The organism is Amycolatopsis sp. NPDC043885 (assembly GCF_056435685.1).
In genome coordinates this window covers 203,593-428,306 of record NZ_JBWKEA010000001.1, presented here as the reverse complement: position 1 = coordinate 428,306, position 224,714 = coordinate 203,593, and the positions used below count along the sequence as shown (strand labels likewise).

General features: G+C 68.9%; 230 protein-coding genes and 2 pseudogenes (2 of these 232 only partly in view). 122 read left to right on the top strand and 110 right to left on the bottom strand.

The genetic code is table 11. The annotated features are described in order from the left end of the window. The 3 genes from wecB to AC069I_RS02155 all read right to left on the bottom strand — a co-directional run. Positions 1-565 carry the beginning of a non-hydrolyzing UDP-N-acetylglucosamine 2-epimerase gene (wecB, locus tag AC069I_RS02165; protein WP_478265147.1) on the bottom strand. It extends 587 nt beyond the left edge of the window, so the window shows 565 of its 1,152 coding nt (coding positions 1-565); its start codon is at positions 563-565; the stop codon falls past the left edge of the window. A 104-nt stretch (positions 566-669) separates the two neighbouring features. Continuing rightward, the gene (locus AC069I_RS02160; RefSeq protein WP_007031099.1) at positions 670-849 is read right to left on the bottom strand and encodes an LPXTG cell wall anchor domain-containing protein; all 180 of its coding nucleotides are present in this window, start codon (positions 847-849) and stop codon (positions 670-672) included. A 21-nt stretch (positions 850-870) separates the two neighbouring features. After that, complete coding sequence (locus AC069I_RS02155) at positions 871-1,647, bottom strand: choice-of-anchor P family protein (RefSeq protein WP_478225001.1); 777 nt, start codon at positions 1,645-1,647, stop codon at positions 871-873. Positions 1,648-2,074: 427 nt separating this feature from the next. Here AC069I_RS02155 and xrtP point away from each other — a divergent pair, with 427 nt between their 5' ends. After that, complete coding sequence (xrtP, locus tag AC069I_RS02150; protein ID WP_478264675.1) at positions 2,075-2,578, top strand: exosortase P; 504 nt, start codon at positions 2,075-2,077, stop codon at positions 2,576-2,578. Continuing rightward, positions 2,578-3,966: a glycosyltransferase gene (locus AC069I_RS02145; RefSeq protein ID WP_034304376.1), complete on the top strand. Its 1,389-nt coding sequence runs from the start codon at positions 2,578-2,580 to the stop codon at positions 3,964-3,966. The genes xrtP and AC069I_RS02145 overlap by 1 nt, the downstream gene beginning before the upstream one ends. Before the next feature lie 14 nt (positions 3,967-3,980). Here the strand turns inward: AC069I_RS02145 and AC069I_RS02140 are convergent, their stop codons facing one another. Continuing rightward, the gene (locus AC069I_RS02140; protein ID WP_478264674.1) at positions 3,981-5,876 is read right to left on the bottom strand and encodes an N-acetylmuramoyl-L-alanine amidase; all 1,896 of its coding nucleotides are present in this window, start codon (positions 5,874-5,876) and stop codon (positions 3,981-3,983) included. Between the two features lie 141 nt (positions 5,877-6,017). Here AC069I_RS02140 and AC069I_RS02135 point away from each other — a divergent pair, with 141 nt between their 5' ends. The 3 genes from AC069I_RS02135 (at position 6,018) to groL (ending at position 8,893) form a co-directional block, all read left to right on the top strand. Then, positions 6,018-6,668 (top strand): HAD family hydrolase, encoded by a 651-nt coding sequence (locus AC069I_RS02135; RefSeq protein ID WP_478264673.1) that lies wholly within the window; start codon positions 6,018-6,020, stop codon positions 6,666-6,668. A 217-nt stretch (positions 6,669-6,885) separates the two neighbouring features. Next, entirely contained in the window at positions 6,886-7,179 is a 294-nt protein-coding gene (gene groES, locus AC069I_RS02130; RefSeq protein WP_007031106.1) for a co-chaperone GroES, read from the top strand. Positions 7,180-7,279: 100 nt separating this feature from the next. Beyond that, on the top strand, positions 7,280-8,893 hold the full coding sequence (gene groL / locus AC069I_RS02125) for a chaperonin GroEL (protein WP_034304382.1): 1,614 nt from the start codon (positions 7,280-7,282) through the stop codon (positions 8,891-8,893). Between the two features lie 333 nt (positions 8,894-9,226). Here groL and AC069I_RS02120 read toward each other — a convergent pair whose 3' ends face one another. Next, on the bottom strand, positions 9,227-9,547 hold the full coding sequence (locus AC069I_RS02120) for a WhiB family transcriptional regulator (RefSeq protein ID WP_007031108.1): 321 nt from the start codon (positions 9,545-9,547) through the stop codon (positions 9,227-9,229). Positions 9,548-9,777: 230 nt separating this feature from the next. Between AC069I_RS02120 and AC069I_RS02115 the strand changes: the two genes are divergently transcribed. From AC069I_RS02115 to AC069I_RS02095, 5 genes are all read left to right on the top strand, one after another. Then, positions 9,778-10,692, top strand: coding sequence for a MerR family transcriptional regulator (locus tag AC069I_RS02115; protein ID WP_478234053.1), 915 nt, complete (start codon positions 9,778-9,780; stop codon positions 10,690-10,692). A gap of 9 nt (positions 10,693-10,701) precedes the next feature. Continuing rightward, positions 10,702-11,541 carry a hypothetical protein gene (locus AC069I_RS02110; RefSeq protein ID WP_478233963.1) on the top strand — a complete coding sequence of 280 codons (840 nt, stop codon included), beginning with the start codon at positions 10,702-10,704 and terminating at the stop codon, positions 11,539-11,541. Between the two features lie 140 nt (positions 11,542-11,681). Then, positions 11,682-12,278, top strand: coding sequence for a response regulator transcription factor (locus AC069I_RS02105; protein WP_003073605.1), 597 nt, complete (start codon positions 11,682-11,684; stop codon positions 12,276-12,278). 381 nt (positions 12,279-12,659) lie between these two features. Beyond that, on the top strand, positions 12,660-13,232 hold the full coding sequence (locus AC069I_RS02100; protein WP_037314832.1) for a sigma-70 family RNA polymerase sigma factor: 573 nt from the start codon (positions 12,660-12,662) through the stop codon (positions 13,230-13,232). After that, on the top strand, positions 13,233-14,177 hold the full coding sequence (locus tag AC069I_RS02095; RefSeq protein ID WP_478225007.1) for an anti-sigma-D factor RsdA: 945 nt from the start codon (positions 13,233-13,235) through the stop codon (positions 14,175-14,177). 73 nt (positions 14,178-14,250) lie between these two features. On the opposite strand, the gene AC069I_RS02090 is transcribed toward AC069I_RS02095, so the two are convergent. After that, complete coding sequence (locus AC069I_RS02090; RefSeq protein WP_005166667.1) at positions 14,251-14,637, bottom strand: DUF5319 domain-containing protein; 387 nt, start codon at positions 14,635-14,637, stop codon at positions 14,251-14,253. A gap of 123 nt (positions 14,638-14,760) precedes the next feature. Here AC069I_RS02090 and guaB point away from each other — a divergent pair, with 123 nt between their 5' ends. The 3 genes from guaB (at position 14,761) to AC069I_RS02075 (ending at position 18,099) form a co-directional block, all read left to right on the top strand. Further along, positions 14,761-16,272: an IMP dehydrogenase gene (gene guaB, locus AC069I_RS02085; RefSeq protein WP_340684712.1), complete on the top strand. Its 1,512-nt coding sequence runs from the start codon at positions 14,761-14,763 to the stop codon at positions 16,270-16,272. A gap of 80 nt (positions 16,273-16,352) precedes the next feature. Beyond that, positions 16,353-16,805 carry a DUF3574 domain-containing protein gene (locus tag AC069I_RS02080; RefSeq protein WP_478264672.1) on the top strand — a complete coding sequence of 151 codons (453 nt, stop codon included), beginning with the start codon at positions 16,353-16,355 and terminating at the stop codon, positions 16,803-16,805. Between the two features lie 160 nt (positions 16,806-16,965). Continuing rightward, complete coding sequence (locus AC069I_RS02075) at positions 16,966-18,099, top strand: GuaB3 family IMP dehydrogenase-related protein (protein WP_034304399.1); 1,134 nt, start codon at positions 16,966-16,968, stop codon at positions 18,097-18,099. A gap of 111 nt (positions 18,100-18,210) precedes the next feature. Here the strand turns inward: AC069I_RS02075 and AC069I_RS02070 are convergent, their stop codons facing one another. Further along, positions 18,211-18,606, bottom strand: a complete 396-nt coding sequence (locus AC069I_RS02070; RefSeq protein WP_478225009.1) for a hypothetical protein — start codon at positions 18,604-18,606, stop codon at positions 18,211-18,213. Positions 18,607-18,708: 102 nt separating this feature from the next. On the opposite strand from AC069I_RS02070, the gene AC069I_RS02065 reads away from it, so the two are divergent. After that, positions 18,709-20,415, top strand: coding sequence for a GMC family oxidoreductase N-terminal domain-containing protein (locus AC069I_RS02065; RefSeq protein WP_478233960.1), 1,707 nt, complete (start codon positions 18,709-18,711; stop codon positions 20,413-20,415). Positions 20,416-20,424: 9 nt separating this feature from the next. Beyond that, positions 20,425-21,147, top strand: coding sequence for a maleylpyruvate isomerase N-terminal domain-containing protein (locus tag AC069I_RS02060; protein ID WP_478225011.1), 723 nt, complete (start codon positions 20,425-20,427; stop codon positions 21,145-21,147). A 24-nt stretch (positions 21,148-21,171) separates the two neighbouring features. On the opposite strand, the gene AC069I_RS02055 is transcribed toward AC069I_RS02060, so the two are convergent. Next, positions 21,172-22,155, bottom strand: a complete 984-nt coding sequence (locus AC069I_RS02055; RefSeq protein WP_478264671.1) for an ABC transporter substrate-binding protein — start codon at positions 22,153-22,155, stop codon at positions 21,172-21,174. 119 nt (positions 22,156-22,274) lie between these two features. Between AC069I_RS02055 and AC069I_RS02050 the strand changes: the two genes are divergently transcribed. Genes AC069I_RS02050 through AC069I_RS02035 form a run of 4 tightly spaced genes read left to right on the top strand, consistent with a single transcriptional unit; the run spans position 22,275 to position 26,539 of the window. Continuing rightward, positions 22,275-23,216 carry a FecCD family ABC transporter permease gene (locus AC069I_RS02050; RefSeq protein WP_478225014.1) on the top strand — a complete coding sequence of 314 codons (942 nt, stop codon included), beginning with the start codon at positions 22,275-22,277 and terminating at the stop codon, positions 23,214-23,216. Next, positions 23,213-24,271, top strand: coding sequence for a FecCD family ABC transporter permease (locus AC069I_RS02045; RefSeq protein WP_478264670.1), 1,059 nt, complete (start codon positions 23,213-23,215; stop codon positions 24,269-24,271). Before AC069I_RS02050 ends, AC069I_RS02045 begins: the two co-directional genes overlap by 4 nt. Next, positions 24,268-25,062 (top strand): ABC transporter ATP-binding protein, encoded by a 795-nt coding sequence (locus AC069I_RS02040; RefSeq protein WP_034304416.1) that lies wholly within the window; start codon positions 24,268-24,270, stop codon positions 25,060-25,062. The genes AC069I_RS02045 and AC069I_RS02040 overlap by 4 nt, the downstream gene beginning before the upstream one ends. Positions 25,063-25,099: 37 nt before the next feature. Further along, positions 25,100-26,539 carry an FAD-binding oxidoreductase gene (locus AC069I_RS02035; protein ID WP_478264669.1) on the top strand — a complete coding sequence of 480 codons (1,440 nt, stop codon included), beginning with the start codon at positions 25,100-25,102 and terminating at the stop codon, positions 26,537-26,539. Here the strand turns inward: AC069I_RS02035 and AC069I_RS02030 are convergent. The 3 genes from AC069I_RS02030 to AC069I_RS02020 are packed head-to-tail and all read right to left on the bottom strand — an operon-like array spanning position 26,536 to position 29,632. Further along, entirely contained in the window at positions 26,536-27,981 is a 1,446-nt protein-coding gene (locus AC069I_RS02030) for an aldehyde dehydrogenase family protein (RefSeq protein WP_478225018.1), read from the bottom strand. The two genes, AC069I_RS02035 and AC069I_RS02030, sit on opposite strands and share 4 nt — an antisense overlap. Before the next feature lie 18 nt (positions 27,982-27,999). After that, positions 28,000-29,034 (bottom strand): zinc-dependent alcohol dehydrogenase family protein, encoded by a 1,035-nt coding sequence (locus AC069I_RS02025; protein ID WP_478233954.1) that lies wholly within the window; start codon positions 29,032-29,034, stop codon positions 28,000-28,002. A 52-nt stretch (positions 29,035-29,086) separates the two neighbouring features. Next, the gene (locus AC069I_RS02020) at positions 29,087-29,632 is read right to left on the bottom strand and encodes a DinB family protein (protein WP_478264668.1); all 546 of its coding nucleotides are present in this window, start codon (positions 29,630-29,632) and stop codon (positions 29,087-29,089) included. Positions 29,633-29,758: 126 nt separating this feature from the next. Here AC069I_RS02020 and guaA point away from each other — a divergent pair, with 126 nt between their 5' ends. Then, the gene (gene guaA / locus AC069I_RS02015) at positions 29,759-31,315 is read left to right on the top strand and encodes a glutamine-hydrolyzing GMP synthase (RefSeq protein ID WP_478264667.1); all 1,557 of its coding nucleotides are present in this window, start codon (positions 29,759-29,761) and stop codon (positions 31,313-31,315) included. 292 nt (positions 31,316-31,607) lie between these two features. On the opposite strand, the gene AC069I_RS02010 is transcribed toward guaA, so the two are convergent. Both AC069I_RS02010 and AC069I_RS02005 read right to left on the bottom strand, forming a co-directional pair. After that, positions 31,608-31,841: a hypothetical protein gene (locus AC069I_RS02010; protein ID WP_478225022.1), complete on the bottom strand. Its 234-nt coding sequence runs from the start codon at positions 31,839-31,841 to the stop codon at positions 31,608-31,610. Further along, positions 31,834-33,105, bottom strand: a complete 1,272-nt coding sequence (locus AC069I_RS02005) for a PspC domain-containing protein (protein WP_478264666.1) — start codon at positions 33,103-33,105, stop codon at positions 31,834-31,836. The genes AC069I_RS02010 and AC069I_RS02005 overlap by 8 nt, the downstream gene beginning before the upstream one ends. 109 nt (positions 33,106-33,214) lie before the next feature. Here AC069I_RS02005 and AC069I_RS02000 point away from each other — a divergent pair, with 109 nt between their 5' ends. Genes AC069I_RS02000 through AC069I_RS01990 form a run of 3 tightly spaced genes read left to right on the top strand, consistent with a single transcriptional unit; the run spans position 33,215 to position 35,654 of the window. After that, positions 33,215-34,570: a PspC domain-containing protein gene (locus AC069I_RS02000; RefSeq protein ID WP_478225025.1), complete on the top strand. Its 1,356-nt coding sequence runs from the start codon at positions 33,215-33,217 to the stop codon at positions 34,568-34,570. Positions 34,571-34,610: 40 nt separating this feature from the next. Beyond that, positions 34,611-35,285 carry a response regulator gene (locus tag AC069I_RS01995; protein ID WP_478233949.1) on the top strand — a complete coding sequence of 225 codons (675 nt, stop codon included), beginning with the start codon at positions 34,611-34,613 and terminating at the stop codon, positions 35,283-35,285. Beyond that, entirely contained in the window at positions 35,286-35,654 is a 369-nt protein-coding gene (locus tag AC069I_RS01990; protein ID WP_478225027.1) for a DUF4345 domain-containing protein, read from the top strand. An 85-nt stretch (positions 35,655-35,739) separates the two neighbouring features. On the opposite strand, the gene AC069I_RS01985 is transcribed toward AC069I_RS01990, so the two are convergent. Both AC069I_RS01985 and AC069I_RS01980 read right to left on the bottom strand, forming a co-directional pair. Continuing rightward, positions 35,740-36,084, bottom strand: coding sequence for a hypothetical protein (locus AC069I_RS01985; protein WP_478264665.1), 345 nt, complete (start codon positions 36,082-36,084; stop codon positions 35,740-35,742). After that, on the bottom strand, positions 36,081-37,022 hold the full coding sequence (locus tag AC069I_RS01980; protein WP_478225029.1) for a DMT family transporter: 942 nt from the start codon (positions 37,020-37,022) through the stop codon (positions 36,081-36,083). Before AC069I_RS01980 ends, AC069I_RS01985 begins: the two co-directional genes overlap by 4 nt. 102 nt (positions 37,023-37,124) lie before the next feature. Here AC069I_RS01980 and AC069I_RS01975 point away from each other — a divergent pair, with 102 nt between their 5' ends. Next, on the top strand, positions 37,125-38,057 hold the full coding sequence (locus tag AC069I_RS01975) for a LysR family transcriptional regulator (RefSeq protein ID WP_478225030.1): 933 nt from the start codon (positions 37,125-37,127) through the stop codon (positions 38,055-38,057). Positions 38,058-38,119: 62 nt separating this feature from the next. Then, on the top strand, positions 38,120-38,788 hold the full coding sequence (locus AC069I_RS01970; protein WP_478225031.1) for an alpha/beta hydrolase: 669 nt from the start codon (positions 38,120-38,122) through the stop codon (positions 38,786-38,788). A gap of 1 nt (position 38,789) precedes the next feature. Here the strand turns inward: AC069I_RS01970 and AC069I_RS01965 are convergent, their stop codons facing one another. The 7 genes from AC069I_RS01965 to AC069I_RS01935 form a co-directional block, all read right to left on the bottom strand. After that, on the bottom strand, positions 38,790-39,830 hold the full coding sequence (locus AC069I_RS01965; protein ID WP_478225032.1) for a serine/threonine-protein kinase: 1,041 nt from the start codon (positions 39,828-39,830) through the stop codon (positions 38,790-38,792). Positions 39,831-39,843: 13 nt separating this feature from the next. After that, on the bottom strand, positions 39,844-41,472 hold the full coding sequence (locus tag AC069I_RS01960; RefSeq protein ID WP_478264664.1) for a serine/threonine-protein kinase: 1,629 nt from the start codon (positions 41,470-41,472) through the stop codon (positions 39,844-39,846). 219 nt (positions 41,473-41,691) lie between these two features. Beyond that, positions 41,692-42,537, bottom strand: coding sequence for a hypothetical protein (locus AC069I_RS01955; protein ID WP_478264663.1), 846 nt, complete (start codon positions 42,535-42,537; stop codon positions 41,692-41,694). A 256-nt stretch (positions 42,538-42,793) separates the two neighbouring features. After that, positions 42,794-44,038, bottom strand: a complete 1,245-nt coding sequence (locus tag AC069I_RS01950; RefSeq protein ID WP_478233944.1) for a hypothetical protein — start codon at positions 44,036-44,038, stop codon at positions 42,794-42,796. 338 nt (positions 44,039-44,376) lie between these two features. Next, positions 44,377-44,682: a hypothetical protein gene (locus AC069I_RS01945; protein WP_125680026.1), complete on the bottom strand. Its 306-nt coding sequence runs from the start codon at positions 44,680-44,682 to the stop codon at positions 44,377-44,379. 150 nt (positions 44,683-44,832) lie between these two features. Then, positions 44,833-45,120, bottom strand: coding sequence for a chorismate mutase (locus AC069I_RS01940; RefSeq protein WP_034304455.1), 288 nt, complete (start codon positions 45,118-45,120; stop codon positions 44,833-44,835). A gap of 171 nt (positions 45,121-45,291) precedes the next feature. Then, entirely contained in the window at positions 45,292-45,711 is a 420-nt protein-coding gene (locus AC069I_RS01935) for a DUF1707 SHOCT-like domain-containing protein (protein WP_478264662.1), read from the bottom strand. 90 nt (positions 45,712-45,801) lie between these two features. Between AC069I_RS01935 and pcrA the strand changes: the two genes are divergently transcribed. Then, positions 45,802-48,219, top strand: coding sequence for a DNA helicase PcrA (gene pcrA, locus AC069I_RS01930; RefSeq protein WP_478225037.1), 2,418 nt, complete (start codon positions 45,802-45,804; stop codon positions 48,217-48,219). Positions 48,220-48,882: 663 nt separating this feature from the next. Here pcrA and AC069I_RS01925 read toward each other — a convergent pair. Then, complete coding sequence (locus tag AC069I_RS01925) at positions 48,883-49,569, bottom strand: M23 family metallopeptidase (RefSeq protein ID WP_340684684.1); 687 nt, start codon at positions 49,567-49,569, stop codon at positions 48,883-48,885. 585 nt (positions 49,570-50,154) lie between these two features. Here AC069I_RS01925 and AC069I_RS01920 point away from each other — a divergent pair. The 9 genes from AC069I_RS01920 (at position 50,155) to AC069I_RS01880 (ending at position 60,492) form a co-directional block, all read left to right on the top strand. Then, positions 50,155-51,996, top strand: a complete 1,842-nt coding sequence (locus AC069I_RS01920; RefSeq protein WP_478264661.1) for a hypothetical protein — start codon at positions 50,155-50,157, stop codon at positions 51,994-51,996. Beyond that, positions 51,993-52,352, top strand: coding sequence for a hypothetical protein (locus AC069I_RS01915; RefSeq protein ID WP_478225039.1), 360 nt, complete (start codon positions 51,993-51,995; stop codon positions 52,350-52,352). Before AC069I_RS01920 ends, AC069I_RS01915 begins: the two co-directional genes overlap by 4 nt. 117 nt (positions 52,353-52,469) lie before the next feature. Beyond that, positions 52,470-53,639 (top strand): ADP-forming succinate--CoA ligase subunit beta, encoded by a 1,170-nt coding sequence (gene sucC, locus AC069I_RS01910; RefSeq protein ID WP_126736646.1) that lies wholly within the window; start codon positions 52,470-52,472, stop codon positions 53,637-53,639. A 1-nt stretch (position 53,640) separates the two neighbouring features. After that, positions 53,641-54,528, top strand: coding sequence for a succinate--CoA ligase subunit alpha (gene sucD, locus AC069I_RS01905; RefSeq protein WP_005165134.1), 888 nt, complete (start codon positions 53,641-53,643; stop codon positions 54,526-54,528). 345 nt (positions 54,529-54,873) lie between these two features. Beyond that, a complete protein-coding gene (locus AC069I_RS01900; protein ID WP_478225040.1) occupies positions 54,874-55,683 on the top strand; it encodes a DUF5336 domain-containing protein in 810 nt (269 codons plus the stop codon). Positions 55,684-55,826: 143 nt separating this feature from the next. After that, positions 55,827-57,251: a cell division protein PerM gene (locus tag AC069I_RS01895; protein WP_478264660.1), complete on the top strand. Its 1,425-nt coding sequence runs from the start codon at positions 55,827-55,829 to the stop codon at positions 57,249-57,251. A 76-nt stretch (positions 57,252-57,327) separates the two neighbouring features. Then, on the top strand, positions 57,328-57,945 hold the full coding sequence (purN, locus tag AC069I_RS01890) for a phosphoribosylglycinamide formyltransferase (protein WP_478225042.1): 618 nt from the start codon (positions 57,328-57,330) through the stop codon (positions 57,943-57,945). Beyond that, on the top strand, positions 57,942-59,504 hold the full coding sequence (gene purH, locus AC069I_RS01885; RefSeq protein ID WP_478264659.1) for a bifunctional phosphoribosylaminoimidazolecarboxamide formyltransferase/IMP cyclohydrolase: 1,563 nt from the start codon (positions 57,942-57,944) through the stop codon (positions 59,502-59,504). The genes purN and purH overlap by 4 nt, the downstream gene beginning before the upstream one ends. A 235-nt stretch (positions 59,505-59,739) precedes the next feature. Then, positions 59,740-60,492, top strand: a complete 753-nt coding sequence (locus AC069I_RS01880) for a hypothetical protein (protein WP_478233938.1) — start codon at positions 59,740-59,742, stop codon at positions 60,490-60,492. On the opposite strand, the gene AC069I_RS01875 is transcribed toward AC069I_RS01880, so the two are convergent. Continuing rightward, a complete protein-coding gene (locus AC069I_RS01875) occupies positions 60,489-61,193 on the bottom strand; it encodes an SRPBCC family protein (protein ID WP_478225045.1) in 705 nt (234 codons plus the stop codon). The genes AC069I_RS01880 and AC069I_RS01875 overlap by 4 nt on opposite strands. 180 nt (positions 61,194-61,373) lie before the next feature. Here AC069I_RS01875 and AC069I_RS01870 point away from each other — a divergent pair. The 3 genes and pseudogenes from AC069I_RS01870 to AC069I_RS01860 all read left to right on the top strand — a co-directional run bounded on the left by AC069I_RS01870 (position 61,374) and on the right by AC069I_RS01860 (position 63,658). After that, a pseudogene (locus AC069I_RS01870) lies at positions 61,374-61,860 on the top strand (pyridoxamine 5'-phosphate oxidase family protein). A 2-nt stretch (positions 61,861-61,862) separates the two neighbouring features. Further along, positions 61,863-62,259, top strand: a pseudogene (locus AC069I_RS01865) (VOC family protein). Positions 62,260-62,317: 58 nt separating this feature from the next. Then, positions 62,318-63,658 carry a DUF6351 family protein gene (locus tag AC069I_RS01860; protein ID WP_478264658.1) on the top strand — a complete coding sequence of 447 codons (1,341 nt, stop codon included), beginning with the start codon at positions 62,318-62,320 and terminating at the stop codon, positions 63,656-63,658. On the opposite strand, the gene pip is transcribed toward AC069I_RS01860, so the two are convergent. After that, positions 63,655-64,602: a prolyl aminopeptidase gene (gene pip, locus AC069I_RS01855; RefSeq protein WP_478225047.1), complete on the bottom strand. Its 948-nt coding sequence runs from the start codon at positions 64,600-64,602 to the stop codon at positions 63,655-63,657. The two genes, AC069I_RS01860 and pip, sit on opposite strands and share 4 nt — an antisense overlap. Positions 64,603-64,832: 230 nt before the next feature. Here pip and AC069I_RS01850 point away from each other — a divergent pair, with 230 nt between their 5' ends. The 8 genes from AC069I_RS01850 (at position 64,833) to AC069I_RS01815 (ending at position 73,609) form a co-directional block, all read left to right on the top strand. Continuing rightward, entirely contained in the window at positions 64,833-65,507 is a 675-nt protein-coding gene (locus tag AC069I_RS01850; RefSeq protein ID WP_478225229.1) for a hypothetical protein, read from the top strand. Between the two features lie 14 nt (positions 65,508-65,521). Then, the gene (locus tag AC069I_RS01845; RefSeq protein WP_478265146.1) at positions 65,522-67,114 is read left to right on the top strand and encodes a DNA polymerase Y family protein; all 1,593 of its coding nucleotides are present in this window, start codon (positions 65,522-65,524) and stop codon (positions 67,112-67,114) included. 2 nt (positions 67,115-67,116) lie between these two features. Continuing rightward, positions 67,117-67,269: a hypothetical protein gene (locus AC069I_RS01840; protein WP_478225048.1), complete on the top strand. Its 153-nt coding sequence runs from the start codon at positions 67,117-67,119 to the stop codon at positions 67,267-67,269. Positions 67,270-67,272: 3 nt separating this feature from the next. Continuing rightward, on the top strand, positions 67,273-70,626 hold the full coding sequence (locus tag AC069I_RS01835) for an error-prone DNA polymerase (protein WP_478264657.1): 3,354 nt from the start codon (positions 67,273-67,275) through the stop codon (positions 70,624-70,626). 106 nt (positions 70,627-70,732) lie between these two features. Then, positions 70,733-71,242 carry a hemerythrin domain-containing protein gene (locus tag AC069I_RS01830; RefSeq protein ID WP_478225050.1) on the top strand — a complete coding sequence of 170 codons (510 nt, stop codon included), beginning with the start codon at positions 70,733-70,735 and terminating at the stop codon, positions 71,240-71,242. Positions 71,243-71,309: 67 nt separating this feature from the next. Beyond that, entirely contained in the window at positions 71,310-71,792 is a 483-nt protein-coding gene (locus tag AC069I_RS01825; RefSeq protein WP_340684670.1) for a VOC family protein, read from the top strand. A 181-nt stretch (positions 71,793-71,973) separates the two neighbouring features. After that, positions 71,974-72,999: a reverse transcriptase family protein gene (locus AC069I_RS01820; RefSeq protein WP_478264656.1), complete on the top strand. Its 1,026-nt coding sequence runs from the start codon at positions 71,974-71,976 to the stop codon at positions 72,997-72,999. A gap of 22 nt (positions 73,000-73,021) precedes the next feature. After that, complete coding sequence (locus tag AC069I_RS01815) at positions 73,022-73,609, top strand: pentapeptide repeat-containing protein (RefSeq protein ID WP_478225052.1); 588 nt, start codon at positions 73,022-73,024, stop codon at positions 73,607-73,609. 69 nt (positions 73,610-73,678) lie between these two features. Here AC069I_RS01815 and AC069I_RS01810 read toward each other — a convergent pair whose 3' ends face one another. Then, positions 73,679-76,303, bottom strand: a complete 2,625-nt coding sequence (locus AC069I_RS01810; protein ID WP_478264655.1) for a TNT domain-containing protein — start codon at positions 76,301-76,303, stop codon at positions 73,679-73,681. Positions 76,304-76,456: 153 nt separating this feature from the next. Here AC069I_RS01810 and AC069I_RS01805 point away from each other — a divergent pair, with 153 nt between their 5' ends. Next, on the top strand, positions 76,457-76,756 hold the full coding sequence (locus tag AC069I_RS01805; protein ID WP_034304513.1) for a DUF3017 domain-containing protein: 300 nt from the start codon (positions 76,457-76,459) through the stop codon (positions 76,754-76,756). 68 nt (positions 76,757-76,824) lie between these two features. Here AC069I_RS01805 and AC069I_RS01800 read toward each other — a convergent pair whose 3' ends face one another. Beyond that, on the bottom strand, positions 76,825-77,997 hold the full coding sequence (locus AC069I_RS01800) for an MFS transporter (protein ID WP_478225054.1): 1,173 nt from the start codon (positions 77,995-77,997) through the stop codon (positions 76,825-76,827). A gap of 185 nt (positions 77,998-78,182) precedes the next feature. Next, positions 78,183-78,497 carry an ArsR/SmtB family transcription factor gene (locus AC069I_RS01795; RefSeq protein WP_034304518.1) on the bottom strand — a complete coding sequence of 105 codons (315 nt, stop codon included), beginning with the start codon at positions 78,495-78,497 and terminating at the stop codon, positions 78,183-78,185. Between the two features lie 177 nt (positions 78,498-78,674). On the opposite strand from AC069I_RS01795, the gene AC069I_RS01790 reads away from it, so the two are divergent. Continuing rightward, entirely contained in the window at positions 78,675-79,844 is a 1,170-nt protein-coding gene (locus AC069I_RS01790; protein WP_478225056.1) for an MFS transporter, read from the top strand. A 3-nt stretch (positions 79,845-79,847) separates the two neighbouring features. Here the strand turns inward: AC069I_RS01790 and AC069I_RS01785 are convergent, their stop codons facing one another. Next, positions 79,848-80,036 carry a DUF1918 domain-containing protein gene (locus AC069I_RS01785; RefSeq protein WP_125680051.1) on the bottom strand — a complete coding sequence of 63 codons (189 nt, stop codon included), beginning with the start codon at positions 80,034-80,036 and terminating at the stop codon, positions 79,848-79,850. Positions 80,037-80,274: 238 nt separating this feature from the next. On the opposite strand from AC069I_RS01785, the gene AC069I_RS01780 reads away from it, so the two are divergent. From AC069I_RS01780 to AC069I_RS01765, 4 genes are read left to right on the top strand one after another with little or no spacing between them, the layout of a single operon-like run. After that, positions 80,275-80,550: a TrmH family RNA methyltransferase gene (locus AC069I_RS01780; protein ID WP_478225057.1), complete on the top strand. Its 276-nt coding sequence runs from the start codon at positions 80,275-80,277 to the stop codon at positions 80,548-80,550. Positions 80,551-80,572: 22 nt separating this feature from the next. Next, positions 80,573-81,217: a spermine/spermidine synthase domain-containing protein gene (locus tag AC069I_RS01775; RefSeq protein WP_478225058.1), complete on the top strand. Its 645-nt coding sequence runs from the start codon at positions 80,573-80,575 to the stop codon at positions 81,215-81,217. Between the two features lie 8 nt (positions 81,218-81,225). Further along, complete coding sequence (locus tag AC069I_RS01770; RefSeq protein WP_478225059.1) at positions 81,226-81,780, top strand: hypothetical protein; 555 nt, start codon at positions 81,226-81,228, stop codon at positions 81,778-81,780. 7 nt (positions 81,781-81,787) lie between these two features. Next, complete coding sequence (locus AC069I_RS01765) at positions 81,788-82,354, top strand: GNAT family N-acetyltransferase (protein ID WP_340684663.1); 567 nt, start codon at positions 81,788-81,790, stop codon at positions 82,352-82,354. Positions 82,355-82,362: 8 nt separating this feature from the next. On the opposite strand, the gene AC069I_RS01760 is transcribed toward AC069I_RS01765, so the two are convergent. The 3 genes from AC069I_RS01760 to AC069I_RS01750 all read right to left on the bottom strand — a co-directional run bounded on the left by AC069I_RS01760 (position 82,363) and on the right by AC069I_RS01750 (position 84,819). Further along, positions 82,363-83,139, bottom strand: a complete 777-nt coding sequence (locus AC069I_RS01760) for an SDR family NAD(P)-dependent oxidoreductase (RefSeq protein WP_478225061.1) — start codon at positions 83,137-83,139, stop codon at positions 82,363-82,365. A 120-nt stretch (positions 83,140-83,259) separates the two neighbouring features. Continuing rightward, positions 83,260-83,847, bottom strand: a complete 588-nt coding sequence (locus AC069I_RS01755) for an HhH-GPD-type base excision DNA repair protein (protein ID WP_478225062.1) — start codon at positions 83,845-83,847, stop codon at positions 83,260-83,262. A 93-nt stretch (positions 83,848-83,940) separates the two neighbouring features. Beyond that, positions 83,941-84,819, bottom strand: coding sequence for a LysR family transcriptional regulator ArgP (locus AC069I_RS01750; RefSeq protein ID WP_478225063.1), 879 nt, complete (start codon positions 84,817-84,819; stop codon positions 83,941-83,943). A 66-nt stretch (positions 84,820-84,885) separates the two neighbouring features. On the opposite strand from AC069I_RS01750, the gene AC069I_RS01745 reads away from it, so the two are divergent. Continuing rightward, positions 84,886-85,500, top strand: a complete 615-nt coding sequence (locus tag AC069I_RS01745; RefSeq protein ID WP_378443405.1) for a LysE/ArgO family amino acid transporter — start codon at positions 84,886-84,888, stop codon at positions 85,498-85,500. Here AC069I_RS01745 and AC069I_RS01740 read toward each other — a convergent pair whose 3' ends face one another. Next, on the bottom strand, positions 85,501-86,334 hold the full coding sequence (locus AC069I_RS01740; RefSeq protein WP_478264654.1) for an aldo/keto reductase: 834 nt from the start codon (positions 86,332-86,334) through the stop codon (positions 85,501-85,503). Next, positions 86,331-87,185, bottom strand: a complete 855-nt coding sequence (locus AC069I_RS01735) for an NAD-dependent epimerase/dehydratase family protein (protein ID WP_478225065.1) — start codon at positions 87,183-87,185, stop codon at positions 86,331-86,333. Before AC069I_RS01735 ends, AC069I_RS01740 begins: the two co-directional genes overlap by 4 nt. A gap of 115 nt (positions 87,186-87,300) precedes the next feature. On the opposite strand from AC069I_RS01735, the gene AC069I_RS01730 reads away from it, so the two are divergent. Next, the gene (locus AC069I_RS01730; RefSeq protein ID WP_340684637.1) at positions 87,301-87,735 is read left to right on the top strand and encodes an Lrp/AsnC family transcriptional regulator; all 435 of its coding nucleotides are present in this window, start codon (positions 87,301-87,303) and stop codon (positions 87,733-87,735) included. A 108-nt stretch (positions 87,736-87,843) separates the two neighbouring features. Next, the gene (locus AC069I_RS01725; protein ID WP_478264653.1) at positions 87,844-88,698 is read left to right on the top strand and encodes an alpha/beta fold hydrolase; all 855 of its coding nucleotides are present in this window, start codon (positions 87,844-87,846) and stop codon (positions 88,696-88,698) included. A 3-nt stretch (positions 88,699-88,701) separates the two neighbouring features. Here AC069I_RS01725 and AC069I_RS01720 read toward each other — a convergent pair whose 3' ends face one another. From AC069I_RS01720 to AC069I_RS01710, 3 genes are all read right to left on the bottom strand, one after another. Continuing rightward, positions 88,702-89,697, bottom strand: a complete 996-nt coding sequence (locus AC069I_RS01720) for a DUF2203 family protein (protein ID WP_478264652.1) — start codon at positions 89,695-89,697, stop codon at positions 88,702-88,704. A 21-nt stretch (positions 89,698-89,718) separates the two neighbouring features. Continuing rightward, complete coding sequence (locus AC069I_RS01715) at positions 89,719-90,303, bottom strand: hypothetical protein (protein WP_478264651.1); 585 nt, start codon at positions 90,301-90,303, stop codon at positions 89,719-89,721. Positions 90,304-90,386: 83 nt separating this feature from the next. After that, positions 90,387-90,896, bottom strand: coding sequence for a hypothetical protein (locus AC069I_RS01710; RefSeq protein WP_478264650.1), 510 nt, complete (start codon positions 90,894-90,896; stop codon positions 90,387-90,389). A gap of 238 nt (positions 90,897-91,134) precedes the next feature. Here AC069I_RS01710 and AC069I_RS01705 point away from each other — a divergent pair, with 238 nt between their 5' ends. After that, positions 91,135-92,358 carry an NADP-dependent isocitrate dehydrogenase gene (locus AC069I_RS01705; RefSeq protein ID WP_340684632.1) on the top strand — a complete coding sequence of 408 codons (1,224 nt, stop codon included), beginning with the start codon at positions 91,135-91,137 and terminating at the stop codon, positions 92,356-92,358. A 191-nt stretch (positions 92,359-92,549) separates the two neighbouring features. Then, positions 92,550-92,855 carry an SH3 domain-containing protein gene (locus tag AC069I_RS01700; protein ID WP_340684631.1) on the top strand — a complete coding sequence of 102 codons (306 nt, stop codon included), beginning with the start codon at positions 92,550-92,552 and terminating at the stop codon, positions 92,853-92,855. 60 nt (positions 92,856-92,915) lie between these two features. Here AC069I_RS01700 and AC069I_RS01695 read toward each other — a convergent pair whose 3' ends face one another. Beyond that, positions 92,916-93,659: an MBL fold metallo-hydrolase gene (locus AC069I_RS01695; RefSeq protein WP_478264649.1), complete on the bottom strand. Its 744-nt coding sequence runs from the start codon at positions 93,657-93,659 to the stop codon at positions 92,916-92,918. Positions 93,660-93,715: 56 nt separating this feature from the next. On the opposite strand from AC069I_RS01695, the gene AC069I_RS01690 reads away from it, so the two are divergent. From AC069I_RS01690 to AC069I_RS01675, 4 genes are all read left to right on the top strand, one after another. Next, on the top strand, positions 93,716-94,522 hold the full coding sequence (locus tag AC069I_RS01690) for an exodeoxyribonuclease III (RefSeq protein ID WP_478225071.1): 807 nt from the start codon (positions 93,716-93,718) through the stop codon (positions 94,520-94,522). 62 nt (positions 94,523-94,584) lie between these two features. Beyond that, positions 94,585-94,821: a nucleotidyltransferase family protein gene (locus AC069I_RS01685; RefSeq protein ID WP_478225072.1), complete on the top strand. Its 237-nt coding sequence runs from the start codon at positions 94,585-94,587 to the stop codon at positions 94,819-94,821. 183 nt (positions 94,822-95,004) lie between these two features. Continuing rightward, positions 95,005-95,094, top strand: coding sequence for a hypothetical protein (locus AC069I_RS01680; RefSeq protein WP_478225073.1), 90 nt, complete (start codon positions 95,005-95,007; stop codon positions 95,092-95,094). Between the two features lie 71 nt (positions 95,095-95,165). Next, complete coding sequence (locus tag AC069I_RS01675) at positions 95,166-96,014, top strand: hypothetical protein (RefSeq protein ID WP_478264648.1); 849 nt, start codon at positions 95,166-95,168, stop codon at positions 96,012-96,014. On the opposite strand, the gene AC069I_RS01670 is transcribed toward AC069I_RS01675, so the two are convergent. Then, entirely contained in the window at positions 96,008-96,508 is a 501-nt protein-coding gene (locus AC069I_RS01670; RefSeq protein WP_478264647.1) for a cupin domain-containing protein, read from the bottom strand. The genes AC069I_RS01675 and AC069I_RS01670 overlap by 7 nt on opposite strands. A 65-nt stretch (positions 96,509-96,573) precedes the next feature. Between AC069I_RS01670 and AC069I_RS01665 the strand changes: the two genes are divergently transcribed. Further along, positions 96,574-97,074 (top strand): MarR family winged helix-turn-helix transcriptional regulator, encoded by a 501-nt coding sequence (locus AC069I_RS01665; protein ID WP_478225076.1) that lies wholly within the window; start codon positions 96,574-96,576, stop codon positions 97,072-97,074. 56 nt (positions 97,075-97,130) lie between these two features. On the opposite strand, the gene AC069I_RS01660 is transcribed toward AC069I_RS01665, so the two are convergent. Further along, entirely contained in the window at positions 97,131-98,018 is an 888-nt protein-coding gene (locus AC069I_RS01660; protein WP_125798268.1) for a glycoside hydrolase family 19 protein, read from the bottom strand. A gap of 398 nt (positions 98,019-98,416) precedes the next feature. Between AC069I_RS01660 and AC069I_RS01655 the strand changes: the two genes are divergently transcribed. Beyond that, the gene (locus AC069I_RS01655) at positions 98,417-98,743 is read left to right on the top strand and encodes a hypothetical protein (RefSeq protein WP_219154100.1); all 327 of its coding nucleotides are present in this window, start codon (positions 98,417-98,419) and stop codon (positions 98,741-98,743) included. A gap of 470 nt (positions 98,744-99,213) precedes the next feature. Here the strand turns inward: AC069I_RS01655 and AC069I_RS01650 are convergent, their stop codons facing one another. Further along, complete coding sequence (locus AC069I_RS01650) at positions 99,214-99,960, bottom strand: S1 family peptidase (protein WP_478264646.1); 747 nt, start codon at positions 99,958-99,960, stop codon at positions 99,214-99,216. A 163-nt stretch (positions 99,961-100,123) separates the two neighbouring features. On the opposite strand from AC069I_RS01650, the gene trpS reads away from it, so the two are divergent. Then, entirely contained in the window at positions 100,124-101,143 is a 1,020-nt protein-coding gene (gene trpS / locus AC069I_RS01645) for a tryptophan--tRNA ligase (RefSeq protein WP_478225080.1), read from the top strand. Positions 101,144-101,178: 35 nt separating this feature from the next. Further along, the gene (locus AC069I_RS01640) at positions 101,179-102,207 is read left to right on the top strand and encodes a YhjD/YihY/BrkB family envelope integrity protein (protein ID WP_478264645.1); all 1,029 of its coding nucleotides are present in this window, start codon (positions 101,179-101,181) and stop codon (positions 102,205-102,207) included. A 2-nt stretch (positions 102,208-102,209) separates the two neighbouring features. On the opposite strand, the gene AC069I_RS01635 is transcribed toward AC069I_RS01640, so the two are convergent. Further along, complete coding sequence (locus AC069I_RS01635; protein WP_478264644.1) at positions 102,210-103,448, bottom strand: D-alanyl-D-alanine carboxypeptidase family protein; 1,239 nt, start codon at positions 103,446-103,448, stop codon at positions 102,210-102,212. A gap of 43 nt (positions 103,449-103,491) precedes the next feature. On the opposite strand from AC069I_RS01635, the gene AC069I_RS01630 reads away from it, so the two are divergent. The 3 genes from AC069I_RS01630 (at position 103,492) to AC069I_RS01620 (ending at position 106,573) form a co-directional block, all read left to right on the top strand. Further along, on the top strand, positions 103,492-103,746 hold the full coding sequence (locus AC069I_RS01630; protein ID WP_478233909.1) for an SCO4848 family membrane protein: 255 nt from the start codon (positions 103,492-103,494) through the stop codon (positions 103,744-103,746). A 78-nt stretch (positions 103,747-103,824) separates the two neighbouring features. Next, on the top strand, positions 103,825-105,237 hold the full coding sequence (locus AC069I_RS01625) for a S8 family peptidase (RefSeq protein ID WP_478225084.1): 1,413 nt from the start codon (positions 103,825-103,827) through the stop codon (positions 105,235-105,237). 118 nt (positions 105,238-105,355) lie between these two features. Beyond that, positions 105,356-106,573 (top strand): M14 family zinc carboxypeptidase, encoded by a 1,218-nt coding sequence (locus AC069I_RS01620; protein WP_478264643.1) that lies wholly within the window; start codon positions 105,356-105,358, stop codon positions 106,571-106,573. 62 nt (positions 106,574-106,635) lie between these two features. Here the strand turns inward: AC069I_RS01620 and AC069I_RS01615 are convergent, their stop codons facing one another. From AC069I_RS01615 to sdhC, 5 genes are all read right to left on the bottom strand, one after another. Continuing rightward, the gene (locus AC069I_RS01615; RefSeq protein ID WP_478264642.1) at positions 106,636-107,643 is read right to left on the bottom strand and encodes a hypothetical protein; all 1,008 of its coding nucleotides are present in this window, start codon (positions 107,641-107,643) and stop codon (positions 106,636-106,638) included. 108 nt (positions 107,644-107,751) lie between these two features. Further along, entirely contained in the window at positions 107,752-108,522 is a 771-nt protein-coding gene (locus AC069I_RS01610; protein ID WP_378444421.1) for a succinate dehydrogenase iron-sulfur subunit, read from the bottom strand. Continuing rightward, positions 108,522-110,276, bottom strand: coding sequence for a succinate dehydrogenase flavoprotein subunit (gene sdhA / locus AC069I_RS01605; RefSeq protein ID WP_478225089.1), 1,755 nt, complete (start codon positions 110,274-110,276; stop codon positions 108,522-108,524). Before sdhA ends, AC069I_RS01610 begins: the two co-directional genes overlap by 1 nt. Before the next feature lie 33 nt (positions 110,277-110,309). Next, positions 110,310-110,729 (bottom strand): succinate dehydrogenase hydrophobic membrane anchor subunit, encoded by a 420-nt coding sequence (locus AC069I_RS01600; protein ID WP_016331258.1) that lies wholly within the window; start codon positions 110,727-110,729, stop codon positions 110,310-110,312. Positions 110,730-110,731: 2 nt separating this feature from the next. Further along, the gene (gene sdhC, locus AC069I_RS01595) at positions 110,732-111,175 is read right to left on the bottom strand and encodes a succinate dehydrogenase, cytochrome b556 subunit (RefSeq protein ID WP_081809635.1); all 444 of its coding nucleotides are present in this window, start codon (positions 111,173-111,175) and stop codon (positions 110,732-110,734) included. 543 nt (positions 111,176-111,718) lie between these two features. On the opposite strand from sdhC, the gene AC069I_RS01590 reads away from it, so the two are divergent. The 6 genes from AC069I_RS01590 to AC069I_RS01565 all read left to right on the top strand — a co-directional run bounded on the left by AC069I_RS01590 (position 111,719) and on the right by AC069I_RS01565 (position 118,546). After that, positions 111,719-112,858, top strand: coding sequence for a BMP family lipoprotein (locus AC069I_RS01590; RefSeq protein WP_340684615.1), 1,140 nt, complete (start codon positions 111,719-111,721; stop codon positions 112,856-112,858). Positions 112,859-112,935: 77 nt separating this feature from the next. After that, a complete protein-coding gene (locus AC069I_RS01585) occupies positions 112,936-114,513 on the top strand; it encodes an ABC transporter ATP-binding protein (RefSeq protein ID WP_478225090.1) in 1,578 nt (525 codons plus the stop codon). Further along, positions 114,510-115,607 carry an ABC transporter permease gene (locus tag AC069I_RS01580; protein ID WP_478225091.1) on the top strand — a complete coding sequence of 366 codons (1,098 nt, stop codon included), beginning with the start codon at positions 114,510-114,512 and terminating at the stop codon, positions 115,605-115,607. Before AC069I_RS01585 ends, AC069I_RS01580 begins: the two co-directional genes overlap by 4 nt. Next, positions 115,604-116,878 carry an ABC transporter permease gene (locus AC069I_RS01575; protein WP_478225092.1) on the top strand — a complete coding sequence of 425 codons (1,275 nt, stop codon included), beginning with the start codon at positions 115,604-115,606 and terminating at the stop codon, positions 116,876-116,878. Before AC069I_RS01580 ends, AC069I_RS01575 begins: the two co-directional genes overlap by 4 nt. 1 nt (position 116,879) lies before the next feature. Further along, complete coding sequence (locus tag AC069I_RS01570) at positions 116,880-117,269, top strand: cytidine deaminase (RefSeq protein ID WP_478264641.1); 390 nt, start codon at positions 116,880-116,882, stop codon at positions 117,267-117,269. Further along, complete coding sequence (locus tag AC069I_RS01565) at positions 117,266-118,546, top strand: thymidine phosphorylase (RefSeq protein ID WP_478264640.1); 1,281 nt, start codon at positions 117,266-117,268, stop codon at positions 118,544-118,546. The genes AC069I_RS01570 and AC069I_RS01565 overlap by 4 nt, the downstream gene beginning before the upstream one ends. 253 nt (positions 118,547-118,799) lie before the next feature. Here AC069I_RS01565 and AC069I_RS01560 read toward each other — a convergent pair whose 3' ends face one another. Further along, positions 118,800-119,888, bottom strand: a complete 1,089-nt coding sequence (locus tag AC069I_RS01560) for a PA containing protein (protein ID WP_340684609.1) — start codon at positions 119,886-119,888, stop codon at positions 118,800-118,802. Positions 119,889-120,098: 210 nt separating this feature from the next. Between AC069I_RS01560 and AC069I_RS01555 the strand changes: the two genes are divergently transcribed. After that, the gene (locus AC069I_RS01555; protein WP_478225094.1) at positions 120,099-121,208 is read left to right on the top strand and encodes an adenosine deaminase; all 1,110 of its coding nucleotides are present in this window, start codon (positions 120,099-120,101) and stop codon (positions 121,206-121,208) included. 47 nt (positions 121,209-121,255) lie between these two features. Further along, positions 121,256-122,494, top strand: coding sequence for an MFS transporter (locus AC069I_RS01550; protein ID WP_478225095.1), 1,239 nt, complete (start codon positions 121,256-121,258; stop codon positions 122,492-122,494). Positions 122,495-122,582: 88 nt separating this feature from the next. Here AC069I_RS01550 and AC069I_RS01545 read toward each other — a convergent pair whose 3' ends face one another. Then, positions 122,583-123,830 (bottom strand): primosomal protein, encoded by a 1,248-nt coding sequence (locus AC069I_RS01545; RefSeq protein ID WP_478225096.1) that lies wholly within the window; start codon positions 123,828-123,830, stop codon positions 122,583-122,585. 151 nt (positions 123,831-123,981) lie between these two features. Between AC069I_RS01545 and AC069I_RS01540 the strand changes: the two genes are divergently transcribed. Further along, the gene (locus tag AC069I_RS01540) at positions 123,982-126,501 is read left to right on the top strand and encodes a DEAD/DEAH box helicase (RefSeq protein WP_478264639.1); all 2,520 of its coding nucleotides are present in this window, start codon (positions 123,982-123,984) and stop codon (positions 126,499-126,501) included. On the opposite strand, the gene AC069I_RS01535 is transcribed toward AC069I_RS01540, so the two are convergent. Further along, complete coding sequence (locus AC069I_RS01535) at positions 126,464-127,102, bottom strand: hypothetical protein (RefSeq protein ID WP_478264638.1); 639 nt, start codon at positions 127,100-127,102, stop codon at positions 126,464-126,466. The genes AC069I_RS01540 and AC069I_RS01535 overlap by 38 nt on opposite strands. Positions 127,103-127,156: 54 nt before the next feature. Next, positions 127,157-127,747: an NADPH-dependent F420 reductase gene (locus AC069I_RS01530; protein WP_478264637.1), complete on the bottom strand. Its 591-nt coding sequence runs from the start codon at positions 127,745-127,747 to the stop codon at positions 127,157-127,159. A 76-nt stretch (positions 127,748-127,823) separates the two neighbouring features. Here AC069I_RS01530 and AC069I_RS01525 point away from each other — a divergent pair, with 76 nt between their 5' ends. Beyond that, a complete protein-coding gene (locus AC069I_RS01525; RefSeq protein ID WP_478225100.1) occupies positions 127,824-128,183 on the top strand; it encodes a winged helix-turn-helix transcriptional regulator in 360 nt (119 codons plus the stop codon). Positions 128,184-128,208: 25 nt separating this feature from the next. Here AC069I_RS01525 and AC069I_RS01520 read toward each other — a convergent pair whose 3' ends face one another. Then, positions 128,209-129,189 carry a sugar-binding transcriptional regulator gene (locus AC069I_RS01520; protein ID WP_478264636.1) on the bottom strand — a complete coding sequence of 327 codons (981 nt, stop codon included), beginning with the start codon at positions 129,187-129,189 and terminating at the stop codon, positions 128,209-128,211. A gap of 129 nt (positions 129,190-129,318) precedes the next feature. Between AC069I_RS01520 and AC069I_RS01515 the strand changes: the two genes are divergently transcribed. Genes AC069I_RS01515 through AC069I_RS01500 form a run of 4 tightly spaced genes read left to right on the top strand, consistent with a single transcriptional unit; the run spans position 129,319 to position 133,403 of the window. Further along, positions 129,319-130,323: a zinc-dependent alcohol dehydrogenase family protein gene (locus AC069I_RS01515; RefSeq protein WP_478225102.1), complete on the top strand. Its 1,005-nt coding sequence runs from the start codon at positions 129,319-129,321 to the stop codon at positions 130,321-130,323. Further along, positions 130,316-131,656 carry an ABC transporter substrate-binding protein gene (locus AC069I_RS01510; RefSeq protein ID WP_478225103.1) on the top strand — a complete coding sequence of 447 codons (1,341 nt, stop codon included), beginning with the start codon at positions 130,316-130,318 and terminating at the stop codon, positions 131,654-131,656. Before AC069I_RS01515 ends, AC069I_RS01510 begins: the two co-directional genes overlap by 8 nt. Next, the gene (locus AC069I_RS01505; RefSeq protein ID WP_478225104.1) at positions 131,656-132,591 is read left to right on the top strand and encodes a carbohydrate ABC transporter permease; all 936 of its coding nucleotides are present in this window, start codon (positions 131,656-131,658) and stop codon (positions 132,589-132,591) included. Before AC069I_RS01510 ends, AC069I_RS01505 begins: the two co-directional genes overlap by 1 nt. After that, on the top strand, positions 132,588-133,403 hold the full coding sequence (locus tag AC069I_RS01500; protein ID WP_126735250.1) for a carbohydrate ABC transporter permease: 816 nt from the start codon (positions 132,588-132,590) through the stop codon (positions 133,401-133,403). Before AC069I_RS01505 ends, AC069I_RS01500 begins: the two co-directional genes overlap by 4 nt. 59 nt (positions 133,404-133,462) lie before the next feature. On the opposite strand, the gene AC069I_RS01495 is transcribed toward AC069I_RS01500, so the two are convergent. Both AC069I_RS01495 and AC069I_RS01490 read right to left on the bottom strand, forming a co-directional pair. After that, positions 133,463-133,657, bottom strand: coding sequence for a ferredoxin (locus AC069I_RS01495; RefSeq protein ID WP_034304647.1), 195 nt, complete (start codon positions 133,655-133,657; stop codon positions 133,463-133,465). A gap of 8 nt (positions 133,658-133,665) precedes the next feature. Next, positions 133,666-134,880, bottom strand: a complete 1,215-nt coding sequence (locus AC069I_RS01490; RefSeq protein WP_478225105.1) for a cytochrome P450 — start codon at positions 134,878-134,880, stop codon at positions 133,666-133,668. 218 nt (positions 134,881-135,098) lie between these two features. Here AC069I_RS01490 and AC069I_RS01485 point away from each other — a divergent pair, with 218 nt between their 5' ends. Next, the gene (locus AC069I_RS01485; RefSeq protein ID WP_478225106.1) at positions 135,099-135,737 is read left to right on the top strand and encodes a TetR/AcrR family transcriptional regulator; all 639 of its coding nucleotides are present in this window, start codon (positions 135,099-135,101) and stop codon (positions 135,735-135,737) included. 141 nt (positions 135,738-135,878) lie between these two features. Here the strand turns inward: AC069I_RS01485 and AC069I_RS01480 are convergent, their stop codons facing one another. The 5 genes from AC069I_RS01480 to AC069I_RS01460 are packed head-to-tail and all read right to left on the bottom strand — an operon-like array spanning position 135,879 to position 140,963. Further along, positions 135,879-136,745 (bottom strand): aldehyde dehydrogenase family protein, encoded by an 867-nt coding sequence (locus tag AC069I_RS01480; protein WP_478225107.1) that lies wholly within the window; start codon positions 136,743-136,745, stop codon positions 135,879-135,881. Continuing rightward, a complete protein-coding gene (locus tag AC069I_RS01475) occupies positions 136,738-138,171 on the bottom strand; it encodes an aldehyde dehydrogenase family protein (RefSeq protein ID WP_478225108.1) in 1,434 nt (477 codons plus the stop codon). The genes AC069I_RS01480 and AC069I_RS01475 overlap by 8 nt, the downstream gene beginning before the upstream one ends. A 3-nt stretch (positions 138,172-138,174) precedes the next feature. Then, positions 138,175-139,149, bottom strand: a complete 975-nt coding sequence (deoC, locus tag AC069I_RS01470) for a deoxyribose-phosphate aldolase (RefSeq protein WP_478233895.1) — start codon at positions 139,147-139,149, stop codon at positions 138,175-138,177. A 19-nt stretch (positions 139,150-139,168) separates the two neighbouring features. Further along, positions 139,169-140,332 (bottom strand): serine hydrolase domain-containing protein, encoded by a 1,164-nt coding sequence (locus AC069I_RS01465; RefSeq protein ID WP_478225110.1) that lies wholly within the window; start codon positions 140,330-140,332, stop codon positions 139,169-139,171. 22 nt (positions 140,333-140,354) lie between these two features. After that, positions 140,355-140,963: a DUF1707 SHOCT-like domain-containing protein gene (locus AC069I_RS01460; RefSeq protein WP_478225231.1), complete on the bottom strand. Its 609-nt coding sequence runs from the start codon at positions 140,961-140,963 to the stop codon at positions 140,355-140,357. Between the two features lie 105 nt (positions 140,964-141,068). Here AC069I_RS01460 and AC069I_RS01455 point away from each other — a divergent pair, with 105 nt between their 5' ends. The 4 genes from AC069I_RS01455 to AC069I_RS01440 are packed head-to-tail and all read left to right on the top strand — an operon-like array spanning position 141,069 to position 144,079. After that, positions 141,069-141,512 carry a protein-tyrosine phosphatase family protein gene (locus AC069I_RS01455; RefSeq protein WP_478225111.1) on the top strand — a complete coding sequence of 148 codons (444 nt, stop codon included), beginning with the start codon at positions 141,069-141,071 and terminating at the stop codon, positions 141,510-141,512. An 18-nt stretch (positions 141,513-141,530) separates the two neighbouring features. After that, the gene (gene upp, locus AC069I_RS01450) at positions 141,531-142,154 is read left to right on the top strand and encodes a uracil phosphoribosyltransferase (protein ID WP_037332384.1); all 624 of its coding nucleotides are present in this window, start codon (positions 141,531-141,533) and stop codon (positions 142,152-142,154) included. Between the two features lie 54 nt (positions 142,155-142,208). Beyond that, complete coding sequence (locus tag AC069I_RS01445; RefSeq protein ID WP_340684592.1) at positions 142,209-142,802, top strand: RNA polymerase sigma factor; 594 nt, start codon at positions 142,209-142,211, stop codon at positions 142,800-142,802. Then, complete coding sequence (locus AC069I_RS01440) at positions 142,799-144,079, top strand: hypothetical protein (protein ID WP_478264635.1); 1,281 nt, start codon at positions 142,799-142,801, stop codon at positions 144,077-144,079. The genes AC069I_RS01445 and AC069I_RS01440 overlap by 4 nt, the downstream gene beginning before the upstream one ends. Positions 144,080-144,296: 217 nt before the next feature. On the opposite strand, the gene AC069I_RS01435 is transcribed toward AC069I_RS01440, so the two are convergent. Further along, positions 144,297-144,890: a TetR/AcrR family transcriptional regulator gene (locus AC069I_RS01435; RefSeq protein WP_478264634.1), complete on the bottom strand. Its 594-nt coding sequence runs from the start codon at positions 144,888-144,890 to the stop codon at positions 144,297-144,299. Between the two features lie 84 nt (positions 144,891-144,974). Here AC069I_RS01435 and AC069I_RS01430 point away from each other — a divergent pair, with 84 nt between their 5' ends. The 3 genes from AC069I_RS01430 to AC069I_RS01420 are packed head-to-tail and all read left to right on the top strand — an operon-like array spanning position 144,975 to position 147,382. After that, positions 144,975-145,376 (top strand): MerR family transcriptional regulator, encoded by a 402-nt coding sequence (locus AC069I_RS01430; RefSeq protein ID WP_340684589.1) that lies wholly within the window; start codon positions 144,975-144,977, stop codon positions 145,374-145,376. Beyond that, positions 145,373-146,356, top strand: a complete 984-nt coding sequence (locus AC069I_RS01425) for an aldo/keto reductase (protein ID WP_478264633.1) — start codon at positions 145,373-145,375, stop codon at positions 146,354-146,356. The genes AC069I_RS01430 and AC069I_RS01425 overlap by 4 nt, the downstream gene beginning before the upstream one ends. Before the next feature lie 24 nt (positions 146,357-146,380). Beyond that, positions 146,381-147,382, top strand: a complete 1,002-nt coding sequence (locus AC069I_RS01420) for an aldo/keto reductase (RefSeq protein ID WP_478264632.1) — start codon at positions 146,381-146,383, stop codon at positions 147,380-147,382. A 47-nt stretch (positions 147,383-147,429) separates the two neighbouring features. Here AC069I_RS01420 and hisS read toward each other — a convergent pair whose 3' ends face one another. The 8 genes from hisS to AC069I_RS01380 form a co-directional block, all read right to left on the bottom strand. Continuing rightward, complete coding sequence (hisS, locus tag AC069I_RS01415) at positions 147,430-148,716, bottom strand: histidine--tRNA ligase (RefSeq protein ID WP_478264631.1); 1,287 nt, start codon at positions 148,714-148,716, stop codon at positions 147,430-147,432. Between the two features lie 10 nt (positions 148,717-148,726). Continuing rightward, on the bottom strand, positions 148,727-149,119 hold the full coding sequence (locus AC069I_RS01410) for a hypothetical protein (RefSeq protein ID WP_478264630.1): 393 nt from the start codon (positions 149,117-149,119) through the stop codon (positions 148,727-148,729). 91 nt (positions 149,120-149,210) lie between these two features. Then, positions 149,211-150,395, bottom strand: a complete 1,185-nt coding sequence (locus AC069I_RS01405) for an amidohydrolase family protein (protein ID WP_478264629.1) — start codon at positions 150,393-150,395, stop codon at positions 149,211-149,213. Further along, positions 150,392-151,525, bottom strand: a complete 1,134-nt coding sequence (locus tag AC069I_RS01400; RefSeq protein WP_478264628.1) for an MAB_1171c family putative transporter — start codon at positions 151,523-151,525, stop codon at positions 150,392-150,394. Before AC069I_RS01400 ends, AC069I_RS01405 begins: the two co-directional genes overlap by 4 nt. After that, positions 151,522-152,043 (bottom strand): hypothetical protein, encoded by a 522-nt coding sequence (locus AC069I_RS01395; protein ID WP_016331300.1) that lies wholly within the window; start codon positions 152,041-152,043, stop codon positions 151,522-151,524. Before AC069I_RS01395 ends, AC069I_RS01400 begins: the two co-directional genes overlap by 4 nt. Next, the gene (locus AC069I_RS01390) at positions 152,040-152,432 is read right to left on the bottom strand and encodes a helix-turn-helix domain-containing protein (RefSeq protein ID WP_378444729.1); all 393 of its coding nucleotides are present in this window, start codon (positions 152,430-152,432) and stop codon (positions 152,040-152,042) included. The genes AC069I_RS01395 and AC069I_RS01390 overlap by 4 nt, the downstream gene beginning before the upstream one ends. 402 nt (positions 152,433-152,834) lie before the next feature. Further along, positions 152,835-153,287, bottom strand: a complete 453-nt coding sequence (locus AC069I_RS01385; RefSeq protein ID WP_219145985.1) for a flavodoxin family protein — start codon at positions 153,285-153,287, stop codon at positions 152,835-152,837. A gap of 1 nt (position 153,288) precedes the next feature. Next, positions 153,289-154,926, bottom strand: coding sequence for a phospho-sugar mutase (locus AC069I_RS01380; protein WP_478264627.1), 1,638 nt, complete (start codon positions 154,924-154,926; stop codon positions 153,289-153,291). Between the two features lie 29 nt (positions 154,927-154,955). Between AC069I_RS01380 and AC069I_RS01375 the strand changes: the two genes are divergently transcribed. Beyond that, a complete protein-coding gene (locus AC069I_RS01375) occupies positions 154,956-156,113 on the top strand; it encodes a glycosyltransferase (RefSeq protein WP_478264626.1) in 1,158 nt (385 codons plus the stop codon). A gap of 64 nt (positions 156,114-156,177) precedes the next feature. Here AC069I_RS01375 and AC069I_RS01370 read toward each other — a convergent pair whose 3' ends face one another. From AC069I_RS01370 to AC069I_RS01360, 3 genes are read right to left on the bottom strand one after another with little or no spacing between them, the layout of a single operon-like run. Then, positions 156,178-156,963, bottom strand: a complete 786-nt coding sequence (locus AC069I_RS01370; RefSeq protein WP_340684579.1) for a purine-nucleoside phosphorylase — start codon at positions 156,961-156,963, stop codon at positions 156,178-156,180. Next, positions 156,956-157,387: an ABA4-like family protein gene (locus AC069I_RS01365; protein ID WP_478225121.1), complete on the bottom strand. Its 432-nt coding sequence runs from the start codon at positions 157,385-157,387 to the stop codon at positions 156,956-156,958. Before AC069I_RS01365 ends, AC069I_RS01370 begins: the two co-directional genes overlap by 8 nt. Beyond that, positions 157,384-158,352 carry a hypothetical protein gene (locus tag AC069I_RS01360; RefSeq protein ID WP_478264625.1) on the bottom strand — a complete coding sequence of 323 codons (969 nt, stop codon included), beginning with the start codon at positions 158,350-158,352 and terminating at the stop codon, positions 157,384-157,386. Before AC069I_RS01360 ends, AC069I_RS01365 begins: the two co-directional genes overlap by 4 nt. 75 nt (positions 158,353-158,427) lie before the next feature. On the opposite strand from AC069I_RS01360, the gene AC069I_RS01355 reads away from it, so the two are divergent. Further along, on the top strand, positions 158,428-159,102 hold the full coding sequence (locus AC069I_RS01355; protein WP_478225123.1) for a MerR family transcriptional regulator: 675 nt from the start codon (positions 158,428-158,430) through the stop codon (positions 159,100-159,102). 784 nt (positions 159,103-159,886) lie between these two features. Here AC069I_RS01355 and AC069I_RS01350 read toward each other — a convergent pair. After that, positions 159,887-161,653: a serine/threonine-protein kinase gene (locus AC069I_RS01350; RefSeq protein WP_478264624.1), complete on the bottom strand. Its 1,767-nt coding sequence runs from the start codon at positions 161,651-161,653 to the stop codon at positions 159,887-159,889. A gap of 242 nt (positions 161,654-161,895) precedes the next feature. On the opposite strand from AC069I_RS01350, the gene AC069I_RS01345 reads away from it, so the two are divergent. From AC069I_RS01345 to AC069I_RS01320, 6 genes are all read left to right on the top strand, one after another. Continuing rightward, a complete protein-coding gene (locus tag AC069I_RS01345; protein ID WP_478264623.1) occupies positions 161,896-163,767 on the top strand; it encodes a methylmalonyl-CoA mutase family protein in 1,872 nt (623 codons plus the stop codon). Then, a complete protein-coding gene (scpA, locus tag AC069I_RS01340; RefSeq protein WP_478264622.1) occupies positions 163,767-165,935 on the top strand; it encodes a methylmalonyl-CoA mutase in 2,169 nt (722 codons plus the stop codon). Before AC069I_RS01345 ends, scpA begins: the two co-directional genes overlap by 1 nt. Before the next feature lie 3 nt (positions 165,936-165,938). Continuing rightward, the gene (gene meaB, locus AC069I_RS01335; RefSeq protein ID WP_478264621.1) at positions 165,939-166,937 is read left to right on the top strand and encodes a methylmalonyl Co-A mutase-associated GTPase MeaB; all 999 of its coding nucleotides are present in this window, start codon (positions 165,939-165,941) and stop codon (positions 166,935-166,937) included. A 57-nt stretch (positions 166,938-166,994) separates the two neighbouring features. Beyond that, positions 166,995-167,291, top strand: coding sequence for a hypothetical protein (locus tag AC069I_RS01330; RefSeq protein ID WP_478225128.1), 297 nt, complete (start codon positions 166,995-166,997; stop codon positions 167,289-167,291). A 238-nt stretch (positions 167,292-167,529) separates the two neighbouring features. Next, positions 167,530-168,828, top strand: a complete 1,299-nt coding sequence (locus tag AC069I_RS01325) for an amidohydrolase (RefSeq protein WP_478225129.1) — start codon at positions 167,530-167,532, stop codon at positions 168,826-168,828. Between the two features lie 238 nt (positions 168,829-169,066). Then, entirely contained in the window at positions 169,067-169,909 is an 843-nt protein-coding gene (locus AC069I_RS01320; protein ID WP_478225233.1) for a DUF559 domain-containing protein, read from the top strand. A gap of 62 nt (positions 169,910-169,971) precedes the next feature. On the opposite strand, the gene AC069I_RS01315 is transcribed toward AC069I_RS01320, so the two are convergent. Beyond that, positions 169,972-170,424 (bottom strand): gamma-glutamylcyclotransferase family protein, encoded by a 453-nt coding sequence (locus AC069I_RS01315; RefSeq protein ID WP_185927259.1) that lies wholly within the window; start codon positions 170,422-170,424, stop codon positions 169,972-169,974. Between the two features lie 127 nt (positions 170,425-170,551). On the opposite strand from AC069I_RS01315, the gene AC069I_RS01310 reads away from it, so the two are divergent. From AC069I_RS01310 to AC069I_RS01300, 3 genes are all read left to right on the top strand, one after another. Continuing rightward, positions 170,552-171,955, top strand: a complete 1,404-nt coding sequence (locus AC069I_RS01310) for an NAD(P)H-quinone dehydrogenase (protein ID WP_340684569.1) — start codon at positions 170,552-170,554, stop codon at positions 171,953-171,955. A gap of 83 nt (positions 171,956-172,038) precedes the next feature. Further along, positions 172,039-172,500 (top strand): hypothetical protein, encoded by a 462-nt coding sequence (locus tag AC069I_RS01305; protein ID WP_478225234.1) that lies wholly within the window; start codon positions 172,039-172,041, stop codon positions 172,498-172,500. Between the two features lie 22 nt (positions 172,501-172,522). Beyond that, on the top strand, positions 172,523-173,116 hold the full coding sequence (locus AC069I_RS01300) for a class F sortase (protein WP_478225130.1): 594 nt from the start codon (positions 172,523-172,525) through the stop codon (positions 173,114-173,116). Between the two features lie 54 nt (positions 173,117-173,170). Here the strand turns inward: AC069I_RS01300 and glpK are convergent, their stop codons facing one another. Together glpK and AC069I_RS01290 are read right to left on the bottom strand one after the other, a co-directional pair. After that, positions 173,171-174,682 carry a glycerol kinase GlpK gene (glpK, locus tag AC069I_RS01295; protein WP_340684567.1) on the bottom strand — a complete coding sequence of 504 codons (1,512 nt, stop codon included), beginning with the start codon at positions 174,680-174,682 and terminating at the stop codon, positions 173,171-173,173. A gap of 14 nt (positions 174,683-174,696) precedes the next feature. Next, the gene (locus AC069I_RS01290; RefSeq protein ID WP_478225131.1) at positions 174,697-175,452 is read right to left on the bottom strand and encodes an MIP/aquaporin family protein; all 756 of its coding nucleotides are present in this window, start codon (positions 175,450-175,452) and stop codon (positions 174,697-174,699) included. 235 nt (positions 175,453-175,687) lie between these two features. On the opposite strand from AC069I_RS01290, the gene AC069I_RS01285 reads away from it, so the two are divergent. Both AC069I_RS01285 and AC069I_RS01280 read left to right on the top strand, forming a co-directional pair. Then, the gene (locus tag AC069I_RS01285) at positions 175,688-177,427 is read left to right on the top strand and encodes a glycerol-3-phosphate dehydrogenase/oxidase (RefSeq protein ID WP_478225133.1); all 1,740 of its coding nucleotides are present in this window, start codon (positions 175,688-175,690) and stop codon (positions 177,425-177,427) included. Between the two features lie 216 nt (positions 177,428-177,643). Further along, positions 177,644-179,107: an aldehyde dehydrogenase family protein gene (locus tag AC069I_RS01280; RefSeq protein WP_478233874.1), complete on the top strand. Its 1,464-nt coding sequence runs from the start codon at positions 177,644-177,646 to the stop codon at positions 179,105-179,107. A gap of 122 nt (positions 179,108-179,229) precedes the next feature. Here the strand turns inward: AC069I_RS01280 and AC069I_RS01275 are convergent, their stop codons facing one another. The 4 genes from AC069I_RS01275 to AC069I_RS01260 form a co-directional block, all read right to left on the bottom strand. Next, a complete protein-coding gene (locus AC069I_RS01275) occupies positions 179,230-179,760 on the bottom strand; it encodes a GNAT family N-acetyltransferase (RefSeq protein ID WP_123798275.1) in 531 nt (176 codons plus the stop codon). A gap of 55 nt (positions 179,761-179,815) precedes the next feature. Next, positions 179,816-180,790, bottom strand: coding sequence for a hypothetical protein (locus tag AC069I_RS01270; RefSeq protein WP_478264620.1), 975 nt, complete (start codon positions 180,788-180,790; stop codon positions 179,816-179,818). 116 nt (positions 180,791-180,906) lie between these two features. Then, positions 180,907-181,281 (bottom strand): DUF1707 SHOCT-like domain-containing protein, encoded by a 375-nt coding sequence (locus AC069I_RS01265; RefSeq protein WP_034304743.1) that lies wholly within the window; start codon positions 181,279-181,281, stop codon positions 180,907-180,909. Positions 181,282-181,322: 41 nt separating this feature from the next. Then, positions 181,323-181,787 (bottom strand): DUF1707 SHOCT-like domain-containing protein, encoded by a 465-nt coding sequence (locus tag AC069I_RS01260; RefSeq protein WP_478225136.1) that lies wholly within the window; start codon positions 181,785-181,787, stop codon positions 181,323-181,325. Between the two features lie 150 nt (positions 181,788-181,937). Here AC069I_RS01260 and AC069I_RS01255 point away from each other — a divergent pair, with 150 nt between their 5' ends. Beyond that, positions 181,938-182,360 carry a hypothetical protein gene (locus AC069I_RS01255; protein ID WP_478225137.1) on the top strand — a complete coding sequence of 141 codons (423 nt, stop codon included), beginning with the start codon at positions 181,938-181,940 and terminating at the stop codon, positions 182,358-182,360. A 45-nt stretch (positions 182,361-182,405) separates the two neighbouring features. Here the strand turns inward: AC069I_RS01255 and AC069I_RS01250 are convergent, their stop codons facing one another. Together AC069I_RS01250 and AC069I_RS01245 are read right to left on the bottom strand one after the other, a co-directional pair. Beyond that, entirely contained in the window at positions 182,406-184,196 is a 1,791-nt protein-coding gene (locus tag AC069I_RS01250; RefSeq protein WP_478225138.1) for an acetyl/propionyl/methylcrotonyl-CoA carboxylase subunit alpha, read from the bottom strand. 108 nt (positions 184,197-184,304) lie between these two features. Next, the gene (locus AC069I_RS01245) at positions 184,305-184,589 is read right to left on the bottom strand and encodes an SAV_915 family protein (RefSeq protein ID WP_478225139.1); all 285 of its coding nucleotides are present in this window, start codon (positions 184,587-184,589) and stop codon (positions 184,305-184,307) included. Between the two features lie 83 nt (positions 184,590-184,672). Between AC069I_RS01245 and AC069I_RS01240 the strand changes: the two genes are divergently transcribed. Continuing rightward, positions 184,673-185,356 carry a hypothetical protein gene (locus tag AC069I_RS01240; protein ID WP_478234048.1) on the top strand — a complete coding sequence of 228 codons (684 nt, stop codon included), beginning with the start codon at positions 184,673-184,675 and terminating at the stop codon, positions 185,354-185,356. Between the two features lie 172 nt (positions 185,357-185,528). On the opposite strand, the gene AC069I_RS01235 is transcribed toward AC069I_RS01240, so the two are convergent. Both AC069I_RS01235 and AC069I_RS01230 read right to left on the bottom strand, forming a co-directional pair. Then, on the bottom strand, positions 185,529-186,893 hold the full coding sequence (locus AC069I_RS01235; RefSeq protein ID WP_478225140.1) for a dicarboxylate/amino acid:cation symporter: 1,365 nt from the start codon (positions 186,891-186,893) through the stop codon (positions 185,529-185,531). Between the two features lie 100 nt (positions 186,894-186,993). Then, positions 186,994-187,620 (bottom strand): Maf family protein, encoded by a 627-nt coding sequence (locus AC069I_RS01230; protein ID WP_125680147.1) that lies wholly within the window; start codon positions 187,618-187,620, stop codon positions 186,994-186,996. Positions 187,621-187,786: 166 nt separating this feature from the next. Between AC069I_RS01230 and AC069I_RS01225 the strand changes: the two genes are divergently transcribed. Beyond that, positions 187,787-189,592 carry a glycoside hydrolase family 3 protein gene (locus tag AC069I_RS01225; RefSeq protein ID WP_478225141.1) on the top strand — a complete coding sequence of 602 codons (1,806 nt, stop codon included), beginning with the start codon at positions 187,787-187,789 and terminating at the stop codon, positions 189,590-189,592. A gap of 123 nt (positions 189,593-189,715) precedes the next feature. Here AC069I_RS01225 and AC069I_RS01220 read toward each other — a convergent pair whose 3' ends face one another. The 11 genes from AC069I_RS01220 to AC069I_RS01170 all read right to left on the bottom strand — a co-directional run bounded on the left by AC069I_RS01220 (position 189,716) and on the right by AC069I_RS01170 (position 199,540). Continuing rightward, positions 189,716-191,329, bottom strand: coding sequence for a DHA2 family efflux MFS transporter permease subunit (locus tag AC069I_RS01220; RefSeq protein ID WP_478264619.1), 1,614 nt, complete (start codon positions 191,327-191,329; stop codon positions 189,716-189,718). Continuing rightward, positions 191,310-191,936 carry a PadR family transcriptional regulator gene (locus tag AC069I_RS01215; RefSeq protein WP_478264618.1) on the bottom strand — a complete coding sequence of 209 codons (627 nt, stop codon included), beginning with the start codon at positions 191,934-191,936 and terminating at the stop codon, positions 191,310-191,312. Before AC069I_RS01215 ends, AC069I_RS01220 begins: the two co-directional genes overlap by 20 nt. Positions 191,937-192,087: 151 nt before the next feature. Beyond that, entirely contained in the window at positions 192,088-192,408 is a 321-nt protein-coding gene (locus tag AC069I_RS01210) for a hypothetical protein (RefSeq protein WP_478225144.1), read from the bottom strand. Next, positions 192,405-192,611 carry a DUF397 domain-containing protein gene (locus tag AC069I_RS01205; protein WP_465417216.1) on the bottom strand — a complete coding sequence of 69 codons (207 nt, stop codon included), beginning with the start codon at positions 192,609-192,611 and terminating at the stop codon, positions 192,405-192,407. The genes AC069I_RS01210 and AC069I_RS01205 overlap by 4 nt, the downstream gene beginning before the upstream one ends. Before the next feature lie 197 nt (positions 192,612-192,808). Next, complete coding sequence (locus tag AC069I_RS01200; protein ID WP_478225146.1) at positions 192,809-193,642, bottom strand: helix-turn-helix domain-containing protein; 834 nt, start codon at positions 193,640-193,642, stop codon at positions 192,809-192,811. A 61-nt stretch (positions 193,643-193,703) separates the two neighbouring features. Next, complete coding sequence (locus AC069I_RS01195; RefSeq protein ID WP_340684550.1) at positions 193,704-193,922, bottom strand: acyl-CoA carboxylase subunit epsilon; 219 nt, start codon at positions 193,920-193,922, stop codon at positions 193,704-193,706. Then, complete coding sequence (locus AC069I_RS01190) at positions 193,919-195,556, bottom strand: acyl-CoA carboxylase subunit beta (protein WP_478264617.1); 1,638 nt, start codon at positions 195,554-195,556, stop codon at positions 193,919-193,921. Before AC069I_RS01190 ends, AC069I_RS01195 begins: the two co-directional genes overlap by 4 nt. Positions 195,557-196,016: 460 nt before the next feature. Further along, a complete protein-coding gene (locus AC069I_RS01185) occupies positions 196,017-196,682 on the bottom strand; it encodes a response regulator (RefSeq protein ID WP_016331341.1) in 666 nt (221 codons plus the stop codon). Then, positions 196,679-197,830 (bottom strand): sensor histidine kinase, encoded by a 1,152-nt coding sequence (locus tag AC069I_RS01180; protein ID WP_478234418.1) that lies wholly within the window; start codon positions 197,828-197,830, stop codon positions 196,679-196,681. The genes AC069I_RS01185 and AC069I_RS01180 overlap by 4 nt, the downstream gene beginning before the upstream one ends. Positions 197,831-197,898: 68 nt before the next feature. Further along, positions 197,899-198,717 (bottom strand): SRPBCC family protein, encoded by an 819-nt coding sequence (locus tag AC069I_RS01175; RefSeq protein WP_478264616.1) that lies wholly within the window; start codon positions 198,715-198,717, stop codon positions 197,899-197,901. Positions 198,718-198,769: 52 nt separating this feature from the next. Continuing rightward, complete coding sequence (locus AC069I_RS01170; RefSeq protein WP_478234420.1) at positions 198,770-199,540, bottom strand: NAD(P)H-dependent oxidoreductase; 771 nt, start codon at positions 199,538-199,540, stop codon at positions 198,770-198,772. A gap of 44 nt (positions 199,541-199,584) precedes the next feature. Between AC069I_RS01170 and AC069I_RS01165 the strand changes: the two genes are divergently transcribed. Genes AC069I_RS01165 through AC069I_RS01145 form a run of 5 tightly spaced genes read left to right on the top strand, consistent with a single transcriptional unit; the run spans position 199,585 to position 203,938 of the window. Beyond that, positions 199,585-200,595, top strand: coding sequence for a GlxA family transcriptional regulator (locus tag AC069I_RS01165; RefSeq protein ID WP_478264615.1), 1,011 nt, complete (start codon positions 199,585-199,587; stop codon positions 200,593-200,595). Positions 200,596-200,647: 52 nt separating this feature from the next. Beyond that, positions 200,648-201,346, top strand: a complete 699-nt coding sequence (locus AC069I_RS01160; protein ID WP_478234421.1) for a lysoplasmalogenase family protein — start codon at positions 200,648-200,650, stop codon at positions 201,344-201,346. Positions 201,347-201,405: 59 nt separating this feature from the next. After that, positions 201,406-201,723: an ArsR/SmtB family transcription factor gene (locus AC069I_RS01155; protein ID WP_478225236.1), complete on the top strand. Its 318-nt coding sequence runs from the start codon at positions 201,406-201,408 to the stop codon at positions 201,721-201,723. Then, a complete protein-coding gene (locus tag AC069I_RS01150) occupies positions 201,720-202,154 on the top strand; it encodes an SRPBCC family protein (protein WP_478264614.1) in 435 nt (144 codons plus the stop codon). The genes AC069I_RS01155 and AC069I_RS01150 overlap by 4 nt, the downstream gene beginning before the upstream one ends. A gap of 20 nt (positions 202,155-202,174) precedes the next feature. Beyond that, entirely contained in the window at positions 202,175-203,938 is a 1,764-nt protein-coding gene (locus AC069I_RS01145) for a S9 family peptidase (RefSeq protein WP_478264613.1), read from the top strand. Here the strand turns inward: AC069I_RS01145 and AC069I_RS01140 are convergent. From AC069I_RS01140 to AC069I_RS01120, 5 genes are all read right to left on the bottom strand, one after another. Further along, a complete protein-coding gene (locus AC069I_RS01140; RefSeq protein WP_478264612.1) occupies positions 203,935-204,360 on the bottom strand; it encodes a VOC family protein in 426 nt (141 codons plus the stop codon). The genes AC069I_RS01145 and AC069I_RS01140 overlap by 4 nt on opposite strands. 57 nt (positions 204,361-204,417) lie before the next feature. Further along, entirely contained in the window at positions 204,418-205,041 is a 624-nt protein-coding gene (locus tag AC069I_RS01135) for a LysE family transporter (protein ID WP_478225158.1), read from the bottom strand. An 840-nt stretch (positions 205,042-205,881) separates the two neighbouring features. Beyond that, on the bottom strand, positions 205,882-206,217 hold the full coding sequence (gene trxA, locus AC069I_RS01130; protein WP_478264611.1) for a thioredoxin: 336 nt from the start codon (positions 206,215-206,217) through the stop codon (positions 205,882-205,884). Next, entirely contained in the window at positions 206,218-206,613 is a 396-nt protein-coding gene (locus tag AC069I_RS01125; protein WP_192746662.1) for a MerR family transcriptional regulator, read from the bottom strand. Between the two features lie 41 nt (positions 206,614-206,654). Then, on the bottom strand, positions 206,655-207,050 hold the full coding sequence (locus AC069I_RS01120) for a nitroreductase/quinone reductase family protein (protein ID WP_478264610.1): 396 nt from the start codon (positions 207,048-207,050) through the stop codon (positions 206,655-206,657). 27 nt (positions 207,051-207,077) lie between these two features. Here AC069I_RS01120 and AC069I_RS01115 point away from each other — a divergent pair, with 27 nt between their 5' ends. Both AC069I_RS01115 and AC069I_RS01110 read left to right on the top strand, forming a co-directional pair. Continuing rightward, positions 207,078-207,908, top strand: coding sequence for an alpha/beta fold hydrolase (locus AC069I_RS01115; RefSeq protein WP_478264609.1), 831 nt, complete (start codon positions 207,078-207,080; stop codon positions 207,906-207,908). Then, positions 207,905-208,480: a histidine phosphatase family protein gene (locus AC069I_RS01110; protein ID WP_478225162.1), complete on the top strand. Its 576-nt coding sequence runs from the start codon at positions 207,905-207,907 to the stop codon at positions 208,478-208,480. The genes AC069I_RS01115 and AC069I_RS01110 overlap by 4 nt, the downstream gene beginning before the upstream one ends. Here AC069I_RS01110 and AC069I_RS01105 read toward each other — a convergent pair. Both AC069I_RS01105 and AC069I_RS01100 read right to left on the bottom strand, forming a co-directional pair. Further along, positions 208,441-208,911 carry a hypothetical protein gene (locus tag AC069I_RS01105; protein ID WP_478225163.1) on the bottom strand — a complete coding sequence of 157 codons (471 nt, stop codon included), beginning with the start codon at positions 208,909-208,911 and terminating at the stop codon, positions 208,441-208,443. The two genes, AC069I_RS01110 and AC069I_RS01105, sit on opposite strands and share 40 nt — an antisense overlap. A gap of 49 nt (positions 208,912-208,960) precedes the next feature. After that, entirely contained in the window at positions 208,961-210,076 is a 1,116-nt protein-coding gene (locus AC069I_RS01100; protein WP_478234429.1) for a C40 family peptidase, read from the bottom strand. Positions 210,077-210,156: 80 nt separating this feature from the next. Between AC069I_RS01100 and AC069I_RS01095 the strand changes: the two genes are divergently transcribed. The 6 genes from AC069I_RS01095 to AC069I_RS01070 all read left to right on the top strand — a co-directional run bounded on the left by AC069I_RS01095 (position 210,157) and on the right by AC069I_RS01070 (position 213,931). After that, positions 210,157-210,981, top strand: a complete 825-nt coding sequence (locus AC069I_RS01095; RefSeq protein ID WP_478264608.1) for a biotin--[acetyl-CoA-carboxylase] ligase — start codon at positions 210,157-210,159, stop codon at positions 210,979-210,981. A gap of 97 nt (positions 210,982-211,078) precedes the next feature. Next, the gene (locus AC069I_RS01090) at positions 211,079-211,654 is read left to right on the top strand and encodes a PH domain-containing protein (RefSeq protein WP_478225166.1); all 576 of its coding nucleotides are present in this window, start codon (positions 211,079-211,081) and stop codon (positions 211,652-211,654) included. Next, positions 211,654-212,586, top strand: coding sequence for a hydroxymethylglutaryl-CoA lyase (locus AC069I_RS01085; RefSeq protein ID WP_478234431.1), 933 nt, complete (start codon positions 211,654-211,656; stop codon positions 212,584-212,586). The genes AC069I_RS01090 and AC069I_RS01085 overlap by 1 nt, the downstream gene beginning before the upstream one ends. 37 nt (positions 212,587-212,623) lie before the next feature. Further along, positions 212,624-212,797 carry a hypothetical protein gene (locus tag AC069I_RS01080; protein ID WP_478264607.1) on the top strand — a complete coding sequence of 58 codons (174 nt, stop codon included), beginning with the start codon at positions 212,624-212,626 and terminating at the stop codon, positions 212,795-212,797. Between the two features lie 61 nt (positions 212,798-212,858). Then, positions 212,859-213,659: a TNT domain-containing protein gene (locus AC069I_RS01075; RefSeq protein WP_478264606.1), complete on the top strand. Its 801-nt coding sequence runs from the start codon at positions 212,859-212,861 to the stop codon at positions 213,657-213,659. Beyond that, complete coding sequence (locus AC069I_RS01070; RefSeq protein WP_478225170.1) at positions 213,656-213,931, top strand: hypothetical protein; 276 nt, start codon at positions 213,656-213,658, stop codon at positions 213,929-213,931. The genes AC069I_RS01075 and AC069I_RS01070 overlap by 4 nt, the downstream gene beginning before the upstream one ends. Positions 213,932-213,941: 10 nt before the next feature. Here the strand turns inward: AC069I_RS01070 and hisN are convergent, their stop codons facing one another. Beyond that, positions 213,942-214,730 (bottom strand): histidinol-phosphatase, encoded by a 789-nt coding sequence (hisN, locus tag AC069I_RS01065; protein WP_478234581.1) that lies wholly within the window; start codon positions 214,728-214,730, stop codon positions 213,942-213,944. A 39-nt stretch (positions 214,731-214,769) separates the two neighbouring features. Here hisN and AC069I_RS01060 point away from each other — a divergent pair, with 39 nt between their 5' ends. From AC069I_RS01060 to AC069I_RS01050, 3 genes are all read left to right on the top strand, one after another. Next, a complete protein-coding gene (locus tag AC069I_RS01060) occupies positions 214,770-215,474 on the top strand; it encodes a response regulator transcription factor (protein WP_478225238.1) in 705 nt (234 codons plus the stop codon). A gap of 1 nt (position 215,475) precedes the next feature. Beyond that, a complete protein-coding gene (locus AC069I_RS01055; protein WP_478225171.1) occupies positions 215,476-216,759 on the top strand; it encodes an ATP-binding protein in 1,284 nt (427 codons plus the stop codon). A 64-nt stretch (positions 216,760-216,823) separates the two neighbouring features. After that, a complete protein-coding gene (locus tag AC069I_RS01050; protein WP_478264605.1) occupies positions 216,824-217,336 on the top strand; it encodes a hypothetical protein in 513 nt (170 codons plus the stop codon). Here AC069I_RS01050 and AC069I_RS01045 read toward each other — a convergent pair. The 8 genes from AC069I_RS01045 to AC069I_RS01010 all read right to left on the bottom strand — a co-directional run. Beyond that, entirely contained in the window at positions 217,314-217,727 is a 414-nt protein-coding gene (locus tag AC069I_RS01045) for a Pvc16 family protein (protein ID WP_478264604.1), read from the bottom strand. The genes AC069I_RS01050 and AC069I_RS01045 overlap by 23 nt on opposite strands. Positions 217,728-217,731: 4 nt before the next feature. Then, on the bottom strand, positions 217,732-218,364 hold the full coding sequence (locus AC069I_RS01040; protein ID WP_340684524.1) for a helix-turn-helix transcriptional regulator: 633 nt from the start codon (positions 218,362-218,364) through the stop codon (positions 217,732-217,734). Between the two features lie 135 nt (positions 218,365-218,499). Beyond that, positions 218,500-219,147 carry a response regulator gene (locus tag AC069I_RS01035; protein ID WP_478225174.1) on the bottom strand — a complete coding sequence of 216 codons (648 nt, stop codon included), beginning with the start codon at positions 219,145-219,147 and terminating at the stop codon, positions 218,500-218,502. A gap of 299 nt (positions 219,148-219,446) precedes the next feature. Continuing rightward, positions 219,447-220,283: an NAD(P)H-binding protein gene (locus AC069I_RS01030; protein WP_478264603.1), complete on the bottom strand. Its 837-nt coding sequence runs from the start codon at positions 220,281-220,283 to the stop codon at positions 219,447-219,449. Between the two features lie 11 nt (positions 220,284-220,294). Beyond that, positions 220,295-221,653 carry an MFS transporter gene (locus tag AC069I_RS01025; RefSeq protein ID WP_478264602.1) on the bottom strand — a complete coding sequence of 453 codons (1,359 nt, stop codon included), beginning with the start codon at positions 221,651-221,653 and terminating at the stop codon, positions 220,295-220,297. A 247-nt stretch (positions 221,654-221,900) separates the two neighbouring features. Beyond that, on the bottom strand, positions 221,901-222,440 hold the full coding sequence (locus tag AC069I_RS01020) for a GtrA family protein (protein WP_034304834.1): 540 nt from the start codon (positions 222,438-222,440) through the stop codon (positions 221,901-221,903). Positions 222,441-222,653: 213 nt separating this feature from the next. Further along, complete coding sequence (locus tag AC069I_RS01015; RefSeq protein ID WP_478225177.1) at positions 222,654-223,154, bottom strand: GtrA family protein; 501 nt, start codon at positions 223,152-223,154, stop codon at positions 222,654-222,656. 10 nt (positions 223,155-223,164) lie between these two features. Beyond that, positions 223,165-224,714 carry the 3' portion of a sigma-70 family RNA polymerase sigma factor gene (locus AC069I_RS01010; protein ID WP_478264601.1) on the bottom strand. It continues 691 nt past the right edge of the window, so the window shows 1,550 of its 2,241 coding nt (coding positions 692-2,241); its start codon lies beyond the right edge, outside the window — the gene reads right to left on this strand; its stop codon occupies positions 223,165-223,167.

Below are 224,714 nucleotides of genomic sequence, written 5' to 3'. Positions count from 1 at the left end.
TCGCCGGGAGATCCCGCTCGGCGATCGCGATCACGGCGTCGACGACGGTGTTGCCGGTGACGGCGATCCGTTGGCGCGGAACACCTTCCGTGCGCAGAGCGGCCGCGGCGGCCGGTGTCGGCGCGAGATGCAGGGCGGCGATACGCGAGATCATCTGCCGCGTCCCCTCTTCGGGGAACGGCGCGGCGAGGTCGTGCGTGCGCAGGCCCGCCTCCAGATGCACGACCGGGATGCCCAGCCAGAACGCGGCGAGCGCGCCGGCCAGCCCCGTCGTGGTGTCACCCTGGACGACGACCGCGGCCGGGGCGACGCGTCGCAGCACATCGTCGAGCGCGGGCAGCAGCCCGGAAACGAGTTCCGCCTGGGTGCCGGTGGTCCGGGGCGGGGTGTCGAGCCAGGCGTCGACCGGCAGTCCGAACGGGATCAGCGCCTGTTCGACCATGCCCTGATGCTGTCCGCTGTGGACGACGAAGGGCCGTAGGTGCGGGTGCTCCGCCAGCGCCAACGCCAGCGGCGCGAGTTTGACCGCCTCCGGCCGCGTTCCGGCCAGCAACATCACATCCACGCGTTCGCGCTCCTCATCCACGTTTCGAGTGTCCCGCAAAACGCGGGGGTTGGCCGCCGGCGTGCGAGGGGCCCACGCCGGCGGCCGTTTCGTCCGGGGGAGCGTCAGCTCCCCATCTCGCCGAGCCGTTTCGTGCGGCGATAGCCCGCGATGACCGCGATGGTTCCGAGAACCAGCAGGATCACCCCGACGGCCAGCCACCAGCCGACATCGGCCCCGGTGGCGGCGAGGGCACCCACCCCGCCACCGGCGACGCCGACTCCGGCGCCAGGCAACTTGTACATTTCGACCTCACTTCACCCAGGTCAGGCGGTGGTCGCCGGACGCCGGTTGCGGACGACGCGGATACCGACCGGGATGGCGACGGCGCCGAGCAGGCCGAGACCGATCCACAGTCCGGCGCCCGAAGCGAGCGGCACCGGCAGACCGGCCGGACCACAGGTGGCCGACGAGACGATCACGTCGCCGGAACCGAGCGGGTTGAGCGCCTGTCCCAGCAGCTTCACGTGGATGGCGTTGACCGTGAGGCTGCCGTCACCGTTCTTGATCTGCTCGTTGAGGATGATCGTCGCGACGTTGGCGTCGCCGAGACCGACCTTGACCTGTGTGTTCGGTGCCGGCGTCGAGTCGACGGCGCCCGCGCTGCCGAGGTTCGCACCGACCAGGTTCGTCGCACCCTGCACACCCTTCTGGGTCGCGGTGCAGGTGGCTTCGACGACCTTGACGCCGACATTACCGAGTGCGCTCTTCAGCAGCGGCAAGCCGACATCGGCGGTGCTGGCCTTGGCGGTCACGGCACCGGAGTTGTCGTCGCGCTTGGCTTCGGTGTTGATCGCGCCCGCGGTCAGCACACCGGTGAGGTTGGCCTTCGCGAGGCTGTTGGTGGTCGGCCCGGAGGTCTTCGCTTCGGCGAGCGGCCCGGCCTTCACCGCGTCGAGGCCGAGGAGTTTCACATCGACCTTGACGCCATACGCGGAGCCGTCACCGGGGGCCGCCGAGGCGGGCGCCGCACCGGCGATGGCCACACTCGCCACCACAGCGGCGAGCAGTCCGCCTCGTCGCAAGAGGTGCGTGTTCTTCAACTGGTCCTCCGAATTGATTCGTGGGGAGTTTCTCTTGATCTGCGGTCGGCGCGAGGGCGCAACCGTCGCGGACGAATCCTCAGCTGGCCTGACTCGGCTCGCGGATCGTCTATCGCCGAGTGTTTCTTAAATTGAACAAAAAACTGCGAGGATCACCGGATCAGGTGGTCTTGCGAACATTTCCCGCAGGTCGCCGAAGGGTTCACCCTTTCGGCCTAGTCAGTTTCTGCACGATCGTGCCGAAAGGCCCCATGATCACGTTGAAATGCGAACCCCGGTCGAAAGGGCCGGTTCCCGCTGACTTACTCTCGTCGGCGAGTTCCTGTCCGCTGCGCCGGATCCCGTCGTCTGCTGCGTCTTTCCTGAGAGGGTCACCGTGGCCGTTGCGAGCGCTCCCTTGCCGAGTTCCAGCCGGTTTCCGCTGCGTATGGCGGTACTGGCGGTGCTCGCCGTCGCGGTCGGCCTGGTGCTGGCCGAACGTCTGTACCGGGTTTTCGAAGTCCAGCTCTCCGGCCTGATACTGAGGGTCATCACCACATCGGGTGTCTTCGTCGCCGGTGAACGCGAGACTGTCTACTTTGGGTTGTCGGGCGATACTCCACTCGGGTTAAGAATGACTCCGGAATGCTCGTCGGCATTCATGTTGCTGCCTCTGTTGCTGGTGACCGCCGTCATGTTGTATTTCCGTCCGGGAAATGCGAAGAGGCTCTTCGTTTCGCTGGCCATTTCCGCGATCGTCGTCATTCTTGTCAATCAGATGAGGGTTTTGGCCATTGTCGGGCTCGTGAACGTGATAGGTATCGACGAAGGCTATTACTGGGGTCACACCCTGCTCGGTTCGATGGTCAGTGTCCTCGGCGGCGCGGTCGCCCTCGTGCTGTTCGTCTGGCTGGGCACCCGCAAGCCGCGTGCCGAACGAGGGGCCGCCTGATGGGCGGCGGCTCGATCAAGATCCTTCTCGCGATCACGCAGGCCTTCGCGCTCACCATGAGCGTGGCGTTCATCGTGTACGTGGTCGTGATCGTCGTGCCGTACCTGCGGCGCAAACCCGCTCCCGTCGGTGACGCCGCCGACTTCACCTGGCACTTCTTCGTTCCGTGCCGGGACGAACAGACCGTCATCCGGGAAACCGTGCGGTACCTGCGGTCGACGTTCCGGCACGCGCACGTCTGGGTCGTCGACGACGACTCCGAGGACCGCACGGCGCGGGTGGTGAGGTCGATCTGGCGCCGCAACGGCGGCTACGACCCGTACCTGCACCTCGTTCCCCGGCGTCGTCCGGAGGCGCGGACGGGCAAGGGGGACGCGCTCAACGCGGCCTATCAGGCGCTCAACGACTGGATGGGACCGGACGCGAGCCGTGACGACGTGGTCGTCGTGGTCGTCGACGCGGACGGGCGGCCGGCGGCGAACTGTCTCGAGGTGTGCGCCGCGGACCATCTCTTCGGCGACGAAACGATCGGCGCCGTGCAACTGGACGTCTGGATGGGCAACGCCGACACCCGCCCGCCGGGGAAGAACTGGTTTTCGCGCGCTTTCGGGCTGAAGCTGGCCCAGATGCAGGATCTCGAGTTCCGCACGGCCATCGCGGCCATCCAGACCTCGCGCGGGTTCACCGGCACGATTTCCATGGGCGGCAACGGTCAGTTCACGCGACTGTCCGCATTGGACTCGATCGCCGGACCGGACGAGCAGCCGTGGCGCGGTTCGCTGCTGGAGGATTTCGAACTCGGCGTGCACCTGCTGACCGCGGGCTGGCGGACCGGCTACACCCCGGATTCCCATGTGAAGCAAGAAGGTCTGTACAGCCTCCGGCGGTTCCTGGTGCAGCGCACGCGCTGGGGCCAGGGCACGATGCAGTGTTCGCGGTATCTCCGGCGGATCTGGGATTCGCCGCATGTGAGCACGCTGGGTGCGGCGGAGATGATGTACTACCTCGCGCAGCCGTGGATGCAGCTGCTCGGCTCGCTGCTGTACCCGATCCCGTTCATCCTGCTGCTCTTCAGCACCGCGGGTGATCCGGCGCAGGTGTGGACCTGGTTCGCCGACGACGGCGCGTGGATCCTGTTCGCCATCTACGGCTCGTTCGGGCTGCTGCCGTTCATCGTGTGGGGCCCGATCTACCAGTTCAAATGCCTGAAAAGCCGCAATGTCCTGCGTGGACTGGGGATGGGCTTCGCCTACGCGCTGTACATCTACACGTTCTACATCACGTCGTGGCGGGCGCTGTTCCGGCTGGTGCGCGGCCGCAACGGCTGGTCGAAGACGCGGCGGAACACCGAGCACGCCCCCGGGGTCAAGGTCGCGCTGGACTCCTGACCCCGGGGACGGTTTCAGAGCGCGGGCAGGATCCGGACGTCGTCCGCCTTCACGAAGGCGATGCGGTGTCCGAACTGGATCTGCACGTACTTCGTCTTGCCCTTGACGACCACGTGGTTCGCCGGGTCGAACGTCGTCGCCGAGTAGTACTCGGAACCGAGGACGTTGCCGAGCGAGTACCGCTGTCCCGCCGAGAACGTGTACGGCAGCGGGACGACCTGCTGCACCGGCACGTTCGCCGGATAGGCCTCGGCTTCGGGATACGCCCGCCCGAACACCGGCACGGTCGCCAGGCCGGGCTTCGGCGTGACGACCAGGCCGAACGCCGGACTCGTCGTGCGCTGGTCGCGGAACCAGCCCTTCTGACCGAGGTACCAGATAGCCGTCCAGCCGTCACGCCGCTCGGCGACCACGTACCGCTGGCCGGTCTCCGCCCGGCTGCCGATGTCGGAAACGGCCATCGTGCTCGCCGAACCGTCCGGGCGCAGGCCGATGTCCTTGAGCAGCGGCGCCGAGTCGCTCGGCTCGCTGCGCAGCACGACCGAACCGGAACCCCTTGCCGGGCAAGGCTTCCCGGCCGTCTCGCAGCCGGTGAACGCGGGCTGGTTCGTGGCGAAGTCCGGGGTGATGGTCACCAGCGGTGAGCCGGGACGGCCGAAGCCGGAAAGCGGCGCGCCCATCAGCTCGAAGTAGTGCGCCCAGTCCCAGTACGGGCCCGGATCCCAGTGCATGCCCCTGATGGTCGAGGGGATCGTGCCGGGGACGTTGTCGTGGCCGAGGATATGCGCGCGGTCGAGTGGGATGTCGTACTTCCGCGCGAGGTAGGCGACGAGCTTCGCGGAGGTGCGGTACATCGCCTCCGTGTACCAAGTGCCCTTCGCGGCGAAGCCCTCGTGCTCGATGCCGACGGACTTCGCGTTGACGTACCAGTTGCCCGCGTGCCAGGCGACGTCCTTGGTCGGCACGTGCTGCGCGATCTGGCCGTCGGACGAGCGGATCGTGTAGTGCCAGCTCACGTACGTCGGGTCGGTGACAAGGTCCATCGCCGTGTCCCAGTAGCCCTCGGTGTCGTGGATGATGATGTATTCGACCTTCTGGCTCTTCGGCCGGTCCGCTTTGTCGTGGTTGCCGTAGTCGTTGTCCGGCAACTCCTGGTACGGCGCCGGCACGGAAAGGCACGAGACCTTCTTCGGGCACTCGATCTTCGGGGCTCCGGCCTGGGCGCGCGCCGGGCTCACCGGTGACGCGGCGAGGGTGACGTTCTGGCCGTCGTCGGTCCTGCGGCTGACGCCCTTGGAGATGGTGTCGAAGACTTCGTCGGCGAAGACCTGCGCTCCCTCCGCGTCCTTCGCGCCGCTGTAGCGCGCGACGGCGGCCCTCCAGTCGCCGGTCTCGCGCTGGTACTTCGCCAGCAGAGCGGCGCCACCGCGGATGTTCTGCGTGGTGTTCGTGCGCAGCGTCGCTACGTCCTGGCCGATGAGCGCGGCCGCCTCGTCGATGGTCTGGAGGCCGGGCGGGGGAGGCTTCGGCGCCGGAGTCACCGGGAGCTTCGCCGGGCGGGCGTCGTCGCCGCGCGGGTCCTCCTCGCCTTCGTCGTGATGCGTGCCCGTGCCCGCCTCGCGGAGGTCGGTCAGGTGCATCGGGCCGTACCCCGCGGACGTGCTCGGGGTGCCGGCGTTGAAATCCCAGCGCGACTCCAGGAAGGAGACGCCGAGCAGGACGTTCTCCGGGACGCCGAACTCCCGCGCGGCGGCCGCGAAGTCCCGCTGACGCTGCTGGTCCGCAGGGGCGGCTTCGGCGGGGACAGCGGCGAGGAGGCCTGCTGCGAGGGCGAGGACGGCGAGCCCGGCGGTCCGTTTGGACCGGCGTCGGAGCGGCTCGAGGGTTACGGGACGGAAGGGACGCGGCATGGGCGTATACCCCCAGTGACTAGGTCTGCTGAACAGGACCGACCCCAATGGTCGAAACCTAACCAGAAACCGGCTTCGTCCGTAAGGTCCCTCCAGATCGCGATTAGGGGGCTAAACGCAGGTCGGTGGCAAGGTGGGGGCATGACTGGGGTGAAGGAGCTTCTGCAGGAGAAGGACCACGTCTTCCTCGACTTCGACGGTCCGGTGTGCGACGGGTTCGCCAGGCTTCCGGCGAGCGAGGTGGCGGACAGGCTCAAACGCCTCATCGAGCCGGAGGTGATCGCCTCGTCCGATCCGTTCGACGTGCTCCGGTACGCCGCCTCGTGCGGACCGAACGCCGCGCACGTCGTCGAGCGGCAGTTCAACCGCTTCGAGGGGGAGGCCGTCGCCCTGATCTCGCCGGCTCCCGGTATCGCGGAAGTGCTCCGCGAATGGCGCGCGCAGGGGTTCACGGTGACGATCGTCAGCAACAACTCCGTCGACGCGATCAGGTCCTTCCTGGGGCTGCACGAACTCGCCGTGCACATCCGCGGAATCAGCGCGCGGACGACGAGCGATCCCGCGCTGCTGAAGCCAGGGCCGGCGCTCCTCGACGCCGCGGTGAAGGCCCTGGGCACGTCGCCGGGGCAGTGTGTCATGGTCGGCGACTCGGCCGCGGACATCCTGGCCGCCCGCGCCGCGGGCGTCGCTTCGATCGCTCTGGCGAAGACGCCTGCGAAGCGCAGGGCCCTCGCGGCTCTCGACCCCGATGCCCTGGTGACCGACCTCGCGGACTTGCGTTTAGCCCCCTAATCGCGATCCGGTGGTACCGGGCTCAACAAAACGGCCGGTCACGGGCTCGGAGGCCGAGTTTTCACGGGGTGAGCGGACCCTCCTTGCGAAGCTGGCACTCACATGGCTAGAGTGCTAATTGCACGGCCCGAACACGCCCCGGCACCCGCGACGGCGGGGGTGGTAGGAGCCGTAACTCATCCTGCCAACGCTTTCGACGACCGTGGAGGTCAACCCGGTGAGCGTGAACATCAAGCCGCTCGAGGACAAGATCGTTGTCCAGACGAGTGAGGCCGAGGAGACGACCGCTTCCGGCCTCGTCATCCCCGACACCGCCAAGGAGAAGCCCCAGGAGGGCAAGGTTCTGGCCGTGGGCCCGGGCCGCATCGACGACAAGGGCAACCGCGTCCCGCTCGACGTTTCCGTCGGCGACGTCGTCATCTACTCCAAGTACGGCGGCACCGAAGTGAAGTACAACGGTGAGGACTACTTGATCCTTTCCGCTCGCGACGTGCTGGCCGTCATCAACTGACGTCCGCTCTCAGCGCATGACGCCCCGGGCCCCGCATTGCCGGGGAACGGGGCGTTCGTGTTTTCCGAGCTTTAGAACTGGAAGGTAAGCGGAACAGGCCATGCCCAAGCAGATCAGTTTCGACGAGGACGCTCGTCGCGCGCTCGAGCGCGGGGTGAACAAGCTCGCCGACGCGGTCAAGGTCACCCTCGGCCCGCGCGGTCGCCACGTCGTGCTCGACAAGAAGTTCGGTGGCCCGACCATCACCCTCGACGGCGTCACCGTCGCTCGTGAGATCGAGCTCGACGACCCGTTCGAGAACCTCGGCGCCCAGCTCGCCAAGAGCGTCGCCACCAAGACCAACGACGTCGCCGGTGACGGCACCACGACCGCGACCGTGCTCGCGCAGTCGCTGGTGAAGGTCGGCCTGCGCAACGTCGCCGCCGGTGCCAACCCGACCGCCGTCGGCCGTGGCATCGAGGCCGCCGCGGAGAAGGTCATCGCGGTCCTCAAGGAGAAGGCGACCCCGGTCAAGGGTCGCGACAACATCGCCCAGGTCGGCACCGTCACCTCGCGTGACGCGGCCATCGGCGCCCTGCTCGGCGAGGCCGTCGAGCGGGTCGGCGAAGACGGTGTCATCACGATCGAGGAGTCGTCCACACTGGCGACCGAGCTCGTGATCACCGAGGGTGTGCAGTTCGACAAGGGTTTCCTGTCGGCGCACTTCGCGACCAACCCGGAGGAGCAGAAGGCGATCCTCGAGGACGCCTACATCCTGCTGGTCCGCGAGAAGATCTCGGCGCTGGCCGACCTGCTCCCGGTGCTGGAGAAGGTCGTCGAGGCCAAGAAGCCGCTGCTGATCATCGCCGAGGACGTCGACGGTGAAGCGCTGTCGACCCTCGTCGTGAACTCGCTGCGCAAGACGATCACCGCCGTCGCGGTCAAGGCGCCGTTCTTCGGCGACCGCCGCAAGGCGTTCCTGGATGACCTCGCGGTCGTCACCGGCGGCGAGGTCATCTCGGCCGAGATCGGGCACAAGCTGTCCGAGACCACGCTGGCCCAGCTGGGCAACGCCCGCCGGATCGTCGTCACCAAGGACGACACCACGCTCGTCGACGGTGCCGGCACCAAGGACGACATCGCGGCCCGCGTCGCGCAGATCCGCAAGGAGATCGAGAACACCGACTCCGACTGGGACCGCGAGAAGCTGCAGGAGCGGCTGGCGAAGCTCGGCGGCGGTGTCGCGGTGATCAAGGTCGGCGCGGCCACCGAGACCGAGCTGAACGAGCGCAAGCACCGCATCGAGGACGCCGTGGCTTCGACCAAGGCGGCCGTCGAAGAGGGCATCCTGCCCGGCGGTGGCTCGGCGCTGGTGCACGCGGTCAAGGAGCTCGACGGCGGCCTCGGCCTCGAGGGCGACGAAGCGACCGGTGTGCGCATCGTCCGCGACGCGCTGTCCGCCCCGCTGTTCTGGATCGCGACCAACGCGGGCCATGAGGGCGCGGTCATCGTGAACAAGGTCCAGGAGCAGAGCTGGGGGCACGGCTTCAACGCCGCCACCGGTGAGCTCACCGACCTGCTGGCCGCCGGCATCGTCGACCCGGTCAAGGTGACCCGGTCCGCGGTGGCGAACGCCGCTTCCATCGCCCGGCTCGTGCTCACGACGGAGAGCTCCATCGTCGAGAAGCCGGTCGAGGAGGAGCCCGCCGCGGCCGGTCACGGCCACGCGCACTAGTTCCACCCCTGAAGCGGGGCGGTACTCCATCCGGAGTGCCGCCCCGTTTTCGTGCCCGCCGCCGACCTGCGTTTAGCCCCCTAATCGCGATCCGGCGCGCTCTGCGGTGCCGCGCCGTGGACCTGCGTTTCGCGGGCTAAACGCGATCCGGCGGTCGGGAAGCGGCGTCCGAGGCCGACCTGCGTTTCGCGGGCTAAACGCGATCTGGGTGGCGCGGGTGCCCAGGGCCGCACCGACCTGCGTTCAGCCCCCTAATCGCGATCCGGGGCGGGAGACGCGGAAGGGCGGCACCCCACCCGGATGCCGCCCTTCCGCGTCGCCGACTCGGCCGGTTCAGCCGTTCGACATGCTCAGTGTGCGCTTGTCCGCCTTGATGATGTGCTCGCGTTCCGATTCCGACAGTCCGCCCCAGATGCCGTACGGCTCGTGCACGGCGAGCGCGTGGTTCCGGCACATGGCCAGTACCGGGCAGGCCAGGCACACGGCTTTGGCCCTCGCCTCGCGGCGGGCTCTGGCCGGCCCGCGCTCGCCGTCAGGGTGAAAGAAGGACGCGCTGTCCATGCCTCGGCACGACCCTTCGAGCTGCCAGTCCCATACATCCGCGTTGGGCCCCGGGAGCCTGCGTGTGTCCGCCATCCTGACCGCCTCCGTCATCCGGTCGAAGCGTTTACCTGCTCTGCTGCGCTGCGGATACTCCATTCGGTGCAACGGCGGTAACGTTAGAAGCGCGCCAATACTTGTTCAAGAGATTCAAGACGATTCAGCCGTTAGGCATCCCCCGGATGTGTGAGCGGTACTTTCCGTTCCGGTTGCCCCGGTCCCTGCCTGCCTGGATATTGGGTCGAGTGGGATCTCGGATCAGCAGTGAAGAACCCACCCTGCCGGTGGCCTCGGTCGCTCGCCGGCTCGGGGTCGCGCCGTCCACCCTGCGCACCTGGGACCGCAGATACGGCGTAGGACCGAGCCGCCACACCAACGGCCGTCACCGTCGCTACGGCAGCTCCGACATCGGCCGCCTCGAACTGATGCAGCGCGCGTTGCTTCGGGGCGCCTCGACGGCTGAAGCGGCGAAGTACGCGCTGGAGCAGATGCCCCGGACGGCGACGGAGCAGCCGGAAGCCGTCGTGGTCCAAGTGGAGGAGCGGGCCACCGCGCCGCCCGCCGACGATCATGACGTTCCTTCCCGTCTCGCCAGGCGTTTGAGCACCGCCGCGCTCGCGATGGATTTCGGCGCGGTCCAGCGCATGCTCGCCGACGCGATCCGCGAACTCGGCGTCCTGCCGGCCTGGACCGGTGTCGTGTCGCCGGTCCTGACCGCGCTCGGCGCGCGCTGGCGCGGTGTCAGCGCCGGCGCGGAGGTCGAATACCTGCTCGCCGAGTGCGTGTACGCCGCGCTCGTCCGCGCCACGCCGGTGCTGCGCGAACCGCGTAACCAGCGCCCAGTCCTGCTGACCTGCGTCCCGGACGAGCGCGACAACCTGCCCATGTACGCGCTCGCCGCGGCGCTGGCGGGACGCCGGATCGGCGCCCAGCTGTTCGGGGCGTCCCTGCCCGCCGAAGTGCTCGCCGTGACCGTGCGCCGCAGCGTCCCGGCCGCCGTGGTCCTGTGGTCGGGACGGCGTGCGACCGCGGACCCTCGCCTGTTCGCCAGGATCTCCCGCGGCCGTCAGCGCAGCAGGCTCTTCGCGTGCGGCCCCGGCTGGGATCCCGCCACCCTCCCGGACAAGATCGAACTGCTCGGCGAACTGACGACCGCCGCCGACCGGATAGAGCACGTTCTTGTCGGTGCGAGGCGATAGAAAGGACGCATGGAATCGTCCTTGCGGTCCGCCGCGTTCGGTGACGGCGTGCCGCCGCCGAGCTTCTTCGCGGTGCCCGCGTCGCCTCGCGGACGGTTGCTCGCCGCGATCGGGCTCGGCGCCCGCGGCCGGTACGCGGCGGCGGCCACGCTGCTGAACGGTTTGCGCACGGGCAAGGATCCGGTGGTCGCGTCACTGGCCGCGAGCACGCTGGCGTCGCACCGGCGGCAGCTGGGCGGGCACGCGGCGGCCCTCGTCCTCGACGGCGAGGCGCTCGCACGGGTGATCACGGAGCCGCGAGGCGAACCCGACCCCGACGGTCTGGACGCCGAGGGCGCGCGGGCGGACGCACTCCTCGGCCTCGCGGCGGACAACCTGGGGCGCGGCAGGCTGGCCGCCGCTCGGAGGTTGCTCGCCCGCGCGGAAGTGCACACCGGCAACTGGCGGACCCGGACGAGGGCGGGCTGGGTCGGCGCGGAAATCGAACTGGCGAGTAACATTTCCGCCGCGGCGATCGCACCTGCGGAAATGGCGTGGGAAACCGCGCGTGCCAGGGGTGCGTGCCGACATGTCGTCAAATCACAGCTTGTACTCGGCGTGACGATCGCGAATGCCGGTTCCGCTGAGCGGGAGCGCGCGAAAGCGCTGGTCGAGAGCGCGCGCGAAACCGCCGAGAAATACGAATTCAATTCACTTCTGTGGGTCGCATGCCTGGTCGAGGCGGACTTCGGGGCAGGACACGCCGATGAGTATCGATTCAGAGGCGCGGAAGTGTTGCACGCAGTGTTACGGCATGCGGATCCTTGCGGGAGGTGGCTCGCCCGGGAATCTCCGTGGGTACCCCTCTGATGGCGTCTAGCCTGTTGGAGGGCCCATTCCGGCAACCGGGCTAAGAACTTTCAAAAAAAGCCACCGGATCGTGTCAAGGTTCGGGCTAAAGCGTCCGATAGGGGAAGTGGAATGTCACCCGGCTGCAGGAAGGAAACCCCGTGACGACGGTCTTGATCTGCGACGACCGACGCAGTGTCCGCGAAGGGCTCACTCGAGTGATGTCCGCGGTCCCAGGGGTCAGTCGCATCGACTGCGTAGCGCACGGTGACGAGCTGCTGGCCCGGTACTCCCGTCAGCCGGTCGACGTCGTGCTGGTCGGTACCCAGCGCGCCGTCCCGACCGGCGTCGAAGCCACCCGGCGGCTCGTCTCGGCGAACCCTCAAGCGAACGTGATCGTGTTCGGCGCCCCGGACGACGCGGGCAGCATCGCCGCCGCCATCGCCGGCGGCGCCCGCGGCTACCTGCGCTGGGACGCCTCGCGTCCCGAGCTGGTCGCCGCACTGGCGCACACGCTCGCCAGCACCTCGGTGCCGGCGCCGCGTCAGCCGTCCGACCCTGGCGTCCAGCTCACCGAGCGAGAGCTTCAGGTGCTTCGCGGGATGAGCCAGGGCAAGAGCAACGGGCAGATCGGCCGCGAGCTGTATCTGTCCGAAGACACCGTGAAGACCCACGCGCGCCGCTTGTTCCGCAAGCTCGGCGTGCGAGACCGCGCTCAGGCGGTCGCCCACGGATTCCGCCGTGGACTTGTTTCCTGACAACGCTTTCTTGATTTCAACGGCGAGATCGCACAACGGGTGACGAACGGGCCGGGGGCGTACCCCTGGCCCGTACCTGTGTTCCCTGTCACGCTTCGCGCATTTATGTTCACCGCTCGGGCACCCTTGCCCGAGCGAGTCCGCCTCCGGGTGGACCGTCGTACTCCACTGTGTCCCGGCTCGTTGAAAGTTCGACTACGAGCGAAAGGGACCAGGAAGATCCGGGTTCAGCGTGCTCGCCGGCAGGTCGGCGCGCCGATGGCGGCCGTCAACGAAGGCGGCGAGCCCGGGCGGTACGGTAACTGTCACCGGTAGTGGATTCCGAAGTCACACGCCGGACTCTTTGCACGCCTATACGTAACACTGGGACTGTTGTCTGCGATGGCCAATGTGGGGGACGGACTGGATGAGCCGGTCGCCGCTGCTGTTGAGGGTGATCCTCAAGCGGTCGAGCGGTTGCTGGCGGCCATCCGTCCTTTGGTAGTGCGGTACTGCCGCGCTCGAGTTGGCAGGCAGGAGCGTTCGTTCGCTTCCGCAGACGACGTTGCTCAGGAGGTGTGTCTCGCGGTGCTCACGGCATTGCCTTCGTACCGTGATCAGGGCCGCCCGTTCCTGGCCTTCGTCTACGGGATCGCCCAGCACAAGGTGGCCGACGCGCATCGCGCCGCGGCCCGCAACCGCGCCGAGCCGGTCGCCGAAGTCCCCGATGAGATCGAGGGCGGCGTCGGTCCCGAGCAGCGTGCCCTTCAAGGCGAGTTGAACGAGCGCATGTCGCAGCTGCTGCGCGTCCTTCCCGACAAACAACGTGAGATCGTGGTCCTGCGGGTGGTCGTGGGATTGTCCGCCGAAGAGACGGCCGAGGCCGTGGGGTCCACCCCCGGCGCCGTCCGGGTGGCCCAGCATCGGGCCCTCGCGCGCCTACGTAAGGTTCTGGCCGCTGAGGAGGTGATCTGAGTGACCGATCGCGACCATCGGTTCTCCCCTGAGACCGATCGTGAACTGACGGCCTTCGAAAGAGGGCTGACGCCCTCGGAGGCCGAGTTCGCCGCGGATCTGTCGGCCGTCCAGGCCGATGACGCGCTGCTCGACGCACTCGGTGGCTCGGACCCGAAGATGGCCGACGACCTCGGCGATCAGGAACTCAACGCGCTGCTGCTGGCCTGGCGGCGTGACATCGACAGCGAGCCGCTCGCGGAACTAGTCGACGTCGACACCGCCGTCGTCACCGTGAAGACAGCCGCGCTCGCCCGCAAACACGGGGGAAGACGCCGGCTGCTGGTCCCGGTGGCCGCCGCGGCGGCCGTCCTGGCCATCGCCTTCGCCGGTACCGGTCTCGCCGCGAAGGAGGCGCAGCCTGGTGACACGCTCTGGGGCCTGACCAAGGTGCTTTACGCCGACCACGCCCGGTCGGTCGAGGCCGCCGCGGCGGCCAAACTCGATCTCGAGAAGGCCAACCTCGCGCTCGCCGGCGGGCGCCTCGACGATGCCCGCAAGGCGCTCGACGAGGCCCAGGCCGCGCTGAGCCAGGTGACCGACGAAGAGAACCGCGATCAGCTGCTCGAACAGCACCGCCAGTTGAGTGCTCAGCTGCAGAACCCCGGCCAGCAGCCTTTGCCGCCGGATCAGCAGCAGCCGTCGCAGACCCCGGTCGCGACCACACCGCAGCCCACTCCGCAGCCGACCGCTCCGCCGACGTCACTGCCCGGAGGCGGCAACCCCGGCACGAGTCTGCCGGGCACCACGACTCCCTCGCCGACTCCGCCGACCACGACCAGCGAGCCGCCGCCGCCCACGACGTCCACGACGCCGCCGGCCTCGGGCAACGACCCCGGTGGCTCGCGGAATGAGCCGACGCCGGGCGCCGGAGCGCAGGCTCCCGCCGCGGGCGAGACGACGTAGCACCCCGGAAACGCCGAAGGGCCTGGTGAGATCTCTCTCACCGGGCCCTTCGCCTTTAGCGGGCTAAACGCGATCAGTAGGCGCTTTCGTTGGCGGTGACACCGTCCGCGAACCCGCGGCAGTAGTCCCAGCTCACGTAGTCACCGGGGTTGGGGTCGAACGCGGGCTCGTGCGGCCGCATGCGGCCGTCGGCGAGCAGCTGCTCGAGACTGGCGCGCAGCAGATGCCAGTCGTGGTAGTGGGGCTCGTCGCATTCACCGCAGTCGACCACGATCCCGCGCACCCCGCGCGGCTCTAGGAGCGCCTGGTAGACGGCGAGATCGGAGAGGTCGGCCAGCAACTCGGTGCGTTCTTCGTCGCTGATCGGCTCGTCGAGCCGGTCAGCGTCATCGATGAACGCGCGGGCCGGGTCGTCCGGGTCATCCGCGAACGGGTCTGGGGGCAACGCATCTTGCGGCACGCCTGCACGCTACCGGGCGCCCACCCGGGCCGGGCGGCCGCCCGGCCCGGATATCATGAGGGGCAGGCCCTCGCGTCGCCACAGCGACACGTTCATCACCGCTAGGAAGGCCCTTCGCCTGCTATGACCAGCGACAGCGTCACCGCCCCCGTCCCGAGCAAGTTCGCCATGCTCGGGCTGACCTTCGACGACGTGCTGCTGCTGCCGGCCGAGTCCGACGTGGTGCCCAGTGCGGTCAGCACCCGCACCCGGCTCTCCCGCAACGTCACCCTGAACATCCCGCTGGTCTCCGCCGCCATGGACACCGTCACCGAGGGCCGGATGGCCATCGCGATGGCCCGCCAGGGCGGGATGGGCGTGCTGCAGCGCAACCTGCCGATCGACGACCAGGCGGCCGCCGTCGAGGTCGTGAAGCGCTCCGAAGCGGGCATGGTGACCGATCCGGTCACGTGCTCGCCCGAGGACACCCTCGCCGAGGTCGACGCCCTGTGCGCGCGGTTCCGGATCTCCGGTGTGCCGGTCACGGACGCCGCCGGGTCGCTGGTGGGCATCATCACCAACCGCGACATGCGGTTCGAAGTCGACCACACTCGCGCGGTGCACGAGGTGATGACGAAGCCGCCGCTGGTCACCGCGCAGGTCGGCGTCACCGCGGAGGCCGCGCTCGGGCTGCTGCGCCGCCACAAGATCGAGAAGCTGCCGATCGTCGACGGCGCGGGCAAGCTGCGCGGGCTGATCACGGTCAAGGACTTCGTCAAGACCGAGCAGTACCCGAACGCCTCCAAGGACACCAACGGCCGCCTGATCGTCGGTGCCGCCGTCGGGGTCGGCCCGGACGGGCACAAGCGCGCGATGGCGCTGGCCGACGCCGGGGTCGACGTGCTGATGGTGGACACCGCGCACGGGCACTCCCGCGCCGTCGTCGAGACCGTCGCGCTGTTGAAGAAGGAACTGGGCGACACCGTCGACATCGTCGGTGGCAACGTCGCGACCCGGGCCGGCGCGCAGGCGCTGGTGGAGGCGGGCGCGGACGGGATCAAGGTCGGTGTCGGCCCCGGCTCGATCTGCACCACCCGCATCGTCGCCGGGGTCGGCGTGCCGCAGATCTCCGCGATCTACGAGGCCGACCAGGCGGCGCGTCCGGCCGGCATCCCGGTGATCGGTGACGGCGGTATCCAGTACTCGGGCGACATCGCGAAGGCGATCGCGTCCGGCGCGTCCACGGTGATGCTCGGCAGCCTGCTCGCGGGCACCGCCGAATCGCCCGGCGACCTGATCCTGGTCAACGGCAAGCAGTTCAAGACCTACCGCGGGATGGGCTCGCTGGGCGCCATGCAGTCGCGCGGCCAGGCGAAGTCCTACTCGAAGGACCGCTACGCCCAGGATGACGTGCTGAGCGAGGACAAGCTGGTCCCCGAGGGCATCGAGGGGCGGATCCCGTTCCGCGGGCCGCTGGCGAACGTCGTCCACCAGCTGGTGGGCGGGCTGCGGTCGGGCATGGGCTACGCGGGCGCGTCGACGATCCCCGAGCTGCAGGAGGCGCAGCTGGTGCGGATCACCGCGGCCGGCCTCAAGGAGAGCCACCCGCACGACATCACGATGACCGTCGAGGCGCCGAACTACACCACCCGTTAGTCCGCCCCTCAGGACACTTACCCATCCGGTTCCGTTCCCGGGAGACTTGGCTCGCTGATCAAGTCTCCCGGGAGGAACCGATGTCTTTCACGTCGCGCCGGACCGCTCTGGCCGTCTTCGCCGCCGCGGCCCTCGGGCTCGGCGGAGGGGTGGCCGCTTCCGCCGCACCTTCCACGTCCGAGGCCGTCGCCTTCCAGGCGTCACCGGGTGAGCTGTGGAAGCGCACCGAGCTGTACTTCGGGACAACGAAGCCGGGCGGCGGAGAGCTGACCGACGCCGAGTTCGCCGCGTTCACCGACAAGGTCGTCACGCCGAGGTTCCCGGACGGGTTCACCGAGCTGACCGGACGCGGCCAGTGGCGCGGTTCGGACGGCGTGATCTCGCGAGAGAAGTCGAAGGTGGTCGTCGTCGTGTACCCGTTCAGCGACCGCGACGCGAACCGCGAGATCGAACAGATCCGGACCGACTACAAGAAGGCCTTCGCGCAGGAATCCGTCCTCCGGACCGACTCCGTGGAGAAGGTCTCCTTCTGACCCCAACGCCCGGGGGCGCCTTTAGCGGGCTAAACGCGAAACGGGTGGGGCGCATGGGGCTGGTGTGACCTCCGGCCCGGTTCGGGTGCCCCGTGCGCAGGTCACCCACGCGGCCTAGCGACAATGAGGTGTAACGGTCGTCGGTGAGAAGGGACTTGACGTGCGGGATCTGGTCGAGATCGGCATGGGCCGCACCGCGCGGCGGGCGTATGACCTCGATGACGTGGAGATCGTGCCGTCGCGGCGCACCCGGTCGTCTTCGGTCGTGTCCACCGCCTGGCAGATCGACGCGTACCGGTTCGAGCTGCCGCTGGTCACCCACCCCACCGACGCGATCGTGTCGCCGGGAACCGCGGTGGCCGTCGGCGAACTCGGCGGGCTGGGCGTCCTCAACGCCGAAGGGCTGTGGGCGCGGCACCCGAACGTCGAGGACGCGATCTTCCGCCTCGTCCGGGCCGCGGAGGACACCGAGGATCCGACCGCGATCGTGCGTGAGCTGCAGGAACTGCACTCCGCCCCGATCCGGCTGGACCTGCTGACCGAGGCGATCAAGACCGTCCGCGAGTCCGGGGTCACCGTGGCCGCGCGGGTCAGCCCGCAGCACGCCGCCGAGCTGACGCCGGACCTGCTCGCGGCGGGCGTCGAGATCCTAGTCGTGCAGGGCACGATCATCTCCGCCGAGCACGTCCAGCGCGACGCCGAGCCGCTGGACCTGAAGGACTTCATCGGACGGCTCGACGTCCCGGTGATCGCGGGCGGCGTCAGCGACTACCGCACCGCGATGCACCTGATGCGCACCGGCGCGGCCGGCGTCATAGTCGGGCACGGGGCCAGCCGCGGCGTGACGAGCACCGACAGCGTGCTGGGGATCGGGACGCCGATGGCGACCGCGATCGTCGACGCCGCGGCCGCTCGCCGTGACTACCTCGACGAGACCGGCGGCCGGTACGTCCACGTGCTCGCCGACGGCGGGATGAGCACGTCCGGCGACATCGCCAAGGCCATCGCCTGCGGTGCCGACGCGGTCATGCTGGGCGCGCCGCTGGCCGCCGCCTCCGAGGCGCCGGGGCAGGGGCTCTACTGGACGTCGGCCGCCGCGCACCCGTCGCTCCCGCGTTCGCGCGTGGCGCTGGGGCCGGACTACGCCGTCGACCTGAAGACGCTGCTCTTCGGGCCGTCCTCGGACGCCGAGGGCGTCGTGAACCTCTTCGGCGCGCTTCGCCGCGCGATGGCGAAGACGGGCTACTCGGACCTGAAGGAGTTCCAGCGGGTCGGCCTGACCGTCCGCCGCTGACGCTCGCTCCCGGCCCGGATCGCGTTTAGCCCGCTAAACGCGATCCGGGCCGTCTTCGTGTTCTGGAGCCCCATCAGCCCCATGCGTCCCTCCTGTGTCGCGTTTAGCCTGCTAAAGGCGCTCCGGCGGCCGGGGGCGGTAGTGGGACGAGCCGAGAGCCCGGGCGATCTTCCGCTGTAGGTCCCGCAGGATCGGGAGGGTTTCGTCGTCCGCGAAGCCCGTGGTGATCGACCAGTCCATCCCGGAGCCGAAGACGTCGCTGGCGAACACGATTTCGGTGGCCACGAGGGCCCTGCGCCAGTCCGAGGCGCTTAGTGGTTTTTCGTCGGCCAGCGCCCCGCGCAACCTTCGCGCTTGTTCGAAGAGGTCGGGCACGTCCTTGAAGCCCATCGCGATGGCGAGGTCGTCGGTGCACGCGGCCGGTCCACCCCATTCCGCCAGGCCACAGCGCAGTACCGTGCGCTCGTCACGCGTCAGGTCGATCGTCAGCAGTGCATCCGTATCCACCGGTCGATGATGCCCCAGCCGCGTTCGTGCATTCGGCTGGAAGGTAACCGGCCAGTAACTTACCTCTGGTCAGAAGGGGTGGCCGGGGTTACAGTCGAGGGTGTGACTGCGAGTAACACCACCACTGAAGACGACTTCGACTACGACGTGATCGTCGTCGGCTCCGGGTTCGGCGGCAGTGTCGCCGCTCTCCGGCTGACCGAGAAGGGCTACCGCGTCGCCGTCATCGAGGCGGGCCGCCGCTTCGCCGACGACGAGTTCGCGAAGACGTCCTGGGACCTTCGCCGCTACGTCTGGGCGCCTCAAGTCGGCTGCTTCGGCATCCAGCGCATCCACATGCTCAAGGACGTCATGGTGCTCGCCGGCGCGGGCGTCGGTGGCGGCTCGCTGGTCTACGCGAACACGCTGTACCGGCCGTTGAGGCCGTTCTACGTGGACCCGCAGTGGTCCCACATCACCGACTGGGAATCCGAGCTCGGCCCGCACTACGACCAGGCCAGCCGCATGCTGGGCGTCGTCACCAACCCCAGCGTCACGCCGTCGGACGTGGTCATGAAGGGCGTCGCCGAGGACATGGGCGTGCCGGACTCGTACCATCCGACGCCCGTCGGCGTGTACTTCGGCAAGCCGGGGGAGCGAGCCGAGGACCCGTACTTCGGCGGCGCGGGCCCGGCGCGCACTGGCTGCACCGAATGCGGCTCCTGCATGACCGGCTGCCGCGTCGGCGCCAAGAACACGCTGGTCAAGAATTACCTGTACCTCGCGGAGAAGGACGGCGCGAAGGTCATCCCGCTCACCACCGTGAGCGCGATTAGCCCGCTGAACGCAGGTGGGTACGAGGTGAGCATCAAGAAGACCGGGACCACCTCTCGCAAGTTCCGGCACAAGCTCACGGCCGCGCAGGTGGTGCTCGCCGCCGGCACGTGGGGCACGCAGAACCTGCTCCACAGCATGCGCGACACCGCCAAACTGCCGAAGCTCTCGCCGCGTCTCGGCGAACTGACCCGCACGAACTCCGAGGCCATCATCGGCGCCGCCCGGACCTCGGTCGACGAGGAGCGGAACTTCAGCCGCGGCGTCGCGATCACGTCGTCGATCCACCCCGACGAGAACACGCATATCGAGCCCGTCCGCTACGGCAAGGGCAGCAACGCGATGAGCCTGCTCCAGACCATCGCCACCGAAGGCGATTCGGCGGTCCCGCGCTGGCGCCAGGCCGTGAACTTCATGCTCAAGCACCCGGTCCAGACGGTGAAGCTGCTCAACGGATACCGCTGGAGCGAGCGCACGGTGATCCTGCTGGTGATGCAGAGCCTCGACAACTCCATCACCACGTACACCAAACGCGGGCTCTTCGGCCGCCGCAAGTACACGTCCAAACAGGGCCACGGCGAGCCGAACCCGAGCTTCATCCCCGCCGGGCACGAGGCCAACCTCCGCACCGCCGAGCGCATCGGCGGCATGGCGGGCGGCACCTGGGGCGAGATCTTCGACATCCCGCTCACGGCGCATTTCATCGGTGGCGCCCCGATCGGCACGGCGCCCGACAACGGCGTGATCGACCCGTACCACCGGGTGTTCAACTATCCGGGATTGTCCATTGTGGATGGTTCGGCGATCACGGCGAACCTCGGTGTGAACCCCTCGCTCACCATCACCGCGCAGGCCGAGCGGGCCTTCTCGTTCTGGCCCAACAAGGGTGAGCAGGACAGCAGGCCGCCGCAGGATTCGCCGTACACGCGGCTCGAACCGATCGCGCCGAAGAACCCGGCTGTTCCGGCGGACGCGCCCGCGGCGCTTCGGCGGTAACTTGGGAGTGTGACAGCATCTGAACGCGCACACGCCCTGCTGAACCGCGTCCGTGCCCTGCACGGCGAATGGGAGCGCGTCGTGCGCGGGATGGACGAGGAGGCCGTGCGCGGCCCCAGCGCGCTGCCCGGCTGGACGCGAGCGCATCTGCTGTCCCACCTCGCGCGGAACGCCGACGGCCTGGTCAACCTGCTCACCTGGGCGAAATCCGGCGTCGAGACACCGATGTACGCCGGCGAGGCGGCCAGGGACCACGACATCGAGAAGGGCGCGTACCGGTCCGTCGAGGAGATCGCCGACGACGTCATCGGCTCCGCGGCGCGCTTGGTCGAGGTCGCGGAGAGCATGCCGGACAGCGCGTGGCAGGTCCGCGTGCGCGCCCGGCAGGGACGCGAGATCCTGGCGGAGTTCGTGCTTTGGCTTCGGCTCTCCGAGACCTCGATCCATCTCGCCGATCTGGACCTCGGCTACGACTTCGCCCGCGTCGCCGATCTGCTCGGTGACGAGTTCGACACCGTCGTCGGCAACGCCATCGGGATGTACGGCGGCGAACTGCCCGCCGTACTCCTGGTCGCCGCCGAAGAGAACGGCTATCGCCACGAGTGGCGGATGAGCGAAGGGGAACTGACGACGCTGACCGGGACCCGCGGCGAGGTATTGGCCTGGGTCACCGGCCGCAGCGATGGTTCCTCTTTGGACGGTGACGTGCCTGCGCTGCCGCGCTGGCTGTGATGGCACCGTCCGAAGAGGACAGGGTCAGCTTCGGAACGCGTCCACGCCGAACTGCTTGGCGAGGTCGTCGAGCATGGCGTGCGCGCCCTGCAGGCTCACCGACGTGAACCAGGTGGTGTCGTTGACGTCGATCTTCTTTCCCTTGAGGGTTCCCCAAAGCGGGTTCGACTGGAACTTCGTCATGGGGTTTTCGGCCTGCTTGGTCTCATCGGTGTAGCTGGCGATGAAGATGGCTTCGGCGTCGAGCTTCCCGATCTCCTCCTGGCTCAGGTCGTTGGAGATCTTCGTCTTGTTGTCCGGCTGGCCCGCGGGGCGCTGGAGCCCGGCGTCGGCCATCACGGTCCCGGGGAACGACGCGCTGCTGTAGAGCCGCACCGTCGGCTCCCCCTCGATGAAGCGGACCACGGAGACGGCCGCGGGCTTGCCGAGCTTCGCCTTGATCGCGTCGCCGACCTTGCGGGCCCGCTCCTCGTAGGACTTGATCTTCTGCTCTGCCAACGCCTCCTTGCCCAGCGCCTTGCCGAGCATCCGGATGTTGTCCTTCCAGGTGGCACCGGTGGTCTGGCTGAACACCGTGGGTGCGACCTTGCTGAACTCCGCGTAGAACTTCTCGTGGCGCACCTTCGCGGACACGATCAAATCCGGCTTGATGTCGTACAGCTGCTCGATGTCCGGACTCTCGAGCGCGCCGATCTCCTTGGCGCCCTCGGCGTACTTGCGGTCGTCGCCCAGGTAGTCCGGCAGCTTGTCGTAGTTGCGATATTTGGTGTACGCCACCAGTTTCGTCTCGAGCGCGAGCGTGGTATCGACGTAGCTGGAGTCGAGCGCCGCGACGGTGGCGGGCTGCTTCTCGATCTGGGCGGACCCCATCACGTGTTCGACGGTGCGCGGGAATCCACTTTGGCCGGTGCCGGTGGAAGCGGATTCCTGTTCACCGCCACCGCATGCGGAGAGTGCCAGGCAGGCTGTCACGGCGATGGCGAGGACTGCGCGCCGGGGTGGGGTCATGGGCCACTCTTTCTGTGCGGTTAGGCTTTCCTAACCGGAGCATAGGATGGCGGATGTCCACAGTGGAAGTTCGTGTTGGAAAGGCGACAGTAGGCGCTCTGCTCGTCACCTTTCTGGCTGTGATCTGCGTCGCGAGCATCGCCCTGGGTGCGCGTTCGATTCCTTTGGGTGTCGTCTGGGACGCGATCTTCCATCCCACGGGCGTGCCGGACCACCTGATCGTCCGTTCGTTGCGGGTCCCGCGCACACTGCTCGGTGTCCTCGCAGGGCTCGCGCTCGGCGCGGCCGGGGCGCTCATGCAGGGCCACACCCGCAATCCGCTCGCGGACCCCGGTCTGCTCGGCGTCACGCAGGGCGCGGCGTTCGCGGTGGTGCTCGCCGTCGTCGTGCTCGGCATCGACGACCTGTACGCGTTCATCTGGTTCGGCTTCGCCGGTGCCCTCGTCGCGAGTGCCGTGGTGTTCCTGCTCGGCGCGGTCGGCGGCCGCGGCGCCACGCCGGTGACGCTCGCACTGGCCGGAGCCGCGGTGAGCGCCCTGCTCAACGGCGTCATCTCCGCGATCGTTCTCGGCGACGACCGCGGGATGGAGACCTACCGGTTCTGGCACGTCGGTTCGATCGCGGGCCGGGATCCCGCGATGATCGGCCAGATCGCCCCGTTCGTGGCCGCGGGCCTGCTTCTCGCGGTGATCAACACCCCTGGGATGAACACGCTCGCGCTCGGGGACGACGTCGCCGTCGCGCTCGGACGGCGGGTCGGCCGGACGCGGCTGCTCGGGGTCGTCGCGATCACGCTGCTGACCGGTGCCGCCGTCGCCGCCTGCGGCCCGATCGCGTTCCTGGGCCTGCTGGTCCCGCATTTCGCGCGGGAGATCAGCGGACCCGACTACCGGTGGCTGGTGCCGTTCTCGGCCGTGCTCGGCGCGATCCTGCTGCTGGCGGCGGACCTGCTCGGCCGCGTCGTCGCGTCGGACAACCTGGAGGTCGGCATCATGCTGGCGGTGCTCGGCGTGCCGGTGTTCGTCCACCTCGTCCGCAAGAAGGGCCTGGCACGGATATGACGGCTCCCAAGGCGATCTCGCTCGGCCCGGCGGCCTGGACCGTCCGGCCGAGGACGCTCGCCGTCGTGCTCTTCGCGACGGTCGCGCTGGTGCTGGTCGCGGCGCTGAACATCGGTATCGGCACCTCCCACATCGGCCTCGGCGACGTCCTGAAGACGTTGTTCGGCGGCGGCACCGCGCGGGAACGCGGGATCATCTTCGACCTGCGGATGCCGCGCACCTTGACCGCGATCGGCGTCGGCGCGGCCCTCGGGCTGTCCGGCGCGTTGTTCCAGACCATCGCCAGGAATCCGCTGGCCAGCCCGGACATCCTCGGCATCACCTGGGGCGCGGGCGTCGGCGCGGTCGGCGTGATCGTCGCGGGCGGCACCGGCGGCCAGGTCAGCGGCCTGGCGAGCACGCTGGGCGTCCCCCTCGCCGGACTGGTGGGCGGCGTGATCGCGGGAATCCTGCTGTACGCGCTTTCGTGGCGGCGCGGGATCGACGGCTACCGGCTCGTGCTGATCGGTATCGCGCTTTCGGCCGTCGGCTACAACCTCGTGTACTGGCTGCTGACCATCGGAGACGTCGACAACGCCGCGCGGGCGACGACGTGGATCGTCGGCAGTCTCGCCGACGTCGGCTGGGAGTCGGTCGCCCCGGTCCTGCTCGCGCTGGCCGTGCTCGCGCCGATCACGCTGGTCGCCGGGCACACCATCGGCGGCCTCCAGTTCGGCGACGACACCGCGCGCGGCCTCGGTATCCGGGTCGACGCCGCCCGCGGGACCCTGCTGCTGCTCGGAGCGGCCTTGGCCGCCGTCGCCACCGCGGCCGCGGGCCCGATCACCTTCGTCGCGTTGGCCACCCCGCAGATCGCCTTGAGGCTGGTCCGCTCCGCGCAGCCGCCGCTGTTCGGCTCGATGGTCCTTGGCGCGTTGCTGACCGTCGGCGCGGATTTCGTGGTGCGGGTGACGCCCGGCCTGTCCGGGCTCCCGGTCGGCGTGCTCACGGCGATCCTCGGTGCGCCGTACCTGATCTTCCTGTTCATCCGCAGCCGTAAGGAGGAGCGCGCGTGAACGCCAGACTGCGTGCCCGGGAATTGGAACTCGGCTACGGCGAAACGCCCGTCGTGACCGGGCTGGACCTCGACGTCCTCGACGGGACCGTCACCGCGATCATCGGCCCCAACGGCTGCGGAAAGTCGACCCTGCTGCGTGCGCTGGCGCGGTTGCTCAAGCCACGGCAGGGCGCGGTGCTGCTCGACGGTGAGCGCATCGACAAGCTGCCGACCCGCGAGGTCGCCAAGATCATCGGCCTGCTGCCGCAGACGCCGTCCGCACCCGAAGGGCTGACCGTCTCGGATCTGGTCCGGCGGGGGCGGCATCCGCATCAGAGCTGGTACCGGCAGTGGTCTTCCTCCGACGACGAGGCGATCGAGCGGGCGCTGCGGCTGACCGGGATGGAGGAGCACGCCGGCCGGGTCGTCGACCAGCTCTCCGGCGGGCAGCGGCAGCGGGCGTGGATCTCGATGACGCTGGCGCAGGAGACCGGCCTGCTCCTGCTCGACGAGCCGATCACGTATCTCGACCTGGCGCACCAGATCGACGTGCTGGACCTGGTGTACCGGCTGCACGACGAACGCGGGACCACCGTGGTGATGGTGCTGCACGACCTGAACCTCGCCGCCAGGTACGCCGACAAGCTGGTGGCGATGCGCGACGGCAGGATCGTCGCGCAGGGCCCGCCCGCCGAGGTGCTCACCGAGCCGCTGCTCGAGGAGATCTTCGGTCTGACGGCTAAGGTCATGGCCGATCCGGTGTCCGGTACGCCGCTCGTCGTGCCGGTGAGCGCACACCTTCGGGGGTAGGGCCGCAACCTGCCCGTCCGCTGGGCGTCTAACGGGCATGGAGAGAAGGGCGTTCCTCAAGCTCGCCGGCGCGACCGTGGCCGGGGCGGCCGCGACGGCGTGTTCCGCCGCCCCTCCCGCGCAAGCGCCCAGCTCGGCTCCAGGCACGTCGTTGCCGCCGAGCACCGGCGTCACGCCGCCGCCCGGTCCGCCGGATTGGGCCGCGTTGCGGAACAAGGTCTCCCTCCTCCTGCCCGGGGATTCCGGTTATGGCAGCGCCAAGCGTGTGTTCAATCCGGCCTTCGACGGCCTCAATCCCGCTGCCATCGCGAAATGCGCCAAGCCCGAAGACGTGCAGGCGGCCGTTTCCGCTGCCGCGAGACGGGTTCCTATCGCCGCGCGCAGTGGAGGCCACAGCTACGCCGGCTACTCGGTTCCCGACGGTGGCTTGATGATCGACCTCAGCGGAATGTCCTCAGTGGACGTCCAAGGTGATCAGGTCGTGATCGGCGCGGGCGCGAAACTGAAGGACGTCTACGCGACACTCGGCGGCGCGGGCCGTTGCCTGCCGGCGGGTTCGTGCCCCAGCGTCGGGATCGCCGGTCTGACGCTCGGCGGCGGAATCGGTGTCCTGGCCCGCAAATACGGTCTCACCTGTGACCATCTGGTGTCCGCGCAGGTCGTCACGGCGGACGGGGAACTCCGGACGGTGTCGGCGGATTCCGAGCCGGAGCTGTTCTGGGCGTTGCGCGGTGGGGGAGGTGGCAACTTCGGTGTCGTCACCTCGTTCACCTTCCGCACGGATCCCGCGCCGTCGGCCGTTTCGGTGTTCTCCTTGCATTTCCCGGCGGGCAGCGCGGACGATGTCGTCGCCGAGTGGCAGCGTTGGCTTCCCGAAGCACCGCCTGAGCTGTGGGCGAACGTCGTGCTGTCCGGCGGGTCTCCGGTCGGTGCGCGTATTTCCGGTTGCTACGTCGGCGATTCCGCTTCCTTGGGTAAGCTGCTGGACGGATTCTCCGGTGCGACGCGTTCGGTCAAGCAGTTCGACTATCTCGGCGCGATGAAGTACTTCTCCGGCAGCGAGAATCGTCAGTCCTTTGTGGCCTCATCGCGGATTCTCGGCGAACCGGCGGATCCCGCGAAACTGACGTCGATCCTCAAGGGCAGGCGCGGAATGGACCTGCTGGTCGACGGTCTCGGTGGCGCTGTCGCCGACATCGCCCCGGACGCCACCGCGTTCTGGCACCGGAAAGCGCTCGGCAGCGTCCAGATCTACAGTCAGGCGGACGCGCGTAACCGTTCCGCGGCAACGGATTCCGTCGCGGAGGTGGTGACGGGGATCGGGCTGGACGGGGGCTACGTCAACTACATCGACCCCGCCCTGCCCGACTGGATGACGGCCTACTACGGCGGCAACGCCACCCGCCTCAAGCAGGTGGCGAAGACCTACGACCCGGACAAGGTGTTCGGATTCGCGCAGGCCATCACCCCGGACTAGAGGTCGATGCCGGTGAAGACGGTGACCCGTTCCTCGGTGAGGTCGTGCATCGCGGCCAGGACGCCTTCCCTGCCGACGCCCGATCCCTTGACGCCGCCGTAGGGCATCTGGTCCGCGCGGTAGCTCGGGACGTCGCCGATGATCACGCCGCCCACTTCGAGTTCCGTCGACGCGTAGAAGGCGAGATGCACGTCGCGGGTGAACACTCCGGCCTGCAAGCCGTAGGCGGATTCGTTGACCGACGCGAAAGCCTCGTCGACACCGTCCACAAGGGATACTGCGAGTACCGGCCCGAAGATCTCCTCCGCCCAGGCCTTTGTGGACGGTGGCACGTCGGTGAGCACGGTCGGCTGCACCGTCGCGCCCTCTCGCTTGCCGCCGGTGAGGATCTTCGCCCCCGCGGCGACGGCCTCGTCGATCCAGGCGACGATCCGCTCCGCGGCGGCTTCGTCGACGACCGGGCCGACGTCGGTGTTCTTGTCGTACGGGTCACCGGTTCGCTGTGCCCGTACGGCTTCCACCAAGGCGGGCACGAATTCCTCGGCGACCTCGCGTTCGACGATCACGCGCTGCACGGCGATGCAGGACTGCCCGGCCTGGTAGTTGCCGAAGGTCGCGATGCGCTCCGCGGCACCTTCCGGATCCGGCCAGTCGCGGAGCACGACGGCGGCCGCGTTGCCGCCGAGTTCGAGCACGACATGCTTGCGCGGCGCGGCATCCGCGATCGACCAGCCGACCGGACCCGAACCGGTGAACGACACGACCGGGAGCCGAGGATCCGCGACCAGCGCCGAAGTCTCCTCGTTGCCGAGCGGCAGTACCGAGAACGCGCCTTCCGGCAGGTCCGTCTCGGCCAGGATCTCGCCGAGGATCAGCGCGGACAACGGCGTGCGCGGCGCGGGTTTGACGATGATCGGCGCGCCGACCGCGAGCGACGGCGCGACCTTGTGCGCCACCAGGTTCAAGGGGAAGTTGAACGGCGCGATGCCCAGCACCGGGCCGCGCGGGATACGCCGGGTCAGTGCCAGCCTGCCCTCGCCCGCGGGGTCGGTGTCCAGGCGCTGCAGGTCGCCGCTGAACCGGCGGGCCTCTTCGGCCGCGATCCGGAACACCGACACCGCGCGCCGGACCTCCGCGTCGGCCCACTTGAGCGGCTTGCCGTTCTCGGCGGTGATGACCTCGGCGATCTCCTCGGCCCGGCCGGCGAGGACCCGCGAAACGTGGTCGAGCGCCGCGGCGCGGCTGTGCGCCGAGGAACGCCGGAACTCCTTCGCGACGCTCGCCGCAGCGCTCACCGCTCGTTCGACCTGCTCCGGTCCGGGCACCGCGACGGTGGCGACTTCGCTGCCGTCGTAGGGGTGATGCACGGTGATCGTCGAAGCGCCCTGCTCGGGGCGTCCGGCGATCCAGGCGGGGCGCGGCTCCGGGGTGATCATGTCCATGGGGACAAGGTATTCCAGTCAGGGTTTGACGAGCACCTTGAGCGCTTCGCGGTCCGCCATCGCACGGTAACCGTCGGGGACCTCTTCGAGCCCGATGGTCCGGTCGAAGACCTTGCCCGGCTGGTACTTGCCCTCGACGACGTCTTCGAGCAGCTCGGGGATGTAGTGGCGGGCCGGGGCGACGCCACCGGTGACGGTGATGTTGCGGCGGAAGAGCGCGGGGCCGATCGGGCCCTCGGCGTACTGCGGCACGCCGACGCGGCTGAGTGTGCCGCCGGGGCGGACCGCGCCGACGCCCATCTCGAAGGCGGGCTTCGTGCCGACGCATTCGAGGACGGTGTGCGTGCCTTCGCCGTTCGTCAGCTCTCGGACCTTCTCGATGCCTTCGTCGCCGCGCTCGGCTACGACGTCTGTCGCGCCGAACTCGCGGCCGAGGTCCGTGCGGGTCCGGTGGCGGCCCATCAGGATGATGCGCTCGGCTCCGAGGCGCTTCGCCGCGAGAACCGCGGAGAGACCTACGGCGCCGTCACCGATGACAGTGACGGTGGCGCGCTCGTTCACGCCCGCTTTGACCGCCGCGTGGTGGCCGGTCGCGAACACGTCGGAAAGCGTGAGGAACGAGGCGAGGAGGTCGTCGTCCTCGGTGTGCGGCAGTTTCACGAGCGTGCCGTCGGCCTGGGGGACGCGGACGGCCTCGCCCTGGCCGGCGTCGACGCCCTTCGCACCCCAGTTGCCACCGTGCAGGCAGGAGGTGTGGAGGCCTTCGCGGCAGAACTGGCACGTGTTGTCGGAGTAGACGAAAGGCGCTACGGCCAGGTCTCCCGGTTTGAGCGTGGTGACGTCGGAGCCGACGGCCTCGACGACGCCGAGGAACTCGTGCCCGATCCGGACGCCGCGCTCGCGCGCGGGCATGCTGCCGTACGGCCAGAGGTCACTGCCGCAGATGCAGGAGCGGACGACGCGGAGGAGGGCGTCGGTCGGTTCGCTCAGCTTCGGGTCCGGGACGGTCTCGACGCGTACGTCGCCGGCGCCGTAGATGAGAGTCGCTCGCAAGACGGGTCCTTTCCTCGGCTGGCCCCAGTATGGGCGCGTCGCGTTTAGCCCGCTAAACGCGATCTGTTCGGGGACGGGACCGATAGAGGTCGCGGAGCAGCAGGACCTCGGCGCCGTGGTGGATGGCCTCCCGGTTGATGTGCAGGACGAGGGTCGCGAGCGGGTACTCCGCGTACGGGCCTTCAGCCTCGCCGCAGGGGTGCGCGAGGTCCTCGGCGATGAGGCCGCGGACGCCGTCACGCCAGCGCGCGTAGGCGTCGTCGAGCTGCTTCAGCGCTTCTTTGGCGGAGCCCGCGTAGGGGAAGGTCTGGTAGTCGACGGGCGGTCCGCCGAAATGCGACGCGTTTCGCATCGCGAACACGCCGATGATGATGTGGGCGAGGCGCCACGCGATCGTCGTCACCGGCGGCGGAGACGGCTCCGGATACGCCCAGTCGATCGTGAAAGCGCCGTTCTCGCCCGGCCGGATCGTCCAGCAGTCTTCGACGGGTTCCCAGAGGTATTCGTCGTCGCCGAGGGTGTCCAGCCGGGGCCGGAGATGCTGTGTCCAATGCCAGTCGAGCTGTTCGGAGAGTTCCTTGCTCCAGTCGATTTCCATGTCTCGGACGTTAGGACGCCTCGCGGTCATCCGCTGTCCTGAATCGTGAGGGGGTTGGCGGCGAGGTGACCCGGCCCACCTGGGACGATGGTGGGGAAGCGTACTGCTCTGATCTGGAGGTTTCAGGTGCCCAGTCCCACCGGTCCGGTACTCGTCGTGGACTTCGGGGCGCAGTACGCGCAACTGATCGCGCGGCGCGTGCGTGAGGCGCAGGTCTACTCCGAGGTCGTCCCGCACACCGCCACCGCCGAGGACATCCTCGCCAAGGACCCCGCCGCGATCATTCTTTCCGGTGGTCCTTCCAGCGTGTACGCGGAGAACGCCCCCGCCCTCGCCCCCGGACTGGTCGACGCGGGCGTGCCGATCCTCGGCATCTGCTACGGCCACCAGGTGCTCGCTCAGGCCCTCGGCGGGACGGTCGAGCCGACCGGGATCCGCGAGTTCGGCCGCACCGAGGTCCGCGTCGCCGGTGAGGGCGGTGTCCTGCACGCCGGCCTCCCGAGCAACCAGCCCGCCTGGATGAGCCACAACGACAGCGTCACCAAGGCTCCCGAGGGCGCCACCGTGACCGCTTCGAGTGACGGCGCCGCCGTCGCCGGGTTCGAAGACGTCAAGCGCCGCTTCGCCGGTGTCCAGTACCACCCCGAGGTGCACCACTCGCCGCACGGCCAGGAGGTGCTTCGCCGCTTCCTGCACGACATCGCGGGCATCAAGCCGCAGTGGACGACGTCGTCCATCGTCGACGACCAGGTCAAGCGCATCGCCGAGCAGGTCGGCGACGGCCGGGCGATCTGCGGGCTCTCCGGCGGCGTCGACTCCGCCGTGGCCGCCGCGCTGGTCCAGCGGGCCATCGGCGACCGGCTGACCTGCGTGTTCGTCGACCACGGTCTGCTCCGCTCCGGCGAGCGCACCCAGGTCGAACGCGATTTCGTCGCCGCGACCGGGGTCAACCTGGTGACCGTCGACGCGCGCGACCGGTTCCTCGACGCGCTGGCCGGGGTCACTGATCCCGAGGAGAAGCGCAAGATCATCGGGCGCGAGTTCATCCGCGTGTTCGAGCAGGCCGAGCGCGACCTCAAGGCCAAGGGCGACTACAAGTTCTTGGTCCAGGGCACGCTGTACCCGGACGTCGTCGAGTCCGGCGGCGGTGAGGGCGCGGCGAACATCAAGAGCCACCACAACGTCGGCGGACTGCCCGACGACCTGCAGTTCGAGCTCGTCGAGCCGCTGCGCCTGCTGTTCAAGGACGAGGTGCGCCGCGTCGGGCTGGAGCTCGGGCTGCCGGAGACGATCGTGCAGCGGCAGCCGTTCCCCGGCCCGGGGCTCGGCATCCGGATCATCGGCGCCGTCGACGCCGAGCGGCTCGAGACGCTGCGCGCGGCGGACGCCATCGCGCGCGAGGAGCTCACCGCGGCCGGGCTGGACGGCGAGATCTGGCAGTGCCCGGTGGTGCTGCTGGCCGACGTCCGCAGCGTCGGCGTCCAGGGCGACGGGCGGACCTATGGGCACCCGATCGTGCTGCGACCCGTGTCGTCCGAGGACGCGATGACCGCGGACTGGACGCGGCTGCCCTACGAGGTGCTGGAGCGGATCTCGACCCGCATCACCAACGAGGTCGCCGAGGTGAACCGGGTGGTCCTGGACGTCACGTCCAAGCCGCCGGGCACCATCGAGTGGGAGTGACCGGCCCCGCCCGGACCTGCGTTTAGCCCCCTAATCGCGATCTGACGACTCTGGGCACCCCAGGCGACCGGATCGCGTTTAGCCCGCTAACTGCGCTCTGGGGTCTTGGGCGCCGGCCGCGGCCCGGATCGCGATTAGCCCGCGAAACGCAGGTCGGTGGCCGTGGGCACCCAGCGCCGCCCAGATCGCGATTAGGGGGCTAAACGCAGGTCGGGCGCCGGGGTGGGAGCAAGGCGAAGGCCCCGGCGAGGGGCCGGGGCCTTCGGAGTGGGGTGGAGCGTGAGCGGCGCCGCTAGCGGCGGCTCTTGCGCAGCGAAGCGGCGAGCAGCAGGACGCCGACGAAGATCGCCCCACCCGCCATGACCCACCGGAAGTCGAACTGCGGCAGCCACGAGGAGCCGTCCGAGAGGACGTAACCCGACACCAGCAGCGTCGCGATGCCGATGATCAGGGTGAAGACGTCCACCCCGCGCTTCGACGGCTGAGCCGACTGGGTCTGCGTGTTGTCGTAGTCGTACTCAGCCACGACGCACCTCCACGTTCCCGACACCGTTCTTGACCTGCAAAGTGATCTTCTGCCCGTTGTCGCCAGGCGCGGTGAAGTCGACGGCGTCCTCGCCGACCCCCGAGCGGGACTGACCGAGGCAGTCGACCTCGCCCGCGCCCGTCTCGCAGGAGACCTTCACTTCGGCACCCGCCGGCACGAGCACCGTCGAGTTGCCCGCCCCGTTGGAGACCTTCGTGGTCACCGAAGCGCCCGCTGGCAGCTTGGTCAGGTCGACGTCGATGTTGCCCGCCGAGCGGTGGTACTCCGGCAGTACCTCGGACACCTGGCTCGGCGTCGCCGTCAGGTCGCCGACGCCGCCCTTCACGGAGAAGTTCTCGAACGGCACCGTGGTCAGCGCCATCCCGACGATCGCCAGCGGCACCGCGAGCCCGATCAGCCCGCGACCACCCCGAACGAACGAACCGGCCACCAGACCGATACCGACCACACCCAGGGTGAGCCCGATGACGTGCTGCGGTGTGAACCACGCCTCGCCGTCCAGGCCGAGGACGGTGCCGATCCCGCCGACCAGCACGGCGATCCCGAAGGTCGCGGCGCCGATCTTCGACTTGCGGCGACGGGGCATCGGCGGCGCGGGAGGCGGCGGAGGGGGCTGCGGCGGCATTCCGCCGGACGGTGAAGCGTTCGGCAGATCCCAAGCGGACGGGTCGGCCGCGAGCGGGTCCCAGCCGCCCTCGGTCGCCGTCGAGGTAGAGGCGGCCGAGGCCGACGCCATCGAGAACGCGGCGGCAGGCTGAGCCGGGGCGGGCATCGACGGCCGGTTGAACTGACCGCGGTTGCGGTGCAGCAGATACAGCGCGACGGCCATCAGCGCGAACCCGATCAGCCCGGTGCCGTCGGTCATCCAGCCGCCGCTCAAGGTCCAGGTGAGACCGGGGAACAGCAGGATCAGCAGCAGCACCGCGAACGCGGGCGAACTCGACGCGCGGCCCCGTCCGATCAGACCCTCGAAAGCGGAAACGCGGTCGCCCTCCTGCGGCAGGAACAGCCAGCCCAGCAGATAGACGAAGACGCCGAAACCGCCGAACACGGTCGCCGCGACCAGCGCGACACGGACCACGGTCGGGTCGATGCCGTACCGGTAGCCGATGCCGGCGGCCACACCGGCGAACTTGCGGCCCGCCACCGGGCGGACCGGCCTGCTCCGCCAGAAATCCTTGACGGTCTCCTCGAAGCCGGCCGCGGGGCCGCGCTTCGGAACCTGTGTCTCACTCCCACTCATGCCACAAAGAATGCGCCCCGGCGGCCCCCGCCACATCCGGGAACGTCCCTGAGGTTTCCCCAGCGGGAAGAGTCAGGGGTTTCCCCGATGGATCAGTACCCCACTCCGTGTGACCATGGAGAACGTGCAGGAATCCGCCCCCAACGACCTCGCCGAACAGGTGAAGCCGACGATCATCGAGCGCCCTCCGGTGCCCGTTCCCGGCAGCCTGTCCCCGGCACCGTTCGAGCCGCCCAAGATGTACCGCCGCCGCTCCGGCCGCGCCATCGCGGGTGTCGCCGGCGGTCTCGCCGACCACCTCGGCGTCAAGGTGCTCTGGGTCCGGACCGCGTTCGCGTTGCTGGCCGCCCTGAACGGCGCCGGACTGCTCGCGTACGGCCTGCTCTGGGTGTTCGTCCAGCAGCAATCCGGCGAGGTCGAGCCGGAGAAATCAGCGCCGAAGGAGAAACAGCAGGCGTTCGGCCTGATGGCGCTGGGTGTCGGTCTCGCCGTCGCCAGCGGCACGTTGACCGGCCTGATCAGCGGCTGGGTGGCCATCCCGCTGGCGCTGGCGATGATCGGTGCGGCCGTCGTCTGGCGGGAGGCCGACGAGTCGCAACGACGGCGCTGGCGCGTCAGTGCCAAGGGCGGTGTCGCCACGGCGTTCCTCGGCGGCGGAGGCTGGTCGGCCGCGATCCGCGTGGTCGCCGGTGTCGCCCTGGTGATGACCGGCATCGGCGTCGTCGTCCTGGAGAGCGGCAGCATCGACCAGGTCAAGTTCGCGCTGGTCGCCGTGATCGCGACGCTGTTCGGGGTCGCCGTGCTGACCGTCCCGTTCTGGCTGCGCCTGGTCCGCGACCTGTCCGACGAGCGGATGGCGCGCATCCGCACCGACGAACGCGCCGAGATCGCCGCGCATCTGCACGACTCGGTCCTCCAGACCCTCGCGCTGATCCAGAAGCAGGCGGAATCGCCGCGTGAGGTCGCGAGGCTCGCGCGCGGTCAGGAACGCGAGCTGCGTGGCTGGCTGTACGGGCCGTCGGGGTACGGCAAGAGCAAGAAGACCGAGGAAGAGGCCGTCAGCGGTCAGCTGTCCGAAGTGCTCGCCGCCGCGTGCGGCGAGGTCGAGGACGCGTTCGCGATTTCGGTGCAGCAGGTCGTCGTGGGGGAGGCCACGCTGAACGAGCCGCTGACCGCGCTGGTCCAGGCGGCACGCGAAGCGATCGTCAACGCCGCCAAGCACGCGGGTGTCGACGAGGTAAGTGTGTACGCCGAGGTCGAGCCGACAGCGGTGACGGTCTTCGTGCGGGACAGGGGCAAGGGGTTCGACCCCGACGTCGTGCCGAGCGACCGGCACGGTCTCGCCGATTCCATCCGGGGGCGGATGGAACGGCACGGGGGCAAGTGCAAGCTGCGTACCGCACCGGGTGAAGGAACCGAGGTCCAGCTGGAGATGCCGGTCAAGGCGGGGAAGGGCGCGGCGTGAGGTCGCTATGCTCACGGGACAGGGCGAGCGAGGGAGCATCGTGACGGAGAACCAGCAGACGCGGGAGCCGGTCAAGGTCTTCCTCGTCGACGACCACGCGCTCTTCCGCGCGGGTGTGCGCACCGAACTGGACTCGATCACCGACGACGTCCGCGTGGTCGGCGAGGCGGGCTCGGTCGCCGAAGCGGTCGCGGGCATCGCCCGGACCAAACCGCAGGTCGTGCTGCTCGACGTGCACATGCCGGACGGCGGCGGCGCCGAGGTGCTGCGCCGGGTCCGGCCGGAACTGCCGGACGTCGTGTTCCTCGCGCTGTCGGTCTCCGACGCCGCGGAGGACGTGATCGCCGTGATCCGCGCGGGGGCGCGGGGCTACGTCACGAAGACGATCTCGTCGAAGGAACTCGTCCGTGCCGTCGTGCGGGTCTCGGAGGGGGACGCGGTGTTCTCGCCGCGGCTGGCCGGATTCGTGCTCGACGCCTTCGCCGACCGGCCGGGTTCCGCGCCGATCAGCGACCCGGATCTCGACCTGCTGACCCCGCGTGAGCGTGACGTGCTGCGGCTGCTCGCGCGCGGGTACGCGTACAAGGAGATCGCGTCGGAGCTGTTCATCTCGGTGAAGACCGTCGAGACGCATGTGTCGAGCGTGCTGCGGAAGACGCAGCTTTCGAACCGGTACGAGCTTTCGCGCTGGGCTTCCGACCGGCGTCTCGTCTAGGTGGCGCCTGTTCTCATCGGCCTGGTGGCCGTGTTCTTCCTGGGCATGGGGCTGCTCGGGCTCGTCGCGCCGAAACGGCTGATCCGGCCGTTCGGCATCTCGCTGGAGTCGGCGACGGCGCGGACCGAAGTGCGCGCGGTGTACGGCGGCTTCGGGGTGGCTGTCGCGGTGCTGCTCGGGTTCGCGGCTTTCGACGTCGGCGGGATACAGCGGGGCGCCGCGATCGCGGTGGCCGTCGCGCTCGCCGGGATGGCCTTCGGACGGCTGGTCGCGCGGTTCGCGGAGCGGCCGGAGCGGTTCTATCCGAGCTGGCTCTACTTCTGGGTCGAGATCGTCCTCGCCACCCTGCTCATCCTCGCGACCCTCTGACGCCCTGACCTGCGTTTAGCGGGCTAATCGCGATCCGGCGAGCCCCCAGGCCCCACCGCGTCGCGTTTTGCCCGCTAAACGCAGGTCAGCGGAATTCGTGGGTGACCTCGATCTTCCCGACGATGTGCGCGTTGAACTCGGCGAGGTCCTCGGCCGGGACCCAGAGCTCCAGGATCGTCTTCCCGCCCGCCTGCTGGACGGGGTACCGCTCGACGAACGCGATCTCGACCTCGAACCGCGTCACGAACCCGGCGCCGTCGTACCGCACGTTCCAGTCGCGGGCGATCTTGATCGCGTAGTCCTCGTTCAGCACCGGGTAGAAGATCGGCTGCTCCGGCAGCCGCGGCGGCCACTCGCGCCAGCCCGACTCGCGGACGAGGTCGAGCTCGGCCGGGCCCGTCGGCCGCCACAACGTCGTCGTGGCGGTCACGGCGCGGCCTCCCCGGCGGCGGCGAGAGGGCGCTCGACCTGCGGAGTGGTAGCAAAGGTCCCTTGCTCCCTCGGGCGGAGCCGGGTCAGCGCGACCCCGCCCAGCACGACGACCATTCCGGCGATCACCCGCAGGTTCAGCGGCTCGGCCAGGAACACCGCCCCCAGCAGTACCGAAACCACCGGCAGCAGGTAGCCGACGATCGACGCCGCGACGGCGCCCTCGCTCGCGAGGAGCTGGTAGTTCAGCGCGAACGCGATCCCGGTCGACCCGATCCCCAGGATCACGACCGCGACGATCGCGCCGGTGCTCAGGTTCACCGGTTCGAACCCGCCCATCGGCATCGCGAGCAGCAGGAACCCGGTCGCCAGCAGCATCTGCCCGCCGGCCAGCGACAGCGGCGAGTCACCGGTACCGGTGAGGTACTTGCCCTCGTAGACGAACGCGAACCCGTAGCTCGCGGCCGCCGCGAGGCACGCCAACGCGCCCCAGCTGAGCAGGCCGGAGGCCTCCCACGGCGCGAAGATCAGCAGGATCCCGGCGAGCCCGACGACGAGTCCGGTGACCCGCACCGCGGTCATCTTCGTCCGCGCGCCCATCATCGGCGCGGCCAGCAACACCCACAGGGGTGTCGTCGAGTTCAGCACCCCGGTGATCCCGGAGTCGACGGTCAGCTCACCCCACGCGAACAGCAGGAACGGCAGCGCGTTGTGGAAGAACGCCGCGACGGCCAGGTGCCCCCAGATCCGCCGTCCCGACGGCAGCCGGTCCCGGCCGAGGTAGCAGAGCCCGATCAGCACCGCCGCGCCGAGCGCCACCCGCGCCAGCACCAGCTGCACCGGCGAGAACGCGCCGAGCCCCAGTTTGATCCAGAAGAAACTCGATCCCCACATGAGCGCCAGCGCGCCGATCCGCAGCAGGGTCTTCGTCTCGCCCACCCCAGTCCTCCTTAAGTGCCTGGCCCAGCTTCGCCGCGCCGACGCGTAAGGACAAGCGAAAATAACTGCAGGGAGCCTTAAGAAGAACTGTACGATCGGAGCATGCTGGACGTCCGCCGCATGCAGGTCCTCCGAGCCGTCATCAGCAGCGGTTCGATCACCGCCGCCGCCCGGAACCTCGGCTACACACCTTCCGCGATCAGCCAGCAATTGTCCACCCTGGAAAGGGAAGCGGGCGTCGAACTGCTCGAACGCGTCGGCCGCGGCGTGCGGCCGACGCCAGCCGGTTCGCTGCTGTCCGAACACGCGGAAACGCTGAGCACGCAGCTCGCCAAGGCCGAAGCCGCGCTCACCGAACTCAAGGAAGGCCGCACGGGCAGGCTCGCGATCCGCTATTTCGCCACCGCGGGCGCGTCGCTGGTGCCCTTGGCCGTCGCCGCGCTGCGCCGTGACTTCCCGGGTGTCCGCCTCGACCTGAAACTGGTCGAGCCCGACGATTCGATGCCCGAGATCGAGTCGGGCAAGGCCGACGTCGCGATGATCGTGCTCCCCAGCAGCACTCCCCGGATCAAAGGCGTCGAGTACATCCACCTCCTCGACGATCCGTACCGCGCGATCCTGCCGAAGAACCACCGGCTCGCCCGCAAACGCGTCCTCGATCTCGGCGAGCTCGCGGAGGATCCGTGGGTCGGCGTCGACGGTCTTCCCGGCGCCTGCCGCGACATCCTGCTCGACGCCTGCGGCGCGGCCGGATTCGCCCCGAACCACGTCGTCGAATCCGAGGATTACCAGACGGCACAAGGGTTCGTGGCCGCCGGGCTCGGTGTCGCGCTGATCCCGGAGCTCGGCCTCGGCGCCCCGCATCCCGGCGTCGCCATCCGCAAGGTCCGGCGGCCGGATCCGGTGCGGTCCATCCACGCCGCCGTGGCCGCGCACGCCAGGGAACACCCCGCGGTGCGACGGTTCCTCCTCGCGATCCGCGAAGGGGCCGGACAGGTAAGCGGGACTGGCCGAGTGGGCACGAAAACCGGCTGAGCTTGAACAGCCGCACTGGCGGTCGACAACCTGGCAGGGAACCTGCCAGCGAAAGGACCCCGGTGCGCCCCCTGATCGTCCTGCACGGCTCTTGGCACCAGCCCGCCCATTTCGACGACCTCGCCGAACGCCTGCGCCGGGAAGGCGCCGTGGTCACCGTCCCCGACCTGGGCGGGCGTCCGATCGCCGAAACCACCCGGACCGTCCAGGAAATCGTCGACAAGGCGACCGAGCCACCGGTGGTGCTCGCGCACTCCTTCGGCGGGCTGACCGCCAGCGGCCTCCGGGGGGCCGCGCACCTGGTCTACCTGGCCGCGATCGTCAGTGAACCGGGGGAAACCGCCCAGTACTGGATCGAGCGGACCAGAGAAGAAACCGGACGCGAGCCCCAGCAGTTGCCCTTGACCTTCGACGACCAAGGCCTGACCCACCTCGACCTCGCCGCCGTCCGCGAGGCCATGTACGCCGACTGCACGGACGCCGTCGCCGAGCGCGCCACGGCCCTGCTGCGTTCCGAGCCCGTCACGATCTTCGACGAGTCACCGGAAGGCTCGGCGTGGAAGGACACCCCGACCACCTACATCACCTGCACCGAAGACCGGGCGCTCGTCCCGGAAATGGTCGTCCACTTCGCCGCCCGGTGCGACACGACGGTGACCTGGCGGGCCGGCCACAGCCCGTATCTCAGCCGTCCTGTCGAGTTGGCGACGCTGGTCCTCGAGCGGCTCTAGCTCAGATCAGGAACAGCTCCGCGAACAGCACACCGACGAGGATCGCCGCCACCACGGCGCCAGCGACGATCAGCCATTTCCGGGTGTTCGGCGACTTCGCCGCCACCGGCGCGGCGGGCGCGGCGGGCGCGTACTGCTGCGCCGGCGGCGCGTACTGCGGCTGCGGCGGCTGATACTGCTGCGGCTGGTGCTGGGGAAACTGCGGCGCCTGCTGCTGCATGGGCACCGGCATCGAGGCCGGGACCGTCGGCATGGCGGGCGCGGTCGGCGGGATGAACGCCGTCTGCCGCCCTTCGGTGATCGCGTTCAGGGAGCGCACCGTGTCGGCCATCGTCGGCCGCGCGTCCGGCTCCGCCCGCAGCATCTTGCGCAGCGCGCCCGCCAGCGGCCCGGCGGTCTGCGGCGGCCGTTCCGAGGACTCGCCGTCCTCACCGAACGGCGGCACCCCCTCGACGGCCGTGTACAGCGTCGCGCCCAGCGAGAACACGTCGGACGCCGAAGTCGCCGGTTCGCCGCGCGCCACCTCGGGCGCCCGGTACGCGGGGCTCGGGCCGCCGCCGGTGATGCCGATGTCGGTGAGCTTCACTCCGCCGTCGTCGGCCAGCAGGACCGTGCCCGGCTCGACGGTCCGGTGCACCACCCCGGCCTCGTGCATCGCGGCCAGCGCGCGGCCGAGCACGATGCCCAGCCCGGCGGCCTGTTCCGCGGTCAGCCTGCCGTGCTCGGCGAGGAAGGTCGCCATCCCGCGGGACGGGATGTACTCCATCACCAGCCACACGTCCGGCCCGTCGGGCAGCACGTCGTACACCTTGATGGCGGTGGCGTGCTCGAACTTGGCCGCGTCCTTGCCTTCTTGGACGACGACGGCCTTGGCCTGCTCCGCCCGGTCCGGCGGCAGCCCGACGGGCAGGTACATGCGCTTCATCGCGACCGTGCGCAGCAGGCGTGTGTCGAACGCCAGCCACACGATGCCCGCCCGGCCTCGCCCGATGGGCTGGTCCAGGCGGTACCGGCCGCCGACGATGGAACCCTCAGAACTCAATTGCAGCCTCGGATCATGCTCCGCCGGGCTCGCCCGTCTGGCTGGTCGGGGTCGTCGGCGTAGGCGTCGTGGTCGGTGTCGTGGGAGTCGGCGTCTTCGTCGGAGTCTTGCTGGGCGTCTTGGACGGTGTCGTCGGGTCGGGCTCGTCCGTCTGACTCGCCTTGGTCGACGTCCTCTTCGACGCGCTCGTCTCCTTGGGCGGCTCGGCGGACTCCGTCTCCGTCGGCGTGTCCGTCGTCTCCGGAGCCGATGTCTGCGCCGACGAACTGGGTGCCGGCTTCGACGACGAGTTCCCCACCTGCGCGGGCGTCTCCGGGTTGTTCGGGGTCAGCAGCCAGAACCCCAGCGCGGCCAGCGCCACCACCACGACACCGCCGATGATCGCGGGCTTCTTCCACGCGCCCGGCTTTTCGTCGTCGTCCTCGTCCACCGGGCTGGTCTGCGCGCGGGTGGGCGGCGGCGGGGGCGGGTTGTCGTAATCGTCGTCGTAGGGATCGTCGTCGTAGTCGCCCGCGGGGATCGGGACGGCGCGCGTGGGCGCGGGGCCGCCGCCGGGGTGGCCGCGTTCGGCCAGCAACGCCGTCTCGTCGTAGTTGTCGTACCCGTCGTAGTCGTCTTCCGGGTAGCCCGACGCGGGCGGCTGGTGGTAGTCGTCCTCGTCGTCGTAGTACGACCCGGCCGCGTCCTGGTCGTCGAGGAGCGAGCCCGAGTGACCGGCGGCCTCGCTGTCGAGCGCCTGGGTCACGCCACCGCCGGCGAGCGCACCCGCGATCGGGGCGGCGAGCACGGTGTCGTCCGCGGGGCCACCCAGCGGCGTTTCACCCCGCGCGACGGCGGCGAGGAGCTCTTCGCACTCTTCGGCGGTGGGGCGGTGCCGCACCTCTGGGTGCAGCAGCACGGCCAGCACGCTGGCGAGCGGGCCGGACTGGCGCGGCGGGATGATCTGCCCGGCCGCGACCGCGTGCAGCAGGCTCAGCGTGTTCTCGCTGAGGCCGAACGGCGGCTGGCCTTCGCAGGCCGCGTAGAGCGTCGAGCCGAGCGAAAAGACGTCCGACTCCGGGCCGGGGTCGCCGCCGATGGCCACCTCGGGCGCCAGATAGGCGGGGGTCCCGGCGATCATCCCGGTCTTCGTGACCGTCACGTCGTCCTTGGCCCGCGAGATGCCGAAGTCGGTGATCTTCACCGTGCCGTTGGGCGCCAGCAGGATGTTGCCCGGCTTGATGTCCCGGTGCACGATGCCGACCGCGTGCGCTTCGGTCAGCGCCGCCGCGACCTGCGCGCCGATCCGCGCGACCTCCGTCGGCGGCAGCGTGCGCTCCTCCTGCAGCACCTGGGCGAGGCTGGTGGAGTTCAGGTACTCCATGATCAGGCACGGCTGGCCGTTGTCGTCGGTGACGACGTCGAACACCGAGATGGCGTTCGGGTGGTGCAGTCTGGCGGCGATACGCCCCTCGCGCATCGTGCGCTGACGGGCGTCTTCGGCGTCGTGAGCCTCAAGTCCGGGTTGCAGAAGCAACTGCTTGATCGCCACCGTGCGGCCGAGTACCTCGTCGTGCGCTTGCCACACGGCCCCCATCGCGCCCGTGCCGATCCGCCCGGCGATGCGATATCGACCGGCGACCAGGCGACCCTCGTCGCTCACGCGACCTCCCTTTGGGCTCCGTCTTCACGACGCGGAATCGTCCGCGTACGCGGTGCGGCCTTCAGCACGCCACAGCGTTGGAGCGTATGCACATGTAGTGGTCTGTGTGCCGGCTTTTCCGAGACCGACTCGTGATAAGGCTAGGCGCTCACTCTGCGCACACACACGCGGCACACTCTGATCGCCCTGGGTGGAGGGCTGTTACACGCGCGGTGTCCGTCACATGTGCTGCGCGGACAGCAGGCGCGCGTCGGTGATCAGGCCGGAGGTCTCGTCGGCGAATTCCAGCACCTGCGTGACCCGCAGCAGGCCGCCGTCCGGGTTGCGCATGGTCACGACGGCGAGGATGGTGCCGTCGGCCTGTTCCCGGACGTCCTGGATCTGGATGGCGTCCATGGCGCTCCACGCCTCGATCAGCTTGCCCGCTTCGGATTCGGCCAGCACCGGCGTGATCAGCGACATCGCGCCGTACGGATCGGCGTCGACGGTCTGGTAGAACTTCCGGACCGCGTCGATCTTGTCCTCGGCCGTGCTGACCGCGGCGGGCTTGGCGGCAGGCTGCGAGCTGGTGCTGCTGGACGACGAGCCCTGCGGCGGGAGCGAGCCCGAGCCGGTGCCTGAGGACGGCTGGGGCCTCGCGCTGCTGCCCGACGACGTCGGCGTCTCCTGCTTCCGCTGCGGCTCGGTGGAGTCCGGGACGGCGAGCCCGCCGAGCGCGGCTGCTCCGCTCATCACCTCGGGTACGGCGGCAGCCGGCACGGTGCCCTGCGGCTGTGTGCCCGCGAGCACGCCCGCGGTGACGACGGCGCCCGCGACCAGGAGCCCGGCGGCGACCAGGCCTGCCAGCTTCGCCCGCCGGATGGCGCGGCTTTCCGGCTCGTCCACCTCGGGTTCAGGCCGCGGTGACCGCTCTTCGCGGGCACGCGCGGGAACGAACTTCTGCGGCTCGCGGAAGACCTGCTCGAGGTACTCGCGGTCGACGCGGGTGTCGTTCAGGATCTCTTCCGGGATGACGTCCTCGACACGTACGGCGTCCTCCCGCCGTATGCGCTGTCGATCAAGCACGAAATTCCTCGCTCTGGTCCGGGGCAGGCGCTGGGCCGTTCGGCCCGACGCCTCTGGTCCGCGCGGCCGTCTTCTGAACGGTGCGGACCCTGCCGTCGTCAGGTAACCCTGTGCGGACGGTCCACGGCCAGACTCCATCGCCGGAATGCCGTCGCGATACGACGAACGGCAGCTTAGGTCACCCACCCGGACCAGGGATGACCGCTCGGCGCACCGCACGTGCAGAGGAACAGGACACTTGCACGTGCGCGGTCGCCTACATGCCGTCGTCGACGATCTTGTCGTCGTCGCCGAAGGTGAACGTACGCTGCTCCATGGTCTTCGTTCCGTCTTTGTGAGTGACCTCGACGGTGTTGACCGTGACGCCGCGGCGCTGGTCGATGCTGACCTTCTTCACCTCGAAGTAGGCGACATCGCGGTAGCGGTCCCGGAGGCCCTCCGCGCCTTCTTCGCGCAGGCCGCCGGAGGTCACCGAGGACGCCTCTTGGGGGTTCGTGGTAACCGAGTTGAGGAAGAGCTCGGTGTTGTCGCCCATCGCCTGCGCGTCCGGCTGCGACGCGTACCAGGGGGCCGGCGTGGTGGTGCGGTTGGCCGGGACGACCGGCGGCTTCTGCGGCCGATCGCTCGACGGCGGCGCGGGCCGCCCGGACGTCGCCGGCCCGCTCGAGTCGGGCCGCGACGAGCCGGTCCCGGCGCTTTCGCTGTCCGAGGGGGTGCCGGAATTTGCGGCACTGCGGTCGTCCCTGGTGGAGGACTCCTTCTCGGATTCAGACGGGTTGCCCGCCGCGCCACCCTGCGGCGGCGTGGCCGGATGGCCGGCGAGACCGTCCTGGGTCAGCGGGCTGCCACCGCGGTATCCGGGCCAGCCGCCCTGGCTCTGCTGCTCCGGGAGGGGTTTGCCGACCAGGTACGAACCGGCGAAGAGCAGGCCGACCACGACCAGCGCGGACGCCGCCGCCGCGAACCAGGCGGCCTTGCGCCAGGTCTTGGGCGGAGTCACCGAAGCGGGCACCGAACCGAGGTCGAAGGTGCTCAGACCGTCGACAGGCGGGGCTAGGTAGACACGGACGTCTTCGTTGTCGTCGACCTCCACCGGCTCGGGACGGCGGGGAGCGGGGGCGGTCAGCGTCACCTTCGTGCGCTGGGCGGCCTTCGCGCGCCGTTCCTCGGCGGGAGGCGGGACGGGTTCGGTGAACGAGACCTCGACGCGGGCCGGGCGGACTGGGGGCTCTACGGGGACCTCGCGAGCGGGCTGGGGGAGCGGCAGACGGCCGCTCGATGGGGCGTAGCCGGGGCCCGGCGCCCTCCTGTCCCGCGGCGGCGGCAGGGGAAGGGAACCGGTGGCGGGCGGGGCGAACTCGCGGTGCGCGTGATGCCCGTGCCCGCCTGCGCGCTGCCCCCGCGGCGGCACGGCGGGAGTCCAGCCTTCGGTACCGCCCGCCCGGTGGCGGCCCGCTTGCGTGGCGCCGTTCCGTCCCTGGTGTTCCGCCCAGCCGTTCATGTCCGAGCGACCCCCTCGCAGGCCGGCCCTGACGGCGATGTGACACCGGTTAAGCCGAACGGAGCAGCGGGTTCACGGGATCCCTCGCTTGCAGACTCCCAAGCAGTCTCGTGAGCAAATGCACGCGCATACGACTGGGGGCGCGCGGGGCCATCGCCCCCGCGCGCCATACGGGCATCGCCCGACCCAGACGCAAGGGTCCACACGAGGACCACACTAAAAGTTCGACACCCGCAAGTCTTCACCCGCTCTGCAAGTTGCAGATGTTTCACTCGGTCGGGCGCGGCCGAACGGGCCTCGGTGACGTTACGGAGTGCTATCGGCGCTGGTGAGGCCGTTCAGTTGCCGCTGCGGTACTTCTGCTGGGTCGACTGCAAGGCTTTCGTGGCCGTGATCCCGCTACCCGCTGCAAGCAAAATGGCGATGACGTCGAGCGTCGTTCCCCCACTCGTGAGCAGCCAGGCGAAAAGCGACGCGGCGGTGGTACCCGCCGCGATCGGCCAGCGCGTCTTGACGTACTGGGCGATGGGGGTGCCGCCCGCGCGCTTACCCGCCGCGTTGTTCAGCATGGCGAGATAGCCCAGATGGCCCAGCGCGGCGAGCACACCGGCGATCGCGATCACGACGGCGATGAGGTTAATCATGTGTCCAGTTTGCCCTGTCCCGGGCCGTCGTGGCTCGGGGAACACCCTGAGTTCCGCCTCACGGCACTGGATCGTGACGTGGCCGGATCGCGTTTAGCCCGCTAAACGCGATCCGGGTGCGTCGCGGGAGCAAGGGACCTTTGCTACCACTTACCGTCCCAGCCTGCCCCGCCCGAGGTTGAGCAGCGCCATCGCCAGCTGCCGCCCCTCCGGCCCGAGCTCGCGGTAGCGCGCGAGCACGTCCATCTCGCGGTTGTAGACGATCCTGGTGCCGCCCGCGGCCATCCTGGCCGCACCGATCGTCTTGGAGACTTCGACGCGGCGTTTGACCAGCCGCAGGATCTCGCCGTCGAGGAAGTCGATCTCCTTGCGGAGCTCGCCGATCTCTTCGGCGGTGGCGGTGGGTTCTTCGGCGTCCGGCTTCTGTGTGGTGCTCATCGGGACCTTTCTTCGGTCCGGATTCCCTGCTGGCCCCCGGAACAGCGTAAAGCCCCGGGGTCCGTGGACTCCGGGGCTTCGGGTGATGGCATTCGCGGCACTATGCGATCACGGGAGCCGGAGTCCGGGTCCCGTAAAAAAATCGCGTCGCGTGGTGCCGCATGCCGGTCATTATGCCACAGCGATGCCGTCCTCCGGCTTGAAGCGGCGGCGCGCTCCGCGGACACGGGCGTGCACGAGGACGCTCATGGCCAGCCAGAACATCGGCATCGCGGGCCAGAAGAACGGCGCCCCCGAGGCCGTCCATCGGACGATCAGCAGCACCGAAAGCACGACGGCGACCGCGAGATGGATCCGCACCGCTGGATGCCCGAAGGCGACCAGGCGCCGCTTCGGCACGGGTTTCGGCAGATCCGAAGTGAGCGCGACGAGATCGTCCGTGTATTCGGCGGAATACACAGCGCTCAGCCGGTCTTCCACTTCTTCGAGAGTGAGACGGCCTTCAGCGCCGGCGGCCTGGATACGGGTCGCGACCCGCTCCCTGTCGATGTCGGCGGCCCTGAGCCGGGAGGGAATTCCGTTGGTGTCCATGGCATCCGATCCTCCGCCGCGAACACCGCTCGCGCGTCGGACGGCAGGCGTCAACACCGCCTACGCCCGGCGCTGTAGCGTGGACCGGCGATGAACACCCTCTTCGATCTCCCAGCGGACGGTCCGGCCAAGTCCCGGCACTCGGACCTGCTCGACGACCTGAACCCGGCACAGCGCGAGGCCGTGACCCATGCGGGCTCGCCGCTGCTGGTCGTCGCGGGCGCGGGTTCCGGCAAGACCCGGGTGCTGACCCGGCGGATCGCGTACCTGCTGGCCGAACGGGACGTGCACCCCGGCCAGATCATGGCGATCACGTTCACCAACAAGGCGGCCGCGGAGATGCGGGAGCGGGTGAGCGACCTCGTCGGTTCTGGCGCGCGCGCCATGTGGGTGTCGACGTTCCACTCCATGTGCGTGCGGATCCTGCGCCGTGAGGCCAAAACGCTGGAGATGTCGTCGAGTTTCTCCATCTACGACTCGGACGACACGAAGCGGCTCATCACCCTCGTCGCCCGCGATCTCGACATCGACCCGAAGAAGTACGCGGCGCGCACGCTGGCCGTGCACATCTCGAACCTCAAGAACGAGCTGATCGATCCGGAGACGGCGGTCGCCGACGCGGGCAACGACCTCGAACGCCGCGTCGCCGAGGTCTACGTCGAGTACCAGCGGCGGCTGAACCAGGCCAACGCGTTCGACTTCGACGACCTCATCATGCGGACGGTCGAACTCCTGCAGCGGTATCCGGACGTCGCCGAGTACTACCGGCGGCGGTTCCGGCACGTGCTGGTCGACGAGTACCAGGACACGAACCACGCGCAGTACACGCTGGTCCGCGAGCTGGTGGGCACCGAGGCGAACGAGGCCGGGATCGAGCCGGCCGAACTCTGCGTCGTGGGTGACGCGGACCAGTCGATCTACGCCTTCCGCGGCGCGACGATCCGCAACATCGAGGAATTCGAACGCGACTTCCCGAACGCGCGGACCGTGCTGCTGGAACAGAACTACCGCTCGACCCAGACGATCCTGAACGCGGCGAACGCGGTCATCGCGCGAAACCCCAACAGGCGCGCGAAGCGGCTGTGGACCGATTCCGGTGACGGCGAGAAGATCGTCGGCTACGTGGCGGACAACGAGCACGACGAAGCGGCGTTCGTCGCGGGCGAGATCGACGCGCTGGCGGACAAGGGCGAAGCGGACTATTCCGACGTCGCGGTCTTCTATCGCACCAACAACCAGTCCCGTGTCTTCGAAGAGATCTTCATCCGCTTGGGCCTGCCGTACAAGGTCGTCGGCGGGGTGCGGTTCTACGAACGGCGCGAGGTCCGCGACATGCTCGCGTACCTGAGGGTGCTGGCGAACCCGGAGGACACGGTCAGCCTGCGCCGCATCCTCAACGTCCCCAAACGAGGCATCGGCGACCGCGCCGAAGCGGTCATCGCGACGTACGCCGAGCGCGAGCGGATCTCGTTCGCGCAGGCGTTGCGCGGCGCGGTCAACGGCGAGGTGCCGCTGCTGAACCCGCGCTCCGCCAAGGCGATCACCGGTTTCGTCGAGTTGATGGACGAGCTCGGCGAGGTCGTCGAGAGCGGCGCGGAAGTCGCCGACATCCTCGAAGCGGTCCTGGAGCGCACGGGCTACCGCACGGAACTCGAGGAGTCCGAAGACCCGCAGGACGCGTCGCGGGTGGAGAACCTGACGGAACTCGTCACCGTCGCGCGGGAGTTCACCGAATTCACCACGGAGGTCGCCGGTCCGGACGGCGAACTCCCCGAAATCGACACCGCGGACCCCGGTGTGCCGGAGCCGGGTTCGCTGCCCGCCTTCCTGGAGCGGGTCTCGCTGGTGGCGGACGCGGATTCGGTCCCGTCGCCCGACGGCGGCGACGATAGCGGCGAGGGGCACGACGCCGGCGTGGTCACGCTGATGACCGTGCACACCGCGAAGGGCCTCGAATACCCGGTCGTCTTCGGAACGGGCTGGGAAGACGGAATCTTCCCGCATATGCGCGCGCTCGGTGACACGACCGAACTCGCCGAAGAGCGACGGCTCGCCTACGTCGCGATCACGCGGGCGAGGAAGAGGCTGTACGTCTCCCGTTCGATGGTGCGCTCCGCCTGGGGCCAGCCGCAGATGAACCCGGCCTCGCGGTTCCTCGACGAGCTTCCCGCGGACCTGGTCGATTGGCGCAGGCTCGCGCCTTCCTCGTCCTCCGGCGGTTTCGGTTCGTCGGGTGGATCGCCGCGTGCCGCGACGACCTGGGGGAGCCGCGGCGGTGGCTCGTCGCCTTCGAGGTCGGCGAGCACGAGCCCGTTCGGCAAGGGTTGGAAGGACACCGTCGCGCTCAAACTGGACGTCGGCGACAGGGTCAGCCACGACAAGTACGGGCTCGGGACCGTCGTCGCCTGCGACGGCGCGGGCCCGCGGGCCACGGCGACGATCGACTTCGGCGCCGCCGGCAAGGTCCGGCTGATGCTCATCGGCAGCGTCCCGATGGTCAAACTCTAGCCCTGACCTGAGGTTTCTTCGCCGCGCACGAAAACTGTCGGACCCCTCCCGTATACCTGTGTCATCGAACACGAGTTCGATGCGCTGGGGTAGGCTGGATGAGCCGGTGTGCCCCCGATCAGAAGGAGGGGGCACACGGTGTGGACGGGGTCTTGTTTGGGGTTCTCTCGAGTGGGGTACTCGAGTACTTGCGGGGTGTTGAAGAAGGGGCGGGGACGGATCGGGGTCCGGAACCGCCGGAAGTGCTCAGGCTGGTCGCGGCCTGGCGCGCGTTACTGCGGACACACGAACCGGACGGGGCCGGACGGTGCGTCGTATGCGGTCACGCGCGGCGATGGCTGTTCGGGCCGCGGCCAGCCGGGTGCCGAACTTTTTTCCGGGGACTTTTCGCCGGATGGCGGCCGATCGAACGGCGCCCGGCCGGTCTCTGCACGGTCTGGCAGATCGCCGTGGGGTACTTCGTCCGGAAGTCGGCCGACGGCGTCGCTTGAGGGCATTGAGGGCCCGAAAGAGGGCACGCGCTCCGCGGTGGATGGCCTGCGACGCTTCCCGATGTCTTCGAAGGGGGAAGCGGAGGCCTTGAAGGCGCGCCAGAGCGTCGTTGTCCGGCGCGCCCTTGTCGCGGGCGGGGTCACCGGTGTGGTGAAGGGGACTGCGGCAGGATCAGCCGACGCTCACGCCACGGGCGGCGAGCCACGGGCGCGGGTCGATCTTCTTCGTGCCGTTCTGCCACACCTCGAAGTGCAGGTGCGGGCCGGTGCTCTGACCACGGTTGCCGACCTCGGCGATCTCCTCGCCGCACTTGACCTTCTGGCCTTCGCGGACGGAGAACGAGTTCATGTGGCCGTAGACGTGGATGGTGCCGTCGGCGAGCTGAACCTTGACCCAGAGGCCGAAACCGCTGGCCGGGCCCGCTTCGACGACCGTGCCGTCGGAGGCCGCGACGATCGGCGTGCCGATCGGGGCCGCGATGTCGATGCCGAGGTGGCTCGTGCCCCACCGGGCACCGAAGCCCGAGGTGAAAGTGCCCTTGGTCGGCATGCAGGTCTTGGGCCGCTTGGCCTCTTCTTCGGCCTTGCGGGCCGCTTCGGCCTCGCGCTTGACGCGGGCCTGGGTGATGCTGTTGTTCTCCGAGAGCTTCTGGGCTTCGGCGGAGGCGTTCGTCGACTGGCTCGTCGGCAGCAGCTCGGGGGCGCCACCACCGGCTCCGCCGCCGAGGGCGAACGAGGCGCTCGCGTCCTGAGTGCTGGCCAGCGGGGTGACGGCGGCGTCGGAGGATTCCGAAACGGACTTCAGGGTCTGCCCGGCAGCGGCGGCCGCGAAGGCGCCGGCAGCGACGGCTGCGACCACGACACGACCGCGAAGGGCCGAGGACGGGGGCGACAGGCGGTGCGAGCCCCGGACGCGAACGACCGCACCATCGAGTGCGTTCTCGAGCGCCGGGGAAGGAGCTTGGCCGCCGGGGGAGCGGTGTGAAGCCAAGACGGGGCCTTCCGTGTTCGGGGAGTCGGATCAAGAGCCCGGGCGGGGGATCCCGGTGAACGACCTCGGGGGTGGTTCGTTCGATGCTCTCATTCGTGATCTGACTGTAATGGGGACCCCGGGACAGTAACGAAGCGGCACCCCGATCAGCAAGATCTGGCGGCGCTCTCGGCCGATCGGGCGACGGTGATCTGGCCGTTGTCCAGTGAGGATTACCCAAAGTTAGACCAGGTTTACTCACAACCGTGTGACTTGCGTTACAAGATCAGAGGGCCGTTCGGGGGTACCGGAGGGCCGGAAAGGAGGCAAACGAGGGAAATAAGTGGTTGCACGACGGTGTTGAAGCAGGTTTACCCGGACCCGGCCCTTCACTGGCCTGGTCGAGCGCCGATGAGACCTGGGGCGCCCCTGCTGCGGGGCCCCGCCGACCCTGGCTTGCTAGCGTCGCCGTCGATGACTTCGCGCTCACGGCACCCTGGCGACTCCGCCGGGCAAGCCGACCCCGGTACCGCGTCCGCCGAACTTCTCCGGAGCGAACCGGGCTCCCGCCCGCGAGCGCTCCTGCTGTCGGCGGGGTTGGTGTCGGCCGGTGCGGTCGCGCTGGCCGCCGGCGCGCTGCTGCCCGTCATCCAGGGCGGTTCGCCTGGTTTCACCGCCGCTCCCCTGCTGGTCGTGCTGGCCTTGGCGCCCGCGGCGGCCGTGCTCTACGCGGTGGTCACCGGCCGCTCCGGGCTCACGGCGGGTCTGGTGCTCGGGCTCACCGCGCTCGCGCCCGGACGGCTGCTGCTGGACCTGCAGCTGCTCGCCGACGGGTCCCTCGCCGCGCGTCCGGAACTGTTCCTCGCCGACAGGCTGCTCGCGCTGCCTCCGGCGGGGCCGGGGCTGTGGCCGCTGGTGGCGGGTCATCTGCTCACGCTCGCGGCCGGGGCGTTCGCCGCCGGGGCCGCTCGCGACGAGGCGGAACTGGCGGGTGAACTCGACGGACGGCGCCGCTGGCGGCTGCTCGGCCCCGTACTCGGCGTGGCGGGCGGGGTCGGCTTGCTGCTCGCGCCGCTCGGTTCGGGCAACGCTTACCTCCTGGCCAAGAACGCCTTCGAAGGCCCGACCGTCGCGATGGCCGGGTACCTGTTGCTCGCGGCCTTGCTCCCGCTGACCGTGCTCGTGGCGGTGAGTTCGCCCTCGGCCGGGGTCGGCAAGGGCGGATTCGCCGGAGCGGGGCTGGCGGTGCTCGCGGTCGGTGTCCCGCCCGTGATCGCGGGGCTGGTCGTGGACCGGCTTTCGGTCGCGCCGGGTTCGGTGGTCGTGACCGTCGCGGGCCTGGCGCTCGTGGGCCTTGCCTTCACGCGGTTCGACGTCGCGGAAGCGGGCGAGGCCGTCACCGGCGACCTGGCGGGCGAGGCCAAGCTGCCGGGGCTGTTCTGGTGGCGGCTGGCCACCGGTGGGCTGGCGCTGCTCGCCGCCGCGGCCGCGGTCGCGGGGGCGCTGGCCCCGGTACTGAAGGCCAACGGTCCGACGCCGGTACCCGAGACTCCGGCGCGCTGGCTGCTGCTCGGCGCCGCGGTCGTGCTCGCCGTGCCCGCGCTGTTCGTCTTCGTGCCGCGGCTCTCGGCGTTCGCGAGGGGAGTCGTCGCGGCCACGTGGGCGGGTGTCGTCCTCGCGGGCGCGGCGGTGCTGAGCGCGGCCTTGTCCGTGACCGAGGACAAGGCCGTGGACCCGGCGCTGTTCGGAGTCGATCTGCCGTTACCGCTGCCGGACAAGGTCGGCTTCTCGGCGGGTCCCGGGGTCACGTGGACGTTCATCGCGCTCGTGCTGGCGGCCGTGGCCGCGCTCGCGGCGGTGATCACCGGCGTCGTGGAGCGTGACGTCTCCGACGACGACGCGGAACTGGACACCGGCCTGGACGGAACGCGGGCGAGGGGGAACGTGCTCACCCCGCTCGTCGCGGCGGCGGTACTGGCGATCGCCGCGTTCGGCACGCCGGTGTTCACCGCGCCCGGCTACGCCGCCCCCGGGCTGTGGTCGGACTTCGGCGCGGCGTCGTGGGGCCTGCTCGGCGCGCTCGCGGTCGTCCTCGGCCTGTACGCGCTCGTCCCGCGTTCACGGCCGGCCGCGGCGGCGTCCGCCTTGACCGGGGCCGCGCTGGTGCTCGGCCTGCGTGCGGCGGAACTTCCGCTCGTCGGCTCGGAGTACGACGGCTCCTCGGCCGGGATCGGGTTTTGGCTCGCGCTGGCCGGCGCCGTCGTCACCCTCGTCACGGCCGGGATGGCCGTCGCGGGCGCACGGCGGGCCGGATGACGCGCCGTCTTCTTCGGGTCGTGCTGGCCGAGTTCGACGTGGAGGAAGGTGCCGCGGTCGCTCTCGGGCGGTTGCTGCGTGACGACGGCGTCGAGGTGGTCTACGTCGGTCGCCTCGACACAGTCGACCAAATGGCCAGGACGGTCGAACAGGAGGACCCGGACATCCTCGGCGTCCTGTGCGGCGCGAACGAACCGGAAGGATTGGCCGAAGCCGTGCCGGGCGTTCTCCTCTTCGCGGTCGGTAACGGCCCGAGCGGGTTCGAGAACGCCTTCGAAAGCCTGGAAAACGCGGCGAACTGGGTCTCCGGTGTGCGGTCTCACACCGTGGAAACACCGTCTGACCGCGTACGGTGACCGACTTCACCAGGTGCGGAGTCCCCTGCTTCTGCGCAGGTCGCTAACCTCGACTGGTCCGACAGCGCGGTCCGGCAACGGACCACCACAGTGGCGTGTCGTCAGGAGACTGGAGTAGTGGACCTCTACGAATACCAGGCGAGGGATCTCTTCGCCGCCCACGGAGTACCGGTTCTGCCGGGTGCCGTGGCAAACACCCCCGAAGAAGCCAAGGCCACCGCCGAGAAGATCGGCAACCAGGTCGTCATCAAGGCGCAGGTCAAGACCGGCGGCCGCGGCAAGGCGGGCGGCGTCAAGCTGGCCCAGACGCCGGATGAGGCCGCCGAGAAGGCCGAGGCGATCCTCGGCCTGGACATCAAGGGCCACATCACGCGTCGCGTGCTGGTGGCCGAAGCCTCGGACATTTCCGAGGAGTACTACTTCTCCTTCCTGCTGGACCGTGCGAACCGCACCTTCCTCGCGATGGCTTCCGCCGAAGGCGGCGTGGAGATCGAGCAGCTGGCCGTCGAGCGTCCCGAAGCGCTCGCGAAGATCCCGGTCGACGCGATCGCCGGTGTCGACAAGGCGAAGGCCGTCGAGATCCTGACCGCGGGCAAGTTCCCGGAGAAGGTCGTCGACGAGGCCGCCGACGTCGTCGTGAAGCTCTGGGAGACCTTCGTCTCCGAGGACGCCACGCTGGTCGAGGTCAACCCGCTGGTCCGTGACCCGCAGGACAAGATCATCGCCCTCGACGGCAAGGTCACCCTCGACGAGAACGCCTCGTTCCGTCAGCCGGGCCACGAGGCCCTGGTCGACAAGGACGCGGAGAACCCGCTCGAGGCGAAGGCCAAGGCCAAGGACCTCAACTACGTCAAGCTCGACGGCGAGGTCGGCATCATCGGCAACGGCGCGGGCCTCGTGATGTCCACGCTGGACGTCGTGGCGTACGCGGGCGAGAAGCACGGCGGCGTCAAGCCCGCCAACTTCCTCGACATCGGTGGCGGCGCTTCGGCCGAGGTCATGGCGGCCGGTCTGGACGTCATCCTCAACGACACCGACGTGAAGAGCGTCTTCGTCAACGTCTTCGGTGGCATCACCGCTTGCGACGCGGTCGCGAACGGCATCGTCGAAGCGCTGAAGATCCTGGGCGACGAGGCCACCAAGCCGCTCGTCGTGCGGCTGGACGGCAACAACGTCGTCGAGGGACGTCAGATCCTGGCCGACGCGAACCACCCGCTCGTCACCGTGGTGGACACAATGGACAACGCGGCCGACAAGGCCGCCGAGCTCGCCGCGGCAGGTGCGTGAGATGTCGATCTTCATCAACGAGAACAGCAAGGTCATCGTCCAGGGGCTCACCGGCTCCGAGGGCATGAAGCACGCGACCAAGATGCTGAAGTCCGGCACGAACATCGTGGGTGGCGTCAACGCCCGCAAGGCAGGCCAGACCGTCTCCATCGAGGGCAAGGACCTCACCGTGTTCGGCACGGTCGAGGAGGCCATCAAGGAGACCGGCGCCGACGTTTCGGTCATCTTCGTGCCGCCGAAGTTCGCCAAGGACGCGGTCATCGAGGCGATCGACGCCGAGATCCCGCTCGCCGTGGTGATCACCGAGGGCATCCCGGTGCACGACTCGGCCTACTTCTGGGCGCACGCGGTCGCGACGGGCAACAAGACCCGCATCATCGGGCCGAACTGCCCCGGCGTGATCAGCCCCGGCAAGTCGAACGCGGGCATCATCCCGGCCGACATCACCGGTGCCGGCCCGATCGGTCTCGTGTCGAAGTCGGGCACGCTGACCTACCAGATGATGTACGAGCTGCGTGACATCGGTTTCTCGACCGGTGTCGGCATCGGCGGCGACCCGGTCATCGGCACGACGCACATCGACGCCCTCGAGGCGTTCGAGGCCGACCCCGAGACCAAGGTCATCGTGATGATCGGCGAGATCGGTGGCGACGCCGAAGAGCGTGCCGCGGCCTACATCAAGGACAACGTGACCAAGCCGGTCGTCGGCTACGTCGCGGGCTTCACCGCGCCCGAGGGCAAGACCATGGGCCACGCCGGCGCCATCGTCTCCGGTTCCTCCGGCACGGCCGCCGCCAAGAAGGAGGCCCTCGAGGCCGCCGGCGTCAAGGTCGGGAAGACCCCGAGCGAGACCGCAGTCCTGGCGCGGGAGCTGTACAACAGCCTCTGATCCTTCGGAGACTGAGCTTTCCCCGGCGGGCCGGGCACCTTCACCGGTGCCCGGCCCGCCTCTTTGCGCCCGGATCGCGTTTAGCCCGCTGAACGCACGTCGGGGCGGACCTGCGTTTAGCCCCCTAATCGCGATCCGGCGGCCGCGTCGCGTTTAGCCCCCTAATCGCGATCCGGTCGTCGCCGAGGGGTTCCGCACGGAACCCGACCGGGTGTAGAGACGTCTCAGAGCCCGAGGCGTGGGGTGTCCGCGTGTGCGCTAGCGTTCGAGCATCACAGCCGCCTCGTTTGTCCCGGGAGTCCCGCGCGCCCCGGGGTGCCGGTCGAACGACAGGAGAGCATTCGGATGTCCTATCCCAGCGGTGGGCCCGGCTACCCCCAGCAGGGTGGCGGCCAGCAACACCCCAACCCCGGCTCGGGAGCCTTTCCTCAGCAGCAGGCGCCGTCGCAGGCGACTCCGCTGAACCTGGCGTTGCTGCTCGCGCTCGCCGTGACCGTTCTCGGCCTGGTGCAGTTCTTCATCGGTTTCTCCGACGAGGCCGACGCCGCCGGGCAGATCTCGGTCTTCCTCCTGGTCAGCGGTCTGCTCGCGGCCTTGCACGCGCTGCCGCGCGGTCCGAAGACACTGCCGTTCGCCGCGTTGTTCAGCGTCCTCGGCGCGTTCGGAGCGCTGGATCTGGTCATCGGCTACGGGAGTGGTCGTGAGGATGTCTCGGTCCCCGGCATCCTCACCGTGGTGCTGATCCTCGGCATCCTGCAGATGCTGGTCGCGGTCGCCGCGCTGCTGTTCGAGCACGACGTCATCAAGCTGCCCGTCGCGAAGCCGCAGCAGCAGGCGCCGCAGGCCCCGTACAGCCAGCAGTTCCCGCAGCAGGGCCCGCAGGGTCCGTTCGGCCAGCAGGGTCAGCAGGGCCCGGCCGCCACGCAGGTCCAGCCGTTCCCCGGTTCGGGCCAGCAGGGGCAGCAGCAGGGTGAGCAGTCCGGTCCGTACTCGCAGCCGGGCGGGTTCCAGCCGCCGGTCACGCAGCCGCCGGGCCAGCAGGCCACGACGTACGCGCCGCAGCAGGGCCAGTTCTTCCAGCAGCCGCCGTCCTCCTCGTCGGAGTCGGGTCAGAACCCGGGCACGCCGCCCGGCGGTTTCGGTCAGCAGAGCTGACCTCTCGCACGAAAAAGCACCCGCTGTGACTCTCTGTGTCACAGCGGGTGCTTTTCTTTTCCGGGTTACCCGACCGGGTGGGTTGGGCCACGTGCGCCGACCGGCGGCGGCGTGCCTCACCCGGACGGCCCAGTCCGGATGTCATGGTGCGGTTCATGAAGCTGCTCACCCGCGACGAACGCCCGCCGGGCGAAGAGCCGGTGAGCGACCTCGTCCCCGAGCTGGAGGTCTCCAGGGCGAAGCGGGTTCGTGTGTTGCTCGCGGCGGCCTGCGCGCCCCTGTTGTTCTCCTTCACCGCCATCGCGGCCGTCCTCGCGGTGGTTTCGTTCGCCGCCGACCGGTCCCGGTTCTCCGCCACCGGCGCCCTGCTCGCCGCCGGCCCCGGCTGGCTCGCCTCGTGGCAGGTGGAACTCGACCTCGGTGGTCATCCGCTCGGCGTGCTGCCGCTGCTGCCGACGCTCGTCGTCGGCTGGCTCGTGGCGAGGGCGGCCGCGCGCGCCGCCCGCCGGAGCGGCGGCCGGACCCCGGCGGACGCCATTCCCGTGGTGACGGTGATCGCCGGCGCCCACGCCCTGTTCGGTGTGCTCGTCGCCCTGCTGGCGGGCGGATCGCCGGTCGACGTGAACCCGCTGACCGCTTTCTGCGTACCGGGCCTCCTCGCCGGACTCGCCGCCATCGCGGGGGTCGCCAAGGCCTGCGGGCTGCCTGCCGCGGTGCGGGACCGGTTCGATCCGGTGGCGGTCCAAGGCCTGCGGGCGGGCGCGCTCGGGCTCGCCGCGTTGATCGCCTGCGGCGCCGTGGTGTTCACCGCGGCCACCGCGCTTTCTTGGTCCACTGTGGACAGTCTGTTCGAGCCGGGATTCGGTGCGAGCTTCGGCCTGTTGGTGCTTTCCGTCGCCTACCTGCCGAACGCGGTCGTCGCCGCGCTGTCGTTCACCACCGGGCCGGGGTTCTCGGTCGGTTCGCTGACCGTCGGCATGTTCGGCTACCAGGAAGGCAAGCTGCCCGGGGTGCCGCTGCTGGCGGGGATCCCGTCGCACCACGCGGTCTGGTGGCCGGCGTTGCTGCTCCTGCCCGCGCTGGTCGGCGCGCTGGTCGGCTGGCGGATCCGCGCGATCGACGAGGATCCGATGCTGCGGATGAGGGCGGTCGCCGTCGCGGGCGCGTTCGTCGCGTTCGGCTGTGTCATCCTCGGGACCCTTTCCGGTGGCAGGCTGGGAGACGGGCCGTTCGATCCGGTCAGCGTGCCGGTCGGGGTCGCGTCGGTGATCGCCTTCTGCTGGATCGTCGTCCCCGGTGGGTTCGTCGCGTTCTTCGCCGGAGCGCACGACGCCCCCGAACCGCCGGGCGAACCCGAGGTCGAGGAAGACCTCGTCGAGCCGGAAGAGGATGAACCGGCGGAGGAAGAAACCGAGCCCGAAGCCGAAGAGCCGGCGGAGGACGTCGACGAGACTCCTGCCGAAGACGAGCCGGACGCGGAGCCGGAAGACGAGCCCGAGCAGGACGTCGCTGTGACCGACTCCACCGAGGGGTCCGTCGACGAAAGCGCCCCCGGTGACGACCGTTAGGGTTGTCGCGACCAGGTGAAGCGCCGTACGCCCGAGTGCGTACCGCCGTGGCAAGGAGCCCGTTCTGGCTAGTCGGTTGGACCTGCCCACTCCGGTGAAGCTCGTCGTCCTCGCGTCCGGTTCCGGCACGCTGCTGCAAGCCGTGCTCGACGCGGTCGAAAAGCCGAACTTCCCGGCGAAGGTGGTCGCCGTCGGAGCGGACCGCGCCGGGATCGAGGCGCTCACCCGGGCCGAACGCGCCGGCGTGCCGTCGTTCGCCGTGCGGATGGCCGATCACCCGGACCGCTCGGCGTGGGACAAGGCGATCACCGAATCCGTCGCCGCCTACCAGCCGGACCTGGTCGTCTCGGCCGGATTCATGAAGATCCTCGGCGCCGAATTCCTCGCGCGGTTCCCCGGCCGCGTGATCAACACACATCCGGCGTTGCTGCCATCGTTCCCCGGCGCGCACGCCGTGGCCGACGCGCTGGCGATGGCCGTCAAGGTCACTGGGTCGACGGTCCATTTCGTCGACGCCGGAGTCGACACCGGGCCGATCATCGCGCAGGAGCCGGTGATCGTGGAGCCCGACGACGACGAGCACGTCCTGCACGAGCGGATCAAGGCCGTGGAACGCAGGCTCCTGGTGGAAACGATCGAAAAACTCGGCCGGAGCGGGTGCGCGGTCGAGGGACGAAAGGTGAGGTTTTCGTGAGTACCGCACAGGGACAGCGTCCCGTCCGGCGCGCGCTGATCGGCGTCTCCGACAAGGCCGGCCTGCTCGAACTCGCCACCGGGCTGCACGCGGCGGGTGTCGAGATCGTGTCGACCGGCGGCACGGCGAAGGTCATCGCGAACGCCGGGGTGCCGGTGACGCCGGTCGAAGAGGTCACCGGGTTCCCGGAGTCCCTCGACGGCCGGGTCAAGACGCTGCACCCGCGCGTGCACGCGGGCCTGCTCGCCGACCGTGAGCGCCCGGAGCACGTCGAGCAGCTCAAGCAGCTCGACATCGCGCCGTTCGACCTGCTCGTGGTCAACCTGTACCCGTTCACGCAGACCGTCGCGTCAGGTGCGAGCCCCGAGGACTGTGTCGAGAACATCGACATCGGCGGCCCGGCGATGGTGCGCGCCGCGGCGAAGAACCACAACAGCGTCGCCGTCGTGGTCGACCCCTCCCGTTACGCGTGGGTGCTGGAGTGCGTCGCCGCCGGTGGTTTCGAGCTGGCCGACCGCAAGCGGCTCGCCGCGCAGGCCTACGCGCACACCGCGGCCTACGACACCGCAGTCGCATCGTGGTTCGCGAACGTCTACGCGCCCGCGGACGACTCCGGTTTCCCGGACTTCACCGGCGCTTCGTGGGAGCGCGGCGACGTGCTGCGCTACGGCGAGAACCCGCACCAGAAGGCCGCGCTGTACAAGCACTGGCGGCCGGGCCTCGCGCACGCGGAACAGCTGCACGGCAAGGCCATGTCGTACAACAACTACGTCGACACCGACGCCGCGCGCCGTGCCGCCTACGACTTCGAGGCCCCGGCCGTCGCGATCATCAAGCACGCCAACCCGTGCGGGATCGCGGTTGGCGAGGACATCGCCGAGGCGCACCGGAAGGCGCACGCGTGCGACCCGGTTTCGGCCTACGGCGGGGTGATCGCGACCAACCGGCCGGTGAGCCGCGAGGCCGCCGAGCAGATCTCCGAGGTGTTCACCGAGGTCGTCCTGGCGCCGGACTTCGACGCCGAGGCGCTGGAGATCCTGCAGCGCAAGAAGAACGTGCGGCTGCTGAAACTGCCCGCGATCACGTCGCCGGATCCGATCGAGTTCCGGCCGATCTCCGGCGGCATGCTGGTGCAGACCGTCGACACGATCGCCGCCGAGGGCGACGACCCGGCGAACTGGACCCTGGCGACCGGCGCGCCCGCCGACGAGCGGACGCTGGCCGACCTCGAGTTCGCGTGGCGTTCGCTGCGCGCGGTGAAGTCGAACGCGATCCTGCTGGCGAACGACGGCGCGACTGTCGGCGTCGGCATGGGCCAGGTGAACCGGGTCGATTCCTCGAGGCTCGCGGTGTCGCGTGCGGGAGAGCGGGCGAAGGGCTCCGTCGCCGCGTCGGACGCCTTCTTCCCGTTCCCGGACGGGCTCGAGGTCCTGCTGGAGGCCGGCGTCCGCGCCGTCGTCCAGCCGGGTGGCTCGATCCGCGACGCCGAGGTCATCGCCGCCGCCGAGGCCGCCGGGGTCACCCTTTACCTGACCGGCACACGCCACTTCGCCCACTGACGCAGACCTGCGTTTAGCGGGCTAATCGCGATCCGGCCACGGACCTGCGTTTAGCCCCCTAATCGCGATCCGGGTGCCCGCGACGGGACCACGGCATTCCCGGTGCCCGGCCCCGGCCGTCGTGCCATGCTGGCCGCAGATCGCGTTTAGCCCGCGAAACGCAGGTCCGGGCGCGTGTCGCCTTTAGCGGGCTAAACGCGATGCGGACGTACGCGAATCGGTAGGGGGAGGATCGGTGCACCAGCCGCCGCAGGGGTACGGCCAGGGGCCGGGTTACGGCCCGCCACCTGGGCAGGGAGGCCAGCCGGGCTACGGGCAGCAGCCGGGGTACGGGCCGCCGCCCGGGTACGGTCCGCCCGGCTACGGGCCGCCGCCCAAGAAGAAAAAGACCGGGCTGATCGTCGGCCTGATCGTGGGCGGCGTCGTGCTACTCGGGCTGGGCATCCCTGGCGGCATCTTCGCGTCCGAGTACTACTCGTCGGTCGGCAAGGCACCGGTCTCGCAGCAGCCGCCCGCCGAGTGCTCCCTCTCCCCGGAGACCCTGAACAAGACGTTCACCAGCAGCTTCCAGGGCGTCCGCGACAACGAGTTCAAAGCGGGCGAGATAGTCACCAAGCAGCAAGGCTGTTCCTGGCTGCCGCCGGAGAGCGACAACGTCCACGACCGCGCCCTCCAGGTCATGGTGTACCGCTACGAGGGGCCGGACGCCGAGAAGCGCGCGTCGGAGTCTTCCACCGGGTCGGCCGCGCCGTCCGAGCGTCAGCAGCAGGTGCAGGGCATCGGGGAGAAGGCGGTTCTCGTCTCCCTCGACACCGACAGCGCCTTCAGCGGCGCGGAGCTGCGGGTCACCCAGGGCGTGTACGTCGTCATCGTCACCTACAAAGGATGGGACAAAGGGTTCTTCACGAACTCGCCGATCCCGCCCGCGGAGTCCGCCGAAGTGGCGAAGTCCGTGGGCGCCGAGCTCGTGAAGAACCTGCCCCGCTAGGCGTACAGGTCGTTCAGCCAGGCCGTCCACGCCTTCGCGGCCTCGTCCGCGTCGGCGTCTTCGGCGAACAGGTGGTGCCCGATGCCGACAGGCCAGCCCCAGACGTTCCGGCCGTAGAAGCGGTACAGCGCGTCTTCGGTCCGGACGCCGATGAAGGCCGGTGTCAGGTAGTCGACGACGCCCTCGACGCCGGGGACATCGAGATACACCCGGTCGCCCACGGCCTTCGCGCCTATCACCGCCCGGACCGCCTCGAACGCCTTCGGAGCCTTCGACGCTTCGGGGGCGTCGGCCTTGAAGTACTTCGCCTGACGCCGGTTGAAGTGCTTCAGGTACTCGCCCAGCGAGTGGTAGTAGAACGATGTGTGCTGCCGGCACGCGTCGTATTCGACGTCCCAGTCGTCGAGGACGGTGGTGTGTTCGTAGCGCAGATACGTGCCCCCGTCCTTCGGTTCGAGGACGTATTCGAGCGTGTTGAACCAGCCGCTCTCGTCTTCCGCGTAGGTGACGAAGCGCTGTGACGGCTTCCAGACGGTGACCATGCCGCCGTCGGGGGTGAGGCCGGACTCGGCGCCGCCGTCGCGGGGTTCGTACTGGATCGGCCAGAGCCAGCCGCCGCTGCCCGTGGTGATCGCGGCCCAGGTGTCCGCGGGTGTGGTGGGGAGGAAGCCCTCGAAGCGGACCTCGGATTCCTTCGCCATTTCTGTCCCTCTCTCGCTGCCTTTACAAGAGCGACGCCTGGCCAGGGGCGCTTTCGACAACCGGATCGCGTTTAGCCCGCTAAAGTCGATGTGATGCATGTCACATTCTGGAGTGTCGAAATGCGCCGGGCAGCGACGTCCCTGGGGAGTCCGCGAAGACAACGGCCCGAGGAGAGCGACATGCGGCAGAACACGATCGACGAGATCCTGAACCGCACACTCAGCCAGGAACTCCTGGCCCATGACCTGGCCCGCCTGGCCTACACCGCGCTCGACGGCACGCCGCGCGCGATCCCGATCGGCATCCACTGGAACGGCACGGAGATCGTCATGTGCACCTCGACGAACGCCACGAAGCTGCCGGCGCTGCGCCGCAGCCCCGCCGTCGCGCTGACGATCGACACCGAATCGCACCCGCCGAAGATCCTGCTCCTGCGTGGCACCGTCGAACTGGGATTACGTCGACGGCATCCCCGATGAGTACCTCCAGTGGAACGGCACCTACGAGATGACGCCCGAGCAGCGGGTCGAATGGGAGGAAAACGTGCGGTCGCTCTACGACGGCATGGTCCGCATCGTGCTGACCCCGACCTGGGTCAAGCTCATCGACTTCGAGACCGCCCTGCCTTCCGCCGTCGAGGAGCTCATCCGCCGGAAGAGTGCCTGAACATGACACTCAAGAAGCTGGAACACGTCGGTGTCGTGGTCCACGATCTCGACGCGGCCAAGGCGTTCTTCACCGCGCTCGGTCTCGAACTGGAAGGCGAAGCGTCGCTCAAGGGCGACACGGTCGCCGGACGGTCACGGCGGCCTGGAACTGATCAAGTACCACACGCCGGAGGGGCCGGAAGCCGATCCGCGCGCGCCGATGAACACACCCGGCATCCGCCACTTCGTGTTCTCGGTGGAGGACATCGACGACGTCCTCGATCGCTTGCGGCCGCATGGCGGCACGCTCGTCGGCGAGCTGGTGCGGTACGAGGACAGCTACCGGCTCTGCTACGTCCGCGGTCCGGAGGGGATCGTCGTCGAGCTGGCGGAAGAGCTCGTACGCCGGGAAGCGTAGACGAGAAGCCGCGTCTCGACGGATTCCCGCGAAGCCTTGCGCTGTCAGCATTTCCACCATGACCTTGACAGGAATCCTGGCCGCCGCGCTGATCGTCACCGGCGCGCCCGCCATCGTGACGGACGACGTCCGCGTGCGCACCGGGGCGATCGACGGCGCCCGGTACCGGGTCGAGGTGCCGTCGAACTGGAACGGCAAATTGCTGCTGTACAACCACGGCATCTACCCGCCGGGCTACGTGCCCGAGGAGATCGAGCTCGCCAACCGGGAGGAGGCGAAACCCGTTCTCCTCGGCGAGGGTTATGCGCTGGCCGCGTCGCTCTACAGCAAGCCGCACGGTTTCTCGGCCCGCGAAGCCGTTCACGACCAGACGGCGCTGCTGTCCTGGTTCGACCACGCCTTCGGACGTCCGGAGCAGGTGCTCACCTGGGGAGCTTCCGGCGGCGGGCTCAACGCGGTCCTGTTGTCCGAGCGGCTTCCGCACCGGATCGACGGCGTGCTGGCGATGTGCGGTCCCGTCGCGGGCGGGTCCGCGGTGTTCGGCCAGGCGCTCGACCTGGGGTTCGCGGTCCGGACGCTGCTGGCGCCGGAACTGGAGGTCGCCCGCATCGCCGACCCGCGGGCGAACCTCGCGAAAGCCCGTCAGGTGGTCGCGACGGCGCTGGAATCACCCGATGGACGGGCGCGGCTCGCCCTCGCCAACGCGTTCGCCGACGTCCCCGGCTGGTCGACGGCGCATCATCCCCGATCCACCGATGTCGCCGCACAGATCCGCCAGCAGACGGAATTCGTTCTGGCCGTCTACGACCAGCTGTCCTGGGGCGCGCACCGAGCTGATCTGGAGGTGCGGGCGGGCGGGAACCCGACCGGGAACACCGGAGTGGACTACCGCGACATGCTCGCCCGGTCCAGTGAACGTGACCTGGTGAAACAGGCTTACCGTGAGGCCGGCCTGGACCTCGGCGCCGACTTGGCCGCGCTTGCCGAAGCGCCCCGGGTCAAGGCCGACAACGCCGCCTCCCGATGGCTCACCCGCGTCGGGACGCCGACAGGACGTGGCCGTCCGCCCGTCGTCACGCTGCATCCGATCGGCGACGGCGTCGCCCCCGAACACGAGCGGACCTACGGCGACCGTGTCGATTCCGGCCTGATCCGGCAGCTGTTCGTGAACCGGGGCGGCCACTGCCAGCACACCGCCGCCGAGGAACTGACGGCGTTGCGCGTGCTGCGGGACCGCGTCGAGACCGGCCGCTGGCCGTCGATGTCACCCGAGCGGTTGAACGCCGAGGCGAACCGGTTCGGCCCGGAGTTCCGCTTCCTCTATGACTGGCTGCACGGTGAAGGGGGCACTGCCGCACCCGCGTTCCGGCGGTACCACCCGGCTCCGCTTCCTCGCTAGGGCTGAGCGCGGAACCGGTCCGTCGCCGCCAGCAACGCGGCCAGGATGCCGGGCTCGTCGTACACGTGCCCGGCATCCGGCACGATCACCAGTTCCGACTCCGGCCACGCCTTGTGCAGGTCCCACGCGGAAACCGCGGGCGTGGCGAGGTCGTACCGCCCCTGCACGATCACGCCGGGAATGTCCTTCAGCACGGCGGCGTTTCGGATCAGCTGTCCCTCTTCGAGCCACCCGTTGTGCACGAAATAGTGGTTCTCGATGCGCGCGAACGCCAGCGCGTACTCCGGCACGGCGAAATCCGCCACCAGTTCGGGCCGGGGGAGCAGCGTCCCCGTCGCGCCCTCCCAGGTACTCCACGCGACGGCGGCGGGCCCGTGCACCGCGGGGTCGGGGTCGGCGAGCAGCTTCGCGTACAGCTCGACGGGATCGCCGTCGAGCCCGGCGATCGGCGCCGTGAACTTCTCCCACAGATCCGGGAAGACGTTCGCCGCGCCACCCCGGTAGTACCAGTCCACTTCGGACGAACGCAGGGTGAAGACCCCGCGCAGCACCAGTTCCGACACCCGTTCCGGATGCTTCTCGGCGTACGCCAACGCCAGCGTCGACCCCCAGGACCCGCCGAACACTTGCCACCGCGAGATGTCCAGCGACTCCCGCAGGCGTTCCATGTCGTCGACGAGATGCCAGGTCGTGTTCGACGAAAGATCACCCGACACCGAAGCGTGCGGCAGCGACCGCCCGCACCCGCGCTGGTCGAACAGGATGATCCGATAGGCGGACGGGTCGAACAGCCGGCGGTGCGACGGTGAGCAGCCGCCGCCGGGCCCGCCGTGCAGGAACACCACGGGCTTGCCGTCGGGGTTCCCGCATTCCTCCCAGTACACGAGGTTGCCGTCTCTGGTGTCCAGGTGGCCTGACGCGTGGGGCTCGATCTCCGGGTACATGGGCCTATCGTCGGACACGCGGCGCGGTTCACGGAGAGACAGGGCTGTCCGCCCGGCGGCCGACCCCGGCTCGCTTGACAACCGCTGCGCCACCCGGTCTACTGGAGTCATCGAACAAGCGTTCGAAGTGCCGCCTTCCCCGTGGCACGCCGGTGCCGTCCACAAAGGACGGTCTAGGTGTCGTGGGGAGGCGAGGTCCGGTGACAGCGGAGGTGGTCGAGGCGCGGGCCTTGCCGTTGGCGAGGCTGGCGGCTTTGCCAGGTGTGAGCACGGCCAGTGGCGTGGCTTCCGCGGCCGAACACGCGAGGACGACGGGAAGGGTGCTCCCGGTGTCCCCGGCGTTGTCCGGTCTGCTGCCCGCCGCGGGGCTCCGGCGCGGGAGCACCGTTTCGGTGCTGGGGTCCACGTCACTGATGCTCACCCTGCTGGCCGCCGCGACCGCCGGCGGTGCGTGGGCGGTCGCGGTCGGCCTGCCCGCGCTCGGGGTGGTCGCCGCCGCGGAACTCGGGGTCGAGGTGGGCAGGCTGGCGCTGGTCCCCCGTCCCGGTGCCGAGTTCCCGGCGGTGACCGCGGCCCTGCTCGACGGCTTCGACCTCGTGGTCGTCGGTCCGGGGCTCGCCCGGCCCGAGGTGGCGAGAAAGCTGTCCGCCCGCGCGCGCAACCGTGGTTCGGTGCTGCTTTCGCTGGGCTCCTGGCCCGGTGCGGAGGTCGAACTGAGCTGCCGTCGCTCGCGCTGGACGGGCTTCGAGGGCGGTGGCGCGGGCTACCTGCGCACCCGTGAGGTGGAGGTACGGGCGGGTGGCCGGGGTGCGGCCGCCCGGCCGATGTCGGCCTTGCTGCGATTTCCCGGCCAGGGCGAGGTCGAGCGGGCCGACTTCCCCGCGACCAGGTGGGGGACGGCGTGAACCCACCCGTGCGCATGCTGGTGCTGTGGTGCCCGGACTGGCCCGCGGTCGCCGCCGCGGCCGTCGCGGGCGAACCCGTCGGCCGCCCCGCCGCGGTCTTCTCGGCGAACCGCGTGGTCGCCTGCACCGCGGTGGCCAGGGGATACGGCGTCCGCCGCGGGATGCGGCGACGCGAGGCCCAGTCCTGCTGTCCGGAGCTGGCGGTCTTCGGCGAGGACGACGGTCGTGACGCCCGGCTCTTCGAGTCCGTCGCACGGGCGGTGGAGGAGCTGGCCGTCGGTGTCGAGGTGGTACGCCCGGGGATCGTCGCCGTCCCGGTCGACGGCGCGGCCGGTTACTTCGGTGGTGAGCACGGCCTTCTCGAAAGACTCGTGGACGAGGTGTCCGTGGCGGCGGGAGTGGAAAGTCAGGTCGGCGTCGCCGACGGCCTGTTCGCCGCGACGCTCGCCGCCCGCCGTTCGACGCTGGTCGAACCCGGTGGCACGGCGGAATTCCTGGCCCCGTTGCCCATCCGCGAGCTCGATCAGCCCGAGGCGGGCCGCGCCGAGCTGGTCACCTTGCTCAAACAGCTCGGCCTGCACACGCTGGGCGCCTTCGCGGCGCTCGACGAAAGCGACGTCTCCGCGCGCTTCGGGGCGGAGGGTGTGCTCGCGCATCGGCTGGCGCGAGGACGGTCCGAACGTCCGCCGTCGCGTCGACGGCCGCCACCGGAACTCTCCCTGGCGAAGGCGTTCGACCCGCCGATCGACCGGGTCGACGCCGCCGCTTTCGTGGCGAAAGGACTCGGCGAACGCTTCCACGCCGGGCTCGCCGCGCACGGGCTGGCCTGCACCCGGCTCGGCATCTACGCCACCACCGAGACCGGCGAACAACTCGGCCGGGTGTGGCGCTGCGCCGAACCGCTGACCCCGCTCGGTGTCGCGGACAGGGTGCGCTGGCAGTTCGAAGGCTGGCTGAAGGCCAAGGAGCGCCCCAGTTCCGGCGTCGTGCGGTTGCGGCTGGAGCCGGAGGAGACGGTCGAAGGGCGGTTGCTGCAGCTCGGGTTGTGGCAGGCGGGCGCGACGGGTGTGCTGCGTCCGTCCACAGAGGACGAAGACCTGTCCGGTGAACGTGCCGGCCGCGCGCTGGTGCGGGTGCAGGGATTGCTCGGCCCGGAGAGCGTCTTCACCGCGGTGCTCGACGGAGGTCGCGATCCCGCCGAGCGAGTCCGGCTGGTGCCGTGGGGAGACCGGCGCGAGGAATCGGCGCAGGCGGACGCGAACTGGGCAGGGCGGCTCCCGTCGCCCTCACCGGCGACGGTGTTCGCCCGCCCGGTATCCGCTCAGGTGCTGGACGAGAATGGACGCGTCGTGGAGATCACCGCGCGGCGCCGGGTGACCGCCGCTCCGTTCCTCGTGAGTTTCGAGGGTGGTGAGCCGCGCGAGGTGATCGCCTGGGCGGGGCCGTGGTTCGTCGGTGTCCGGGCCGGCGCGGGGCACGCCCGGTCGGGGACCCGGATGCGGGTGCAGGTGCTGCTGGCCGACGGGCAGGACGCCGAAGAGGCGGTGCTGCTGCGCTTCGAGCACCACAAGAATCCGATGTGGACACTGGAAGGGAAGTACGACTGACCATGGACGAGGAGTACACGCGGCTGGTGCGACGCTGGCTGGAGGAACCGGCCATCCCGGTGCAACGTGCCGAGTTGGACACCGCCTGGGCGGCCTGCGTCCCGCGCGCGGAAGTGTTCGTCCCCGCGCCGAGAATCTCGACCGAGAACCGGTGACCGATGGGCTGGAACAACCCTCCGCGGCCATGGAAGGACCTCGCCCGCGAGCTCGCGGGCGAGGTGCCGTCCGGCGACGGCGGGGACAGCCCCGCCTGGAGTGCCAAACGGCAGGGTTATCAGCCGCCCGCGGATCTGACCGGGCTGATCGGTGACGACGACGGCGCCACCGCGCACCGGGTACCGTACGCCGAACTGCACTGCCATTCGAACTTCAGCTTCCTGGACGGGGCGAGTCATCCCGAGGAGCTGGTGGAGGAAGCGGCGAGGCTGGGCCTGGACGCGATCGCGCTCACCGATCACGACGGCATGTACGGAGTGGTGCGCTTCGCCGAAGCGGCGAGGGAGCTGGGCGTGCACACCGTCTTCGGCACGGAGCTCAGTTTCGGCCTTTCGGGGCCGCAGAACGGGTCCGCCGACCCCGAGGGCGAGCATCTGCTCCTGCTGGCCAAGCAACAGGACGGGTACCTGAGCCTGAACCGGGCGATCACCGCCGGCCAGCTGTACGGCTTCGACAGGCAGTCGTTGTCCCCCAAGGAAAGGGCGGAGAAGGGCAGGCCGGTCTACGACCTGCGCGCGGTCGCCGAAGAGGTACGCGGGAAGTGCGTGGTGCTCACCGGTTGCCGCAAGGGCGCGGTGCGCAAGGCGCTCGTCACCGAAGGCCCCGCAGCGGCCGTCGTGCGGCTGAAGGAACTCATCGACTGCTTCGGCCGGGAGAACGTCTACGTCGAACTCATCGACCACAGCCTTCCCTTGGACAGCACGCACAATGATCTGCTGAGCGAGATGGCCGACGAGTTCGGCCTGCCGACGGTGGCGACCACGGCCGCGCACTACGCCCGGCCGGAGCGGGCTCCGCTCGCCGACGCGCTCAGCGCCATCCGCGCCCGGCGAGGCTTGGAGGACATGGAGGGCTGGCTGCCCGCCGCGGGGACGGCGTTCCTGCGGTCGGGGGAGGAGATGGCCGAGATCTTCGCGCGGTACCCGGGCGCGGTGCAGCGGGCGGCGCTGCTCGGCCGGGAATGCGCGTTCGAACTCCACCACATCGAGCCGAAGCTGCCGCCGTTCGACGTTCCGGAAGGCCACACCGAAGCGTCCTACTTGCGGTACCTCACCGAGAAAGGCGCGGAGGAGCACGAGAAGAACAAGGACGAGGAGTACCGCGAAAAAGCCAGGAAGCTGATCGACCACGAACTGGACATCATCGAAGAACTGGGCTTTCCCGGCTACTTCCTGATCGTCTGGGACATCGTGAACTTCTGCCGGGCCAACAAGATCCTCTGCCAGGGCCGGGGATCGGCCGCGAATTCGGCGGTCTGTTACGCGCTCGGCATCACCAAGGTCGACGCCGTGCGCTACGGCCTGCTCTTCGAACGCTTCCTCGCCCCGGATCGCGACGGTTACCCGGACATCGACCTCGACATCGAATCCGATCGCCGCGAGGAGGCGATCCAGTACGTCTACGAGAAATACGGGCGGCTGAACACCGCGCAGGTCGCGAACGTGATCACCTACCGGGCCCGGTCCGCGGTCCGGGACGCGGCGCGGGCACTCGGGTACTCGCCAGGCCAGCAGGACGCGTGGAGCAAGCAGATCGACCGCTGGGGTGCGTTGCGCGCCACGGAGAAGGACCACGATCACGACATCCCCGAGGAGGTCGTGGAACTCGCCTGCGCGCTCGAAGACTTCCCACGGCATCTGGGCATCCATTCCGGCGGGATGGTGATCTGCCGTCAGCCGGTGAGCGAGGTCGTCCCGATCGAATGGGCCCGCATGGAGAACCGCAGTGTCGTGCAGTGGGAGAAGGACGACTGTGCTGCGGCGGGGCTGGTCAAATTCGATCTGCTCGGCCTCGGAATGTTGTCGGCCCTGCATTATATGATCGATCTGGTTCGTGACCACAAAGGGGAAGAGGTCGACATCTCCGAATTGGATCTCAAGGATCATAACATCTACGAAATGCTCTGCCGCGCCGATGCGATCGGTGTCTTCCAGGTGGAGAGCCGTGCGCAGCTGGCCACGCTGCCTCGCTTACTTCCCAAGACGTTCTACGATCTGGCGGTCGAGGTCGCGCTCATCCGCCCCGGCCCGATCCAGGGTGGTTCGGTGCATCCCTACATCCGGCGAAAGAACGGCCAGGAGAAATGGGATTTCGACCATCCGAAACTGGCCAACGCGCTGGGAAAGACCCTCGGTGTCCCGTTGTTCCAGGAACAGATGATGCAGATCGCCCTCGATATCGCCGATTTCACGCCGGCGGAGGCGGATCAGTTGCGCCATGCCATGGGGGCGAAACGTTCCGAACAGAAGATGGAGCGGCTCAAACGGCGCTTCCTCGAAGGCGCCGCGAAGAACGACATCGAGGACGAGCTGGCCGAGAAGATCTTCGGCAAGCTCAAGGCGTTCGCGAATTTCGGCTTCCCGGAGAGTCACGCGCTGAGTTTCGCCCTGCTGGTGTTCGCGAGCGCGTACTTCAAGTACTACCATCCGGACGCGTTCCTGGCGGGTTTGCTGCGCGCGCAGCCGATGGGGTTCTACTCGCCGCAGTCGCTGGTGGCCGACGCGCGGCGGCACGGGGTGCGGGTGCTCGGCCCGGACATCAACGCGAGTCTTCCGCACGCGACGCTGGAACCCTTGCCGGAAGGGGGAGAACTGCTCGCCGTGCGAGGCGGGTTGTCCACCGTGCGGATGATCGGCGAGAACCTGGCGAAGAAGATCGTCGAGGAGCGAGAACGCGGCGGCCCGTTCGCGGATCTGTCCGAGGTCGCCCGTCGGGTGCGGCTGACCAAACCGCAGGTCGAGGCGCTGGCCGCGGCCGGTGCCTTCGGGTGTTTCGGCGAGAACAGGCGAAGCGCGCTCTGGGCGGCGGGCGCGGTCGCCGACGAAAGCCCGGAGAAACTGCCGGGACTCATCACCGGGGCCAAGGCGCCGATGTTGCCGGGGATGGACGAAATCGACATCGCGGCCGCGGACGTCTGGGCCACCGGGGTGTCGCCGGACAGCTTCCCGACCCAGTTCATCCGGGAGCACCTCGACGAACTCGGCGTCGTCACGGCGGCGGGCCTGCGCGGGATCCCGCACGGCGCGCGGGTGCTGACCGGCGGCGCGGTGACCCATCGCCAGCGGCCGGCGACCGCGGGCGGCGTCACCTTCATGAACCTCGAGGACGAGACGGGGATGATCAACGTCATCTGCACGATGGGGGTGTGGCAGCGCTATCACCGGGTCGCCCGTGGCAGTCCCGCGCTGCTGGTCCGGGGCGTGGTCGAGCGCACAGGCGAGGTGGTGAACGTCCTCGCCGAACAGATCCGGCACCTGCCGCTGCGGATCACCGCCAAGTCCCGCGACTTCCACTGAAGTCCCTTGACGATCACCTGGCGGTCGTGCTGAAGTGTTTCCAGCGTCGCAGTGCACCCGGCAAAGAGACCGTCGCGGGCATGGAGGCGCCGGACCATGGGAAATCATGGAAACCCCTTCTCGAACGGACGGCCGGTTGACGGCGTTCGGAAATCAACTCGTTCAGGTTCACAACTGGCTGCGTAAAGAGCTGGCCGCACTGCACGACGACCTCGAATCGGTCGCGGTCGGGCGCGCGGAGCGGCTGCGCGATCTCCGGGCTCATTGCCTCACCTTCTGCTCGGCGCTGACCAGGCATCACGCCGGGGAAGACGGTGGCGCTTTCCTTGTGCTGGCGGAGAAATTCCCCGAATTGCGGCCGTCGCTCGAAGAGCTCGCGCACGACCACGAGGTCATGACCGGGATCATCGAACGGCTCGAAGAGCTGGTCGCCGGTGTCGGCCCCGGGTCGAGTGAGGCCGAGATCCTGCACGTCCAACGGGAACTGGACGGCCTCACGGCGATCATGGAGACGCATTTCCGCTACGAAGAGAAGCGGATCGTCGAGGTGCTCAACTCGCTGGACATGCCGGAGTGGCAGGAGCCGAAGCCGCCTTTCCTGCTGAAATCGCATTAGGACACGATCTGTCCTATACGGGCTCTAGCGTTCTTCTCATCGCACACGACGACTGAGGAGAACCCCGATGAGCAACCCGATCCCCGATGGCTACCACTCGGTCACCCCGTGGATCATCTCGCGCGACACCGCGAGCGTGATCGACTTCTTGAAGCGGGTCTTCGATGCGGAGCCGATCGGTGAACCGGTGTACGTCGAAGGCGGGAAGATCGGGCACGCCGAGGTCCGGATCGGCGACTCGGTCGTCATGCTGTTCGACTCGCGTGACGACTGGGTCGACACCCCGGCGTATCTGCGGCTCTACGTGGAGGACAGCGTGGAGACGCAGCGCCGGGCGGTCGAGGCGGGCGCCGAAGAGGTGACGAGGCAGACCGAACTCTTCTTCGGCGACCGTGTCGGTCGGGTCCGCGACCCGTTCGGCAACCTGTGGTGGATCCAGACCCGGCTGGTCGACCTCGACTATCCGGAGATGGAGCGCCGGATGAACGACCCGAAGTTCATCGAGGCCATGCGCTACGTCTCCGGCACGGAGATCATCCCCAGTCGCTGAAGTCGGTAGGGTGGCGATAGCGACGCGGAGGTGAGCCGGTGGATCGCCACCCACTCCGGGGCAACCCCGGGGAGCACGAAGACAGCGAGACAAGGCGCCCCGCGCGAGGGCGGCACGCTCCGCGTGCGAGTCCGCGCGGATGACAGGAGAAAGAGTCACCTCCGCGTCGCTCCTCGAACCCATGCCGGCCTGGCGATTCCAGGTGGCCCGTTGGGCGACCTTCGACGATTGCGCCACCGCCCTCGACCTGACGCCCGGCGAACTCTCGTGGTTCGCCGACGCGAGGAGCTGGAACAGGCGTGCGGCCGATCCGATCCGGCACTACACCTACCGCTGGATCCCGACCGCTTCGGGCGGCGTGCGGCTCATCGAGCGGCCGAAGCCGCGGATCGCCGAACTGCAACGCCGGATCGTGCGGCACGTCGTCGACGCGCTGCCGGTGCACGAGGCCGCGCACGGATTCCGGCGCGGCCGGTCGCCGCTGTCGTGCGCGGCATCCCACGCCGGCCGCGAGACCGTGGTCAGGATGGACCTCGAAGGGTTCTTCCCGGCGGTGTCCGCGCGCCGGATCTCGGCGCTGCTCGCGCTCGCCGGCTATCCGCCCGCCGTGGCGGAAGCACTGGCGGGCGTGCTCACCACGGCCGTTCCGCCGGATGTCCTCGCCACCGTGTCGGGGGGACGGCGGGACCCGGCGCGCGTGCGGCTGCTGAACAACCTGGCGGCCACGCATCTTCCGCAGGGCGCGCCATCGTCGCCCGCGGTCGCGAACGCGGTCACGCACCATCTGGACCGCCGGCTCGACGGCCTCGCCCGTGCGCTGGGCGCGGTCTACACGCGGTACGCCGACGATCTGGCGTTCTCCGGGGATTCCCTGCCGCTGCACCGGTTGCTGCCAGGGGTCCGGCGGATCGTGACCGACGAGGGGTTCCGGCTCAGGGACGACAAGACGTCGATCGCCGCCGCGCACCAGCGGCAACGGGTCGCGGGACTGGTGGTCAACAGCGCGCCCGCCGCGACGCGGGCCGACTACGACGCCCTGCGCGCGCTGCTCCACAACTGCGCCCGGACCGGCCCGGAGGAGCAGAACCGGGCCGGTCATCCGGACTTCCGCGCCCATCTGCTCGGCCGGATCGGCTGGATCGCCGCGTCGTCCGAGCGCCGGGCGGCAAAGCTGCGCGACTTGCTCGACGGCATCACCTGGACGTGAGCGGGTATGCGATCCTGGACGGGTGATCGAGACCGCGGAGGACTACCGAGAAGCCGTTCTTTCCAAGCAGTGGTGGGAAAAACGCAGTTTCGTCGGATGTGATTTCACCGAAGCCGACCTGCGCGGGCTGCGTACCCAGGGCTGCACCTTCGACCAGTGCGACTTCACCAAGGTCGACTTCGAAGGCTCGCGCCACGAGGCGTCCGCGTTCCGCTCGTGCACCTTCGATCGCAGTGTGCTGGCGAGCACGCGGTGGAGCTCCTGCTCGATGCTCGGATCGTCCTTTGTGGACTGCCGATTCCAGAAGGTCGCCTTCACCGAATGCGATCTCTCGCTGGTCTCGCTCAGCAAGGCGCGATTGTCCAAAGTGGACCTAGGTGGCCTGCGGCTGCGCGAGGCGAACCTGCTCGAAGCGGACCTGACCGGCGCCGACCTGCGCGGTGCGGACCTCACCGGCGCCCGGCTGGCGGGCGCGAAACTCGAGGGCGCGGACCTGCGCGGCGCGCGGCTCGACGCCAACGGCCTGGTGCAGGCGAACCTCTCCGGTGTCCACGTGGACACCGAGACCGCGATCGCCTACGCCGCCGCGCACGGCCTCGTCATCCACTGACCCCAGATGCAATGAAGGGGCCTTTCATCGCAAAATTTGCGATGAAAGGCCCCTTCATTGCAGAACGGACTAGTCGATCGGCGGTTCGCCCGGGTCCAGCTCGATGAGGTCGCCCTCGGCGAGCAGCTCCTCGATGGACGCCGGCAGCAGGTACGCGGACCCGCCGCCGGGCTGGTTGAACCACGGGATCGCGACACCGGCGAGGGCTTCGAGCGGACGCTGCACGCGATAGACGTGGTACGGCCGGTTCACCCACTCCGGCACGAGCGAGCGCTCCTCGAACGGCGTCCCGGCCGCGTAGGTCAGGTTGCCGTTCGGGCCGCCGAAGCGGTCCAGCTCGCTGCCCGCGGGCAGCTCACGCAGCTCCTTGCCGCGGAACAGCGTCAGCGGCGGCTCACCGTTGAGCGGCGAGATCGGCCAGTTCTGCTTGGCGTCTGGCGCCCCGGCGGCGTTCGCCGCCGCGGGCGGACGGGCCAGTTCCTCGCGCCGCATCGGCGGCGGAGGCGGCGTCACCGGCGGCTCGCGCCGCGGCGGCGCGGGCGGCGGGCTCGCCAGCACCGGGTTCGGCCGCGCCGGGGGTGCGGGCGGGACCGGCGCGGGGGCGGGCTCGTCGTCCAAATCGTCCCCGAGCAGCTCTTCGGCCGTCGTGAACGCGGTCTGTTCCTGTGCCGGGATCGACTCCCGCGGCGGCACCGGATGCGAACCGGTGGCGATCTCGGGGGACAGCGTCGCCAGCACGGGCGGCGCCGGAGGCTCCTCGACGGGTTCCTCTTCGACGGCGGGCTGCTCCGCGGGAGGCGGAGCGCCGTTCGGGTTCAGCAGGACCTTGCCGAGCATGAACGCGGCCGCGTCCTCGGCGTCACCGAACACCGCCGGATTGGTCAGCTTCCCGTCGTACCAGCCGACCCGCCAGCCGCCGCCGTCGACCTGCTCGACGCTCCAGCCGTGCTCGGCGGGCGAGCCGATGCGGTAGACGTCGCCGGGCACGTCGAGTTCGTCGAACTTCGCCTGCAACTCGTTCAGCGCCGGCTCGGTGTGCTCGACGCGGCGCGGTTCGGGCTCGGGGCGGACCTCGGGCGCGGGCGGCGGGGCGTCGACCCGCGTGACCTCGGTGTCCGACGGCGGGGGTGCCACGTTCGGCCCCGCGTCGTGCGTGAGGAGAGGCAGCTCGGGACCGGCGTCGGCCTGCTCGACCGGCGTGTAACCGGTCGTCGTCTCCTCTTCGGGGGGCGCGTACGGCTGGTCTTCCTCCTGCCGGGCGTACGCGTCCTGCTCTTCCTCGACCGGCGGCCGCTCATAGGCGTCGACCTGCGGGACCCGCGCGTACGTGGTGGCCTCCGGGTCGGCCCGAGGTTCCGGCTCGGGATCGGTGCCCTGCCGGTCCTCGTCGGCGAAGACGTCCTGTTCGGACTCGTGGAACCGCGCCTCGTCGTGCGCGTACGGGTCTTCGTAACCGGCTTCGTACTGCTGCTCGGCGGCGGCTTCGTGGAAGTCCTGCGCCTGGTAGTCCTGGGTGTCGTAGTCGTCTTCGTACCGCTGGGCCTGCTCGGCCTGGTCCGGGACACCTGTCTCCGCGGAGGGGACGGCCGCGGCCGCGGCGACCGGAGCGGCGGCCGCGGCGGCCACCGCTGCCTGGTCCGGACCCTGCTGGTGCGGCGGCGGGACGGGCGGCTGGGCGGCGGCCTGGTTCGGACCGGGGCCCGCGGGACCACCGGGTCCGGCCTGACCGGGCGCGGCCTGCTGCGGGGGCGGCACCGGGCCGTTCTGCGGCGGACCCTGCGGAGGCGGGCCCGCGGGCGAGCCGTTGTTGGGCCCACTAGGCCCGCCGGGCCCACCCGGACCGTTGGGGCGCTGCTGCGGAGGCTGATTCCCCCGGGTGAGGTACCCCGCCGCGGCCTGCAGCGTCGGGCCGTCGACCTCGGGCAGCGTGAAGTCGTTCTGCCGGACGTGCTCGATCAGGTCGAGCTCCGGGGAGACGCCGTACTGGCGCAGGTAGAAGTTCACGGCGGCGGGCCAGATCCACTGCCCGTCGCTGTGGAAGGCGACCGGGACGGTGGCCTCGGGGGTCTGCGCGAGCCGGTCGATGTCGTAGCCGCGTTCGGTGACCACCAGCGGCGCGTGGTCGAGGTACTCGAGCAGCCTGTCCTGCTCCTCGATCTCCAGGTCGGGCCGGTTGATCACCGGACGCCCGGCCGGGCCGATCGTGTCGAAGATGCGGGCGATGCGGAAATGCGGTCCGGGCTGCTCGGGGCCGAGGCCGGACATGCGCCGGATCAGCCATTCGGGCACGTTCTCCTCGGAACGGGGGAACATGCGCAGTTCGTCGGAGAGCGCCTGCGGAGGCGGCGCGAGGCGCCACTGCGGCTCGTCGCGGTTGTATTCGAGGTTGTAGCTGGACGGGTGGTCGAGCTGGTAGCGGGCGTTGAACCAGGTGCCGCGCCCGTCGCGATACATCCCGGCACGGAGCCTGCCGAACAGTGTCGCGATGTCGTGCGTCGCGACCCATTCGTGCGAGCTGCCGTCCTCGGTGATGATCTCCCCGGTCATCTCGTGGTACCTGCCGACGGCTCGGTACTCGGCGGTCACCTTCCGCCAATCACGCGGAGCGGCCCGCAGCAGGGCGAGGCCGATCTGTTTGACCAGGGTGTCCTGCTCGGTCGCGTTCAACTGAGTCGTCGGTTGTGCCACGGTCACATTTTGACCGTATCCGCGCTCGCGTGCACCCCGCATGTGGGTTTTGCCGCTATTGACTCCCCGGAAGACGCCCTGACCTGGTGCCGGGTCACTCACCCGGGATACTTACCGAGTGAACCGAATCGCCGACGCGACCCTGAAGGACGAGGACTGATGGCGGTGGCCGGACAACGGCGTGACCGTGGGGCACTGCTCCATCACCTGCCGTTCCTGCTGGTGATGCTGGTGGTGGCGGTCGCCGCCCTCCGGATCGGCCAGTACCACTGGCGGCAGGGGGCCGCGCTGATCGGCGGCGCGTTGCTGCTCGCCGGCCTGCTCCGGGCGGTGCTGCCCGAGGCGAAGGCCGGACTGCTGGCGATCCGGGGCAAACCGGTCGACGTCCTGACCTACGGCGCGCTTTCCGTCTTGATCCTGTTCATCGCCTTCACGATCACCGGCGGACCTCTGTCCTGACGCGCGTGAAGGCCCCCTTCCCCCTCGACTGAGCCGAGGGAAGGGGGCCTTCACGCGCGTTGATGAGGTCAGGAAGCCATGGCGGGGGCGAGCCGGGCCTCGCGGCGGTCCATGCCGCCGGACACCACGGCCAGCGAGAGCCCCAGCACGGCCAGCGACGCACCGACCCAGTTGGGCGCGACCAGGCCGAGCCCGCCCGCGATCACCAGGCCGCCCAGGTACGCGCCGATGGAGTTCGCGATGTTGAACGCCGACTGCACGGCGGCGGAGACCAGCGACGGCGTCCCGCCTGCCTTCTCCATGATCCGGGCCTGCATCATCGGGCCGATCATGAACCCGGCGAGGCCGACGAAGAAGATCGTCACCGCCGCGCCGACCTTGCCGTTCGCGGTGAAGGTGAAGATCGCCAGCACCGAAGCGAGCCCGATCAGCGAGACGTAGAGGCTCGGCATCAGCGCCTTGTCGGCGAGCCTGCCGCCGAGGTAGTTGCCGATCGTCATGCCGACCCCGGCCAGGGAGAGCAGCAGCGTGACGTCGGACGGCGAGTAGCCGGTGACGTCGGTCAGCATCGGCGCGATGTAGGACAGGCAGGCGAACACGCCGCCGAGGCCGAAGGTGACGATCGCGAGCGCGAGCCACACCTGCGGGCGGCGGAAGGCGCCGAGTTCGCCACGCAGCGACGGCTCGACCGGTTTGCCCTGGTGGGGGACCAGTTTCGCGATCGCGGCCATGGCGAGCAGGCCGATCACGGCGACGACGCCGAAGGTCGCGCGCCAGCCGACCTTCTGGCCGAGCAGCGTCCCCAGCGGCACGCCGACGACGTTGGCCAGGGTCAGGCCCATGAACATCATCGAGACGGCCTTCGCGCGTTCGCCCGGCTTGGCCAGGCTGGACGCGACGACCGCGCCGGCGCCGAAGAACGCGCCGTGCGGCAGGCCGGCGAGGAAGCGGAAGGCGACGCCGAACTCCTGGTTCGGTGAGAGCGCGAAGAGGGCGTTGCCCAGCGTGAACAGCCCCATCATCGCCAGCAGCATCGTCTTGCGCGGCAGGCGGACGGCGGCGGCGGTGAGCAGCGGGGCGCCGACCACGACGCCCAGCGCGTAGCCGGAGATGAGGTAACCGGCGGACGGGATCGACACGCCGAAGTCCGCGGCGGTTTCGGGCAGCACGCCCATCATGACGAATTCGGTGGTCCCGATGCCGAAGGCACCGATGGCGAGCGCGAGCAGCGCGACGGGCACGGCTCTCCTTCCGGGGGTCGTACTTGGGTAAACGATTACTCGCCCAGCGTCGCGGATGGGGAGCTGAATCGATTTAGGTCTCAGGCACAAAAAGAAGACAGCGCGTGCGGCCCCGCTGTCCTGCGTCCAGTTCAACCGATCGAGGGTGCCTTTGTCATCCCGGTTTCGGGTGAGGCTGACCACCCTCAGCGGCGGGCGGCGAGCACGCCCTGGAGCAGGCCGGGGAAGAGTTCGTCGAGATCCTTGCGGCGCAACGAGTTGTAGCGGGCGGTGCCCTGCTGGCGGCCCATGATGATGCCCGCTTCGCGCAGCGTGCGCAGGTGATGGGTGAGTGTGGACTTGGTCACGGCGACGTCGAATCCGCTGCACGAGATCTCGGTGCCGGGTTCGGCCAGCTGGCGGACCATATCGAGCCGGACCGGGTCCGCGAGCGCGGCGAGGACCGCCTCGATCCGGATCTCGTCCTGATCGGGATAGACGTACTGCTGCGTCGCGGCCATCCGTCCATAGTACGACGTCCCTCGAACTTCCGGCGAGTTCGTAGTACGGTCTCCATCGAACTACGACAACCATCGAACAACGACCCTCATGTCGCCTTTAGCGGCCTAATCGCGATCCGGCGCCGACCTGCGTTTCGCGGGCTAATCGCGATCTGAGGGGTCTGGAGCTGGGGAGTCATGACTTTCGCACCACCCAGGACCGCGGTGCTGGCGCTCGGCACGTTCGCGGTCGGCACCAGCGGCTACGTCGTCGCCGGGCTGCTGCCGGCGCTGACCGGCGAACTCGCGGTCTCCGAGACGGCCGCCGCGCAGCTGGTCACCGCCTTCGCCATCGCGTACGCGGTCGGCTCACCGCTGTTCGCCGCGGTCACCGGCCGCTGGGAGCGGCGCACGCTCCTGGTCGCCGCCCTCGTCGTCACCGCCATCGGCAACGCCCTCGCCGCCCTCGCGCCCGGCTACGTGACCCTGCTCCTCGCCCGGGTCGTCACCGCGATCGGCGCGGCGGTCTTCACCCCGGCCGCGAGCGCCGTCGCCGCCGAACTCACCTCGCCGGAACGCCGGGGCCGCGCGGTCGCCCTCGTCTTCGGCGGACTCACCGTCGCGACGATCCTGGGCGTGCCGCTCGGCAGCGTCCTTTCGCAGAGCGTCGGCTACCAGGCCGTCTTCGCACTCGTCGCGGCCTTCTCGCTTCTCGGTGCCTTCGCGGTCCGGCTGGTCCTGCCCGCCGTCCCGGCGCCACCCCCGGTCCGGCTGGCCGAACGGTTCACCGTCGCCAAGGATCCGCGCGTCCTCGCCATGCTCGGCGCGACCGTGCTCGGCTGCCTGGCCGCGTTCTCCGTCTACACCTTCATCTCGCCGGTCCTGTCCGCCACCGCGGGTGTCCACGGCACGACGGTCAGCCTGCTGCTGTTCGTGTACGGCGCGGGCGGCGCGCTCGGCAACGTCCTCGGCGGCCGCGCGACCGACCGCTGGGGCGCCAGGGGACCGCTGCTGGTCGTGTTCGGCGGGATCACCGTGGTGCTCGCGCTGCTGCCGCTGGTGGCGACCACCGTCGCGGGCGCGGCCGTCGTCCTCTTCCTGTGGGGTCTGGCCACCTGGTCGGTCAACCCGCCGATCCAGCACCGGCTGATCGAGCTGTCCAAACACAACGCCGGGCTCGTCCTCTCGCTCAACGCCTCCGCGATCTATCTCGGCGTCGGCCTTTCCGGCCTGGTCGGCGGAGCGGTGCTGAGCGGCGGCGGGCCGCTCCTGCTGCCCGAGATCGCGGCGGTGCTGACCGCGCTCGGCGCGGCCGTGGTCGTGGCGGGCTGGCGGAACCGCGTGCCGCGGCCCGCGTTGGCCGAGTGACGACTACTCGGCGCGGGTCTGGACTTCGCAGTCGGGGCCGGGGAACACCAGCCCTTCGTGTCCGTCCGCGAACCGGACGAGGTACGGCGGAGCACCGTGCTCGCCGCGGACCTCGAGGATCTCACCGTGTTGCTCTGCCGAGCCGACCGTGCGCCCGTGCACGTGGATCTCGTCTCCGACGGTCGCCTGCATGAGAAATCACCTCCGACGCTTACAAGGTTAGGAGCGTCGGGGTGATTCTCGCTACAGTGTCCTCATGATCCTCGAAATCCTTGGAGGCGCGACGCCTCACGTCCGGTGAGCCCGTCGATCCGGGTCCGCACGCCTTCGGAATTGCGTGCGGCCAGAAGAAGCAAAGCCCACTCCTGTTGGGGACATCTCGTCGCCGCGCCGGGGGAACACGTTGCGCCGTCCGGCTTGTGTGCACTGGGTGCACGATCCGCCGGGCTGGCTGGAGCGGGAACGGGCGGCGGGCACGGCGATCGTCGGTGTCGAACTCGCCGACGAGGCCGTGCGTCTCGCCGATCTCGCGCCCGCACGGGGGCGGACGATCGCCGTGCTCGGCCATGAGCAGCAGGGCATTCCGCCGGACGCGCTCGACCTTCTCGACAACGTCGTCGAAATACCCATGGTGGGCACCGGCGCGAGTCTCAACGTCGCCGTCGCCGGCAGCCTCGTCCTGTACAAATTGGCGGGACTGCTGTGACCGTCGCCGATAAGCTGCCCGGATGACCGACGTACTCGACAAAGTCGCCGGGAAAAGCGGCGAACTGGTGCTCCGCCGGGCCGGAGCCGACTTCGAGGTCATCGCCAACGGCGTCTTCCTGATGGACACCCGGAACGGTGAATCCGAACGGTTGCTCGTGTCGGTGGCGGCGGACCTGGTGCCGGGCAAGGCACGCATGCTGATCGGAGGCCTCGGCGTCGGCTATTCGCTGCGCGCCGCGCTGGACCATCCCGGGGTCGGAGAGGTCGTGGTCGTCGAGCGCGAGCCCGCCGTGATCGGCTGGAACCGCGAGGGCCCGCTCAGGGACGTCCACGACGACGCCCTGTCCGACGACCGGGTCACCGTCGTCGAGGCCGATCTGGTGAAGTGGTTGCGCCGGACGGAAGAACGGTTCGACGCGCTGTGCCTCGACATCGACAACGGTCCTGAGTGGACGGTCACCGACGGGAACGCGAAGCTCTACCGGGACGAAGGCCTCGACATGCTCGCCGCACGGCTGCGGCCCGGCGGCGTGCTCGGGGTGTGGAGCGCCGAGTCGGTGTCGTCGTTCGCGAAGCGGCTCCGGGCGCGTTTCGGTGAGGTGCGCGAGCTGAAGATCCCAGTGCCGCAAGGGGAACCGGACGTGCTGTGGTTCGCGCGGGTGTAGCGGACGCCGTGCGGGTCAACGCCCGCTGGTGCGACACGGTGTGCCGGACGGGCACTTTCACCACCCGCGTCTGGAAGTCGGCGAGCCGGACACCACCGCTGTACCCCGACGCGATGACCCTGACGCCGGACGCGACGGCGGCGGAGGTGCTGGACGGGATCGACACCTCGCCGGGCTGCGCGGTCAAGGACAGTTTCGGCTGCCTGGATCTTTCGCAGGCGGGCTTCGAGGTGCTCTTCGAGGCCACCTGGATCACCCGCACGGTTCGGCTGCCGCTCCAACCGGGCTGGGCCCGGGTCGGCGACCGGTTCGACGACCCGTCCGTCGCCCTGTGGTCGAACGGGGTCGCCGGGGTGACGGCCAACCGGGACGGCGACTTCGCCGGACTGTCCAATTTGTACACCCAGGGCGATCTGGACGAAGCCTGGCGCGGTGCGACCTCGGCCGTCGCGGCGAGCTTCCCCGGCTTGCCGATCACCGGCTACGAGCACGGCGAAGATCTCGACGCCGCCCTCCGCAACGGCTACACGGCCCTGGGGCCGCTGCGGGTCTGGCTGAAATGATCGCCGTATGGAGATCACGACCTGGCACCTCGAGCAGACCTCACCGGACGATCTGAGCGCCGCGAAACCGCCGGCCGTCCCGGTGACGGTCACCCGTGCCGAGCTGGTCAGCCCGGAACTGAACCGCTACCTCTACACCGCCGTCGGCGGCGACTGGTTCTGGATCGACCGGCTCGGCTGGACGTGGGCGCAGTGGGTCGAGTGGCTGGACAGGCCGGGGGTCGAGACCTGGGTGGCCTACGCGCAGGGGACGCCGTGCGGCTACTTCGAACTCGACGGCACTGTGGACGGCGAAGTCGAGCTCGCGTACTTCGGCCTGATGTCGTCCTTCGTCGGCAAGGGCGTCGGCGGGCACCTGCTGACCGTCGCACTGCGGGAGGCCTGGGCGCTCGCGGAGCGCTGGCCGGGCAAGGCGACGACGCGCCGCGTCACGGTCCACACCTGCACCACGGACGGCCCGGCCGCGCTCAAGAACTATCAGGCACGCGGCTTCCGGCTGTTCCGCACCGAGGTCGAGCAGGCCGAACTGCCCGCCGAGACACCGGGACCGTGGCCGGGAGCGGGGAGGAAGTAGCCACCGGCTCAGACCGTCTTCATCATCCCGCCGTCGATCACCAAATCCGCACCGCTCATATTGGCCACCTTGCCGGAGGCGAGGAACACCACGAGCGCCGCGATCTCGTCAGGGTCGGCGAACTCGCCGGTCGAGGTGCCGACGGTGGCGGGCAGCTGGTCCTTGAACGTGTCCAGCGTGGCACCCGCTCGCTTGGCGATCATGTCGCCGGGACCGCCGGGCGACGTCCACAGGTCGGTCCACACCGGGCCGGGCGAAATCGTGTTCACCCGCAGACCGCGGCCGCCGAACTCTTCGGCGAGCGCCTTACCGAGGTTCGACACCGAGGCCTTGACCGCGGATTGCGCGACCAGCCGTGGTTGGGGCAGCTTCGCGTTGACGGAACTGATGTTGATCACCGCGCCGCGGCGCTCCAGAAGGCTCGGCAGCGCGGCCCGCGTGGCACGGACGTTCGACATGAAAGTCACGTTGAAGGTGTGCAGGAATGCCTCGTCGTCGAGCGCGAGGAATCCGCCGGGCGGCGTGGACGTGCCCGCGACATTGTTGACCAGCAGGTCGATCCCGCCGTGCTGGTCGAGAGCGTGCCGCACGACGCGGGCGGGCTCGTCGGGGTGGCCCAGATCGGCTTCGAGCGCGTCCGGCGTCAGCTCCTTCAATCCGGCGGTGACGGTGCGGCTTGCCGCAACGACCGTGAATCCGTCTTCGACCAGCGCGCGAACGATCGCCAGGCCGATCCCCCTTCCGGCTCCGGTCACTACAGCGATACGCGAAGTCTCCATCGTCATAGGAAGTGTCCTCCACCGCTTCAGCGGCGATAGTCGTGCTGGATCGATGTTCGCCCGGGCAAGCGACCGTCCCGGAAGTTCGTCAGCAGAGTGGGGTCAGACCGCCGTGGTGCTCGGTGGTTATTCAGCGGTCGCCTTGGCGGCTTCTTTGGCCGCTTTCTTGAAGGCACGGACTTCGGCGAGGCTTTCGGGGCTGGTGACGTCGGCGATGGAACGGCGGGAGCCGCGGTCGCCGTAGGCGCCGGCGAGGGCGCGCCAGCCTTTGGGCTGGACGCCGAGTTGTTTGCCGAGGAGCGCGAGGAGGATTTTGGCTTTTTGTTCGCCGTAACCGGGGAGGGCTTTGAGGCGTTTGAGGACCTCTTCGCCGTTGGGTTTCGGCCGCCCGGCCGTCCAGAGCGCGGCGGTGTCGCCGTCGTAGTGCTCGATGACGTACTGGGCGAGGGTTTGGACGCGCCGGGCCATGGAGCCGCCATAGCGGTGGATGGCCGGTGGGGTGACGCAGAGTTCGACGAAGGTCTCGGTGTCGGCTTCGGCGATTTTGCGGATGTCGAAGCCGTCCATCCGGTCGGCGATCTTCTTCGGCCCGCGGAAAGCGTGTTCCATGGGGTATTGCTGATCAAGCAGGAGACCGGTCACCAGGGCGAACGGATCGTCGTTGAGCAGCTTGTCGGCGTCGGCGTCGCCGGTCAGTCGGAGCTCGTTCGGCATGGCCTCATCTTCCCGGATCAGAGGTGGCACGGCGGCTACCCGCGATGCGCGTCCCGCGCCCAGGATCTCACGACCCGGCCGATCCGCGCGTCTTCATCCTTGTGGGTCGACCAGCAGGTCCGCGGCCGCCGTGGTGATGGCGGCCGAAACCGCCGCCAGCGCGGGGGAGTCGAGTTTCCACTGCTGCCAGAACAGCGGTACGTCGATCGGGTGATCGGGGTCGAGGCAGACGAAACTGCCGTCGCGCAGCCGGTCGCCGATCTGCGCGAGTGGCACCATGCCCCAGCCCATCCCGGCCGCGACGGCGTCGAAGAACCCTTCGGACGACGGGACGTAGTGCCGCAGCCGGCTCGCGATCGTGCCGCGCTCGCGAGCGAAGCGGTCTTGGAGGTCGTCACGGCGGTCGAAGACGACGACGGGTGCTTCGGCGAGGTCGAGGTCGGTGCCGAGTGCCGGGCTCACGACGGCGAGGTAGCGCATGTGCCCGAGCCGCTGCACCGAACACCCCGCGACCGGATCGGGTGACGACGTCACGGCGGCCATCACCAGGCCCTCCCGCAGCAGGGTCGTGGTGTGGTCCTGGTCCTCGCGATGCAGTTCGAAGCAGATCTTCTGCTCGGACGGCACCCTCGTGAGGGCGGGCAGGAACCAGGTCGCCAGCGAATCGGCGTTCACCGCGATCGGCAGCCGGACCGGCTCGTCGCCGGTGGTCAGGCCGAGTTCGGCCCGGGTGTCGGCCTCCAGCAGCGCCACCTGACGGCCGAACCGCACCACCGCCTGCCCGGATTCGGTCAGGCGTACCGGTTTCGTGCGGATCAGCAGGACACGGCCGGTGCGCTGTTCGAGCGCCTTGACGCGCTGGCTGATCGCCGACGGGGTCACGTGCAGTGCCGAGGCCGCCGCGTCGAACGTGCCTTCGTCGGCGACCACCAGCAGCGTGCGGACCAGGTCGAGGGGCAGATCTGTCATCACGAACGCTAATCTTACGTAAGAATCTTTAGTTGTACTGTTGACGAGTGGCTTCCTAGTGTTGTCCGCATGGGAGACGTTCTGTTCAGCGCGGTCGCCGGGTTCGGCGCCACCATGGCCCTCATCGTCGCGATCGGCGCGCAGAACGCCTTCGTGCTGCGCCAGGGCATCCGGCGCGAAGCCGTACTCGTCGTGGTGCTGATCTGCATCTTCTCGGACGCCATCCTGGTCAGCCTCGGCGTCGGCGGGGTCGGAGCGCTGGTGGGGACGTCACCGGAAGCGCTCACCATCGTCGCGCTGGTCGGCGGCGCTTTCCTGCTCTGCTACGGCGCCCTCGCGGCCCGTCGCGCGTTCAAGCCGTCCGCGCTGGAGACCGGCGGCCCGGAGACCGGCGGATCGTTGCGCCGCATCGTGCTGACCACGCTGGCGATCACCTGGCTGAATCCGCACGTCTACCTCGACACCCTTCTCCTGCTCGGCGCCATCGCGGCCGGACACGGCAGCGATCGGTGGGCGTTCGGCGTGGGTGCGGTGTCGGCCAGCGTGATCTGGTTCCTCGCGCTCGGGTTCGGCGCGCGGCTGCTCAGCGGGTTCTTCCGCAAGCCGTCGTCGTGGCGGGTGCTGGACGGGCTGGTCGCCGCGACGATGATCGGCCTGGGCGTGGCGCTGGTGGCCGGGGCCTGATCACGGCAGGCGAGCCAGCATTTCGGCGGTGAGCACCAGATCGGCCGCGGCCGCCGAATCGCGGATGGTCGCGGGCCTCGTCGAGCCGGGGATCGCGATCATCGACGGCGACTTCGCGAGCAGCCAGGACAGGCATACCCGTTGCGGGCTGACCCCGAGATCTTCGGCCACGGAAAGGAATTCCCCGCCGATGCCGCGGAGCGGGCCCCAGGGCAGGTAGGCGAGCCCGAGCTCGGTGCACAGGGCCAGTTCCGGTTCGTGCGACAGATTCGCGGGCGCGTGCTCGTTCTGCACCGAAACCAGTGTCTCGCCGAGGATGTCCCGCGCTTCGAGGATCTGCGCGCGGGACACGTTGGATATCCCGGCGAGCCGGATCTTGCCTTCGTCGGCCAGCTCCTTGATCGCACCCACGGAATCCGCCCACGGCACGTTCTCATCGGGCTTGTGCAGCTGATAGAGCCCGATGGCGTCGACGCCGAGGCGTTTCAGCGACCCCTCGCAGGCGTTCCTGAGGTGCGCGGGAGTCCCGGTGACGGTCCACGAACCGTCACCGGGACGGCCACGGCCGCCCTTGGTCGCGACGAGGACCCCGTCCGAGTCGCCGCGGACGGCCAGCGCGTCGGCGATGAGCATCTCGTTGTGGCCGGTTTCGCCCGCGTGCCAGTGGTAGGAGTCGGCCGTGTCGATCAGCGTGACACCGGCGTCGAGCGCGGCGTGGATCGTGGCGATCGCGCGGTCCCGATCAGGACGGCCCTCGATCGACAGGGGCATCGCGCCCAGCCCGATCGCGCTCACTTCGACGTCTCCGATGTTGCGGTAACGCATGGGGGTCATGCCTTTCTGGCGTCTTCGATGGCTGCGCCGAGCCAATCGGTGGTGGAGGAGAAGGAAAAGCCGAGGCCGGTCGCGCGCGAGGTGTCCAGGACGGCGTACCGGTCGAACGAGAACGGCGAGGCGTCCCGCTCGACGACCCGGAACCGGGGCTCGATCGAGATCGCGCGGGCGATGTCCACGGCGGAAAGTCCGCCGTGGGAGCCGGCGTTGACCGGACCCGTGAAGTCCGCGAGCGTGGCCCAGGTCAGGAAGTCCGCGATCTCACTCGCGTGGATGAACGTCGACGGCCGCGGTCCCGCGTGGATGTCCACGGCGTCCCCCGCGTCCAGCCGTTCGACGTAATGGCGCAGCCGCCCGGTGAAATCCTTTCCGCCGAGGACGTGCGCGACGCGCACCGACGCGAACGGTGGTTCTCCCGCCGCGAAGACCGTCTCGGCCTGCCGCTTGCCTTCGCCGTAGTCGTACGAAGGTGCCCCGAGGTCGACCGGCACGGAGGAGACCAGCGATTCGGTCATCGGCGTCTCCGTCCTGACCTGGTCGTAGACCTCGATCGTGGACGTCATGACGTAGCGGTCCGTGCGGAGCACACGGCGCGCGATTTCCGCCTGGACCGGCGTGTAGCAGACCTGGTCGAGCACGACGTCGAAGGAACGAGACCGCAGAGCGGCCTTCAGGCCGGCTTCGTCGTCGCGGTCGGCGAGCAGGTGAGCGACGCCGGACGGGGCAGGTGCGGAGCCACGGTTGAGGACGGTGACGTCCGAGCCGGCGTCCCGCAGCCGCTCGACCACCCCGCGGCCGAAGTACCGGCTTCCGCCGAGAACGAGCACTCTCTTCATGTGCACGAGCTTCATGTCCACCAGTGTTACGGTGGCGATCCGGGCATTTGAAGGGGAGAACATGGGTGAATCGGCGGAATCGCTGAAAGAATCTCGGTCGAATCGCGGGTTCGCTGAAAGCTCACTGGACGTGATCGACCGGCGACTCCTGGAACTCCTCCAGGAGGAAGGCCGCATCACTCTGAGCGAGCTCGGGCGCCGCGTTTCGCTGAGTCCCGCCGCCGTCGGCGAGCGGGTCAAACGGCTCGAAGCCGACGGCACGATCACCGGTTACGCGGCGCTCGTTTCGCCCGCCGGGATCGGACTGGGGCTGCGGGCGTTCGTGCGGATGGCGCCGCACAGCGGGTTCACCGTCCGCCATCCGCGCACGCGGAAGATCATGGACCGCCCCGAAATCCTCGAGCTGCACCATGTGGTGGGCGAGGACTGCTGGATCCTGAAGATCGCCGTGCGCGACACCACCCACCTGGAGGAGTTGCTGGAGGACCTCTCCGTGCTGGGCGCCACGACGACGTCGATCGTCATGTCCAGCCCGATCGAACGACGAGTGCTCCTGCCCTTGTGATCCATCACAAGAACTGACAGGCAAGTCTGGTCGTTCTCCTGGTTCAGCTCGTCGCTTTGTGACGCAGGATGACTCGCATCACATACTGACGAGTAACCGGAGGCAGGGATGCGGGCTCGGATCCTCACCACGCTGATCGCGGCCTTGACGTTCACGATCGCCGTCCCGGCGGTGGCGAGCGCGGCGCCGTCGAGCGGCTGGAACGACTGGTCGTGCAAGCCGAGCGCGAACCATCCCGAGCCCGTCGTGCTGGTGCACGGTCTCGGCGGCAACGCGACGACCAACTGGTTCCACCACGCGCCGAAGCTCAAGAACGCCGGCTACTGCGTTTATTCGCTGACCTATGGTGCGACCGTCCTGGGTGGACAGTTGTTCGGCGGGCTCGCCTCCATGCGGAAGAGTGCCGTCGAACTCGGCGTGTTCGTCGATCGCGTGCGAGCGAGTACCGGCGCGGACAAGGTCGACATCGTCGGGCATTCCGAGGGCACGACGATGCCGGCGTACTACCTCAAATTCGAGGGAGGTGCGGAGAAGGTGAAGCATTTCGTCGGGTTCGGCTCGAACTTCAAGGGCACGTCGCTCAACGGCCTCTCCGGCCTCGCCAAGGCCGTGCTGTCGTTGCCCGGTATCGATCTCCTCGCTGACGGCGTCTGCGGGGCGTGCCGCGAATACCTGGCGCCATCGGACTTCCTCGACGACCTCGCCCGTGACGGCGTGACCGTGCCGGGGCCGACCTACACGAGCATCGTGAGCCGCCACGATCGAGTGGTCACGCCGTACACCAGCGGTGTGCTGGACGAGCCGGGCGCGACCGACATCGTGCTGCAGGACAAATGCGGCTCCGACGTTTCAGGGCACCTGAGCCAGGCGATCGATCCGAACGTGACGAGCCTGATCCTCAAGGCGCTCGACCCGGAGAACGCGCCCGCGCCGAAGTGTGTGCCGTTCTTCGCGCCGCTGTAGGGGTCAGGGCCTGGTCGCGTGCACCACGAACACCGACCGGACCCGATCCTCGGTTTCGACGTCGAGCCGTTTCACGGTCACCTCGGTGAAGCCGGCTCCGGAGGCCAGTTCCGCCGCGTCGTCCTCGGTTTCCGGCAGCTTCAGGTCGGTGGGGACGATCGCGGCGAACGCCTCCGACGGCCGGAACGCCGACGCGATCGGCAGGCTGAAGCCGACGCGTCCGCCGGGGCGCAGCGCGCGCAGCCAGTCGCGCAGGGCGGCCGCGCCGAGGAAGTGCAGCGAAGACGCGCACAGCACGGCGTCCGCGCCCTCGTCCTCCACCGGCGACGGAACCGCGGAAGCCACCTGCCAGGTGATGCGCTTGCCGGGATCGTGCGTCGCCGCCTTCGTCTCGGCCTGGGCGATCATGCCCGGCGAGATGTCGATCGCGAGCACTTCACCCGGCTCCAGGCGCAGCGCGGCGAACGCGGCCACCCCCGTCCCGGTCGCGACGTCGAGAACACGCTCGGGTGCCGTGCAGCCGAGGCCGTCGACGAGCGCGTCGGCGACCAAGCCGTGAAAGGTGTCTTCGTCGTAGCGCGCGGCGATGCCGTCGAACAGCCCGGCCGCGATCTCCTCGCTCACGACCGCGATCTTATCCGGGAGACGGCGGCGTCCGGCGAAACCCAGGTCGGCGCGGTGATACCAGGACAGCTCGGCGTCGCCTTCGAGCCAGCAGAGCAGGACGTCGGCGCCGTCGAGTTCGGCGGGGAAGTCGATCAGGAGCGGGGCGAATCCCTTCAGCTCCGCGCCCGTCCTCTGGACGGTGGTCATCAGGTCGTCCAGCCGGGCCTGCGCGGCCTTCCATTCCGGCATCCCGCCGAGCGAGGTCTCGCGGCCGCCGGGGCGCAGGGACGCGGCGAGTTCGGCCGCGTCGGCGCGGAGCCGGACCAGTTCGTCGAGCACGGGGCGTAGCCGGGCGAGCTCGGCGCGGGCTTCGGGAACGGTGAACAAACCCATGCGCCGATGGTCCCAGCCCGCTCAGCGGCGCCGCCGGGCGAGTCTCGACGCGAGGCCCGCGCCGGTCAGGAGGAAGCCCGTCGCGAGCAGTCCGCCGATGAACAGCCAGCTCGTGACGCCGTAGGTGACGTCGTTCTGCGGCAGATACTTCACCAGCCGGAATCCCCATTCCGGGACCGCGATCGTGGCCACGCCGGGGGCGACACCCCAGACGAGGCCGCCGAGGATCGGGCCGGTCGCCGAGAGCGCGCCGAGCAGTCCGACCGACAGCAGGAGGACCCCGCCGCCCACCAGGAGAACGATGCTGAGGACGTCACGCTGGGTGCTGAGCGTCGCCTGGACGAGCATCTGCTGCCGCAGGCCGCCCCAAGCCAGCAGGCCGAGGGCGACCGGCGTCAGGATCAGCCCACCCGCGCCGCTGAGGACGCGACGCACGCCTCGGCCCGCGCGCGGGTCTTCGGATCCCAGGTCGTCGTCGAAGGGCTCGTACGGTTCATACGACTCGACGTCCTCGTACGGCCTGCGCGGGTCCTTGGGTTGCTCGTACTCGCCGTACTCCTGGTAGTCCTCGTCGTCGTACTCCGCGACGTACCGGTGCGTTGACATGGGCGGGTCACCTCCCTGCACCGGACTACGGACGCCGGCCCCCTTCGGTTCACTTCGATCTCCGGCGGATCGCGTTTAGCCCCCTAAACGCGATTTGAGCGGCGCCGCGAGAGGGTGCCGACCAAACCGGCCCCGATCAGCAGGAAACCACTCCCGACCAGCGCGCCCATCACGAGCCAGGTCACCAGGCCGACGCCGAGGCCGCTGCCGCCGACGTCGTAGACGAGGCTCATGGCATCGCGCGGGCTCAGGAGGAACGCCAGGCCCGGCAGTACTCCCCACAGCAGCCCGCCCAGTACCGGCCCGAGCCCGGACAGCGCCCCGAGGAACGCGACGCCGAGCAGGAGCAGGCCGCCCAGGATCAGGAGGACGATGCCGAGCGGGTCCTCGCTGATGGACAAGGAGCGCGAGAAACCCCGCTGGAGCAGCGAGCCGCCGTAGATCGTCAGGCCGAGCGCGACCGGCGTGAGCAGGACACCGCCGAGCCCGCTGAGCACCCGGGGCACCGCGCGACCGCTTTGCCTAGGCTGGGCGTAGGGCTCCGGCGCCTGAGGCTGCTCGTACGGAGGCACGGCGTAGGGGTTGGTCGACATGGGATCGCCCTTTCCGGTGGGCTGGCGGAGGAGTGTTGTTCGATGATGACGCGGTCGCCGTCGTTCCCGTGACGGCCGGATGACCGTCGTACGACCGAGTGACGTCGGACACATTCGCCTCGTGGAGACTTGATACCGGCCACTACTGGAACCATCCAGCACCGTTAAGCAGTACGCTTGTACCGCTACCGGAGACTGAAGTAGAACGCGAAGATCCGCGGAAGGAGCACCGCTGCTCATGGCCAAGATCAAGGTCCAGGGCACCGTCGTCGAGCTCGACGGCGATGAGATGACCCGCATCATTTGGCAGTTCATCAAGGACAGGCTGATCCACCCGTACCTGGACGTGAACCTGGAGTACTACGACCTGGGCATCGAGGAGCGGGACCGCACCGACGACCAGATCACCATCGACTCCGCCAACGCGATCAAGAAGCACGGCGTCGGCGTCAAGTGCGCCACGATCACGCCGGACGAGGCGCGCGTCGAAGAATTCGGCCTGAAGAAGATGTGGCTCTCGCCCAACGGGACGATCCGCAACATCCTCGGCGGCGTGATCTTCCGCGAGCCGATCGTCATCCAGAACATCCCGCGCCTGGTGCCGGGCTGGACCAAGCCGATCATCATCGGCCGTCACGCGCACGGTGACCAGTACAAGGCGACCAACTTCAAGGTCCCCGGCCCCGGCACGCTGACGATGACCTACACCCCGGCCGACGGTTCCGAGCCGATGGAGTTCCAGGTCGCGCAGTACCCCGAGGGCGGCGGCGTCGCCATGGGCATGTTCAACTTCCGCAAGTCCATCGAGGACTTCGCGCGCGCCTCGCTGCAGTACGGCCTCGACCGTGAGTACCCGGTCTACATGTCGACCAAGAACACCATCCTGAAGGCCTACGACGGCATGTTCAAGGACGTGTTCGAGGAGATCTACCAGGCCGAGTTCAAGGCCGACTTCGACGCCAAGGGCATCTCCTACGAGCACCGCCTGATCGACGACATGGTCGCCGCGGCGATGAAGTGGGAGGGCGGCTACGTCTGGGCCTGCAAGAACTACGACGGTGACGTGCAGTCCGACACGGTCGCGCAGGGCTTCGGCTCGCTGGGCCTGATGACCTCGGTGCTGCGCACCCCGGACGGCAAGACCGTCGAGGCCGAGGCCGCGCACGGCACGGTGACCCGGCACTACCGCCAGCACCAGCAGGGCAAGCCGACCTCGACCAACCCGATCGCGTCCATCTTCGCGTGGACTCGTGGGCTCGAGCACCGCGGCAAGCTGGACTCGAACCCGGAGCTGATCGGCTTCGCGAACAAGCTGGAGCAGGTCGTCGTCGAGACCGTCGAGAGCGGCAAGATGACCAAGGACCTCGCGCTGCTGATCAGCAAGGACCAGCCGTTCCAGACCACCGAGGAGTTCCTCGCGACGCTGGACGCCAACCTGGCCGAGAAGATCGCCCAGGGCTGAGTCTCGTGAACGCTTGAAGGCCCCCTTCCCTCGCGGAAGGGGGCCTTTTCGCGTGGTGACGGTGGGTAGCCCGTGACCGGCCGGGGTTGGCGCCTCCGGGTGGTTGGCAATCCGGGATCTGGGCGACCGCCCCGGCTTCTGCCACTCTGGACCGGACAGAAAACGATTCCCTTGTTCGAGGAGTGACCATCATGGCCATCTCGAAACCGGTCTTGTTCATCGGCGGCGGACTGGCGCTGATCGTCGTCGTCGCCATCTCGGGGCAGGACAGGGAGTCGAGCGCGTCGAGCCCGACCGGTTGCCAGGTCGTGGTGACGGCCGACGTGCTCAACGCGCGCGACACCCCCGGTGGGCAGAAGATCGTCGGCAAGTACGTCAAGGACACGAAGATCGACGCGCAGCCGGTGGTCGAGAAGGGCTTCCGCAAGATCGCCGAGGGCAAGTGGGTCTCCGCCGAGTTCGCGCCCCCTGTCGAAGGCGCGAAATGCGGCCCGTGACCTGGGGGTTCGCGTTTTGCCCGCGAAACGCAGGTTGGGCCCTGGCCTGGGGGTTCGCGTTTAGCCCGCGAAACGCAAGTGGGTGCCTTCCTCGGCCGCCAGCACCTCGCCGCTGAACTCCTTCCGCGCTTCGGCCACCGAGATCCCGCGGTCGGAACCGGGCCAGAAGTGGGTCAGCAGCAGCCGCCGGGCGCCGCCTCGCTCGGCCCAGTACCCGGCCTCGCCCGCCGTGGACACCAGACGCGGCGTCTCGTCGGGCGACGGTCCCTGAAGCGTGGCGTCGGCGATGAGGAGGTCGGCGTCGCGCGCCAGTTCCGCGAGGATCGGGCTTGGCCCACTGTCGCCGGTGTAGGCGACGGTGAGCTCGGGCGCGGTCAGGCGGACTCCGTAGTTCGGCACATGGTGCGGAAGCAGGAACGTGGTCATCCGGAACGGGCCGACCTCGCGCGGCGGGCCGAGTTCGCGCACGTCGAAGATCGTCGTCGGATGCGGTCGCGGCTCCAGCGCTTCGAGCCGGCGCACCGTGCCCGGCGTGCAGTGCAGCGGGATCTTCGGCTCGTCCGGCAGCCCATAGGCACGGGCCCGGCCGAGCGCGCTCACATCTGCGCAGTGATCGGGATGCTCGTGCGTCACCACCACGGCGTCGATCCGGCCGCCCGGGCAGTGTTCGAACAGCCGTGACGCGGCGCCGTAGCCGAGGTCGAGAACGACCTTGAAACCCTCGTGGACCAGGAGGAAGCCGGCGCAGGCCCGGCCAGGTTCCGGCCAGGCGCCGCAGCTGCCCAGCACGGTCAGCTCGCTCATGCGCGCAGTCTCGCAGAGCGAACGCCCTGCCGGTTCTGTCGGACCCCCCGGGTAGCGTGCGACGGGTGCTGACCGTCTCCACTGTGAATGTCAACGGCCTTCGTGCCGCCGCGAAAAAGGGCTTCGTCGAGTGGCTGGGCTCGACGAAGGCCGATGTCGTCGCCTGCCAGGAGGTCCGGGCCGAGCTCAAGGAGCTCCCGGCCGGTGCCGCCGCGCCCGAAGGCTGGCACGTGGTGCACGCGCCGTCGGCGCAGAAGGGGCGCAACGGCGTCATGCTCTTCAGCCGGGCGGAGCCGGAAGAGGTCCGCATCGGTTTCGGCGAGCCCGAATTCGAAGACAGCGGCCGCTACGCCGAGATCCACCTGCCGAATGTCGTGGTCGCGAGCCTGTACCTGCCCAGCGGCGACGTCGGGACCCCGCGCCAGGACGAAAAGGAGCGCTTCATGACGGCGTTCCTGCCGTACCTCGTCGACCTGCGCGCCAAGGCCGAGGCCGGCGGCCGTGAGGTCGTCGTCGTGGGCGACTGGAACATCGCTTACGACAAGATCGACCTGAAGAACTGGCGGGGAAACCAGAAGAGCTCGGGCTTCCTGCCGGAGGAGCGGGACTGGCTCGGCCGCGTGTTCAGCGAGGCCGGCTACGTCGATGTACAGCGCAAGCTCGACCCGGAAGGCCCCGGCCCGTACACCTGGTGGTCGTACCGCGGGAAGGCGTTCGACAACGACACCGGCTGGCGCATCGACTGCCAGATCGCCACCCCCGGCCTGGCCGAGCGGTGCACCTCCGTCGTGGTCGAGCGCGCCGAGTCCTATGACCGGCGCTGGTCCGACCACGCGCCGGTGACGGCCACCTACTCAGGCTGAGCAGCCGGCAGGCAATTCCGGATCCCGGCTGTTCGCCGTGACCTCCGGGATCCGGGCACTCAGTGCGCCGCCTCGATCTGTTCGGCTCAGCCGTGAGTGACAGGTTCGACCTGCGGTCCAGCGGCGTCGACGTGTTTGTCGAGTTCGATGCTGGGCCGGGGTTCGACTACTTCGTTCGGAAGGAAGGCCTTGAGCGGGTCCTGGGTCGTCCCGTGGACCTCATCAGTGTGACCAGCATTCGCAATCCGTACTTCAAGCATCAGGTGCTGGAGACTCGGGAGCTGCTCTATACAGCGTGATGCTCGGGCTTACCTTTGGGACGCCTTGAGGGCAGCGGAACTGCTGAGTGAGTTCAGCAAAGGCGAGGGCTGTCGAGCGTCGGTGCGAAATCATCGGTGAGGTGCTGAACCAGCTGTCCGAAGCGGATAGCGACTTGGCGGCGCAAGTGCCGGATCTTCCGTAACATCCTCATCCATGGTTACGTGACGGTCGACGATGCCTTGGTGCGGCAGGTGCTCACAGAGCGGCTTCCTGGGCTGATCGGCGTCCTGCGGCGGTGGCAAGACGCGTAGGTCCGACCACGCGCGCCCGTAACGCCGATGTACTCCGGATAGGCTGCACGCCGGGAGAATCGGGGGTCGCGATGGAGACGAACGAAGCCAGGCGCATCGAGGCGACGAACGCCGAGCGCTACGCGATGTCCGGCCAGTACGGGTGGGAGTTCAGCCCGGACGCGCCGAACATGCTGGAACGGTGGACGGTGCTGCCGTTCAACCAGCGCGGCGACAAGCGGATGGCGTTCGGCGCGCTGAGCGGCATGTATCAAGGGCTGCGGTTCAGCGTCTTCGACTACCACCGCCGCCCGACGGTCACGAGTGTGCACACGCGGTGGACCAACAAGAAGGTCAACGAGCTCGACACGATCTCGATCGACACGGTCTGGGCCGTCACCCTGCCCGCGCCGATGCCGAACTTCCAGATCGTGTCGAGCATCGAGTCCGCCTGGGACGTCGAGCAGTATCCGGAGCCCGCCACCGCGGACCGGAAGTTCAACCGCTGGTACAAGCTGATCGACACCGACCCGAACGTCGCGGTCGGCGTGCTGACGCCGCAGGTCGCCGCCACGATGCGGTCCTTGAAGCTGCACACCTGGTCGCTGGTGGGTGCGGAACTGGTTTACGTCGAGAATCCGACCTTCGGCCGGACCAAGCCGGATGACGTGCTCTCGACGCTGGGGCGTCTCGCGCAACTCGTGTCGCTGCTGCCGTTCCACCTCGGCGGCGGTCAGCCCGCCCCGCAGCAGCCCCAGTACCCGCACCAGCCGTATCCGCCGCAGAACCCCGGCTATCCGCAGCAGTACCCGCCTCCGCCGCAGTACGGACAGCAGCCGTATCCGCCGCGGCATCACGGTTATCCGCCGCCGCACTACCCGCCACCGCAGTACCCGCAGCCCGGGTATCCGCCGCCGGGGTACCCGCCGCGCGGCTACTGACGGGACTTCGCGCTCTCCGTCCACACTGGACTCTCGACGAAGTGGTTGTCGAACTTTTCCTGGCTGTCCAAGAGATCCTGGACGGTCGCTTCGCCGTGTCCGACCTTCTCCAGTAGGCGGAAGTAGCCGAACCGTTCCACGCCGGGGATGAACACGATCAGGACGTCCGCCGACGAGTCGACGGCCGCGCGGAACGCGTGTGTGGTCAGTGGCGGGACGACCAGCATGTCGCCTTCGGAAACGGTGACGATTTCTTCTCCCACAAGGACTTCCAGCTTTCCGCCGAGTATGAAGAACATCTCGGAGGAGTCGGTGTGGTAGTGCGGCGCGGCCCCATCGGCGCCGACGCCTAGCCGTGTTCGCGCGCTGCTCATGACTCCGCCTGTGGTCGAGACGTCGGCGAGCAGGGTGACAAGGGTGGGGGTCGCACCGACGGTTTCGGCTTCGGCGGCGCGGACGAGGACGGCTTCACGGGTTTCGATGCGCTGGGTCATGCCTGCGATAGTTCCATCACTGATAGTTCGCTGTCAAACTATCTCCTGTCGAATAGACTGCGTCCGTGAGCGAAGAACGAAACACGGACGCGATCGACGCGGTCGTCGGCGCGTGGCGCCGCGAGCGGCCGGAGCTGGACTTGACCGCGATCGGGGTCGCCGGGCGACTCGGTCGCGTGGCGATGCTGACCACTCCCATGGTGGAAGCCGTGTTCGCGAAGCACGGCTTGAAGCAAGGGGAGTTCGACGTGCTCGCGGCGCTCAGGCGATCCGGGAAGCCGTACACGCTGATCCCGTCCGAGCTTTCCGCGACGCTGATGATGTCCAGGGCCGGGATGACCAGCAGGATCGACCGGCTCGAGTCGGCGGGGCTGGTGGAACGGGCGCTGGATCCGGAAGACCGGCGCAGCTTCCGGGTCACGCTGACCGGGCGCGGGTTCGAAGTCGTCGACGCCGCGATGACCGAGCACACGGCGAACGTCGCGAAGCTGCTCGCGCCGCTTGGTGACGACCTCGGCGTCCTGGACGCTTCGCTGCGACGACTGCTGACGTCCCTCGAAAGCTGAAGGGGCCCTTCGCCGCGTCACATGCGGCGAAGGGCCCCTTCAGCACCCTGGATGGATCAGCAGTACAGGTTGCCGCCCGGGCTCACGCCGAGGATGCCGGTGAACTGCTGGTACTTGTTCACGCGGCTCTGCACCTGGGCGGGGTTGCCGCCGTTGCACTCGATGCTGCCGTTGATGCTGCGGATGGTCTCGCCGAAGCCGCGGCTGTTGACCATCGCGTTGTGCGGGGTCATCGTGCCGGGACCGTTCTGGGTCATCCAGTACCAGATGCCGGTCTTCCAAGCGACCGCCGCGTCGTTCTGCACCAGCCACGGGTTGGTCAGCAGTGGCAGGCCCAGCGCGTCGCCGGCGGCCTTGTAGTTGAAGTTCCAGCTCAGCTGGATCGGGCCGCGGCCGTAGTACGCGGCGTTGCCCGCCGGGCAGCCGTAGGACTGGCTCGTGTCGCAGTAGTGCGGGTAGTTGGCCTCGTTCTGTTCGACGATGTGGACCAGGCCGCCGGTCTCGTGGCTGACGTTCGCCAGGAAGGCCGCCGCTTCCTGCTTCTTCACGGTGTCGCTGCCCGTGCCCGCGAAGGCCGGGTATGCGCTCAGGGCGGTGACCAGGCCGTTGTAGGTGTAGAAGGGGTTCCGGCTCGGGAACATCTGGTTGAACTGGGCCTCGCTGACCACGAAGCCGGACGGGTTCGGCGGGTTGGTCGTGCCGCCACCGCAGGCGCCCTGATCGGCCCAGACCTGCGCGCTACCAGGGGTTTCGTTCTGCGTCCACCACTTCGCGGACCAGTTGTGCCCGTTGTGGGAGGCGGTGTTGCCGCCCCAGTAGACCGAGCTCGCGTTCCACGGCGCCACGCAGTCCGCGGCGGAGGCGGACTGGGCCGGGACGACCACGGCGACCGTGGTGGCGGCGAAGGTGGCGGCGACCGCCGCGAGAATACGTCGAAGAGACATCGGTGGCTCCTTCGTGCGAGGGGACCATGCAGGGAGATTGGTCTATACCTTTTAAGGGGTATGGCCAACAGGTATAAACCATTGCGGACAAGAAACCAACCGCGGAAAGCCGGATACCGCCTGTTCGGCCGCGTGTGACAGTCGAATGGTCCAACCCTGTCCGGTTTTGTCGGAAACCGATCTTGAGCTCGACAACTCTGAGAAGAGGGGTGCTCGAAACATCCCCCCTGTGAGGGGTTACTCTCGTGCCCCGAGTTGATCAGAACCCACAGGTCTTGACACGCTCGGTAGTTTTTTGACCAGCAGCCTGGAAATGCTCACTCGTTCGGGTTATCGTTCCGGTTCGGCAAAGTCACGTCACGGGAGGCACTCCGGTGCGGAACCCAGTTCATCTCCTGGTGCGATCGGCCATGCCCGCGGCGAGGGCCGCGGCGGTCGTCGCGATCCCGGTCGCGCTGCTCGTCGCGGGCGCGGTACCGGCATCGGCCGCGGACACGACGTCGCGGTCGGAGATGGCGTTCGGTCTTCTGGGCCCGGTCGGCTTGATCGCCGTCGCGCTCGGCATCGTCGGGATGGCCTTCGGGGTGTTCCGCCAGCGCCGGAAGGCCCGCGCGGCCGCCGTCGCCCCCGCTCCCGCCCCGGCGCAGCCCGCCACCCCGCACGTCGCCGCGATGGCCGAAGCCGTGCTCGCGGACGACGCCCTCACTCGCCAGCAGCGCCCCTGACCTGCGCCTCCCGGCCCCGGATCGCGATTAGGGGGCTAAACGCAGGTCGGTGCCCTGGGCCAGGCAGATCGCGATTAGGGGGCTAAACGCAGGTCGGCGGATTTCTTGGGTAGGTACACCTAGTCCGGCCCGGATTGTTTAGCCGCTCGCTGATCGCCACGCTCGGGTCCATGACGGTGACACGGCGTCGCAGCCGGCCCGGTGACCCCTTCCCCCGCGCCCTGGACCGGGCGATCATGGACAGCGGCCTCGGCCTCGACCGGATCCGGCACCGGCTCGCCCTGGAGGGTGTCCGGGTCAGCGTCGCGACCTTGAGCTACTGGCGGACAGGAAGAAGCCGCCCCGAGCGATGCGACTCCCTGAAGGCGGTCGCGCTGCTGGAGCGGCTCTTCGAACTTCCGCACGGTTCCTTGCTGAACCGGCTGGGCCCGCGTCGCCCCCGGGGACGGTGGGGTGACGCGGGGACCGGATCAGACGCCGGAGTTGGTGCGGATCCAGCTGCGGAAGTAGGGGACGTCCACGTAGATCGACGGCCCGGTCGCGCAGGTGCTGCTGTTGTTCCCGGCGCGGCTGGTGGCGCCGACCAGCTGCCAGACACCGCTGACCTGCTTGACCTGCGGGCCGCCCGAGTCGCCGTAGCAGGCACCCGAGTTGCCGTTGGGGTTGTTGGTGCAGATCTCGCTGGCGGCCCTGATGCCGCTGCATCGGCTGTCGGCGACGATCGAGGTGTTCAGCTCCTGGAGGTTGATCGGGGCGCCACAACCACCGCGGACGGGGCAGGTCTGGCCCCAGCCGATGATCCGCGTCGCGGTGCCAACGGCCCCGGACGAAGCGGCGATCGTGACCGGCGCCTGCGACACCGCCGTCGAGAGACGCAGCAGCGCCAGGTCGGCGCTCGGGTGGGCGATGCGCTGGGCCACGCGGGCGACGGTGCCGCCGCTGGTGCGGTTCGTGGTGCCGACGCGCACCTGGTACGGCGTGCCGCAGTGCGCCGCGGTGACCACCCAGGTCGAGCTGATCAGTGAGCCACCACACTGGTGGCCGCCGGAGCTCGACTGCTGGGACACCATGAACGAGTAGACCTGGGTCGCGTTGCCGCCGCCGACGATGTTCGGCTGGACGCCTCCGGTGGGCTCGGCCGCCGCCGCGACGCCGGAAAGCGAGAAGACGGCCGCGGCCGCCATGGCCAAGCCCATCAGTAGGGATCGTGCCTTCATCTGGGTTCTCCTTCGGTGTGGCCGGAAGATCCGGTGCCTTGAACGCTAGGAATCGGGCACCGTGCCCAGAACCGTCGGAAGTATGTGGCGTTTAACCGTTTAGACCGTTCGGCCGGGACGAGGCCGGATGACCCGCCGCGGCGTGGCCTGAGAGAATCCGGGCGTGTCCGACGAACAGAAGCGCCCGCGCGTGCTCTCCGGGATCCAGCCGACCGCCGACTCGTTCCACCTGGGCAACTACCTGGGCGCGCTGCGGCAATGGGTGCGGCTGCAGGACACCCATGACACCTTCTACATGGTCGTCGACCTGCACGCGATCACCGTCGAGCAGGATCCGAAGGTGCTGCGCGATCGCACGCGCCGCTCGGCCGCGCAGCTGCTCGCGCTCGGGGTCGACCCGGCCCGCAGCGCGCTGTTCGTCCAGAGCCACGTGCCCGAGCACGCCCAGCTGGGCTGGGTGCTGGAGTGCCAGACCGGGTTCGGCGAAGCGAGCCGGATGACGCAGTTCAAGGACAAGGCCGCGAAGCAGGGCACGGATCGCGCCAGTGTCGGCCTGTTCACGTACCCGGTCCTGCAGGCCGCCGACATCCTGCTGTACCAGGCGAACGAGGTCCCCGTCGGCGAGGACCAGCGGCAGCACCTGGAGCTGACGCGCAACCTCGCGCAGCGGTTCAACAACCGCTACGGCAAGACGTTCACCGTGCCGGAGCCGCATATCGTCAAGGACACGGCGAAGATCTACGACCTGCAGGACCCGACCGCGAAGATGAGCAAGTCCTCGTCGACCGGCAACGGCCTCATCGAGCTGCTCGAAGAACCGAAGAAGTCGGCGAAGAAGGTGCGCTCGGCGGTCACGGACACCGGCCGCGAGATCGTCTTCGACGCCGAGAACAAGCCGGGCGTCTCGAACCTGCTGACGATCCTCTCCGCGCTGACCGACCAGCCGGTCGCCGAACTCGAGAACTCGTACGAGGGCAAGGGTTACGGCGACCTGAAGAAGGGTGTCGCGGAGGCGTTCGTCGACTGGGTCACGCCGGTGCAGGAACGCGTCCAGTCCTATCTGGACGACGTCGCCGAGCTCGACAAGGCATTGGCGCTCGGTGCGCAACGAGCCAGGGAAGTCGCTTCGGTGACTTTGCGGAACGTCTACGAGAACATCGGGTTCCTTCCCCCGGCGGGCTGATTCGCGCTGCGATGTCGTCGCGGTGTGGTTAGCGTTTGACGGTGGCGAATGATGACGGCGCGAAGCCGGAACAGGACAAGCTGTTACCGCGCCTGAGGCGGAAGTACGGCTGGCTCGATCACCTCATCCGGGCCAACGACGCCTTCACCGAGCGCTACGGCAATCACTATGCCGCCGCCATCACCTACTTCAGCGTGCTTTCGGTGATCCCGATCTTGATGGTCGCCTTCGCGATCATCAAGATCGTGCTCGCCGGTGACCAGGTGGTGACGAACCAGCTCGTCGACGGCATCAAGAAGTCGGTCCCGGAAGGGCTGAGCGATCTCGTCGGCAGCATCATCAAGGCGGCGCTGGACTCCGGCGGCGGTATCGGGGTGTTCGGCCTGCTGCTAGCCCTGTACTCGGGGGTCGGCTGGATGTCGAATCTGCGTGACGCGCTGACCGCCCAATGGGGGCAGGAAAAGCAGAAGCTCCCGCTGGTTTCGACCACCATCAAGGATCTGCTGTCCCTCGTCGGGCTCGGGGTCGCGCTGGTGATCTCGTTCGGGCTCACCGCCGCGGGCAGCGGCGTCGGGCGGTTCCTGCTCGAACTGGTCGGCCTCGAGAACCAGGGCTGGGCCGTGTTCCTGTTGAAGGCCGCGACGATCCTGCTCGGCCTGCTCGCGAACACCCTGGTCTTCCTGTGGGTCATCGCGAGGCTTCCGCGTGAGCATGTCGCGCTGCGCAGCGCGGTCAAAGGCGCGATCTTCGCCGCGGTCGGTTTCGTCGTGCTCCAGCAGGCCGCGACCGTTTACCTCGGCAGCGTCACGAAATCACCGGCGTTCACCTTGTTCGGCCCGGTGATCGGCCTGCTCGTGTTCGCGAACCTCGTTTCGCGGTTCCTGCTGTTCGTCACCGCGTGGACGGCGACGGCGAAAGAGAACCTGAAGACGGTCATCGAGCCACCTGCCCCGGTGCTGATCCACCCGCGGGTGACCGTTCAGCAGGGGCCCGGGCTCGGCGCCGTCGGCGGGGCTTTCGCGACCGGCGCGCTCCTGGGCTGGTTCGGCCGTCGCAAGTCCTGACGTTATTCGCCGGCCATGGCCTTCTTGCGCTGGTGGCCGACGACGAACGACGCCACGATGATCAGGAAGACGACCAGCGTGATGATCCAGCCCGTCACGCCGAACGGGTCTTCGGCCGCGGCCGCCGCTCCGCTGTTCGACGCGCCATCGGCGTTCGGCGCGGCGTTGGCCGGGTCCGCGTTCACCGTTTCCGGTGACCGGTATTCGATGCGTCCCACCGATTCGGCCTTGGACTCGCGCAGCGCGATGCCGTAGTCGAGGAGCTTCGCGGCCTGCTCGGTGACCCGGGTCGGACGCTGCTCGGCGCGCAGCATCACGACCCCGACCCGGTGACCGTTCTGGACCGCGCTGCCGGCGTAGGTGTGGCGCGCGTCGTCGGTGAAGCCGGTCTTCCCGCCGGTGAACCCGGGATAGCTGCCGAGGAGCTTGTTGTCGTTGTAGATCGTGACGACCGGTTTTCCCGCGGTGGCCGGGACTTCGAAGCTCTTGGTCTTGACCACCTTGGCGAATTCGGGGTTCTTCATCGCGTAGTGGAAGATCAGGCTCATGTCGTAGGCGGAGGTCGACATACCGGGGCCGTCGAGCCCGGACGGTGTGGCGGCCCGGGTGTCCGTGGCACCGATCCGGGTGGCCAGCGCGTTCATCTTCGCGAGGGTCGCGTCCAGGCCGCCGAGCACGGTGGAGAGCGCGTGCGCCGCGTCGTTACCCGAGTGCATCAGCAGTCCGTGCAACAGCTGGTCCACTGTGTACTGACCGCCCGCGGCGATGCCCATGCAGGTGCACTCCTGCTCGGCGTCCTCCTTGGTCGGCACGACGATCTTGGCGGGCGGGAGCTCGGTGACCACGACCAGCCCGAGCAGGACCTTGATCAGCGACGCCGGCCGCTGACGGGCGTGCGGATCCTTCGCCGCGATGACGTCGCCGGTGTCGAGATCCTGCAGCACCCACGACGCGGAGGTGTTCCCCTCGGGCGGGTTCAGCGCACGCTTCGGGAGCACGAGCCCGCATTCGGCCATCCGGTCGCCACCCACCGGAACCGGCGGCACCGGCAGCGGCGCCGGAGCGGCCTCGCCGGGGCGCGGTTTCTCGGAGGTGTCGACGGGCGGTGGAGGCGTCACCTTGTTCGCGCACGGCTGCGCCTGGGCTGGTGGCTTCGGGGCGGCTGTGGCCACCGGCGTCACCGCGAGGGCGAGCACACCGGAAACGAGGACCAGGAGCGACCGGGAGATAGCGCTGTGCACCCGAGCAATGTAGCGTCGCCGGGCTCGCTGCATACTCAGGGGCATGCGCATTTCGCGAGGTACTTCGATGTTCCTGCTGGGTTTCGGCGTGTGGTCGTGGATCATCTGGATCACGTTCGCCAAGAACCTCTGGGACAGTGACCGCGCCTGGGCCGCGGACGGCTCGCCCACCGCCTACTTCATCGTGCACGCCGTGCTGACGGTCGTCTCGTTCGTGCTCGGCACCATCATCGGGCTCATCGGTCTGCGCACGCTGCGTGGCGCCGAGTCACGGGACGCGGAAAAGGCTGACGCCTGATCAGGTTTGTCGTCCTTTTGACGGTGGTGGACGGCCTTCGGCTCCCTTACGTTCACTCCACCGAATCATGGAGGTGGAATGTCCCGGATCAGACGCCTGCTCGTCCCCGCGCTCGTCGCGGCGGCGGCGGGAAGCGTGTTCGCGGCTCCGTCGGCGAGCGCCGCGCCCGCGCCGCAGTGCGACACCGCGAGCGCCCCGTTCAACTACGTGGTGCTCTACGACCCGCGCACCCCGGAGCGCAAGGTCGACAACGAACTGCGCGCCAAGTGCGGCGAGAAGGTCGCGTACTACCCGGAGATCGGGGTCGCGGTCGCGACCTCGCGCAACGCCGACTTCCAGGCGAAGATCGGCGTCTTCCGCGCCTACTCGGGCGGCCGTGACGTCGCGTTCCCGCCCGCGGCCACCACCCGCTCGACCCGCTCCGCCGTGGTCGACACCAAGGAAAACGAAGAGACCACCAGCGTCGCCCTCGAAGAGGACCTGTCGGCCCAGCAGTGGGACATGCGGGCGATCCAGGCTCCCGAGGCGAACAAGATCTCCGGTGGCAGCCGGTCGGTGACCGTCGGCGTGCTGGACTCGGGCATCGAGCCCACCCACCCCGCGCTGAAGGCGGCCCTCGACCCGAAGGTGTCGGCAGGCTGCAACAGCGGCGCGCCCGACACCACGCCCGCCGCCTGGGCACCCACGAACTCCGACCACGGCACGCACGTCGCCGGCACGATCGCGGGCAAGGACGCCGCACGCGGCTTCACCGGTGTCGCGCCCGGTGTCAAGCTGGCGTCGGTGAAGGTCGTGAACGACGACGGCCTGATCCTCCCCGAGGCCGCGGTGTGCGGGTTCATGTGGGCGGCGAAGCACCGCTTCCCGGTCACGAACAACAGCTACTACATCGACCCGGGCATGTTCTACTGCTCGAAGGAGCCGGGCGACGCGGCCGCGTACGAGGCCGTCCGCCGCGCGGTGTCCTACTCGACCGGCCGCGGCGTGCTGAACGTCGCCGCCGCCGGCAACAGCGGTTTCGACCCGGACGAGCAGACCACCGACCCGAACCGTCCGCACCCGGTCGACGAGAGCTGCGGCATCCTGCCCAAGGCCATCGACGGCGTCGTCAACGTCTCGGCCATCGGCTACGCGGGCACGAAGTCGTCGTACAGCAACTACGGTGACGACGTTTCGGTCACCGCCCCCGGCGGCGACCGCGCCCAGCTGCCGCCCGTCGGCCAGGGGGTGGGTTGCCCGCTGTCGACCATCTTCAACGGCGGGTACGGCGCCAAGTGCGGCACCTCGATGGCGTCTCCGCACGTCGCCGGTGTCGCCGCGCTGCTGGCGTCCCGTTTCCGGCACGCTCCGCCCGCGGCGCTGAGGTGGCTGCTGGAGCACCAGGCGGATGCGGTTCCGTGCGGGACTGCGGCGCCGGTCTGTGAAGGTCCGGAGAAGGACAACTCGTACTACGGCCACGGCCGCGTCAACGCTCTGGACGCGGTGAAGTAGTTTCGCGCGATCGCCGGGGCCGGTCCACGTTCGTGGGACGGCCCCGGTTTCGTTTTCCTGGCCCTTCCGATGGTGTCCTCGCTACGTTGTGAGCACCTTCGACAGTGGGGAGTTCACGATGTCGTTGTCCGGTCGGTTGGTTCCCGTGGTGCTGGGGCTGGCGATGCTCCCGCTCGTGAGCGCGCCCGCGGCGGTGGCGGCTCCGGTGGCGCCCTGCAGCGACGAGCCGCGGGAACTCCCCATCGACGAGTTCACCGACTATCGCGAGATGGTGCGGGAACTCGGCAGGCTCGAACGGGTGAGCAAAGGGCGGGTGACGGTCAAGGAGGCCGGGCGGTCGAACCGCGGCCGGGTGATTCACCAGGCGATGGTCGGGACCGGGCCGGAGGTCTTCGTGGTCTCCAGCGAGATCCACGGAAACGAGAAGACCGGCACCGACGCCCTGCTGCGCATCCTCGACTACCTCGGCACGTCGGAGTCGCGGGACGCCGAGCGGCTGCGGAAGACCATCACCTTCGTCGCGGTGCCGAAACTGAACCCGGACGGCGCCGAACTCGACCGGCGCGGCAACGACCTTTCGTGGGCGGAGGTGCAGCGGAAGTTCCCTCAGCTGAAGGACCGCCCGCCCGCCTGGAACTACCTCAGCGGCGTCCTCCAAGGCGACGACTACCGCAAGCGGCCGGGATTCGACGTCAACCGCGACTTCAACCCGGACCTGGCCTACGTCCCGCGCGCGGAGGACTTCCCGGGCGCGCCGGACCAGCCGGGGTGGTTCGTCACGCCCGAGGCGCGGGCGCTGCGTTCGGTGTACCTGGAGCTGACCGCTTCGCGGGGGAAGGTGCCCGACGTCTATGTCGATCTGCACCATCAAGGCGCCTGCGTCCGGCAGGAAGGCAGCAACCGGCTGCTCGACGTCGGCATCGACTACCCGCCGCTGCCCGACAAGTTCTTCGAGCCCGGCCAGAAGTACGCGAAGTACCGCGATGTGTACACAAAGGACGAATCGCGGCAGCTGGCGATCAGCGCGTTCAACGGGATGACGTCGCGCGGTTTCGTCGGGGCGCGGTATCCGCACGCGCCGGACCGGGATCTGCCGGGGCAGGCGCGGTGTTCGTTCGCGCTGAACGGGACGGGGACGGTGCTGTTCGAGGTACGCGGGCAGACGCAGACGCTCGGGCAGCAGCACCGGGAGCGGTTCACGCGCGCGGTGATGGCGGGGCTGTACAACATGCTGCGGGACGTGAGCACGGGCGCTGTCGGGTACATCGACCCGGAGGACTTCGACCGGCTGCCGGGTACAGCCGACTCGGCCGCTCTCGCTCGGGTGCTGGAGTAGCGGCTTTCCGTGAAGGCCTCCTTCCCTACCCTGAGAGTAGGGAAGGGGGCCTTCACGGACCATCAGGCAGCCGTAGCGAGATGGACCTGGGGGCGTGGGCGGGAAGCAGCGACCTGCCACGCTGTCTCCAGATCCGAGACCACGGCGGCCGGATCGTTCAGCAGTTGCGAAGGCAGCGTCTGCACGACGACGAGCCCGGAAGTCGCGTATCGGGTGTTCCGGTCCACAGTCCGCTGATATCCAGCTCGGCGGAAATGGAATTCGAACGAGTCGATTTCCCAGACGAGGCCGACATCGTCCCACCACGCGTCAGGCCGTCCCAGATACTTGCCGGAAACGTCGAAGAGCTCGGCATTCCAATGACTTGGAGGGTTTTCCAGCCGACGGCTGAGCACCTTCGCCCGTGATTCGGCCATTGAGCGGATGTCCACCCAGTCGTTCAAGAGCCGCCTGGGCACAGCGGTTCCTCGCTGTGTGCCGTGATTCAGTTCCCCCAGTAGCGCCTTCGGATGACACCTGCCCTGCTGGATCGCCTCGATGAGCAGCTCTTCCGACGTGTGCGGATCAGTGAATCGCCGCACCGCGTCAGTTGTGGCACGGATCACAGGCGCGAGCGGTACCCCGTTCCGTGTCGTCGGCGGCGGCAATCGCAAAGTGCGTTCCGTGGTTACGAACCCGACGCTTCGGATCTTCCGCTCGTGCGGGATCAGCAGGTGCAGCCCCTGATCGTCCGGAAGGGCGGACGGGCGCAGGCCGTGGAGCCTGCAGGCTTCGACGCCAGTGAGCATCGCCTTCGCGCCAGAATAGAGCAGCGCTGCCGTCACCAACTCCGACGAGGTCGGCTGCTGATCATGCAACAGGACGATTCCGGGAAGGAGCCGCTGCCATGGCCCACCGGGCAAGCATCGGTGGTAGATGGTCTTGCTGGGCATCTCCAGTGATTCCAGGTCGGCGACCCGGACGACGCCATTGTGGCTCCGTGCCAGCAGCAGTTCGGGATGCTGGGCCCATCTTCCTCTTTTGACCACGTGGCCAGCCTGACCGCCGGTCGCCGTCCGCGACAGCCTCACTTCGCGAACCTGTGGATAACTGGGGTCTTGTGGATAACCCCCCGAACGCCGTGAAGGCCTCCTTCCCTACCTTGAGGGTAGGGAAGGAGGCCTTCACGGACCGCTCCGTCAGACGCGCTTGAAGAGCAGGGCGCGTTTGACTTCCTGGATTGCTTTGGTGACCTGGATACCGCGCGGGCAGGCATCGGTGCAGTTGAACGTCGTCCGGCAGCGCCAGACACCTTCGGAGTCGTTCAGGATGTCCAAACGCTCTTCGGCGCCTTCGTCACGCGAGTCGAAGATGAACCGGTGCGCGTTGACGATCGCGGCCGGGCCGAAGTACGAGCCGTCGTTCCAGTACACCGGGCACGAGGACGTGCAGCAGGCGCACAGGATGCACTTGGTCGTGTCGTCGAACCGGTCGCGGTCGGCCTGCGACTGGATCCGCTCGCGCGTGGGCTCGTTCCCGTAGGCGATGAGGTACGGCTTGACGGCCTTGTACGCCTCGAAGAACGGGTCCATGTCGACGTAAAGGTCCTTGAGCGTGGTCAGACCCTTGATCGGCGCGATGGTGATGGTCGTCTTCTTGCCGTTGGTCTCCAGCAGGTCCTTCATCAGGACCTTGCACGCCAGCCGGTTGATGCCGTTGATCTGCATCGCGTCGGAACCGCAGACGCCGTGTGCGCACGAGCGCCGGAACGAGAACGTCCCGTCGATGTAGTCCTTCACGTAGAAGAGCAGGTTCAGCAGCCGGTCGGTGCGCTGCGCCGGGACGTCGTAGGACTCCCAGTGCGGCTCGGTGTCGACTTCGGGGTTGAACCGGAGGATCTTCAGCGTGACGGTGATCGGCGTGTGGTCGGAGGACACGGCCTCCGACTTCTCGGGGGTGGCCGTGGTCATCAGTACTTCCGCTCCATCGGTTCGTAGCGGGTGAAGGTCACCGGCTTGTAGTCGAGGCGGACGTCGGCCGTCAGGCCTTCACCCTGCTTGTAGGCCATGGTGTGCCGCATGAAGTTCGTGTCGTCGCGGTTCGGGTAGTCCTCGCGCGCGTGCCCGCCGCGGGATTCCTTGCGCGCCAGGGCGCCGACGACGAGGACCTCGGCCAGTTCGAGCAGGAAGCCCAGCTCGACGGCCTCGAGGACGTCGGTGTTGTACCGCTTCCCCTTGTCCGACACGGTGATCCGGCTGTACCGCTCCTTCAGCGCCTGCACGTCGGTCAGCGCCTGCTTGAGCGTGTCCTCCGTGCGGTACACCGAGGCGTGCGAGTCCATGGTCCGCTGCAGCTCGGTGCGGATGTCGGCGACGCGCTCGTCACCGTGTTCCGAAAGCAGCAGCGCGAGCTGGTCTTCCACCACGCGAGTCGGGTTCTCCGGCAGCTCGATGTGCTCGTGCGCCAACGCGTACTCCGCGGCGGCGATGCCGGCGCGGCGGCCGAACACGTTGATGTCGAGCAGCGAGTTGGTGCCCAGCCGGTTCGAGCCGTGCACGGACACACACGCCACCTCACCCGCGGCGTACAGGCCGGGGATGACGTTCTCGTTGTCCCGCAACGCCTCGCCGTGGACGTTGGTCGGGATACCGCCCATCACGTAGTGGCAGGTCGGGAACACCGGCACCGGTTCGGTCACCGGGTCGACGCCCAGGTACGTCCGCGAGAACTCCATGATGTCCGGCAGTTTCGCGTTCAGCGTCTCTTCCGGGATGTGTGTGACATCGAGGACGACGTAGTCCTTGTTCGGCCCGCAACCGCGGCCCTGCAGCACTTCCTGCACCATCGACCGGGCGACGATGTCGCGCGGCGCGAGGTCCTTGATGGTGGGGGCGTAGCGCTCCATGAACCGCTCGCCATCGGCGTTGCGGAGGATGCCGCCCTCACCGCGCACGGCCTCGGAGATGAGGATGCCGAGCCCGGCCAGACCTGTCGGGTGGAACTGGAAGAACTCCATGTCCTCCAGCGGCAGGCCCTTGCGGAAGATGATGCCGAGGCCGTCACCGGTGAGGGTGTGCGCGTTCGACGTCGTCTTGAAGATCTTGCCCGCGCCGCCGGTGGCGAACACGATCGACTTCGCCTGGAAGACGTGCAGCTCACCGGTCGCCAGCTCGTAGGCGACGACGCCGGACGCGATCGGGTTGCCGTCCTCGTCCGGGGTCAGCACCAGGTCGAGCACGTAGAACTCGTTGAAGAACTCGGTGCCGTGCTTGACGCAGTTCTGGTAGAGCGTCTGCAGGATCATGTGCCCGGTGCGGTCCGCGGCGTAGCAGGCGCGGCGCACCGCGGCCTTGCCGTGGTCACGGGTGTGCCCGCCGAAACGGCGCTGGTCGATCTTGCCCTCGGGCGTCCGGTTGAACGGCAGGCCCATCTTCTCGAGGTCGAGGACCGCGTCGATGGCTTCCTTCGCCATGATCTCGGCGGCGTCCTGGTCGACCAGGTAGTCGCCGCCCTTGATCGTGTCGAAGGTGTGCCACTCCCAGTTGTCCTCTTCGACGTTCGCCAGCGCGGCGCACATACCGCCCTGGGCGGCGCCGGTGTGCGAACGCGTCGGGTAGAGCTTGGTGAGGACCGCGGTGCGGGCACGCTGGCCGGATTCGATGGCCGCGCGCATGCCGGCGCCACCGGCGCCGACGATCACCACGTCGTACTTGTGGAACTGCATTGAGAACTCCGCTTTACGTGTGTGGTGGGGCCGTCAGTTGGCCGAGATGCCGGGATCGAAGGTGAAGATCACCATCGTGCCGACGGCGAGGATCAGCACCATCGAGACGTAGAGCACGATCTTCAGCCAGAACCGGGTGCTGTCCTTGCGGGCGTAGTCGTCGATGATCGTCCGCAGCCCGTTGCCGCCGTGGATCTCGGCGAGCCAGAGCATCGACAGGTCCCAGAACTGCCAGAACGGCGAGGCCCAGCGGCCGGCGACGAAGCCCCAGTTGATGCGGTGCACGCCACCGTCGAGGATGTTCATGATGAACAGGTGGCCGAGCACCAGCACGACCAGCGCGAGGCCCGAGATGCGCATGAACAGCCAGCTGTAGAGCTCGAAGTTGCTGCGGCGGGCGGCCGGGCGCTTCGGCGAACGCGGCTTGTCGAGTGCGAGAACTTCGGTTGCCATGGTCAGTGCCCCCCGAACATAACTTCGACGGTGCGCTTCATCATGAAGAAGGCACCGGGAATCATCACCACGACCCAGATGGCCAGGATGGTCCAGAGCATCGGCTTCTGGAACTTCGGTCCCTTCTCCCAGAAGTCGACCAGCATGACCCGGATGCCGTTGAGCGCGTGGAACAGCACCGCGCCGACCAGGCCGACCTCGAGGAGGTTGACCAGCGGGGTCTTGTAGGTCTCGATGACCTCGTTGTACGTGTCGGGCGACACGCGCACGAGCGCGGTGTCGAGCACGTGCACGAAAAGGAAGAAGAATGTCAGCACGCCGGTGATGCGGTGCAGCACCCAGGACCACATACCGGGGTCGCCCCGGTAGAAGGTCCCTTGCCGGCGTGAGGCACCCGCCCGATCGCTCGCGGCCGCCTCGGTGGCGGTGCTAGCCGTGGTGGACATCGGTGAACGGCCTCCAACGTCATGGCTTGGGCCCGCTGACCGCTGGTTTCCGCGCCTGCCGCCGGGACGTCCACCTGGGGACGGCTCCGGCGACGGTGCCGAGATCATGGTCATCGAGCGTGGATACCAGGAATGCTAGACCCGCACCTCACGGTGGGCTCACCTCCGGGTTCCTCTGTGTGATGGACCAGACATCGGGACCCTTGCCCGATCGGGTGATGCGGGCCGGTAACTCACCGGTTCGTCCACTGTGGACGCGAGGGTTGTCGGGGGGCACCCTGAACGGTGCGTGACGATCTTGGGTCTTCCCCGCGGCCGGTGGGCCGAGTGCTGCCTGCGATTACTCCGTTGTGATCACGGTGAGTACTCCATTCGTCGCGCGTACGACTCATGAGTAAACGTTTGTGTTACGTAGCGTGCCTTTCCTATGGCGGCAAAGCGGCCGTTAGGTACCGTCTCTCGGTCGAACCCGGCAGCGTCGCCGGGTCGCTTTCTTCGGACCATCCGCTGGATCAGCGGGGAGGGAGACACACGTTGCGTCGCATGCGTGGAACCGCGCTGGCCGCCGCCGCCATGGCCGGTGCTCTGGTACTGGCCGGATGCGCGAAGGATTCAGGTGCGGGGAACAACAACAACGCGGGCTCTGGGGACCAGTCCGCCAGCTGCGTGACGGCGCCGAAGCCGCCCGCCGCGCCGGCCGCGTCGAGCAGCTCCGCGCAGTCGACCGAGAAGGTCGACGGCAGCAAGCTCAAGGTCGCGCTGGCCTTCGACGTCGGCGGCCGCGGCGACGCGTCGTTCAACGACTCCGCCGCCGCCGGTACCGACAAGGCGAAGGCCGAGCTCGGCGTCACGACGGTCACCGAAAGCACCGCCGCCGCGACCGAGGACGAGGCCGCCAAGTCGCAGCGTCTCGACCAGCTCGCTTCGCAGGGCTTCAGCCCGATCATCGCGGTCGGCTTCGCCTACGCCAAGGCCGTCGGCGCCATCGCGCCGAAGTACCCGAACACCCAGTTCGCGATCGTCGACGACGACTCCGTCAAGGCCCCGAACGTCACCTCGCTCGTCTTCGCCGAGGAGCAGGGCTCGTTCCTGGCCGGTGTCGCCGCCGCCTACAAGTCGAAGAAGTGCCACGTCGGCTTCGTCGGTGGCGTGAACACGCCGCTGATCCAGAAGTTCGAGGCCGGCTTCCTCCAGGGGGTGAAGGCCGCTTCGACCAAGGCCAAGATCGAGGACGAGTACCTCACCCCGGCCGGTGACTTCTCCGGGTTCCAGGACCCGGCGAAGGGCAACGTGAAGGCCGCCGCCCAGATCGCCAAGGGCGCGGACGTGATCTATCACGCCGCCGGCGCCTCCGGTAAGGGCGTTTTCGAGGCCGCGAAGTCGAACAACGCGTTCGCCATCGGCGTCGACTCCGACCAGTACAACCAGAAGACGGTCGAGGCGTCGAAGGACGTCATCATCACCTCGATGCTCAAGCGCGTCGACGTGGCGGTGTTCGACTACCTGCGCGCGCTGGCGAAGGGCGACCTGACGTCGCTGCCGAAGCGGTTCGACCTCAAGGTCGACGGCATCGGCTACGCCACCTCCGGTGGCAAGGTCGACGACATCAAGGACGTCCTCGACGGGTACAAGGCGCAGATCGTCTCCGGGGCGATCACCGTCTCGGACAAGCCGCAGAAGTAAGCTTCACCAGGTACGGGGCTCGGGAGGGTAACCCCTTCCGAGCCCCAACCTGTTTACCCAGAACTGGATGGCTTTTCATGAGCGCTCCCCAGGCCGAGGTCACCGACGCCCCCGACCGGGGTGAACCGGCCGTGCAGCTGACCGGGATCACGAAGCGGTTCCCCGGTGTCGTCGCCAACTCCGACGTCAACCTCACCGTCACCAAGGGCGAGGTGCACGCTGTCTGCGGCGAAAACGGCGCGGGCAAATCGACCCTGATGAAGATCCTCTACGGCATGCAGCAGCCGGACGAGGGCGACATCGCGATCAACGGCGAACCGGTGAAACTGCGCAACCCGCAGGACGCCATCAAGGCCGGGATCGGGATGGTCCACCAGCACTTCATGCTGGCCGACAACCTGACCGTCGGGGAGAACGTCTTCCTCGGCGCGGAGAACCTGCACGGCATCGGCCGCGCGGCCAGGGCGAAGCTGGCGGAGCTGGCCGAACGCGTCGGCCTGCACGCCCGGCCGGACGCGCTGCTCGAAGAACTCGGCGTCGCCGACCGCCAGCGCGTGGAGATCGTGAAGGTGCTCTACCGCGGCGCCCGGATCATCATCCTCGACGAGCCCACCGCGGTGCTCGTCCCGCAGGAGGTCGACGCGCTGTTCGAGACCGTCCGCGCCATGCAGAAGGACGGCTTCACCTTCATCTTCATCTCGCACAAGCTCGACGAGGTGCGCGCGATCGCCGACACGGTCACCGTGATCCGGCGCGGCACCACCGTCGGCACGGCGGATCCGAAGACGATCACCTCACGTCAGCTGGCCGAGATGATGGTCGGCACGGAGCTGCCCAGTCCGGAGACCCGTGAGTCCACTGTGACCGATCGGCCGGTCCTCCGCCTGGACGACGTCTGCTTGAGCGTCGAGGGCTCCGAGCGCAACGTGCTCGACCACATCTCCTTCACCGTGCACGCGGGTGAAGTGCTCGGGATCGCCGGCGTCGAAGGCAACGGCCAGACCGAACTCGTCGAGACGATCATGGGCATGCGCAAGGGCGGCGGCCGGATCGAACTGACCGGGGCCGACGGCAAGACCGTCGAACTGCACAAACTGGGGACGCTCGCCCGCCGCGAGGCCGGGATCGGCTACATCGCCGAAGACCGCACACGGCACAGCCTTCTGCTCAGGCAACCCTTGTGGGTCAACCGGATCCTCGGCTACCAGACCCGCAAGCCGGTCGCGAAAGGACAGTTGCTCGACATCGACGGCGCGCGGGAGGACACCCGCCGCATCGTCGAGGAGTACGACGTCCGCACGCCGGGCATCGATGTCCCCGCCGCCGCGCTTTCGGGTGGTAACCAGCAGAAGCTGATCGTCGGGCGCGAGCTTTCCGGCAACCCGGTGCTGCTGATCGCGTCGCATCCCACGCGCGGTGTCGACGTCGGCGCGCAGGCGTTGATCTGGGAACAGATCCGCCAGGCGCGCGCGGCCGGGCTGGCCGTGCTGCTGGTTTCGGCCGACCTCGACGAGCTGATCGGGCTTTCCGACACCATTCAGGTCATGCTGCGCGGACGACTGGTCGGCGAGGCCGACCCCGCGACCGTGACCCCGCAGGAACTGGGCTCCGCGATGACGGGTGCCTCCGAAGACACTGAAGAAGGTGCAACGTGAGTAGCTGGCGTACGAGGCTGCTGCCGCCTCTGCTCGCGATCGTATTCGCGGTCATCCTGACGGCCATCGCGCTGATCATCTCGGGCGCCGACCCGCTCCAGGCCTACGGCACGATGATCGGCCAGCTCTTCAAGGGCTCGACCGCCGTCGACACGGTGAACCTCGCGACGGTCTACTACCTGTCCGGGCTCGCGGTGGCCATCGGCTTCCAGATGAACCTCTTCAACATCGGTGTCGAAGGTCAGTACCGGTTCGCCGCCATCGTCACCGCCATCATCGGCGGGGCGCTGCAGCTGCCGCCGGTGATCCACGTGCTGGCGATCCTGGTCGTCGCGGTGGCCAGCGGCATGCTGTACGCGGCCATCCCGGCCGTGCTGAAGGTGACCCGCGGTGTTTCCGAGGTCATCTCGACGATCATGCTGAACGCGATCGTCGGCGGCATCGTGGCGTTCCTGGTCAACGCGGACCAGTTCGGCGTGCAGACCGGCAACAACATCGCCACCCGCGAGATCGCCGAGACCGGCCGGATCCCGGGGATCCCGATCCTTTCCGGTGAGCTGTTCGGCTTCGTGTTCATCGCGGCGCTGATCGGCGCGGCCTACTGGTTCATGCTCAACCGGACCCGGTTCGGGTTCGAGCTGAAGGCCTCCGGCGAATCGACGACGGCGGCCGCCGCCGGTGGCGTGAACGCCAAGAAGATGACGCTGATCGCGATGCTGCTTTCCGGTGGCGTCGCCGGCCTGGTCGCGATGCCGGAACTGCTCGGCCGCGACTTCAGCTACGGCATCACCTCGACCCAGATGTACGGCTTCACCGGTATCGCGGTCGCCCTGCTCGGCCGCAACCACCCGGCGGGCATCGCGCTGGGCGCCCTGCTGTGGGCGTTCCTCGACCGGTCCGCGGTGTCGCTGGAGCAGATCAACGTGTCCAAAGAGATCGCCACGATCATGCAGGGCGTGATCGTGCTGTCGGTCGTCATCGCGTACGAGATCGTGCGCCGCGCGGACCTGGCCGCCGAACAGCGTCGTGTCGGTCGCGCGCTGGCAGGCAACGGCCGCAAGGGTTCCAGCGTGTCCGAGGGAGGTGCGGTGTGACCACCGCGGACGTTCTTTCGCCCAACACGGGTGGGACCACCATGCCGGTGAAGCCGCCGAAGCGGCGCATGCCCGGCTGGCTCAAGGGAGCCATCTGGGGGCTGCTGGCGGTCGGTGTGCTCGCGATCGCGTCGTACGCCACCGGCGTCAACACACTGACCTCGACCAACACCGCGCACACCGCGTTGCGGCTGGCGCTGCCGATCCTGCTCTGCGCGCTCGGCGGCCTCTGGGCCGAACGCGCGGGCGTGATCAACATCGGCCTCGAAGGCATGATGATCCTGGGCACCTGGGGCGCCGCTTGGGGCGCGTACCACGGCGGTGTCTGGGCCGGGCTGATCGCGGCGGTCGTGTTCGGCGCGCTCGGCGGCCTGCTGCACGCCGTCGCGACGGTGACCTTCAACGTCAACCACATCGTCTCCGGTGTGGCGATCAACCTGCTCGGTCTCGGGGTCGCGAAGTACCTGGCGAACCTGGTGTTCACCCCGCTTTCGGGGAACCCGCGCCAGTCACCGCCGGTCCCGAAGTTCGACACCTATTCGGCGACGTTCCTCTCGGACTGGCTTTCGGATCTGGAGAAGATGCAGCGCGTCTTCATCTCCGACCTCGCCGGCATCCTCAACGGCCTGGTCACCGAGGTCGCGCCGCTGACGATGATCGCGATCGCGCTGGTCCCGATCAGCTACTTCGTGCTGTGGCGGACGCGGTTCGGCCTGCGGCTGCGGTCCTGCGGTGAGAACCCGGTCGCGGCCGAGTCCCTCGGCGTGAAGGTCTACCTGCACAAGTACGTCGCCATGATCATCTCCGGCGGGCTCGCCGGGATGGGTGGCGCGTCGCTCGTGCTGCTCGCCGGCGGCGCGGACTATCTGGAGAACCAGACCAACAACCGCGGGTACATCGGCCTCGCGGCGATGATCTTCGGCAACTGGCGGCCGGGCGGCCTGCTCGGCGGCGCGGCGCTGTTCGGTTACGCGGACGGCCTCCAGCTCGCCGGTGGCGGCACCGCGGTGCTCGCGCTGCTGTACGGCGCGGTGATCCTGCTGGCCGTGATCGTGGCGGTGCAGTTGTTCCGCCGTCAGTGGATCGCTTCCGCGCTCGGTGTCGTCGGCGCCGTCGCGCTGTACGCGATCTACTGGACCAACGACGACCTGCCCAGCGACCTCATCCCGTACACCGCGCACTTCGTGACGCTGATCGTGCTGGCGGTGGCTTCGCAACGGCTGCGGCCGCCCAAGGCGATCGGCGCCACCTATCGGCGAGGTGAGGACTGACATGGCGGAGTACGACTGGGAAGCCTTGAGGGCTAAGGCCGTCGAGGCGGCGAAGTCGGCGTACGCGCCTTACTCGGGTCTGCACGTCGGTGTGGCGGGCGTGGTGGACGACGGCCGGATCGTCGTCGGCTGCAACGTCGAAAACGCTTCGTACGGCTTGGGAATGTGCGCGGAATGCACGATGGCGGGGCAGCTGCGGCTGACCGGCGGCGGCAAGCTCGTCGCCGTCGCCTGCCGCAGCGGCGCCGGTGATCTGCTGATGCCGTGCGGGCGCTGCCGTCAGATCCTGTTCGAGCACGGCGGATCCGACTGCCTGGTGGACACCCCGAGTGGCATCCTGCCGATGTCCGAGGTGCTGCCGGACGCGTTCGGGCCGGATGACCTGCCATGAGCGCGTTCGCCGCCGTCGACGTCATCCGCGCGAAGCGGGACGGTGGACGGCTCACCGATGAGCAGATCGACTGGACGATCGACGCGTACACGCGCGGCGACATCGCCGAGGAACAGATGGCCGCGCTCGCGATGGCCATCTTCCTGCGGGGGATGGACTCCGGCGAGATCGCGCGCTGGACCGGCGCGATGATCTCGTCGGGGGAGCGGCTGGAGCTGAAGGTCAGCCGCCCGACGATCGACAAGCACTCGACGGGCGGGGTCGGCGACAAGATCACGCTGCCGCTGGCGCCGCTCGTCGCGGCCTGCGGCGCGGCCGTGCCGCAGCTGTCCGGGCGCGGGCTCGGGCACACCGGCGGGACGCTGGACAAACTGGAGTCGATTCCGGGCTGGCGTGCCTCTTTGTCGACATCGGAGATCATCCGGCAGCTCGACGAGGTCGGCGCGGTGGTCTGCGCGGCGACCTCCGGGCTGGCTCCGGCGGACAAGAAGCTGTACGCGCTGCGGGATGTGACTTCGACGGTGGAGTCGATCCCGCTGATCGCGAGCTCGATCATGAGCAAGAAGATCGCCGAGGGCTCGGCCGGGCTGGTCCTCGATGTGAAGACCGGTTCGGGCGCGTTCATGAAGACGCTTCCGCAGGCCCGCGAACTCGCGCGGACGCTGGTGGAGATCGGGACCGCGCACGGCGTCGCGACGACGGCGCTGATCACGGACATGAACGTGCCGTTGGGCCATGCCGTCGGCAACGCGATCGAGGTCGCGGAGTCGGTCGAGGTGCTGCGCGGCGGCGGCCCGGCCGACGTCGTCGAGCTGACCGTGGCTTTGGCCAGGGAGATGCTGGCGCTGGCCGGATTGTCCGATGTGGACCCGGCGGCGGTGCTCGCGTCGGGGAAGGCCTACGAGACGTGGTGCCGGATGATCGCCGCTCAGGGCGGGGATCCCGAGGCGGAGCTGCCGCGGCCTAAGCACGTCCACGTCGTCTCGGCGCCTTCGGATGGTGTCTTGACGTCTTTGGACGCGTACTCGGTCGGGGTCGCCGCTTGGCGGCTCGGGGCCGGACGGGCGCGCAAGGAGGATCCGGTGCAGGCCGCGGCGGGTGTCCTGTGCCTGGCGAAGCCGGGCGACACGGTGTCGGCGGGGCAGCCGCTGCTGGAGCTGCACACCGATACGCCGGAGGCTGTTCCTTCGGCTCTCGCTGCGCTCGAAGACGCCTACGCCATCTCCTCGGAGGCCTCGGCCTCCGCTCCGCTCGTCCTGGAGACCGTGCGGCCCTGACCTGCGTTTAGCCCCCTAATCGCGATCTGTCGGTGGTGCCGGCCCTGGTCGCGATCCCTGTGTCCTGAAGGCCCGCATTTAGTCCTCTGGATGCGGTACTTGCGCGTGCAACTACCGCATCCAGAGGACGAAATGCCTGAGGGTGGGCGGATCGCGATTAGCCCGCTAAACGCAGGTCGTGGCCGGAGAAGCGTGAAGGCCCCCTTCCCTCGGCGGAGCCGGAGGAAGGGGGCCTTCACGCGTTAAGAGAGCGTCAGTCGGTGGTCTCGTCGGCGCCGTCGGCCTTCGCCTTGGCGTCGGCCGCCTTGGGCGCCCGGCCGTTGCGCGAGCTGCGGCGCGGCTGACGCGGGGCGGGCGGCGGCGGGGCGATCTGCTGCACGGCCGGTCCGCCGCCGAGCATCAGCTCCGCGAAGGTCGCCATGGCCTCGTCCAGCTGGCCGCCGATGCGGCGCACGGACTCGTCGTTGCTCTTGCGCACCAGCGAGTCGACCGAGTCGGTGTCCGGCTGCTTCTGCAGCGTGCTCTCGACCTTCGACAGGCCGGAGCGGATCGAGCCGTCGAGGTCGCCGAGGCGCCCGGTGAAGCCGTCCTCGACCTTGTCGAGCCGCTCGGCCAGGTCGTCCAGTCGCGAGGTGACCTTCTCGAGGCGGTCGCCGAGGCCGTCGAGGCGCTCCGAGGCGTCGATCATCTCGCCGGTCTCGGTCAGCGCGGTCTTCAGCGCCTCGGTGTTCGCGGTGAGGCTTTCCTTGGTCGCCTTGTCGAGGTTCTCGACGCGGGTGCGCAGCTCGCGGTCGACGGTGTCGACGCGGTCCCGCAAGGTGGACTCGGCCTGCTCGACGCGCTCGCGCACCGGCCCGATCACCGACTGCGGCAGCGCGTCGGTCCTCACGTCCTGCTTGTCGAGGTGCGCGCCGAGCTCGTCGAGGCGGCGGTGGATGTTCTGGAGCTTGTCCTCGAGCCCGTCCATCCGGCCCCCGACGCCTTCCAGACGCGCGGCCATGCCGTCGAGGCGGCCGTCGAGCTGAGCGAACGGCTTGGCCAGCTTGTCGACGATGCTTTCGACGGCGCGGGTCAGCGCGGCGATCGCGGTGTCCTGCGCTTCGAGCCGCGACATGGTCTCGTCGAGACGTTCGGCGAGCACGCTGGTCTCGGTGCGGTCGGGCATCTCCGAGAGCCGCTTGCGCACCGCGCCGAGCGAGTCGACGGGGGCCAGACGTGCGTAGATGTCGTCGAGCGCGTCGAAGATCTGCTGCTGTTCGCTCTCACGCACTTCGGCCGCGCGCACCAGCATGTTGCGCATCCGGTCGAAGGACGGGGCTGCAATGTGGTTGTCAGTGGTCACTGCGGTGTCCTTCGTGGGCGGGGAAATGGGAGGGACGTGACGTGAAGCTTATCCATTGCGAAATTGCTCTGCGTATGGCCCCCGGGTATCGGACAATGCCGAGCTCTGCCCCTGATGGCCGATTCAGCCCGTGATCGACAAAGCCGAGGGTTAACCGGCTCGCGGAAGTTACCACCATGTAGGGGAATGACAGGCTGGTTACCGTTACGTATGTCCTCTGAAAGCAGCAGACCCAGCATCCCGGAGGCGGTACTGGCCCGCGCTCCCAAGGTTCTCCTCCACGACCACCTGGACGGCGGATTGCGGCCCGCCACGGTCGCCGAACTCGCCGAACAGACCGGGTATCGGGCCTTGCCGACCAGCGATCCCGTCGAACTCGGCCGGTGGTTCCGCGACGCGGCCGATTCCGGCTCCCTCGTCTCGTACCTTGAGACGTTCGCGCATACCTGTGGCGTCATGCAGACCGAGGAAGCGCTGGTCAGAGTGGCCGCCGAGGCGGTGGAAGACCTCGCGGTCGACGGCGTCGTCTACGCCGAGGTGCGTTACGCCCCAGAACTCTTCGTCGAACGCGGACTGTCACTCGATGCGGTGGTCGAGGCCATTCAGGCCGGGTTCGCCGAAGGTGAACGGAGAGTGGCGGCCGGCGGCGGCCGGATCCGCGTCGGGACGTTGCTCTGCGCGATGCGCCAGCACGCCAGGGCGCTCGAGATCGCCGGCCTCGCCGTCCGCTACCGCGACGCCGGTGTGGTCGGGTTCGACATCGCCGGACCGGAAGACGGTTTTCCGCCTACCAGAAATCTCGACGCATTCGAGTTCCTGCGGACGAATAATGCGCATTTCACCATTCATGCCGGTGAGGCGTTCGGGCTCGCGTCCATTTGGGAGGCGATTCAGCATTGTGGCGCGGAGCGGCTCGGTCACGGCGTGCGCATCGTCGACGACATCAAGACCGACAGCGACGGCACGGTCCATTTGGGACGGTTGGCCGCCTACGTCCGCGACCGGCGCATCCCGCTCGAGATCTGTCCCACGTCCAATGTCCAGACGGGAGCGGCGCGCTCGATCGCCGAGCATCCGATCGGCCTGCTCGCCAGGCTGCGGTTCCGGGTCACCGTCAACACCGACAACCGGCTGATGAGCGGCTGCTCGATGACCAGCGAATTCGCGGCACTGAGCGACGCGTTCGGCTACGGGGTGGCCGATCTCGAGTGGTTCACGATCAATGCGATGAAATCCGCCTTCCTCGATTTCGACCAGCGGCTCGACATCATCAACACGGTCATCAAGCCGGGGTATGCGTCCTTGCGTTCGTTAGCATAGCCAACTATTGTTCACTATGTAGGAGTTGGTTCCCATATAGTGAAACGGTGGCGAAGGTGGCGCAGGTCGTGGACGTGAGGAATGGCGGCAAACGACGCTGGCTCATCCTCACGCTCGGTCTCGCCGCGCAGACCGCGAGCTGTTCGTTCCTCTACGGGATCCCGTTCCTGGTGCCGTCGATGCAGAGTGCGGAGGGGCTCTCGCTCGCCGAAGCGGGGACTGTGGTCGCGGCGCCGAGCCTTGGCCTGTTGTTCACCTTGATCTTGTGGGGTGCGGCGGCGGACCGTTACGGAGAGCGTTTGGTAATGGCCATCGGGCTCGGCGTCTCGGGGTTACTCCTCGTGTACGCCGCCGTCGGCGACCACTCGCTCGGGACCCTCTTTGGGGTGTTCCTGCTCGCCGGCGCGAGCACCGCGTCAGTGAACGCCGCGAGCGGCCGGGCCGTCCTCGGCTGGTTCGGCCCGGCCGAACGCGGCCTCGCGATGGGCATCCGCCAGATGGCCCAGCCGCTCGGGGTGGGTGTCGCCGCCTTCGGGCTCCCGCCGCTCGCGGACCGCTGGGGCTTCCAGGTCTCGCTCCTGCTGCCCGCGCTGACCGCGATCGGTGTCGCGCTCCTGGTCGCCTGGCTCCTGGTCGATCCGCCGCGCCCGGAGGCCGAAGCGGGCAAGGTGGAGAAACCGCCGTCGCCGTACCGGAAGCCGGCGTTGTGGCGGGTCCACGGCGCGAGCGCGCTGCTCGTCGTCCCGCAGTTCGCGGTCTCCGCGTTCACCCCCGTGTACCTGGTGACCATGCACGGCTGGACGGCGGCGTCCGCGGGCTGGTTCGTCGGCGCCGTCCAGATCCTCGGCGCGCTGGGCAGGATCGCGTCGGGCTACTGGTCCGACCGCGCCGGCAGCAGGCTGCGGCCGATGCGGCGGCTGGCGGTCGCGAGCGCCGCGGTGATGCTGCTGGTCGCGCTCGGGGACGCGACGTGGCCGTGGCTGGTGCTGCTCGCGCTGGTCCTGGCCGCGGTGATCACCGTGTCCGACAACGGGCTCGGGTTCACCGCGTCGGCGGAGATGGCCGGGCTCGCGTGGGCGGGGCGGGCGATGGGCACGCAGAACACCGGCCAGAACATCGCCGCGGCCCTGACACCGCCGATGCTGGGGCTCGTGATCGGTGATTCGCGGTACGCCCTGGCGTTCTGCGTGGCCGCGATCTTCCCCGCACTCGCCGTGGCCCTGGTCCCCGTCAACCACGAAGCGACCATGGCCACGGCCCCAAGACCAGCGCGCCCCACCAAGTGACCGGCAGACCGTCTCTCGAAGCGCGCCAGCGCGACGAGAGACTTCACCTCGCGCGCCCTCTTTCGTCAGCGCGCGACAACCAACACAGTCAGCGCGCGACAGCCAGCCTGTTCTCGAAGGTCTCGACGAGTTTGCGCCACTCCGACTGCTCGGCGTCGAACGGAGCGCTCGGCTCGAGGCGCGAGGGGTCCGGCCGCAGCACGAACGACACCAGCCAACCGAGGCTTTCGTTGGCGGCCAGCGCGGTTTCGACGCTGTCGTCGTCGGCCCACTCGGCGGCGTCGGTGATCAGCTCGACGGCCAGCTCCAGCTGGGTCGGGTCGATCGACTCCGGGCCTTCGGCGATGTCCTCGGCGATGCCGTTCAGCACGTACGTGTTCTCGGCGTCGACCTCGATCTCGAGCTCACCGGCGGTGGCCTTCGTGGCCACCTCGTCCCAAGTGGACACTTGGGCGAGGTCGTTGTCCGCCAGGTCCTTGCCGTCCGCGATCGCGCGGATCAGGGCCTTCTCGGAGGTGAAGACGTCGATCTCGCCTTCGCTGCCGAGGAAGATCGGCTTGTCGTCGAGGTAGCAGCGCAGCGTGTAGTACTCGGCGCCGGAGGTGATGATCTTGATCGGGTCGATGCCGACCTCGCCCCAGAAGCCGACGGGCTCGTCGTCTTCGTCGTCGTCCTCGTCCGCGTCGTCCACCAGGTCCGCGTCGACGGCGGCCGCTTCGGCCTCGGCGGACTCCGCGAGGAAGGTCGCGAGTTCCTCCGCGGTCTGCTCCAGCACCTTCTCGTCGACGTCGGGGACGGTCACGAGACCGTCGATCGCGTCGAGCACGGTGTCCCACTTCTCGGAGACCGCCTGCGACAGGTCCGCCCAGAGGCGCTCGCCGTCACGGCCGGAGAAGGGCAGCGTGCCCTGGTCCAGCAGCGAGAAGCTCTCGTGCGCGTCGAGGACTTCGTGGACCTCTTCGAGCTCGCACACGTCCGCGAGCGAACGCACGATGCCGATGATCTCGGCCAGCTCGCCGAGAGTCCACTGGTCCGGCTTCTCGGCGACCAGCTCGGGGACGCCCACCAGGTCGTAGGTGTGGTCGTCGTCCGGGATGAGCTCGGGCACGTTCAGCGCCGGGACGACCTCCCACGCGGGGTGGTCGAGCAGGTCGTGCTGCTCGGAGGTCCGTACGAAAGCGGCGAGATGCGCGGCGTCCGGGAAGGCGTACAGGTCTTCCTCGTCGCCGAGGAAGGCTTCCCACTCCTCGCCGTCTTCCCGCCAGCGCGGCGCCCAGAGAGTGACGACGTCACCCTGTGGCAGGCCGAGTTCGATCGGGATGATGTCCTGTGCCATTCCTTTAGCCCTCTCGGATTACCGCCTGTGTGCGCGGCCGGGTGATGGTGCCCGGAAGGTGCGCGGTACCGCGAAGCCTACGGGTTTCCGGCGGAGGGCGCGATCACCCCTGGGCAAGAAGCGACCAACGGATGGCACGATAGGTCCTCTGATGACACTTACAGACCTCCTGCCTGCGGATCCCGATCCCGACTCGCTGTTCGAAGCCTTCTCCACCTGGACGGCCGAGCGCGGGTTGGAGCTGTACCCCGCGCAGGAAGAGGCCATCATCGAGGTGGTCTCCGGAGCGAACCTGATCCTGTCGACGCCGACGGGCTCGGGAAAGAGCCTGGTCGCGGTCGGGGCGCACTTCACCGCGCTCGCGCACGGCCGCCGCAGCTACTACACGGCCCCGATCAAGGCGCTCGTCTCGGAGAAGTTCTTCCAGCTGATCGAGATCTTCGGCCCGGAGAACGTCGGCATGATGACCGGTGACTCGGCGGTGAACGCCGACGCGCCGATCATCTGCTGCACGGCGGAAATCCTGGCGAACATGGCGTTGCGCTTCGGTGCCGACGCGCCGGTGGGCCAGGTCGTCGCCGACGAGTTCCATTTCTACTCGGAGCCGGATCGCGGCTGGGCGTGGCAGGTGCCGCTGCTGGAGCTGCCGAACGCGCAGTTCGTGCTCATGTCGGCGACGCTGGGCGACGTCTCGTTCTTCGAAAAAGATCTCACCCGCCGGACCGGCCGTCCGACCGCGGTGGTCACCTCGGCGCAGCGGCCGGTGCCGCTCACCTTCCGCTACGCGCTGACGCCGTTGCACGAGACGATGTCCGAGCTGCTCCACGGCGGGCAGTCGCCGGTCTACGTCGTGCACTTCTCGCAGGCCGCGGCGATCGAGCGCGCGCAGACGCTGATGAGCATCAACGTCACCTCGAAGGCGGAGAAGGAGGCCATCGCCGAGATGCTCGGCGACTTCCGCTTCTCGGCCGGGTTCGGGAAGACGCTGTCGAGGCTGGTCCGGCACGGGATCGGCGTGCACCACGCCGGCATGCTGCCGAAGTACCGGCGCCTGGTCGAGCAGCTCGCGCAGGCCGGGTTGCTGAAGGTGATCTGCGGGACCGACACGCTCGGCGTCGGCATCAACGTACCAATCCGCACAGTGGTCTTTTCGGCGCTGACGAAATACGACGGTGTGCGGCAACGGCATCTCAAGGCGCGCGAGTTCCATCAGATCGCCGGCCGCGCGGGCCGTGCGGGCTACGACACCGACGGTTACGTCGTCGTTCAGGCGCCGGACCACGTCGTCGAAAACGCCAAGGCGCTGGAGAAGGCGGGCGACGATCCGAAGAAGAAAAAGAAGATCGTCCGCAAGAAGGCGCCCGAGGGGTTCGTCAACTGGACGGAGAGCACCTTCGACCGGCTGATCGCGGCCGAGCCGGAGCCGCTGACGTCGAGTTTCCACGTCAGTCACTCGATGCTGCTGAACGTCATCTCCCGGCCGGGCAACGCCTTCGACTCGATGCGGCATCTGCTGGAGGACAACCACTCCGACCGTCCCGCCCAGCGGAAACTGATCCTGCGCGCGATCGCGATCTATCGCGCGCTGCTCGCGGCGGGTGTCGTGGAACGGCTCGACGAGCCCGACGAGCAGGGCCGCATCGTCCGGCTCACCGTGGACCTGCAGTTCGACTTCGCGCTGAACCAGCCGCTTTCGCCGTTCGCGCTGGCGGCGATCGAGCTCCTCGACGTCGAGTCGCCGTCCTATCCGCTCGACGTCGTGTCCATTGTGGAATCTACTGTGGACAATCCGCGTCCGGTCCTGTCGCAGCAGCAGTTCAAGGCGCGCGGTGAGGCCGTGCAGGCGATGAAGGCCGAGGGCATCGAGTACGACGAGCGGATGGAACTGCTCGAAAACGTCACGTACCCGAAGCCGCTGGAGGAACTGCTGGAAGCGGCGTACTCCCGCTACCGGCAAGGGCATCCGTGGGTCGAGGACTACGAGCTCAAGCCGAAGTCGGTCGTGCGCGACATGTACGAGCGCGCGATGAACTTCGTGGAGTACATCGGTTTCTACCAGCTGGCCCGCTCGGAAGGGCTGGTGCTGCGGTACCTCACCGACACGTACGACTCGTTGCGGCACACGGTTCCGGACGAGGCCAAGACCGAGGGGTTGCAGGACCTCATCGAGTGGCTCGGCGAACTGGTGCGCCAGGTCGACTCCAGCCTCCTCGACGAATGGGAAGCCTTGCGCCATCCCGAAGAGGAAGGCCCGGTCTCGACGCGGCCGCCGTCCGAGCCGCCCGCGGTCACGCGGAACGAGCGGGCGTTCCGGGTGCTCGTGCGCAACGAACTGTTCCGCCGGGTGGAGCTGGCGTCGCGGCGTGCCTACGGGACGCTCGGCGAACTGGACGCCGCGTCGGGCTGGAACGCGGACGCGTGGGAAGACGCCATCGAGGACTATTTCGACGAGCACGAAACGCTCGGCATCGGGCCGGACGCACGCGGACCGAAGCTGCTGATCATCGAGCAGGAGAAGGAGATCTGGCGGGTGCGGCAGATCTTCGACGATCCGGCGGGCGACCACGACTGGGGTATCAGCGCCGAGGTCGACCTGGCGGCTTCGGACGAGGCGGGCTCGGCGGTCATCCGGATCACGGCGGTGGACCAGCTGGGACTTTCGGCCGGGTGACGGCGCGGCGGCGGACCAGCTGCACGATCAGCACGATCAGCGACAACGCCGGCAACGGATAGCCGAGCATCAAGCCCACCGTGATGTCGGTGAGCGGCGCGAGGACAGCGGCGACGAACACCCACGTCGGCGCTGTCGGCAGTTTCGCGCCCGAGCGGACCTTGCCCCACGGCTTCGCCACCGAAAGCCACGCCTGGAACGCGAGCGCGCTCGCCATCAGCGCGGTCCCGGCGACCAGCGCCACCGGTGCCGGATCACCGCCCACGGAATCCCGTAAAGCCCCCGACAGCAGGAAGATCCCGGCGTAGAGCTGGACGAGCGTGATCACGAACTTCGCCAGCACCCACCAGTGCCGGGTGAACCCCCAGGCCGTCGCCGCGGCGAGCATGAAGCCGGTGAAGGCCGAGGCGTTGGCAAGTGGGGCCAGCAGGATCGTGTCGATTTCGTGCGCCATCGATGTCGCCGCGACGCGGACCGCGCCGTCCTCACTCGCCCGGCTGATCGCCAGGAGGGTGAACAGCGCCAGGGCCTGCCCCATCCAGCCCACCGAAGTGACGACGTGCAGCCACACGGTCAGCTGCCGCCAGGTCTTCGTCCGCATGCCGCACAGGCTCGCGTGTCCGCCCGGCCCGGCACATCGGGGACGACCCTGAAATCACACCGGAAGGGGCGGAAAGCAGGCCTGGGCGTCGTGGCCGTCGAACCAGAGCCCGACCATGAACGCCATCGTCGCCTCCATGAGCGCGGCCCGGTCGAGGCCGCCCGCGACCAGCGGAACGCACCCGATGTCGCGGACCAGTTCGCTCACTTCGCCGACCTTGTCGCCGCAGATCGGGACCGCGAGCGGACGGCCGCCGAACACCGGCGGAGTCATCCGCCAGACGTCCACATGGCACAGGTTGAACGCCTTGACCACGTGCGCGTCCGGTGCGGCGGCGGCGATCCGGGCGGCCTGGTCGGGGATCGTGAGCGCGGCGCCCGGGCCGACCGCGTTGGTGCAGTCGATCAAGACCTTTCCGGCAAGATCCCCCGCGGCGGCAAGGATTTCCGTCACCGACGCGGCGGGAACGGCGAGGAGGATCACGTCACTGGCGCGGGCGGTCTCCTCCCAGGTCCCCACTCGCGGGGAGATTTCGGCGGCCTTGGCCAGGTCGCGGGCGGCGACCATCACCTCGTGCCCGGCCTCGGCCCACTGGCCGCCGAGCGCCTCCGCCATCCCGCCCGCGCCGAAAATACCGATACGCATGTGCTGCTCCCTAAGATCGAGTGGACAACACGACGGTAGAAAGCCGCGCGGGTACCGAATGGTTACCGGAGGTCCGATGAACGACGTCTTCCTCGCCGATTGCCGTGCCCGGCTGGCCTTCGACCTGATGGCGAACACGTGGAACCCGGTCGTCCTGTGGGCCCTGCGCGAAGGACCACTGCGGCCGGCGGAACTGCGGCGACGGCTGGGCGGGATCAGCACGAAGGTGCTCACTGAGACGGTCCGGCGGCTGGAGTTCAACGGCCTGGTCAGCAGGCGTGACTGTGGCCGGACGGCGAAGGTCGAGTACTCGCTGACGGAACTCGGGACCACGCTGCTGGCGCCCATCGAAGCCTTCGGGGAGTGGGCGTTCAGGCATGGCGACGAGGTGATGGAGGCGCAGGACGAGGCGTCCCGTTTACGCGAACTCGCGTGATTGGGCGGCGAACACGTGAGGGCGGCTAGGGGAGCGGGCGGGCCTCGGCCAGCTTGAGCAGCGGGACGGCCGCGGCGGCGTCGGTGATCAGCGTCGAGACCATGCCCGAGCGCAAGACGGCGTCGATCGCTTCGGCCTTCGGTTCCGTGTAGCCCAGCGCGATCACTTCGGGGACGGCCAGGAGGTCCTCGGCGCTGATGGCCAGCACGTGGTGGGCGAGGCCGGTGGACATCGGGGTCCCGTCGGCGTCGAACAGGCGCGCGGAAACCTCGGCTTTGGCCCCGCGTTTCGCTATGGCGCCGCGCTCGGCCTCGTCGAGCGCGTCGTAGACCGTCGATTCCTCGGCCTTCCAGGCGCCGATGCTGACGACGGCCTTGGTCAGGTTCTTGAACTGCCCGAAGGTCTCCGCGATGCCAGGCTGCCTGCGCAGCGTTTCGGTGGTGCGGCGGTCGGGGAGCACGAGCGGGCCGAAGATCGGGTACGGCTCGCCGCCGGACACCGACGCGACCCGGCTGACCGTCTCCACCGACCGGTCGCGCATGTCCATCCCCGCCTGCACCCCGCACAGTTGCACGATCGGGCATTTCGGCAGTGACTCGATCGCGTCGGTCATCGCGTTCACCGAACGTGCCCACGACAGGCCGAGGACGTCGCCGGGAGTGACGATTTCGGTCAGGAGGCGGGCGGCGAGCGTGCCGATCTTGCGCCGCGCCACTTCGCGGGATTCCGGTTCCGGCGCTCGTTCGAGCACGAGGACCCGGTCGAGCCGGTACGCCGCGCGGATCTCCTCGGACAGCACGAGATCGACCGGCGCCGGTAGCCGGAACTCGACCCGGACGATGCCGGTTTCCCTGGCCGTGTCCAGCATCCGCGCGACCTTGAACCGGCTGATCCCGAACTCCTCGGCGATCTCCAGTTTCGAGGCGCCCTGTTCGTAGAACCGCCGGGCCACCGCGGCCAGGTGAAGCGACTCCACCAGGCCGGGACCCTGCTTCTTCCCGCTCATATGAGCACTATACCGCGAAATCAACCCGAAAGGTTGACGTAACACCAGGGAAAAGTTCACCATGCCTGAACCTGCAGTCCGAAGCATAGGCCCATCCCGCTCATCTGAGCGGAGAGAAGAGGAGCTGGCATGCGTGCCGCGATCGTGGACAAGCCCGGGGAGATCAGGGTCGGCGAGGTACCCGATCCCCAACCGGGGGATCGCCAGGTCGTCGTCAAGGTGGGTGCCTGCGGGATCTGCGGGACCGACCTCCACATCGCCGACGGGCACTTCCCGCCGACGCCCTATCCGATCGTCCCCGGCCACGAGTTCGCCGGCGAGATCGTCGAACTCGGCGCGGACGTGCCGGGCGGCTGGAAGGTCGGCGACCGGGTGGCCGTCGACCCGTCGCTGTTCTGCGGCTACTGCAAGCCTTGCCGGTCCGGCCGCGGCAACCTCTGCGAGAACTGGAACGCCACCGGCGACACCGTGAACGGCGCTTTCGCCGAGTACGTCGCCGTCCCGTCCGCGAACTGTTACCGCATGCCGGACACGATGACCTGGGAACAGGGCGCCCTCGTCGAGCCGGTCTCCTGCGCGGTCCACGGCGTGCGCCGGATCGGCGTCGAGGCGGGGGAGCGGTTCCTCGTCGTCGGCGCGGGCACGATGGGGCTGATCATGCAGCAGTTGCTGCAGCGCGCGGGCGCCCACGTCACGGTGGTCGACCGCAACACCTCGCGGCTCGGCCGCGCCATGGACCTCGGCGCGGCCGCGGTCGCGGGTGACGTGAAGGACCTCGACGACGAGAAGTTCGACGCCGCGGCGGACTGCACCGGCGCCGCGCCCGCCATCGAAGCCGCTTTCGACTCGCTTCAGCGCGGAGGCCGCCTGCTGGTCTTCGGCGTCGCGCCCGCCGAAGCACGCGTCGCGCTTTCGCCGTTCCGGATCTACAACGACGAGATCACCGTCGTCGGCTCGATGGCCGTCATGAACAGTTTCGGTGCCGCGCTCGATCTGGTCGCCGACGGCGCCGTCGACACCGCCGCGCTGCTCACCGACACCCTGCCGCTGGAGCAGTACCCCGACGCTCTCGCCCTCATGCGCAGCGGCGCCGGCCTGAAGGTGCAGGTCATACCGGGAGGCGAAGGTGCGTAAAGCAGCCGCTCTGCTCGCGGTCCTTCTGCTGACCCTCACCGGTTGCGCCGGTGCGGGCGCGCTCGGGACCGGTGACCGGACGCTCGTCGTCGCGATCGTCGCGAACCCGCAGATGAAGGACGCCATCGAGCTTTCCGGCGAGTTCGAGAAGGCGAATCCCGGCGTCAGCCTCAAATTCGTGTCACTGCCCGAAAACCAGGCACGCGCGAAGATCACCGCGTCGACGGCCACCGAAGGCGGCGAGTTCGACGTCGTCATGATCAGCAACTACGAGGCGCCGCAGTGGGCCGCGAACGGCTGGCTGGAGAACCTCGGACCGCATATCGCGGCGAACCCCTCCTACGACGCGGACGATTTCATCCCCAGCATCAAGGAGTCCTTGTCGCACAACGGATCGCTCTACGCGGTGCCGTTCTACGGCGAGTCGTCGTTCCTGGCCTATCGGAAGGATCTGTTCGAGCAGGCCGGGATCACCATGCCCGCCAAGCCGACGTGGACACAGATCGCCGAGTACGCCGCGAAACTCGACGACAAGGCCAAGGGCATCGCCGGGATCTGCCTGCGTGGCAAGCCGGGCTGGGGCGAGAGTCTCGCGCCGTTCACCACGGTCGCCAACACCTTCGGCGCGCAGTGGTTCGACAAGGACTGGAACGCGAAGCTGACCAGCCCCGAGTTCAAGGCCGCCGCGGAGTTCTATGTGAACCTCGTGCGGAACCACGGCGAGGTCGGCGCGTCGAGCGCGGGCTTCTCCGAATGCGGCACGCGCTACACGCAGGGCCAGGCCGCGATGTGGTACGACGCGACGGTCATGGCGGGGACGAACGAGGACCCGTCGGCCAGCAAGGTCGTCGGGAAGTCCGGCTACGCCCCGGCGCCGGTGGAGAAGACGCAGGCGAGCGGCTGGCTCTACACCTGGGCGCTGGCGATCCCGAAGGTCGCCAAGGACAAGGAAGCCGCCTTCAAGTTCATGTCCTGGATGACCGACAAGGCCTACGTGCAGCGGGTCGCCCAGGAGTTCGGCGACTGGAACCGGGTCCCGCCGGGCGTGCGTAAGTCGACCTACGACATCCCGCAGTACCGCGAGGCCGCGAAGGCCTACGCGCAGCCGACGCTGGACGGGATCGCGGACGCCGACCAGCGCAAGGCGATGGTGAATCCGGTGCCCTACCCCGGGATCCAGTTCGTCGGCATCCCCGAGTTCCAGGATCTCGGCACCCGGGTGAGCCAGCAGCTTTCGGCGGCGATCGCGGGCCAGATCACCGTGGACGAAGCACTGGAGCAGTCACAGGAGTACGCGCAGACCGTCGGCAAGTCGTATCAGGAGGTGCAGTGATGGCCACGATCTCCGCTCCCGCCCGCACCGAGCCCGCCCACGCGAAGAAGGCGGCTCCGAAGCGCGGCACCGATACGCCGTTCAAACGACGGCTGCCGCTCCTGCCCGCCCTGCTGTTCGTCGTCGCCGTGACGCAGTTGCCCTTCGTGCTGACGGTGTTCTACTCGTTCCAGTCGTGGAACCTGGTGCGCCCTGGCTCGCGGCATTTCGTCGGGCTGCGGAACTACATCGACGTCTTCGCCGACTCGACGTTCCTCGGGGCGCTGCTGAACACCGTGGTGCTGACGGTCGTGTGCGTGTTCTTCTCGCTGTTGCTCGGCCTCGGGCTGGCGATCCTGCTGGACCGTAAGTTCCTCGGCCGCGGTGTGGTCCGCACCCTGCTGATCACGCCGTTCCTGATCCTGCCCGCGGCGGGCGCGCTGCTGTGGAAGACGACGATGTTCGACCCGACCTACGGGCTGCTGCACTTCGTGTTCGGTACCGACGTCGACTGGCTTTCGGAGTTCCCGCTGGCAGCCGTGATGGCCCAGGTCGTCTGGCAGTGGACGCCGTTCATGATGCTGCTGATCCTGGCCGGGTTGCAGAGTCAGCCGAAGGACGTGCTGGAGGCCGCGTCGGTCGACGGCGCCGGCCGCTGGCGGACGTTCACCGCGATCACGCTGCCGCATCTGAGCCGGTTCCTGCAGTTGGCGACACTGCTCGGCGCGATCTACATCGTCAACAGCTTCGACGCGATCTTCCTGATGACGCAAGGCGGTCCGGGGACGGCCAGCACGAACCTGCCGTTCTACATCTACCAGCGGGCGTTCCAAGGTTTCGACATCGGGCAGTCGTCCGCGATGGGCGTGATCGTCGTGATCCTGACGATGATCGTCGCGACCTTCGCGCTGCGGCTGATGTTCCGCACGTTCTCGGTCCAGGGAGGCGCGAAATGAAAAGCCGCTTCGGCCCCGGCGCGCTGACGGTCGCGACCTGGGTGATCGCGATCCTGTTCGTGTTCCCGCTGCTGTGGATGATCCTCACGGCCTTCAAACAGGAGGCCGACGCCTACACCGATCCGCCGCGACTATTCTTCACCCCGACCCTCGACCAGTTCGCGGGCGTGCTCGAACGCGGCTTCCTGCCGTACCTGTCGAACTCGGCGTTCGTGACCGTCGTTTCGACGCTTTTCGTGCTGCTGCTGGGAATCCCGGCGGCGTACGCGCTTTCGCTGGCGCCGGTGAAGGGGACGAGTAACGCGCTCGGCTTCTTCCTGTCGACGAAGATGCTGCCGATCGTGGCGGCGATCATCCCGCTCTACGTGATCTCGCAGAACACCCAGCTGCTGGACAACGTGTGGGCGCTGATCATCCTGTACACCTCGATGAACCTGCCGCTGGCGATCTGGATGATGCGGTCGTTCTTCCTGGAGGTGCCGCACGAGATGATCGAGGCGGGCCGGATCGACGGGGCCACCCTGCCGATCCTGCTGCGGAAGATCATCATGCCGGTGGTCGCGCCAGGGGTGGCCGCGACCGCGCTGATCTGCGTGATCTTCTCGTGGACCGAGTTCTTCTACTCGGTCAACCTCACCGCCGCGCGCGCCGGGACGGTGCCGGTGTTCCTCGTCGGGTTCATCACCAGCGAGGGCCTGTACTGGGCGCAGCTCTCCGCGGCCGCGCTGCTCGCGTCGCTGCCGGTGATGATCGTCGGCTGGATCGCGCAGAACCACCTGGTCCGCGGCCTGTCGATGGGCGCGGTCAAGTAACGGCCTCGTGAGTGGTAAGGACGGTTCTAACCGTCCTTACCACTCACGACGCCCGCGCCTCACGCGAGCGACAATGCCTGCCCAGGACAAATATGCACGGCGGTGCGGGCGTTCTCTTCCGCCTCTTCGCCTTCGGGCTCGGCGTTCAGCACGAGGACCGTCCCGTCGTCCTCGCTCTGATCGAACAGATCGGGATCGGTGAGCACGCACTGGCCCGCGCCCACACATTTCCCGGTGTCCGCGATGATCTTCATGGCTCCTCCTACCAGGTGACCGGAAGGGCGTGGAGGCCGTAGATCGTCGAATCGTGCTTGAACGGCAGTTCGTCGACCGGAACGGCGATCCGGAGGCCCGGTACTCGCCGGAACAACGTATCGAAGACGATCTGGAGTTCCAACCTCGCCAAGTTCTGGCCGAGGCATTGGTGCACCCCGAATCCGAAGGCGACGTGATGCCGCGCGCCGCGTTCGATGTCGAAGGTGTCCGGGTTCTCGAAGCCGTCCGGATCGTGGTTGCCCGCGTTGCTCAGGCCGACGACGCCTTCCCCCGCGCGGATGAGTGTTCCGCCGATCTCGACGTCGGCGGTGGCGAAGCGTGAGGTCGCCGTTTCCGCGATCGTGAAGACCCGCAGGAGTTCCTCGATGGCGGCGAGGGTCTTGCCCGGATCCGCCTTGATCTTCGCCAGCTGATCGGGATTCTCCAGCAGGGTCACCGTGCCGAGCGAGATCATGTTCGCCGTGGTCTCGTGTCCGGCGATGAGCAGCAGGAACGCCAGCCCGACCAGCTCGCCGTGGTCGGCCTCGCCCGTCTCCCGCTGCTTCAGGATCTGACGGCCGAGGAGGTCGTCCTCGGTGGCGTCCGCCTCCTTCTTGGTGACGAGTTCGTCGAGATAGTTTTCGAGCTGCTCGAACGCGGTCATCCGTTCTTCGGCGGTGACCTCCCGGCTGAGCATCCTCGAACTGCAGGACTGGAAGAACTCGTGGTCCGCGTAGGGGACGCCGAGCAGTTCGCAGATCACCAAGGACGGAACCGGCAGGGAAAGCGCCTGGACGAGATCGGCGGGTTTGGGGCCCGCGAGCAGTGCGTCGAGATGTTCGTCGACGATCTGCTGAATACGCGGCTGGAGCGCCTTCATGCGCTTGACGGTGAATTCCCCGACGACGTCACGCCTGGCCTGGCTGTGTTCCGGCGGGTCCATCGCGATGAGAGACGGGCGGAACGGCTTGTCCTCGCGGCGGATCTGCCGCGCGACCATCAGCGGGAACGACGGGCTCTGCCGGTCGGAACTGAAATGCGGGCTGCTCAGCATTTCGCGGATGTCTTCGAGCCGGGTGAGCGCCCAAGCCGTTTGGCCGGAAGGGAGACCGACCCGGGAAACCGGACTTTCCCGGCGAAGCCGCTCGTATTCGGGCGGTGGTGAAAACGGGCATTTCCGGGCCAGCGGCAAGGTCGCGGTGGTTTCCTCGACGTCAGTCATCGGGTTGTCCTTCCCCAGATGTCGGGTGGTTCGGGCGATAGCGGACAGGGGGCCCCAAAAGAACGTATGCGGATGGTTTCATTCCGCTTATGTCACCAAGGTACTCAAGTGGAGACGGGCCGTCCACTCGCGAAGGGGTGGTTTCGCGGGAGGCGTGAAGGGCACGCCCTTACGTGCGAGAATCACGGCCCTGAAGGACCTTTCGAGAGGCGAGGATCATGACAGCCGACCCCGAGACCCGCTTGCGCGCCGACGCGCGCCGGAACCGGGATCAGATCCTGGCCGCCGCGAGAGCCATCTTCGCCGCCCAAGGCGCCGAGGTCCCGATGGAGGAGATCGCGCGCTCGGCCGGTGTCGGCGTCGGCACCCTGTACCGGCGGTTCCCGGACCGCGACGCGTTGATCAGGGCGGTCGCCGTCGACAACTTCGACCGAGTCCTCAGGGACGCGAAGGCGGCGAGGGATCAAGAGGCCTCGGACTGGGAGGCGCTGGTCCGGCTGCTGCACCAGTCGATGGAGCTGCAGCTGAGCATCCAGCTCGCGATGGTGTCGCCACGGGCATTGGCGATCTTGAAGAGTGATCCCGCGATCAAGGCCCTGCGGGACGAGTTGCTCCTGGTGATGGACGCCTTCGTCCGGGGCGCGCAGGCGGAAGGCCGGCTCCGGACGGACGTCGCCACCGGTGACGTCGCGATCCTGTTCGCGACGCTGCTGCGGCAGATGCCGGGCAAGAGCGAGGAGGTCGCGCGGATGGCGACGAGGCGGTGCATCGGGATCATGATCGACGGCCTGCGGGCCGTCGGCACGCACGAGCCGCTGCCGGGCCGGGCGCTGACCGGGGCCGACCTGGACCCGTGAGTCCGTGAAGGCCTCCTTCCCTACTCCATCCATGCCCCCCGCCGCCGCCCTCAACGGACGCGCTGCGCGCGCAGCCTGGATTCAGGGTAGGGAAGGAGGCCTTCACGGACTTCAGGTGTCCAACTGCGCAAACCGGGCGGGTCAGACACCCAGCGGATGCCAGACGGTCTTCGCCTCCAGGTACCGCCGCAGCCGCGAGATGTCGGCGTCGGCGGTCCAGTCCGGCTCTGTGTCCGGAACGGTCAGGACCCGCTTCACGGTCCCTGCGGCCTCGCGCGCCAGGTCCGCCCGAGCGGACGGCTCGGCGCCGGTCGGGTCGAGGGCGTTGACGTCCCCGTGCGACGCGAGCCACGAGCCCAGCTCCGACGCGCGGCCGGTCAGGATGTTCGCGACCCCGCCGGGCAGGTCGGATGTCGCCAGCACCTCCGAAAGCGTGATCGCGGGCAGCGGCCGGTCCGCACTGGAGACGACCACCGCGGTCGAGCCGGTCGCCAGCACCGGGGCCAGCACGCTCACCAGGCCCAGCAACGACGACTGCTGCGGCGCCAGCACTCCCACGACACCGGTCGGCTCCGGCACGGTGAAGGAGAAGTACGGGCCCGCGACCGGATTGGCCGCGCCGAGCACGGTCGCGATCTTGTCCGTCCAGCCCGCGTACCAGACCCAGCGGTCGATCGAAGCGTCCACAAGGGACTGTGCCTTCTTCGCCGCGACGCCTTCGGACGCCGAAACCTCCGCGACGAACTGTTCGCGGCGGCCCTCCAGCATCTCCGCCACCCGGTACAGCACCTGGCCGCGGTTGTACGCGGTCGCCGCCGACCAGCCGCCGAAAGCCTTGCGGGCGGCGGAAACCGCGTCACGGACGTCCTTGCGGGACGCGTGCGAGGCGTTCGCCAGGAACTTGCCCTTGGTGTCGGTGACCGGGTACACGCGGCCGGATTCCGAGCGCGGGAACTTGCCGCCGATGTAGAGCTTGTAGGTCTTCGCCACCGAAATACGGTCAGACATCGAGGTAGGCCTCCAGTCCGGTGCGTCCGCCTTCGCGGCCGAAACCCGACTCCTGGTAGCCGCCGAACGGCGCGGCGGGATCGAAGCGGTTGAACGTGTTGGCCCAGACGACGCCGGCCCGGAGCTGGTTCGCCATCCAGAGAATGCGCGAACCCTTCTCGGTCCAGATTCCGGCGGAGAGTCCGTACGGCGTGTTGTTCGCCTTGGTGACGGCCTCGTCCGGCGTGCGGAAGGTCAGCACCGAAAGCACCGGCCCGAAGATCTCTTCGCGGGCGATGCGCATCGACTGCTGGACATCGGAGAACACGGTGGGGGCGAAGAAGAAACCGCGTTCCGGCACCGGGCACGGGCTGGTCCAGCGCTGCGCGCCCTCGGCGTCGCCGGACTCCACGAGGCCCTTGATCTTCGCGAGCTGCTCGGCGGAGTTGATCGCGCCGATGTCGGTGTTCTTGTCCAGCGGGTCGCCCAGCCGCAGCGTCGAAACGCGGTAGCGCAGCTTCTCGAGCAGCTCCTCGGCGATGGACTCCTGCACCAGCAGGCGCGAGCCCGCGCAGCACACGTGGCCCTGGTTGAAGAAGATCCCGTTGACGATCCCCTCGACAGCCTGGTCCAGCGGAGCGTCATCGAAGACGACGTTCGCCGCCTTGCCGCCCAGCTCCAGCGTCAGCTTCTTCGCGGTGCCCGCGATCTGACGCTGGATGGCCTTGCCGACCTCGGTCGATCCGGTGAAGGCGACCTTGTTCACGTCGCCGTGGCCCACGAGCGCGGCGCCGATGTCCCCGGCGCCGGGCAGGATGTTCACCACGCCGGGCGGGAGTTCGGCCTGCTGGCAGATCTCCGCGAACACCAGCGCGGTCAGCGGCGTGGTCTCCGCGGGTTTGAGCACCACGGTGTTGCCGGTGGCCAGCGCGGGCGCGATCTTCCACGCCAGCATCAGCAGCGGGAAGTTCCATGGGATGACCTGGCCCGCGACCCCGAGCGGCTTCGGGTTCGGACCGTAGCCCGCGTAGTCGAGCTTGTCGGCCCAGCCCGCGTGGTAGAAGAAGTGCGCGGCCGCCGTCGGCACGTCGGAATCGCGCGATTCCTTGATCGGCTTGCCGTTGTCGAGGCTTTCCAGCACGGCCAGCTCGCGCGACCGTTCCTGGATCAGCCGCGCGATACGGAACAGGTATTTGGCGCGTTCGGAGCCCGGCATCTTGGACCAGACACCGTTGTACGCCTTGCGCGCGGCCTTCACCGCGGTGTCCACATCGGACACCGATGCGGTGCCGACCTCGGCGAGCACCTCTTCGGTGGCCGGGTTGATCGTCTTGAGCGGCTCACCCGAGCCGTCGACGAATTCGCCGTTCACGAACGGACGGTAATGCGGTTTGAGGTTCGCGAGGTCGCGCGATTCGGGCGCGGGCGCGTACTCGAAGATGCCCATGGATCAGTCCACCGTCACGTAGTCGGGACCGCTGTAGTGGCCGTCGGCCTGGGTGCGGCGCTGCAGCAGGAGGTCGTTGAGCAGGCTGGACGCCCCGAACCGGAACAGGTCCGGGTTCAGCCACTGCTCGCCGGCGACCTCGTGCACCGCGACCAGGTACTTGATCGCGTCCTTGGTCGTCCGGATGCCACCGGCCGGTTTGACGCCGCGCAGTTCACCGGTCTGGACGAACCAGTCGCGGACGGCCTGCAGCATCACGTGGGTGACCGGCAGCGTCGCGGCGGGTGAGACCTTGCCGGTGGAGGTCTTGATGAAGTCGCCACCCGCCAGCAGCGCGAGCCAGGACGCGCGGCGGACGTTGTCGTAGGTGGCGAGCTCACCGGTCTCGAGGATGACCTTGAGGTGAGCACTGCCACAGGCGGCCTTGATGGCCTGGATCTCCTCGAAGACCTCCAGGTAGCGGCCTTCCAGGAACGCGCCGCGATCGATCACCATGTCGATCTCGGCGGCGCCGGCGTCGACGGCGATCTTGGTGTCGGCCAGCTTGATCTCGCGGCTCGTGCGGCCTGCCGGGAAGCCGGTCGCGACACTCGCGACGTGGATGCCGGTGCCGCGAAGCGCCTCGACAGCCGTCTCGACCATGTCCGGGTACACGCAGACGGCCGCGACCTGCGGAGTGTCCGGGCGTTCCGGATCCGGCCGCATGGCCTTCGCGGCGAGCGCGCGGACCTTGCCCCGGGTGTCGGCGCCTTCGAGGGTCGTCAGGTCGACCATCGAAATGGCGGTGTCGATCGCCCAGAGCTTGGCGGCCTTCTTGATGCTGCGCGTGCCGAGTCCCGCCGCCCGCTGCTCGACGCCGACCTGGTCGACACCAGGCAGCCCGTGCAGGAACCGGCGCAGGCTCGCCTCGTCGCGAGTCGCGTCCGCCAGCGGCGACGGGGTGGCCGTCGCCGCTGACGAGCTGGTCGTAGCTGTCATACGGGTGAGTGTAAGCGGCCTACAAGCTGGGCACCGGGGCCTGGGCGACCGCCCTGGTCGAGGGCACCGCCGGGGCGCAGAACTCGGAGATCATCGGCAGCTGACGCTTGAGCGCGGCGTCCGGCGACGCGGTGATGTCCACGGTGGCCAGCGTGGAGATGTTCTTGCCGGAGTCGTCGTGGAAGCTGAGGGTGGCGAACCCCGGAAGGTCGCCGCCGTGCCCCCAGATCGAGATGTCCTCGGCACAGGCGCCCGCCGCCTTGAGATTCAGCTTCATCAGGCCGAGCCCGTACTCCATACCGCCGCCCACCGGGACGGTCTTCTTCATCTGCGTCACCAGATCGGCGGGCAGCAGGCGCCCGCCGAACAACGCCTCGAAGAACCGGTTGAGGTCCTTGCCCGAGGACACCATGCCGCCCGCGCCGAAGTAGCGCGAGTAGTTGTAGGTGGTGACGTCGGTGAGGCCGCGCGGCGCGTCGTACAGCTGCTCGTAGCCGCGGGCGGCAGGGCGGATCAGGAACGGGAAATCGCGGGGGAGCGACGTGTCTCGCAGGTGCAGCGGCCCGGTGACACGCTCCGCGAGCGCACGTTCCAGCGGCTTCCGCGTGATCTTCTCGACCAACAGGCCGAGGACGTTGTAGCCGGTGTTCGAGTACGCCCAGCTCGTGCCGGGCTTGAATTGCAGCGGCTGCTTCGACACGCTCAGACGGATCTGGTCGTCGCTGTCGAAGTGCTCGAAGCGTTCGGTGTCGACCTCCGGCCCCGTCGCCCAGGAGTCCTCGGGGGCGAGGTCACGCGGGAGCCCGCTGGTGTGTTGCAGCAGCTGGCGGACGGTGATCGGCTCCGGATACGGCAACAGCCCAGGCAGGTAACGCTGTACGGGCTCGTCGAGCCCGACGCGCTTTTCCGCCGCGAGCTGCAGGACCAGCGTCGCGACGAACACCTTCGACACACTCGCGATCCGCCAGCGGCCCGACGCGTCGGGTTTGCCCGGCCGTTCGATGTTCGCGACGCCGCTGACACCGCGGAAATCGTCTGAGACGGCGACCATGCCGGGGATGCCCGCGGCGACCGCCGCGTCCATCGCGGCTTGGCGCGGATCGGTCTTCTCGGCGGCCACCGCCGGAAACGCGGTGGCCGAAAGCAGTGCGGCACAAGCGATCGCGACGAAACTTCGGCGCATGTGGTGAACCCCCCAGTCCAGGTCAGGCTTCCAGTTCGGGTACGTCCTTCTTACGTGGCTTCCGTATGACGGTGACTCCGCCCCAGAAAGCCAGGCCGGTGATCTTCACCGTCGGCGCCGTCGGCGGCGCCGGGGGAGTCCCGGCGCGATCCTCCAGTTCGAAGGCGCCCATGAAGCCGATTCCGGTGACGTCCACGTTGATGTCGTCAGGCACGACGATGTCGATCCCGCCCATGATCGCGACCGCGGTGATCGTCGAGTGCTTCTCGGCGAACCGCGCGTGCCGCAGGTCGAGATCGGCGCCGCCCCAGAACGCGAAACTGTTGTGCTGCGGCGGGACCACCCAGCTGCCCTTGCGCGACGCGCCCGACATGACGGCGATCGAGGCGCCGGAGCCAGGATGCCCGCCGATGCGGTCGTCGGGCAGGCCGAGCGCGCGCGAGGTCGCCGGCTGGATCGCCGTGCTCGACTGGGGCAGATCCGCGGTGACCGGCTTGAGGTCGCCGACGGTCTTGGCCGCGTAGACGGTGGTGAGCCGCTCTTCCAGCTCGTTGATGGTGATGCGCCCTTCGGACATCGCCGCGTGCAGCACCTGCGCGACCTGCTCGCGATCGGCGTCGGAGATGCGCATCTGTTCGGGGCCCGGCAGGGCCGGCTCTTCACTCACCTGGAGGAGCCTAGCGCCGACGAGAGGGCCAAGCGTCCATCTTCTGGTCGACAGTGGCATCCTCCCGTGATGGGGAACTCACTACCCGGCGCCGTCGAGCTGCCGGACGGGATCAAGGTGCGCGGGCGGGGCCTGGGTCGTCCCTGGCCAGACGGGCCCTCACCGGATTTCGGACTGTATTTGGGCGGCGCGAAACTGCGCCGGAAGCACGATCACAAAATGGACTGGGAGCGGGCGTGGATCCGCTGGCCCGACTTCCTGCTACCGACGGACTGGTCGGACGCGCGGCGCCGGATCGTCGACCTGCACACCCGGGCGGCGGCGGGCGAAGGCGTCGAGGTCGCCTGTTACGGCGGAGTGGGGCGAACCGGCACGGTGCTGTCCTGTCTCGCCACCCTTTCCGGGCTGAGCGCCGGCGAGGCGGTGGCATGGGCGCGGGCCAACCACGACAAGCGTTCGGTGGAGACGCCCTGGCAGCGCCGCTGGGTCGGCTGGTTCGCGCGGCAGGCGTGACGGGCTAAATTGACCGGCATGGATGTGCACGTCGTTGATCACCCGCTGGCCAAAGCCAGGCTCTCCACCATGCGCGACGCGCGCACCGACAGCGCCGCCTTCCGCGCGGCACTGCACGAACTGACCGTCATGCTGGTCTACGAAGCCACCCGCGACATGCCCGTGCGGATCGAGCGGATCCACACGCCGGTGGCGCGCACCGACGGTTACGCGCTGGCGAGCCCGCCGCTGCTCGTACCGGTGCTGCGGGCCGGGCTCGGGATGGCGGACCAGGCGCACAAGCTGATCCCGGACGCCCAAATGGGTTTCGTCGGCCTCGCCCGCGACGAAGAGACGCTCAAACCGACGCCGTACCTCGAGTCGCTGCCCGAATCGCTCGCCGACCGGCCGGTGATGGTGCTCGACCCGATGCTCGCGACCGGCGGCTCGATGGAGTACACGATCCGGTTGCTCACCGACCGGGGCGCCACCGACGTCACCGCGATCTGCGCGCTCGCCGCGCCCGAGGGCATCGAGCACCTGGAGAAGACCGGGCTGCCGCTGCGCGTGGTGACCGCGAGCATCGACGAGCGGCTGAACGACTCCGGGTTCATCGTGCCCGGCCTCGGGGACGCGGGGGACCGGCAGTACGGGGCCGTCTGACCCGGTTCGCAACAACTCCGCCGTTGCCGGTCACTGACAGGTGTGACCAGAACAGTGACCGGAACGGTGGGGGTGCCGGTGGACTCGTGCGAACCTCCTCCCGACAGGAGCGACACGGAGCTTTGGCGGGCGGCCGCGGGCGGTGATCACCCGGCGTTCACCGAGCTGTTCGAACGGCATGTCCAGTCGGTGTGGAACCACGCCTACCGGCTCACCGGGTCGTGGGCGTCGGCCGAAGACCTGACGTCGACGACGTTTCTCACCGCCTGGCGGCGCCGGGCGGACATCACGCTCATCCGCGACAGCGCGCTGCCGTGGCTGTACACCGTCGCGGGGAACCTCGCGCGCAGCGAACACCGCAGCACCGGGCGGCGGCTCCGGCTCGTCCGGCGGTTGCCGGAGCCCCGGTCGGTATCCGACCACGCCGACACCGTCGTCGACCAGCTCGACGGCGAAGACCGCCTCCGGCAGGTGCTCGCCTTGGTCGCGAAGCTGCCGAAATCGCAGCGGCAAGCCGTCGAACTCTGCCTGCTCGGAGATCTCTCCTTCGCCGACGCCGCCGAACTGCTCGGTGTCGCCGAGGTGACCGTTCGCGCCCACATCTCGCGGGCCCGTACGCAGCTGCGGGCCGCCCTGGAGGAGAAATGACCGACGACCTCGGCCTGCCCGGCAGGCGCGAACTCCCTCCGGAAGTGCTCGACAACCTGCGGATGTCCTTGCGGGAGGGCATGGGAAAACCCGAGCGGCGGCGATGGCCGATCGCCGTCGCCGCGGCCGCCGTGGTCCTGATCCTCGCGGGAGCTCTGGTCACGACCGTGCTCATCCGGGAGCCGGACGGGCCGGGACCCGCCGTCGCGAGCGACCCTGATTTCGCTCTTGACCTGCCGAAGGCCGTCCCGGCCATGGATCGGTGCTGGGCGGCGCTCCAGACCCGCGGCAGGGCCGCCGGTTTCCCCGCCCGTGACGAATGGGTGCCGCAGTTCACCGTCGCCCCTTCCTGGACGTCCGTGACGGTCGTCGCGGTGCGCGCGGGCGGCAAGGTCTTCTTCTGTGAAACCACGTCGATCACGGTGACGGTGTCCGACCCGGACGCCCCGTCCTACGCCACGGGGACCAAGGCCGCGGCACTGCTGATGAGCCGCGCCGGAACGGTCGCCGGGGTGGCCGACCCCGGCTGGGAGAAGATGGAGCTCTTCAGCCGGACCGCCGATTCGACGGCCTCGTCCGATGTGCCGATCTTCCGGAACGGGAACCTGTTCGTGGTGCTTTCGCAGTCCAAACCTTCGCGGACCACGTACTCGGTCGGGCCGTACACCGGGGAGCCGGGCGACGGCGTCACCGTCGCGCCGCACGGCCTTCGGCCCGCGCCCGAACCGGCTGTGACGGACATCGATCGCGTCCCGCCCGTGGTGCCGGACCGGGGCACACCGGCGGGGAAGTTCTTCCAGACCTGTGTGGAGGGAGCGACCGAACCGCTGTCCGACGTGGACGCGTACGAGACCGGGACACTGCTCGAAGGCGATGACGTCAAGGTGGTCGTCGCCCGGCTCGGCGACAGGTTCGTCGTCTGCCAGGGCGGGCTCGGGTATCACGACGGCACGAGCGAGTACTACCGCGTCTTCGCCGGCCCGGACGCCGATCCGCGATCAGTGGGCAAACTGTCGACCGAAACGCTCGGCGGCTCCGAGCAGGGCGGGGTCGGCAGCGCGAAGAATCCGTTCATCGGGATCGTGCCGCGGACCGCGACCACGGTGAAGCTCGATTTCGGGGCGGGCAAGAAGGTCGAGGCGGCGGTCACCGACGGGACTTTCGCGGTCTGGCGACCGGAGCTTCCCGGGGCTATGGACCCGAACGCGCAGGTGGGCGTTGTCGTCCTCGATGCCGCAGGGAAGACGCTCCATGAGGGCCCCCTCGCGCTCTACTGAGTACCCGGATCGCGTTTAGCCCGCTAAACGCGATCCGGGGCTTGGGCGCGTTATGAGGAAGTACCTGAAGGACCTTCATGTACTTGCCGGATCGACGAGGTAGTGAAGGCCTCCTTCCTTACTCTGAAGGTAGGCAAGGAGGCCTTCACGGACTTGCGCGCCCGGCGCACCCCAGTCCCGAAGTCCCCCGGATCGCGTTTAGCCCGCTGAACGCAGGTCACCGGCGCAGCCAGCCCGCGGCGTTCACCCGCAGCGCGGTCTCGTAAGCCGTGCTCACGGTGTACTGCTCCGGAAGGTTCCCGTTCAGCTCCAGCGACACGAGCCCGTGCACGAACCCCCAGCACGCCACCGTGACGACCTCGGGCGGCACGTCGAGGAAGACGCCGTCGGCGACGGCCTTGCGGATCGTTCCCTCCAGCGGCGCCATCGTGGCGCGAGCCTGCTCGGACGTCTCCTCCGCCGGTTCGAAACCCGGCACCGACTTCGTGAACATGATCGCGTAGAGATGCGGGTCGGCCAGCGCGCTTTCCCGGTACACGACGCCGAGCCGCACCAGATCCTCGACCGGGTCACCGCTCAGCGTGACCCCGGACATCCGGCGGCCGAAGCGGCGGAAGCCCTCGGTGAAGAGGGCGCTGACGAGGTCCGTCTTGCCGCCGAAGAGCGAATAGACCGCGGTGGTGGACGTGCCGACGTCGGCGGCCAGTTTGCGGAGGCTCAGCGCCTTGGGGCCGTCGGCCGAGATGAGTTCACCGGCGCGGTCCAGCAGTTTCAGCCGGAGGTTCTCGTCGTGCGTCCTGGGGCGGGGCATGCGCAGAGGGTATCGCAACGCTGTTATCAATCGCTCGGATTCGGAGTTGACCTGGAGCGCACTCCAGGTCGTAGTGTCGTTCGCATGAGCTACTCGATAGCGGAAGCCGCGCGACGTAGCGGACTGTCCATCGACACTCTCCGGTACTACGAGCGCATCAAACTCGTCGAGCCGCCGGCGCGGGACGCCGCAGGCCGCCGCGCCTACAGCGACGACGACCTCGGGTGGCTGGGGTTCCTGACCAAGCTCCGCCTGACCGGCATGCCCATCAAGCGGATGCGGGAGTACGCCTCCCTGCGCCACCACGGGGCGGCGAGCGCGGGAAGGCGCAAGGCGATCCTTGTCGACCAGCGTAAATCGGTCGCCGACCGGATCGCCGAGTTGCAGACCTGCCTCGACATCCTCGACTACAAGATCGACCACTACGACCAGGTGGAGCGGAAGGTGCTCGGCACCGGAGCCACCGTGGAGGGAATTTCAGCGTGATCAGCACCAGGAGGCTCGGCGGTCTGGAGGTCGGGGCGCAGGGGCTCGGCTGCATGGGGATGAGCCAGGCCTACGGCGTCCGCGACGACGACACGGAGTCGATCGCCACCGTCCACCGCGCGCTCGAACTGGGCGTGACCCTGATCGACACCGCGAACGTCTACGGCGCCGGAGCGAACGAAGAGCTGGTCGGCCGGGCGATCGCGGGCAAGCGGGACCAGGTGGTGCTGGCGACCAAGTTCGGCATCGTCTGGGATCAGGACGGCGGCATGTCCGCTCGCGGCGACGCGGCGTACGTCAGGCAGAGCTGCGAAGAGTCCCTTCGCCGGCTGAACGTCGACCACATCGACCTCTACTACCAGCACCGTGTCGACCCGAACACGCCGGTCGAGGAGACCTGGGGTGCGCTCGCGGAGCTGGTGAGCGAGGGGAAGATCCGGTTCGCCGGGATCTCCGAGGCCAGTGCCGAGACGATCCGTCGCGCGCACGCCGTCCACCCGGTGACCGCGCTGCAGAGCGAGTGGTCCCTCTGGACCCGCGGCATCGAAGGCGAGATCCTCTCGACCGTTCGCGAGCTGGGCATCGGCGTCGTGCCGTTCTCGCCGCTCGGCCGCGGTTTCCTCACCGGCAGCGTGACGTCGGTGAAGGACCTTCCGGCGGACGACCTGCGCCGCGGGCTGCCCCGGTTCGCCGAGGGCAACTTCGAGCGCAACATGGCCATCGTCGAGGCGCTGCGCGAGCTGGCCGAGCAGAAGGGCGTCACCGCGGGACAGCTCGCGCTGGCCTGGGTGCAGGCGCAGGGCGACGACGTCGTGCCGATCCCGGGCACCAAACGCCGCGAGTACCTCGAAGAGAACGCCGTCGCCGCGGACCTGAAACTGTCCGAAGTGGACATGGAGGCCATCGAAAAGGCCGCGCCCGCCGAGGCGATCGCCGGTGAGCGTTACCCGGAGCGGCTCGCCCGCGCCGCCGGAAAGTAAACCCCAGAGAATCGCGGAGAAATCATGACGGGTTCCACCCTGCCCACCCGCGGGCTCGGCACGCTGGAAGTCGGCGCGCAGGGGCTCGGCTGCATGGGCATGAGCGAGTTCTACGGCCAGGGTGACGACACCGAATCGATCGCGACGGTCCACCGCGCGATCGAACTGGGCGTCACCCTGATCGACACCGCCGACATGTACGGCTTCGGCCGCAACGAGGAACTGGTCGGCCGCGCCCTCGCGGGCAAGCGGGATCAGGTGGTGCTGGCGACCAAGTTCGGCATCGTGCGCGACGAGGCAGACCCCTCGAAGCGCGGGATCCGAGGTGACGAATTCTATGTGCGCCAACAGGTCGAGGCTTCGCTTCGCCGGTTGAACGTCGATCACATCGACCTCTACTACCAGCACCGCGTCGATCCGAATGTGCCGATCGAAGAGACCGCGGGCGCGCTGTCCTCGCTGGTCGAGCAGGGGAAGATCCGGCACATCGGGTTGTCCGAGGCCGGCCCGGAGACGATCCGCCGGGCACACGCCGTGCATCCGGTGACGGCCGTGCAGACCGAGTGGTCGCTGTGGTCGCGCGACATCGAGAACGAGGTCGTCCCGGTCTGCCGGGAGCTCGGCATCGGACTGGTGCCGTATTCCCCGCTGGGCCGTGGTTTCCTCACCGGCCGCTTCAAGTCCAAAGAGGACTTCGCGGAGGGTGACTTCCGTCAGACGACCCAGCCGCGGTTCGCCGAGGGCAACTTCGAGCGCAACATGGCGATCGTCGACGCGTTGCGTTCGCTGGCGGAGCAGAAGGGCGTCACCGCCGGACAGCTCGCGCTGGCCTGGGTGCAGGCGCAGGGTGACGACGTCGTGCCGATCCCGGGCACCAAGCGCCGCAAGTACCTCGAAGAGAACGTGGCGTCCGTCGGCCTGAAGCTGACCGCCGAGGACATCGCCGCCATCGAGGCGGCGGTCCCGGCCGACGCGGTCGCGGGGGAGCGCTATCCCGAAGCGGCCATGCGCCTGTTGTCCCGCTGAACACGACAAAGCCGGCGCCCGATCGAAGGGCGCCGGCTTTCTCGTTGTCAGAGCAGGGAGTTGACCGCGTCGACCACACCGTCGACGGCCACGGTCTGCTGCTCACGGGTCGCGAGCCCGCGCACGGTCACGTTCCCGGCGTCCCAGTCTTCCTGGCCGACGATCACCACGGCCCGCGCCCCGGCCTTGTCCGCGCGGGTGAGCTCCTTGCCCAGCTTGCGGAGTTCGACGGGCGTGGACGTGCGCAGCCCGGCCTTCCGAAGCAGTCCCGCGACCTCGCGCGAGGCGTCGGTGAGTTCTTCGGTCACCGGGATCACCACGACGTCGACCTCGCTGCGCGGCTTCGGGGTGAGGCCGTGCGTGTCGAGGAAGTCGATCAGCGTGACGTCGCCCATGCCGAAGCCGATCCCGGGGATCTGCTGCGACGTGAACAGCGACGCCAGGTCGCTGTACCGGCCGCCGCCGAAGAGGGCGCGACGGTTCTCCGGAGAGGTGTCGAAGACCTCGAACACGGTCGACGTGTAGTACGCGAGCCCGCGCACGATCATCGGGTCGAACGTGATCAGGTCCGCGGCGCCGCTGTTCAGCACCTTGACCAGGTTCGAGTTCTCCTTGACCTGGTCCGGCAGCTCGTCGAGCAAGGCGGCGCCGGAAGTCAGGATCTCGGTCAGCTTCTCGAACTGCTTGTCGGTCAGCCCGATCTCGCTCGCGGTGTCGCTCAGCTTCGTCCGGTCCGACTTCTCCCAGCGGTCCACCAGGGTGAACACCTGCGGCAGCTGCTCCGCGGTCACGCCGACGATGTCGGTGAGCGCCGAAGAGAGCAGGTTCCGGTCGTTGGCCCGCACCTGGAACATGTCCGGGGTCGCGCCGAGCGCGCTCATCATGTCGTGGACGAGCTCGAAGATCTCGATCTCGCAGTTCGCGCTGTCCGAACCGAAGATGTCCGCGTTGATCTGCCAGTGCTCGCGGACCCGGCCACGCTGCGGCCGCTCGTAGCGGTGGCAGTTCGGGTGGCTGTACCAGCGCACCGGGAACTGCAGCGACTTCGCGTTGCCCGCGATCATCCTGGCGACCGACGGCGTCATCTCCGGGCGCAGCGCCAGCCGCTCGCCGCCCTTGGTGGTCAGCGTGTACAGCTGCTGGTCCGCGATCTCCTGCCCGGATTTCCGCTCGTAGATCTCGGCGGGTTCGAGGATCGGCCCGTCGTAGCGGAGGAAACCGCGCAGTTCGAGCACGTCGTAGAGATGGCCGAACACCTGCGTCCGGACGGACATCTCGGCGGGCAGGAAGTCGCGGGTCCCCTTGGCGGGGGCTGTCGGCAGGTATTCAGGCACGTCAACCAGCTTAACCAGCGAAGGCCACGCCGTACGCGGTGGTCAGGATCGCCGCCCCGAGCAGCACCGCCCCGGCGCTGGTGACCCGCCCGCCGAGCTTGCCCTTGCCCGGCGCCAGGTGCAGGAAGAAGCCGCCGGACTGAGCGAGCACACCGAACAGCAGCAGGAAGCAGACGATCCACAGCGCGGCGGACGGGAGCCCGGTCTGCCCGAGGATCTGCAGCGCGACCAGCGCGAGAACCAGCAGGACACCGGCGTGCGCGTGGCCGGCGCGGAACATCCCGCGCTGGTGTTCGGTCAGCTTCTTCTCGCGCAGGACACCCATCAGTGCGTAACCGCCGTACATCACCGTCGGCAGCGAGACGAGCGCGATGACGGTGAAGAGCCTGATCGGGCCTTCCATGGTGGTTCCTTTCGCGGCGGGTGGGGAGCGACGACAACGATAACACCGTTTTAAAACAGTGTCACCAAAGTTGGCGTCCCACTTTCGGGAGTCAGGCTCGGACGCCCCGCGAAAGGATCAGGCGAACGTTCCGGAGCGCGGAAAGATCGGCGAGCGGATCGCCGTCGACCACCAGGACGTCGGCGCTCAGACCGGGGGCGAGCCGCCCGGTGACGTCGCCGAGGCCGAGCCCGGCGGCGGAGTCCTCGGTCGCGATCTCGAGGATCCGGCGCCTGCCGAAACCCAGCCATTCGTAGAGTTCGAGGGCGCCGACGGGATCGTCGAAGACCGAACCGGGCAGCCCGGCGTCCGTCCCCGACAGCAGCGGGACACCCAGCTCCTCCAGCCAGGACAGCCGTCCGTAGACGGTCTTCGCGAGCTCCTCGCCCATGCGCTCGGCCAGCATCCGCCAGTTGCGGCTGCTCGTCGAACACGCCGCGATACCCTCGGCCGCCATGCGCTTGGCGACGCCTTCGCGCCTGTCCTGACGCTGGGGCCCGGTCATCCAGGTGCAATGCTCGATCGTGCGGACGCCCGCCTCGACCGACGCCTCGATCGCGTCGGAGCCATGGGCGTGCGCCGCGACCGGGAGCCCGTGGCGTGCCGCGTGCTCGACGATCAGGCGCAGCGCCTTGACGTCGAACTGGGACTCCCACATGTCCGCGCCGCCCTCGGTGATCTGGCCGCCGCTGGCCATCACCTTGATCACGTCCGCGCCGGCGGCCGCGTTGGCGTCGATCAGTGCCCGGATCGTGTCGTCGTCCGCGACCTCGCCGCCGAAGAAATGGCAGTGTCCTTTGAGGACGGTCAGAGGTGACCCCGCGGTCAGTAGGCGCGGAGCGGCGGCGCCTTCGGCGTCGAGTTCCGCGCGGACCCGTGCGCCCAGCGCGTCGCGATCGCCGAGATCCCGCACCGTCGTGACGCCGCTGCGCAGCAGCTGTCCCAAGCGTTCCTTGGCGCCTGCGCGCAGCGCTTCGTCTTCGCTCGCCAGGAAGTTCGGCAACATCTCGCGGGAGGCGTCGAACGCCAGGTGCACGTGGGCGTTGAACAGGCCGGGCAGCAGCGTCGCTTCGGGGAAGCCGAGCCTTTCGGCGTCCGGCGACGCCTGAGCCACGACCTCGGCGCGAGGGCCCGCCGCGAGAATCCGGCCGCCCTCCACGAGCACGGCGCCGTCCTCGACCGGTGTGCTCGGACGCGGCAGGACGCGGCCGGCCGTCAGCAGCAGTTGTGCGGTCATGCTTCGCTCCTGGAGACGGCGGCGGACAGGGCGAGCAGGGGGCGCACGTCGGATTCGATGTCGGAGGCGCCGCCCGGGAGCACGAGCTTCGCCCGCCCGTCGGTCTCCTCGCCCGCGGTCTGCCTGGCGATCGCCGTCTTCAGCGCTTCCGCCGCCGCCCGCGGGTCGTCGGTGGCGAGCGCGGTGAGGTCGGTTTCCAGATAGGGGCTCAGCTGTACGAGCCCGTCCCGGATCTCGATCACGCGGCGGTAGTACCGGCGGTGGACCGTGCGCGGGCGCCACCGCTCCCACCTGCCCTGCGGCGTGGTCCGGAGCACGATGTTCGGGTAGATCCCGGCCAGTGCGGTCCACAACGGGGTGAGCTCGTCGTGGTGGCGCCGGTGCTGGCGGCGGCGCCGCAGCGCGGCGAACCGCGCGCGGACGCCGGGATAGGTGATCCCGGCGAGGAAGAGCGCGATCCCGAGGATCACCAGCGGGACGGCGACGGTGAGCAGAAGCCGGACCGACGGTCCGAACGCCCATGCGATCACGATGTAGAGCGCGCGGAACACACTGCCGGCGGAAAGGCAGATCAGCCCGGCGGCGCTGAGTTTCAGCCCGGTCTTCAGATGGCGGTCCGCGGTGCGGATGTAGCGGAAGATCCACCAAGCGCACGCGGCGAGGCCGTAGATCAGGTAGATCCCGGCGCCGAGGTAGAACAGCGCCACCCCGGGCACGTGCACGAGCTTCGGGCTCAGCGCGAGCCCGCGTACCTCCGGCGGGGTGAGGGCCATCGCGACCAGCATGAGCGCGATCGCGCCGGACAGCGGGACGAGCTCGAACAGGACGCGCCGTGGCCTGCGCGGGCCCAGCGCGGAGCCGAGGAAAACGATCAACAGCGCGCATACCCCGATGGCGAGCATGATGTTGTTGACCAGGCGCCCCGTGCCCTTGCCGGTCAGGCCGTCGAGCCAGCCGGAGATGACCTTCTGCTGGGCGAGGAAGGATCCGGCGACGCAGACGATCGTGATGGTGATCGCCCAGTTCGGCAGCAGCCGGGGCGCCCGGTACGTCTGGTAGATCCGCCAGGCGAGCGCGGTCGCGAACAGCGCCATCGCCACGACGTTGAGAGGGGAGAACAGCGAGTTCACAGCCACCCTTGATGGTCGCCCAGCGCGCCTTGGACACGGCGGACGTCATCGTCGTCGGCGCGACGGGGAATCGTGTAGTTCAAGACCGACGCCCATTCGAGGATGATGGTCGCCACGGTCTCGGCTTCCCATTCGTGCGCCTCATCGTAGGAGGTGCGGCGTAAAGCGCGGTGTACCGCGTCGCCGTCGAGCCCGGGCGCGGGGCCGCGCAGGAAGTCGGCGGGTTCGGCGTCGCCGCCGGGATGGTGATCGGCGAGCATATGCCCGAGTTCGTGCAGGATGATGTGATCCTGGTGGGACTTCGTGGTCTCTTGCTGGAAGAAGATGTAGTCCGCCGAACCGGTGGCGATCCAGCAGCCGAAAGGACCGGGTACCTCGAGCGGATACGGCATCAGCCGGATCGGCCTGCCACGCTGTTCGCCGAGCCGCTCGCAGAGCACGCCGACGTCGAGCGGTGGCTCGATGTCGAGCTTGTTCAGCATCTTGCGGCAGCGTTTGCGGAGCTCCCGTTCCTTCATCGGCTTTCGTCCGGCTGGTCGCGCTCGGCCCGTTCGTATCGCTCGACGAGCTCCAGCAGGTCCATGACCTGGCGACGGCCTTGCGGGGAAAGCTCCTGCGCGCGCATGGCCATGAGCTTCGCCTCTCCGACGGGCTGCGGTTCCTGGTCTTCGAAGAAGTAGGTGATCGGAACCCCGAACAGCTTCGCCAGCGCCTCGACGTAGTGGATCTTCGGGTTGACGCGCTTGCCCGTGGCGAGCTGCTGGAGGTACGCGGGCGACATGGTGGGCCCGCCGGCGCGATCGATCGCCGCGGACAGCTCGCGATAGCTGTGCGGGGCGCCTTCGTTCGCGCGTGCCGAATCGATCAGCGCGCTCAGCTTCTGGGCGAAGGTCTGGTACGGCGACATGACCCCCCATCCGTTCACTGGTCCCGTTCCGTAGTGGGAGTGTAACGCGATACAGCCTGTCCGCGGCTGTTGACAGCTCCTGTATGCAGTGGTTTACAGTTGTCAAGCGGTTTCGTGCCGTGTCCGGTCTCTCACTCCGGAATCCGTGCCCTGGGGGTGTACGGACGCCGGAGTGAGAGCCGTTTTCCCGGTGGGTGCACAAGATCGTGCCGGATGTAGTACGCTGAGGCAGCCAAGGTTGATCGCCGTCACGGCGAACCCTTGGTCTCGGCCTGTTGCCGGAGGTCGACCCCCAGGGCTTCCGGTGACAGGCCCCTTTACTTTCTCCCGCGTTTAGTCCTCTGAATGCGGTCGTTCGTATGGCCAACTACCGCATTCAGAGGACGAAATGCGGCGAAGGGGTCAGGGCATCAGCGTGGCGGCCAGGGTGCCACCCAGTTCGAAACAGGCTTCCAAATCCGCTTTGCCCGGTTCTCCGGTGACGAGCACCGGAGAAGCCGCGCTCTCCCAGCCGAGTCCGGTGGTGATGCTCTCGATCCCGCGCACGGTGCCGGAGGTGTCGTTGTTGCCGTGCACGAAGAACCCGAACGGCCGTCCTCGCGTGGAATCCAGGCACGGGTAGTAGACGGTGTCGAAGAAATGCTTCAGCGCGCCGGACATGTACCCCAGATTCGCCGGGGTGCCGAGCAGGTAGCCGTCGGCGTCCAGGACGTCGGGCACGGTCGCGCCCAGCGCCGCGCGGCGCACGACGTCGACGCCCTCGATGTCCGGATGATTCGCGCCGGAAAGCACGGCCTCGAACATCGCCTGCGTCGAGGGCGACGGCGTGTGGTGGACGATCAGCAGCTTCGGCATGTCAGGCCAGCCGGGACTCGATGTCGGCCCGCAGCGCGGCCAGCCGCGCGTGCGCCGCGGTGCGTGCCTCGGCGAGATCGCCGGAGACCGGCTCCTTCACCTGCAAATACGCCTTCAGTTTCGGCTCGGTCCCGGACGGCCTGATGACCACGCGCAGGCCCTCGCCGGTCAGGCGCAGGACGTCGGCGTCGGGCAGGAGGTCCTCCATCGTGACGCCGGTGCCGCCCAGCGACGCCGGGGGAGTGGCGCGCAGGCCCGCCATCAGCCGCTCCCGCACCGACAGATCGGTGACCCGCAATGAGACCTGATCCGTCACGTGCACCCCGTGCTTCACGGACAGTTCGTCGAGGACGTCCAGCGGCCCGCGTCCCGCCGCACGCAGGGAAGCGGTCAACGACGCGGCGAGCACGGCGGCGGCGATGCCGTCTTTGTCCCGTACGAAACCGGGGTTCACGCAGAGGCCGAGGGCCTCTTCGTAGGCGAAGACGAGCCCTTCGCCCGCGCGGACCAGCCATTTGAACCCGGTCAGGGTCTCCGCGTAGCGCGCCCCGAATTCCCCCGCGACCTCGCCGAGCATCGACGACGACACGATCGTCGTGGCCACGAGCGGATCAGCACTATCCACAGTGGACAGAACATGCCACCCGAGGAGCACGCCGGTTTCGTCGCCGCGCAGCATCCGCCACGAACCGTCCCGTTCACGCACACCCAGCGCGCAGCGGTCGGCGTCGGGGTCGAGCGCGATCGCCAGGTCCGCGTCCACTTCGGACGCCAGCGCCAGCAAAAGGTCCGTCGCGCCCGGTTCTTCCGGATTCGGGAAGGCGACCGTCGGGAAGCCGGGATCGGGTGTGGCCTGCTCGGCCACCAGATGGAGATCGCCGAAACCCGCGCGCTCGAACGCCGCGCGCAGGGTGTCCGCGCCGACGCCGTGCAGCGCCGTCGCGGCGACCTTGACCTCGCGCTCCGGGCCACGCGGCAGAAGCGCGACCTTCGCGAGGTACGCGTCCAGGAGTTCGTCGCCCAGCACCTCGGCGCCCGGCTCGCGCGGCACGCTGATCGCCGGGGGAGCGGTTTCGATGGCCCGCTCGATCTGACCGTCCGAAGGTGGGACGATCTGGCCGCCCGACGCGTCGTAAAGCTTGTAACCGTTGTCGGCCGGGGGATTGTGCGACGCGGTGATCTGGATGCCCGCGACCGCGCCGAGTTCCAGCACGGCGAACGCGAGCACCGGGGTGGGCAGCGGGCCGGGCAGCGTCTTCACCTCGAACCCGGCGGCGGTCAGCACCTCGGCGGCGGCCTCGGCGAAGGCTTCCGAACCGTGCCGTGCGTCGCGGCCGACCACCACGACCCCGCCCGCGTGTCCTCGCGAGCTCAGCCAGGCCGCGACCCCGGCCGTGGTCCGGGTCACGACCGCGACGTTCATCCCGTTGGGGCCGGCGCGCACCGGGCCGCGCAACCCGGCGGTGCCGAATTCGAGCGGGCCCGCCATCCGGTCCGCGAGCTCGTCCGCCGCGCCCGCTTCGCCGCCCATCGCGCGCGCGAGGATGTTCTGCAGCTCGACACGGGAATCGTCGTCCGGGTCGTCGGCGATCCAGCGGAACGCCCGATCCCGCAGCTCCGAGGTCAAGGAAGTCGTCACCGAGTCAGCCTACGGGTACGTTGGGGAGGGTGCGATTGATCTTCACTTCTCTGGTGAGTCATGGTCATCTCTATCCCCTACTACCGCTCGCCGTCGCCGCTCGCGACGCCGGGCACGAAGTCCTCTTCGCCACGGGTGACGACATGCTGCCGGTGGTCGAAAAGGCCGGGCTGGCCGCGGAAAGCGCCGGATTCGGGATGCGGGAGGCGTTCGAGTCGGTCGCCGGACCCGATGCTCCCAAACCCAACGCCTCCGATGCTCCGCCCGAGTCGTTCCATCCCGTTATCGGCGAAGTGTTCGGAAATGTGATGCCTCGGCGGTTCGTCGCCGATCTCACGCCGTTGCTGGAGCGGCACCGGCCGGATCTCGTCGTCTACGAAAGCGGCAACGCGGGGGGCGCCATCGCCGCCCACCTCGCCGGCATCCCCGCGATCGGGCACGGCTTCGGCCGGTTCTCGCGGGATGACGTCATGGACGTCATTTTCGGCCGCCTCGCGGAATTCGCCGCGGAGGTCGGTCTCGACGGCGTGAACGTGCCGTCCTTCGGCGACCCTGTCGTCGACATCTGCCCGGAATCGGTGCAGGCGCCCGATTTCCTGGCGGAAGCGAACAGGATCCCGTTGCGTCCCGTCGGCTGGGCCGAGCCGGGAGATCTCCCGGCGGGCGTGGTCGGCCGGGACAAGAGCCGTCCGCTGGTCTACCTCACCCTCGGGACCGCGTTCGGCGACGAAAACGTGTTGAAGCGAGCGATCGGCGGTCTGGCGCGGCTCGACGTGGACGTCATCGTCGCGGCGGGTCCGACGGTGGATCCGGCGGCGCTGGGCGACGTCCCCGGCAATGTCCGTGTCGAGGCTTGGGTGCCGCAGGTCGACCTCCTGCCGCACGTCGACCTCGTGGTCCACCACGGCGGCAGCGGGACGACGCTCGGGGCCTTCGGCGCCGGGCTGCCGCAACTGGTGCTGCCGCAGGGTGCGGATCAGTTCACGAACGCCGAAGCCGTCGTCGCCGCTGGAGTCGGTACGCAGCTGATCGGCGCCGGCGTCGTCGAGGACGCCATCTCCGAGCAGGCGCGAAAGCTGCTCACGGACGAAACGGTGTTCGGCGCGGCGCGGAAACTCGCCGACGAGGTCGCCGCGATGCCGTCACCCGCGGAGGTCGCTCAGCGGCTTCCCGAGTTCGCCGGCTGAGAAGCGCGTGAAGGCCCCCTTCCCTCGGCTCAGCCGAGGGAAGGGGGCCTTCACGCGCAAAGCGTCAGGCGCGAGCGACGAGTTCCTTGAGCAGCGTGCCCATGCGGGTCGCGGACTGCCGGCCCGCCTCGAGGACCTCTTCGTGGTTCAGCGGTTCCCCGGTCATCCCGGCCGCCAGGTTGGTCACCAGCGAAAGGCCGAACACCTCGACCCCGGCGGCGCGGGCGGCGATGGCCTCCAGCACCGTCGACATGCCGACGAGATCGGCGCCGAGTGTCCGCAGCATGTGGATCTCCGCAGGCGTCTCGAAATGCGGCCCGGTCAGCCCCGCGTAGACGCCTTCTTCCAGCGAGGGGTCGATCTCGCGTGCGATGTCGCGCAGCCGTTTCGCGTAGAGATCCGTCAGGTCGACGAAGTTCGCGCCGACGATCGGCGAGCGCGCGGTCAGGTTCAGGTGGTCGGAGATCAGCACCGGCTGCCCGACCCGGAAGCCCTCGCGCAGGCCGCCCGCGGCGTTGGTCAGCAGCACCGTCCTGGCGCCCGCCGCCGCGGCGGTGCGCACGTTGTGCACGACCGGGTCGATGCCCTTGCCCTCGTAGAAATGCGTGCGGCCCAGCAGGATCAGCGCGCGCTTGTCGCCGACGCGGACCGACCGGACTGTCCCCCCGTGCCCGACCGCGCCCGGCGCGACGAATCCGGGCAGCTCGCCCAGCGGGATCTCCGCTTCGGGCTCCCCGATGACGTCCGCCGCCGGGCGCCAGCCCGAACCGAGCACGACGGCGATGTCGTGCTTCTCGACGCCGGTGCGTTCGGCGATGGCGGCGGCCGCCGCGACCTCGTTCTCACTCATGCGACGAGCGTATCCGGACGGTTCTCACGAGCAGGAACGCCACCAGCCCGAACGGGGACAGGAAGATCGTGAGCGCCAGGATCGGGCCGGTCACCAGCGGGTGGATCCGGTGCTCGCGGGATTCGAGGTACATCCAGCGGGCGACGAACAGGTCGAAGGCGATCAAATGGGCCCAGATCGTGGCCGCCCCGTACGGCGTGCCGGTGAACGCGCTGAGCACGTCGAGGTCCGGCCTGCTGACCGCCGTCCAGAGTTCGCCGAGATGCGCGATGGCGAGCACGAAGTACGGAATCAGCGGCAGCAGCGGCGTCCAGGGCGAGGACATGATCCGGCGGGTCCAGGACCAGCCCGGCAGGAAGATCATCAGCAGCCAGAACGGCGTCGCCAGCGGGAAGGTCCAGGTGAACAGCGTCTCGACGCTCATCGCAGCGAGACCTCCAGCTCCCGCGACGGCCGCCCGATCGCGATTAGCCCGCTAAAGGCGACGCCCGCCACGAGCAGGGCGAAGGCGGTGAGGGTCTGGGAATCGGGGGCGACGATCGACTGGCCGCGCAGCGCCTGCCAAGTCAGCAGCGCGAGAAGGCCTGCGTAGCCGACACCGGCGATCACCACGAGCCGCAGCCGGAGGACGTCGTCGCGAAGCCGCGGGTAGCGCGCGGCCAGGACACCGAGGGCGAGCGCGAGCAGCGGAAGCGCCTGAAGACCATGCAGGCCGAGGAAATGCGGGATCCGCAGGTCGCCGCCGACCGTGCTCCAGCCGAGGACCGGCAGGCCGGGGCCGCCGTCGGGGAGACCGACGGTATGCGCGCCGATCATCGCGGACTGGCCGGTCGCGTCGAGCAGGGCCTGCTGGTCCGAGGTAGGGCCGCTCATCAGCGTCGCCAGCGAGATCCCGATCATGCCGAGGATCGCGCCGATCCTGGCCGCCCACGCCGTCGCGCGGTCGGGGATCCGGGTGAACAGGACGGCGATCGTCAGCACGAGGTTGACCATCCACAGCACGGCGATCATCCCGCCCATGACCTGGAAGATCGTGTTGTCCAGTGGGGTCGCGTTGTTGAAGTGGCTCGCGCGGACGCGGGCGGCCTGGAACACCACCAGCGCGTACTCGGCCGCGAAGATCACGACGAGCGCGTTCGCCAGCCAGTCCGCGGTCCGCCGGAACTTCGGCAGCAGCGAGACGAGCCAGCTCCAGGTGAAGAAGTACAGCATGGCGGAGACGGCGAATTTGAACGGTTTCGCCCAGAGCGGCGCGCCGTTCAGCGTCCGCTGGTCGATCAGCATGGCCAGGACGCACAGCACGGTGATCACGGCGAACGCCTGGGCCAGCCGATAGGAACCCCGGTGCCAGGTGCGGGTTCTCTCCTGGAGATCGGTCAAGATGGTCATGGATCCCTCCCATAACGGATAGTCATACTCTCCATTACGGGAAGCTAAACTATCCATCCTGAGAATTCTTCAGGGATGACCCTGGAACCGTCCCCGAGATCGGAGAACGCACGCGTGCGGATGGCCGAACTGAGCGAAAAAGCCGGGCTTCCGGTCGCCACGATCAAGTACTACCTGCGGGAAGGGCTGCTCCCGCCGGGTGAGCGGACCAGCCCCAACCAGGCGAAGTACGACGACGGGCACGTTCAGCGGATCAAGCTGATCAGGGCGCTGATGGAGGTCGGCGGCCTTTCGCTCGCGACGGTCGGCGAGGTGCTCGCCGCCGTCGATGCCGGGGAAGCCAGCCCCCACCACGTCCTCGGCATCGCCCAGCAGGGCATCACCACCTCCCGGCAGGTCGCCGACGACGAAGCCAGGGCATGGGCGCTCGCCACGGTCCGTGACCTCGCCGAACGCCGAGGCTGGCCCTGCAAGGCCGACGACGACCTGGTCATCCAGGCCCTGGTCGGCGTCCTGTGCACGATCCGCGAGGTCGGGCACGGCTGGTACCTCGACAAACTCGACGCCTACGCCGAGATCGCCGACCGGACCGCCGATCTGGACCTCGAAGGCATCGCCGGGATCGAGTCGCTGGAGCAGATCATCGAGATCGCCGTCGTGGAGACGGTGCTCGGGGACAGGCTGCTCTCGGTGTTGCGGAGGCTGGCGCAGCAGCGTGCCTCGAAGGCCTATTTCGCCCAGGAGGGCTAAAGCCGCTTTCTCGCGTGTCGGTACAGGGGCCGTGAGGCACCGAGACTTTCTTGCGCGCCCGATTTGAGCACTTCGCGGGGAGGGGTAAGTCAACGTGTCAGGTCCCGAAAGCCTCGACCCGGTCGTCGCAAAGATCCGACGCGCTACGACTGTCCATAAGGGACTTGAGATCGGTTTTCGGGGCCCGATTCGGGTACTTTGCGCAGCTTCGCGCTGGGATTGTGAGTGGTAAAGGGGGTTGGAGCCCAATGTCACGTAGCTTAAGTTGATCTTGGGCGGGATTGACGGGTGGGGTGAAGGCTCCCTTCGCTGCGCCTGATGCGACGAAGGGCTGGTCGTGGGTCGGGTTGGTCGTGAGTGGCGTTTCGGGTTCTAACCCGAAACGCCACTCACGACCCCCTCGTGCAATCGCCCTCCGGACATCGATCGGACATTGAGTCAGCGAAGAGTGTTCTTGGTGGACACTCAGGGCGCGGTCGGCTCCTGTCGGCCACGGCAACCGAGCGCGTGACCTGCGGCAATCCTCACCGCTTACGATCAAGACCCCCATCCAAGATCAACTTAAGCTACGTGGCATTGGGTTAGAACGACCATTGCCACTCACGACCCCCCGCGCAAAGTGCTCAGATCGGACACTCAGTGGGTCTTGGCGTCCTTTACGGACGATCGGCGTCGTGCTCGGCTTGCGCCACGAAGAGCCTGCTTGGCAGTCGGCGGGAACAGCCTCCACGGCACGTTCGCCTTACCTCTCAACGGAACGCCCCCGGCGGGGAATCCCGCCCGGCTAACCGTCGACGATGAACGAAAGCGCCACCGGTTGGAAGATCCCGGTCTTCGCCGAGTTCTCCTGCTCGATCGTCGAAGTCACCGAGAGGATCCACAGATCCGTGCCGCCGCTGAACAGGTCCATGTACGTCGTGCGCGTGATGCTCTCGTTCACCGCGTCCCGGCTCCCGGCGGCGCGCTCGGTCGTCCGATAGGTGTACCGCTGGCTGTTGTCGCCCCGGCCGGGCACGGTGGTGGGGTCACCGATGGGGGCGATCTCCGGATGCTGGCTCTTCAGCCAGCTGAAGTAGGCGGACGGCGGGCTGTCGGCCAGGAAACCGGTCAGCCGCTCGACCCGGATGACCTGGCGGCCGTCGGGCGAGACGTACTGGACCACGGTGCTCGGCACCCCGCGGGTGACATGCGGCGCGACGAACTTCTGCCAGCCTTCCGGGACACCGATGCTGAACCGGCCGCCCTTGAGGCCGTTCACCGTGCTGGCGTCACCCTGCTGCGTGATCAGTTTCGGCGGCGGCTGAGTGATGATCGTGTCGCCCTGCTGCACCTTCTCCGGTGGCCGCAGATCCTGCCCGCCGACGGCCCTGGCCAGCACGAACCCGCCTCCCGCGGCCAGCAGAAAGAGGACGACCGACGTGAGCGCCAGCACCACCGTGCCCACCGTGGACCGGCCCTGCGGGCGGGGCTGCGGCGGCGTGACGGTCGGCATCGGCGCGAGTTCGACGGGAGGCGCCGGCGCGGGCTGATTCAGGAACGGCAGCGGGCCGGGGTCGGCGGCGAGTTCGGAACTCGTGCCCTCGCCCGGCTTTTCCGGCCCGACCTGCTTGATCACCTGGGTGTCGGTCGCGTCGAGGTGCGCGGTGGTCTTCTTGCCGTCGGGCGTGTGGAACAGCTCGGCGGGGAAGAGGTCGATGAGTGTCTTGGCCTGCAACGGATACAGGCGGCGGCGCACCTCGCGCAGGGTGATCCGCTTCGACGGCTCCTTCTTCATGAGCGCGCCGATCACGTCGGCCAGCGGACCGGGACCGGGCTTCGGCACCTTCCCGTTGACGACCTTGCCGACCGTTTCGAGCGGGTCGCCGTCGGCGTCGTAGGGCGGCGAGCCCTCGATGGCGGCGAACAGCGTCGCGCCGAGGCCCCACAGGTCGGCGGCGGGGACGACGGCGCCGCCGGAGGCGACCTCGGGCGCGATGTAGGCGGGCGAACCCAGCATCATCCCGGTCCGGGTCATGGTGGCTTCGGAGACGTTGCGCGCGATGCCGAAGTCGGTGAGCTTGATGCGGCCGTCACCCGCGACGAGGACATTGCCCGGTTTGACGTCACGGTGGGTGATGCCGGCGGCGTGCGCGGCTTCGAGCGCGGACGCCACCGCGATGCCGACCGCCGCCGCCTGCTCGACCGTCAGCGGCCCGTGGTCGCGCAGGATGTGCGCGAGGCTTCGCGACGGCAGCAGCTCCATGACCACGAACGGTTCGTCGTTCTCGCGCGCGACGTCGTGCAGGATGATCACGTTCGGGTGACTCAGGACGGCGATCGCGCGGGCTTCGCGCAGGGTCCGCTCGCGCAGCTCGTCGGCTTGCGCCGCCGGCACGCCGGGCGGGAGGCGGACCTCTTTGACCGCGACGGGACGGTGCAGGAACTCGTCGTAGGCCGACCAGACCGTGCCCATCGACCCTGATCCGATGACCGAGCGCAACCGATATCGACCGGCGACCACACGCTTCTCGTCGCCGGGACTCTCGCTGGGCTCGGTGGTGTCGGACGGCACGGCCCAATTGTGTCGTATGCCCGTGTGACGGACCCATGCGCCGTGCCCTGTCGGAGTGAACACGTCACTGGGAACAGGTCGTCGGTGCAGCGAGAACGGTGATTCGGGTCAGGCCTTCACTACCTTTCAAGATCGCCACTCACGACCAGCGCGCCCCAACCTCGCCACCGCCGCCCAGTCACCCCTTCGGCGCGACTAGCGTCACAGGTAACGCCACTTGAGGGCCGTTAGCATCGATGGTTATGACGGAAGTGGCCGAGACGGAGTCAGTGCCGACCCCAGGCGAGCCCGACGCGCCCGAAGAGCTGAAGCTCGCGGCGGAGTTCCCGGAAGCGAGCCGGGAGCAGTGGCGGGAACTCGTGGCCGGAGTGCTGCGCAAGAGCGGCGCCATCGACGAGTCGTTCGACGGCCTGCCCGAAAGCAAGCTCGTCACCCGGACGTACGACGGCCTGGAGATCCAGCCGCTCTACACCGCCGAAGACGCCGTCGAGGGGACAGGTTTCCCCGGCCTTCCGCCGTTCGTGAGAAGCGCCCGGCCCGAAGGAGCGGTGACGACCGGCTGGGACATCCGTGCCCGGTACGCGCGCCGTGACGCCAAGGCCACGAACGCCGCGATCCTCGCCGACCTCGAAGGCGGCGTCGGCTCCATCTGGCTGCGCGCCGGCGCGACCGGCGTCCCCGTCACCGATCTGGGCGACGCGCTGAACGAGGTCTACATCGACCTCGCACCCGTCATCCTCGACGCGGGCGACGAGTACGAGGCCGCCGCGAACGAGTTGTTCGCCCTTTTCGCCGAACGCGAGATTCCGGCGAGCGCGGTCACCGCGACCCTCGGCGCCGACCCGATCGGGGCGGCCGCGCGCACCGGTTCGGCGCGTCCGCTCGCCCCCGCCGCGGAATTGGCGGCGCGGGTCGCCGTCAGTCACCCGAAGGTGCGGACGATCGTCGCCGACGGCCTGCCGTTCCACGAGGCCGGCGGCTCGGACGCGCAGGAACTCGGCGCGGCCATCGCTGCGGGTGTCGCCTACCTGCGGGCGCTCACCGAAGCGGGGCTGGACGTCGACACCGCGGCCGGGCAGATCGAATTCCGGCTCGCCGCCACGGCCGACCAGTTCCTCACGATCGCCAAGTTCCGCGCCGCGCGGCGTCTGTGGGCCCGGGTCACCGAAGTGTCCGGTGGCAAGGGTGCGGGCATGCGGCAGCACGCGGTCACTTCGCCCGCGATGCTGACCCAGCGTGACCCGTGGGTGAACATGCTGCGGACCACGCTCGCCTGCTTCGGCGCCGGGGTCGGCGGCGCGGACGCGATCACCGTGCTCCCGTTCGACGCCGCGATCGGCCAGCCGGACGCGTTCTCCGCGCGGATCGCGCGCAACACGCACGCCGTGCTGCTGGAGGAGTCCAAACTGGCCGGTGTCATCGACCCGGCGGGTGGTTCCTGGTACGTCGAGAACCTCACCGAAGACCTGGCCAAGGCCGCGTGGCGCGAGTTCACCGCCATCGAGGCGGCCGGTGGGATCGAGGCCGAGCTGGCCTCCGGAGCGCTCGCCGCGCGGCTCGCCGAAACCTGGGAGAAGCGGTCGAAGCGGCTCGCGACCCGGCGTGATCCGATCACCGGTGTCAGCGAATTCCCCAATCTGACGGAAAAAGCGGTCGTTCGCGACGCCGTCGAAGACCTGCCGGGCGGCGGCCTGCCCCGGCACCGGTACGCCGAAGCGTTCGAGGCCCTGCGGGACCGGGCGGACGCGCATCCGAACCGTCCCCGCGTCTTCCTCGCCACGCTCGGCCCGGTCGCGGCGCACACCGTACGGGCGAGTTTCGCGGCGAACCTGTTCCAAGCGGGCGGGATCGAGGCCGTGAACCCCGGCGCGCCCGAGGACGTCGTAGCGGAATTCCGGGCCAGCGGCACGAAGATCGCCTGTCTCTGCGGAAGCAACACTTCCTACGCGGAGGAAGCCGACAGCGTTGCGAAGGCCCTGAAGGAAGCCGGCGCCACGTCGGTGCTGCTCGCCGGAAAGCCCGGCGACCACCCGGACGTCACGGGCTACCTCTACACGGGCTGCGACGCCCTGGAAATCCTGACCGGCACGTTGAACGAGCTCGGAGTGCAGTGATGACCATCCCGAACTTCGCCGGAATCGAGCTCGGCGGCCCCGACCCCGCCGACCGTCCTCAGTGGACTGAAGCACTGCACGCCGCCACCGGCAAGGGGCCCGACGCGCTCGCGTGGGAGACACCTGAAGGCATCGGCGTCAAACCGGTCTACACCGCCGACGATCTGTCCGGAGTGGACTTCCTCGGCACGTATCCGGGTATCGCGCCGTATCTGCGCGGCCCTTACCCGACGATGTACGTCAACCAGCCGTGGACCATCCGCCAGTACGCGGGTTTCTCCACCGCGGAGGAATCGAACGCCTTCTACCGCCGCAACCTCGCGGCCGGGCAGAAGGGCCTTTCGGTCGCCTTCGACCTCGCGACGCACCGCGGCTACGACTCGGACCACCCGCGCGTCGCCGGTGACGTCGGCATGGCGGGCGTCGCGATCGACTCGATCTACGACATGCGCCAGCTCTTCGACGGCATCCCGCTCGACAAGATGAGCGTTTCGATGACCATGAACGGCGCCGTCCTGCCGGTACTCGCGCTGTACGTCGTCGCGGCCGAGGAACAGGGTGTCACGCCGGACAAACTGGCCGGGACCATCCAGAACGACATCCTCAAGGAGTTCATGGTCCGCAACACCTACATCTACCCGCCGCAGCCGTCGATGCGGATCATCTCGGACATCTTCTCGTTCACCTCGCGGAACATGCCGAAGTACAACTCGATCTCCATCTCCGGCTACCACATGCAAGAAGCCGGGGCGACCGCCGACCTGGAGCTGGCGTACACGCTCGCGGACGGCGTCGAGTACATCCGCGCCGGAGTCGAAGCCGGGCTGGACGTCGACAAGTTCGCGCCGCGCCTGTCCTTCTTCTGGGCGATCGGGATGAACTTCTTCATGGAGGTCGCGAAACTCCGCGCGGCGCGACTCCTCTGGGCGAAGCTGGTGAAGGGCTTCGACCCCAAGAGTTCCAAGTCTCTGAGCCTGCGGACCCACTCGCAGACCTCCGGCTGGTCCTTGACCGCCCAGGACGTCTACAACAACGTCGTCCGCACCTGCGTCGAGGCGATGGCGGCGACCCAGGGCCACACGCAGTCGTTGCACACCAACGCCCTCGACGAGGCGCTGGCGCTGCCGACCGACTTCTCCGCGCGCATCGCGCGGAACACGCAGCTGCTGCTGCAACAGGAATCCGGCACCACGCGCGTCATCGACCCGTGGGGCGGCAGCGCGTTCGTCGAGAAGCTGACCTACGACCTCGCGCGCAAGGCGTGGGGCCACATCACCGAGGTCGAGCAGGCGGGCGGGATGGCGAAGGCGATCGACGCCGGCATCCCGAAGCTGCGCATCGAAGAGGCCGCGGCGCGGACGCAGGCGCGGATCGACTCCGGTCGCCAGCCGGTGATCGGCGTCAACAAGTACCAGGTCACCGACGACGAGCAGATCGACGTGCTCAAGGTCGACAACGCCGGGGTGCGCGCGCAGCAGCTGGAGAAACTGCGCCGGCTGCGCGAGGAGCGGGACGAGGACGCCACACAGGACGCGCTGCGGCGGCTCACCGCGGGCGCCGAGTCCGACGGGAACCTGCTCGCCCTGGCCATCGACGCCGCCAGGGCGAAGGCCACCGTCGGCGAGATCTCCGACTCGCTGGAGAAGATCTGGGGGCGGCACTCCGGCCAGATTCGTACCATCTCCGGTGTGTACCGCGAGGAGGTCGGCAAGGCCGAGAACGTCGAGAGGGCCCGTGAACTGGTCGAGAGTTTCGCCCAGGAAGAGGGCCGCCGTCCCCGGATCCTGGTCGCGAAGATGGGCCAGGACGGCCACGACCGCGGCCAGAAGGTGATCGCGACCGGCTTCGCCGACATCGGCTTCGACGTCGACGTCGGCCCGCTGTTCTCCACCCCCGGCGAGGTCGCGCGGCAGGCGATCGAGGCCGACGTGCACGTCATCGGCGTTTCGTCGCTCGCGGCGGGGCACCTTTCGCTGGTCCCCGCGCTGCGCGCCGAACTCGCCGAACAGGGCCGTGAGGACATCATCGTCGTGGTCGGCGGCGTCATCCCGCCGCAGGACTACGAAGAGCTGCGCGCGGCGGGCGCGGCGGCGATCTTCGGCCCCGGCACGGTGATCGCGGAAGCGGCGATCGATCTCATCGGACAGCTGACCGCCCAGGAGTCCTGAACCTTGCCGCGCAAGATCGACGTCGGGGCGCTCGCCAAAGGGGTCCTCGCGGGTGACCGCGGCCTGCTGTCGCGGGCGATCACGCTCGTCGAGTCCAACCGGGAGGACCACCGGGCGCAGGCGCAGGAACTGCTGGTCGAGATGCTCCCGCACGCGGGCGGCGCACGGCGCGTCGGCATCACCGGCGTTCCCGGTGTCGGCAAGTCGACCTTCATCGACCAGCTCGGCACGGATCTGACCGAGGCCGGGCACAAGGTCGCCGTACTGGCCGTCGACCCGTCGTCGACGCGGACCGGCGGCTCGATCCTGGGCGACAAGACCCGGATGGCGCGCCTCGCCGTGGACCCGAGGGCGTTCATCCGCCCTTCGCCGACTTCGGGCACGCTCGGCGGCGTCGCGCGGGCGACCCGCGAGACGATCGTGCTGATGGAAGCGGCCGGGTACGACATCGTGCTGGTCGAGACCGTCGGTGTCGGGCAGTCCGAGGTGACCGTGGCGAACATGGTCGACCACTTCCTGTTCCTGACCCTGGCCCGCACCGGCGACCAGTTGCAGGGCATCAAGAAGGGTGTCCTCGAACTGGCGGACGTCATCGCGGTCAACAAGGCCGACGGCGACCACGAACGCGACGCGAAACGCGCGGCCCGCGAACTCGCCGGCGCGCTGCGGATGATCTACGGACGGGACGCCGAGTGGACGCCCCCGGTGCTGACCTGCAGCGCGCTCACCGACGTCGGACTCGACGACGTGTGGGCCGAAATCAGCCGTCACCGCGACGTATTGACCGCTTCGGGTGAACTGGACGGACGGCGACGACGGCAGCAGGTGGAGTGGACCTGGTCGATGGTCCGGGAACAGCTCCTCGGACGGCTCGCTTCGCATCCGGACGTGCGAGCGGTCGTCCCGGACGTCGAACGGGCGGTCCGGGACGGTGAGCTGACCCCGACGCTGGCCGCGCAACGGATTCTGGAGGCGTTCTCCGGTCCTCCGCGTGGCGGCTGACGCGGGAACCCGGCAGAGTGCAGAATCGGGTTCGCGCCACGCCGTCGAAAGGGAATCATGCCGAAAAGGTCTCGTCTCGGGCAGCTTGCCGGACTCGTCGCCGCCGGGCTGGTCGTCTGCGCGCCTGTCGCGCAGGCCGTGGAGATCCAGGCGCCCGCGCCGGTGATCGCGCAGGCAGCGGCGGTGCACGAGGTGCCGTCGCAGGCGCCTCCGGGGCCGGTGCTCGACCCCGCCGAGACCGACAAGGCCAACAGCCAGGAGACCAAGCGGAAGATCATCGCGGGCGTCGCCGCGGCCGTCCTGCTCGGCCTGGTGATCCTCGGCCGCCGCGCCCGTTCCAAGAAGAAGTCCTGAACCGCTACCGGTAAGTAGAAGGACTCTCCGCTTAGCCTGGGCCGAACTCTCACAGCCGTTCATCGCAGATCCACTACCGGCCGTCTCCGGCTCGATCACTCGACGAGCGGCTTGTCATCTGCATGGTGCACGATCTATCGCAAATGCGTATCACAGATCGAACGGCACCCAGCGTGCCTTCAGCGACCACTCGTACGGTGGTAGACGAAGGTGACTGTGTCGCGGGAGGAGGTGCGGCGTGACGGTGCTCGATTCACGTCCGGACATTCCAGGTGACCCCGAGGGTCGCGTCGTTGCCCCTATGGAGGCGCCCACCGCGCTGATCTCCGAGGCCGGCGTCAGCATGGCACCTGTGCATGACCTTGGTGCCGGACGCGGCCCTTTCTGGCTCGACGACTGGCTCCGCGCGAACGCCACCGACGTCGTCGCGTGGCGCCGTCACATCCACGCGCACCCGGAGCTCTCCCGCCACGAGTTCGCCACGACCGAAATGGTCATGTCGCTGCTCCGCTCGGTCGGGCTCAAGCCATGGGTGCTCCCCACGGGCACCGGCGTGGTCTGCGACATCGGCAGCGGCGACCGCTGCGTCGCGCTGCGCGCCGACATGGACGCCCTGCCGCTGACCGAGGCCACCGGCCTCCCGTACGCCTCCAAGACCGACGGCGCCGCGCACATGTGCGGGCACGACGCGCACACCGCGATCCTGCTGGGCGCGGCTCGGGCGCTGGCGGGCGCGCCGGAGCTGCCCGGCCGCGTGCGGCTGATCTTCCAGCCGGCCGAGGAGGTCATGCCCGGCGGCGCGCTGGACATGATCGCCGCGGGCGCGATGGAAGGCGTCGAGCGGATCTACGGGCTGCACTGCGACCCGCGGCTCGAGGTCGGCAAGGTCGGCCTGCGCGAAGGCGCGCTGACGTCGGCCGCCGACCTCATCGAGCTGCGGCTCACCTCGCCGGGCGGGCACACCTCGCGGCCGCACCTGACCGCGGACCTGGTGCACGCGCTGGGCACCGTGATCACGTCGCTGCCCGCGGTGCTCTCGCGGCGGGTCGACCCGCGCTCCGGGACCGTGCTGGTCTGGGGAGCGGTGCACGCCGGGCAGGCCGCCAACGCCGTCCCGCAGGACGGGGTGCTGCGCGGCACGCTCCGCACCGCGGACCACGAGGTCTGGACGATGCTGGAGCCGCTCGTCGCGGCTTCGGTGGAGTCGCTGCTCGCGCCGACCGGGGTCGGGTTCTCCCTCGACTACCGCCGCGGCGTGCCGCCGGTCGTCTCCGATCCGGAGTCGCACGCCCTGATGCGGGCCGGCGTCGAGGCCGCGCTGGGCGAGGCCGCCGTCGCCGGGACCGAACAGTCGTCCGGTGGCGAAGACTTCGGGTGGTACCTGGAGCACGTCCAGGGCGCCTTCGCTCGCCTCGGCGTTTGGTCCGGTGAAGGCCCGATGGCCGACATCCACCGCCCGACCTTCACCCTCGACGAGCGTTCGCTCCTGTGCGGAGTCCGCACGCTGGTCCACACGGCCCTGGCCACCCTGGCCTGAGTTCCGCCTCCAAGCACGCGAGTTCCGTCTTCAAGCACGCGAGTTCCGCCCCTGTGCACGGATGTTCGCCCTAACGGGTCCGAACATCCGCGCACAGGGTTATCCACAGCCTGGGCGAGTTATCCACAGCTTGGGAAAACAGGTCTTCCCAAGGCCGATCTGATCTTCGATTCTCGAAGACGTGATCAACTGGGGAGGACGTCATGGGGTGGTCTCGCGTAGTGAGGCCGACAGGATCTTGGGGCGGAGGGCCGTCCGCGAAGGGATGGCGCGCGGTGCGCTGGCGCAGCCGTGGCGAGGCGTGGTCGTCCACGCCGCGGATCTGCTCAAGCTGCCGACTCTGGCGCAGGCGGCACTGCTCGCGATCGGGCCGCCCGCGGTGCTGTCCGGCGTCACTTCTCTTGCCCTGCATGGGATTTCGGCTGCGGAAGGCACCACGGTCCACCTGACCGTCCCGTACTCGAGACGGGTCGAATCGAGGTCGGGGCTCGTGGTGCACCGGGCAGAATTTCACCCGTCCGATATCGTCGAACTGGACGAACTTCCCGTGTTCTCGTTGGATCGCGCGCTGGCCGACCACCTCTGCGACGGCGACAAGCGAACAGCGTTCGCCGCACTCGAAGAGGCCATGCACAACCTCGCGCCGAACCATCGGGCGGTCCTTCACACCAACGTCCGGGATCGCCTTCTCGACCGTCGCGACCGGCGAGGTATCCACAGGGCGCAGATGCTGCTCGCGCTCGCGACGGGCGAGGCCGAATCGCCGTCGGAGAGCATCCTTCGCTTGATCGTCGTGGAGGCCGGGCTGCCGGTACCGGTCGCCCAGTACGAGATCGGCACCATCGACGGACGGAAGCTGTACGTCCTCGACCTCGCGTGGCCTGAACTGCGTATCGCCCTGGAGTACGACGGCTATGCCGCCCATGAGGGCAGGCAGGACTATGACGCCGAGCGGGATGCCCGGATGGCGGCGCGCGGATGGATCACGGTTCGCGCGACGGCGGCCGACCTGCGGGATCCGCGACGGTTACTGGCGGAGTTGCGGGGAGCGTTCGAGCGTCGTACGGCGCGACTCGCGTGATTGAAGCCGTGACTCGCGTGCTTGGGGGCGGAACTCGCGTGCTTGGGGGCGGAACTCGCGGGTCAGCCGGAGATGCCCTGGCAGGGGCGGGTGCGGAGGGCGTCGACGTAGTCGGCGGGGGCGCCGGCGGCCTCGGCCGCATCGGCCAGGACGCCGAGGTAGCGCGCGGACGGGAGGCCGCCCTCGTAGGCGTCCAGGACGTACAGCCACGCCAGCACGGAGCCGTCCATGGTCTGCACGCGGAGCCGGATCTTGGAGTGAATGCCCAGCTCGCCGCCTTCCCAGCGGTCGAGGTTGGGTTCGTCCAGCGAGGTGACGTCGTACAGCACCACGAAGACCCGGGAGCCCGGGTCTTCGACGATGGTCGCCAGCGCGCCTTCCCAGCCGAGGTCTTCGCCCCCGAAGGTCAGCCTCCAGCCCTCCAGCCAGCCGGTGCCGGCCATGGGCGAGTGGGGAGCGCGCTCCAACATCTGGGAGGGCTCCATATTGGATCCATACGCGGCATACAACGGCACGGCCACAGCCTAGCGACCCGGCGGTCACCCGGCTGGACGCACATGCCGTGTCCGGCCACTCAATCCGCCCAACGGTCGCCCGCGTACGGTAAACGCAGTCACAGACACCGCTGCGAGGAGGAGACCAGTGACCAAGATCGTGATCATGGGCGGAGGCCCCGCCGGTTACGAAGCGGCACTGGTCGCGGCCCAGCACGGAGCCGACGTCACCATCGTCGAGCGTGACGGCCTGGGCGGCGCGTGCGTGCTCTACGACTGTGTCCCGTCGAAGACGTTCATCGCCTCCTCCGGCGCGCTGGCGAACATGCACGACCTTCGCGAGCTCGGCATCAACACCGACATGGCCGACACCAGCGTCGACCTGCCGACCGTCCACGGCCGGGTGAAGGGTCTCGCGCTCGCGCAGTCCGCCGACATCCGCGCCCGCGTCCAGCGCGAGGGCGTCCGCGTCGTCATCGGCCAGGCCCGCTTCGACGACGAAGAGGCCGGGCTCGCCACGCACAAGGTCGCCGTCACCGCCCCCGACGGCTCGACCGAGGTGCTCGACGCCGACGTCGTCCTCATCTCCACCGGTGCCACCCCGCGCGTGCTGCCCGGCGCCGTGCCGGACGGCGAGCGCATCCTCGACTGGCGCCAGCTCTACGACCTGCGCGAGCTGCCCGAGCACCTGGCCGTCATCGGTTCGGGTGTCACCGGCGCCGAATTCGCCTCGGCCTACACCGAGATGGGTGTCAAGGTCACCGTCGTGTCCAGCCGCGACCGCGTGCTCCCGCACGAGGACGCCGACGCCGCCGCCGTGCTCGAAGAGGTCTTCTCGCAGCGCGGCACCACGGTCGTCAAGCAGGCCCGCGCCGACAAGGTGGAGCGCACCGAAAAGGGCGTCGAGATCCACCTCGCCGACGGCCGCGTGATCGAAGCCAGCCACGCGTTGATGACCGTCGGTTCGGTGCCCAACACCACCGACATCGGCCTGGAGAAGGTCGGCATCGAGCCCGGCCCCGGCGGCTTCATCGGCGTCGACCGGGTTTCCCGCACCAGCGCGCCCGGGATCTACGCCGCCGGCGACTGCACCGGGGTGCTCATGCTGGCTTCCGTGGCCAGCATGCAGGGCCGCATCGCGATGTGGCACGCGCTCGGCGAGGGTGTCGCGCCGATCAAACTCAAGACCGTCGCCGCCAACGTGTTCACCCACCCCGAGATCGCGACCGTCGGCATCAGCCAGCAGGCGATCGACTCGGGTGAGGTGCCCGCCCGCACCATCATGCTCCCGCTCGCGACGAACGCCCGCGCGAAGATGGAAGGCCTGCGACGCGGTTTCGTGAAGCTGTTCTGCCGCCCCGCCACCGGTGTGGTCGTCGGTGGGGTGGTCGTGGCGCCGACGGCGAGCGAACTCATCCTTCCCATCGCGCTCGCCGTCCAGAACCAGCTCACAGTGGAACATCTGGCACTGACATTTTCGGTGTACCCGTCGCTGTCGGGGTCGATCACCGAGGCGGGCCGCCAGTTGATGCGCCACGACGACTTGGACTGATCGCCTCCGGCGAAGCAACCCTCGCGGGGGCGGCCGCGTCTAGCGCGTGTCGGTGTTTCGTTGACAGCTAGGGGTTTTCCGTGATTCGCAGGGTTCTCGCCGGAGTGGTGGCGATCGGTGCGGCGGTGCTGGCGGGGGCGTCAGCCGGTTTCGCACAGCAACCCGAGCCGGATCCCGGTGTCACGGTGCAGCTCAACGACGACACCGCCTACGAACTCGGGCTCGTCAACAAGTTTGTGCACGGTGACTCCAACGTGGCGCTGGCGCGATGCCCCGGCGGCGACGGGCTGAAGGCGCCGTCGTCGACGACGTTCTCTTCGCCGGTGCTGAGCATCGGGAAGTACGACTACGGCCCGCTCATCGGGGTGCCGGCGAACGTCAGCGCCGACGTCGAACTCAAAGACGGCACCGCGCCCGGCAGCTACCCGCTGACCGTCAACTGCAACGGAAAGTCTTATACGGCAACATTCACCGTTCCTCCCCGGCAGGTGAGCGCGGTGCCTTCCGGTGCCGCTCACGCGGGCGACGGCAGCATGGCCTCCTGACCGCTTCCCGAAAGGGGTGAGCATGAAGGTGCGATGGGCACCGCTGGTGCTCGCGGTGGTTCTGGCGGCCGTCTTGGCGTTCGTCCAGTCCGGACAGGACGAGGTCGTTCCGCCGCGAGTCCCGGAGCGGGCCGCGGGGGCCGTCACCCGAGGACTGCCGAAGGCCGATCCGGTGTCGATCGACGTGCCGAAGATCGAAGCGCGGTCCAGCCTGATCCCGCTGGGGCTCAACGGGGACGACACCATCGAGGTGCCGCCGGTGACCCGGCCGATGCAGGCGGGCTGGTACGTGCACGGGCCGACACCGGGGGAAATCGGGCCTTCGGTGATCCTCGGGCACGTGGACGGGAACAAGCAGAAGGGCATCTTCTTCCGGCTGAAGGAACTGACGCCCGGCGACAAGGTCTCGATCACCCGCAAGGACGGCGTGACGGTCGAGTTCGCGGTCACGAGGGTCGAGCGGGTGGCGAAGGACGAGTTCCCCACCGACGCCGTCTACGGCGACACAACCGAGCCGGAACTGCGGCTCATCACCTGCGGCGGGGTCTTCGACAAGGCGTCGCGCAACTACCTCGACAACGTCATCGTGTTCGCCCGGATGATCTCGTCCCCGTAGCGCGTGAAGGCCCCCAACCGCTTGGGAAGGGGCCTTCACGCGCAAAGCGGCGGGTCAGTCTTCGTCGACCCAGTCGAAGGTCTTCGTGACCGCCTTCTTCCAGTTCCGGTACTCGGATTCGCGGCGGGCCTCGTCCATCGACGGGTCCCACTGCTTGTCCTGCGCCCAGTTGTTGCGGATGTCGTCCTCGCTCTCCCAGAACCCCACGGCGAGCCCGGCCGCGTAGGCGGCGCCGAGCGCGGTGGTCTCGTTGACCACCGGCCGGATCACGGGCACGCCGAGGATGTCGGCCTGGAACTGCATGAGCAGTTCGTTGACGACCATCCCGCCGTCGACCTTCAGCGACTTCAGCGGGACGCCGGAGTCGGCGTTCATCGCGTCGATCACCTCGCGCGACTGGAACGCCGTCGCCTCCAGGACCGCCCGCGAGATGTGCCCCTTGTTGACGAACCGGGTGAGTCCGACGATCGCGCCGCGGGCGTCGGAGCGCCAGTACGGCGCGAAGAGACCCGAGAACGCCGGTACGAAGTACGCGCCACCGTTGTCCTCGACGGTGCGGGCGTGCTGCTCGACCTCGGCCGCCGAACCGATCAGGCCGAGGTTGTCGCGCAGCCACTGCACGAGCGAACCGGTGACCGCGATCGAGCCTTCGAGCGCGTACACCGTGTCGTTCGAGCCGATCTTGTAGCAGACCGTGGTGAGCAGCCCGTTGTCCGACATGACCTTCTCGGTGCCGGTGTTGAGCAGCATGAAGTTGCCGGTGCCGTAGGTGTTCTTCGCTTCACCCGGCGAGAGGCACGCCTGCCCGAAGGTCGCCGCCTGCTGGTCGCCCAGGATGCCCGAGATCGGAACTCCGGCCAGCGCCCCCTTCTCCCGGACCTTGCCGTAGGTCTCCGACGACGACCGGATCTCCGGCAGCATCGACAGCGGGATCGTCATCTCTTCGGCGATCTCGGCGTCCCAGGTCAGCGTGTCGAGGTCCATCAGCATGGTCCGCGACGCGTTGGTCGGATCGGTGACATGGACGCCGCCGTCGACCCCGCCGGTCATGTTCCACAGCACCCAGGTGTCCATGTTGCCGAAGATCAAGTCGCCGGCTTCGGCCTTCGCGCGGGCGCCGTCAACGTTGTCGAGGATCCACTTGATCTTCGGGCCGGAGAAGTAGGTCGCCAGCGGCAGGCCCACCTTCGCGCGGTAACGCTCCTGCCCGCCGCCGAGCGCGCCCAGGTCGCTGACGATCTTGTCGGTGCGGGTGTCCTGCCACACGATCGCGTTGTACACCGGCTTGCCGGTGGTGCGGTCCCAGACCAGCGTGGTCTCGCGCTGGTTGGTGATGCCGACCGCGACGATGTCGCTCGCGACCAGGTCCCCCTTGGCCAGCGCGCCCGCGGCGACGGCCCGCGTGTTCTCCCAGATCTCTTCGGCGTTGTGCTCGACCCAGCCCGCCTTCGGGAAGATCTGCTCGTGTTCCCGCTGGTCGACGGCGACCACCCGGCCGGAGTGGTCGAAGATCATGCAGCGGGTCGACGTGGTGCCCTGGTCGATCGCGGCTACGTACGAAGTCATCGAAAACTCCAGTCTCAGGTGAGGTTGTGGACGGCGAGGAAGAGCAGGGCGGCCAGGGCACCGCCGACCAGCGGGCCGGCGACCGGGACCCAGGAGTAGCCCCAGTTCGGGTTGGCCTTGTTCTTGATGGGCAGCAGGAACGCGTACGCGATGCGGGGGCCGAGGTCTCGGGCCGGGTTGATGGCGTAACCGGTCGGACCACCGAGGGACTGGCCGATGACCAGCACGACGAACGCTACACCCGCGTAGCCGAGCGCGGAGTTGCCGAAGTTCGGCGTGCCGCCCTCAGCCGTGGCGTTGGCGTAGACCGGGCTGAGCAGGATCCACGCGACCAGCACGAAGGTGCCGATGATCTCGGTGACGAGGTTCCACACCTTGTTCGGGATCTGCGGCGCGGTCGAGAAGATGCCGAGCGTCTCGTCGCGCTGCGGGTGGTCGTCGAACTGCAGCTTGTAGGCGGCCCAGCAGAGCACGGCGCCGAGGATCGCGCCGACCAGCTGCCCGGCGAAGTAGATCGGGACGTCCGCCCACTTCGTCTTGTCCGCGATGGCGAGGCCCAGTGTCACCGCGGGGTTCAGGTGCGCGCCGCTCGGCGCGGCGATGCTGGCACCGGCGAAGACCGCGAACGCCCACCCGAAGGTGATCATCACGACGCCACCGTTGTGGCCGTTGTTCTTCCGCAACACGTGGTTGGCGACCACGCCGTTACCCAACAGGATCAGGACCGCCGTTCCCAGCAGTTCCCAGACGAATATGGCTCCTGCACTCACCGCTTGACCTCCACTTTGGACATTCCGCGCAGGGTCGAACACGGTGTGCTACGGCGCCCTTGCCGACCCACGTCCGTGGCACGTTACCGTCGCGTATTTGTTCCTTCCAGGCGTCGCGGGAACCAATCCTTCCAAGATCGACGAGGGTTACGCCACACGTGTCACCCGCATAACGGACCGGTCGCGGCCGATCGTGCGATGCTGGAGCCACAGCGGCACCAAGGAGGAATGTCACGTGGCAAGCTCTCAGCGCGAAGCCGAAAACAGCCCCGCCAGGCTGGGACCGCTCAAGCGGGAAGAGTCTTGGCAGCGGCTGGGTGAGGACAAGTTCGACCTCGTCGTCATCGGCGGCGGAGTGGTCGGGGCGGGCACGGCGCTCGACGCCGCGACACGCGGCCTGCGGGTCGCCCTCGTCGAAGCGCGCGACCTCGCCTCGGGCACGTCGAGCCGCTCCAGCAAGCTCTTCCACGGCGGGCTCCGTTACCTCGAACAGCTGGAATTCGGTCTGGTGCGGGAAGCTCTGCGGGAACGCGAGCTGATGCTGACCACGATCGCCCCGCATCTGGTGAAGCCGGTCAGCTTCCTGTACCCACTGACCCACCGGGTCTGGGAGCGTCCGTACACCGCGGCCGGTCTGCTGATGTACGACACGATGGGCGGTGCGCGGTCGGTCCCCGGCCAGAAACACCTGAGCCGCGCGGGCGCGCTGCGGATGGTCCCGGCGCTGAAGCGGTCCGCGTTGATCGGCGGGATCCGTTACTACGACGCGCAAGCCGACGACGCGCGCCACACGATGACCGTCGCCCGCACCGCCGCGCACTACGGCGCCGTGGTGCGCACCTCCACCCAGGTGGTCGGTTTCCTCCGCGAGGCGGACCGCATTTCCGGGGTTCGCGTGCGCGACGTCGAGGACGGCCGCGAGACCGAGATCCACGCCTCCGCGGTGGTCAACTGCACCGGCGTGTGGACCGACGAGCTGCAGCGCCTTTCCGGTGGCCGCGGCCGGTTCCGGGTGCGGGCGAGCAAGGGTGTGCACATCGTCGTCCCGCGCGACCGGATCGTCTCGGAATCGGGCATGATCCTGCGCACCGAGAAATCCGTGCTGTTCGTCATCCCGTGGCGCAACCACTGGATCGTCGGGACCACCGACACCGACTGGAACCTCGACCTCGCGCATCCCGCCGCGACGAAGCACGACATCGACTACCTCCTGGAACACGTCAACACCGTGCTCGCGACACCGCTGACGCACGACGACATCGAAGGCGTTTACGCGGGGCTGCGGCCTTTGCTCGCAGGGGAAAGCGAAGAGACGTCGAAGCTTTCGCGTGAGCACGCGGTCGCGCGTGTCGCGCCGGGGCTGGTCGCGATCGCGGGCGGCAAGTACACGACGTACCGGGTGATGGCGGCCGACGCCGTCGACGCCGCGGCCGTCGATCTTCCCGGCAGGCCGCAGTCGTCCATCACGGACAAGGTGCCGCTGCTGGGCGCGGACGGGTACCACGCGCTGGTGAACCAGGCCGACCACCTGGCCGGCGAGCACGGGCTGCACCCGTACCGCGTGCGTCATCTGCTCGACCGGTACGGCTCGATGGTGCACGAGGTCCTCGCACTCGGCGAAGGACGTCCGGAACTGCTGAAGCCGCTGGAGCACGCTCCGGACTACCTCGGTGTCGAGGTCGTCTACGCGGCCAGCCACGAGGGCGCGCTTCACCTGGAAGACGTGCTCGCGCGCCGGACGCGGATCTCGATCGAGTACGCGCACCGCGGCGTCGACTGCGCCGCGCAGGTCGCCACGCTGGTGGGCGAAGTGCTCGGCTGGTCGAAGGACGAGGAGAAACGCGAAGTCGAGGTGTACAAGGCGCGGGTCGACGCGGAACGGAAGTCCCAGTCGCAGCCGAGCGACGAGGCCGCCGACGCGTTGCGCTCGGCCGCGCCGGAAGCGCGCTCGGGGATCATCGAACCGGTGAGTTGATCGTCCCTGCCGCGTGGTGTGCCACGCGCGCAGAGATCGTTGCCTGATCCGGTGAATCTGGCATAGCGTCGGCCGTCCCAGCCCGCGCGGCCGAAGGCCCCGCTATCGCGGTGGCAGGGCCCTTGTCCGCGAACGGGAAAAGTTTGATCAGCGCCCTGCCGACGTCGATCGCGGCCGAGGGCTCTTTGATCAGGCACAGAGACGGAAGGCGGCCTTGTGGTGTTTCTCGACTCGTCGACGTGGACGGACCGGATCTTCGCCGGCGGTGCCTGGGTGCCCGGCACCGGCGGCACCCGGAAGGTCACGGAGCCCGCGACCGGAGCGGTGCTGGGAAGCATTGGGATCGCCTCGGCCGAAGACGCCGCGAAGGCGGCGGAAACGGCGGCCGAGGCGCAGCGGGCTTGGGCGGCGACACCGCACGTCCAGCGGGCCGCCGTCCTGCGCAAGGCCGCCCGGCTGTGGTCGGAGTACGCCGACGAGATCCGCTGGTGGAACGTCCGCGAGGTCGGCGCCGTGCCGGGAGTCGCGGGCTTTTCGCTGCACGTCGCAGAGCAGGAGTGCTACGAAGCGGCGGCTCTGCCCGGACGCCCGTACGGCGAACTCCTGCCGAGCGAAGAGCCGCGCCTCTCGATGGCGCGCCGCGTGCCGGCCGGTGTGGTCACGGTGATCTCGCCGTTCAACATGCCGATCATCCTCGGCATCCGCTCGGTCGCACCGGCGCTCGCGCTGGGGAACGCGGTCATCCTGAAGCCGGATCCGCGTACCGCCGTCACCGGTGGCGTGGTCCTCGCGCGGATCTTCGAGGAAGCCGGCCTGCCGCCGGGGGTGCTCCAGATGCTGCCGGGCGGCGCGGACGTCGGCGAGACGCTGGTGACGCATCCGGCCGTCCGGGTCATCTCGTTCACCGGGTCGACCGGCGCCGGGCGCAAGGTCGGCGAACTCGCCGGGAAGCACCTGAAGCGGGCACATCTGGAGCTGGGCGGGAACTCCGCGCTCATCGTGCTCGACGACGCGGACGTCGACGAGGCCGCCGGGGTCGCCGCGTTCGGCTCGTTCTTCCACCAGGGCCAGATCTGCATGACCACCGGACGGCACCTGGTGCACGAGCGGCTCTACGACGACTTCGTCGAGCGGCTGGCGGCGAAGGCGGCGGCGTTGCGGGTGGGCGACCCGGCGCGGGACGAGGTCGCGCTCGGGCCGATCATCGACGCCGGGCAGCGGGACAAGATCCACGAGCTGGTCACGGCCAGCGTCGCGGCGGGGGCGCGGGTCGCCGCCGGCGCCGAGTACGACCGGCTGTTCTACGCCGCGACGGTGCTCGCCGACGTGCCGTCGACGGCGCCCGCGGTCGCCGAGGAGATCTTCGGCCCGGTCGCGCCGGTCGTGCGGTTCTCCGACGCGGAGGAGGCCGTCCGTCTCGCGACGGCGAGCGAGTACGGGCTGTCGCTGGGGATCGTCACGCGCGATGTCCTCAAAGGACTGGAGCTGGCCGACCGCGTCCCGACCGGGATCGTGCACATCAACGACCAGACGGTCAGCGACGAGGCGAACAGCCCCTTCGGCGGCGTCGCCGCTTCGGGCACCGGAAGCCGCTTCGGCGGCGCGGCGGCGAACATCGAGGCGTTCACCGAGACGCGGTGGGTCACCGTCCGGAACCCGCCGCCCACCTACCCCTTCTGACCCGCCCGCATTCAGTCCTCTGGATGCGGTAGTTCGGATTGCCAACGACCGCATTTCGTCCTCTGAATGCGGTAGTTCGTGTCGCGTACTGCCGCATTCAGAGGACGAAATGTGGGGGAGGCTCAGGCGGTGCGGCGCCAGCGGATGAGGCGTTCCCCGGTCGGGGCCGGCTCGAGTTCGGGCCCGACCAGGGTGAACCCGCATTTGCGGGCGACCGAAGCGGACACCTCGTTGGTCTCTTCGTAGCGGTAGCTGACCTCGCGCAGGCCGAGCCCGCCGAAGCCGAAGCGCAGGGCCGCGTTGAGCGCGGTGCTCGCGACCCCCTTGCCCCGCGACGCCGCGCGCACCCAGACCGACGCCTCCGCGTACCCGGCGTCGAGATCCAGGTCCCGCAGGCCGACCTCGCCCAGCAGATCCCCGGTCGTCGGCTCGGCCACCGCCCACGAACAGCGCTCGTCACCCGCCCACTGGGCGGCGCGCAGCGCGACGTACTCGGTCGCCTCGTCGAGGTCCCGCAAGCGATAGTTCAGGACGTACTTACGGTGCGTCGGATCGGCGAAGGCCGCGACCAGCGCCGGACGGTCGTCGAGGGCCTTGTCCGCCCGCAGCTGCCGCAGGTAGTACTCGCCCGCGTTGATCTCCACCGGTTCCACCCTTCGAGGGTAGCCAGACCGGGGTGGCCCGCATACGGACCACCCCGGCCGGAGATCACCGCACGTAGCGCCAGACCACCGGCGTGCCGCCCTCGTCCAGCGGCTTGTTCGACGTGATTCCCGCGATCGTCCCGTCGTCCGAGACGACCCGGCTCTGCGCCCGTCCGAAACCCGCCGGGGTCGGCAACGCCCCGGACCGCTCGGTGCCCTGCCAGGTCACCGAGCGGTTCATGATCGGCTCGGGGGCAGGCTCCAGCCCGGTCGTGAGCCCGTGCGAGTTGAGATCGACGCCGTACACGCCACCGGGCAGCGCCTCGGCGGTGGTCGGCGTGCTCCACACGAACGCCTGCGAATCCTGGATCGCCGGGTCGTAGGCGCTACCGGCGATCCGGCCGTCCTCGATGGCCCTCACGGTCACGGAATCGTATCCGGCGGGAGCGGTGACCTCGGTGAGGTCGCCGTTCCTCCACACGAATCCGCCGTTGTAGAGACGGCTCAGCAGGACCGTGCCGTCGTCGTCGATGTCGGTCGCCAGCAGGCCGGCCGGGAGCAGCTCGGGACCGGACGAGGTGGCGGTGGCCCGCCACAGCACCGCGCGGGTGCCGTCCGGATCGTCCTTCTTGTGGGCGTTGCCGACCACGTCACCCTGGTCGTTGACGGCCACGCCGTAGACGTAGGAGAACCCCGCCGGGACCGGGAGGACCCGGAACCCGTTCGCGTCGAGGACGAACGGCCTGGTCTCCCCGGTGTCGTAGTCGGACGCGTCGCCCACCACCGTGCCGGACCCGTTCTGGTCCCAGGCCATCGCCCATTCGTATCCGGCCGGTACCCCGTGGACGGTCGGCGCGCCGTTCTTCCAGGTGACGATCTGCGAGGTCCCGCCGATGGGGAAGGCGCCCGCGTAGCCACCGTGCCCGTCCGCTCCGGTGACGAAGCCCCGCGAAAGTTCGCTGCCCGCGGGCAATGTCAGGAAGGTGGCCTCCCAGTGCCCTTCCGCCGCGTTCGCGGGCACGGCGCCCAACGCGGTCATCCCGATGGTGGTGGCGGCGAGAAGGACCCCGCGCGCATTCTGGACTTGACGATCATGTTCGTCCCCATTTCCCCAGATCTGTACCGAGGGAACGCGCGAACCGGGCTTTCGGTTGCCTAGCGGCGACGGCTCATGATCAGCGCGACCGCCAGCGGCAGCAGGAAGACGAGGAACGTCCCGCGGGTGAAGAAGAACAGCGCGATCGCGACCGCCGCGGCTATCGGTACCGCGCTGGCCGTCAGCCATTTGGACGGCTGGACCTCGTTCTTCGCGGACGCCTGCGCGACACCGGGCATCGGGGGCAGGGGGAGCAGCGCGCTGGGGCGGGGCGAGGGCAGGTCGGTGAACAGCGGTTCGAGCTCGCTGGCCATCCTCGCCGCGCTGATCTTCGCCGACCGCGTCCCGAACTCGTCGAGGTCGAGTCTGCCGGTGCGGACATGCTCCTCCAGCGCTTCGAGCGCGTCTTGGCGTTCGGCGTCGCTCAGCCGCATGTCCGGTCTCTCGGCACTCACGTCCCGAGTCTACGGGCGGATCAGCCGTCCAGCTCCCGTCGGCGCTGCTTGCCGAGCTTCTTGTGGGAGTTCTCCCAGCCTTTGCCCCAGATGCTCTCGCCGACGGCGCTGATCCCGATCGGGACGAGGATGAACCACCAGGTGAGGTCGGTGGTGACGATGAGCACGATGGTGGCGATGAACAGGATCGGCAGGAGCGCGCTCATGACGCGCTGCACCGGGGAGATGCCCGCCCACGGCGACGCCGGTTTCTCCGGTTCGCTCACGGCGGTCCTGGGCGTGTCGTAGCGCGGATGCGGTTCCGGCAGGTCGGCGAAGACCTCGGCCAGGTCGCCGCGTGTCTTGGCGGCGGTGATCCGGGCGGACCGCTCGCCGAACTCGTCGATGTCGATCCTGCCGGCGCTCATGTGCTCGCCGAGCGCGGTCAGCGCGGACTCGCGATCCTGATCACTGATCCGCAGCCGCGGAGACGGAACCTCGCTCACCCCTCCGATGGTAGGCCGGGCGAGGCCTCGTCAACCACGACATCCGTCAGTCTTTTCGCACTGGCGCAAAGGTGTTGTAGCGGTCGTGCCGTGCCCTTCACCCTGGTCACGCGTCCGGGAATCGGGCGTGATCGAGAGAGGGGGGACCTCATGCGGAAGTTCATCACCAAGGTCGCGCTGGTGGCCGGGATCGCGGTCGCCGCGCTGCCGGTCGGCGTGGCGTCGGCAAGCGCCACGAACTCGCCGGGGGGCGATGCCGAGGTGCGCGGCGGCTGCTTGGGCAAGATCTGCGGCACGGTGCTCAACAAGTCCGGCCACGACATCTGGGCGATCCGCACGTTCGACTCGAACGGGCCGAAGCCCGGCACCGAGTGGCGGCGGCTCAAGCCCGGCCAGAAGACCCCGAAGAACCAGGACTGGGACGGCGTCTACGTCGAGTGCAAGGCCAAGGGCACGCTGTCCACCTGGACCTTCCCCGGATTCTGGTGGGACGAGGACTGGAAGGGCAAGGCGGGCTGGTGGTACAAGATCAGTACCGACCAGGACATCCACGTGGAGAAGCAGTACTGCTGATCCGCCGGTCCCGGTGAGTCCACAGTGGACTCACCGGGAACGCGGTCAGTCCTTCAGTTCGAACAGCTGGGTGCCCTGCGTCACCGCGGCGCCGACCTCGACCGCGAGGCCGGTGACCGTGCCCGCCTTGTGCGCGGTGACCGGGTTCTCCATCTTCATCGCTTCGAGCACGACGACCAGCTCGCCCGCTTCGACGTGCTGGCCCTCTTCGACGGCGACCTTGACGATGGTGCCCTGCATCGGCGCGGTGACCGCGTCGCCGCTCACCGCCGCCTTGGTGCCGCCCGCGCGCTTGCGCGGCTTGGCCTTCACGGCCGTCCCGCCGCCACCGGCGTCGAGCGAGAAACCGCCGGGGAGCGACACTTCGAGACGGCGGCCGCCGACCTCGACGACGACGTTCTGACGCGGCGGCTCTTCCTCGGCCTCGGCCGCTTCCGGCGCGACGAACGGCTCGATGGTGTTCTCGAACTCGGTCTCGATCCAGCGGGTGTGTACGCTGAACCCGTTCTCGTCGCCGACGAAGGCCGGGTCGTTCACGATCACGCGGTGGAACGGCAGGACCGTCGCCATCCCGTCGGCGACCATCTCGGCCAGCGCGCGGCGGCTGCGCTCGAGCGCGTTCTGCCGGTCCGAGCCGGTGACGATCAGCTTCGCGAGCATCGAGTCGAACTGGCCGCCGATCACGCTGCCGGACTCGACACCCGAGTCGACACGGACGCCGGGGCCGCTCGGTGCGACGAACTTCGTCACAGTGCCGGGCGCCGGCAGGAAACCGCGGCCGGCGTCCTCACCGTTGATGCGGAACTCGATCGAGTGGCCGCGCGGTTCCGGGTCCTCGGTGATGCGCAGCTTCTCGCCGCGCGCGATACGGAACATCTCGCGCACGAGGTCGAGGCCCGTGGTCTCCTCGGACACCGGGTGCTCGACCTGCAGCCGCGTGTTGACCTCGAGGAACGAAATCGTGCCGTCGACGGCGACGAGGTACTCGACGGTCCCGGCGCCGTAGTAGCCGGCTTCCTTGCAGATCGCCTTCGCGGATTCGTGGATGCGCTTGCGCTGCTCGTCGGTCAGGTACGGCGCGGGTGCCTCCTCGACCAGCTTCTGGTGGCGGCGCTGCAGCGAACAGTCGCGGGTGCCGACGACGATGGCGTTGCCGTGCTGGTCGGCGAGGACCTGCGCCTCGACGTGGCGCGGCTTGTCCAGGTAGCGCTCGACGAAGCATTCGCCGCGGCCGAAGGCGGAGATCGCCTCGCGCGTCGCGGATTCGAAGAGCTCCGGGATCTCCTCGCGGGTGCGGGCGACCTTCAGACCGCGGCCGCCGCCGCCGAACGCGGCCTTGATCGCGACCGGCAGGCCGTGCTCGTCGGCGAAGGCGACGATCTCGTCGGCGTTCGCGACGGGGTCCTTCGTACCGGGCACGAGCGGAGCCCCGGCGCGCAGCGCGATATGGCGTGCGGTGACCTTGTCGCCGAGGTCGCGAATGGACTGCGGGCTCGGCCCGATCCAGGTGAGCCCGGCGTCGATCACGGCTTGGGCGAAGTCCGCGTTCTCGGAAAGGAACCCGTAGCCGGGGTGGACCGAGTCCGCGCCCGACCTCTTGGCGGCGTCGAGCAGCTTGTCGAAGACGAGGTAGCTCTCGGCCGCGGTGGTGCCGCCGAGGGCGAAGGCCTCGTCCGCGAGACGGACGTGGGGTGCGTCGCGGTCCGGGTCGGCGTAGACGGCCACGCTGGTCAGCCCGGCGTCCTTCGCCGCCCTGATCACCCGTACCGCGATCTCCCCGCGGTTCGCGATCAGGATCTTGGTCACCGGACCACCTGTGCCGGCCTGCTCGGTCACGCCGTACCTCCTGCGTTCGCACGTCGGGCCGCCCCGATGCGGCTCCGCAGCAGTTTACGGAAGTTCCCGCCCCGATTAGTGAGAGCAAGGCCACCCAGTGACCTTCGTTTATACCAGCGCGGGGCGGTGCCGCAGTTCTTCTGGAAGGTCGGAATCGAGCATGATCAGGTCGTACGGCTGGGCCTGGTGGACCCGGCCGAGGTGCTCGGATTTGACCAGTGCCCACGGCTGGTGCGGACCGCAGCACTCGACCAGTCGCTGCACGGAACTGAAGGCGATCAGCGCCATCCGGCCGTCCTTGGTCGGGCGGAGTTCGATCTCCGCGCTCGTGTAGTCCTTCGGCTTTTTCGCCGTGGGGAGGAACAGTGCGGTGGGCAGTCCGGGGTTCGTCACAGGAACAACATAGACGTGCACTCTGCGCTAGATCACTTACGCTCTCGGATATGCGGACTCAGGAAGCACGGGCGCCGCGATCCGTGCTGCTCACCGCGCTGCTGGCGGTGGTGGTGACGGCAGGCGTGATCGTGGCCGTGATCCTGCTCCGCCCCGCCGCTCCCGTGCCCACCGGTGACCCCGGCGTGCCTCCGGTGTCCGATGCCGCCCCGAGCGCGCCCGGCGTCAACTGCGGCGACGCCGCCTGCCGGGAGATCAGCGCGATGACCGTCGGCGGGCTGCCCGTCGTGCTGCTGGCCGACGACGCGGGGAAGCAGGGTGTGGTCCGGATCGGGTCGGACACCGTGTACCCGCTGATCGTCAACGACATGGGGGTCACCCTGAAGAGCGATTCTCTGCGCTGTGTCGACGGCACGACGCCGGTGTGCCTGGTGCGTGGCGAAGTGGGCGGTGGCTCGGCGGGCGAGTTGTTCGTCGCGCGCGGCGAGATCTGGCGGGACACCGGGAAGCCTTATTTCTCCGACGCCGGGACGGTCGCCCTGCACGATGTGACCGCCGACGGGATCGCGGACGTCATCGTCGTGCGGCACGAATGCCCCGGCGCGCAGTCCGGCTCGGCGCGGTGCCAGGCGGCGCCGGTGCTCGCGGAGGTCTACGACGTCGCTCGCGGCTCGGTGGGCTGCACGCGCCGGTACACCGCGCCGTCGGAGCTGAGGGGATGGCCGGATGTGCGGCTGACGAAGGCGGATCTGAGGGCCTGCCCCTGAGGGGGAGCAAGGGACCTTTGCTACCACTTCTCTTGACGTTGAGAGAAGTGGTAGCAAAGGTCCCTTGCTCACTTTTCGCAGGTGGCTGCCGGTCCTCGGAGCATGAAGTCCGTGAAGGCCTCCTTCACTACCGTGAGGGTAGGGAAGGAGGCCTTCACGGACTTAAAGAACCTCAAGCACCCGCGGCAGCAGGCTCCTTCGCGGTGGTAGTAGCCGCTTCGCCGTCGGGGGTGGGCGAAGGGTCCGTCGGCGAGTTGAGCACGTCGTCGTCCAGCAGGCCTTCGCCGCGCGCGACGACCACCGGCACGACGATCTGGCCCGCGACGTTGGTCGCGGTCCGCATCATGTCCATGATCGGGTTCACCGAGTAGATCAGCGCGATCCCGAGCGCCACCTGCTGCGCGTCGAGCCCGATGAACGCGGTGGTCAGGGTCAGCGCGGTCAGCCAACCGGTGGTGCCCGCGGTGGCCAGCGCGCCGAGCACGGCGACCACGACGATCCCGACGTACTGCCAGATGTTCAGCGAGACACCGGAGAGGTTCGCGATGAAGATGGCGCCGATCGCGGGGAACACCGCGGCGCAGCCGTCCATCTTCGTGGCGCTGCCCAGCGGAGTCGCGAAGGCGGCGTACGCGGGCTGGACGCCCAGGTTCACCGCGGACTGCCGGGTGAGGGGCAGCGTCGCCGCCGAAGACTGCGAAGCGAACGCGAACTGGATCGCCGTGCCTGCCTTGGAGAAGAACGTCAGCGGGCTGACCTTCGCCACGAACTGCAGCAGGATCGGGTAGACCACCAGCAGCACCAGCAAGCAGCCGACGTACACCGCGAGAGTGGTGGACAGCAGCGGCCGGAACAGGGCGTCACCGTAGTTCGAGACGGCGGCGCCGATCAGGCCGATGATGCCGATCGGGGCAAGCCGGACAACCCAGCCGAGGTAGCGCTGGATGATCTCGAAGACGCTGGTGGTGAAGTCGACGAACGGCTTGGCCTTGTCGCCGAGGCTGTAGGCGGCCGCGCCGATGATCACGGCGAGGAACAGCACCTGAAGTGTCGAGCCCTCGGTGAAGGCCGCGAAGAAGTTCTTCGGCAGGAAGCCTTCGATGAAGGCACTCCAGGAGCCCCAGTTGTCGACGCTCTTGGTGGCCTTGTCCGCGTTCTTCGCCGTCGCGGCGACGCCTTCGCCGAGGCCGCCGCTGCCGGGGTTGAACAGTTTCGCGACCGCGATGCCGATCAGCGACGCGATGAACGAGGTGATCGCGAACCACAGGACGGTCTTGCCGCCCAGCCGCGCGGCCTTCTTGCCGCCGCCGAGATTGCGCAGGCTGTTGATGCCGACCACGATCGCCGTGAAGACCAGCGGGATCACCGCGATCTGCAGCAGCGTCGTGAAGATCGTGCCGATCTGGTCGAGCAGGTCGGTCAGCCAGCTCGCCTCGGTCGTCCTGGCGAGCACGCCGAGCAGGGCGCCCACGACGAGCGAGCCGAGGACCGCCGCCGCGAAGACCTTTGGCCTTTTGTAGGTCCGAATGAAAGACACGGGGCGACTCCGGTGCGTGAAGGTTTCCTGATTTCCCGAACGTGAAGAACGTTCGGCGAAGCAGGACTCTTCCGGATCACCCGATCGTGTGGGAGTCGTCTCAGGATGCGGGACGCGTCCACAGCTCGATGACGCTCACGCCGACCTCGGCCAGCAAACGCCGGGTCAGCGGCAGGCTGATCCCGATGACGCTCGAGAAATCGCCGTCGATTCCCTCGATGAACCAGCCGCCGAGCCCGTCGAGCGTGAAGCCGCCGGCCACCTGAAGCGGCTCACCGGAAGCGATGTACGCCTCGATCTCTTCTTGTGAAGGTGTACCGAAGCGAACAGTGGTGCCTTCGGTTCCAGACGCTTCTTTCGTCTTCACGCCGTTTTCGACGCGAATGATCGCGTGGCCGGTCAGGAGTTCGCCGGTTTTGCCCGCCATTGACGCCCAGCGCTCGCGCGCGGCTTCCGGCGTGATCGGTTTCCCGACCATCTCACCGTTGATCGACAGCATCGAGTCGCAACCCACGATGACCATGTCGCCGTGCCCGCCGAGCGTCTCGAAAACCGTTTCGGCTTTCGCGGCGGCGAGCGCGCGGACCAGCTCCTCGGGAGCCGGATCGGTCAGGGACGCGGCGACGGCGTCCTCGTCGACGCCGGACACGACGACGCTCGGGTCGAAGCCGGCGGAACGCAGGACACCGAGGCGGGCGGGGGACTGGGAAGCGAGGACGAAACGCACTTGAGGAAGGTACTCGACGGCCCGCCGTTGCCTGATTGTGACCTGGGACACCCGAACGTGGAGCTAGTTTGTTGTGGCGCGCAACATATGGATTGTTCGAGCTACGGAGGAACCAATGTCGTCCCGCCTCCGCGTCAGAAGATCACTTCGCACGACGCAAACCACAGTGCTCGCAGTACTGCTCCTGGCTGGCTCGGCCCTGTCGCCGGTGGCGTCCGCCGCCCCGGGGCCGGTCTACAAGAATCCCCACGCATCGACGTCCGCGCGGGTGAACGACCTGCTCAAGCGGATGAGCCTCGACGACAAGATCGGCCAGATGACCCAGGCCGAACGCGGCGCGGTCACCCCCGAACAGGCCGCCGCGCTCAAACTGGGGTCCCTGCTCTCCGGCGGCGGCTCGGTACCCGCCAGCAACACACCGAACGGGTGGGCCGACATGGTCGACTCGTACCAGAAGGCGGCGATTTCGACGCCGCTCGGCATCCCCACGCTCTACGGTGTCGACGCCGTGCACGGCCACAACAATGTCTACGGCGCGACGATCTTCCCGCACAACATCGGCCTCGGTGCGGCCAACAATCCGCGCCTGGTCGAGAAGATCGGCCGCGCGACGGCGCTGGAAGTCGCCGGAACCGGCCCGCAGTGGGACTTTTCGCCGTGCCTGTGCGTCGCCCGTGATGATCGCTGGGGCCGGACCTACGAATCCTTCGGCGAATCCCCGCGCGACGCCATCGCGAACGCCTCGGCCATCACCGGTCTCCAAGGGCGCAGACTCGGCGAGAAACCGGGATCGGTGCTCGCGACGGCGAAGCACTACGTCGGCGACGGCGGTACGACGAACGGCGTCGACCAGGGCAATACCGAGATCGGCGAACGCGAACTGCGTCAGATCCACCTGCCGCCGTTTCGGGAGGCGATCGACCGCGGCGTGGGCTCGGTGATGATCTCGTTCTCCAGCTTCCAGGGAGTGCGCATGCACGCCCAGAAGTACCTGATCACCGACGTTCTCAAGCGGGAGCTGCGGTTCTCCGGCCTGGTGATCTCGGACTACAACGCGATCAACCAGATCGACGGCAAGGAAGGCTTCACCCCCGAAGAGGTGCGGCTCTCGGTCAACGCGGGCATCGACATGTTCATGGTCCCGTGGGACGCGCCGCAGTTCATCTCCTATCTCAAGGCCGAAGTCGAAGCGGGCCGCGTCTCCCGCGACCGGATCGACGACGCGAACCGGCGCATCCTGGCGCAGAAGTTCAAGCTCGGCCTGTTCGAGCGCCCGTACACCGACCGTTCGCTCCAGAAGACGTTCGGCAGCAAGGAACACCGTGAACTGGCCCGGCAGGCCGTCCGCGAATCCCAGGTGCTGCTGAAGAACGACGGTGTGCTGCCACTGGCGAAGAAGAACAACAAGATCTTCGTCGCGGGCAAGAACGCGAACGATATTGGAAACCAGGCGGGCGGCTGGACGCTCACCTGGCAAGGCCAGAGCGGCCCGGTGATCCCGGGCACGACCATCCTCGACGGGATCAAGTCGGGGGCGGGGAAGGGAACCACGGTGACCTATGACCGTGCGGGTAACGGAATCGACGGCAGCTACCAGGTCGCCGTCGCCGTGGTGGGCGAAACGCCGTACGCCGAAGGGCAGGGAGATCGTCCGAACGGCTTCGGGCTCGACGCGGAAGACCTCGCCACGATCGCCAAATTGAAGGCTTCCGGGGTCCCGGTCGTCGCGGTGACCGTGTCCGGGCGCCCGCTCGACATCGCTCCGCAACTGCCGCAGTTCGACGGGCTTCTCGCCGCCTGGCTCCCGGGCAGCGAAGGCGTCGGTGTCGCCGATGTCCTGTACGGCGACTACAACCCGACCGGGAAGCTGACGTTCAGCTGGCCGACCAGCGCGGCGCAGGAACCGGTGAACGTCGGTGACGGCAAGAAGGCGCTGTACCCGTACGGCTACGGCCTGCGGTACCGCCGGTAGCTTCCGCCCTCCCGCGGATGAGATGAACGGTCCTTTCCTTGCGAAATTCGCAAGGAAAGGACCGTTCATCGCACTGGCGGCGGGCCCACGAGCCGCATTCAGAGGACTAAATGCGGCAAGGGGTCAGGCGGCGCTGGCGGCGGGTTCGGGGGCAGGGGAGCGAGGCGCCCGCGGAGCCGGACGGCGCATGGTGAGCGCGGCGAGCACGCCCAGCACCAGTACCGCGGCCGGGAGCAGCAGTGTCACCCTTGCCGCATCGGTCAGTCCATTGTGGACGGCGTCGAGCGCGAGCCGCTGGGCCTGCTCGGCGACGCCGGACGGCAGGCCGGGGAACGCCGCCGTCCCGGAGGAACCGAACTCCCCGGTCGATTCCGCGGCCTTCGCGACACCTTCCGCGAACGGGGCCCGGTACTGCTCCGGCAAGGCGCTCGCGGCCACCGCGGCCTCGTCGGCGATCGAAACGCTGATCCGTGCCTGCAGCAGCACGCCGACGGCGGCGCTGCCGAGCACGCCGCCGACCTGGCGCGCGGTGTTGAAGATGCCCGACGCGGTCCCGATGAGCCGCGGCTCGACCGAACTCATCGCCAGGTTGCCCATCGGCGCGAAGATGAACCCGATCCCGAAGCCCGCCACCAGCAACGCCGGGGTGAGCGCCCAGGCGTTCGCGCCCGCCCGTGCGGTCAGCGCCGCCAGTGCCAGCCCCGCGCCCAGCGCGGCCAGCCCGATGATCAGCAGGACCTTGCCGTTCACCTTGTCCGAAGCGCGGCCGACGAACGGGCCGATCAAGCCGCCCAGCAGCGACATCGGCGCGAACAGCAGGCCGGACATCGTCGGCGACTCGCCGAGCACGGCCTGGAGGTAGATCACCAGCGGAAGGAACATGCCGGTCATCGCGAAGCCGACGGTGACCGCGGTCAGCGCTCCGGCCGAGAAGTTACGGTTCGCGAAAACGCCCAGCGGCAACAAGGGTTCCTTGCGGTTGAGCCGCTGCCACACCACGAAAGCGACCAGCAGGGCGACACCGGCGCCGATGATCTCGAACACGGTGATCGGCCCGAAGACGCGGCCCCAGTCGTACTGCTGTCCATTTTGGACACCGTAGACGACGCAGAACAGGCCGGCTCCCGACAGCAGGATGCCGGGGACGTCGAAGGAATGTGAGTGCTTCGGCTGCCAGTCCGGCACCTTGAGCAGTGCCAGCGCGAGCGCGACCACACCGACCGGCAGGTTGACGAAGAAGATCCATTCCCAGCCGAGATGGTCGACGAGCACACCGCCGAGCAGCGGACCGACGATGGCGGCGATCCCGGCGACGCCGCTCCAGAGCCCCATCGCGGGGCCGCGTTTCGACGGCGGGAACAGATGGCTGATGAACGCGAGGGTCTGCGGTGTCATCAAGGCGGCGCCGAGTCCCTGCACCGCGCGGGCCGCGATCAGCATTTCGACCGAACCGGACAGGCCGCACCACAGCGAGGCCAGCGTGAACACCACGAGCCCGGCCAGGTAGACGCGTTTCGGGCCGAAACGGTCGCCGAGCCTGCTGGCGAACAGCATCGGCACCGCGTAGGCGAGCAGGTAGACGCTGATCACCCAGACGATCGCGTTCAGGCCCGCGCCGAGTTCGCGCAGCATCGCGGGAATCGCGGTCGAAACGATCGTGGTGTCCAGCAGGATCATGAAGAAACCCAGGCACAGCGCGGAAAGCGCCGCCCAGGGGTCAGCTTGTCGCGCGTTCATCGCTGTCGTCCTCGGTGACCAGGTTCAGGTGCGGGGTGCAGTGCTCCTGGAACCGGATGCGGCCGGATTCCAGGTCTTCGACCAGCTTCTTGGTCCACTCGAGTTCGAAGGCCCGCCGCGCGGTGGCGTAGGACCAGTCGAGCCAGTAGATCTCGGGAAGCTTGTGCTCGTTGACGAGGTTTTCGAGAACGACCTGGTCGGAGGCGATGGCGGCCTGAAGCCGCAGCACACGGTGCTTGAGGTGGGTGAGCGACATTTCCGGGCCGAGCTCGTCGATGACGGCGAGCGCGCTGAGGTACTCGGGGTACTCCTCGGCGGGGTTGGCCAGCATGTCATGCGCCCGGTCGACGAACTCGTCTCGACCGGCGTCCGTCATCGCGTACACGGTGCGCTCGGGGCGCTTCCCGTCGCGCTGTGTCTCGACGACCTCGACGAAGCCGTTCTGCACCAGGCGATCCACCGTGTGGTAGAGCGAGCCCGCCTTCACCTTGACGCGCGTGTTGACGAAGCGCTCCCGCATCAGCTGCGCCATCTCGTACGGATGCATGGCCCGTTCGTGAAGGAGTTCCAGCACCGCCATGGCGAGTGGGGTGAGCTTCGAGGCCATGGATGATCCCCTCGGAAGATTCCTTGCTGATTATTCCGAGTGGACTATATGGCAGGACCGGTCCGGGCTCAAGTACGGGGTTCGCGTGCTTGAAGGCGTGACTCGCGTGCTTGAAGGCGTGACTCGCGTGCTCGGAGGCGGAACTCGCGTGTCAGTTCAGGGGTCTCGGCCCGATTTCGCGTTCGAGGAATCGGTGGTACTCGATGGCCGCGATGGAGTTCTCCAGCTGTTCGAACGTCGGGGCGGGGAGCGCGCCGTTGAAGACGATGGTGAGGCTCTTGCGCGGGATGTTGATGACGTACGGATCGACGTCGAGTTCTACGCAGTGGCTCCGCAGGACCGCGGTCCAGTGGTCGAGGTCCTCGTCCTCGCCGAGGTGCTCCCATCGCGCGACGATCCAGTTGCCGTTGATCAGCTGTCCCGCCATCTCCCGCGGATCGTGGACCATGTACGGCTCGGCGACGTCGTTCATCGCCCGAGGTGCTCGAGGAGCGCGGCGAAGGACTCGGCCGGGAGCACCAGGATCGGCCGGGTCTCGTCCGGCATCGCCCACTGTTTGGTGTCCCGGATGCCGACCAGGCCGGGCGCGGCGCCGACCTCGACGCAGGCGTTCTCTTCCCAGTGCGTGTAGGTCGACTTGTGCCAGCCGGTCATGTTCTCGTGCCAGGTGGTCATCGGAGGCCCTTTCCCCAGTGACTGTTTCGGCAAGTAGACGGGTTGCGCGGCAGCAAGGTTGGCGAGATCGGGTGATCTGCGCCCGTTGGTCGGTGAACGGCTTCGGTGATCGCGTTCGGCGCACGAAAGGGGACCTTCACCGACAGCTGCCTTACTCACGATGCACTCTCGGAGTGCATAGCGCAAAGGGTCTTAGGTCACCGAAGTGAATCGGCCGCGAGCTGTCGGTAGTCGGCGGCGATCCGCGTCAGATGTGAGCAGGCGATGTCGCCGTAGGTGGCGTAGTGCTCGACTTCGGTGAAGCTCTTCTCGTAGTCGGCCACTTCGCGTTCGTCCGTGACGAGCGCCGTGGCCGTCTGAGTCCCGAGGAGCACCGCGCGCGAGTCGTAGATGTCGAAACCGTGGAGGACCGGGACCGAAACCGGCGCGGTCCACGGGATCACGCCCAGCCGCACCCGGCCGCGCCGGGACACCTCGATGAGGTGGCCGAGCTGGGCCAGCATCGTCGCCGCACCGCCCATGTTCCAGCGCAGGGCGCCTTCGGTGAGCACGAAGTGGAACTCGCGGTTCGAGTCGAGGATCCGCTGGCGTTCCAGCCTGGCATCGACCGTCTGGTCGCGTTCGTCGGCAGGCAGCGAATCACCGAACAGGGCGGTGATGTAGTCGCGGGTCTGGAGCAGGCCGAACACGATGGTGGGCTGGAAACTCCGGATACGGGCGGACGCCGTCTCGATCTTGCCGATGCGCTGCTGCATCCGCCAGGCACCGCGCTGGAGGACGACGCGGGCGGACGACGCCTCTTCACGGAGGTCCCGGGTGATCGCGACGAGCGCCCGCCGGACCTTCGCGGGCGCGCGGTAGACGCGGCACAGCGCGACGACCTGTTCCTCGGTCGGCATGAACGCGCCGGTTTCGACCCGCGAGACCTTCGACTGACTGAGGCCGGTGAGCCTGGCCGCTTCGGTACCGGACAACCCGGCGGCTTTGCGCAGACGGCGCAATTCGGTGGAGAGGTGGTCCTGGTTCGTCACGCACGGCTTTCTGGGGCGATCGCGGTCGGCGGATCCGTCACGATAACCCGCGAAGCCGCCTTCAGCGAGGAAGCGCCGAAGCCCGCCAGGCTCCCTCGCCGGGCGCGAGCGGGGCTCGCACGAGCGAAGCCTTGTCCGCCCACCACGAATCCCGTTTCGGCGCCGGTTCCGGTGCCCGCGCACTGGCCGCCGCAGCGACGACGGCGGTCAGGGCGGCGAGTTCGGTGTCGTCCGGGTTGCCCCGGACGACACGCAGCAGCGGGGTTTCGGGCGCGGTCACAGCGGGATGTTCCCGTGCTTCTTGGGCGGCAGCGTCTCCCGCTTGCCCTGGAGCAGCGAGAGCGCCTTCGCGATGTGGCCGCGGGTGTGCGCGGGCACGATCACCGAGTCGACGTAGCCGCGCTCGGCCGCCGCGTACGGGTTCAGGAGCGTGTCCTCGTACTCCTGAATCAGCTCGGCGCGCAGCGCGTCGACGTCCTTGCCTTCGGCGGCGGCCGCGGCGAGGGTCTTGCGGTGCACGATGTTCGCCGCGCCCTGCGCGCCCATGACCGCGACCTGCGCCGTCGGCCAGGCCAGGTTGATGTCCGCGCCGAGGTGCTTCGAACCCATGACGTCGTACGCGCCGCCGTACGCCTTGCGGGTGATGACGGTGACGAGCGGGACGGTCGCTTCGGCGTAGGCGTAGATCAGCTTCGCGCCGCGCCGGATGATGCCGTTCCACTCCTGGTCGGTGCCGGGCAGGAAGCCGGGGACGTCGACGAAGGTCAGCACCGGGATGTTGAACGCGTCGCAGGTGCGCACGAACCGCGCGGCCTTCTCGGAAGCGTCGATGTCGAGGCAGCCGGCGAACTGGGTCGGCTGGTTCGCCACGATGCCGACGCTGCGCCCGTCCACCCGGCCGAAGCCGACCAGGATGTTGGGCGCGAACAGCTCGTGCACCTCGAGGAAGTCGCTGTCGTCGACGATGCGGGTGATGACCTCGTGCATGTCGTACGGCTGGTTCGGCGAGTCCGGGATCAGCGTGTCGAGCTCGCGGTCGGACTCGGTGACGTCGTCGAAGAACCCGCCGGGGGCCGCGTCGGTCTCGAAGACGGGAGCCTCGGAAAGGTTGTTCGCCGGGAGGAACGAGAGCAGTTCCTTGACGTAGGCGATCGCGTCCTCGTCGTCGGAGCCGAGGTAGTGCGCGTTGCCCGAACGGGTGTTGTGCGTGCGCCCGCCGCCGAGCTCCTCGAAGGAGACCTCTTCGCCGGTCACGGTCTTGACGACGTCGGGGCCGGTGATGAACATGTGCGAGGTCTTGTCGACCATCACCACGAAGTCGGTCAGCGCCGGCGAGTAGACGTGCCCGCCCGCGTTGGCGCCCATGATCAGCGAGATCTGGGGGATGACGCCGGACGCCTTGACGTTGCGGTTGAAGATCTCGCCGTAGAGCCCGAGCGAGACGACGCCTTCCTGGATCCGCGCGCCGCCGCCCTCGTTGATGCCGATGATCGGGCGGCCGGTCTTGATCGCCAGGTCCATCACCTTGACGATCTTCTCGCCGTACACCTCACCGAGTGAGCCGCCGAAGACCGTGACGTCCTGGCTGAACACGCACACCGGACGACCGTCGACGGTGCCGTACCCGGTGACGACGCCGTCGCCGTAGGGCCGGTTCTTCTCCTGGCCGAAGTTGACCGAGCGGTGCTTCGCCAGTTCGTCGAGTTCGACGAACGAGCCCTCGTCCAGCAGCAGGTCGATCCGCTCGCGGGCGGTCTTCTTGCCCTTGGCGTGCTGTTTCTCCACCGCCCTCGCGGAACCCGCGTGCACCGCCTCGTCGTATCGGCGGTACAGGTCGGCCAGCTTGCCGGCCGTGGTGTGGATGTCCGGTTCGTCCTCGGGCGGCGTCCCGAGCGGCTCCGTCGCACTGCTCATGAAAGCGCAGCCTAGCTACTCGACGGTCACTTCGCGTGTGGCGTAGGCAACGTCCGTCAGCGGCGGCGGGTGGGTGGTCGCGCACGACCTCGGCCGCCCTCGGTGACCCGGCTCGGTATCGGCGGACCGGGCCCGGTTGGAGTACATGAAGGCCGCCTACCTGTACCTAGGTGCAAGGAAAGGGCCTTCATGTACTTCGGCAAGGTGTGAAGGTCGAGTTTCCTCGGCTGAGCCGAGGGAAGGGGCCCTTCACGCGCGGCAGCTGTGCCTGCTGTGGTCGCTGGTGTACCTGGGACGAGAGCGGCGACCCTGAAGGTCCGTGAAGGCCTCCTTCACTACCTTCAGGGTAGGCAAGGAGGCCTTCACGGACACATGATCAGCCCCAGCCAAATCCAGTAGGCGCCCAAGACGCTCTTGGCCCTAGCCCGAATCGCCATTCACGACCACCCCGACCCATCCCTCACTGGACGGAGGCGCGCACCAGACCGGACTCGTAGGCCGCGATCACCAGCTGCGCCCGGTCCCGCGCCGCGAGTTTGTGCAGGAGGTGGCCGATGTGCGTCTTCACCGTCGCCAGCCCGAGATGCAGGGTCCCGGCGATCTCGTCGTTCGACAGGCCGCGCGCGATCAGGCTCAAGACCTCGCGTTCGCGGGTGGTGATGTTGTCCAGCGAAGCCGCGACGCGCTGCCCGGGTTCGGGCAGCCGGGCGAACTCGGCGATGAGCCGCCGCGTGATCGACGGGGCCAGCAGTCCTTCGCCCGCCGCGACGACCCGGATCGCGGTCAGCAGCTCGGCGGGCGGGGTGTCCTTCAGCAGGAATCCGCTCGCGCCCGCGCGCAGGGCCGAATACACGTAGGCGTCGAGGTCGAAGGTCGTCAGCATCAGCACGTGGACGCCTTCGGTGGCGGCCGACGCGCAGATCCGCCGGGTGGCTTCGATCCCGTCCAGTTCGGGCATGCGGACGTCCATCAGGACGACGTCGGGGCGCTCCTTCTCGGCGAGTTCCGCGGCCTCCGCGCCGTCGCTCGCCTCGCCGACGACCTCGAGGTCCGGCGCGCTGTCGACGAGCACGCGGAAGCTGCCGCGCAGCAACGCCTGGTCGTCGGCGATCAGTACGCGGATCATCGTGTCCCCACTTCCTTGGCGGCGTACGGCAGCCGCGCGAACACCCGGAATCCCCCGGCGGGCAGCGGGCCCGCTTCGAAGTCACCACCGTAGACGGCGACGCGTTCGCGCATGCCGATCAAACCGTGCCCGCCGGGCGTCGACGGCGAACCTTCGCCGCGCCCGTCGTCGACGATTTCGACGCTGACCTCGCCGGGGCCTTCGGTGATCGTGACCCGGCAGGCCGACGGTCCCGCGTGCTTCACGACGTTGGTCACCGCCTCCTGCGTGATGCGGTAGACCGAAAGCGCGACACCTTCCGGGAGGTCGTCCACCGCCTCGCCGGTCAGCTCGACGCGCACCCCGGCCTGTCCGGCGCGTTCGGCCAGGGTGCGCAGGTCGGCGAGTTTCGGCGCGGGGCCGAGCGCGGCCTCGGGCGTCCCGTCACCGGAACGGAGGACGCCGAGCATCCGCCGGAGTTCGACGAGCGTCTCGCGGCTGGTGAGTTCGATGACTCGCAACGCTTCGCGTGCTTCTTCCGGCTGTTCTCGCGCGACGTGGTTGCCGACGGCCGCCTTGACCGCGATCAGGCTCATGCTGTGCGCGACGACGTCGTGCATCTCGCGCGCGATACGCAGCCGTTCGTCGGAAACCGCCTGATCGGCTTGGGTTTCCGCGAGCTGGGCCAGGTTCGCGCGCCGTTGCCGCGTCATCCAGCCGAGTGCCCACGAGCCCACCACCCCGCCGCCCGCGAAGGCCGTCGACGCGATCGTGTTCGGGCCCAGCCGCAGGAACTCGAAGATCATGACGACGACCAGGCCGAGGCCCATCGCGATCAGCGAGCGGGCGCGCGGGTGTTCCAGCGCCACGGTGTACAGGGCGCACGCGGTGGCCAGGAGCGCGGCCGGGCCCAGCCCGTTGCCGGCGAGCAGGGCCGGGACCAGGCTGCCGAGGCCGAGGCCGTACGCGACCAATGGCCGGTGGCGTCGCAGCGCGATCGCGATCCCGCTGGCGGCGACCGTCGCCCAGGCGAGCCACATCGGGATGGCGATGAGGAACGTCCAGGTCTTCGCGGCCAGGTTCCCGCCGACGGCCACGACGAGCACCAGCGCGAGGAGCGCGTCGATCGTGTACGCCACCCGCTGGGGGAGCGCCGACGGCTGTTTCATACGGCGAACTTAACCGGACATGTGGTGCGTGCGCGTCCGTCCGGCGGAGGTCATCCCCAGGGTGGAGATCAGCTTCCCTGAGTCGCCGCGAAGAACTCTTTCAGCTTCTCGCGCCGGCTTCGTAGCGCCTCGGGCACGATGTCGTCCTGTCCGGCGGGGACGGTCTGGGTCACCTCGACCATGGTGCCGTCGAGTTCGGAATGGCTGAACTCCCAGCGGACGATCCCGCCCCGTGGCAGCGAAAACTCCAGCAGCCGCGGCGGCTCCTCGCGGATGACCGTGCCCTCGGCCGGTTCGGCGGAGAGACGGGCCCAGACCTCATCGAGCGGTTTCCAGACCAGGTCGCGACGGAAGCGGATCACCTTGCCGTCGCCGGTTTCCAGAACTTCGCCCTCGGCGAGCCCGAACTCCTCGGTGTAGGCCTCGATCGGGCCGATCCAGTCGGCCGACGGCTCATGGTCCACGCCGTCGAGCAGGGCGACGAGCGCCACGAGGCAGCTATCCCAGCCAGCGGCCGTGCGGGGCGCCGCGATCTTGGCGATGGCGGGTTCACCACGGCCGAACGTATGCGTGAAGAGCAGACGGCTGCCGTCGCCGTCCGGAGTGATCTCCCAGCGCAGCACGTCGTCGTTCCAGCTGAACACGAACACGCGGGGTTCGTCGGCTTCGAGGACTTCGCCCGCGGTCGGGGCCTCTTCGCCCTCGAAGCTGAATTCGATCTTTCCGCCCGGTCGCAGGTCGACTGTGACCGCCGCGGGAAACCATTTCGCGAGCTTCGACGGTTCGGTGATCGCCTGCCAGACACGCTCCGGCCGGTCTGCGAGACGACGTTCCATCCGTAGCGCCGGACGTTCCCCGGCGGTCTCCAGCCGGGCGCGAGAGTTCACGGTGACCTCCTTATGTGCTTTGGCGCTAATATAACCACGGGCTAATATTCGGTCAAGCGTCGAGGTGGACGCCGATCCCGCTCAGCCCCGGCGCGAGTTCCTCACGCAGGACCAGATCCTCGTCGTAATCACCCCCGTTCTGGTGGCGGAACGGGATCGGGTCCTGAATGGCCAGCGTCCGCAGCCGTTCGCGCAGCGCCGCGGCCGCGGCTTCGTATTGCCCTGGCGAGACGCGGTCGGCGCCGCAGATCGTCAGCGGGGGCAGGACCGACATGCCCGCGTACCAAAGTGTCCCGTGCTGCAACGGGAACAGCAGGTCACCGATGTCGCCGTTCACCCCGCGCGGGCCGATCGTGGCCTCCGGCGCCCCCGCGGTCAGCACGACCATGGCGCGCTTCCCGGCCAGCGCGCCTTCGCCGTAGCGCGCCGTCCGGCCGTCGGGGCGCTGGACGCCGTAGGCGAAACCCTTGACGAAGACGCGGTCGAACCAGCCCTTGAGGATGGCGGGCATTCCGTACCACCACAGCGGGAATTGGATGATCACGGTGTCCGCCCACGCCAGTTTTTCGTGTTCGGCGCGGATGTCCTCGCCGAGCTCGCCGGTCTCGAAGGCGTACTTCGACGTCGAGCCGACGACGAGCCGGTCCGGGGAAGCGGCCCGGCCGAAGTCGTCGGCGTCGACGACGGCCTTCCACTTCATCGCGTACAGATCGGATTCCCGGACGTCGGCGCCCTGCGCGCGGAGGGCGCTCAACCCCTCGTCGCGCAGCGAGCCGCCGAGGGAACGGGGTTCGGGGTGAGCGAAGATCCACAGCACGTTCATGGTCCCACCGTCGCGTGTTCTCCCGGCCGGGGACGAGTGGCCTGATGGACAACATGTGCAAGAATCGAGCCATGGGCTTCTTCGTGCATCCCGGCCGTCATCGGGTCGCCGTGCTGGTCCGCCACGGAATGCTGGTGATGGAGCTGGGGATCGTCACCCGGCTGTTCGGCACGGCCAAGTCCGCCGACGGCGAGCCGCTCTACGAGGTCGTCACCTGCACGCCGGAACCGGGGCAGATCCGGACCGACGCCGACGTCACGATCTCGGTCGCGCTCGGGCCGGAGGTGCTGGCCGAGGCAGACACCGTCGTCATCCCGGCGTCGTCCACCGAATACGAACCGTCGGGGCACGACCTCACCGAGCCGCTCGCGCGGGCACTGGAGCTGATCCGGCCGGAGGCCAGGATCGCGTCGATCTGCACGGGTGCCTTCGTGCTCGCCGCCGCCGGCCTGCTCGACGGCCGGAAGGCGACCACGCACTGGCGTTCGGCGCTGGACTTCCAGGCGAAGTTCCCGAAGGTCGACCTGGATCCCAACGTGCTTTACACCGACGAGGGGAACGTGCTGACCGCGGCGGGCGTCGCGTCCGGGATCGACCTCTGCCTGCACATGATCCGCTGTGATCACGGTGCCGCGGTCGCGAACGAGGTCGCGCGCGGCACGGTCGTCTCACCGCACCGCGAGGGCGGGCAGGCGCAGTTCATCCGGCGGCCGGTGCCGGAGCCGCAGTCCTCCTCGACCGCGGCGGCGCGGGCTTGGGCGCTCGAGAACCTCGACCGGCCGTTGACGTTGCGCGAACTCGCGGCGAAAGAGGCGATGAGCACGAGGACGTTCACGCGGCGGTTCCGCGACGAAGTCGGGATTTCGGCGTTGCAGTGGCTGACCCAGCAGCGGATCGAACGGGCCCGTCAGCTGCTCGAAGAGACCGACCTGCCGGTGGACAAGGTCGCCACCGAAGCGGGGTTCGGCACCGCCGCGTCGCTGCGCCAGCATCTGCAGGCGGCGTTGGGGGTCTCGCCGAGCGCGTATCGGAACACCTTCCGCGAAGCCGTCTGAAAGCAGCTGACCGCCTGGTAACTTACCCTGGGATAAGTTCCGGAGGTGGTCAGTGAAGGCCCTGAAAATCGCCGAACGGGTGTTGTTCGCGAGCGCCGCGATCGGCACGGTGTACTCCGCGAGGACAGGCAATCGGAAACTGCGACTCGCGACCAAGCCCGCCGCGGTCCCGGTGCTCGCCGCCAGGGTCGCGCGTTCGCGGGGGCTCGCGCCGGGGGAGAAGGGCCTGCTCGTCGCCGCGTTGATCGCGGCGGGAGCGGGCGACCACTTCATGGGCAGGTCCGACGAGGACGGCCAGCTGATCAGGGGTGCGACTTCGTTCGGTGTCATGCAGGTGCTGTACTCCGCGCTGTTGTGGCGCCGCGGTGCTCGGCCGCGCGCGGCGACCGCGCCGCCCCGGCTGGCGGCGTGGGCGGCGGCCGCGGTCGCGATGGCGTTGCCGAAGCCCTCGCCGGTCTCTTCGGTGCTTTCGGTCTACGGGGGCCTGCTGAGCACGACGTCGACCCTGGCGGCCGACCCGGTGCTGGCGCCGAAGGCCAGGGTCTCGGGCGGGATGGTGGTCCCGTCGGGTGACCGCCGCACCTGGATCGCCGCCGGCGCGCTGCTGTTCTCCGCGTCGGATCTGGCGATCCTGATCCGCCGCAACTTCGTCACCAGCGAGCGGGTGCGGGCCAACCTCGAAACCTTCGTGCTGACTTCGTACCTCGCGTCGCAGTGGCTGCTCGTCGAAGGCATGACCGCGGAAAGTTAAGCATCTACTTGACTATCGTACGGCGTGGGCGGATAGTTAAGCATGTGCCTAACCAACGCATGGACCAGGTGTTCAAGGCGCTGTCCGACGGGACGCGCCGCGAAATGATCGAGCGCCTCACCCGGGGCCCCGCCTCGGTGGGGGAGCTCGCGCAGCCGTTGTCGATGTCGCTGCCCGCCGTGATGCAGCACCTCCAGGTGCTGGAGGCCGGCGGGCTCGTCCGGTCGGAGAAGGCGGGGCGCGTCCGTACCTGCCACCTCGAACCGGACGGGCTGCGGATGGCCGAGGACTGGCTCGGCGGGCAGCGCACCGGCTGGGAACACCGGCTCGATCGCCTTGGCGGCTTTCTGGACTCCGACGAAGGGAAAAGGTCATGACCGTCAAACACGCCACTTTCACCCTCGAGCGCGTCTACCCCGTGGCGCCGGAACGCGTTTTCGCCGCTTGGTCGGATCCGGCCGCGAAGGCCGGTTGGATCACCGTGCCCGGCGGCGGGCACTCCCTCGACTTCCGGGTCGGCGGCCGCGAGGTCATCAGCGGTCCCCCCGGCGGCAAGGAGATGCTCTTCGAAGCCCGCTATGAGGACATCGCGGAAAACGAGCGGATCGTCTACGCGGGGAAGCTCTCCGCGGACGACGTCCTCGCCACCGTTTCGGTCACGACGATCCTGCTCGAAGCAGAGGAAGGCGGCACCCGGCTGACGTTGATCGAGCAGGGCACCTTCCTCGACGGCCACGAGGAACCGAGCTGGCGGGAGCAAGGCACGGGCGACTGGCTCGACAAACTGGGCGAAACACTGTCGCGATAACTTCCGGCAGGATGGGGGACATGCTGACCGCTGAGCTGATCGTCGACAGCCATTTCCCGTCGGAACCCGCGCTTTCCCCCGATGGGAAATGGGTGGCCTACCAGGTCTCGACCATCACGAAAGGCGTCCCCGAGATGTGGCTCGCCGCTGTGGACGGCAGCGAAAAGCCGCGGAAGCTGGCCGAAGGGTCCTCGCCCCGGTGGTCCACGGATGCCCTCTATTTCCTCCGGGACGGCCGTGTCTGTTCGCGGGACGAGGAGCTGTTCGCTTGGGAGAGTGAGATCACCGGCTTCCTTCCGCTGCGCGACCGGATCGTGTTCATCGCCGAAGACGAGACGCCTGCCGCGGAAATCTGGGTCTGGAGTGAAAGTCTTCGCCCGGCGCGGCTGCGGAGCTTCGATCTTCGAACCGGCGAGATCACGACACTGATCGAAGACCACGTCGTCGACGTCGCCTGCCGCCAGGACGACAAGGCGCTCGCCGTCGTCACCTGGCCGACGCCGGAAGTCGACCCCGGCGGGCTCGAACCCCGGCTTTCCTTGCTGGACCTGGAAACCGGGGAGCGGCGTGATCTCGGCCGGGTCGCGGTTGAAGCCGCCAGCCCCGTTTGGTGGCGGGAGGAGGGCGGCTGGCACATCGCGTACCTCGGGACTCCGGAACTGGTGGGTGGCCGGGCCGTCTTCGACGTTCCCGTGGAAACCGGGGAACATCGGAACCTGACCGAGGAATCGACCTGTCCGATCAAGCTCGCGCAGGTCGATTCCGGTGCTCCTCTGGTGCTCGTCGCCGACGGGCTCGACACGGCTCTCCATCGGCTCGGCGCCGGCGAAGTGTCGTTCTGGCGCGGGCAAGCCGACGCGCTGGCCTCGAACGGCGAGATCGTGGTCACCGTGCTGAGCACCGCTCATCATCCGAAAGATATCCACTGTGGACCGGTGGGCGGAGCGTTGACGCGAATCAGTGACACGGCGCCGGAGTTCGCCGGGATTTCGTGGGGCTCCCAGGAACGGTTGTCCTACAAGGCGTCCGACGGCCTCGCGTTGGACGGCCTGCTCGTTCTGCCGCCGGGAAAGACTCGCGCCGACGGACCTTTCTCGCTGGTCACGCGGGTTCACGGCGGACCGTACGACCGGCACGCGGACCGCTTCATGCTCAACTGGTACCCGTCTGCGCAGTGGCTGGCCCTGGCAGGGCACGCCGTCTTCCTGCCGAATCCCCGTGGGGGACAAGGCCATGGGCATGAATTCGCCGCTTCCGTCGCGGGACGGGTAGGCATGGAGGAATGGAGCGATATCGAGACCGGGATCGATCTCCTCGTCGCCGAAGGAGTGGCCGATCCGGAGCGGCTCGGGATCGTGGGCGGGAGTCACGGCGGATATATGACGGCCTGGGCCGTCGGGCAGACCCGCCGGTTCAAGGCGGCGCTGATGGTCGCCGGGATCTGTGACTGGGGAATGCTCGCCGCGACCGGTGAACTCGGTCCGCTGGTGGAATCCGCGCATAGCGGAAGTATCGGCTGGGAAGGAACAGGTCCGCACCGGCACGATCAGCTCAGCCCGATCTCCTACGCGTCGAAGATCGAGACCCCCGTACTGATCGTGCACGGTGCGGACGACACCAACGTCCCCTTGTCCCAGGCGGAATTCTTCCACCGCGCGCTACGCCACTTCGGCGTCGAACACGACCTCGTCGTGTATCCCGGCGAAGGGCATTCGTTCCGCGGACGTGATCACCAGCTGGACCTGCTCCGCCGCACTCGCGAGTGGTTCGCGCGGTTGCTTTAGCTCTGCGGGGCTCCGAAGACGTACGTGCCGAAGGTCCATTCGTAGCCTTCGAGATCGTCGACGCGGCAGCGGTAGTTGCCCCATTCGGTATTCACCGGTTCCCAGACCGGTGTCGCGCCGGCCTCGATGGCCGAGGCGAAAACGGCGTCCACGGCCTCCTGCGTCGGAAGGCTCACGTAGAGGCCGTGGCCGACGGTTTCGCCCTTGCGCGCCGGGCGGTCGTAGTCCTCTTCCGCGCTGAACACGACGATCCCGACTCCGCCGAGCCGCAGTTCCGCATGCAGGATCAAGCCTTTGTCGTCGGGGAACTCCATGACGGTTTCGAAGCCGAAGGCGCGTTCGAGCCAGCGAAGGGCCTTGGGGGCGTCGCTGTAGGCGAGGTAGGAGTGGAGGGAGGCGGTGCGTTCCTGGGTTTCGGTCATGGGCACAGCCTCGCAACCGATGCGGACAACCATGGTCCTCGATTCCCGGCGGTTTCTTCACCAGAGCAGCCGCAGACCGAGCACGGTGATGAGCGCGCTCGACGTCAGCGCGGTCACCAGCCGTCCCCGGCGTCCGGTCAACGCTTTGCCGAGCACGGCGCCGCCACCCGCGAGGAACAATTGCCAGCTGGCCGAAGCCGCGAACGCCGCGGCCACGAAGACCACGTGTTCCGCTCCGCTCGCCGCGGCCATGTCCTCGCTGCCGAGTACGAGCGCCGCGAAGTAGACCACCGTCGTCGGGTTCAGCAGGGTGATCCCGAGCAGGCTCACGTACGCCTTCACCGGCCCGATCGCGACCGGCTGCGTCATCTCGGCTTTCGCGGAGTCGCGGAAGGTCCGGATCCCGCTGAGTCCGATGTGGACGGCCAGCGCGAGCAGCACCACCACCGATGTCCAGCGCAGCGGCACGGCGATCGGCTCGATGACGGGGATGAGCCGCCCGCCGCCGAGAACCGCGACCAGCGCGTACAACCCGTCGGCCGTGGCCACACCGAGCGCGGCGTACGCGCCGATCCTGAGCCCCGATCTGGCCGTCAGCACAACGAGATAGGTCGCGACCGCGCCCACCGGGATGGCGATGCCATACCCGGCGAGCAGGCCCGCGACGAGCGCGGCGCTCACGGCCGGACTGGTGTCGGCCTCCGCCAGGACCCGGCCTGCTGCTGCACCCGCACCCGTCGGACGACGGAGGACGGGGTCAGGAAGGCGAGGGTCGAAGTCATGGGAGAAGGATGCGAACGGGCGGCCGCTCGCGCAACACAATTACCGCTCGGTTCGCGATGGGGCTCGTGAGTTGGGGGTAAGGCAAACGTAGCGGGTTGTGGACGCCTGCCGCGCAGCCTTTTCGCTGACTTCACGGCAAGTTCTCTACCGTCCGGGCCTTTGGTGTCCGCATAGGTCCCTTTTCGGGCAGTGCACGCCTGTTTGATGCCTGTACGCGGGGGGTCGAGTGGTAGAGAGCGTTACTGAGGGTAAGGCGAACGTGGTGGGTCGGCGGCCGCTCACCGCGAGGATCAGGTGCGGCCAATGACTGTCCACAAGGGACGACGAGTCGGATTCCGCTGCTCGATTTGAGTACTTTACGCAGTCGTGAGTGGCAAGTGTCGTTCTAACCCTCTTTATCACTCACGACTCCCTGCGAAACCGGACATACAGGAATGAAGCAGGCGTGCGCTGACCGAACGGTGACCTATGTGGACATCAAAGACCCGGCCGGTCGAGAAGCTTGCCTTGAAGTCAGCGAAAGGCCTGCGCGGCAGGCGTCCACAACCCGCCACGTTTGCCTTGCCCCTCAATAGAACGACCCTTGCCACTCACGGCCACCGCGCGATACTACGCAAAGTACCCAAAACGGGCGTCGGAACCCGGTCAAGGAGTCCCTTGTGGACCGTTATGTGCGCGCCTGATACCCGTGGCGAGGTGGCACGCTGCCGACCCGCCACATTTGCCCTGCCGCACCACTCAAGAGAGGGCGGGCTGCAGAGCGGCGTCCAGGTCGGCCAGCAGCTTGGCCTTCGGCCGTGCCCCGACGGTCGTCCACACTGGACTCCCGCCCCGGAAGAGGATCAGCGTCGGCAGCGACATGACCTGATAATTCCTAGCCGTGAGCGGGTTTTCGTCGGAATTGAGCTTGCGGATGAGCAGCGAGCCCGCTCGCTCTTCGGCGATCTGCTCGAGCACCGGCGCGATCATGTGGCAGGGCGGGCACCATTGCGCCCAGAAGTCCACCAGGACGGGCGTGTCCTGATCCAGGACGAGCTCTGGGAAGGTTTCGTCGGTGACGACGGACAGGGACATTCAGGCCTCCTCGTTTCGCGGCACGACGACGCACGGTCCCGGCGGCGTTTTCAGCGCGCCCGCCAGCTTGGTCAGCAGGCTTTCCCGCACGTCGTTGAGCCTGGCCAGACAGGCGTCCACCTCGGCGAGTTTGCGTTGGTAGACCTCGATCGAATCGGCGCACGAGTCGCCGGTCTCGTGCCCGGCGCGCAGGCATTCGACGAACGGCCTGGTGTCTTCGAGGCTGAGCCCGACCGCCTGCAGGGTCAGGATCTCGTTCACCAGGCGGTAGTCGTCCTCGTCGTACTCCCGGTAGCCGTTCGACGCGCGCCGTGCGTCGAGAAGCCCTTGTGATTCATAGAAACGCAGCGCGCGGGTGGTGGTTCCGGTGCGCGCGGCGAGTTCGCCGATCCGCATGGAGCGAGCGTAAACCTTGCCCTTGGCGTCAAGGCAAACGTTCAGTCGTCGAGATCGACCCGGATGGTGAGGAGGTCCGTGCCGATCGCCCGCACGGCGGCGCTGTTGACCGTAGGCAGGGTCTTCAGCCGGGCGCGGGGGTCGTCGTCGGGGAGCAGGCGCGCCGTGCCGGTGTGCCACCGGCCCTTGATCCGGACCCGCACCCGCGGATCGGCCTGGATGTTGCGGACGTACTGCGACTTCTCGCCGAACTCCGAGACGATCCAGAACGAGCGGCCCACCCGGCGGCCACCGATCGGCGTCCGCCGGGGCTCCCCGGACCTGCGGCCGGTGGTCTCCAGGATCGGCTGGGCGGGCAGGCGGACGAGGATCGGGTTGCCGACGTGGCGTTGAAAGGTGGTGGCCACGCGGTGCTTGATCTCGTGATAGCGGGACATGGTTCCAGGGTGCCCTACGCTCGGACCATGGTGAACGAGTCCGACGTGGACCTGGGGGACGGGACCACACTGCACACCTACGACACGGGCGGGGCCGGTCCGGTGGTCTTCTGGCACCACGGCACCCCGAACATCGGCGCCCCGCCGGTCCCGCTGTTCGCGGCGGCCGAGCGGCTCGGGCTGCGGTGGGTCTCCTACGACCGGCCCGGTTACGGCGGTTCCTCGCCGCGGCCCGGCCGGGACGTCGCGTCGGCGGCGTCGGACGTCGAGAAGATCGCCGACGCCCTGGAGATCGAGCGGTTCGCGGTCTTCGGGCATTCCGGAGGCGGACCGCACGCGTTCGCGTGCGCGGCCCTGTTGCCGGAACGGGTGACGGCGATGGTCTGTGTCGCGAGTCTGGCTCCGTACGACGCCGAGGGGCTGGACTGGTTCGCGGGGATGGGCGCGGCGGGAGCCGGCTCCTTGAGGGCAGCCGTGGCCGGCCGGGAGGAAAAGGAGCGGTACGAGGCGACCGCCGAATACGACGCCGAGATGTTCACCCCGGCGGATCACGCGGCCCTGGCGGGTGACTGGAACTGGGTGCTCGACGTGGTCGGTCCCGCGGTCGAGGGCGGACCCGGCGCGTTGATCGACGACGATCTCGCGTACGTCGCGCCGTGGGGCTTCCGGCCGTCCGACGTCCAGGCCCCCGTTCTGAACCTGCACGGTGGCGCGGATCGGATCGTGCCGGTCGCGCACGGCGAATGGCTGACCCGGCAGTGCGCCACGGCCGAGTCGCGCGTCTTTCCCGAGGACGGGCACGTCTCGGTCCTCCGTCACGGGGAGGCCGCGCTCGACTGGCTGGCCGAGCGCGCGTGAGCTGCGACGTCGTCCTGATCCGGCACGCCGAGTCCGTTCCGCCTTCGCCGGGAAAGCCCGACGACCCGGAGCGGTCACTGACCGCGGCGGGCGTGGCGGCCGCGGAACTGCTCGCGCACGAGCTCGCCGCGATGAAGCCGACGGCGGTCGTGTCGAGTCCGTACCGGCGAGCGGTCGCGACGGTCGAGCCCGCGGCAAGGAAGGCCGGGCTCGAAGTCACGACACGCTGGGAGCTACGCGAGTGGGACTCGGGCTTGGAGCCGACACCGGACTACGCCGGGCACTACGAGCGCAGCTGGGCGGATCCGGATTTCGCGCGGCCGGGCGCCGAGAGCCTGCGGCAGCTGACGGCACGCGCGATGGCCGCCGTCGCTCGGCTCGCGGAGGAGTATGACGGCGGTGTCGTGCTGGTGGGCAGTCACGGAACCTTCGTGTCCCGCCTGCTGGCCGGGGTGCGGCAGGGGATCGGCTGGCCGTTCTCCCGGGACATGCCGATGCCCGCCGTCCACCGGCTGCGCTGGCCCCACGAGCATCATCCGGCGCCGAAAGCGGCGCGAAGCGACCTCTCGTAGTCCTGCCGCGAGAACGTCAGATCACCGATGCTGCCGTAGTCCCAGTCCCGGTACGTATTACGCAGATCCGACCACGTCACCGTGTCCTCGCCGGTCGCGATCTTCGCCACCAGCGCCCAGCAGTCGTCGATACCGCAGGTGCACCCCAGCAAGAGGTGCTCGTCGTCTTCGACGCCGTGCGGAACGCGATCCGGCGCTCCGCCGAGTAGGTGCTCGGCGGAAAGGCTCGTCGAGGGAGCGTAATCCCCGGCGAGCAAGGGGGCGGGCTCCGACGGGAATTCCTCGATGCGCTCCTTCTGTTCCGCGAGCGCGCCGGGAAGTTCGGCTTCGCGCACCAGCTCCAGAAAAGAAACGCCGTCGATCAGGAATCGAAGCGACGTTTCCCGCTCGGCCGGTCTCGTGGAGATCCTGCGGAACTCGATCGAACGCATGGTCGCCACGGTAACCGTCGGTGCCGGGGCCAGGGGTGGTTTGGCCGGTTCAGGCCGCGGGCCGTCCGGCGCCGGTGTAGTCGTCGCCCTTCGAGCGATACGTGTGGATCTGGATCGCCTGGCCCTCGGTGGGCGCGTTGATCATCAGCCCGTTCCCGAGGTACAGCCCGACGTGGTGGATGCGCGTCGCCGGGTTCCCGTAGAACACGAGGTCCCCGAGCTTCGGCTCGCCGGACACCTGCGGCAGCGCCCGGAACTGGGTGTCCGCGGTCCGCGGGAGCGAGATCCCGGCTTCGTCGTAGGACTTCTTGGTCAGGCCGGAGCAGTCGAAGCCCGCCGCGCCCGCCTCGGGGCCGTTGCCGCCCCACACGTACGGGAGGCCCAGCTGGCCGAGGGCGAACCGGGTCGCCTTCACGGCGGGGCTGCCGGAACGTGCCGGGTCGAGGGACAGGGTCGCGTACAGCTGGGCGTTGCCCAGGACGCGCTGGCGGAACAGTTCGGCGTCGTTGCCCTTGCCGCCCTGGTAGCCGGCGATGGCCTTCCACCAGCCGTTGCCGCCGCCGAGGTCGGCCCCGGAAGCGCACAGGGCGCGGCCGGCGGCGACCGAGGCGGAGTCGGGATCGGTGAGCGCGGGTTTCGCGATACCGGGGATCGACGCGCCGTGCTTATTCCATTGCTGCGCCGACAGGCCGAGGGGGTTGTCGCCGCCGCGTCCGTGGTTCGAGCTCGCCGCGCCGATCCCGGCGAGGGTGACCCAGGACAGGTGACACTTCGGCTGCTCGCCGCGCAGCGCCAGTTCGCCGTTCGCGTACCCCATGAGCGACTTCGCCGGGATGTCGAGCGCCCCGGCGAGCTTGTTGGCCCACTCTTCGAGCGGCCGGGCGCCCTTCGGCGTCTCCTGCGCCTTCACCGGCGCGCTGACTTCGAGCACCGACGGACCCGCGCCGCCGCCGACGGTGGCCGGGTCCTGCTTGGCGGCGGGAACGGGAATCGGCTGGCGCCCGTCGGCGGGTGCGGGATCGTTGCCGCCCGCGAGCAGCCAGCCCGCCGTCGCGAGCCCCGCGACCAGGGGGAGGGCGACCAGGCCGCGCATCGCCACGCCGTGCGCCCACGACTTCTTCCGGCTGGTTTCGGGCGCGCTCGGGGCCGGGTCGGGCTCAGTCACGCCGTCCAGGTTATTGGAGACCACCTCTGCGTAACGAGCGAACGCCTTGCACGTTAGGGGGACTCTCATATTCTGGACGAATGAGTGAGACGGGAGCGCTCGACGCCGGGCGCCTGAGTGCCACGCTGTCCGGCCGGTACACCGCGATCCAGGTCGTTTCGAGCACCGGGTCCACCAACGCCGACCTGCGGGAAGCCGCCGCGAAGGGTGCCGAAGACCGCACCGTGCTGATCGCCGAAGAGCAGACGGCCGGGGTCGGCCGCCGCGCGCGGCAGTGGGCCTCGCCGAAGGGATCGGGCCTCTACGTCAGTGTCCTGCTGCGTCCCGGCGGCGTTCCGTTCGCCAATTTGGGTTCACTTTCCGTGGTCGCGGGCCTCGCGGTCCGGGAGGTCGCCGCGGGCCTCGGCGTCGACGCCGTCCTCAAGTGGCCGAACGACGTCCTCGCCGGTCCTGAGCGCGCCAAATGCGCGGGCATCCTGGCGGAGGCCGTCGCCGGCGACGACACCACCGTGATCCTCGGCATCGGCCTGAACGTGCTGCCGCTCGGCGAGAACATCCCGGCCGGGCCCGGCGGTCTGCCCCCGACCTCGCTGGCCGAGCAGGGCGCGACGGAGACCGATCGCGCCGAGATCGCCTCGCGGCTGCTCACCGGTTTCGACGAACTCGAACGCCGCTGGCGGCTCGCCGGCGGGTCACTGGCCGAGGCCGGTCTGCTCGGGGACTACCGACGGCACTGCGCCACGCTGGGCCAGGACGTCGAGGTCCAGCTGCCCGACGGCTCGGCGCTGACCGGACGCGCCGCCGACATCGATCCCGCCGGCCAGCTCCAGGTCGACGTTCCGGGTGGTGAGCGGTACACGGTGTTCGCCGGCGACGTCGTCCACGTGCGCCCGGCCAAGGCCTGATCCGTGCGTCTCGATTTCCGGCGTCTCCTCTTCCGCCGGGACCGTTCGCCGGTACGGTGAGCTCACCAGCGCCGAACACACTTTGGGAGCGTCCGTCGTGGCCTATCCGGACGATTTGCTCAGCGAAAACGAGCACGTCGTGGTGCACAGTCACCCGCATTTCAAGATGCTGATCTTCCCGTTCCTCGCGCTGATCATCACGCTCGGCGTGGGGATTTGGCTGGCCGTCGTCGCGAAGGACGCGACGGCCCCGTGGGACCTGATCTCCGAGATCGCGATCGCCGCGGTCGGGCTCGGTCTCGTCGTCTGGCTCTTCCTGGCGCCGTTCGTCCGCTGGCGCACGACGCATTTCATCGTGACCACGGACCGGCTGATCGCCCGCGAGGGTGTGCTGAAGCGGACCGGGATCGACATCCCGCTGTCGCGGATCAACAGCGTCCAGTTCGAGCATGGGCTGCTGGACCGCGTGTTCGGCTGCGGCACGCTGGTGATCGAGTCCGCTTCGGACGAACCGCTGAAGTTCGACGACATCCCCAAGGTCGAGCGGGTGCACACGGTCATCTACCGCGAAGTCAACGACAACCCGTACGACGACTTCGCGCCGGGTGCGCCGCAGCAGACCGAGCCGCTTCCGCCGCAGGGGCACCCGCCGCGCGGAAACCGGCGCCGCTGATGGGCACGCGAGAACTGGGGCTGCCCGACCGCGTCCCGTCGGCCGCCGCGTTGCCGGAGCGGGTGACGATCTGGGAGGTCGGTCCGCGTGACGGTCTCCAGAACGAGAAGTCGATCGTCCCGGTCGAGGTCAAACTCGAGTTCCTGGACAAGCTCGCGGGCGCCGGGCTGACCACGCTCGAGGCGACCAGTTTCGTGAGCCCGAAATGGGTGCCGCAGCTGGCCGACGCCGAGCAGCTTCTGGCCGGGCTCGAAAAGCGCGAAGGCGTCCGGTACCCAGTGCTCGTCCCGAACGAACGCGGACTGGACAGGGCGCTGGAAGCCGGGGTCTCGCATATCGCGATCTTCGCCAGCGCCACCGAAACCTTCGCCAAGAAGAACCTCAACTCGACGGTGGACGACCAGTTCGCGATGTTCGAACCGGTCGTCACCAGGGCGCGGGCCGAAGGTCTCGACGTCCGCGGGTACGTGTCGATGTGCTTCGGCGACCCGTGGGAAGGCGCCGTCCCGGCCGCGCAGGTCGCCGGGGTGGGTAAACGGCTCCTCGACCTCGGCTGCTCGCAGCTCTCGCTCGGCGACACCATCGGCGTCGCCACCGCCGGCCAGGTCGAGGCGCTGATCGGGCAGTTCGCCGACGTGGGCACCCTGGCCGTCCATTTCCACGACACCTACGGCCAGGCGCTCGCCAACACGCTGGCCGCCCTCCGCTGCGGCGTGTCCACTGTGGACTCCTCCGCCGGTGGGCTCGGCGGCTGCCCGTACGCCGAATCCGCCACCGGGAACCTCGCCACCGAAGACCTCGTGTGGATGCTCGACGGTCTCGGCGTCGAAACCGGTGTCGACCTCGACGCGCTGGTCGCGACGAGCAAGTGGATGGCCGGGAAACTGGGCAGGCCGAGCCCGTCCCGGGTGGTCAACGCGCTCGCCGGATGAGGTTCGCGGAACTCACGGACGAGACCTTTCCACTGCCTTGCTGTGGGCGGCGGTCGACTTCGCGGCCGGGCGTGGGGCGCGCGTCGTCGAGGGTTACCCCGTCGAGGTACTGGGGAAGCGACCGGGCGCGGATCTGTACCACGGCACGGTGAGCACGTTCGCGAAGGCGGGTTTCGAACTCGTCGAACGCCGGTCGGCGCTAAGGTCGTAACGCGTCCTGTCCGCTGCCTCCCCCGTTCACCGGTGGGGTCCGATTCCTTGGGGGAGGTGCGGTGACCGATCCGAGCGAGGCCGGAACGGGCCCGATCCGGCTGCCTGCCGAGTACGACGCCCCGACCCCGCCGCACGGGGTGCGCGCTCCGTACGCGCCTTCGCCGTGGCCGCCCGCGGTGGCGCCGCTGCGAGTGCCGTTTCCGCCCCAGCCCGTCGCTCCGCCGCCCATGGGGGCTTTGCGGACCGAGCGGGAGAGCGTGATCGCGCTGTTTCTGGTGCACATGTTCCCCATCGGTCATCTGCCGGTCGCGATGGGGAAACCCGCGCGCCAGTTGCCGCTCCCCGAGGGCGGTTCCGGCCCGCAGGACCATCCCGAGGCGGACGTGCTCGACGACCTGGACGCGTTGTCCCACGTCAGCAGCGGTTTCCGGCGTTCGCCGACGGCTCCGGGCGTCGCGCCCCCGGCGGAGTTGACCAGGGGCCACGATCCGTGGGGCGGAATGTCCCAAGAGGACTGGAAAGCGCGTTTCGTGACCGGAACGGGCTACCTGTGGCCGGAGGACGCCGATCCGGCGAGGCCGGTGATGCTCGAGGCGGGCACCCATCTCGACCGCTTCGGGGATCAGCACGGCCGGGTGTTCGCCGAGGACGCGACCTTGTTTTCGATGCGCTCGCTGCCATCTGATCAGGTCACCTCGTACCGGCGTTACCGCGTCGTGCGGGCGCTGCCGGTCTGGCGCTCGGTGACCGCCGGCTGGTTCGGCCAGCCCGGCGGCGGGGTGCGCTTCCGCACGGTGCTGGGCGCCGATGAACTCGTCACGCTGGGCTTCCTGGCGGACGTCACGGGGGAGGTTCGGTGAACACGGGGACGATCCTGCGGTGGCTGGCCGCATTGGGTGTGCCACCCGAAGTGGTGTCGGTCGGCGCGGAGACGGACAACGCGTGGTGCCTCATGCGTGCCGAGGAGGAAGGCGCCGAGCCCGCCTGGGAGGTCTTCTGGCGTGAGCAGGGCAACCGGTACGACTGGGCCCGGTTCACCACCGAACAGGTCGCCTGCCACTACCTCTTCGGCCGTCTCGCGTGGTCGCAGGTCGCGCGCGGCGCCGTCGGCCTTCTGCCCGGCGCGCAGTGACACCCCGCGTTCAGCGCTTCAGGATGGCCAAGACTTCGTCGTGGAGCAGGCCGTTCGTCGAAAGCGCTGAGCCGTTGTCGTAGCGCCCTTCGCCGTTCAGATCGCTGAACCGGCCACCGGCTTCGGTGATCAGCACCTGGGCCGCGGCGACGTCCCACGGGTTCACGATGCATTCCGCGGTGACGTCGAGCGCGCCCTCGGCGACCAGGCAGTGGTGCCAGAAATCGCCGAACGCGCGGCTCTCCCAGCACGCGTTGACGAGGTCGAGGTACTTCTCGCGGGAGTGGTACTCCACCCACGAGTTCAGGTCCGTTGTGGACAGATACGCGTCTTCGAGCGACGCGACCTTCGACACCGAGATGCGGCGTTCCCCGGCGGAGTCGCTCATCCAGGCGCCGTCGCCGGCGGCGGCCCACCAGCGGCGGCCGAGCAGCGGCGCGCTGATCATGCCCACCACGGGCGTGCCATCTTCGACCAGCGCGATCAGCGTCGCCCAGACCGGGACACCGCGCAGGAAGTTCTTGGTCCCGTCGATCGGGTCGAGCACCCAGGCGCGGCCGGTCGCCGCGGTGCCGCCGCGTTCCTCGCCGAGCACCGTGTCGTCCGGCCGGTCCGCGGCGAGGATCGCGCGGATGGCGTCTTCGACGGCGGTGTCCGCGTCGGTGACCGGCGTCCGGTCGGGTTTGCGTTCCACGGCCAGGTCGAGCGCGCGGAACCGGGCGGTGGTGATGGCGTCGGCGGCGTCGGCCAGCCGGGTGGCGAGTTCCAGATCATTCTCGTAGCCAGGCACGGTGACGATGGTTTCACGCCCGGCAGTCGTAGAGTTGGCCAGGTGAGCATGGTGCTACTCGCCGAGGACGACCCGGCCATCGCCGATCCGCTTTCCCGCGCACTCCAGCGGGAGGGCTATGACGTGCGGGTCGTCGGCGACGGGCCCGCAGCCCTCGACGCGACCGGGAGCGACCGGGTGGACCTGCTGGTCCTCGATCTCGGCCTGCCCGGGATGGACGGGCTCGAAGTGTGCCGCCGCCTGCGCGCCAGCGGCACCGAGGTGCCGGTGCTGATGCTCACCGCGCGCACGGACGAGGTCGATTTCGTGGTCGGGCTCGACGCCGGCGCCGACGACTACGTCGCCAAGCCGTTCCGGCTGGCCGAACTGCTGGCCCGCATCCGCGCGCTGCTCCGCCGCCGGGCCCCCGACGTGCTCGAAGCCGGGGGAGTGCGGATGGATCTCGGCGCCCGGATGGTCACCGTGGACCTGCACGAGGTGCAGCTGGCGAACAAGGAGTTCGAGCTGCTCCGGGTGCTGATGAGCCGCGCCGGTCAGGTGGTCAGCCGCGACGAGATCCTCGCCGAGGTGTGGAACGACCTCGAATCGAAGACCTCGAAGACCCTCGACATGCACATGTCGTGGCTCAGGCGGAAGCTCGCGATCGCGGCCGACGAAGCCGCGGGCAGGGCGGGCAAACCCGGCGGGAACGGCGACGGCGAACGGCGGATCGCCACCGTCCGCGGCGTCGGCTTCCGCTTCAACGCGGAATAGCATGCGCCGACGCATCCTCCTGGCGATCCTGCTCGCCGTCGCGGTCACCGCGGCGGTGCTGGGCATCCCGCTGGGGATCACCGCGTGGCAGCTGGTCGATAACCTCAACCGCGAGAACCTCGCTTCCTCGGCCCGTGGGATAGCGGCGACGCTGGACAGCGAGATCGCGGTCGGCCAGCCGATCAACCTCGACCTGGTCCGGGTCGCCGTGCCGCAGGGCGGCTTGCTGACCGTCCGCGCGCAAGGGCAGATCGAGAAGCGCTACGGCTCCGATCCCGGCTCGGACGTGGTGTCCGAACGGGCCCCGATCGCGTTGCACGGCGAGGTCGAGCTGTCCGTGCCCGCCGGCCCGATGCGCACCCGCCAGACCCAGGTCACCCTACTGGTGGTGCTGCTGGTCGTGCTGTCGGTCGGCACCGGCACGGTGGTCGCGACGGTGACCGCGCGAAGGCTCGCGAAACCGCTGCGACACGTCGCGGATCGCGCGGTCAAACTCGGCGGCGGCGACTTCCGGCCGGATCCCAAGCGCTACGGCGTCGGCGAACTCGACATGGTCGCCGAGGCGCTCGACGCGTCCGGTTCGGCGCTCGCCCAGCTCGTCCAGCGGGAACGGCAGCTCGTCGGCGACGTCTCCCATCAGCTGCGGAGCCGGTTGACCGCGTTGCAGCTGCGGCTCGAACCGCTCACCATCCACTCCGACCGAGACGTCGTCGACGAGGCGAAGGCCGCGCAGGAACAGGCCGACCGGCTCGCCGAGGCCCTCGACGAACTGCTGGCCGCCGCGCGGGCGGCGCGCGAGGTCGGCGCGGAACCGGTGAACCTGCCGGAAGTGCTCCCCGAGGTTTCCGAAGAATGGCGACAGCTGCTTCGCGCCGAGGGCAGGCATCTGCGGATCCGCGTCACCGACGGACTGAGGGCGAGGGCGACGCCCGGCCGCTTGCGCGAGGTCGTCGGCGTCCTGCTCGACAACGCGCTGCGCCACGGCGCGGGAACGGTCACGCTCGCCGCCCGGCGCGGCGACGCGGAAGGCACTGTCGTCGTCGAGGTCGCCGACACCGGGTCAGGGGTGCCCGACGAGCTGGCGCCGCACATCTTCGAACGTGGCTTCTCCGGCGGCGGGTCGACCGGCGTCGGGCTCGCGCTCGCTCGCGCGCTCATCGAGGCAGACGGTGGACGGCTGGAGCTGTCGAGCAAGCAGCCCGCGGTGTTCAGCCTCTTCCTGAAGGTGCCCCGGCCGGGCGATGTGGCCGAGGTGCGCTGGCCGGCCGAGCGGGTCCCTCGCTAAGACCTCCCCCAAGGTTCTCCCGATCGGGCAAGGCCACGGAAGTGCGCGGACCTACCGTCGGGGGGTGCGTGCGACGGCGTTCCGGTACCACCCGCCGGTGAGTCCGGTGGCCGCGGCGACCCTGGAGATCGGCAAGGTGGCGGTCACCGTGGGGTTGTCCTTCGAGGGTGCCCTGTACGCGTGCCGCCGTCCGCCCGGAGTGGTGGAGCGGATGGAGGCGGAAGCCTTGGACCTGCTGTCGAAGGGGCTGTTCGTCAGCGGGTTCGACACCCCGGTCGCGACCGTGACCGGGGCGGCGGGACACCGGTTCGTCCAGCAGAGCGCCGAGTTCCGGCCGCCGGACGCCCGGCTCTACCGGGGCATGTGCGGGGTCGGCGCCAGCCGGAACGGGCTGACCCTGACCGGCATCCTCGGCTACCGCCTCGAAGTCCGCGCGGGGTGGGCCGGGCGGGCAGGCGAATGCGGCCCGCCCGAGACGGCCTCCGAATGGTGCGAGCTCTTCGGCGGGCAGCTGTCGTCCATCGGCGGGGTGGTCCTGCGGCGGTCCTCGGTGCTCAGTCTCGGTACTCCGCCGTGACCGTGACGACGAACGCCGCCCGGGCGGGCAGGCCGAGGCTGACCCACAGTCCGGTCGGATCGGTGCACCCGAGAGTCATCCGCAACGGCTGCTCGTCGACCAGGAGGAACTCCGTCCCGAGCAGGATCCGCAGCGAACGGTCGAGCAGGGTGTGCTCGTCTCGGACCTTGTCCGCCCGCGCAGTGACCAAATAGGACAGTTCGCACCGGTTCGCCCGCACGGCGCCGGTTCCCGGGCCGGCGCCGTGCAGGGCGAAGAGGAACAGATCGACGCTCGACACCCGCGTTTCGGTCTGCCAGGTGGGTTTCGGCGGATCCAGCCGGACCACCGTCCCCTCCGGCAGATGAGGTGCGATGAGCAGGCACAACGCCTCGTCGACCTGGCTGATCACGGGATCAGATCAATCCCTCACGCAGTGCGTAAGCCACCGCGTGCGAGCGGTTCCGGAGCTGGAACCGGTTGGTCACGTCGTGCAGGATGCTCTTCACCGTGCGCTGCGAATAACAGAGCTGGTCGGCGATCTCCTGCGTCGAGAATCCCGACGCGACCAGCTTGAGCACCTCGGTCTCCCGGCTGCTCATGCCACCGAAGTGCAGGCCGCGCGGCTGCAGCACCTGGCGTTGCAGCCGCGAGACCCGGTGCAGCAGCCTGCCGAGCAGGTCGGGCGGCAGCGCGCCTTCCCCGGCCGCGGCCGCCTTGATCAGCCGGACCAGGACGTCGGCGCCCGCCTCGGAACGCCGGGCGACCGCGCAGACGCCGTGTTCGATGGCGCTGAGGATCTCGTTGTCGTCGACTTCACCCGCGATGAGCACGATGCGGGTGAACCCTTGGTGGTGCAGTGCGGACAGCAGTTGCGTCATGGCCTCGTCGAGGCGGTCGGTGACCAGGAGGGCCACCATCGTCGGGTCGGCGGCCTCCCCGTCCACCAGCCAGACATCGTCACGGGAGCGGAGCGTCATGCAGACGCCGTTGTGCAAAATCGGATCGGTGGCGCGGACGACCACCGGTGTCCTGTTCGGTTCGAACATGTGATTCCCATTCCCCTCGAACGGTGCGAGGGTCCCACCCCCCGCGCTACTCACCCTGCCGGGTGGGGTGTCCCGGGCGCATGGGACTCCGGTCCCGGAATTGCCCGAAAAGCCGCCCTTATCGGGGTCGCTTTTTCAGCGACCCAACCCCGCTTCGCGGGCACGCACGATCGCTTCGGCGCGGTCCGCGACGTGGAGCTTGCTGAAGACGTTCGAAATATGGTTCCGCACCGTTTTCGGGCTGAGGCAGAGAGTGCTGGCGATGGCGGTGTTGCTGTGCCCGCCCGCGATGAGCGAGAGGACCTCTCGTTCGCGGACGGTGAGTTCCGGGAACACCGTGTCCGTTCTCGGCTGCGAGTGGTTGAAGAAGCCGAGAACGCGCGTCGCGATGTCGGGCCCGAAGATCGCTTCGCGCCTCGCGACGGCGTGAACGGCACGAATGATTTCGTCGGGCTCCGCGTCCTTCAGCAGATATCCGCGGGCTCCGGCCCGCATCGCCGAGAAAACGGATTCACTCTCGTCCGCCATCGTCAGCATGAGCACGCCGACGTCCGGCCGTTCGGCGACGATGTGCCGGGTCGCTTCGGCGCCGCTGATATCGGGCAAATGCAGGTCCATGACCACGACGTCGGGATCGAGGGCGCTCGCCGCGCTGATCGCATGCGCGCCGCTCGCGGCCTCTCCGACCACGTCGACCAGCGGTTCGTTGGCGAGCAGGGTGCAGACCCCGAACCGGAACAGCGGATGGTCGTCGACCACGAGCACGCGAAGGCGTTCGTTCATACGGTTCCCCCTGTCTCCCCGACGCGGCACGTTAGCGAGAGGGCCGCTCGGCGGACAACGCGTGGTCCGGACAGCGGACCGGCGAAAATTAAACGCCTGATGAGTATCGCGTATCGCCGGGCCCGTCCCAAGTCCTTAACCCTTTCGGCGCATGCTTGGGTTTCAAGTCCGTGAAGGCCTCCTTCCCTACCCTGAAGGTAGGGAAGGAGGCCTTCACGGACTCTGGGTCCCCAAGGGGGCCTTCATGTACTCACAGGGAGCCAGGCGGTAGCAAAGGTCCCTTGCTCCCTTTCCGCAGGTCAGGCGAAGGCGGCGGCGTGCTCCCGAGCCCAGTCCGCGAACGTCAGCGGCGCCCGCCCGAGCAGGTCGCGGACGGTGCCGAACACGATCTCCTCGTTCCCGGCCGACTGTCGCTTGAGCTCGAAGATCCCGTCGACCGCCGAAGCGGGCCAGCCGTACCCGAGCATCCTGGCTCGCGAAGCGGCTTCGGGCTCTTCGACGTACGTCAGCGGCCGCCCGAGCGCGTCGCCGAGGATCTCGACCTGCCGCCGCGTTGTGAGCGCTTCGCCGCCGGTGATCGGGTACGTCCTGCCCGCGTGCCCGTTGGTGGTCAGCACGGTCGCGGCGACTTCGGCGATGTCGCGGACGTGCACCAGCGCGGACGCCGGATCGCCTTCGGGGACGCGGACGACCCCGTCGCCGCGCACGGCGTGCAGCCAGGCGAACCGGTTGTCCATGAACGTGCCGGGACGCAGGATCGTCCAGTCCGGCCCGGCTTCGCGCACGGCCCGTTCGGCCTCGGCGTGCACGAGGGAGATGGGGTCGGTCTGTCCGAAGTGGACGCCGGTCGTGGAGAGTTTGACGATGTGCGAGACGCCGGTGGCGGCCTTGAGCACGGCCCGCTCCTGGGCGAGGGGGTCCGAGCCGTGCCCGGAGGTCAGGACGAACACGCGGTCGACGCCGTCGAGCAGCGAAGGATCGAAGGCGTCGAGATCACCGGCGGCGACCTCGGCACGCGGATCGATACGGGCGCGGGCGGGGTCGCGCGTCAGCGCACGCACGCGAGCGCCCCTGCCCAGCAGCGCGGGGACGAGTTCGCGGCCGATTTTGCCGGTGGAACCGAGAACGAGGATCATCGAAGGACTCCCTAGTGGTTGCGCCGCAGCGAAACGCGCGGCAGGAAGAGGGAAGCGGCGAGGCCGACGGCCAAAGCGGGGACCATCGCCCAGAACACGCCATTGAGTGCGGAGGAGTAGCCGGCGGGACTGTCATCGGCGAAGGCGTTCGTGAACACCGCGCCGAAAACGGTCACCCCGGCCGTGGTGCCGAGAGAACGCAGGAAACCGACGGTCGCCGAAACCGCGCCGAGATCGGTCCTGGCGACGTTCTGCTGGGCCGCCATGGAAAGCACCTGCATGTTGAGCCCGGCCGCCGCGCCGAACACGACGAGATAGGCGACGACGATCGGCAACGGCGTCGTTTCGTCCATCGTGGACATCGCGAGCGCGGCGGCGAGGCCGAGGGCCATGCTGAGGATCGGTGCCCAGCGGTAGGCGCCGGTCTTGGCGATGACCCGGCCCGCGACCATCGACGACGCGGCGACCGCGAGGGTCATGGGCAGCAGCAGGAGTCCGGCTTCCGCGGGCCCGGCGTCGCCCGCGGTCTGCAGGAAGAGCGCCAGGTAGTTGACCGAACCCAGAAAAACGAACCCGGCGGCGGCACTGGCCAGCACGCTGAGGCCGAACATCCGGGAGCGGAAGAGCCGGAGCGGGATGACCGGTTCGGCCGCCCGGCGTTCGACGAGCAGGAAGGCGACGAGCAGCGCCGCGCCGATCGAGGCCGACAGCGGCGTCGCCAGGGTCAGGCCGACGATCGCGCCCGACAGGACGACGATGCCCGCGAAGTCGAACGGTGCGGTCGTCCGGCGTCGTTCGAGGCTCAGGTAGCTCGCGACGACGCCGAACGCGGCCAGCCCGATCGGCACGTTGAGGCCGAAGATCGACCGCCAGCCCGCGAGGTCGGTCAGTACGCCGCCGACGACAGGGCCCGCGAGCGAGGACCCGGCGAAGCAGATCGAGAACCAGGCGAAGTAGCGGGCGCCTTCGCGTCCCGGGAACAGCTCGCCGATGATCGCGGCGACGGCGACGAACAGGCCGCCGGAGCCGATGCCCTGCAGCACGCGGGCGGCGATCAGCAGCGGCATCGTCGGGGCGAGAGCGCAGGCGAGGGAGCCGAGGACGAACAGCGCGATCGCGACGAGCACGACGCGCTTGCGGCCGAAGAGGTCACCGAGTTTTCCGTAGACGGGCGCGCTGACGCTGCCCGCCAGCAGGTAGGCGGTGGTGACCCAGGCGAACGACGCGGCGCCGCCGAGCTCACCGACCATGCGCGGCAGCGCGGTCGCGACGACTTGGGCGTCGAGCATCGCCAGGAACGCGGCGGCGAAGAGCCCGACGAGGGCAAGGGTGTTTCGGGCGCGCGGCGGCGCGCCGAGAGCGGTGCTCAAGAAAGAGATCCATTCACTGGAAGAAACGAGGGAACGCGAGGGACGCGGAGCAGTGCTCGAAAGCAGCCCCGGATCCCCGCCAAGACGGGAAAAGGCTCAACCGTCATCCGAACCGGATGCGGTCCTCTTCGCGCTTGGCGATCACCTCGAATTCGTCCCGCGCGACCGTGCGAACCCGGCCGGCGTCATCAGTGAAGGAACGTTGACATGGATGACCCTAGGCAATCACATGTCTTTTGGCAAGTACTTAGCGGAGCGGAATGACGTCCTCGTCCGGCTCGTCGCTGTCCCGGCGGCGTTTGCCCAGCTCATCCGGGAAGACCCACTTCTTGAAGCCCCAGAAGCGGAAGAACATCGCCAGCAGCATGCCGATGATCGACCCGCTGGTGAAGTCCGCCAGCTCCTGGACGAACCGCGTCACGTGCGGCACTTCGAGGTCGAAGATGTAGCGCGACGTGTACAGCGGGATCAGGTTGACCACCACGGCGATGCCGCTGATCACGAAGAAGAGCGCGGCTTCGTGATGCCGTTCGCGGCCGCCGCGGGTCCGGAAGGACCACTCGCGGTTGAGGATGTAGGACACGATCGTCGCGACGATGATCGCGATGGCCTTCGCCGTGGTCGGCTTCGACTCCAGCACGCTGAGTTTCAGCAGGTACCAGACGCCGTTGTCGACCAGGAACGTCGTGCCGCCCACGATCGCGAACTTCAACAGCTCACGGTGCTTGATCAGCACGGATCGGAGCGGCTCGGGCGTCCTGGAAAGGACGGATTCGACCACGGTCACCAGATCAGTCTAATTCGCGTCGGCCGCCGAACGGGTCGGCAGGGGATGGACAGCGCGATATAGGGCGCTTTGGGCGATTCGGCGGCGGGTCGTGAGTGGCGATTCGGGTGAGAACACGAATCGCCACTCACGACCACTCGCCCTGCCTCCGCTGGTGTTGCGATGACCTGCGAAAAGAGAGCAAGGGACCTTTGCTGCCGCGCGGCGGGCGGATCAGGCGGCGGGATCGTCGGGAATGGCGGAAATGTCCTGCCCGCCGCCCCGCAGCAGTCGCGGCCGCGCGCCGGCCTCCGGGAAGACCCATTTCTTGAACGACCACCAGCGGAACGCCGTGCCGAGCAGGGTGCCGATGATCACGCCGCTGACGAAGTCGGCGATCTCCTGGGCCAGCAGCCCGACGTAGGGCTGCTCCAGCTTGAACACATACCGCGAAACCAGCTGCGGAAGCGCGTTGAGACCGAGCGCGATCGCGCTGAGCAGGAAGAAGAGCGCGGCTTCGTGGGCTCGCTCACGCCCGCCGCGGGAGCGAAAGGACCATTCACGATTCGCGACGTACGAGAAAACGGTCGCCACCAGGACGCCGATGATCAGCGCGGTCACCGGTTTGTCGGTCAGCACGGTGAACTTGAGCCCGTAGGTGATCGTCATCGTGATGACGAAGCTCGCGCCGCCGACCAAGACGAACCGCAGCAGTTCGCGATGCTTTCCCCGCATGCGCGCGACGCTACTGGAAAATGCGGTCGATCACTCCGTTGGGCCGCGTGGTCGGCTTGGACTTCCCGGGCTTCGGCGGAGCGCTGGTGGTCGTCGTGGTCGTCCCCGGCTGGGACGGCTCCTCATTCGAAGGCTCCGAAGGCGTCACGGACGGCGAAGGCTTCTTCGACGGAACAGGCCACCCTGGCCGTCCAGGCTTCGTCGTGTCGATGCTGGCCGGAGGCTTCGAAGTGACCGAAGGCAGCGAAGGCACCGTCGTCGGCGGAAGCAGTGCGTTGTCGTCACACCAGTGGTGCCAGCAGCCGAAATAGACCTCGACCGGCTTCGCCTTGGCAGTGCCGAGGGTGGCGTTCACCGTCACCGGGACATGGGCAGGCGGACGGCCCTTCAGCGTCACCATCAGGTTCGCCTGGCGTCCCGGAGCCAGCGAGCCACGCGAAGTGCACGACGCACCTTCGCCGGTCGGAGTGCATCGGATGCCGGAGAAGCTCGACGAGTAGAGAATGCGGTGGTCGATAGTGATCGTCACCGGCTTCGTCGACTTGCCGGTGTTCTTCACGCTGATGTTCAGCAGCGGGTTGCGGTGCCAGGGGAACGAGGACAACCCGACGCTTTTGGCTGTCAGCGTGAGGCCGTCCACGGGTGCGGGCGGCGCCGGCACCTTGACCTTCACCTCGACCTGAACCTTGATCTGCGCGCCCGCCGTCACCGATCCGGTGACCACGCTGCCGTCCACGGCCGTTTCGTCCGCGAGCAGCCGGAAGGTCAGCACCGCGGACTGTCCCGGTTCGAGACCGGTACCGGTCCGGCAGGTCACCGTACCGGTACCGCCGGGGCAGCTCACCGCGATCGTGGAGGGTGCCTGCTGACGGAAGCCGTTGGTGCCCATCGCGCCGCCGCCGGCGGCGGGAACGGCCCGCACACCCTTCGGCAGGTTCAGCGAGACCGCCACGGGCTCGGACTTCGTTCCGCCGTCGTTGCGCACGGTGATCGGCAGGTTGGCCGCCTCACCGGGCTTGAGCTGGACACCACCGGACGGGGTCGACGCGGTCATCACCGGAGGCGCCGGGATCACCGGCGAAGGCGCGGGCGGCTCGGCGGGCGTCGGAGTCGGCGCGGGAGCGGGCGCCGGAGGAGGCACCTGCTGAGCGGGCGGCACCGGCTGCTGCGCCGGCGGCGGGGCGGCAGGCGGTGCCGGGGGCGGGTCGGCCGGTTTGGGGGCGGGTGCCGCGGCGGGCGGCGGGACCGCCGCGGCTGCCGGGATCTCCTGCGTGCCGCCACCGGCGGCGAGCGCCACCGCGACGGCGGCGACGATGGCCGCGCTCGATCCGGCCACTCCGGCGAATTGACGCGGTCCGGCCGCGGCTGCGCCGGCGGCGGCGCCCGAACTCGAGCCCGCCGCTGCGGCCGTCGCGGCCGCGGTGACCGCGCCCGCCTTGCCCGCCCCGGTCGTCGCCAGGTAACCGAGGGCCGCGCCACCGAGCACGATCGGCGCGATGATCCCGCGCAGACCGGTGTTGACGTCGGCCAGTTCCGCGGCCAGCGCGCGGCATTTCTCGC

Coding starts and splice junctions, on each gene's coding strand:
- AC069I_RS01755 (WP_478225062.1), bottom strand. CDS start 83,847: ATGCCGAACGAGCTCCGACTGACCGGCGACGCCGACGCCGACAAGCTG.
- AC069I_RS01760 (WP_478225061.1), bottom strand. CDS start 83,139: ATGACGATGGAGACTTCGCGTATCGCTGTAGTGACCGGAGCCGGAAGG.
- AC069I_RS01705 (WP_340684632.1), top strand. CDS start 91,135: ATGGCCAAGATCAAGGTCCAGGGCACCGTCGTCGAGCTCGACGGCGAT.
- guaB (WP_340684712.1), top strand. CDS start 14,761: ATGACCAGCGACAGCGTCACCGCCCCCGTCCCGAGCAAGTTCGCCATG.
- AC069I_RS02135 (WP_478264673.1), top strand. CDS start 6,018: ATGACTGGGGTGAAGGAGCTTCTGCAGGAGAAGGACCACGTCTTCCTC.
- AC069I_RS01500 (WP_126735250.1), top strand. CDS start 132,588: ATGAAAAGCCGCTTCGGCCCCGGCGCGCTGACGGTCGCGACCTGGGTG.
- AC069I_RS02045 (WP_478264670.1), top strand. CDS start 23,213: ATGACGGCTCCCAAGGCGATCTCGCTCGGCCCGGCGGCCTGGACCGTC.
- pip (WP_478225047.1), bottom strand. CDS start 64,602: ATGTACCCGGAGATCGAGCCCCACGCGTCAGGCCACCTGGACACCAGA.
- AC069I_RS01485 (WP_478225106.1), top strand. CDS start 135,099: ATGACAGCCGACCCCGAGACCCGCTTGCGCGCCGACGCGCGCCGGAAC.
- AC069I_RS01125 (WP_192746662.1), bottom strand. CDS start 206,613: ATGCGGATCGGCGAACTCGCCGCGCGCACCGGAACCACCACCCGCGCG.
- AC069I_RS02005 (WP_478264666.1), bottom strand. CDS start 33,105: ATGAGTGGGAGTGAGACACAGGTTCCGAAGCGCGGCCCCGCGGCCGGC.
- AC069I_RS01700 (WP_340684631.1), top strand. CDS start 92,550: ATGGCCATCTCGAAACCGGTCTTGTTCATCGGCGGCGGACTGGCGCTG.
- AC069I_RS01525 (WP_478225100.1), top strand. CDS start 127,824: ATGAACGACGTCTTCCTCGCCGATTGCCGTGCCCGGCTGGCCTTCGAC.
- AC069I_RS02080 (WP_478264672.1), top strand. CDS start 16,353: ATGTCTTTCACGTCGCGCCGGACCGCTCTGGCCGTCTTCGCCGCCGCG.
- AC069I_RS01940 (WP_034304455.1), bottom strand. CDS start 45,120: ATGAGCACCACACAGAAGCCGGACGCCGAAGAACCCACCGCCACCGCC.
- AC069I_RS01735 (WP_478225065.1), bottom strand. CDS start 87,185: ATGAAGCTCGTGCACATGAAGAGAGTGCTCGTTCTCGGCGGAAGCCGG.
- AC069I_RS01410 (WP_478264630.1), bottom strand. CDS start 149,119: ATGGAAGGCCCGATCAGGCTCTTCACCGTCATCGCGCTCGTCTCGCTG.
- AC069I_RS02140 (WP_478264674.1), bottom strand. CDS start 5,876: ATGCCGCGTCCCTTCCGTCCCGTAACCCTCGAGCCGCTCCGACGCCGG.
- AC069I_RS01660 (WP_125798268.1), bottom strand. CDS start 98,018: ATGTCTCTTCGACGTATTCTCGCGGCGGTCGCCGCCACCTTCGCCGCC.
- AC069I_RS02110 (WP_478233963.1), top strand. CDS start 10,702: ATGGAATCGTCCTTGCGGTCCGCCGCGTTCGGTGACGGCGTGCCGCCG.
- AC069I_RS01215 (WP_478264618.1), bottom strand. CDS start 191,936: ATGGCCTCGAAGCTCACCCCACTCGCCATGGCGGTGCTGGAACTCCTT.
- AC069I_RS01170 (WP_478234420.1), bottom strand. CDS start 199,540: ATGAACGTGCTGTGGATCTTCGCTCACCCCGAACCCCGTTCCCTCGGC.
- AC069I_RS02055 (WP_478264671.1), bottom strand. CDS start 22,155: ATGACCCCACCCCGGCGCGCAGTCCTCGCCATCGCCGTGACAGCCTGC.
- AC069I_RS01345 (WP_478264623.1), top strand. CDS start 161,896: ATGACGGAAGTGGCCGAGACGGAGTCAGTGCCGACCCCAGGCGAGCCC.
- AC069I_RS01120 (WP_478264610.1), bottom strand. CDS start 207,050: ATGTCCCGCTATCACGAGATCAAGCACCGCGTGGCCACCACCTTTCAA.
- sdhC (WP_081809635.1), bottom strand. CDS start 111,175: ATGTCCACCACGGCTAGCACCGCCACCGAGGCGGCCGCGAGCGATCGG.
- AC069I_RS01405 (WP_478264629.1), bottom strand. CDS start 150,395: ATGACCGCACAACTGCTGCTGACGGCCGGCCGCGTCCTGCCGCGTCCG.
- AC069I_RS01630 (WP_478233909.1), top strand. CDS start 103,492: ATGCGCATTTCGCGAGGTACTTCGATGTTCCTGCTGGGTTTCGGCGTG.
- AC069I_RS01520 (WP_478264636.1), bottom strand. CDS start 129,189: ATGAGCGGGAAGAAGCAGGGTCCCGGCCTGGTGGAGTCGCTTCACCTG.
- AC069I_RS01385 (WP_219145985.1), bottom strand. CDS start 153,287: ATGCCGAAGCTGCTGATCGTCCACCACACGCCGTCGCCCTCGACGCAG.
- AC069I_RS01505 (WP_478225104.1), top strand. CDS start 131,656: ATGGCCACGATCTCCGCTCCCGCCCGCACCGAGCCCGCCCACGCGAAG.
- AC069I_RS01695 (WP_478264649.1), bottom strand. CDS start 93,659: ATGAGCGAGCTGACCGTGCTGGGCAGCTGCGGCGCCTGGCCGGAACCT.
- AC069I_RS02020 (WP_478264668.1), bottom strand. CDS start 29,632: ATGGAAATCGACTGGAGCAAGGAACTCTCCGAACAGCTCGACTGGCAT.
- AC069I_RS01150 (WP_478264614.1), top strand. CDS start 201,720: ATGACCGTCAAACACGCCACTTTCACCCTCGAGCGCGTCTACCCCGTG.
- AC069I_RS01900 (WP_478225040.1), top strand. CDS start 54,874: ATGTCCTATCCCAGCGGTGGGCCCGGCTACCCCCAGCAGGGTGGCGGC.
- AC069I_RS01220 (WP_478264619.1), bottom strand. CDS start 191,329: ATGAACGCGCGACAAGCTGACCCCTGGGCGGCGCTTTCCGCGCTGTGC.
- AC069I_RS01355 (WP_478225123.1), top strand. CDS start 158,428: ATGACCCTGGAACCGTCCCCGAGATCGGAGAACGCACGCGTGCGGATG.
- AC069I_RS01435 (WP_478264634.1), bottom strand. CDS start 144,890: ATGCCCCGCCCCAGGACGCACGACGAGAACCTCCGGCTGAAACTGCTG.
- AC069I_RS01180 (WP_478234418.1), bottom strand. CDS start 197,830: ATGAAACAGCCGTCGGCGCTCCCCCAGCGGGTGGCGTACACGATCGAC.
- AC069I_RS01185 (WP_016331341.1), bottom strand. CDS start 196,682: ATGATCCGCGTACTGATCGCCGACGACCAGGCGTTGCTGCGCGGCAGC.
- xrtP (WP_478264675.1), top strand. CDS start 2,075: ATGGCGGTACTGGCGGTGCTCGCCGTCGCGGTCGGCCTGGTGCTGGCC.
- AC069I_RS01790 (WP_478225056.1), top strand. CDS start 78,675: ATGACTTTCGCACCACCCAGGACCGCGGTGCTGGCGCTCGGCACGTTC.
- AC069I_RS01725 (WP_478264653.1), top strand. CDS start 87,844: ATGCGGGCTCGGATCCTCACCACGCTGATCGCGGCCTTGACGTTCACG.
- AC069I_RS01015 (WP_478225177.1), bottom strand. CDS start 223,154: ATGCGGGGAAAGCATCGCGAACTGCTGCGGTTCGTCTTGGTCGGCGGC.
- AC069I_RS01460 (WP_478225231.1), bottom strand. CDS start 140,963: ATGCGCATCTCCGACGCCGATCGCGAGCAGGTCGCGCAGGTGCTGCAC.
- sdhA (WP_478225089.1), bottom strand. CDS start 110,276: ATGCAGTTCCACAAGTACGACGTGGTGATCGTCGGCGCCGGTGGCGCC.
- AC069I_RS01495 (WP_034304647.1), bottom strand. CDS start 133,657: ATGAAGATCATCGCGGACACCGGGAAATGTGTGGGCGCGGGCCAGTGC.
- AC069I_RS01030 (WP_478264603.1), bottom strand. CDS start 220,283: ATGATCCTCGTTCTCGGTTCCACCGGCAAAATCGGCCGCGAACTCGTC.
- AC069I_RS01795 (WP_034304518.1), bottom strand. CDS start 78,497: ATGGCCGCGACGCAGCAGTACGTCTATCCCGATCAGGACGAGATCCGG.
- AC069I_RS01145 (WP_478264613.1), top strand. CDS start 202,175: ATGCTGACCGCTGAGCTGATCGTCGACAGCCATTTCCCGTCGGAACCC.
- AC069I_RS01710 (WP_478264650.1), bottom strand. CDS start 90,896: ATGTCGACCAACCCCTACGCCGTGCCTCCGTACGAGCAGCCTCAGGCG.
- AC069I_RS01875 (WP_478225045.1), bottom strand. CDS start 61,193: ATGGCGAAGGAATCCGAGGTCCGCTTCGAGGGCTTCCTCCCCACCACA.
- AC069I_RS02100 (WP_037314832.1), top strand. CDS start 12,660: ATGGCCAATGTGGGGGACGGACTGGATGAGCCGGTCGCCGCTGCTGTT.
- AC069I_RS01570 (WP_478264641.1), top strand. CDS start 116,880: ATGGCGGAGTACGACTGGGAAGCCTTGAGGGCTAAGGCCGTCGAGGCG.
- AC069I_RS02120 (WP_007031108.1), bottom strand. CDS start 9,547: ATGACGGAGGCGGTCAGGATGGCGGACACACGCAGGCTCCCGGGGCCC.
- AC069I_RS01395 (WP_016331300.1), bottom strand. CDS start 152,043: ATGAAGGAACGGGAGCTCCGCAAACGCTGCCGCAAGATGCTGAACAAG.
- AC069I_RS01860 (WP_478264658.1), top strand. CDS start 62,318: ATGACCTTGACAGGAATCCTGGCCGCCGCGCTGATCGTCACCGGCGCG.
- AC069I_RS01935 (WP_478264662.1), bottom strand. CDS start 45,711: ATGGACACCAACGGAATTCCCTCCCGGCTCAGGGCCGCCGACATCGAC.
- AC069I_RS01360 (WP_478264625.1), bottom strand. CDS start 158,352: ATGACCATCTTGACCGATCTCCAGGAGAGAACCCGCACCTGGCACCGG.
- upp (WP_037332384.1), top strand. CDS start 141,531: ATGGATGTGCACGTCGTTGATCACCCGCTGGCCAAAGCCAGGCTCTCC.
- AC069I_RS02035 (WP_478264669.1), top strand. CDS start 25,100: ATGGAGAGAAGGGCGTTCCTCAAGCTCGCCGGCGCGACCGTGGCCGGG.
- AC069I_RS01590 (WP_340684615.1), top strand. CDS start 111,719: ATGCGTGGAACCGCGCTGGCCGCCGCCGCCATGGCCGGTGCTCTGGTA.
- AC069I_RS01830 (WP_478225050.1), top strand. CDS start 70,733: ATGGAAACCCCTTCTCGAACGGACGGCCGGTTGACGGCGTTCGGAAAT.
- AC069I_RS02030 (WP_478225018.1), bottom strand. CDS start 27,981: ATGGACATGATCACCCCGGAGCCGCGCCCCGCCTGGATCGCCGGACGC.
- AC069I_RS01555 (WP_478225094.1), top strand. CDS start 120,099: ATGTCCTCTGAAAGCAGCAGACCCAGCATCCCGGAGGCGGTACTGGCC.
- AC069I_RS01530 (WP_478264637.1), bottom strand. CDS start 127,747: ATGCGTATCGGTATTTTCGGCGCGGGCGGGATGGCGGAGGCGCTCGGC.
- AC069I_RS01055 (WP_478225171.1), top strand. CDS start 215,476: ATGCGCCGACGCATCCTCCTGGCGATCCTGCTCGCCGTCGCGGTCACC.
- scpA (WP_478264622.1), top strand. CDS start 163,767: ATGACCATCCCGAACTTCGCCGGAATCGAGCTCGGCGGCCCCGACCCC.
- AC069I_RS01265 (WP_034304743.1), bottom strand. CDS start 181,281: ATGCGGCTGAGCGACGCCGAACGCCAAGACGCGCTCGAAGCGCTGGAG.
- AC069I_RS01845 (WP_478265146.1), top strand. CDS start 65,522: ATGCTGGTGCTGTGGTGCCCGGACTGGCCCGCGGTCGCCGCCGCGGCC.
- AC069I_RS01775 (WP_478225058.1), top strand. CDS start 80,573: ATGACCGACGTACTCGACAAAGTCGCCGGGAAAAGCGGCGAACTGGTG.
- AC069I_RS01835 (WP_478264657.1), top strand. CDS start 67,273: ATGGGCTGGAACAACCCTCCGCGGCCATGGAAGGACCTCGCCCGCGAG.
- AC069I_RS01060 (WP_478225238.1), top strand. CDS start 214,770: ATGGTGCTACTCGCCGAGGACGACCCGGCCATCGCCGATCCGCTTTCC.
- AC069I_RS01330 (WP_478225128.1), top strand. CDS start 166,995: ATGCCGAAAAGGTCTCGTCTCGGGCAGCTTGCCGGACTCGTCGCCGCC.
- AC069I_RS01165 (WP_478264615.1), top strand. CDS start 199,585: ATGGACAACATGTGCAAGAATCGAGCCATGGGCTTCTTCGTGCATCCC.
- AC069I_RS01945 (WP_125680026.1), bottom strand. CDS start 44,682: ATGATTAACCTCATCGCCGTCGTGATCGCGATCGCCGGTGTGCTCGCC.
- glpK (WP_340684567.1), bottom strand. CDS start 174,682: ATGACTTCGTACGTAGCCGCGATCGACCAGGGCACCACGTCGACCCGC.
- AC069I_RS01210 (WP_478225144.1), bottom strand. CDS start 192,408: ATGAACGACGTCGCCGAGCCGTACATGGTCCACGATCCGCGGGAGATG.
- AC069I_RS01765 (WP_340684663.1), top strand. CDS start 81,788: ATGGAGATCACGACCTGGCACCTCGAGCAGACCTCACCGGACGATCTG.
- AC069I_RS01820 (WP_478264656.1), top strand. CDS start 71,974: ATGCCGGCCTGGCGATTCCAGGTGGCCCGTTGGGCGACCTTCGACGAT.
- AC069I_RS01095 (WP_478264608.1), top strand. CDS start 210,157: ATGAGTGAGACGGGAGCGCTCGACGCCGGGCGCCTGAGTGCCACGCTG.
- AC069I_RS01535 (WP_478264638.1), bottom strand. CDS start 127,102: ATGCGGACGAAGACCTGGCGGCAGCTGACCGTGTGGCTGCACGTCGTC.
- AC069I_RS01915 (WP_478225039.1), top strand. CDS start 51,993: ATGACGCGCCGTCTTCTTCGGGTCGTGCTGGCCGAGTTCGACGTGGAG.
- AC069I_RS01545 (WP_478225096.1), bottom strand. CDS start 123,830: ATGGCACAGGACATCATCCCGATCGAACTCGGCCTGCCACAGGGTGAC.
- AC069I_RS01085 (WP_478234431.1), top strand. CDS start 211,654: ATGGGCACGCGAGAACTGGGGCTGCCCGACCGCGTCCCGTCGGCCGCC.
- AC069I_RS01155 (WP_478225236.1), top strand. CDS start 201,406: ATGGACCAGGTGTTCAAGGCGCTGTCCGACGGGACGCGCCGCGAAATG.
- AC069I_RS01430 (WP_340684589.1), top strand. CDS start 144,975: ATGAGCTACTCGATAGCGGAAGCCGCGCGACGTAGCGGACTGTCCATC.
- AC069I_RS01140 (WP_478264612.1), bottom strand. CDS start 204,360: ATGACCGAAACCCAGGAACGCACCGCCTCCCTCCACTCCTACCTCGCC.
- AC069I_RS01190 (WP_478264617.1), bottom strand. CDS start 195,556: ATGAGCAGTGCGACGGAGCCGCTCGGGACGCCGCCCGAGGACGAACCG.
- AC069I_RS01620 (WP_478264643.1), top strand. CDS start 105,356: ATGTCGTTGTCCGGTCGGTTGGTTCCCGTGGTGCTGGGGCTGGCGATG.
- AC069I_RS01115 (WP_478264609.1), top strand. CDS start 207,078: ATGGTGAACGAGTCCGACGTGGACCTGGGGGACGGGACCACACTGCAC.
- AC069I_RS02160 (WP_007031099.1), bottom strand. CDS start 849: ATGTACAAGTTGCCTGGCGCCGGAGTCGGCGTCGCCGGTGGCGGGGTG.
- AC069I_RS01670 (WP_478264647.1), bottom strand. CDS start 96,508: ATGACCCAGCGCATCGAAACCCGTGAAGCCGTCCTCGTCCGCGCCGCC.
- AC069I_RS01035 (WP_478225174.1), bottom strand. CDS start 219,147: ATGAACGAACGCCTTCGCGTGCTCGTGGTCGACGACCATCCGCTGTTC.
- AC069I_RS01390 (WP_378444729.1), bottom strand. CDS start 152,432: ATGTCGCCGTACCAGACCTTCGCCCAGAAGCTGAGCGCGCTGATCGAT.
- AC069I_RS01540 (WP_478264639.1), top strand. CDS start 123,982: ATGACACTTACAGACCTCCTGCCTGCGGATCCCGATCCCGACTCGCTG.
- AC069I_RS01105 (WP_478225163.1), bottom strand. CDS start 208,911: ATGCGTTCGATCGAGTTCCGCAGGATCTCCACGAGACCGGCCGAGCGG.
- AC069I_RS01675 (WP_478264648.1), top strand. CDS start 95,166: ATGGAGACGAACGAAGCCAGGCGCATCGAGGCGACGAACGCCGAGCGC.
- sucD (WP_005165134.1), top strand. CDS start 53,641: ATGTCGATCTTCATCAACGAGAACAGCAAGGTCATCGTCCAGGGGCTC.
- AC069I_RS01370 (WP_340684579.1), bottom strand. CDS start 156,963: ATGAGTGAGAACGAGGTCGCGGCGGCCGCCGCCATCGCCGAACGCACC.
- AC069I_RS01565 (WP_478264640.1), top strand. CDS start 117,266: ATGAGCGCGTTCGCCGCCGTCGACGTCATCCGCGCGAAGCGGGACGGT.
- pcrA (WP_478225037.1), top strand. CDS start 45,802: ATGAACACCCTCTTCGATCTCCCAGCGGACGGTCCGGCCAAGTCCCGG.
- AC069I_RS01720 (WP_478264652.1), bottom strand. CDS start 89,697: ATGGGTTTGTTCACCGTTCCCGAAGCCCGCGCCGAGCTCGCCCGGCTA.
- AC069I_RS01745 (WP_378443405.1), top strand. CDS start 84,886: ATGGGAGACGTTCTGTTCAGCGCGGTCGCCGGGTTCGGCGCCACCATG.
- AC069I_RS01420 (WP_478264632.1), top strand. CDS start 146,381: ATGACGGGTTCCACCCTGCCCACCCGCGGGCTCGGCACGCTGGAAGTC.
- trxA (WP_478264611.1), bottom strand. CDS start 206,217: ATGTCCCTGTCCGTCGTCACCGACGAAACCTTCCCAGAGCTCGTCCTG.
- AC069I_RS01840 (WP_478225048.1), top strand. CDS start 67,117: ATGGACGAGGAGTACACGCGGCTGGTGCGACGCTGGCTGGAGGAACCG.
- AC069I_RS01040 (WP_340684524.1), bottom strand. CDS start 218,364: ATGTTCGAACCGAACAGGACACCGGTGGTCGTCCGCGCCACCGATCCG.
- AC069I_RS01975 (WP_478225030.1), top strand. CDS start 37,125: ATGCTGGACGTCCGCCGCATGCAGGTCCTCCGAGCCGTCATCAGCAGC.
- AC069I_RS01455 (WP_478225111.1), top strand. CDS start 141,069: ATGGGGAACTCACTACCCGGCGCCGTCGAGCTGCCGGACGGGATCAAG.
- AC069I_RS01270 (WP_478264620.1), bottom strand. CDS start 180,790: ATGACCGCGTTGGGCGCCGTGCCCGCGAACGCGGCGGAAGGGCACTGG.
- deoC (WP_478233895.1), bottom strand. CDS start 139,149: ATGACAGCTACGACCAGCTCGTCAGCGGCGACGGCCACCCCGTCGCCG.
- AC069I_RS02145 (WP_034304376.1), top strand. CDS start 2,578: ATGGGCGGCGGCTCGATCAAGATCCTTCTCGCGATCACGCAGGCCTTC.
- AC069I_RS01610 (WP_378444421.1), bottom strand. CDS start 108,522: ATGACCACGGCCACCCCCGAGAAGTCGGAGGCCGTGTCCTCCGACCAC.
- AC069I_RS01465 (WP_478225110.1), bottom strand. CDS start 140,332: ATGCGCCGAAGTTTCGTCGCGATCGCTTGTGCCGCACTGCTTTCGGCC.
- AC069I_RS01950 (WP_478233944.1), bottom strand. CDS start 44,038: ATGAACGGCTGGGCGGAACACCAGGGACGGAACGGCGCCACGCAAGCG.
- AC069I_RS01805 (WP_034304513.1), top strand. CDS start 76,457: ATGGCGGTGGCCGGACAACGGCGTGACCGTGGGGCACTGCTCCATCAC.
- AC069I_RS01205 (WP_465417216.1), bottom strand. CDS start 192,611: ATGACCACCTGGCACGAGAACATGACCGGCTGGCACAAGTCGACCTAC.
- AC069I_RS01715 (WP_478264651.1), bottom strand. CDS start 90,303: ATGTCAACGCACCGGTACGTCGCGGAGTACGACGACGAGGACTACCAG.
- AC069I_RS01650 (WP_478264646.1), bottom strand. CDS start 99,960: ATGAAGGCACGATCCCTACTGATGGGCTTGGCCATGGCGGCCGCGGCC.
- AC069I_RS01625 (WP_478225084.1), top strand. CDS start 103,825: ATGTCCCGGATCAGACGCCTGCTCGTCCCCGCGCTCGTCGCGGCGGCG.
- AC069I_RS01300 (WP_478225130.1), top strand. CDS start 172,523: ATGAAGGTGCGATGGGCACCGCTGGTGCTCGCGGTGGTTCTGGCGGCC.
- groL (WP_034304382.1), top strand. CDS start 7,280: ATGCCCAAGCAGATCAGTTTCGACGAGGACGCTCGTCGCGCGCTCGAG.
- AC069I_RS01490 (WP_478225105.1), bottom strand. CDS start 134,880: ATGACTGACGTCGAGGAAACCACCGCGACCTTGCCGCTGGCCCGGAAA.
- AC069I_RS01255 (WP_478225137.1), top strand. CDS start 181,938: ATGCGGAAGTTCATCACCAAGGTCGCGCTGGTGGCCGGGATCGCGGTC.
- AC069I_RS01585 (WP_478225090.1), top strand. CDS start 112,936: ATGAGCGCTCCCCAGGCCGAGGTCACCGACGCCCCCGACCGGGGTGAA.
- AC069I_RS01600 (WP_016331258.1), bottom strand. CDS start 110,729: ATGGCAACCGAAGTTCTCGCACTCGACAAGCCGCGTTCGCCGAAGCGC.
- AC069I_RS01825 (WP_340684670.1), top strand. CDS start 71,310: ATGAGCAACCCGATCCCCGATGGCTACCACTCGGTCACCCCGTGGATC.
- AC069I_RS01785 (WP_125680051.1), bottom strand. CDS start 80,036: ATGCAGGCGACCGTCGGAGACGAGATCCACGTGCACGGGCGCACGGTC.
- AC069I_RS01480 (WP_478225107.1), bottom strand. CDS start 136,745: ATGTCTGACCGTATTTCGGTGGCGAAGACCTACAAGCTCTACATCGGC.
- AC069I_RS01440 (WP_478264635.1), top strand. CDS start 142,799: ATGACCGACGACCTCGGCCTGCCCGGCAGGCGCGAACTCCCTCCGGAA.
- AC069I_RS01515 (WP_478225102.1), top strand. CDS start 129,319: ATGCGTGCCGCGATCGTGGACAAGCCCGGGGAGATCAGGGTCGGCGAG.
- AC069I_RS01740 (WP_478264654.1), bottom strand. CDS start 86,334: ATGACCCCCATGCGTTACCGCAACATCGGAGACGTCGAAGTGAGCGCG.
- AC069I_RS01365 (WP_478225121.1), bottom strand. CDS start 157,387: ATGAGCGTCGAGACGCTGTTCACCTGGACCTTCCCGCTGGCGACGCCG.
- AC069I_RS01895 (WP_478264660.1), top strand. CDS start 55,827: ATGGTGCGGTTCATGAAGCTGCTCACCCGCGACGAACGCCCGCCGGGC.
- AC069I_RS01920 (WP_478264661.1), top strand. CDS start 50,155: ATGACTTCGCGCTCACGGCACCCTGGCGACTCCGCCGGGCAAGCCGAC.
- AC069I_RS01475 (WP_478225108.1), bottom strand. CDS start 138,171: ATGGGCATCTTCGAGTACGCGCCCGCGCCCGAATCGCGCGACCTCGCG.